The organism is Maribacter sp. PR1 (assembly GCF_028464145.1).
GTDB lineage: Bacteria > Bacteroidota > Bacteroidia > Flavobacteriales > Flavobacteriaceae > Maribacter.
On record NZ_JAQPCG010000003.1, the window covers coordinates 57,672 to 288,357 of the forward strand.

211 protein-coding genes (2 of these 211 only partly in view) are annotated in these 230,686 nt (G+C 38.4%); 79 read left to right on the forward strand and 132 right to left on the reverse strand.

Annotated features, from left to right (window positions below; all coding sequences use genetic code 11):
• The 3 genes in view from PP182_RS06700 to panB are tightly spaced (at most 5 nt apart) and all read right to left on the reverse strand, a layout consistent with a single transcriptional unit that may run on beyond the window.
• A protein-coding gene (locus tag PP182_RS06700; RefSeq protein ID WP_272650575.1) for an RluA family pseudouridine synthase crosses the window boundary here: on the reverse strand, positions 1-80 show its 5' portion. 625 nt of this gene lie to the left of the window's left edge; only the first 80 of its 705 coding nucleotides appear in the window; its start codon is at positions 78-80; the stop codon falls past the left edge of the window.
• A gap of 5 nt (positions 81-85) precedes the next feature.
• On the reverse strand, positions 86-589 hold the full coding sequence (gene lspA / locus PP182_RS06705) for a signal peptidase II (RefSeq protein WP_272650576.1): 504 nt from the start codon (positions 587-589) through the stop codon (positions 86-88).
• 5 nt (positions 590-594) lie between these two features.
• Positions 595-1,413 carry a 3-methyl-2-oxobutanoate hydroxymethyltransferase gene (gene panB, locus PP182_RS06710; RefSeq protein ID WP_272650577.1) on the reverse strand — a complete coding sequence of 273 codons (819 nt, stop codon included), beginning with the start codon at positions 1,411-1,413 and terminating at the stop codon, positions 595-597.
• A 128-nt stretch (positions 1,414-1,541) separates the two neighbouring features.
• On the opposite strand from panB, the gene PP182_RS06715 reads away from it, so the two are divergent.
• Positions 1,542-2,006: a nuclear transport factor 2 family protein gene (locus tag PP182_RS06715; RefSeq protein WP_330097979.1), complete on the forward strand. Its 465-nt coding sequence runs from the start codon at positions 1,542-1,544 to the stop codon at positions 2,004-2,006.
• Between the two features lie 27 nt (positions 2,007-2,033).
• Here the strand turns inward: PP182_RS06715 and PP182_RS06720 are convergent, their stop codons facing one another.
• The 3 genes from PP182_RS06720 to PP182_RS06730 form a co-directional block, all read right to left on the reverse strand.
• Positions 2,034-3,086: a ThuA domain-containing protein gene (locus tag PP182_RS06720; RefSeq protein ID WP_272650578.1), complete on the reverse strand. Its 1,053-nt coding sequence runs from the start codon at positions 3,084-3,086 to the stop codon at positions 2,034-2,036.
• Between the two features lie 232 nt (positions 3,087-3,318).
• A complete protein-coding gene (locus PP182_RS06725; RefSeq protein ID WP_330097980.1) occupies positions 3,319-4,098 on the reverse strand; it encodes a TIGR03915 family putative DNA repair protein in 780 nt (259 codons plus the stop codon).
• A 153-nt stretch (positions 4,099-4,251) separates the two neighbouring features.
• Positions 4,252-5,514 (reverse strand): putative DNA modification/repair radical SAM protein, encoded by a 1,263-nt coding sequence (locus tag PP182_RS06730; protein ID WP_272650579.1) that lies wholly within the window; start codon positions 5,512-5,514, stop codon positions 4,252-4,254.
• A 191-nt stretch (positions 5,515-5,705) separates the two neighbouring features.
• Here PP182_RS06730 and PP182_RS06735 point away from each other — a divergent pair, with 191 nt between their 5' ends.
• Positions 5,706-6,470 carry an XRE family transcriptional regulator gene (locus PP182_RS06735; RefSeq protein WP_272650580.1) on the forward strand — a complete coding sequence of 255 codons (765 nt, stop codon included), beginning with the start codon at positions 5,706-5,708 and terminating at the stop codon, positions 6,468-6,470.
• Positions 6,471-6,473: 3 nt separating this feature from the next.
• On the opposite strand, the gene PP182_RS06740 is transcribed toward PP182_RS06735, so the two are convergent.
• From PP182_RS06740 to PP182_RS06755, 4 genes are read right to left on the reverse strand one after another with little or no spacing between them, the layout of a single operon-like run.
• The gene (locus PP182_RS06740; protein WP_272650581.1) at positions 6,474-6,902 is read right to left on the reverse strand and encodes a GNAT family N-acetyltransferase; all 429 of its coding nucleotides are present in this window, start codon (positions 6,900-6,902) and stop codon (positions 6,474-6,476) included.
• Positions 6,903-6,923: 21 nt separating this feature from the next.
• The gene (locus PP182_RS06745; RefSeq protein WP_272650582.1) at positions 6,924-7,631 is read right to left on the reverse strand and encodes a hypothetical protein; all 708 of its coding nucleotides are present in this window, start codon (positions 7,629-7,631) and stop codon (positions 6,924-6,926) included.
• Positions 7,632-7,672: 41 nt separating this feature from the next.
• Entirely contained in the window at positions 7,673-9,358 is a 1,686-nt protein-coding gene (gene ggt / locus PP182_RS06750) for a gamma-glutamyltransferase (RefSeq protein ID WP_272650583.1), read from the reverse strand.
• Positions 9,359-9,369: 11 nt separating this feature from the next.
• Complete coding sequence (locus tag PP182_RS06755; protein WP_272650584.1) at positions 9,370-9,975, reverse strand: acyl carrier protein phosphodiesterase; 606 nt, start codon at positions 9,973-9,975, stop codon at positions 9,370-9,372.
• 95 nt (positions 9,976-10,070) lie between these two features.
• Between PP182_RS06755 and glmM the strand changes: the two genes are divergently transcribed.
• Positions 10,071-11,459 (forward strand): phosphoglucosamine mutase, encoded by a 1,389-nt coding sequence (gene glmM / locus PP182_RS06760; RefSeq protein ID WP_272650585.1) that lies wholly within the window; start codon positions 10,071-10,073, stop codon positions 11,457-11,459.
• Here the strand turns inward: glmM and PP182_RS06765 are convergent.
• Both PP182_RS06765 and PP182_RS06770 read right to left on the reverse strand, forming a co-directional pair.
• On the reverse strand, positions 11,456-12,445 hold the full coding sequence (locus PP182_RS06765) for a sterol desaturase family protein (RefSeq protein WP_272650586.1): 990 nt from the start codon (positions 12,443-12,445) through the stop codon (positions 11,456-11,458). The genes glmM and PP182_RS06765 overlap by 4 nt on opposite strands.
• A 76-nt stretch (positions 12,446-12,521) precedes the next feature.
• Positions 12,522-13,430: a lysophospholipid acyltransferase family protein gene (locus tag PP182_RS06770; RefSeq protein ID WP_272650587.1), complete on the reverse strand. Its 909-nt coding sequence runs from the start codon at positions 13,428-13,430 to the stop codon at positions 12,522-12,524.
• A 57-nt stretch (positions 13,431-13,487) separates the two neighbouring features.
• On the opposite strand from PP182_RS06770, the gene PP182_RS06775 reads away from it, so the two are divergent.
• The gene (locus tag PP182_RS06775) at positions 13,488-14,141 is read left to right on the forward strand and encodes a rhomboid family intramembrane serine protease (RefSeq protein WP_272650588.1); all 654 of its coding nucleotides are present in this window, start codon (positions 13,488-13,490) and stop codon (positions 14,139-14,141) included.
• A gap of 136 nt (positions 14,142-14,277) precedes the next feature.
• A complete protein-coding gene (locus tag PP182_RS06780) occupies positions 14,278-15,933 on the forward strand; it encodes a hypothetical protein (protein WP_272650589.1) in 1,656 nt (551 codons plus the stop codon).
• Between the two features lie 79 nt (positions 15,934-16,012).
• Here the strand turns inward: PP182_RS06780 and PP182_RS06785 are convergent, their stop codons facing one another.
• Together PP182_RS06785 and PP182_RS06790 are read right to left on the reverse strand one after the other, a co-directional pair.
• Positions 16,013-17,146, reverse strand: coding sequence for a TlpA disulfide reductase family protein (locus PP182_RS06785; protein ID WP_272650590.1), 1,134 nt, complete (start codon positions 17,144-17,146; stop codon positions 16,013-16,015).
• 111 nt (positions 17,147-17,257) lie between these two features.
• Entirely contained in the window at positions 17,258-17,755 is a 498-nt protein-coding gene (locus PP182_RS06790) for a hypothetical protein (protein ID WP_272650591.1), read from the reverse strand.
• A gap of 93 nt (positions 17,756-17,848) precedes the next feature.
• Between PP182_RS06790 and PP182_RS06795 the strand changes: the two genes are divergently transcribed.
• On the forward strand, positions 17,849-20,755 hold the full coding sequence (locus PP182_RS06795; RefSeq protein WP_272650592.1) for an FAD-binding and (Fe-S)-binding domain-containing protein: 2,907 nt from the start codon (positions 17,849-17,851) through the stop codon (positions 20,753-20,755).
• A gap of 7 nt (positions 20,756-20,762) precedes the next feature.
• On the opposite strand, the gene PP182_RS06800 is transcribed toward PP182_RS06795, so the two are convergent.
• Positions 20,763-21,611: a UDP-2,3-diacylglucosamine diphosphatase gene (locus PP182_RS06800; RefSeq protein ID WP_272650593.1), complete on the reverse strand. Its 849-nt coding sequence runs from the start codon at positions 21,609-21,611 to the stop codon at positions 20,763-20,765.
• Between the two features lie 192 nt (positions 21,612-21,803).
• On the opposite strand from PP182_RS06800, the gene aroC reads away from it, so the two are divergent.
• Together aroC and PP182_RS06810 are read left to right on the forward strand one after the other, a co-directional pair.
• On the forward strand, positions 21,804-22,868 hold the full coding sequence (gene aroC / locus PP182_RS06805) for a chorismate synthase (RefSeq protein WP_272650594.1): 1,065 nt from the start codon (positions 21,804-21,806) through the stop codon (positions 22,866-22,868).
• 59 nt (positions 22,869-22,927) lie between these two features.
• A complete protein-coding gene (locus tag PP182_RS06810) occupies positions 22,928-24,253 on the forward strand; it encodes a dicarboxylate/amino acid:cation symporter (protein WP_272650595.1) in 1,326 nt (441 codons plus the stop codon).
• Positions 24,254-24,318: 65 nt separating this feature from the next.
• Here the strand turns inward: PP182_RS06810 and PP182_RS06815 are convergent, their stop codons facing one another.
• From PP182_RS06815 to PP182_RS06830, 4 genes are all read right to left on the reverse strand, one after another.
• Positions 24,319-25,101, reverse strand: coding sequence for a DUF1206 domain-containing protein (locus tag PP182_RS06815; protein ID WP_272650596.1), 783 nt, complete (start codon positions 25,099-25,101; stop codon positions 24,319-24,321).
• A gap of 70 nt (positions 25,102-25,171) precedes the next feature.
• A complete protein-coding gene (locus tag PP182_RS06820; RefSeq protein WP_272650597.1) occupies positions 25,172-25,576 on the reverse strand; it encodes a thiol-disulfide oxidoreductase DCC family protein in 405 nt (134 codons plus the stop codon).
• A 30-nt stretch (positions 25,577-25,606) separates the two neighbouring features.
• Complete coding sequence (locus PP182_RS06825; protein WP_272650598.1) at positions 25,607-27,478, reverse strand: tetratricopeptide repeat protein; 1,872 nt, start codon at positions 27,476-27,478, stop codon at positions 25,607-25,609.
• Entirely contained in the window at positions 27,475-29,253 is a 1,779-nt protein-coding gene (locus tag PP182_RS06830) for a tetratricopeptide repeat protein (RefSeq protein WP_272650599.1), read from the reverse strand. The genes PP182_RS06825 and PP182_RS06830 overlap by 4 nt, the downstream gene beginning before the upstream one ends.
• A gap of 398 nt (positions 29,254-29,651) precedes the next feature.
• Between PP182_RS06830 and PP182_RS06835 the strand changes: the two genes are divergently transcribed.
• Entirely contained in the window at positions 29,652-31,205 is a 1,554-nt protein-coding gene (locus tag PP182_RS06835; protein WP_272650600.1) for a thiol-activated cytolysin family protein, read from the forward strand.
• A 135-nt stretch (positions 31,206-31,340) separates the two neighbouring features.
• Here the strand turns inward: PP182_RS06835 and PP182_RS06840 are convergent, their stop codons facing one another.
• The gene (locus PP182_RS06840; RefSeq protein WP_272650601.1) at positions 31,341-33,518 is read right to left on the reverse strand and encodes an endonuclease MutS2; all 2,178 of its coding nucleotides are present in this window, start codon (positions 33,516-33,518) and stop codon (positions 31,341-31,343) included.
• A 64-nt stretch (positions 33,519-33,582) separates the two neighbouring features.
• Entirely contained in the window at positions 33,583-34,113 is a 531-nt protein-coding gene (locus PP182_RS06845) for a DUF421 domain-containing protein (protein WP_272650602.1), read from the reverse strand.
• 130 nt (positions 34,114-34,243) lie between these two features.
• Here PP182_RS06845 and PP182_RS06850 point away from each other — a divergent pair, with 130 nt between their 5' ends.
• Both PP182_RS06850 and PP182_RS06855 read left to right on the forward strand, forming a co-directional pair.
• The gene (locus tag PP182_RS06850; RefSeq protein WP_272650603.1) at positions 34,244-34,909 is read left to right on the forward strand and encodes a uracil-DNA glycosylase; all 666 of its coding nucleotides are present in this window, start codon (positions 34,244-34,246) and stop codon (positions 34,907-34,909) included.
• A 75-nt stretch (positions 34,910-34,984) separates the two neighbouring features.
• Positions 34,985-35,416, forward strand: coding sequence for a response regulator (locus PP182_RS06855; protein WP_272650604.1), 432 nt, complete (start codon positions 34,985-34,987; stop codon positions 35,414-35,416).
• An 8-nt stretch (positions 35,417-35,424) separates the two neighbouring features.
• Here the strand turns inward: PP182_RS06855 and PP182_RS06860 are convergent, their stop codons facing one another.
• The 6 genes from PP182_RS06860 to PP182_RS06885 all read right to left on the reverse strand — a co-directional run bounded on the left by PP182_RS06860 (position 35,425) and on the right by PP182_RS06885 (position 40,756).
• The gene (locus PP182_RS06860; RefSeq protein ID WP_272650605.1) at positions 35,425-36,270 is read right to left on the reverse strand and encodes a substrate-binding domain-containing protein; all 846 of its coding nucleotides are present in this window, start codon (positions 36,268-36,270) and stop codon (positions 35,425-35,427) included.
• A complete protein-coding gene (locus tag PP182_RS06865; RefSeq protein ID WP_272650606.1) occupies positions 36,267-37,139 on the reverse strand; it encodes a nucleoside phosphorylase in 873 nt (290 codons plus the stop codon). Before PP182_RS06865 ends, PP182_RS06860 begins: the two co-directional genes overlap by 4 nt.
• 1 nt (position 37,140) lies before the next feature.
• Entirely contained in the window at positions 37,141-38,073 is a 933-nt protein-coding gene (locus PP182_RS06870) for a DUF1835 domain-containing protein (RefSeq protein WP_272650607.1), read from the reverse strand.
• A gap of 114 nt (positions 38,074-38,187) precedes the next feature.
• Positions 38,188-38,514, reverse strand: coding sequence for a translation initiation factor (locus tag PP182_RS06875; protein WP_272650608.1), 327 nt, complete (start codon positions 38,512-38,514; stop codon positions 38,188-38,190).
• A 12-nt stretch (positions 38,515-38,526) separates the two neighbouring features.
• Positions 38,527-39,735, reverse strand: a complete 1,209-nt coding sequence (locus PP182_RS06880; protein WP_272650609.1) for a tRNA modification GTPase — start codon at positions 39,733-39,735, stop codon at positions 38,527-38,529.
• A gap of 70 nt (positions 39,736-39,805) precedes the next feature.
• Entirely contained in the window at positions 39,806-40,756 is a 951-nt protein-coding gene (locus PP182_RS06885) for an isopenicillin N synthase family dioxygenase (protein ID WP_272650610.1), read from the reverse strand.
• Between the two features lie 127 nt (positions 40,757-40,883).
• Between PP182_RS06885 and PP182_RS06890 the strand changes: the two genes are divergently transcribed.
• The 11 genes from PP182_RS06890 (at position 40,884) to PP182_RS06940 (ending at position 50,398) form a co-directional block, all read left to right on the forward strand.
• Entirely contained in the window at positions 40,884-42,860 is a 1,977-nt protein-coding gene (locus PP182_RS06890) for an alpha-ketoacid dehydrogenase subunit alpha/beta (protein ID WP_272650611.1), read from the forward strand.
• Positions 42,861-43,006: 146 nt separating this feature from the next.
• The gene (locus tag PP182_RS06895) at positions 43,007-43,489 is read left to right on the forward strand and encodes a lipocalin family protein (RefSeq protein ID WP_272650612.1); all 483 of its coding nucleotides are present in this window, start codon (positions 43,007-43,009) and stop codon (positions 43,487-43,489) included.
• A gap of 28 nt (positions 43,490-43,517) precedes the next feature.
• A complete protein-coding gene (locus tag PP182_RS06900; RefSeq protein ID WP_272650613.1) occupies positions 43,518-44,213 on the forward strand; it encodes an OmpA family protein in 696 nt (231 codons plus the stop codon).
• A gap of 70 nt (positions 44,214-44,283) precedes the next feature.
• Positions 44,284-45,408 (forward strand): NAD(P)/FAD-dependent oxidoreductase, encoded by a 1,125-nt coding sequence (locus tag PP182_RS06905; RefSeq protein WP_272650614.1) that lies wholly within the window; start codon positions 44,284-44,286, stop codon positions 45,406-45,408.
• Positions 45,405-46,109 carry a methyltransferase domain-containing protein gene (locus PP182_RS06910; RefSeq protein ID WP_272650615.1) on the forward strand — a complete coding sequence of 235 codons (705 nt, stop codon included), beginning with the start codon at positions 45,405-45,407 and terminating at the stop codon, positions 46,107-46,109. The genes PP182_RS06905 and PP182_RS06910 overlap by 4 nt, the downstream gene beginning before the upstream one ends.
• Positions 46,110-46,117: 8 nt before the next feature.
• Positions 46,118-47,173, forward strand: coding sequence for a type III polyketide synthase (locus tag PP182_RS06915; protein WP_272650616.1), 1,056 nt, complete (start codon positions 46,118-46,120; stop codon positions 47,171-47,173).
• The gene (locus tag PP182_RS06920) at positions 47,173-47,973 is read left to right on the forward strand and encodes an enoyl-ACP reductase FabI (RefSeq protein WP_272650617.1); all 801 of its coding nucleotides are present in this window, start codon (positions 47,173-47,175) and stop codon (positions 47,971-47,973) included. The genes PP182_RS06915 and PP182_RS06920 overlap by 1 nt, the downstream gene beginning before the upstream one ends.
• 5 nt (positions 47,974-47,978) lie before the next feature.
• Positions 47,979-48,428 (forward strand): 3-hydroxyacyl-ACP dehydratase FabZ family protein, encoded by a 450-nt coding sequence (locus PP182_RS06925; protein ID WP_272650618.1) that lies wholly within the window; start codon positions 47,979-47,981, stop codon positions 48,426-48,428.
• A complete protein-coding gene (locus PP182_RS06930; RefSeq protein WP_272650619.1) occupies positions 48,421-49,695 on the forward strand; it encodes a beta-ketoacyl-[acyl-carrier-protein] synthase family protein in 1,275 nt (424 codons plus the stop codon). The genes PP182_RS06925 and PP182_RS06930 overlap by 8 nt, the downstream gene beginning before the upstream one ends.
• Positions 49,696-49,710: 15 nt before the next feature.
• The gene (locus tag PP182_RS06935; RefSeq protein ID WP_272650620.1) at positions 49,711-49,962 is read left to right on the forward strand and encodes an acyl carrier protein; all 252 of its coding nucleotides are present in this window, start codon (positions 49,711-49,713) and stop codon (positions 49,960-49,962) included.
• 10 nt (positions 49,963-49,972) lie between these two features.
• Positions 49,973-50,398 (forward strand): hypothetical protein, encoded by a 426-nt coding sequence (locus tag PP182_RS06940; RefSeq protein ID WP_272650621.1) that lies wholly within the window; start codon positions 49,973-49,975, stop codon positions 50,396-50,398.
• An 11-nt stretch (positions 50,399-50,409) separates the two neighbouring features.
• Here the strand turns inward: PP182_RS06940 and PP182_RS06945 are convergent, their stop codons facing one another.
• Complete coding sequence (locus tag PP182_RS06945; RefSeq protein ID WP_272650622.1) at positions 50,410-51,351, reverse strand: TerC family protein; 942 nt, start codon at positions 51,349-51,351, stop codon at positions 50,410-50,412.
• A gap of 177 nt (positions 51,352-51,528) precedes the next feature.
• Here PP182_RS06945 and PP182_RS06950 point away from each other — a divergent pair, with 177 nt between their 5' ends.
• A complete protein-coding gene (locus tag PP182_RS06950; RefSeq protein ID WP_272650623.1) occupies positions 51,529-52,131 on the forward strand; it encodes a nitroreductase family protein in 603 nt (200 codons plus the stop codon).
• 102 nt (positions 52,132-52,233) lie between these two features.
• Entirely contained in the window at positions 52,234-52,590 is a 357-nt protein-coding gene (locus PP182_RS06955; protein WP_272650624.1) for a hypothetical protein, read from the forward strand.
• Between the two features lie 7 nt (positions 52,591-52,597).
• Here PP182_RS06955 and hpf read toward each other — a convergent pair whose 3' ends face one another.
• Positions 52,598-52,903, reverse strand: a complete 306-nt coding sequence (gene hpf / locus PP182_RS06960; protein ID WP_272650625.1) for a ribosome hibernation-promoting factor, HPF/YfiA family — start codon at positions 52,901-52,903, stop codon at positions 52,598-52,600.
• A gap of 185 nt (positions 52,904-53,088) precedes the next feature.
• On the opposite strand from hpf, the gene PP182_RS06965 reads away from it, so the two are divergent.
• A complete protein-coding gene (locus PP182_RS06965) occupies positions 53,089-53,427 on the forward strand; it encodes a hypothetical protein (protein ID WP_272650626.1) in 339 nt (112 codons plus the stop codon).
• A gap of 79 nt (positions 53,428-53,506) precedes the next feature.
• Here the strand turns inward: PP182_RS06965 and PP182_RS06970 are convergent, their stop codons facing one another.
• Complete coding sequence (locus PP182_RS06970) at positions 53,507-53,956, reverse strand: hypothetical protein (RefSeq protein ID WP_272650627.1); 450 nt, start codon at positions 53,954-53,956, stop codon at positions 53,507-53,509.
• 195 nt (positions 53,957-54,151) lie between these two features.
• Between PP182_RS06970 and PP182_RS06975 the strand changes: the two genes are divergently transcribed.
• From PP182_RS06975 to PP182_RS06995, 5 genes are all read left to right on the forward strand, one after another.
• Complete coding sequence (locus PP182_RS06975; protein ID WP_272650628.1) at positions 54,152-54,733, forward strand: DUF4251 domain-containing protein; 582 nt, start codon at positions 54,152-54,154, stop codon at positions 54,731-54,733.
• A gap of 245 nt (positions 54,734-54,978) precedes the next feature.
• A complete protein-coding gene (locus PP182_RS06980; RefSeq protein WP_272650629.1) occupies positions 54,979-55,410 on the forward strand; it encodes an FKBP-type peptidyl-prolyl cis-trans isomerase in 432 nt (143 codons plus the stop codon).
• 121 nt (positions 55,411-55,531) lie between these two features.
• Positions 55,532-56,041, forward strand: a complete 510-nt coding sequence (locus PP182_RS06985; protein WP_272650630.1) for a TlpA family protein disulfide reductase — start codon at positions 55,532-55,534, stop codon at positions 56,039-56,041.
• Positions 56,041-57,279 (forward strand): hypothetical protein, encoded by a 1,239-nt coding sequence (locus PP182_RS06990; protein WP_272650631.1) that lies wholly within the window; start codon positions 56,041-56,043, stop codon positions 57,277-57,279. Before PP182_RS06985 ends, PP182_RS06990 begins: the two co-directional genes overlap by 1 nt.
• Before the next feature lie 11 nt (positions 57,280-57,290).
• Complete coding sequence (locus PP182_RS06995; RefSeq protein WP_272650632.1) at positions 57,291-57,764, forward strand: nucleoside deaminase; 474 nt, start codon at positions 57,291-57,293, stop codon at positions 57,762-57,764.
• A 370-nt stretch (positions 57,765-58,134) separates the two neighbouring features.
• On the opposite strand, the gene PP182_RS07000 is transcribed toward PP182_RS06995, so the two are convergent.
• From PP182_RS07000 to PP182_RS07015, 4 genes are all read right to left on the reverse strand, one after another.
• A complete protein-coding gene (locus tag PP182_RS07000; protein WP_272650633.1) occupies positions 58,135-59,520 on the reverse strand; it encodes an FAD-binding oxidoreductase in 1,386 nt (461 codons plus the stop codon).
• Positions 59,521-59,557: 37 nt separating this feature from the next.
• Positions 59,558-60,064: a nuclear transport factor 2 family protein gene (locus PP182_RS07005; RefSeq protein WP_272650634.1), complete on the reverse strand. Its 507-nt coding sequence runs from the start codon at positions 60,062-60,064 to the stop codon at positions 59,558-59,560.
• Between the two features lie 186 nt (positions 60,065-60,250).
• Complete coding sequence (locus PP182_RS07010; protein ID WP_272650635.1) at positions 60,251-60,751, reverse strand: nuclear transport factor 2 family protein; 501 nt, start codon at positions 60,749-60,751, stop codon at positions 60,251-60,253.
• A gap of 228 nt (positions 60,752-60,979) precedes the next feature.
• On the reverse strand, positions 60,980-62,068 hold the full coding sequence (locus PP182_RS07015) for a nickel-binding protein (RefSeq protein WP_272650636.1): 1,089 nt from the start codon (positions 62,066-62,068) through the stop codon (positions 60,980-60,982).
• 195 nt (positions 62,069-62,263) lie between these two features.
• On the opposite strand from PP182_RS07015, the gene PP182_RS07020 reads away from it, so the two are divergent.
• On the forward strand, positions 62,264-64,480 hold the full coding sequence (locus tag PP182_RS07020) for a S9 family peptidase (protein WP_272650637.1): 2,217 nt from the start codon (positions 62,264-62,266) through the stop codon (positions 64,478-64,480).
• Between the two features lie 77 nt (positions 64,481-64,557).
• On the opposite strand, the gene PP182_RS07025 is transcribed toward PP182_RS07020, so the two are convergent.
• Positions 64,558-65,415 (reverse strand): sulfite exporter TauE/SafE family protein, encoded by an 858-nt coding sequence (locus PP182_RS07025; protein WP_272650638.1) that lies wholly within the window; start codon positions 65,413-65,415, stop codon positions 64,558-64,560.
• 67 nt (positions 65,416-65,482) lie between these two features.
• The gene (locus PP182_RS07030; RefSeq protein WP_272650639.1) at positions 65,483-67,072 is read right to left on the reverse strand and encodes an L-serine ammonia-lyase, iron-sulfur-dependent, subunit alpha; all 1,590 of its coding nucleotides are present in this window, start codon (positions 67,070-67,072) and stop codon (positions 65,483-65,485) included.
• Between the two features lie 514 nt (positions 67,073-67,586).
• Between PP182_RS07030 and PP182_RS07035 the strand changes: the two genes are divergently transcribed.
• Positions 67,587-69,767 carry an amino acid permease gene (locus PP182_RS07035; RefSeq protein ID WP_272650640.1) on the forward strand — a complete coding sequence of 727 codons (2,181 nt, stop codon included), beginning with the start codon at positions 67,587-67,589 and terminating at the stop codon, positions 69,765-69,767.
• A gap of 521 nt (positions 69,768-70,288) precedes the next feature.
• On the opposite strand, the gene PP182_RS07040 is transcribed toward PP182_RS07035, so the two are convergent.
• Together PP182_RS07040 and PP182_RS07045 are read right to left on the reverse strand one after the other, a co-directional pair.
• Positions 70,289-71,176 carry a hypothetical protein gene (locus PP182_RS07040; protein WP_272650641.1) on the reverse strand — a complete coding sequence of 296 codons (888 nt, stop codon included), beginning with the start codon at positions 71,174-71,176 and terminating at the stop codon, positions 70,289-70,291.
• A gap of 69 nt (positions 71,177-71,245) precedes the next feature.
• The gene (locus tag PP182_RS07045; protein ID WP_272650642.1) at positions 71,246-73,042 is read right to left on the reverse strand and encodes a serine hydrolase domain-containing protein; all 1,797 of its coding nucleotides are present in this window, start codon (positions 73,040-73,042) and stop codon (positions 71,246-71,248) included.
• A 223-nt stretch (positions 73,043-73,265) separates the two neighbouring features.
• Between PP182_RS07045 and PP182_RS07050 the strand changes: the two genes are divergently transcribed.
• Both PP182_RS07050 and PP182_RS07055 read left to right on the forward strand, forming a co-directional pair.
• Complete coding sequence (locus PP182_RS07050; RefSeq protein ID WP_272650643.1) at positions 73,266-74,309, forward strand: sensor histidine kinase; 1,044 nt, start codon at positions 73,266-73,268, stop codon at positions 74,307-74,309.
• On the forward strand, positions 74,306-75,052 hold the full coding sequence (locus tag PP182_RS07055) for a LytR/AlgR family response regulator transcription factor (protein ID WP_272650644.1): 747 nt from the start codon (positions 74,306-74,308) through the stop codon (positions 75,050-75,052). Before PP182_RS07050 ends, PP182_RS07055 begins: the two co-directional genes overlap by 4 nt.
• 262 nt (positions 75,053-75,314) lie before the next feature.
• Here the strand turns inward: PP182_RS07055 and PP182_RS07060 are convergent, their stop codons facing one another.
• The 17 genes from PP182_RS07060 to PP182_RS07140 all read right to left on the reverse strand — a co-directional run bounded on the left by PP182_RS07060 (position 75,315) and on the right by PP182_RS07140 (position 96,604).
• The gene (locus PP182_RS07060) at positions 75,315-76,166 is read right to left on the reverse strand and encodes an alpha/beta fold hydrolase (RefSeq protein ID WP_272650645.1); all 852 of its coding nucleotides are present in this window, start codon (positions 76,164-76,166) and stop codon (positions 75,315-75,317) included.
• A gap of 66 nt (positions 76,167-76,232) precedes the next feature.
• Positions 76,233-77,666 (reverse strand): amidohydrolase family protein, encoded by a 1,434-nt coding sequence (locus PP182_RS07065; RefSeq protein WP_272650646.1) that lies wholly within the window; start codon positions 77,664-77,666, stop codon positions 76,233-76,235.
• 126 nt (positions 77,667-77,792) lie between these two features.
• The gene (locus PP182_RS07070) at positions 77,793-78,278 is read right to left on the reverse strand and encodes an SRPBCC domain-containing protein (protein ID WP_272650647.1); all 486 of its coding nucleotides are present in this window, start codon (positions 78,276-78,278) and stop codon (positions 77,793-77,795) included.
• A 94-nt stretch (positions 78,279-78,372) separates the two neighbouring features.
• A complete protein-coding gene (locus tag PP182_RS07075; RefSeq protein WP_272650648.1) occupies positions 78,373-78,948 on the reverse strand; it encodes a YdeI/OmpD-associated family protein in 576 nt (191 codons plus the stop codon).
• Positions 78,949-79,064: 116 nt separating this feature from the next.
• Positions 79,065-79,997 carry an NAD(P)-dependent alcohol dehydrogenase gene (locus PP182_RS07080; RefSeq protein WP_272650649.1) on the reverse strand — a complete coding sequence of 311 codons (933 nt, stop codon included), beginning with the start codon at positions 79,995-79,997 and terminating at the stop codon, positions 79,065-79,067.
• Between the two features lie 85 nt (positions 79,998-80,082).
• On the reverse strand, positions 80,083-80,991 hold the full coding sequence (locus PP182_RS07085; RefSeq protein WP_272650650.1) for a hypothetical protein: 909 nt from the start codon (positions 80,989-80,991) through the stop codon (positions 80,083-80,085).
• A gap of 13 nt (positions 80,992-81,004) precedes the next feature.
• Positions 81,005-81,904, reverse strand: coding sequence for an MBL fold metallo-hydrolase (locus tag PP182_RS07090; RefSeq protein WP_272650651.1), 900 nt, complete (start codon positions 81,902-81,904; stop codon positions 81,005-81,007).
• Between the two features lie 176 nt (positions 81,905-82,080).
• Positions 82,081-82,767, reverse strand: a complete 687-nt coding sequence (locus PP182_RS07095; RefSeq protein WP_272650652.1) for a DUF4386 domain-containing protein — start codon at positions 82,765-82,767, stop codon at positions 82,081-82,083.
• A gap of 111 nt (positions 82,768-82,878) precedes the next feature.
• Positions 82,879-83,496, reverse strand: coding sequence for a hypothetical protein (locus PP182_RS07100; protein ID WP_272650653.1), 618 nt, complete (start codon positions 83,494-83,496; stop codon positions 82,879-82,881).
• Positions 83,497-83,753: 257 nt separating this feature from the next.
• Complete coding sequence (locus PP182_RS07105) at positions 83,754-85,289, reverse strand: helix-turn-helix domain-containing protein (protein ID WP_272650654.1); 1,536 nt, start codon at positions 85,287-85,289, stop codon at positions 83,754-83,756.
• Positions 85,290-85,987: 698 nt separating this feature from the next.
• Positions 85,988-88,219, reverse strand: a complete 2,232-nt coding sequence (locus PP182_RS07110; RefSeq protein WP_272650655.1) for a CocE/NonD family hydrolase — start codon at positions 88,217-88,219, stop codon at positions 85,988-85,990.
• A 46-nt stretch (positions 88,220-88,265) separates the two neighbouring features.
• Positions 88,266-88,874 (reverse strand): hypothetical protein, encoded by a 609-nt coding sequence (locus tag PP182_RS07115; RefSeq protein WP_272650656.1) that lies wholly within the window; start codon positions 88,872-88,874, stop codon positions 88,266-88,268.
• 129 nt (positions 88,875-89,003) lie between these two features.
• Entirely contained in the window at positions 89,004-89,726 is a 723-nt protein-coding gene (locus PP182_RS07120; protein WP_272650657.1) for a LytR/AlgR family response regulator transcription factor, read from the reverse strand.
• Positions 89,713-90,804 (reverse strand): sensor histidine kinase, encoded by a 1,092-nt coding sequence (locus tag PP182_RS07125; protein ID WP_272650658.1) that lies wholly within the window; start codon positions 90,802-90,804, stop codon positions 89,713-89,715. Before PP182_RS07125 ends, PP182_RS07120 begins: the two co-directional genes overlap by 14 nt.
• A 483-nt stretch (positions 90,805-91,287) precedes the next feature.
• Positions 91,288-92,181 carry a hypothetical protein gene (locus PP182_RS07130; RefSeq protein ID WP_272650659.1) on the reverse strand — a complete coding sequence of 298 codons (894 nt, stop codon included), beginning with the start codon at positions 92,179-92,181 and terminating at the stop codon, positions 91,288-91,290.
• A gap of 242 nt (positions 92,182-92,423) precedes the next feature.
• Positions 92,424-95,714: an ABC transporter permease/M1 family aminopeptidase gene (locus PP182_RS07135; protein ID WP_272650660.1), complete on the reverse strand. Its 3,291-nt coding sequence runs from the start codon at positions 95,712-95,714 to the stop codon at positions 92,424-92,426.
• 2 nt (positions 95,715-95,716) lie between these two features.
• A complete protein-coding gene (locus PP182_RS07140) occupies positions 95,717-96,604 on the reverse strand; it encodes an ABC transporter ATP-binding protein (protein ID WP_272650661.1) in 888 nt (295 codons plus the stop codon).
• Positions 96,605-96,812: 208 nt separating this feature from the next.
• Between PP182_RS07140 and PP182_RS07145 the strand changes: the two genes are divergently transcribed.
• Positions 96,813-97,604 carry a sensor histidine kinase gene (locus PP182_RS07145; protein ID WP_272650662.1) on the forward strand — a complete coding sequence of 264 codons (792 nt, stop codon included), beginning with the start codon at positions 96,813-96,815 and terminating at the stop codon, positions 97,602-97,604.
• Positions 97,604-98,299, forward strand: a complete 696-nt coding sequence (locus tag PP182_RS07150; protein ID WP_330097981.1) for a LytR/AlgR family response regulator transcription factor — start codon at positions 97,604-97,606, stop codon at positions 98,297-98,299. The genes PP182_RS07145 and PP182_RS07150 overlap by 1 nt, the downstream gene beginning before the upstream one ends.
• A 247-nt stretch (positions 98,300-98,546) precedes the next feature.
• Here the strand turns inward: PP182_RS07150 and PP182_RS07155 are convergent, their stop codons facing one another.
• From PP182_RS07155 to PP182_RS07220, 14 genes are all read right to left on the reverse strand, one after another.
• Positions 98,547-99,110: a DinB family protein gene (locus PP182_RS07155; protein WP_272650663.1), complete on the reverse strand. Its 564-nt coding sequence runs from the start codon at positions 99,108-99,110 to the stop codon at positions 98,547-98,549.
• Between the two features lie 277 nt (positions 99,111-99,387).
• A complete protein-coding gene (ypfJ, locus tag PP182_RS07160; RefSeq protein WP_272650664.1) occupies positions 99,388-100,278 on the reverse strand; it encodes a KPN_02809 family neutral zinc metallopeptidase in 891 nt (296 codons plus the stop codon).
• Between the two features lie 116 nt (positions 100,279-100,394).
• Positions 100,395-101,534 (reverse strand): serine hydrolase domain-containing protein, encoded by a 1,140-nt coding sequence (locus tag PP182_RS07165; RefSeq protein WP_272650665.1) that lies wholly within the window; start codon positions 101,532-101,534, stop codon positions 100,395-100,397.
• A 47-nt stretch (positions 101,535-101,581) separates the two neighbouring features.
• Positions 101,582-102,199, reverse strand: a complete 618-nt coding sequence (locus tag PP182_RS07170) for a hypothetical protein (RefSeq protein ID WP_272650666.1) — start codon at positions 102,197-102,199, stop codon at positions 101,582-101,584.
• Between the two features lie 193 nt (positions 102,200-102,392).
• Positions 102,393-103,037, reverse strand: a complete 645-nt coding sequence (locus tag PP182_RS07175; RefSeq protein WP_272650667.1) for a hypothetical protein — start codon at positions 103,035-103,037, stop codon at positions 102,393-102,395.
• A 218-nt stretch (positions 103,038-103,255) separates the two neighbouring features.
• Positions 103,256-103,873 (reverse strand): CatB-related O-acetyltransferase, encoded by a 618-nt coding sequence (locus PP182_RS07180; RefSeq protein WP_272650668.1) that lies wholly within the window; start codon positions 103,871-103,873, stop codon positions 103,256-103,258.
• Entirely contained in the window at positions 103,870-104,256 is a 387-nt protein-coding gene (locus tag PP182_RS07185; RefSeq protein ID WP_272650669.1) for a hypothetical protein, read from the reverse strand. Before PP182_RS07185 ends, PP182_RS07180 begins: the two co-directional genes overlap by 4 nt.
• Positions 104,253-105,125 carry an SDR family oxidoreductase gene (locus PP182_RS07190; protein ID WP_272650670.1) on the reverse strand — a complete coding sequence of 291 codons (873 nt, stop codon included), beginning with the start codon at positions 105,123-105,125 and terminating at the stop codon, positions 104,253-104,255. Before PP182_RS07190 ends, PP182_RS07185 begins: the two co-directional genes overlap by 4 nt.
• A gap of 24 nt (positions 105,126-105,149) precedes the next feature.
• Positions 105,150-105,608, reverse strand: coding sequence for a hypothetical protein (locus PP182_RS07195; RefSeq protein WP_272650671.1), 459 nt, complete (start codon positions 105,606-105,608; stop codon positions 105,150-105,152).
• A gap of 20 nt (positions 105,609-105,628) precedes the next feature.
• Entirely contained in the window at positions 105,629-106,708 is a 1,080-nt protein-coding gene (locus PP182_RS07200) for a serine hydrolase domain-containing protein (protein WP_272650672.1), read from the reverse strand.
• A 100-nt stretch (positions 106,709-106,808) separates the two neighbouring features.
• Positions 106,809-108,578: a helix-turn-helix domain-containing protein gene (locus PP182_RS07205; RefSeq protein WP_272650673.1), complete on the reverse strand. Its 1,770-nt coding sequence runs from the start codon at positions 108,576-108,578 to the stop codon at positions 106,809-106,811.
• Positions 108,579-108,650: 72 nt separating this feature from the next.
• Entirely contained in the window at positions 108,651-109,250 is a 600-nt protein-coding gene (locus PP182_RS07210; RefSeq protein WP_272650674.1) for a DUF6642 family protein, read from the reverse strand.
• Positions 109,251-109,405: 155 nt separating this feature from the next.
• The gene (locus tag PP182_RS07215) at positions 109,406-112,432 is read right to left on the reverse strand and encodes a WD40/YVTN/BNR-like repeat-containing protein (protein WP_272650675.1); all 3,027 of its coding nucleotides are present in this window, start codon (positions 112,430-112,432) and stop codon (positions 109,406-109,408) included.
• A gap of 125 nt (positions 112,433-112,557) precedes the next feature.
• Entirely contained in the window at positions 112,558-114,438 is a 1,881-nt protein-coding gene (locus PP182_RS07220; protein ID WP_272650676.1) for a CocE/NonD family hydrolase, read from the reverse strand.
• 175 nt (positions 114,439-114,613) lie between these two features.
• Here PP182_RS07220 and PP182_RS07225 point away from each other — a divergent pair, with 175 nt between their 5' ends.
• From PP182_RS07225 to PP182_RS07255, 7 genes are all read left to right on the forward strand, one after another.
• Positions 114,614-115,225 carry a DEAD/DEAH box helicase gene (locus PP182_RS07225; RefSeq protein ID WP_272650677.1) on the forward strand — a complete coding sequence of 204 codons (612 nt, stop codon included), beginning with the start codon at positions 114,614-114,616 and terminating at the stop codon, positions 115,223-115,225.
• Between the two features lie 528 nt (positions 115,226-115,753).
• Positions 115,754-116,659: a DUF6268 family outer membrane beta-barrel protein gene (locus PP182_RS07230; RefSeq protein WP_272650678.1), complete on the forward strand. Its 906-nt coding sequence runs from the start codon at positions 115,754-115,756 to the stop codon at positions 116,657-116,659.
• A 236-nt stretch (positions 116,660-116,895) separates the two neighbouring features.
• Positions 116,896-117,636: an SDR family oxidoreductase gene (locus tag PP182_RS07235; RefSeq protein ID WP_272650679.1), complete on the forward strand. Its 741-nt coding sequence runs from the start codon at positions 116,896-116,898 to the stop codon at positions 117,634-117,636.
• A gap of 232 nt (positions 117,637-117,868) precedes the next feature.
• Positions 117,869-119,266: an NAD-dependent succinate-semialdehyde dehydrogenase gene (locus tag PP182_RS07240; protein WP_272650680.1), complete on the forward strand. Its 1,398-nt coding sequence runs from the start codon at positions 117,869-117,871 to the stop codon at positions 119,264-119,266.
• Positions 119,267-119,563: 297 nt separating this feature from the next.
• Complete coding sequence (locus PP182_RS07245; RefSeq protein ID WP_272650681.1) at positions 119,564-120,562, forward strand: NADP-dependent oxidoreductase; 999 nt, start codon at positions 119,564-119,566, stop codon at positions 120,560-120,562.
• A 493-nt stretch (positions 120,563-121,055) separates the two neighbouring features.
• Complete coding sequence (locus PP182_RS07250; RefSeq protein ID WP_272650682.1) at positions 121,056-124,331, forward strand: sensor histidine kinase; 3,276 nt, start codon at positions 121,056-121,058, stop codon at positions 124,329-124,331.
• A gap of 456 nt (positions 124,332-124,787) precedes the next feature.
• A complete protein-coding gene (locus tag PP182_RS07255) occupies positions 124,788-125,558 on the forward strand; it encodes a DUF481 domain-containing protein (protein ID WP_272650683.1) in 771 nt (256 codons plus the stop codon).
• 121 nt (positions 125,559-125,679) lie between these two features.
• Here PP182_RS07255 and PP182_RS07260 read toward each other — a convergent pair whose 3' ends face one another.
• The 4 genes from PP182_RS07260 to ggt (PP182_RS07275) all read right to left on the reverse strand — a co-directional run bounded on the left by PP182_RS07260 (position 125,680) and on the right by ggt (PP182_RS07275) (position 129,902).
• Positions 125,680-126,459, reverse strand: a complete 780-nt coding sequence (locus PP182_RS07260) for a hypothetical protein (protein WP_272650684.1) — start codon at positions 126,457-126,459, stop codon at positions 125,680-125,682.
• A gap of 103 nt (positions 126,460-126,562) precedes the next feature.
• Positions 126,563-127,447 carry a hypothetical protein gene (locus PP182_RS07265; RefSeq protein WP_272650685.1) on the reverse strand — a complete coding sequence of 295 codons (885 nt, stop codon included), beginning with the start codon at positions 127,445-127,447 and terminating at the stop codon, positions 126,563-126,565.
• 22 nt (positions 127,448-127,469) lie between these two features.
• A complete protein-coding gene (locus tag PP182_RS07270) occupies positions 127,470-128,180 on the reverse strand; it encodes a class I SAM-dependent methyltransferase (protein WP_272650686.1) in 711 nt (236 codons plus the stop codon).
• 24 nt (positions 128,181-128,204) lie between these two features.
• Positions 128,205-129,902, reverse strand: coding sequence for a gamma-glutamyltransferase (gene ggt, locus PP182_RS07275; RefSeq protein WP_272650687.1), 1,698 nt, complete (start codon positions 129,900-129,902; stop codon positions 128,205-128,207).
• Between the two features lie 312 nt (positions 129,903-130,214).
• On the opposite strand from ggt (PP182_RS07275), the gene PP182_RS07280 reads away from it, so the two are divergent.
• Positions 130,215-131,564 (forward strand): hypothetical protein, encoded by a 1,350-nt coding sequence (locus PP182_RS07280; RefSeq protein WP_272650688.1) that lies wholly within the window; start codon positions 130,215-130,217, stop codon positions 131,562-131,564.
• Positions 131,565-132,004: 440 nt separating this feature from the next.
• Here the strand turns inward: PP182_RS07280 and PP182_RS07285 are convergent, their stop codons facing one another.
• From PP182_RS07285 to fabD, 4 genes are all read right to left on the reverse strand, one after another.
• Positions 132,005-132,778, reverse strand: a complete 774-nt coding sequence (locus PP182_RS07285; protein WP_272650689.1) for a 3-keto-disaccharide hydrolase — start codon at positions 132,776-132,778, stop codon at positions 132,005-132,007.
• A 164-nt stretch (positions 132,779-132,942) separates the two neighbouring features.
• Positions 132,943-133,923, reverse strand: a complete 981-nt coding sequence (locus PP182_RS07290; protein WP_272650690.1) for a hypothetical protein — start codon at positions 133,921-133,923, stop codon at positions 132,943-132,945.
• 142 nt (positions 133,924-134,065) lie between these two features.
• Positions 134,066-135,193 carry a hypothetical protein gene (locus PP182_RS07295; protein ID WP_272650691.1) on the reverse strand — a complete coding sequence of 376 codons (1,128 nt, stop codon included), beginning with the start codon at positions 135,191-135,193 and terminating at the stop codon, positions 134,066-134,068.
• A 338-nt stretch (positions 135,194-135,531) separates the two neighbouring features.
• Positions 135,532-136,407, reverse strand: coding sequence for an ACP S-malonyltransferase (gene fabD, locus PP182_RS07300; protein WP_272650692.1), 876 nt, complete (start codon positions 136,405-136,407; stop codon positions 135,532-135,534).
• Positions 136,408-136,960: 553 nt separating this feature from the next.
• Between fabD and PP182_RS07305 the strand changes: the two genes are divergently transcribed.
• Both PP182_RS07305 and PP182_RS07310 read left to right on the forward strand, forming a co-directional pair.
• Complete coding sequence (locus PP182_RS07305; RefSeq protein WP_272650693.1) at positions 136,961-138,805, forward strand: hypothetical protein; 1,845 nt, start codon at positions 136,961-136,963, stop codon at positions 138,803-138,805.
• A 128-nt stretch (positions 138,806-138,933) separates the two neighbouring features.
• Positions 138,934-139,800, forward strand: coding sequence for a DUF808 domain-containing protein (locus tag PP182_RS07310; protein WP_272650694.1), 867 nt, complete (start codon positions 138,934-138,936; stop codon positions 139,798-139,800).
• A 12-nt stretch (positions 139,801-139,812) separates the two neighbouring features.
• Here PP182_RS07310 and PP182_RS07315 read toward each other — a convergent pair whose 3' ends face one another.
• The 11 genes from PP182_RS07315 to PP182_RS07365 form a co-directional block, all read right to left on the reverse strand.
• The gene (locus tag PP182_RS07315) at positions 139,813-140,658 is read right to left on the reverse strand and encodes an MORN repeat-containing protein (protein WP_272650695.1); all 846 of its coding nucleotides are present in this window, start codon (positions 140,656-140,658) and stop codon (positions 139,813-139,815) included.
• Positions 140,659-140,691: 33 nt separating this feature from the next.
• Complete coding sequence (locus tag PP182_RS07320) at positions 140,692-141,522, reverse strand: DUF2490 domain-containing protein (RefSeq protein WP_272650696.1); 831 nt, start codon at positions 141,520-141,522, stop codon at positions 140,692-140,694.
• A 2-nt stretch (positions 141,523-141,524) separates the two neighbouring features.
• The gene (locus PP182_RS07325) at positions 141,525-143,456 is read right to left on the reverse strand and encodes a hypothetical protein (protein ID WP_272650697.1); all 1,932 of its coding nucleotides are present in this window, start codon (positions 143,454-143,456) and stop codon (positions 141,525-141,527) included.
• A 105-nt stretch (positions 143,457-143,561) separates the two neighbouring features.
• Complete coding sequence (locus PP182_RS07330) at positions 143,562-144,800, reverse strand: aminotransferase class V-fold PLP-dependent enzyme (protein WP_272650698.1); 1,239 nt, start codon at positions 144,798-144,800, stop codon at positions 143,562-143,564.
• Positions 144,801-144,867: 67 nt separating this feature from the next.
• Entirely contained in the window at positions 144,868-147,861 is a 2,994-nt protein-coding gene (locus PP182_RS07335; protein WP_272650699.1) for a WD40/YVTN/BNR-like repeat-containing protein, read from the reverse strand.
• 149 nt (positions 147,862-148,010) lie between these two features.
• On the reverse strand, positions 148,011-149,294 hold the full coding sequence (locus PP182_RS07340) for a prolyl oligopeptidase family serine peptidase (protein WP_272650700.1): 1,284 nt from the start codon (positions 149,292-149,294) through the stop codon (positions 148,011-148,013).
• Between the two features lie 86 nt (positions 149,295-149,380).
• On the reverse strand, positions 149,381-150,229 hold the full coding sequence (locus PP182_RS07345) for an aminotransferase class IV (RefSeq protein WP_272650701.1): 849 nt from the start codon (positions 150,227-150,229) through the stop codon (positions 149,381-149,383).
• Positions 150,230-150,233: 4 nt separating this feature from the next.
• Positions 150,234-151,421, reverse strand: a complete 1,188-nt coding sequence (locus PP182_RS07350; RefSeq protein ID WP_272650702.1) for a PQQ-dependent sugar dehydrogenase — start codon at positions 151,419-151,421, stop codon at positions 150,234-150,236.
• Positions 151,422-151,589: 168 nt separating this feature from the next.
• On the reverse strand, positions 151,590-152,090 hold the full coding sequence (locus tag PP182_RS07355; protein WP_272650703.1) for a pyridoxamine 5'-phosphate oxidase family protein: 501 nt from the start codon (positions 152,088-152,090) through the stop codon (positions 151,590-151,592).
• A gap of 52 nt (positions 152,091-152,142) precedes the next feature.
• The gene (locus tag PP182_RS07360) at positions 152,143-152,814 is read right to left on the reverse strand and encodes an FAD-binding oxidoreductase (RefSeq protein ID WP_272650704.1); all 672 of its coding nucleotides are present in this window, start codon (positions 152,812-152,814) and stop codon (positions 152,143-152,145) included.
• 53 nt (positions 152,815-152,867) lie between these two features.
• Positions 152,868-153,497 (reverse strand): SDR family oxidoreductase, encoded by a 630-nt coding sequence (locus tag PP182_RS07365; RefSeq protein WP_272650705.1) that lies wholly within the window; start codon positions 153,495-153,497, stop codon positions 152,868-152,870.
• A 191-nt stretch (positions 153,498-153,688) separates the two neighbouring features.
• On the opposite strand from PP182_RS07365, the gene PP182_RS07370 reads away from it, so the two are divergent.
• The gene (locus tag PP182_RS07370) at positions 153,689-153,973 is read left to right on the forward strand and encodes a hypothetical protein (protein WP_272650706.1); all 285 of its coding nucleotides are present in this window, start codon (positions 153,689-153,691) and stop codon (positions 153,971-153,973) included.
• A gap of 69 nt (positions 153,974-154,042) precedes the next feature.
• Here PP182_RS07370 and PP182_RS07375 read toward each other — a convergent pair whose 3' ends face one another.
• Together PP182_RS07375 and PP182_RS07380 are read right to left on the reverse strand one after the other, a co-directional pair.
• A complete protein-coding gene (locus tag PP182_RS07375) occupies positions 154,043-154,459 on the reverse strand; it encodes an OsmC family protein (protein WP_272650707.1) in 417 nt (138 codons plus the stop codon).
• 37 nt (positions 154,460-154,496) lie between these two features.
• Positions 154,497-155,612: an alkene reductase gene (locus PP182_RS07380; protein WP_272650708.1), complete on the reverse strand. Its 1,116-nt coding sequence runs from the start codon at positions 155,610-155,612 to the stop codon at positions 154,497-154,499.
• Between the two features lie 276 nt (positions 155,613-155,888).
• Here PP182_RS07380 and PP182_RS07385 point away from each other — a divergent pair, with 276 nt between their 5' ends.
• The gene (locus tag PP182_RS07385) at positions 155,889-158,066 is read left to right on the forward strand and encodes a DUF5916 domain-containing protein (RefSeq protein WP_272650709.1); all 2,178 of its coding nucleotides are present in this window, start codon (positions 155,889-155,891) and stop codon (positions 158,064-158,066) included.
• Between the two features lie 3 nt (positions 158,067-158,069).
• Here the strand turns inward: PP182_RS07385 and PP182_RS07390 are convergent, their stop codons facing one another.
• Complete coding sequence (locus PP182_RS07390; protein WP_272650710.1) at positions 158,070-159,317, reverse strand: NAD(P)/FAD-dependent oxidoreductase; 1,248 nt, start codon at positions 159,315-159,317, stop codon at positions 158,070-158,072.
• Positions 159,318-159,380: 63 nt separating this feature from the next.
• Complete coding sequence (locus PP182_RS07395; RefSeq protein WP_272650711.1) at positions 159,381-160,934, reverse strand: DEAD/DEAH box helicase; 1,554 nt, start codon at positions 160,932-160,934, stop codon at positions 159,381-159,383.
• Positions 160,935-161,048: 114 nt separating this feature from the next.
• On the opposite strand from PP182_RS07395, the gene PP182_RS07400 reads away from it, so the two are divergent.
• Entirely contained in the window at positions 161,049-161,642 is a 594-nt protein-coding gene (locus PP182_RS07400; RefSeq protein ID WP_419197725.1) for a pseudouridine synthase, read from the forward strand.
• Between the two features lie 8 nt (positions 161,643-161,650).
• On the opposite strand, the gene PP182_RS07405 is transcribed toward PP182_RS07400, so the two are convergent.
• The 4 genes from PP182_RS07405 to PP182_RS07420 form a co-directional block, all read right to left on the reverse strand.
• Positions 161,651-162,349: a hypothetical protein gene (locus tag PP182_RS07405; RefSeq protein WP_272650712.1), complete on the reverse strand. Its 699-nt coding sequence runs from the start codon at positions 162,347-162,349 to the stop codon at positions 161,651-161,653.
• Positions 162,350-162,461: 112 nt separating this feature from the next.
• Positions 162,462-163,388, reverse strand: coding sequence for an EamA family transporter (locus PP182_RS07410; RefSeq protein WP_272650713.1), 927 nt, complete (start codon positions 163,386-163,388; stop codon positions 162,462-162,464).
• A 20-nt stretch (positions 163,389-163,408) separates the two neighbouring features.
• Positions 163,409-163,867 carry a cold-shock protein gene (locus tag PP182_RS07415; protein ID WP_272650714.1) on the reverse strand — a complete coding sequence of 153 codons (459 nt, stop codon included), beginning with the start codon at positions 163,865-163,867 and terminating at the stop codon, positions 163,409-163,411.
• 962 nt (positions 163,868-164,829) lie between these two features.
• Positions 164,830-165,621, reverse strand: a complete 792-nt coding sequence (locus tag PP182_RS07420) for a hypothetical protein (protein WP_272650715.1) — start codon at positions 165,619-165,621, stop codon at positions 164,830-164,832.
• Positions 165,622-165,782: 161 nt separating this feature from the next.
• Here PP182_RS07420 and PP182_RS07425 point away from each other — a divergent pair, with 161 nt between their 5' ends.
• On the forward strand, positions 165,783-166,412 hold the full coding sequence (locus tag PP182_RS07425) for a GntR family transcriptional regulator (RefSeq protein ID WP_272650716.1): 630 nt from the start codon (positions 165,783-165,785) through the stop codon (positions 166,410-166,412).
• A 1-nt stretch (position 166,413) separates the two neighbouring features.
• Here PP182_RS07425 and PP182_RS07430 read toward each other — a convergent pair whose 3' ends face one another.
• Both PP182_RS07430 and PP182_RS07435 read right to left on the reverse strand, forming a co-directional pair.
• Entirely contained in the window at positions 166,414-167,016 is a 603-nt protein-coding gene (locus PP182_RS07430) for a hypothetical protein (RefSeq protein ID WP_272650717.1), read from the reverse strand.
• Positions 167,017-167,020: 4 nt separating this feature from the next.
• Complete coding sequence (locus PP182_RS07435; protein WP_272650718.1) at positions 167,021-167,509, reverse strand: RNA polymerase sigma factor; 489 nt, start codon at positions 167,507-167,509, stop codon at positions 167,021-167,023.
• Positions 167,510-167,650: 141 nt separating this feature from the next.
• On the opposite strand from PP182_RS07435, the gene PP182_RS07440 reads away from it, so the two are divergent.
• On the forward strand, positions 167,651-167,788 hold the full coding sequence (locus PP182_RS07440) for a hypothetical protein (RefSeq protein WP_272650719.1): 138 nt from the start codon (positions 167,651-167,653) through the stop codon (positions 167,786-167,788).
• A gap of 3 nt (positions 167,789-167,791) precedes the next feature.
• Here PP182_RS07440 and PP182_RS07445 read toward each other — a convergent pair whose 3' ends face one another.
• From PP182_RS07445 to PP182_RS07455, 3 genes are read right to left on the reverse strand one after another with little or no spacing between them, the layout of a single operon-like run.
• A complete protein-coding gene (locus PP182_RS07445; RefSeq protein WP_272650720.1) occupies positions 167,792-168,883 on the reverse strand; it encodes an amidohydrolase family protein in 1,092 nt (363 codons plus the stop codon).
• A gap of 10 nt (positions 168,884-168,893) precedes the next feature.
• Positions 168,894-169,511, reverse strand: a complete 618-nt coding sequence (locus PP182_RS07450; protein ID WP_272650721.1) for a nucleotidyltransferase family protein — start codon at positions 169,509-169,511, stop codon at positions 168,894-168,896.
• On the reverse strand, positions 169,508-170,518 hold the full coding sequence (locus PP182_RS07455; RefSeq protein ID WP_272650722.1) for an XdhC family protein: 1,011 nt from the start codon (positions 170,516-170,518) through the stop codon (positions 169,508-169,510). The genes PP182_RS07450 and PP182_RS07455 overlap by 4 nt, the downstream gene beginning before the upstream one ends.
• A gap of 173 nt (positions 170,519-170,691) precedes the next feature.
• Between PP182_RS07455 and PP182_RS07460 the strand changes: the two genes are divergently transcribed.
• The 3 genes from PP182_RS07460 (at position 170,692) to PP182_RS07470 (ending at position 173,148) form a co-directional block, all read left to right on the forward strand.
• Entirely contained in the window at positions 170,692-171,783 is a 1,092-nt protein-coding gene (locus PP182_RS07460) for a vWA domain-containing protein (RefSeq protein WP_272650723.1), read from the forward strand.
• Between the two features lie 202 nt (positions 171,784-171,985).
• Entirely contained in the window at positions 171,986-172,813 is an 828-nt protein-coding gene (locus PP182_RS07465) for an OmpA/MotB family protein (RefSeq protein WP_272650724.1), read from the forward strand.
• 167 nt (positions 172,814-172,980) lie between these two features.
• Positions 172,981-173,148, forward strand: coding sequence for a hypothetical protein (locus PP182_RS07470; RefSeq protein WP_272650725.1), 168 nt, complete (start codon positions 172,981-172,983; stop codon positions 173,146-173,148).
• Between the two features lie 8 nt (positions 173,149-173,156).
• Here the strand turns inward: PP182_RS07470 and PP182_RS07475 are convergent, their stop codons facing one another.
• From PP182_RS07475 to PP182_RS07485, 3 genes are read right to left on the reverse strand one after another with little or no spacing between them, the layout of a single operon-like run.
• Entirely contained in the window at positions 173,157-174,623 is a 1,467-nt protein-coding gene (locus tag PP182_RS07475; protein WP_272650726.1) for a M14 family metallopeptidase, read from the reverse strand.
• Positions 174,620-175,273, reverse strand: coding sequence for a peptidoglycan recognition protein family protein (locus PP182_RS07480; RefSeq protein ID WP_272650727.1), 654 nt, complete (start codon positions 175,271-175,273; stop codon positions 174,620-174,622). Before PP182_RS07480 ends, PP182_RS07475 begins: the two co-directional genes overlap by 4 nt.
• Positions 175,270-175,698 carry a 3D domain-containing protein gene (locus PP182_RS07485; protein WP_272650728.1) on the reverse strand — a complete coding sequence of 143 codons (429 nt, stop codon included), beginning with the start codon at positions 175,696-175,698 and terminating at the stop codon, positions 175,270-175,272. The genes PP182_RS07480 and PP182_RS07485 overlap by 4 nt, the downstream gene beginning before the upstream one ends.
• Before the next feature lie 122 nt (positions 175,699-175,820).
• Here PP182_RS07485 and PP182_RS07490 point away from each other — a divergent pair, with 122 nt between their 5' ends.
• Complete coding sequence (locus tag PP182_RS07490) at positions 175,821-177,155, forward strand: serine hydrolase domain-containing protein (protein ID WP_272650729.1); 1,335 nt, start codon at positions 175,821-175,823, stop codon at positions 177,153-177,155.
• 290 nt (positions 177,156-177,445) lie between these two features.
• Here the strand turns inward: PP182_RS07490 and PP182_RS07495 are convergent, their stop codons facing one another.
• On the reverse strand, positions 177,446-178,288 hold the full coding sequence (locus tag PP182_RS07495; protein WP_272650730.1) for a 1,4-dihydroxy-2-naphthoyl-CoA synthase: 843 nt from the start codon (positions 178,286-178,288) through the stop codon (positions 177,446-177,448).
• Positions 178,289-178,435: 147 nt separating this feature from the next.
• Here PP182_RS07495 and PP182_RS07500 point away from each other — a divergent pair, with 147 nt between their 5' ends.
• Together PP182_RS07500 and PP182_RS07505 are read left to right on the forward strand one after the other, a co-directional pair.
• Positions 178,436-179,167: a phosphatase PAP2 family protein gene (locus tag PP182_RS07500; protein ID WP_272650731.1), complete on the forward strand. Its 732-nt coding sequence runs from the start codon at positions 178,436-178,438 to the stop codon at positions 179,165-179,167.
• Positions 179,168-179,209: 42 nt separating this feature from the next.
• On the forward strand, positions 179,210-180,343 hold the full coding sequence (locus PP182_RS07505) for an amidohydrolase (protein WP_272650732.1): 1,134 nt from the start codon (positions 179,210-179,212) through the stop codon (positions 180,341-180,343).
• 6 nt (positions 180,344-180,349) lie between these two features.
• On the opposite strand, the gene PP182_RS07510 is transcribed toward PP182_RS07505, so the two are convergent.
• From PP182_RS07510 to PP182_RS07530, 5 genes are all read right to left on the reverse strand, one after another.
• Complete coding sequence (locus tag PP182_RS07510; RefSeq protein WP_272650733.1) at positions 180,350-181,591, reverse strand: glycosyltransferase; 1,242 nt, start codon at positions 181,589-181,591, stop codon at positions 180,350-180,352.
• Between the two features lie 32 nt (positions 181,592-181,623).
• On the reverse strand, positions 181,624-183,825 hold the full coding sequence (locus PP182_RS07515) for an alpha/beta hydrolase family protein (protein WP_272650734.1): 2,202 nt from the start codon (positions 183,823-183,825) through the stop codon (positions 181,624-181,626).
• Positions 183,826-184,017: 192 nt separating this feature from the next.
• Positions 184,018-185,529, reverse strand: coding sequence for a DEAD/DEAH box helicase (locus PP182_RS07520; RefSeq protein ID WP_272650735.1), 1,512 nt, complete (start codon positions 185,527-185,529; stop codon positions 184,018-184,020).
• A 125-nt stretch (positions 185,530-185,654) separates the two neighbouring features.
• Positions 185,655-186,584, reverse strand: a complete 930-nt coding sequence (locus PP182_RS07525; RefSeq protein WP_272650736.1) for a 2-hydroxyacid dehydrogenase — start codon at positions 186,582-186,584, stop codon at positions 185,655-185,657.
• Between the two features lie 12 nt (positions 186,585-186,596).
• Positions 186,597-187,106, reverse strand: coding sequence for a DUF6155 family protein (locus PP182_RS07530; RefSeq protein WP_272650737.1), 510 nt, complete (start codon positions 187,104-187,106; stop codon positions 186,597-186,599).
• Between the two features lie 167 nt (positions 187,107-187,273).
• Here PP182_RS07530 and PP182_RS07535 point away from each other — a divergent pair, with 167 nt between their 5' ends.
• Entirely contained in the window at positions 187,274-188,137 is an 864-nt protein-coding gene (locus PP182_RS07535; protein WP_272650738.1) for a sigma-70 family RNA polymerase sigma factor, read from the forward strand.
• A gap of 521 nt (positions 188,138-188,658) precedes the next feature.
• Here PP182_RS07535 and PP182_RS07540 read toward each other — a convergent pair.
• The 6 genes from PP182_RS07540 to PP182_RS07565 are packed head-to-tail and all read right to left on the reverse strand — an operon-like array spanning position 188,659 to position 198,269.
• Positions 188,659-189,873, reverse strand: a complete 1,215-nt coding sequence (locus PP182_RS07540; RefSeq protein ID WP_272650739.1) for a YaiO family outer membrane beta-barrel protein — start codon at positions 189,871-189,873, stop codon at positions 188,659-188,661.
• On the reverse strand, positions 189,873-192,245 hold the full coding sequence (locus tag PP182_RS07545; protein WP_272650740.1) for a sulfatase-like hydrolase/transferase: 2,373 nt from the start codon (positions 192,243-192,245) through the stop codon (positions 189,873-189,875). The genes PP182_RS07540 and PP182_RS07545 overlap by 1 nt, the downstream gene beginning before the upstream one ends.
• Positions 192,246-192,247: 2 nt before the next feature.
• Positions 192,248-193,678: a glycosyltransferase family 2 protein gene (locus PP182_RS07550; RefSeq protein ID WP_272650741.1), complete on the reverse strand. Its 1,431-nt coding sequence runs from the start codon at positions 193,676-193,678 to the stop codon at positions 192,248-192,250.
• On the reverse strand, positions 193,671-196,115 hold the full coding sequence (locus PP182_RS07555) for a HEAT repeat domain-containing protein (RefSeq protein ID WP_272650742.1): 2,445 nt from the start codon (positions 196,113-196,115) through the stop codon (positions 193,671-193,673). The genes PP182_RS07550 and PP182_RS07555 overlap by 8 nt, the downstream gene beginning before the upstream one ends.
• Before the next feature lie 41 nt (positions 196,116-196,156).
• Positions 196,157-196,519: a response regulator gene (locus PP182_RS07560; RefSeq protein ID WP_272650743.1), complete on the reverse strand. Its 363-nt coding sequence runs from the start codon at positions 196,517-196,519 to the stop codon at positions 196,157-196,159.
• 1 nt (position 196,520) lies between these two features.
• Positions 196,521-198,269, reverse strand: coding sequence for an ATP-binding protein (locus tag PP182_RS07565; RefSeq protein ID WP_272650744.1), 1,749 nt, complete (start codon positions 198,267-198,269; stop codon positions 196,521-196,523).
• 153 nt (positions 198,270-198,422) lie between these two features.
• On the opposite strand from PP182_RS07565, the gene PP182_RS07570 reads away from it, so the two are divergent.
• Positions 198,423-199,706 (forward strand): dipeptidase, encoded by a 1,284-nt coding sequence (locus tag PP182_RS07570; RefSeq protein WP_272650745.1) that lies wholly within the window; start codon positions 198,423-198,425, stop codon positions 199,704-199,706.
• A gap of 5 nt (positions 199,707-199,711) precedes the next feature.
• Here PP182_RS07570 and PP182_RS07575 read toward each other — a convergent pair whose 3' ends face one another.
• Together PP182_RS07575 and PP182_RS07580 are read right to left on the reverse strand one after the other, a co-directional pair.
• The gene (locus PP182_RS07575; protein ID WP_272650746.1) at positions 199,712-200,113 is read right to left on the reverse strand and encodes an acyl-CoA thioesterase; all 402 of its coding nucleotides are present in this window, start codon (positions 200,111-200,113) and stop codon (positions 199,712-199,714) included.
• 214 nt (positions 200,114-200,327) lie between these two features.
• Complete coding sequence (locus PP182_RS07580; RefSeq protein WP_272650747.1) at positions 200,328-201,221, reverse strand: DUF72 domain-containing protein; 894 nt, start codon at positions 201,219-201,221, stop codon at positions 200,328-200,330.
• 141 nt (positions 201,222-201,362) lie between these two features.
• Here PP182_RS07580 and PP182_RS07585 point away from each other — a divergent pair, with 141 nt between their 5' ends.
• Positions 201,363-201,770 (forward strand): glyoxalase, encoded by a 408-nt coding sequence (locus PP182_RS07585; RefSeq protein WP_272650748.1) that lies wholly within the window; start codon positions 201,363-201,365, stop codon positions 201,768-201,770.
• Here the strand turns inward: PP182_RS07585 and PP182_RS07590 are convergent.
• Positions 201,762-202,442, reverse strand: a complete 681-nt coding sequence (locus PP182_RS07590; protein WP_272650749.1) for a DUF2461 domain-containing protein — start codon at positions 202,440-202,442, stop codon at positions 201,762-201,764. The two genes, PP182_RS07585 and PP182_RS07590, sit on opposite strands and share 9 nt — an antisense overlap.
• Positions 202,443-202,537: 95 nt before the next feature.
• Between PP182_RS07590 and epsC the strand changes: the two genes are divergently transcribed.
• Entirely contained in the window at positions 202,538-203,329 is a 792-nt protein-coding gene (gene epsC / locus PP182_RS07595) for a serine O-acetyltransferase EpsC (RefSeq protein WP_272650750.1), read from the forward strand.
• Positions 203,322-204,206, forward strand: a complete 885-nt coding sequence (gene cysM, locus PP182_RS07600; RefSeq protein WP_272650751.1) for a cysteine synthase CysM — start codon at positions 203,322-203,324, stop codon at positions 204,204-204,206. The genes epsC and cysM overlap by 8 nt, the downstream gene beginning before the upstream one ends.
• A gap of 79 nt (positions 204,207-204,285) precedes the next feature.
• Here the strand turns inward: cysM and PP182_RS07605 are convergent, their stop codons facing one another.
• The 3 genes from PP182_RS07605 to PP182_RS07615 form a co-directional block, all read right to left on the reverse strand.
• Positions 204,286-204,819 (reverse strand): hypothetical protein, encoded by a 534-nt coding sequence (locus PP182_RS07605; RefSeq protein WP_272650752.1) that lies wholly within the window; start codon positions 204,817-204,819, stop codon positions 204,286-204,288.
• 189 nt (positions 204,820-205,008) lie between these two features.
• On the reverse strand, positions 205,009-206,106 hold the full coding sequence (corA, locus tag PP182_RS07610; protein ID WP_272650753.1) for a magnesium/cobalt transporter CorA: 1,098 nt from the start codon (positions 206,104-206,106) through the stop codon (positions 205,009-205,011).
• Positions 206,107-206,148: 42 nt separating this feature from the next.
• Positions 206,149-206,934: a tRNA pseudouridine synthase A gene (locus PP182_RS07615; protein WP_272650754.1), complete on the reverse strand. Its 786-nt coding sequence runs from the start codon at positions 206,932-206,934 to the stop codon at positions 206,149-206,151.
• Between the two features lie 88 nt (positions 206,935-207,022).
• On the opposite strand from PP182_RS07615, the gene PP182_RS07620 reads away from it, so the two are divergent.
• Complete coding sequence (locus tag PP182_RS07620) at positions 207,023-207,460, forward strand: hypothetical protein (protein WP_272650755.1); 438 nt, start codon at positions 207,023-207,025, stop codon at positions 207,458-207,460.
• Between the two features lie 137 nt (positions 207,461-207,597).
• Positions 207,598-208,086: a hypothetical protein gene (locus PP182_RS07625; RefSeq protein ID WP_272650756.1), complete on the forward strand. Its 489-nt coding sequence runs from the start codon at positions 207,598-207,600 to the stop codon at positions 208,084-208,086.
• Positions 208,087-208,256: 170 nt separating this feature from the next.
• Here PP182_RS07625 and PP182_RS07630 read toward each other — a convergent pair whose 3' ends face one another.
• From PP182_RS07630 to PP182_RS07650, 5 genes are all read right to left on the reverse strand, one after another.
• Entirely contained in the window at positions 208,257-208,406 is a 150-nt protein-coding gene (locus PP182_RS07630) for a hypothetical protein (RefSeq protein WP_272650757.1), read from the reverse strand.
• A gap of 216 nt (positions 208,407-208,622) precedes the next feature.
• Complete coding sequence (locus PP182_RS07635) at positions 208,623-209,063, reverse strand: hypothetical protein (RefSeq protein WP_272650758.1); 441 nt, start codon at positions 209,061-209,063, stop codon at positions 208,623-208,625.
• Between the two features lie 190 nt (positions 209,064-209,253).
• Positions 209,254-210,723 (reverse strand): magnesium chelatase, encoded by a 1,470-nt coding sequence (locus PP182_RS07640; protein ID WP_272650759.1) that lies wholly within the window; start codon positions 210,721-210,723, stop codon positions 209,254-209,256.
• An 8-nt stretch (positions 210,724-210,731) separates the two neighbouring features.
• A complete protein-coding gene (locus PP182_RS07645) occupies positions 210,732-211,145 on the reverse strand; it encodes a hypothetical protein (RefSeq protein WP_272650760.1) in 414 nt (137 codons plus the stop codon).
• 31 nt (positions 211,146-211,176) lie between these two features.
• Entirely contained in the window at positions 211,177-212,337 is a 1,161-nt protein-coding gene (locus PP182_RS07650; RefSeq protein ID WP_272650761.1) for a vWA domain-containing protein, read from the reverse strand.
• A gap of 262 nt (positions 212,338-212,599) precedes the next feature.
• On the opposite strand from PP182_RS07650, the gene PP182_RS07655 reads away from it, so the two are divergent.
• The 11 genes from PP182_RS07655 to PP182_RS07705 all read left to right on the forward strand — a co-directional run bounded on the left by PP182_RS07655 (position 212,600) and on the right by PP182_RS07705 (position 224,367).
• On the forward strand, positions 212,600-213,415 hold the full coding sequence (locus PP182_RS07655) for a DUF1853 family protein (RefSeq protein WP_272650762.1): 816 nt from the start codon (positions 212,600-212,602) through the stop codon (positions 213,413-213,415).
• Positions 213,416-213,672: 257 nt separating this feature from the next.
• Positions 213,673-214,203, forward strand: a complete 531-nt coding sequence (locus PP182_RS07660) for a helix-turn-helix domain-containing protein (protein WP_272650763.1) — start codon at positions 213,673-213,675, stop codon at positions 214,201-214,203.
• A gap of 118 nt (positions 214,204-214,321) precedes the next feature.
• Positions 214,322-215,782, forward strand: coding sequence for a serine hydrolase (locus tag PP182_RS07665; protein WP_272650764.1), 1,461 nt, complete (start codon positions 214,322-214,324; stop codon positions 215,780-215,782).
• A 239-nt stretch (positions 215,783-216,021) separates the two neighbouring features.
• On the forward strand, positions 216,022-216,924 hold the full coding sequence (locus PP182_RS07670; RefSeq protein ID WP_272650765.1) for an NAD-dependent epimerase/dehydratase family protein: 903 nt from the start codon (positions 216,022-216,024) through the stop codon (positions 216,922-216,924).
• A 182-nt stretch (positions 216,925-217,106) separates the two neighbouring features.
• The gene (locus PP182_RS07675; RefSeq protein WP_272650766.1) at positions 217,107-217,688 is read left to right on the forward strand and encodes a hypothetical protein; all 582 of its coding nucleotides are present in this window, start codon (positions 217,107-217,109) and stop codon (positions 217,686-217,688) included.
• Positions 217,685-218,584, forward strand: a complete 900-nt coding sequence (locus PP182_RS07680; protein WP_272650767.1) for a DUF5694 domain-containing protein — start codon at positions 217,685-217,687, stop codon at positions 218,582-218,584. Before PP182_RS07675 ends, PP182_RS07680 begins: the two co-directional genes overlap by 4 nt.
• A 175-nt stretch (positions 218,585-218,759) precedes the next feature.
• Positions 218,760-220,073 (forward strand): hypothetical protein, encoded by a 1,314-nt coding sequence (locus PP182_RS07685; RefSeq protein WP_272650768.1) that lies wholly within the window; start codon positions 218,760-218,762, stop codon positions 220,071-220,073.
• 185 nt (positions 220,074-220,258) lie between these two features.
• A complete protein-coding gene (locus PP182_RS07690; RefSeq protein WP_272650769.1) occupies positions 220,259-220,630 on the forward strand; it encodes a glyoxalase in 372 nt (123 codons plus the stop codon).
• Positions 220,627-221,877 carry a glycosyltransferase gene (locus PP182_RS07695; protein WP_272650770.1) on the forward strand — a complete coding sequence of 417 codons (1,251 nt, stop codon included), beginning with the start codon at positions 220,627-220,629 and terminating at the stop codon, positions 221,875-221,877. Before PP182_RS07690 ends, PP182_RS07695 begins: the two co-directional genes overlap by 4 nt.
• Positions 221,878-222,206: 329 nt before the next feature.
• Positions 222,207-222,617: a YybH family protein gene (locus PP182_RS07700; RefSeq protein ID WP_272650771.1), complete on the forward strand. Its 411-nt coding sequence runs from the start codon at positions 222,207-222,209 to the stop codon at positions 222,615-222,617.
• Positions 222,618-222,828: 211 nt separating this feature from the next.
• Positions 222,829-224,367, forward strand: a complete 1,539-nt coding sequence (locus PP182_RS07705) for a family 43 glycosylhydrolase (protein ID WP_272650772.1) — start codon at positions 222,829-222,831, stop codon at positions 224,365-224,367.
• A gap of 48 nt (positions 224,368-224,415) precedes the next feature.
• Here PP182_RS07705 and PP182_RS07710 read toward each other — a convergent pair whose 3' ends face one another.
• The gene (locus PP182_RS07710) at positions 224,416-225,012 is read right to left on the reverse strand and encodes an MCP four helix bundle domain-containing protein (RefSeq protein WP_272650773.1); all 597 of its coding nucleotides are present in this window, start codon (positions 225,010-225,012) and stop codon (positions 224,416-224,418) included.
• 280 nt (positions 225,013-225,292) lie between these two features.
• On the opposite strand from PP182_RS07710, the gene PP182_RS07715 reads away from it, so the two are divergent.
• From PP182_RS07715 to PP182_RS07730, 4 genes are read left to right on the forward strand one after another with little or no spacing between them, the layout of a single operon-like run.
• Entirely contained in the window at positions 225,293-225,838 is a 546-nt protein-coding gene (locus PP182_RS07715; RefSeq protein WP_272650774.1) for a pyridoxamine 5'-phosphate oxidase family protein, read from the forward strand.
• Between the two features lie 45 nt (positions 225,839-225,883).
• A complete protein-coding gene (locus PP182_RS07720) occupies positions 225,884-226,612 on the forward strand; it encodes a 3-keto-disaccharide hydrolase (RefSeq protein ID WP_272650775.1) in 729 nt (242 codons plus the stop codon).
• Positions 226,609-227,565, forward strand: coding sequence for an NAD(P)-dependent alcohol dehydrogenase (locus PP182_RS07725; protein WP_272650776.1), 957 nt, complete (start codon positions 226,609-226,611; stop codon positions 227,563-227,565). Before PP182_RS07720 ends, PP182_RS07725 begins: the two co-directional genes overlap by 4 nt.
• The gene (locus PP182_RS07730; protein WP_272650777.1) at positions 227,566-228,360 is read left to right on the forward strand and encodes a cation transporter; all 795 of its coding nucleotides are present in this window, start codon (positions 227,566-227,568) and stop codon (positions 228,358-228,360) included. It abuts the gene before it with no gap.
• An 18-nt stretch (positions 228,361-228,378) separates the two neighbouring features.
• Here the strand turns inward: PP182_RS07730 and hisIE are convergent, their stop codons facing one another.
• The 4 genes in view from hisIE to PP182_RS07750 are tightly spaced (at most 20 nt apart) and all read right to left on the reverse strand, a layout consistent with a single transcriptional unit that may run on beyond the window.
• Entirely contained in the window at positions 228,379-228,978 is a 600-nt protein-coding gene (hisIE, locus tag PP182_RS07735; protein WP_272650778.1) for a bifunctional phosphoribosyl-AMP cyclohydrolase/phosphoribosyl-ATP diphosphatase HisIE, read from the reverse strand.
• 10 nt (positions 228,979-228,988) lie between these two features.
• Positions 228,989-229,684, reverse strand: a complete 696-nt coding sequence (locus tag PP182_RS07740) for an aspartate/glutamate racemase family protein (protein WP_272650779.1) — start codon at positions 229,682-229,684, stop codon at positions 228,989-228,991.
• Positions 229,685-229,704: 20 nt separating this feature from the next.
• Positions 229,705-230,460: an imidazole glycerol phosphate synthase subunit HisF gene (hisF, locus tag PP182_RS07745; protein WP_272650780.1), complete on the reverse strand. Its 756-nt coding sequence runs from the start codon at positions 230,458-230,460 to the stop codon at positions 229,705-229,707.
• Positions 230,454-230,686 carry the 3' portion of a four helix bundle protein gene (locus PP182_RS07750; RefSeq protein ID WP_272650781.1) on the reverse strand. It continues 181 nt past the right edge of the window, so only the last 233 of its 414 coding nucleotides appear in the window; the start codon falls outside the window, past its right edge; the stop codon is at positions 230,454-230,456. The genes hisF and PP182_RS07750 overlap by 7 nt, the downstream gene beginning before the upstream one ends.

A 230,686-nucleotide genomic window follows, 5' to 3' on the forward strand; every position in this document is an offset into this window, starting at 1 on the left:
TTAACAACAATAATATGATTGTCCTCGTAAAGTACTTGAAGATTCTTCGGTGTAGAAAGTACCTTGGCAGAATTTCCCATAATGCTTAAACGGTGATTTTCTTTCCGGAAAGTGCAAAAAATAGAATAAGAAGAACTCCTGTAGTAACAGCGACGTCTGCCATGTTAAATATACCGGTCCTAAAGAAGCCTAATCTAATTTGAAAAAAATCAGTTACGGATCCAACGGTTATCCTATCTATCAAATTTCCTATTCCTCCACCTATTACAAAGGCAAATGCCAAAAGCATCCAATTATTGGTTTGGGTTTTGGTCAGTATCCTATAAAGTAAAACCAATAGAACTATTAGCGGAAGCCCTTGGAATAAAATAATTTTAGCGGTAGGAGGGAAGTTTGCCCCAAATCCTAACATTGCGCCTTTGTTCTCAACATTGGTGAGGATAAAATGGTTTTTTATTAAGGGGATGAACTCTTGATGGGATACATTTTCACGGACCACTTTCTTGGATACTTGGTCGCAACCAATGTTCAAAAGCACTAAAACAATAACGGCAAGTCTACTTAATAAAACTTTCCTTTTAGTATTCATATAGATTAGTATTGTTCCTCGTCATTGGGAAAATCCATACTTTTTACATCCTTTACATAATTGGAAATAGCACTTCCCATTTCTTCGTACAGGTTCATGTACCTTCTTAAGAATCTTGGATTAAACTCATGTGTCATTCCTAAAAGATCATGCACAACTAATACTTGGCCATCTGCATGCTTACCTCCACCGATACCAATCGTAGGTATTGTTAATTTTTCTGATACTTTTTTAGTGAGCTCAGCGGGTATTTTCTCGAGAACAATTCCAAAGCATCCTAGTTTTTCTAGCATTGCCGCATCTTCCAGTAATTTTTGAGCTTCCTCTTCTTCTTTTGCCCTTACTGTATAAGTTCCGAATTTATAAATGGATTGCGGAGTTAGGCCTAAGTGCCCCATAACCGGAATACCGGCAGCGAGTATTCGTTTAACGGAATCCTTGATTTCTAGGCCGCCTTCAACTTTAACCGCATGTGCGCCGCTTTCCTTCATTATTCTAATGGCGGACCTAAGGGCTTCCTTAGGGTCACTTTGATAGCTGCCAAATGGTAAATCAACTACAACTAAGGCTCTTTCTACCGCTCTAATTACTGAGGAAGCATGATAAATCATTTGGTCTAGTGTAATGGGCAAGGTAGTCTCATGACCGGCCATTACATTACTTGCGGAATCCCCAACTAAAATTACATCCACTTGTGCAGCATCTACGATTTTTGCCATAGAATAGTCATAGGCCGTAAGCATGGATATTTTCTCACCGTTGCTTTTCATTTCAACTAGAGACTTTACAGTTACTCTTTTATATTCTTTTTTAGCAGTGGACATACATTCGTTTTTAATCTGAGCAAAAGTAATGAGTTTTGATGAAATATCGCTTTTGGCAAGATTTGATCTATTTCAACAAACTATCGGGCATAATCATTATTTTTAAACAATCTTAAATATTTATCGTATTGAAACAATTGTTAATACTCGGCTGTCTCTTTATTTCACTTGGTTTGATAGGGCAATCGGAGGAAGAAACGGAAATTAAGAATACCATCAACTCTTTTTTTTCATCTTTTCACGCCCAAGATTCAGTTGGGATGACAAGTGTGGTGAGTAAAAATGTGGTGCTACAGACTATTGGTGCTAACAAACAGAGGCAGCAAGTATTACGACAAGAGAATTTTAATGACTTGATTCATGCCATAACAAGCATTCCGGATTCCATAAAATTCGAAGAAAAATTGTTGGATTACTCCATACAGGTTGATGGGCCAATGGCCAATGCATGGACTCCATATGAGTTTTGGTTGAATAATACATTCAGTCACTGTGGCGTAAATTCCTTTCAATTATTTAAACAGGAAGGTCAGTGGAAGATTATTTATTTAATCGATACCCGGAGGAGGGAAGGCTGTGCAAACCAACCCTAAAAGTTGAGTTTTTTTTCAAAAATCATTTTAATCGTTCCATTTACGGGACGATGTTACTTTCTCTTTCGGAAAGTCCGTAGGAACCGATTGTGTTACATTACCCGTAGCTGCCCATTCGGCACCTCTTTGAAACGTGGTGATAAACCCTACACCTTCCATGGAATAATCAAAATGTCCCAACGTGGTATGAAAAACACGTCCATCGCCATACTCAATGGCCATCAACTGTGGAACATGTTGTCCAAGACCTTTTACTTCTGGATTCCAGGGAGGCGCATTCTTTTCCACATCCGCATAGGCGGTCGCAAGAATTGTGGCATTCTCAAAAGGACCTCGCATACGTTCATACAGTTCATCCTGGGTGTGTAGCCATTTGCTTGGTAACCCTTTCATTATGGGGTGCTCGGGCGCCCTCGTGGTGAGCTCAAACTCATATTCAGGTCCATGAGATCCACAAACACCCTCCGAATCGTCTATAATCAATTCACCGGCATCGTTGTAATACACATACGGTCCGGTACTTTCGTCCCGACCTCCCCAGGCGCCTAAGGCAATCATTTTATTATATTCTTCCCATTCACCCCAAGGATTGTTTGCGGCGTGCACTACTACAAAGCCTCCACCGTTTGCCATATAATTCTCAAAATCCTTTTTGGTCGACTCGGGCCACATCGCAGAAGATGCTCCTAGATTTGATATAATAACGTCGTATTGGTCAAAATTTATATCAAATCTGGATGTTTCAATGGGCTCGGTAGAAATACCGTACTTTGTTGAGTCCAAAGGGTATTTTTCAATGAATGAGGTGTAAGGTTCAGGTCGTGATTCGTTGTATTTTATTCCGAGCCAAACGGAATCCATTCTATGGATATCTACTTCGAAAAGCTCGGTTTCCTCCAAATAATCTTTCATCATCATCGTAGTCTTGGGCCAGACATAATGGTTGTTTTGCCCATCCAGAATCAGGGCTTTTAGTTGAGTAGGCGGGCTATCGGTAATGGCAGTTTCTTTTTCTTTGGTGTTCTCTTTACAAGCAGCCGCCAATATGACAAGGACCACTAACCACTTTAATTTGTTCATTCTGTTAGATTGTAACTGTTTTCTAAAAGTACTGGAACTTCTTGATATTTACAAAAAGGGTCCAGATTCAATTCAGCAATACTTACTTTCATGGTAAAATCAAAATACGAATAATGAGTTGTATTGAGCTTTCAACCCAGGGTATTATGAACGAGAACCCCGAATTTTATAAAATATTTTCTTGTTTTAAATCAACTCAAATTCATGCACAACTGAATAAAAAAATGTAAAATTACACCGCCTCCTTCTTTTCACTAAGGTATTTCCAGTACCGTTTGGGGACATGCTGGGTATGCAGCTTTTTATTGATACGGGATTTAATGTTGGTGCTCTGGAAATAATTGTTCCATAAACCCTGATATTCATATTCTTCATTGGTGAAAGCATCGTTCTTATTTATGCTGTTCACATGAATGTCTTGCAGGTCCAAGGAAATAAGTTCTACACCCTGCAGGTCATAATATAACCCATACTTGCGTTTTACATCATAGATAATCCATTGTTGGTCCGCATAGCGGGAACGAAAGTGTTTTGAAATTAAGGGAAGCACATCAAAGTCGGGCTCAATAGTGGCAAAATAGATGTCGTCCTTTGTCAATTGAAAACGTATAAAAGCTTCCATTCTGTGTTTTTCCCTACCTACTTTATGTGCCAATTGGTTTATTTTTAGCACGGCATCATCTGAAAAGTCGGACGCCTTATTTTCCCGGCTTCCCATTAGCTTTTGGATATAGTGATAGAGTAGGGGTTCAATACCCTTTTTCTCGCTCAGAAAGGCAAAATAGATATTCTTCACCGCCGTGTTACTTCGGTTCCGGATTCCGTTCCAGACGCGTTTGGCTTTTTCAACATTGGTAAAAATAGTTTCCGTTTCGGCGAACAGTCCATTTTGCGTCTGACCGCTGCGTTGAATATCGGCCTGACTTATTTTCTGTTCAAACCCAATGAAAACAGCAGTTAGAAAACCGTTGAAACTACCGTCGTAAATTAATGTTTTTGAAGTGTTCATCATTCCTATTTATTAAGTTTTGTCAACCTTTTTTTCAACTTACTTTTAAAGGCTATATACTTATATCCCAAGTGAAGTAAGGTTTCCCGACTTTGTCCAAAAAACCCCGATTTTTCCTGCGGATGAAAATTTTCTAAGTTGTTCATATCCTTTTATTTAATTGAAAAGTGCTAGCTGAGTACTATACTGATTTCTAAATTTTCCTACGGAGGTCTGTAAAATCATTCCTTTTATGCGTTCCGCATCTAAATCCCTACGCTCCCAATTGGACGAATCGCAAAGGATAAAAAACTTGGCTCGGTTAAGTGCAACTCCCATCTTCTTGAGATGCTCCCAGTTCAATTTCCTGAATTTTCTCCCATTGATAATCTTGTGAACCGATTTCATTCCAATTCCCGGAATTCGGGCTAACATGCTTTTGTCGGCTTTATTGATATCCACGGGAAAATGATTCAGGTTGCGCAGGGCCCAGCTTAGTTTGGGGTCAACCTCTATATCTAGGTTAGGGTATGCATCGTTCAATAATTCATTTACTGAAAACCCATAAAACCTTAATAACCAATCGGTTTGATATAATCTGTTTTCCCTAAGCATAGGCACTTGAGAACCAATGTCCGGCAATCTTTTGTCATCCGCAACAGGAATATAACCTGAGTAATAGACCCGTTTCATGTTATAGTTCTTGTAAAAGTGCGTTGCGGAATACATAATGTCCTTATCCGATTCACCTGTAGCACCCACAATCATTTGAGTGCTTTGTCCTGCTGGGGCATATTTTGGAGTGCTGCGGATTATTTTCTTCTCGGACTTGTAACGCACGATTTCATTCTTCACCTTAAGCATGGGTTTTAAAAAATCTTCGTGCTTTTTATCAGGAGCCAATAGTTTAAGGCCGGAAATAGTGGGGATTTCTATGTTTACCGATAATCGGTCCGCATATAATCCGGCCTCATACATTAATTCGTCACTTGCTCCGGGAATAGACTTCAAATGAATATAACCATTGAAGTTTTCATCTTCTCTTAACTTTTTGGCGACAGTGATAAGTCGTTCCATGGTATAATCCGGACTTTTAAAAATACCGGAACTCAGAAATAGCCCTTCGATATAATTTCGTCTATAAAAATTGATGGTCAAATCCACCACCTCCTGAATCTTGAAAGCCGCCCGTTTTACATCGTTACTCTTTCTGGTCACACAATACGCACAATCAAATATGCAGTGGTTCGTCAATAGTATTTTTAACAGTGATACACACCTGCCATCCTCGGTATAACTATGGCAGATACCGATGCCCGTACTGTCACCTATACCTTTATTCTTATTTGTGCGGTTACTGCCACTACTGGAACACGAAACATCATACTTGGCCGCATCCGCTAGTATATTCAGTTTTTCTTTAATTCGCTCGAAGTTCATCGGTTATTGTAATAATTCCAAAAATATGGATATATTCCTAATTTTGGAAATAATCCATATTTTATTTTGGAAATAATCCATATTTAGTATATTTGAAGGGAATCAAAGAATTTTGTCTCCTCGAGCGCAGTCGAGAGGTTAAATAGGATGAATTAGGTCTCGACTGCGCTCGACCAGACAGATAAAAGGATATGGAAAACGAGCTTACAATAAAAAGATTTACAGATGTTCGCAGGGAATTAGGGTACACCCAGGCCGAATTTGCGGATCTTCTCGGTGTAAAAAATACCACGGCGGATATAGAACGCGGCCGCACCAAATTATCGGGTAAGGTGGTTTCCGAACTTTTAAAACAATTCAAGATAAATCCGTTATGGTTGTTTGGGGAAAGCGATAATCAATATTTGGAAACCTCACAAACAAGTGTAATCCCTAAAGTAGTGACCGTAGATAGTGCGGACCGAGATAACATGGTTTTGGTCAATGCCAAGGCAGCTGCGGGCTATCCCCAGAATATTTCCGATACAAGTTGGTACAAACAATTACCTGCTTTTGACCTCCCCATTCCGGAATTTAGAAATGCAACCTATAGGGGGTTTCAGGTAGAAGGGGATAGTATGCTGCCCAATTTACAACCGGGCGAATGGGTGTTGGCTCGGGCCATTGAGCACGTAGACCACGTAAGTGCGAACAAAATGTACGTTGTGGTCCTGCAGGATTCTGTAATGGTGAAAAAGATTGAAAAAAGACCGAATTCCAATAATATAACTTTGGTTTCATTAAACGAAACCTATCCACCTTATGAAGTCAAACCCTTTTTAATACAGGAAATTTGGGAAGTAAGTAGTAAAATAACTTTCAATGTGGATGCTACAACGGATAATGGTTTGTTACGGCAACTTCAAGAGTCCATGGAGGAACTTAAAAATCAACTACAACACGTTAAAAAAGTGTAATGCTCAGTTTTGTTTTTTTATATATAGCCCACTGCTTTTTAAGCTAAACCCCAAGCTTTTATAGAGATTGATGGCGGCAGTCCTATGGTGTCCGCTAAACAGTAAAATATCATTCAGTTTTCTTTTTTCGGCTTGTTGCAACAATACTTCCATGAGTTTTCTACCGATTCCCCGTCCTCGATAATTTTCGGAAACTATCACATCCTCAATCATGCCCTTATAACCCGAAACCACTTTGTAATTGGCCATCATGGCAATCCCTATTAATTGATTATCCTCATAACAGACTGCGATATCAACATAATCTTTTTCTTCAAGAATTTTTTTCAGAGGGAGTTGTTTTAGTTCGGCATTGAGCTGTAGATAAAGTTGTGAAAGTTGATTTTGTAAGTCTTCGGTAATTTCATTTTTTGTTAAAAGTGTTACTTCCATAATTCTTAAGGTTATAATATGCTAATGATTGTAGCCTTTAACATCTCCCATGGAGAACTCTAATGGTCCCATTTCATGGGATTTTGGAAGAAATGCACCACTATCGGTTACTAGCCATTCATCCCAAGTGGCCTCTACACCGCCAATAGGTATTATTTTTGCCCAAATTTTAAAACTTTTTGGAAAGCCGCTGGGCTGAAGTATCCATAAATATGAATCGCCCGGGGTGGACCCTCCACTGGAAAAGGTGACCAACAAACCATCTGAGCCATCTTCTAGAGTCACTATCTCACGCTTTGTACCGGAATCGAACACTTTGTACGGAGCGACCAACCAAAAGGAATCATTGTTGTAAAAGTCAATGGCATCTTCTACAACATCTTTATTTTCGTTCGCATTTAGCCGCTTACCATTCTTATAACCAATGCTGGAAAAAGGTGCGATAAGATCAAGGTTTACCCTATACTCATCCCATTGAACCTCCACTTTAGCATTTGCCCTGTCCCACTGGTAAAAATGGGACGCGTTTCTAAAAGACCATTCTATAAAACGGGTATTCTTATATTTTTCATAATTCAATGAGTTCAGCATTTTTTGTGCCAAGGCATCTGCTTCAGGTCCTGATCTTCCTTCGGGCAATGGTTCATTGTAGATGGCAAAGATAAGGCCAAAGCCAACGACCAAAATAAGAAGTAAAATTCCTATAATTTTAAGAAGTTTTTTTAGCATAATTTTTTTTAAGAAAAATAAAATACAACAAATTCATCGCATTAAAAACCAACGGCTGCATCATCCCCACGTTTATCGGCTCCCCCTTCCAGTTTACCATTTGGTAGAACCTTAATGGCGTCCACTTTACCAATAATTGGTGTTCTTTCCTCATTTATAATATAACCCTTCGATTTCATTTCATCTTTCAAGGTTTCTGGAAATCCTTCAGGTTCAAAAATAACCATATCGGGCAGCCATTGATGGTGAAAACGAGGAGCGTTGACCGCTTCCTGCATACTCATATCGAATTCATAGGTGTTTAAAATAGTTTGTGCTACCGCCGTGATAATAGTAGACCCTCCGGGTGTACCGACTACCAACCACAACTTTCCATTTTTCTCTACTATGGTCGGCGTCATGCTGCTCAACATTCTTTTTTCAGCAGCTATGCTGTTTGCTTCGGCTCCAATTAAACCAAACATATTGGGAACCCCAGCTTTGGCACTAAAATCGTCCATCTCGTTATTTAGGAAAAAACCGAGTTCGTCGGAATATAACTTTGATCCATAGGCGCCATTCAAGGTTGTGGTCACGGAAACCGCATTACCTTCCGCATCCACAATAGAATAGTGTGTAGTCTCCATACTTTCCACAATTTGAACATTTCCACGTTCCACTTCGGAGGACTTAGTGGCTTTGTCAAAGGAGAAATTTTCCATTCTATTTTCTAAGTATGTATTACTTAGAAGTACATCCAAGGGAATATTTACAAAATCCGGATCTCCCAAATAATAGTTTCTGTCTGCATAGGCCCTCCGTGCTGCCTCGGTAAATAATTGTATGGTCTTGGGCGAGTTATGGCCAAAATCCGCCACATTATAAGGCTCTATCATCTTAAATATTTGATTTATAGTAACCCCACCGCTACTTGGTGGACTCATAGATATAATCCTCAAATCTTTATATTTAAAAATAATGGGTTGCCTCCATACAGCTTGATACTTTTCCAGATCTTCTTCCGTAATGTATCCCCCATTTTTCTGAATAAATGCTGCTAACTTTTGAGCAGTTTCCCCTTTATAAAACCCATCCCTTCCATGTTCTGCAATCTTACGCATGGTGTTCGCTAAAGCTGGGTATTTTATAATATCTCCTTCCTTAAAAGCTGTGGCAAACTTGGTACTATCACCGTTAACCTCGATAAATTTTTCACGCTGACTTGCCAATCTTCTTTCCTGATTGGCGGTAACCGGTACACCTTGCTCGGCCAACGCTATTACGGGTTTAAAGATTTCCTCTAATGGAAGAGAGCCAAATTTTTTGTGAACCTCAATGATTCCGGCTACTGTACCCGGAACTCCTACAGCCGTGGCTCCAATTGTGCTTTTACCTGGGATAACGTTACCCAACGAATCCAGATACATGTCTTTATGACCTGCCAAAGGGGCCTTTTCCCGATAATCCAAAGATCCCACATCGCCATCTGCTTTTCTATATACCATAAATCCACCTCCACCGAGATTTCCTGCAAAAGGATAAACTACGACCAAGGCCATTTCAGTGGCAACCATAGCATCAAAGGCATTTCCACCTTTTTTCATGATTTCAACGCCAATTTTGGAGGCCTCTTCCCTGGCGGATACCACCATGGCTTTTTCAGTGACTAACCCTGTAGGTGGTACTGGTGCTTTTTTGCAATTAATAAATAGTATGAGGGATAAAAAAAGGAAGGTAAATTTTTTCATTTATAATTCAATTAGGGTTGGTTCTCAATAGGTTTTAGTGTGTTATATTTTTGTTTGGAAAAGATAATTAATTCCTTGAAAAACTGGGTGAACTCCTTTTCAAAATCATCATAGTGCTGTTCTAAATCCACGATGGCAAAGTTCATCTTGGACTTGTTCTGTGTTCTTCTGTTCATGCCGTTCAAAACTTTGGCTATGCCCTCCATATTGGCATAGTTTAGCAACCAATTGTCAGAAATCATATAGGGCATCATACGTTTTGTGCCATCAGGAAGAAATTTATAATGATCTTCTAAGTTGTCGTAAAAATTATTCGCATAATTGTCAAGAGGTACGTCTGAATAATCCGACCAGTTTTTGGCTAAAAAATGGTCATAGAAAATATCCACAATAACACGACTGTAGTGACTATAGTTTTTATGTAAACGTTTACTACTTTTCTTTGGAATTTTGTGGGAATCCGTATAGGTATCTATAAATCGATGCAGAAAAATACCTTGCTGAATTCGATGGGGCAGGTGTTGGAACTTATTTCCACGAATACTATCGGCTATAAAATTGCCAATAGTGATTTCCTTATCGTCAAATGAAAGATAAATATGGGCTAAAAAGTTCATTGACCTTCTTTTGTGTTGTAAAAGTCGAATTTACGAATTGAAGAACTTACAAGTAACCCTATAGCTTTATATTTGCAAAAAACCTAATTCACTTTATGACACTAATAAAATCAATTTCAGGAATACGTGGAACAATTGGAGGTAAACCGGGAGATAACCTTACACCTATAGATGCGGTCAAATTTGCAGCGTCCTATGGTATATGGTTAAAGGAGTATTCCAAAAAGGAGAAACTGAAGGTGGTGATTGGACGTGATGCCAGACTTTCTGGTGAAATGATTCAAAACTTAGTGGTTTCTACCTTGGTAGGTTTAGGAATTGATATTATTGATTTGGATTTATCTACAACACCAACCGTTGAGATTGCTGTTCCGTTGGAAAAAGTAGACGGCGGCATTATTCTTACAGCAAGTCATAACCCCAAACAATGGAATGCCCTAAAGTTGTTGAACGAGCGCGGGGAGTTCTTGGATGCGGCTCAGGGAGCTAAAATCTTGGAAATAGCGGAAAAAGAAGATTTCAATTTCTCCGAGGTGGACCATTTAGGGGAAATAAATAAAAACGACAGCTATATCGATATACATATTGATGAAGTCCTAAACCTTTCGTTGGTGAATGCAGATACCATTAAAAAAGCAAAGTTCAAGGTTGTGGTAGACGGTGTTAATTCAACAGGAGGTATCGCCATCCCCAAACTGTTAAATGAGTTGGGTGTGGAAGTTGTAAAGTTATATTGCGACCCAACCGGACACTTCCCGCATAACCCGGAACCCTTAAAAGAGCATCTTTCGGATATCTGTAAATTGGTGGTTGAGGAAGAGGCCGATTTTGGTATTGTTGTAGACCCCGATGTAGATCGTCTTGCCTTTATAAGTAATGATGGTGAAATGTTTGGTGAGGAATACACGCTTGTAGCCTGTGCTGATTATGTCTTGGGTAAAACAAAGGGAAACACGGTTTCTAACCTTTCATCATCCAGGGCATTAAGGGATATTACCAAAAAACACAGTGGCACCTATGAAGCTGCTGCGGTTGGTGAGGTGAATGTGGTCACTAAAATGAAGGAAAACAAAGCGATTATAGGTGGAGAAGGTAATGGAGGTATTATTTACCCCGAAAGCCATTACGGTAGGGATGCACTCGTTGGAACTGCACTCTTTCTTATGTTAATGGCGGAAAAGGGTGGGACCGTTGCTCAGTTACGAGCAAGTTACCCAAGCTATTTTATGAGCAAAAAGAAAATCCAGTTGACCCCGGAATTGGACGTAGATGCCATTTTAAAATCGATGGCGGAAAAATATAAGGATGAAGAGATTTCAATCATTGATGGTGTAAAAATAGATTTTCCAGATAATTGGGTGCATTTAAGAAAATCGAATACGGAGCCGATTATCAGAATCTATACAGAAGCCAAGAGTCAAACAGAAGCGGATGCATTGGCCGACCGAATTATTGGTGAAATAATGAAAATAGCAGGGATTTAAGTTGATCTGCTGGTTAAGTATTGGGACCTTACAATTTTAGAAGTTTTATGCTCCCCTGTATGACTCCATCCAGGGGGCATAAATATATAGGAAAGCTTGTTTTTAATTCCGGGTGCACTGATTACATCTTTACCCAAGGCAATAATTTCACCAAAGTATACATCGATAAAGTTACCACTGTTTATTTTACGGGTGATACCGTATTCAGGCTTTATTTTTGGTTGTTCTTCTTGGTAGGTGCCAAAAACCCGGTCCCAAATATTCAATAGATTACAGAAGTTAGTGTCTATGTAAAGCGGATTTCTGGCATGATGAACCCTATGATGTGAGGGAGTTAGCATTATTTTATTTAAGAATCCGAATCGTGCGTCTTTGACCATATTTTCCCCAACGTGTATAAAGGCACCATAGGTTCCGTCTATGAACATGATTAAAAATAACATAGCTGGTTCTACGCCCAGTAGTAAACAAACCGTGGTTCTTATGGTGTCAGCATATGGGGCTTCCAGAAAAAAATGCGCATAGGTAACGGAGAGATTCATATCCTCAGGAGTATGATGTGTGGCATGTAAACACCAAAAAAGCCTGACCTTATGACCCAGGTAATGGTAAATGAAATGGCCAAATTCCCAGATGATATAAGCATATATAAACCAATACCAAGTGGGGCCTGTTTGGAATATGGCTAGCGGTTGAAACCAGCCAATACATAAAGTGACCATGGCAATGGCAATGAACCTTCCCACAAACCTGTTGAAGATATAAATTAAAAAATTTACTTTATAAACTTTAGTCTGGGGTTTTTTATAGATGAATCCCAGTATTAATTCCAGTAATAATAGTAACGGGATGATGGGGTAGATGAGACTTTTAACACCATCAAAGGTTCTAAAAGAACTAAAGTCACCAGTTTTGATTATTTCCCATGCTTGTGAAATACCTAGAAATCCAACAATTTCATTATATAAAGTTTCTAAAAATTCCATTACTCTTGATTATATCAACTAAAATATTGATAAAACTTGATAAAGTAATAATTTTTATGATGGGGAAGAGTTATGACTATTTTCTGTAAGAAGAAGTCTTTGCAAAGTGGGCCGGAGTTTTGTCCCTATGTTTCCACCTTTTATGTGTCCATAGATAATGTTCTGGTTTTTCTTTGATCTGTTGTTCGGTCAGCCTAAGAAAAGCTTCGGTAATTTCATTTTCTTCCGTATCCTTTCCATTTTCGGTAATGGTTATAAATTTCGCTTGATAATACCCGCGTTTCACCTTACTAACTTTCAAGAAAACAACGGCCAAGCCCAACTTTCTTGCCATGGTTTCTGCTCCATTGAAAATAGGCACCTTAACACCCATAAACTCTGACCAATATTGCGCTTTTTGTACCATAGGAGATTGGTCGCTAACCATACCAAATATGCCAATAACACCATCTCGTTTATCCCTAACTACCGTTTTTACTGTTTGTTGCTGTGTAATTAAGGTGGTGTTCCATCGCTCTCTGACACTTTTTATAAAGCGATCAAAATATGTATTTCCAATCTTTTGGTACACGGCATACCCTTTGGAGTTGACATAATTGTTCATACTTACGTTCCATTCCCAATTGGCATAGTGGGAGCAAACTACAAGAATACTCCGCTTTTTTTCAATTTCTTTTATGACCTCGATATTAAGGACATTATACTTCTGTTTAATTTGATCCTTGTTCAAATTCATGGTTTTTACCATTTCAAGGAACATATCGCACATATGCCTGTAAAAATCCTTTTCAATTCTTTGGATTTCAATGGCGGTCTTTTCAGGAAAAACAAGATTCAAATTTTCCTGTACTACTTTTCTTCTGTATCCTATTACCTTATAGACCAAAAAGAATACAAAATCGGAAAATCCATAAAAAATTCGATGTGGTAAAATGGAAATAATCCATAAAAATGGATACACTAAAATAAAAACCAGTAGTTGCATGCCTTGGGTTTTAATGGGCAAATATAGCTATATTTGAAACCTTAATAATGTAACTACATGTACAACTTGGACATCGCCACAATTGCCATTCTGGCCGCAAATATTATTGTTTCTCTTAAGGGCTTTAATGATAGTTACTTTTTTGACAGATATAAATTTAGTATCGGTGCAATTAAAAGTGGACAAAAGGAAAGAATGCTGACCTCAGGTTTTTTGCATGTTGATATTGCCCATTTATTCTTTAATATGTTCACTTTGTATTTCTTCGCCAATGTGGTCATCAACTGGTTTGGACAAGGGAAGTTCATTATTATTTATTTCATAAGTCTGTTAGCAGGTAGTCTTTTGGCCTTATTTTTTCACAAGGACGAACCCTACTACAGTGCTGTAGGGGCCAGTGGGGCCGTTACTGGTATCTTGTATGCGGCTATTCTACTACAACCTAATGATAGTTTGTATTTAATGTTTATTCCCGTTCCTATACCGGCGTATATTTTAGGTATTGGCTACCTCTTATATTCTATATATGGTATGAAAAGTCGTTTGGGAAATATTGGTCATACAGCACATTTTGGTGGAGCGGTAGGAGGTTATCTCACTACATTATTATTTATGCCTAGTCTTCTTGCGACCGATACGTTAATGGTAATCCTTTTGGCATTACCGATTATCCTTCTTTTTGTGTTGGCTAAACTGGGAAAATTGAATTAAGTAATACTATTCTTACAAAATATAATTATTGGTATTGTTTTTTGTGCATTTCATCGAATAACAGCTTACTATTATAAGACGAGGGGGTTTGGTTCGTTCTTGATGGACTAAATAAAAACCAAATCTTATTTCAATTATGAGAAGATTCCCCTTGTTGGCAGCCGCTACGTTTACTTTGTTTTTTTCCTGTAGCGATGAAACAACCGTTTACGAAGATCCCAATAACAACAATAACCTTAGATTGGAGTCTAACGAAAATATTTTGGAGAGTAGCATAGTTTACGATGAAGCCGGTGTTCTGGATATTTTGGATGAAGCTACTATCACAGGTAAATTTGCTTCTAGTTCCAAAGTTCAACCTGCAGGTGATTACCCCTTAACTTTGGTCGCTCAAGTAGATGTTCCTTCGTTTCAAGGAGGACAGAATTTGACTGCCTCGCATGTTGTGGTTGATGGTGACTATGCCTATGTGTCCTATAACACTGTAGATGCCAACTTTGTTGGCGCTGTAGATATTGTTAATGTTAAGAATCCAACAAACCCGAGAGTAACTTCGCGATTATATTATACCAATGCCGATATCAATGCAATTGCATATGATAATGGTTATGTGTATTTAGCAGGTGGTGTAGATTCTGAACTTTCGGTGACCGCGACTGCAAACTCCTTTGTGGCCAAGATAATGGTTTACAATGGAAGGTTTGACCTGGACTCAGGAATAACCTACGGCTTTCAGGAAGGGTACAATGCAACGGATGTAGAAGTAGTTGCCAATAAAGTAATTGTTACGAGTGGACAAGAAGGATTTGTTAGGGTTTACAATAAATCGGATTTATCAACTATTGTTGAGGCTCCCTATTTAGATTTAAGAGCGGTTGCGGCGAATGAATCTAATATTGCCGTACTGGATGCCAGTGCCGGAGTTTCAATTCTAGATCAAAGTTTAAATACAATTAAGGATATCGCTATTGATTCCGATTTTGGAGTCAATACGAAGCGTACATTGGATTTTTACGGAGAAAATATTATAGTTTCTGAAGGGTCTAAAGGGGCTGGAGTTTACAATGGTAGCAATGGAAGCTTTGTTGAATATATACCCATTTTATTAGATCCTGAGACCGTTGACGATAGCGATGTTGTAACCAATGCGGTTGCAACCAATGAAGATGTATTGTTGATGGCCAATGGTGGAGCAGGTCTGTGCCTATCCGAAAATAAGGATACCTCTGCTGATACCAGCTTGGTAGGAATAATTCAACTAGAAGGATCTATTAACTTTGTAGCTTCCAAAGACGATTATATTTTTGCGGCCTCTGGTTTAGAGGGTTTACAGATTATAAAACTGAATAGGCCTGATGAGAGTTTAGTAGCTCGTTGCTCCGATTTGATAGCCTATTCTGGAAGTGCTAACCTCAATGTGAATGGGGGTGAAAACCTATCTTTTCGTGGTTCTAAAAGGTTTAATAGTCTGAATATAGGTGGTTCACTATTACTTTGCGGATCATGGACAGTAAAAGAAAATGTCAATATTAACCAAGATGCGCTTTTTGAGATGAACGGAACATTTGTCGTAGGACGTAATAACAGGAAGAGAAACGTAAATGTAAATAATGGAGCCAAGTTACGAGTAGAAGGTAATCTTACAATCTATGGAGATTTAGTCTTAAACGATGGCGCTACAATTGAATTTATTGGAGAGAATTCCGTAGCTAATATCTTTGGAAGAGTAATAAGGAATGGTGATACAAATGTCAGTGGAACTTTTAGGGATGTTAGGAATAAATTTCAATAATTTTTTAAAAAGCCTACTCAAATAAAAAAAGCACGAACGGTTTATCCGTTCGTGCTTTTTTATTCTAGCAAATGCGGTCTTAGTTTAATAGCTCCGCCACTTTCTCTTCCAAAGCAGGACCTCTTAAGTTCTTGGCCACTATGACCCCGTTTTCATCCAATAAGAAGGCTGCAGGTATTGCGTCAACATTGTAAAGCCTTGCTATTTCATCCTCAAAATAAGCTATGTTAGAAATATGGTTCCAATCCAGGTTGTCATCGGCAATGGCCTTTTTCCAAGCTTCTGCGGTTTTATCCAAAGATACGCCCACTACATTTAAACCTTTATCGTGGTACTTTTCATAAACGGAGACAATATTGGGGTTCTCGGCACGGCAGGGTCTGCACCATGCGGCCCAAAAGTCTATTAAAGTGGCTTTTCCCATTAAATTTTTTAGCTCTAAGGTCTCACCTTCTGGATTTGGTCCCGAAAAATTTGGAGCGGCAGATCCTATTGAAGTATTCTTTTCTGCTTCTTCAGCTTTCTTTAAACGCTCCAGCGTTTCAATAACCTGCTGTCCTGGTTTGGATTCTTTTATCTCAGGGGAGAAAGCATCGTACAATCTTTGGATTTCTTCAGATTCCAAAGTTTTAGTGTTGGCCGCTCTTTCCAAAAGCAAGGCCGATATAAGTGCATTGGGGTTCTCCTCAACAAATTTTACTTCGAAACCTTGATACTCTTCGGTAAGTTCCCTCATTTCGTCTTGCAAAGCTGCAATATTCTCTGGAGAACCACCAGAGGTCGTCGCACGTTGTAAATCCTCTTGAATCGACTTCGCTTGAAGCGAAATCTTTCTGGACTCTTCCATATAGTTGGAGAAGTAGTCATTTTGAGGCGTTCCTCCGATTTCGGCAAATCCGAGACTATCAATGGAGGCATTGAAATCTATACCCCCATTTTCAAGAATAATAGCAGTATACCCTTGTGCCTTGTCTACAAATATATAATGAAGCTCAGGCTTTTCTGAAGCTCCGGTAAACTCAAAATTACCTTCGGTAACGGTAGTCGTGTCCACTTCTATAGGTTGATTGTTGTCTCCTATTTTTTTAAGAAAAACTTGAGTGCCGTCTTCTAAATCTCCTCTAAGGGAACCATTAATGGTGTACCCATCCGATGATGGATTACAGCTAAAGATTAGTATTAACCCAAGTAAAAGCAATAGTGAATTTCTCATGTTTTCTTTTTAATGAAGTGCAAAGGTAATTATATTATATAACAGGATAAAAAAAGCCCTTCAACAAAATGCTGAAGGGCTTTGGTTTTCTTTGGGTTGCTTTTCAATTACTTAGAACTGATACCTAACCCCTAATCCTATATCAAAGTCAAAATTATCATTAAATCCATCATATCCTAGTACTCCAATTTCAGGTCTAAAATCCAAGGACAGCAATAGGGGAATGTCAAAATTGTATTCTACACCAATATCTCCGGCTGCAAAAACAAATAGGCCGCCATCGCCCTCATAATCTGGTATTCCTGGACTAAAATCTACACTGCCAACTCCTCCACCTACACCGTAATACCAGTTAAAACCGCCATCTATAGGTCTTACCCATTGATAAAGTCCAGCTAGTTTAAAGGCATCATAATTTCTACTATCCCTCCAACCCAGGTCAAATTCTGCCCTATTGGTTCTTCCAATGGATTTTTGGTAAGAAATTTCAGCTCCAAATCCATCACTGTCACCCAAACGCAAACCTAAGGCATGGTCGGATATCTCCTGTCCGCTCATGGAAATTGTACCCATAAAAATAATCAGAGATAAAAATTTTAAAATCTTCATATATTCTAGTTTTAAATTATTAACAAAAAGCAACAATCATGGTTATGTTGCTCACACAATAAAACTTAATTTAGCGATCAAAATTGTGCTACCTTGAATTTATTATTATCTCATTTAGAAAAGAATTTACAGGGGGAACTGCGAATAGATAAGCTTTACAAATCCTTGTATGCCACGGATGCCTCCGTGTATCGAAAAATTCCCTTGGCGGTAGCTTTTCCGGAGACCAAGGAGGACATTAAAACCCTTATTTCCTTTGCCAATACGCATAAAATTGGTCTCATTCCAAGAACTGCAGGAACTTCACTTGCCGGGCAATGTGTGGGTGAGGGCATTGTGGTGGACGTCTCTAGGCATTTTACGGAAATTCTTCATTTGGATAAAGAAAAGAAACAGGTTACGGTACAACCAGGGGTAATTCGGGATGAACTCAATCTTTATTTAAAACCATTTGGTCTTTTCTTTGGGCCAAACACATCCACCTCCAATAGGTGTATGCTTGGTGGAATGGTCGGTAACAATTCCTCAGGAACCACTTCCATTCAATATGGGGTAACACGGGACAAGGTGGTTTCCATGAAAACCATTTTGTCGGATGGAAGCGAAGCTGAATTCAGTGGACTTTCTTCCTCAGAAATAGCGCAAAAGAAGTCGTTGGAATCATTTGAATCTTTAGTTTATAAAAATGTTTTTAAAGAATTAAATAACAGCAAGATACGTGAAGAAATTATAAGAGAGTTTCCTAAATCCTCCATTCATAGGAGAAATACGGGGTATGCGGTAGACGAACTTTTAAAATCCGAAGTTTTTGGAGGTGATGAACATACTTTAAATCTAGGGAAACTGCTCTGCGGTAGTGAGGGTACCTTGGCTTTTACGACGGAGTTAACATTGCAATTGGATGACTTGCCTCCAAGGCTTTCCGCAATGGTGGTTACACATTACCATACTTTGGAGGATTGCCTTATGGATGTTGTTCCCGTTATGGAGCATTCGCTTTATCTCTGTGAGATGATGGATAAGGTTATTTTGGATTGTACCAAGAACAACAGGGCGCAATTGGCTAACCGATTCTTTGTGGAAGGAGACCCAGCAGCTTTATTAATGCTTCAGGTGAGCGCTGATGATGAGCAGGCATTGGATGTTGAGGTAAAAAAACTTTTGGCAACCATTGAAAAGTCCGGACTTAGCTATGCTAATCCAGTTTTAATAGGTGATAATATCAACAAGGCGATTGAATTACGTAAGGCCGGGTTAGGTCTTTTAGGGAATATCGTTGGGGATATGAAGGCTGTGGCCTGCATTGAGGACACCGCTGTAGCGGTGGAGGATTTAAGGGATTTTATTGGAGAATTTACCCAAATTATGAAGGGGTACGGTCAAAGTGCTGTCTACTATGCCCATGCGGGAGCGGGGGAACTTCACTTAAGGCCCATACTTAATCTTAAAAAGTCTACCGATGTAGGTTTGTTCAGAAACATAACTACGGACGTTGCAAAACTTACCAAGAAGTTCAAGGGCTCCTTTAGTGGTGAGCATGGGGATGGTATTGTAAGGGCTGAGTTTTTGCCTCTAATGATTGGCGACAAGAATTACGAATTGTTAAAACGCATTAAAACCTATTTTGACCCCAATAACATTTTCAACCCAGGTAAGATTGTGGATGCTTATCCCATGGATGAATCCTTTCGATATGAAATAGACCGAAATGAGCCAGATGTACCCACTTTAATGGATTTTTCTGATAGTGAAGGTATATTAAAGGCTGCAGAAAAATGTAATGGAAGCGGGGATTGCCGGAAGACCCACCATATGAAAGGCGGTATGTGTCCTAGTTATCACGTCACTAAAAATGAAAAGGATACCACGAGGGGTAGGGCCAATGCCTTACGAGAGTTTTTGACAAATTCAGAGAAGTCCAACGCCTTTGATAGCAAGGAACTTAAGGAGGTTTTTGACCTATGTTTAAGTTGCAAAGCTTGTGCCAGTGAATGTCCTAGTAATGTAGATGTCGCTACCTTAAAGGCCGAATTTCTGTATCAGTATCAAGAAACGAATGGCTATCCACTGCGAGGAAAATTGTTCGCATATAACACGAACCTTAATAAATTGGGAAGTAAATTATCCGGACTAACGAATGCCGTGTACGATTCCAAATTACTAGGAGGGCTTTTAAAAAAATCGGCGGGTGTAGCGCCCGAAAGGAACTTACCAAAAGTTTATAGTGTTGATTTCAATAAATACCTCCAAGATATTAAAAAACAACACGCTATATCTAAAGAAAAGGTGGTATTGTATATTGATGAATTTACCAGGTATTTAGATGTTGAGGTGGGTAAGGATGCCATTAAACTCTTGGTTAGTTTGGGATATGAAGTGGAGCTTTTCTATGCCGAAAGTGGCAGAACATTTTTATCCAAGGGTTTTTTGAAGCAGGCTAAGGCTTTGGTGGAAAAGAATACCCTTGCTTTATTGGATTATGCGGAGAAAGGATGGCCTGTGCTTGGTCTGGAACCATCTGCTGTATTGTCTTTTAGGGATGAATACAAGCGTCTTTCTAACAATAGTGAAGTCGCGAACCGTATTGCTGAAAATGCGTATTTAATAGAGGAATTCTTGGCAAAGGAAATACAGGAGGGAAATTTAGAATCCAATTTATTTACCGATGAAAGGCTAGACATAAAAATTCATAATCACTGTCACCAAAAAGCCTTAAGCAACCAAAAAGTAACCTTTGATGTGTTGAATCTTCCAACAAATTATAAGGTCACTATAATTCCATCAGGTTGTTGTGGTATGGCAGGTTCCTTTGGTTACGAAAAAGAACACTACGTAATAAGTATGAAGGTAGGTGCCCTAAAACTTTTTCCGGCGATTTCCAATGCCAATCCGGAAACTGTAATAGCGGCTAATGGTACGAGTTGCCGACATCAAATCTTCGATGGAACCAAAAGGATTGCGCAACACCCCGTAAGTATCTTGAAAAAAGCGTTGAAATAAGGTCGATTTAAAAGGGGATATCCTTCTTTTTAGAATTCTTCTCGGCAATGGAGGCAATGAGCTGATTTATATTCATCTCCTTCAAGGCCTCGTCCATATAAAATGGGGATAATTTATCATTTTTATACTGATACAGTTTCCAACGTTTTAAAGAATACTCTAGTGCCGTTAGGTTTTCAACCCAATCACCGGAATTGAGATAGGTAACCATAGCATCGGATTTTTCAATATTTTCTTTTTTAGGCCGGTGAATGTGTCCACAGACTACATAATCGTATCTATTATGTATAGCCGTATCTACTACCGTTTCTTCAAAACTGGAAATATACTTATCCGACTTTTTAGCGTTCTCCTTTATTTTGGAAGCTAAGGAAAACTTTTCCTTTTTCAGTCTTTTAAGAAACCAATTGTTTAACTTGTTAAGGTTTATCAGCAAACTAAAACCAAGGTTTCCAAATTTTGCCATCCATTTGCAGTTAATCCACGGAATATCGAAGACATCACCGTGAAAAAACCAGGCCTTTTTACCATTTAGGTCGAGCACCAGCTTTCTAGAAAACTTAATGTTGCCCAAGGAGATATTCGCCAATGTCTTCGGTGCCTGATCATGATTTCCCATAATGTAATGCACTTCCGTACCCTTTGAAGCCATGGAAACTATTTTCTTGATTACGTTTAGATGTGAATTAGGGAAATAACTCTTTTTAAATTGCCATATATCTACGATATCGCCATTCAAAATCAGTATTTTAGGCTGTATGCTGGATAAATAGGCCAATAGTTCATCTGCATAACTATCATAAGTCCCTAAATGAACATCGGAAATTACGGCGATTTCCAACTTTCTCTTTTTCATTCCAGAAATTTCAACAAAATTAAACCTAATGGTATAAAGCAGCCTTAATTATCACATCATCAATTATTAAGCATAACGTTAAAAAAACATTATGATGATTTCACAAGGTTAATTTAAGTTTAAGTAGAGGGTATATTTTTCTTTAATGCTTTTAAAATTTACCTTTGTAGTTATCAATTTTCAATAACGGTCATGGCAGGAAATTCCTTTGGAAACTTATTTAGGGTAACAACGTTTGGTGAATCCCATGGACGGGCTATTGGAGGTGTTTTAGATGGTTGTCCCGCGGGTATACCTTTGGATACGGATTTAATACAAAAAGACTTGGACAGAAGAAAACCTGGACAGTCCACCATTGTTACACAACGAAAGGAACCTGATGCTGTGGAAATATATTCTGGTGTTTTCGAGGGTAAAACTACGGGGACTCCTATTGGTTTTGCTATTCACAATACCAATCAAAAGTCAAAGGATTATGGCCATATAAAGGATTCCTATAGACCTTCCCATGCCGATTATGTCTATGATCAAAAGTATGGTTTCCGGGATTATAGAGGGGGAGGAAGAAGCTCGGCACGTGAAACAGCTAGTAGGGTAGTGGCCGGTGCTATTGCCAAGCAATTTTTAGAAGGTATTGAAATAAACGCATTTGTTTCCCAGGTTGGAGATTTAAAGTTGGAAAAGAGTTATTTACAATTGGACCTAAAAACTGCCGAGGATAATATAGTTCGATGTCCGGATCAGGAAATGGCCTCCAAAATGGAGAAGTTCATAAAAGGAGTTAAAAAAGATGGAGATACCATTGGTGGTGTAATCACGTGTGTAGCTAAAAATGTTCCAGTGGGATTAGGGGAACCTGTTTTTGATAAACTTCATGCCGAACTGGGTAAAGCAATGCTCTCCATAAACGCTGTAAAAGGATTTGAATATGGTAGTGGTTTTGAAGGTGTAGCCATGAAGGGAAGTGAACATAACGACCCGTTTAACTCTGACGGTTCCACAAAGAGCAATCATAGTGGAGGTGTACAGGGAGGTATTAGTAATGGCATGGATATCTATTTCAATGTGGCGTTTAAACCGGTAGCCACGGTAATACAAGGCTATGAAACTATAGATAAAGAAGGTAACAAGGTCGTAACCCAGGGAAAAGGTAGACATGACCCCTGTGTTGTTCCTAGGGCCGTACCCATTGTTGAAGCCATGACAGCCTTGGTATTGGCCGACTATATGTTACTTTCAAGGACAAATAAAATTTAATCTTTACGGTGTAGCGTGTCTGCATTCTATTTGGTATCTTGACCCAAAAGAATAGCAATATGCGTAAACTTGAATTGCATTGGCAAATACTGATAGGAATGCTTTTAGGCATTCTTTTTGGTTTTTTGATGACCCAAGTAGATTGGGGTAAAGATTTTGTTGGGGATTGGATTCAGCCCTTCGGAACCATCTTTGTAAAACTTTTAAAATTAATTGCTATACCCCTTATTTTAGCTTCTTTGATAAAGGGTATTTCCGATTTAAAGGACATTTCCAAATTCCGAAATATAGGGCTTCGTACTATTGTTATTTATATATGCACGACGGTTGTGGCTATAACCATAGGTTTGGTTTTGGTCAATATCATGCAACCAGGAGAAGGTATTTCTGAGGAAACAATTACCAAGTTGACGGATACATACGCCGGTGATAGTGGTGTAACATCCAAAATGGAAGAGGCTTCTAGACAAAAAGGAGCTGGTCCACTTCAATTTTTGGAAGATATGGTTCCAGATAATGCATTATCTGCCATGACCAACAACAGTTTAATGCTACAGGTAATCTTCTTCGCCATATTTTTAGGGATTTCGATGTTATTGGTGGGTGAGAAATCAGCGAAACCCATGAAAAAGTTCTTTGATTCATTAAACGATATCGTATTGAAAATGGTGGATTTAATAATGCTCTCCGCCCCATACGCCGTATTTGCACTCTTGGCAGGTGTAGTAGTTTCCTCGAGCGATCCTGAATTATTATTGGCACTGTTAAAATATGCTGGCGTTGTTGTCCTAGGTTTGGCCTTGATGATCGTCTTTTATTCCATTGTCGTATCAACCTTTACCAGGTATAACCCCTTGACCTTTCTAAGTAAAATGAGTCCGGCGCAATTACTTGCATTCTCAACAAGTTCCAGTGCGGCTACTTTACCTGTAACGATGGAAAGGGTAGAGGAGCATATTGGTGTGGATAAGGAAGTTTCAAGTTTTGTCTTACCCGTTGGCGCCACAATTAATATGGACGGTACAAGTCTGTATCAAGGGGTGGCTGCCGTATTTATAGCTCAGGCACTTGCTTTCGACCTTACTATTGCCAACCAATTGACTATCGTGCTCACTGCTCTTCTGGCATCCATCGGCTCGGCTGCCGTACCGGGAGCAGGAATGGTCATGTTAGTGATTGTTTTGGAGTCCATTGGCTTTCCTCAGGATAAACTGGCCATTGGACTGGCTTTGATTTTTGCCGTCGATAGACCGTTGGATATGTGTAGAACCGTAGTCAACGTTACAGGTGATGCCACAGTAGCCATGATGGTAGCAAAATCTGTCGGAAAGCTAGGAAAGCCCAAAGTAAAGAATTGGGACGACCATTATAATGAGGTAAAATAGAAGCTGATTTATATATTAGAATCGTATATGATTATATTTAATTTATTGAAAATTAAATATTTGGCTTAATTAAACGAGCGATACTTGCTCATGGTGAACATATAGACGCCATAGCATGCCAATCCTGCGGCAACCAGACCCATTAGCCAAGGTCCTGAGGAGTTCTGTTGTAAAAAGGAGAATGCCCCGGAAGTTCCTTGCATACCGCTTGATGCACTGCCGCCAATTGATAATCCGGCGGTGACAAAGAAATAGGCTACTATGCCCACTAAGATTCCTCTTGCGGTTAAACCTGCATATCCCATATTCTTAATGAATTTCCGCTTTTTACTATCGGACATGGCCTTAAGGTTAAACTTGGATATAAACTTACCTTTATAGGCTTTAATGAATTGATAGATGCTCTTGCCCGCAAGACATATCCCAACAGCTAGAAATATGTATTGCTGATATTCTGAAGGTATCATCGAAGATTTACTTCCTCCGCCACTTCCCGATTGTGAAAATGCATTAAGAATGGCGAAAAAACCAAGTCCCATATAAATTAGTCCGCTGATGAAAAAGCTAATTCGCTTTACGGCCCCCTTGCTGTCATCCCCAATATTTTCCGGGTCCTGTATGCTTTGAATAAATCTCCACAGCGCATAACAGCAAAGGCCAAGTCCCAGTGCTACCAAAATAAACTTACCAAAAGGTTGATTTTCCAAAAAATCGATTACCTCTAACTTTCCGGCTTTCTGTCCGCCCAGGTTAAAGGCAGCCATGAAGGCTAAAACCCCTGTTATTAAATAAACGACACCTTTTGCCGCGAATCCGGTCTTTGCTGCTTTCTTTATTTTATCATCCATAGTCACAATATTGATATTTATACTCAAAAACAGTGACTTGGAAGATATACTTGTTAATCCATTTGCGAAACTATAGGAATTTGGACTTTATTTCTGGGGTAGGAATCATACATTCATCCTTTTTGCCATACCAAGAGTATCGATTTCGAGCAATTATATCGTATACGATATTTCGTAACGAACTGGGAATCAATCCAAGTATTTTTGAAAGGGTGCGATACCCTTTTAATTCTTTACCGATTTCCAACGCTGCATCTGATTTGAGATAGTAGGCCACCCCTGGTTCTATAAGTACGACTGAATCTATTTTCTGGGTATCAATTGTTCTTTCGGAAAGTAATTTTTGGGCAATCTCACTTTGCAGGGAAGCAAAGCGAAATAGGTCTTCTTTGTCTCTTTTTATTATAAATTGAACGAAGCCATTACAAACATTGCAAACGCCGTCGAACAATATTATTTTTTTTGGTTCTTTCACTTTATAAAGATAGCTAATGCTTTCTGCTTACTACAAGCTATTTAGGAAAGTTCCCAAATCGGTATCCTTATCCAATCCCAACTTCTTTTTAAGGCGGTATTTGGATTTCAGGATACTATCGGGTAAAACGTTCAAGGTTGCGGCAATTTCCTTGGTGGTCAGGTTCATACGCAAGAAGGCGGCCAGGCGGATTTCCTTCTCGGAGATATCCGGATAAATGGTCTTAAGTTTTTGGTCGAAATCGTTGTGCACGTCGGCAAAATAACTTTTAAACACCTCCCAATCCTTGTCCGAAGCATTCTCCTTTTTCAAGAGCATCACAATACGTCTAAACTCCATTTTAAACTTCTCCGGGGAATTCTTTATGTTTTCCAAGTTCTCCATGAGTTCCTGAATAAAGGTGTTCTTTTGCACCAAGTGAAGGGTTTGACTGGCCAGTTCTTTTTGCTTGTGTTCAATTTCTTGTTGATAGATAGCTTCCTGTTTTTCCCTGGCAATACGGTTTTTCTTTATGCGTTGCCTAAAGCCGAAGAACAGGAGGCCGGAAACGGCTAGGGCGGACGCCATTCCCCCGGCATAGATTCCTTTTTGGAGCTTGTCGGCCTTGGATTGGGCGTTTAAGGTCTTGATCTCTTCTTCTTGAAGTGCTATCTCAGCTTCCTTTTTTTCGGTTTCGTAAATAGTCTTCAACTCTTCAATTTGATTCGTCTTTTTTAAATTGTAAATACTATCCCTATAGAATTCATATAATTTCCTGTCCTTTAACGCTAAAGTTTCGTTTTTGAAGGCCTCTTCATATAATTTAGATCTAAATAGGCGCAGATTGGACTGATATTCCAAGGAATTCACTGAATCGGCTATTTGTAAAGCTGTATTGATATTAAACAGGCTATTTTCCAAATCCTGTTTCTTCAAATACAATTCCGCCTTATTTTGTAAAACTTGTATTCTATTGTTTATAAAACCTTTGCTTTCGTGAAATTTCCAACTCTTGTTTAAATATTCTTCTGCCAAAGAATGCTCACCTGTCTTTACATAGGCCCCTCCTAGATTGGTATATCCTATGGCGGCAGTTCCTTCTAAATCGAATTTTTCACTAATATCAATACTTTTAATAAAATTGCTTATAGCTAATTCTTTATTATTCATCTCCAAATAGGATGTGCCTATATCTATATAGGCTTCGGCAGCAAAAACATTATCATCCGTTTCTAAATATACTTTAAGTGCCTTTTTGTAATATTCAATAGAAGCTTCATAATTTTTTAGATTGTACTGGATATGACCAATTTTCCTAAGTATATCCGCCTCCATATACGGTTCGGTTTCCAGCGTGTCCAAAATTTTAAGTGCTTCTGAAAACTTCAATTGGGCAATACTGTAATTGCCTTTGTTCATGTGGATTGTTCCTAAATGGCCGGTTGTAACTCCATATTTGATAGGGTCCCCAACCTTTTTGAACAACTCGATAGCTTCTTCATACGTTTGAAATGAATTGTCATACTCCCCAAGTAGCCCATAATGATTCCCGATATCGGATAAAGCCATTGCCAAGGTTTTGTCATCATGAAGTTCGATGGCAAGCTCCTTGGTTTTTGTATGATAAAATAAAGAAGAATCCATATTTCCGAGATAATTATGGTTGGATCCAAGTAAATGATAAGAATCCATTATATACTTCTTCAAATTAGCCGAATCTGCCATTTTAAGCCTTTTTCTGGCATAAACCAATGCTTCTTTTGGGTTACTATAAATAGCCTTATTATAGAGTGCTGCCAATGTATCCAGTTTATTTTCGATGGATGTACCCTTACTTAGAATGTCGCTAGTGTTATCTGAGGTTGCTTTTTGTGCGATACAAAATATCGGCATTAAAAGAAGTACTGAGAGTAAATTTTTCATAAAGCATTTAAAAATTGGTTTAAATCCTGATCTTTACCCAATCCCAACTTCTTTTTAAGGCGGTATTTGGATTTTAAGATACTGTCCGGGAGTACGTTTAGTGTGGCGGCAATCTCTTTCGTGGTCAGGTTCATGCGTAAAAAGGCGGCCAGGCGGATCTCCTTCTCGGAGATATCCGGATAAATGGTCTTAAGTTTTTGGTCGAAATCGTTATGCACGTCGGCAAAATAGCTTTTAAACACCTCCCAATCCTTGTCCGAAGCGTTCTCCTTCTTTAATAACATAACAATACGTCTAAACTCCATTTTAAACTTCTCCGGGGAGTTCTTTATGTTTTCCAAGTTCTCCATGAGTTCCTGAATAAAGGTGTTCTTTTGTACCAAGTGGAGGGTTTGGCTGGCCAATTCCTTTTGCTTGTGTTCAATTTCTTGTTGATAGATAGCCTCCTGTTTTTCCCTGGCAATACGGTTTTTCTTTATGCGTTGCCTAAACCCGAAGAACAGGAGGCCGGAAACGGCTAGTGCCGAGGCCATTCCCCCGGCATAGATTCCTTTTTGGAGCTTGTCGGCCTTGGATTGGGCGTTTAAGGTCTTGATCTCTTCTTCTTGAAGTGCTATCTCCGCTTCTTTCTTTTCGGTTTCGTAAAGGGTTTGCAATTGCTCAATTTGTCTTGATTTTTTGGCATTAAAGATACTGTCCTTAATCACATTCATTTTAAGCAAGTCCATCAAGGCACTTTTTTCCATACCCCATAAAGCATAGGCTTTCGACCTGTAGTCCAAAGCATTTTTGAGTTCATTGGATTGCCCAACGGAATCTGCCCATTCCACTGAACGATTTAAGTGATCAAGGGCATTTTCCTGTTGCCCCATTAAGGCGTAGGTATATCCCAAATGATATTCATGGACAATTTTGTTTGCCATGCTTTCTTCATGTTCTAAGTCTTTTACAGATTCATTAAAGGCTAGAATTGCTTGGGTATATTGTCCCTGTTCTCTCAATGCAATTGCCAAATTCGCAAGAGCAAGAGATTTAGATTCCTTAAAGTCATGTTCTTCGGAAATCCTAATACTTGTATTGTAGCTTTTTATGGCCTCCCCATAATCCTTTATTGCCAAGTATACGTTTCCCTTATCGGACCATACGTAGGATTGGAATAAAAAGTCGTTGACTTCTGTATAAATGGCATTGGATTCATTAAAATAGCGAAGCGCATCTTTAAAGTCTTCCTCCTGATAATTGAGCTTTGCAATATTTCTGTAAATGTCACCTCGTCTAAATATGTCCCTGGGAATAGTATCTAGAACACTAAGTGCAGCTTTATAACCCTTCATTGCATTTACAAAATCTCCCTGCTCATAAAAATGATAGGCTCTATTATTTAACGTTACGCCATAATTGAGATAATCGTTTTCCTCCAAGTTCATTCTGGCGACCGTGTCCATAAGCATTATAGCCTTGGCATAATTACCATTCTGTCCCTCTATAACAGAGATATTTGCCATCGCACTGGCTAAATTTCTTTGAATTCCAAATTCTTTTGAAGTTGAAATAGATTTTTGATAGTACAATAAGGCACTATCCATTTTTTGCAGTGCTCCGTAACCGTTGGCCTTTAAAAAATATCCGTCTGAGAGACCATCTCCGTAACCATGATCACTGCTTATGTTCGTTATTTTCTCCGCTAAGGATATAGACTTGTAGGAATCATTATACATGTGTAGCTCTGCCAAACGGCATAAAATGTCCACACTGTCTTTAAAATTTTTGCTCACACTAAGAGTTTGATTTAAACTATCTAATTTGTTTGTCGACTCCTGAGAAGACAAAATGAGACTAAATAAAATGAAGATAATTGACAATGTTCTTTTAATCATAATGACTAAAGTGGTTGATTAACTAATACATATACAAGTTAATCTTAAATGGTTTAAAATCAAGGTTGTCCATGGTTTGTCCATACTAATAGGGTAACGGTCAAAACTAAAAATTAATATAAAATATTGAATATCAGAATATTAAATGAATTATCTTTTCTTCAAAATTTGAATTGTCCATAGTGTTTTAGTGTATCATTTGGGGATTCTGTCCATACTTTGTCCATGGACAATATTAGGTAAGGTCTTGATTAGAAGATAGTTTTGAGGTGTTGAATCCAAAAAACCTTAGAATTATGAAAACAATCAATTTTAAAAACCTGAAAGGGGCATCCATTATGTTAGTCGGTTTAACCCTCGGGGTCAGCTCCTGTAGTAAGGACACCATTGAACCTATTGACCAAAACCAAGGCGTTGATGGAGTAGAGGCGGATAGTATCAATGCCTACCTGGCTAAACTTAGTTATGACCCAGATGTATTACTAAATGTTCAGAGTTCTCCAGGGTCTGAATCCAAGGTAATAAGTGACAACTCAAGCAATAGCCTTGGATCCGTTAATGAGTGTAGAACCAACGAGTATGATATTCGATCCAATTTTGAGGATGTGGCCATCTTTGATCCCACGTTGGGGGTTATTTATCCTGGTGCCCTAATTATTGGGAACAATCAAATGTTGGATGGTTCACCCCAACCGCTTCAAATACAAAGGGCTCCTATGAGATTACGTCTAGACCTTCCTGGAATAGGGGAAAGGGGGACCTTGGAAGTTGGTAGTCCAGATTATGGAACGGTGCAAACGGCCCTAGATGATGGTCTTGAGTACTGGAACAATGACATCGCCCCACAGGGATATGAAATAGCTTCTAATGCGTATTATGAATCTACCACGGCATATACTTCCCAACAAATGAGCCTAGATTTGGGAGTAGGTGTAGAGTGGGCTAGTGGATCTTCTTTCGAATCCCAATTTAGTTATAGCAGTACTTCGGAAAAAAGAGTGGCTGCCATACTTTACAGGCAAGTGTTTTATGAAGTGACTATGGTAACCCCGGATTCACCGGCAGATGTTTTTGGCAGCTCAATTGACCTTAACCGAGTACAATCGTTAATGAATTCAGATGCGCCCCCGGCCTATGTCAGTTCCGTTCAATATGGAAGGATTATCATGGTACGGATGGAAACTACTAGTACGGAAACCAGTGTAGAACTGGATGCTGCCTTGGAATATGCCAGTATCGGAAAAGACGTAAATGCAGATGTTGAGGCCAAATATAAGTCCATATTAGAGCAATCCACCATCAATGTGGTAACCATAGGAGGAAATGCGGAAGTAGCTTCAAAAGTTATTACAGGGAGCGATGTGGCATCCTCTGGAGGCCTTAATTATGTAATTACGGAAGGGGCTTTGTACAGTAGGGATAATCCTGGTGCACCAATTGCCTATACAGTAAAGTATTTGAAAGACAATAGAATTGCAAAAATGGGCTACAATACAGATTACAGAATCGAGGAATGCCAGACCTATGCATATGACCATGAAAGCTTAGATGTAGATAATAATTCCATATTTGATGTTAGGTTCCGATTTATCTATAAAAGCCGTGACGGAAATAATACTACAGTAGGAGGTTATACTACGGTTAATAATGGTCAAAGAAAGGTGGTAAGTCCACCGAATGGCTCCCATGATGTGAAAGTTGAATTTCAATTTCAGGATGCATTTATTTGGACCAAGTTTGGAGATACTAAAAGTTATGGCTATATAAGTTCTCAGAAATGTTTCGAGATTACCAATGAGGGTATTCTCCAAGGATTTCGCATCCATTTGACGCCTGTTTCCTGTAATTAAATAGATTTCCGGATAAGCGAATGACAGTCGGCCGCTCAAGTTGGGTTCAACAACTTGATGTCGGCTGTTTTTTTACAAAAACCCTATTAAAAAATAGTCTATTATCGTATACGATTATATATAATTGTTTGATTATCAACTATTTTTTTGTTTTTCTACTAAATCCAATTGATCTACACTAACGTTGGTCGTGAACATACCATAATTAACGATGGCCTTGCCTTTTTCCAAAGAATCTATAGTTCCAACAGCTTTTCCATCCAGCATGCGTACACGGTCGCCCACTGTAAAAACAGGTCGTGGTTTGTGCTTTTCCTTTAGGATGGATTTTTTCTTTTCTACTTTCTTTTTCTCGCGGATTACCTTGACCTCTTTCTGTACTTCTTGGGCTACTTGGGCTTTTTTGGAGCGTTCTTTTTTAGCTTCTTGTGCCGTTTTCTTTTTCCGCTTGCTATTTTCCGTCTCTACAATCCGCAAAAGTTCCGATATCAAAGGACGTTTTTTATTGTTCTGAAAATACTTATCCGCCGCTACATTTACTTTATTTCCCAATTGTATCATCCGTTGGTCGTGGTCATACAATTCTTGATAGTTTTCCAGTTTTGACTTTATTTTGGCATTCAATTTTTCCAACCTTGCGGCTTCCTCTCGGGCTTTTCCTTCTTCCTCCTTCAATTTTGACCCTGTTTCGGCCATCTTACTGCGTTCTTTTTGTAGTTTGGCGATTGTAGCATCAAAACGAACCTTCCCACGCTCAATTTTCTTTTTGGCCTTATTGATAAGCGAGTAAGGGATTCCGTTCTTTTGAGCGACTTCAAAAGTGAAAGAGCTACCGGCCTGCCCTAAAATCAATTGAAACGTGGGTTCCAGCGTTTTACTGTCAAAAAGCATATTGGCGTTGGTGGCATGGGGGAGTTCATTGGCCAATGCCTTTAAATTGGCATAATGGGTAGTGATTACCCCGTAGGAGCCACGCGCATAGAAAACCTCCAAGAACGTTTCAGCGAGTGCACCCCCCAATTCTGGATCACTTCCTGTTCCAAACTCATCGATTAGGAACAAGGTCTTTTCATTGCACCTTTTTAAAAATTGGTTCATGTTTTTAAGCCGATAACTGTACGTACTTAAATGATTTTCAATGGATTGGTTGTCTCCAATATCCGTTAAAATCTTATGAAAAAAACAAACTTCACTGCGTTCGTGGACGGGAATCAGCAGCCCGCTTTGCAACATTACCTGAAGTAGACCAATGGTCTTTAAGGTAATACTTTTTCCCCCGGCATTAGGCCCGGATATGACTATAATTCGATTTTCCGAGTGTAGTTCTATAGTTTGGGGAAACGTTTTTTCTCCTTTTCTTTTGTTGCTTAAAAATAGTAGGGGGTGAAAGGCATCTCGTAAAAACAAACGTCGCTCTTTGCTTACTTTGGGCTTTAGGGCGTCAATATCTTGCGCGTATTTTGCTTTTGCGGCCGTAACGTCTACTTGACTAAGATAATTCTGATAGTCGCTTAAAAGGGCTTTAAATGGTCTAATTTGATTGGTAAGCTGATTCAAGATACGCTGAATCTCCTCCTTTTCCTCAAACTCCAGATTGTTCAGCTCCCTACTAAAGCGCAATGTAGCTTCAGGTTCAATATAGACGATACTTCCCGTCTTGGAGGTGCCCATCACCGCACCTTTTATTTTTTTGCGGTACATGGCCTTTACGGCCAATACTCTGCGGTTCTCTACGACCGACTCCCTAATTTCATCCAAATAATCGGAAGATTGATAGGTAGCCAGTGCGCTACCAAAACTCTGACTGATTTTTCCCCGAACCTGGTTCATCTGTCTTCTAATGCTCAATAGAGCGTCAGAGGCATTGTCCTTTACCTCCCCAAATCGGTCGATTACTTGGTTTACCAGCGATGGAATTTCAGTATTGGGCTCCAATTCCAGAGCAAAATCATGAAGCAGGGGATAGTATTCCTTAAACTTTTTAAAAAACTTTTGGTGGGTCAAAACGGTATCACAAATGCTAGCTATTCGCTTGAAACCCTGGAGTTCCAGCGTGGTGTTCTCAATTTTAAGCAACCTTAGTTCTCCTTGGATGCTATCAAAACCGTGATTTGGTATTTTGTTGTCGCTGATCAGTGAAGAAAGATATTCCGATGTTTTTCCTAACGCCAGTTCCATTTCGCTCTCATTTTCCAATGGAGCTATTACCAGCGCAGTTTCTTTGCCTAGTTCCGTATTGCATCGAGCCGAAACTTGTTGCAATATTTTAGGGAATTCTAAATCTTGGAGTGTTTTGGGATGTATATTGGCCACGGATTATTCAAAAAATCAGTTGCAAAGGTAGCTATTGGCATTTGAATTAGAAATTGATAATCACCTACGGACTATTTCTAACCCCTTCCAATACATCTGGGCTTAAAGTTTCAGTTGAATCGAGAGTCGTTTTATGTAAAACAGAAATATCCCCTGTAGACTCTAGAACCACGGCTTCAATCTCACTAAAATTGAGGACGTTGGCCTCTCTCAATTTAGCAATAAGTTGTGTTTTCTGTATTCTGGCGTGTTTCAGATTTTTATATAAAATTTGATCACCGTCCATGAGCAGCAAGGGCTTGTTGGAAATTAACCGGTCCAAAGGCCTAAATCTCTTTTGCAGTGCGGAAAAAGCATATGTAAGGGCCAACAGCCCGGTAATGGCTATAGCCCCATGAACAATCGAAGTACTTGAGGTCAAGGTTGAAGAGATAATACTACCAATGGCCACGGTAAAAGCAAAATCGTAAGCGGTAAACTTGGCAAAGGATCTTAATCCTACCATCCTGGTCAATAGGATTATGACTATAAAAATTAAAAAACTTCCTACCAAAGTCTCCCATAAGGGGTCGTTTACGTTATAGATCCAATCCATTTGTATGATTTAAAATTCAGTCTTTGTGGCTTTGCCGTAGGCGTAAGCCATTTGTAAATCTTCTAAAGCTATGAGGTTATTATGGTAATTTGTGGCTTTTAAAATGTATAAATTTGCTCAAAAAGCTGAAATGTCCATAAATATCCACCCAAGTTGGAAACAAGAGTTGAAAGAAGAGTTTGAAAAGCCATATTTCAAACAATTGACCGAATTTGTGCGTCAAGAATATGCTCAACACACCTGTTATCCAAAAGGGAGTGATATTTTTTCAGCATTTGACCACTGTCCTTTCGACGGCACCAAGGTGGTAATCATTGGTCAGGACCCATACCATGGCCCTGGACAGGCAAATGGGCTATGCTTTTCCGTGAAAGAGGGTATTCCGCACCCGCCGTCATTGATAAATATATTCAAGGAAATTCAAACAGACCTTTCCGTTCCTTACCCAAAAAGTGGTAATCTGGAGCGGTGGGCGGACCAAGGTGTATTATTATTAAATGCCACATTAACGGTCCGTGCGCATCAGGCGGGAAGTCATCAAGGCAAAGGTTGGGAAACCTTTACGGATGCGGTAATTCGTACATTGTCAGCAAGGGAATCGCCAATCGTTTTTTTGTTATGGGGTGGTTATGCCAAGAAAAAGATAAAGTTAATAGACGCTGATAGGCATCATATACTTACCTCTGGACACCCATCTCCCCTAAGTGCCAATAGAGGGTATTGGTTTGGCAACCGTCATTTTTCCCAGTGCAATAAAATTTTGACTGATCTGAACAATAAAGTCATAGGGTGGTGAGTTGTGTAGTGTAGGTATTTTTTGTAATTTATAAATAGAAAATTCTGAACTAAATTAAAAGTAAAATCCCCGATAATGAGCAAGTTTGAAAACTTAAATTCTATTTTGTTGATAGACGATGATGAATCCAGCAACTTTCTACACTCCATCTTCATAAATAAATTAGATCTGGATATTGAAATAAATTCCGCCTTAAATGGACAGGAAGGATTAGATTTTATATTGGATAAGGGTTTGGAGAAACTTGCTTTGCCTTGTATGGTCATGCTTGACCTTAGAATGCCCGTAAAAGACGGCTGGGAATTTATGAAGATGTACGAAGAGCAAGTGCCAAAGGAACTAAAAGAGCAGTTGGTTGTTGTTTTGGTTACGGTGAGCGACAACCAAGAAGACAGGGACAAGGCCGAGGCAAATCCGTATATCATGGACTACGCACAAAAGCCACTTTCAGACGACACTTTCAAAAAGTTAATTGGTAAACATTTCAATTTGACTTCTACCGTATAAGGTCGAAATCATCTTAAAAAGGTTTCCTGTTTTAGTTTTTGGTCGACCAAATCTAGCTCTAATAGCGTATCCTGAACGGTTTCCAGGGTTTTAATCGGTAATTGATTTTGACTCCACTCCGTAAGGGCCATCCATTCTTGAATATCTTCCAATTTCTGCCCATATCTATTTGCCAATGTCCGATCTATACTTGGAATTTCCTTAAATTCTGTAGTGTAGCTGTTAATTACCTCTAAAATATGGTTCACCAGGCTACTGTATTGATCGAGAAACTTCTCTCTTCCTACCACCATAAAGCAGGGCCAGGGGGTTGGGCAGTCTCCCAGTCTTTTAAAAATGCGTTTATCTACAAGAGGTTTCGTGGTAAAATGTTCCCACATAAAATAATCTGCATTTCCATTTGCAAGCCCTTCTATGGCTCCCTCTAAACTATTTATAACCTCGAACTGGAGCTTTTTTGGGTCCCATCCTTCATTTTGAGCCTGTACATAGGCCATTAAATGGCTTCCGCTACCAAATCTACTAATCGCTGCCTTAGTGTTCTTTAAATCGCTTATTTTAGAAAAATCGCTATTTGCATCCACATGAATACCCCAAAGTAGGGGAGTGGCAATATATTCCTGTATAATTTTAACGGGGTTGCCCTCGGTGATACTTTTTATAATACCTTCTGTAAGTATTATAGCAAGATCGGTTTCCCCTTCAGCTAGCATTTGACACATTTTTCCGGTTCCTTCGGGAACATCGGTCCATTGTAAATCTATTCCACGCTCCGAAAAGGCACCCTCATCTATGGCTAAATGCCAGGGTAGGTTAAAATGCTCGGGTACTCCAATGATTTTTACCGTTTTCACTTTGTTACTATTTTTTGAAGGGTAAATTTAATGAGTTCCTGAACAGATTCCTTTGGATTTTCAGAGAATTCCCCGGTGGCCCTGTTGGCCAGTATACAATTCAGGGATATGGCCCGATGGCCTAACAGTTTTGAAAGGGCATAAATACCCGATGTTTCCATTTCAAGGTTGGTTATACGCTTATCTCGATACCGGAAATCGGAAATTATTTTAATGAATGTACACTCACTCGGTAAAATCCTTAAAGTCCTACCTTGCGGTCCGTAAAAACCTGTATTTGTGGTTGTTATTCCTAATCGTATACGATTTGAATTAAATTTTTTGGCCAAATCCTTGTCAAAACCGACAATATAAGGTCTGGATTTTTTCATGGACCACTGCGTTTGGGCCATAAATTCATTTTCCATCTCCTTATATTCGTTTAATTCATTTTCATAGAAATGAAGGAGGCCATCAAAACCAATGGCTAGCTCACTTAATATCCACGAATTTACCGGAATATCAGGTTGAATGGCTCCAGAGGTTCCAATTCTGACAATTGTTAATCGTATACGATTTTTTTTGATTCCCCTAGTCTTAAAATCGATATTGACCAAGGCATCTAGCTCGTTCAAAACGATGTCAATGTTATCTGTACCGATTCCCGTGGAAATGACACTGATTCTTTTGCCTTTTAGGTGACCTGTGTGTGTAAGAAACTCTCGTTTACCCTTCTTTACCTCTATACTATCGAAATAGCTCGAAACCTCGGATACCCGATCAGGGTCGCCAACGGTAATTATAGTATTCGCTAGGTCCTTTGGAAGTAAATTGAGGTGGTAAATGCTGCCATCGGCATTTAGGATAAGCTCGGAAGGGCCTAATTGCATTCTATAATTTTAGTATCCTACTAGAATCCGTATTGTAAAGAAAGTCATATTTAAGAGCGCCGCCCAGATACACATCATTATCCTGAATACACGAATAATAACTGGTTTGCCCATCGAGAATCGCCTTTCCCTTCTTGGACAAACGCACAGGATTCAATGAGGTAAAAAGGGGCTTTAGTCTTTGAATGGCCCTGTCGTATTGGGTGTCTCCAAAGCCTAAATTTCCTTGATTACTCAAAATAGTCCCTAAAAATTCGCTCTTGGACTTTGGCTTTTTATCTATGGCTAATTGTAAAATGTTGTTTTCCATTTCGTTAAGACCATTGGCAATGCTTGGAAAACGTTTTAAATGAGTATTAACGGCATCACCCAGATAAGCAAAGTTGTAATCGTTAAAGTCCGTAAGGTTTTCCAGACGTATGGGGTTATTGCTGCAGTACAATTGCCAAACATAATCGGCGAATTCTACATCATCCTGATTTAATACCACCTTATTCTGATAAAGCTTCGTAAGCTTTTCATCTGAAAGTTCGTTTAGGCCATACAATTTTCCACTTTCGTCTTCCTTGCCGGAGCACACCAGTGAAATCTCGGCATATCTCCTATTGGTCAGCAGCCAACTAATAACGGCTAGCATATTCACCTGACAAAATAGGTCATATTCGAACCAAAGGACGATTTGATCTTGCTGTTTATGGTTGCAAAGGGAACGATATTCCTTTAAGGTCTTCTCGATGAACCACGATTTAGAAACTTTGTAATTTTTATGAAGAAACTCAAACCTCGTTTTCCAAAAAGACTCACTACCGACATGAGTTAATGTTTTACCCTCACACAGCATTTCACGCCATGTAATGATATCTCCTTTTATATCCAGCTTCTTAAGACGTTCAGTGAAAGCGTCTCCGTTCGTAATGTGTAGAAGGGAACTCATTTTCGATATAAGGTTTACGTTTAGCGATTAAAAGTAACGTTTAATGTAAAAAAACAAAAGAATTTAACAGAAAAAGACGCAACCCTTTTCCTTAACTTGTACTAAAGCTGAGAATTAGCCCCCAACTCTTTTAACATTAAAGCCTTTTTCTTTTAAGATGTCCATAATTTTATCCCGGTAATCGCCTTGGATGATAATCTTGTCATTTTTAAAACTCCCACCTACGCTTAAGGTAGTTTTTAACTCTTTGGCAAGCTTCCTAAAATCACTGTCCGCCCCTGTGTAACCTTCTATGATGGTAATGGGTTTCCCCTTTCTTTTTTCATACTTGCAAATTAGGGGATTATCTTGAAGCCATAGGTCACTTTTTTGCTCTTTTTCGGGGACATCCTCCGGTTCGTGGTCGGGAAATAGATTTTTTAGCTGGTCTTTTAGGTCCATAAAAACGTTTATTTAGAAAGTATACCCTAAAATTACAGAATAAACCTTATAATCGGATTGCCATGTTTTGTACTTGTCCAATAAATCCCGTGGACTGAAATATCGTAATTGAAGACGTAATTTATCTTTGAACTTATATCCAACTCCCGCTCTCCAATTACCCCAAGCATCGATATTCAGCTCGGTATTGTTTTCAAAGGTAATTTTAGAATCTAAATCATAATCAAATACGATGGCGGCATCTAGAAAGAGGCTATTATTGTTATTTAGATAGCTATAATGTCGAAAACCAAACGGAAATTCGATAGAAGCGTAATCTACATTTGCCTGGATTGAAGAATTATATAAGATTGAAGGGTTAGTGTAACCTTCTTTTTTAAAGAATTGGTAAGTTGGCTCTACAAATAAGCTCCATTTATTTTTGTTAAAAGGTAGAAAGGACTCTAACTCAACACCTGCTCTAAACCCTATACCAGAACCAAAGTCAGTACTTCTTAGGGCGAATGGGCCATTAGAAATGAATAAAGAAGCCATATTAATACCTACATTAGCAGCTATCAGAAATTTAAATTTGGATTTTTCAAGTTGTTCCGGCGTATATGAAGGGTCGAGACATTGATTAAAATCGTTGAATATATTTATTAAGGCTTCTCTTTTATATCTTAAACGCTGTATTTTGGTTGGAGTAATTTGAGAGCATTTCATGGAATTCAATAACTGCTGTTTGTATTGATTGTTTTCCCCGATTTGCATATTTTCTTTCCGGTATTTTTTGTAAACCAAGGGCTCCATTTCTCCTTCCTTGACTGAATAGAAAAATCGTATCAAGTTTTGGTCTTCGTAAGAATATAATTTGGCAGGCCCGGCTACTAATTCCTTTAGAAACAATTGTTCGTTTTTAAAGCTAACCGATCTATTTTGCTCCAATTCAGATGTTTGGAAGGAAGATCTGTTAATGGCAATGGATTTTCTAATATATCTGGGACCATTTTTAATATTAAACTCCTGAATATTGGAAATCAAGGCTTCTTGGGGACTATCTTCCTCTTTATTTTTATATTGAAAGGATGAAGGGTTATTCTTCCAATCCTCGTTTTTAATAAGACAGTGGTTTTTTTCTCCATTATTAGTAACGAAATAACCTTCTTCAAAATTAATTTGGGAGGAAAGGCTCTGCAGGGAAAGGAAAAAAAGGGCAGCTACCCATATTTTTTTTAACATAAAACTGATATTTAGGCTGATGGTTTTGTCAACCCAAACGTAGGAAAAGGACGATTAATTGTGATTGGATTTATTTTTTCATCAAGCCTAACTCAATTAATCTTTCATTTAAAAACTCACCTGCGGAGATATCCTCATAAAGCTTTGGATGTTCCTCATCGATACAATTTTCAAGACAATTTAATGGCATCTCACTAATCGGATGCATAAAAAAGGGCACGGAATACCTGGATGTTCCCCATAGTTCCTTAGGTGGATTCACTACTTGGTGTATTGTGGACAATAATTTGTTATTGGATAGCCTCGAGAGCATATCCCCTACATTGATCATCAACTGATCGGGTCTTGCTATCGCGTCTACCCATTCGCCTTTATGGTTTTTTACCTGCAATCCTTTTCCGTGGGCGCCCATTAACAGGGTAATAAGGTTAATATCCCCGTGAGCGGCCGCTCTAACGGCATTTTTAGGTTCCGAGGTAATAGGAGGGTAGTGTATGGGTCTTAAGATGGAGTTTCCGTTTTTAATGTATTCATCAAAATAGGCTTCCTCTAAGTTCAAATGAATGGCTAAGGCCCTAAGCACATATTTTGCGGTTTTTTCCAGCATTTTATAGGTTTCCTTCCCGACCTTATTGAATTTAGGGAGTTCGGATACCGTTACATTATCCGGGTACTCTTTTTCTAATTTTGGATTGTCCTCGACGTATTGACCAAAATGCCAAAATTCCTTTAAATCACCTTCTTTCCGACCTTTGGCATGTTCTTTACCGAATGAAGTATATCCTCTTTGTCCCCCAATGCCTTCAATTTCATATTTATCCTTTGTCGCTTGGGGAAGGTCAAAGAATTTTTTGATTTCAGCATATAAATCATCAACGAGCTTATCAGATAGAAAATGACCGCTTAAAGCCACAAATCCAATATTTTCAAACGCGGCACCAATCTCTTCAACGAATTTTTGCTTTCTTTCTGGGTCTCCCGAGATAAAATCTTTTAAATCAACGCTAGGGACTAAACTCATATCTTATTTTTTAGCTTTATATCGTAAAATTACAAATTCTTAATGAGTTCCTCGATGTTAGGTATATAACAATATACTGTGTTTTTTGTTACATTTAGGCCTTAACTAATAGTGTGTATTGGACCATATGGATTTTGAAAAATTTCAAGTAGAGGATGCAATGAAGCTACGGCTGTACAAGGCCATGCTGAAACCAAGAATGATAGAGGAGAAAATGTTGATTTTACTACGCCAGGGTAAAATTTCCAAATGGTTTAGTGGAATAGGGCAAGAGGCGATTTCGGTCGGGGTGACCCTGGCTATGGAAAAGGATGAATATGTACTCCCCATGCACCGTAATTTAGGCGTTTTCACCTCTAGAGACATACCCTTGCATAGGCTTTTTTCACAATGGCAGGGGAAACCAGGAGGCTTTACCAATGGCAGAGATCGTAGTTTTCATTTTGGAACCCAAGAATATAAACTTGTAGGGATGATATCTCATTTAGGCCCTCAATTAGGGGTGGCGGATGGTATCGCCCTGGCCCATAAACTCCGGAAAGAGAAAAAGGTAACAGCCGTTTTTACAGGGGAAGGAGGAACTAGTGAAGGGGATTTCCACGAAGCGCTTAACGTGGCTTCTGTATGGAGCCTTCCTGTTCTTTTTTGTGTGGAGAACAATGGATACGGACTATCTACCCCAACAAATGAGCAGTTCAATTGTGAGCATATCGCCGATAAGGGAATTGGGTATGGTATGGAGTCACATATTATCGATGGAAATAATGTCCTTGAGGTTTATTCCAAAGTGGCGGAAATAAGTAGGGACGTTCGCAAAAACCCAAGGCCTGTTTTGTTGGAGTTTAAAACCTTTAGGATGCGTGGTCACGAAGAAGCTAGTGGAACCAAGTACGTGCCCGATGATTTAATGGAGGAATGGGCCTCCAAAGATCCATTGGAAAACTATACTTCCTATCTAGGTAAGATGGGATTGTTAACTAATGATCAGGATAATATACTGAGGAAGGAAATTACAAAGGAAATTGATGAAAATCTTCAAAAAGCAAATAATGAAAAGGCTATTGATATAAATTTAAGTAAAGAATTAAATGATGTATATCAAAAATTTGATTATAAAGAAGTTGAATGCTCAATTCATAAAAAAAATATACGATTTGTAGATGCAGTTTCCGAAGGACTAAAATCCGCGATGGAAAAGTATGACAATTTGGTTATTACGGGGCAGGATGTAGCGGAATATGGGGGTGTCTTTAAGATTACAGACGGCTTTGTAGACAACTTTGGAAAAGAGCGCGTACGAAATACACCTATTTGTGAATCCGCCATCATATCCGCAGCAATGGGCTTGTCTATTAATGGGATGAAGTGCGTTGTTGAAATGCAATTTGCCGATTTTGCGAGTACTGGATTTAATCCCATCGTAAATTATTTGGCTAAAAGTCATTATCGTTGGGCTGAAAATGCCGATGTCGTCATACGAATGCCTTGTGGGGGCGGGGTGGGTGCCGGACCCTTTCATTCTCAGACCAATGAGGCCTGGTTTACAAAAACTCCAGGGTTAAAAGTTGTTTATCCTGCCTTTCCCTCTGATGCGAAAGGGTTGCTCGCAACTGCTATTGAGGACCCCAACCCTGTTTTATTTTTTGAGCACAAGGGGCTTTATCGCAGTATATATGAGGATGTACCTGTTAATTATTATACACTCCCTTTTGGTAAGGCCAATATTTTAAAAACAGGAAGTGACATTACTATTGTTACCTATGGGGCTGGAGTGCACTGGGCCTTGGAAACCCTTAAAAAACATAAAAACATAAATGCGGAATTGTTAGATCTTAGGACTTTACAACCCTTGGATACCGAGTCTATTTATACTTCCGTAAGAAAAACGGGTAAATTAATTATCCTTCAGGAGGATAGTCTGTTTGGTGGAGTCGCCAGTGATCTCTCGGCTTTAGTCATGGAAAATTGCTTTCAATATCTGGATGGGCCTATTAAACGAGTGGCCAGTCTGGATACGCCAATACCATTCAATACAGCGCTGGAACAGCAGTATCTTCCCAAGGAACGCTTTGAAAGGGAGTTATTGGAACTATTGGCCTTTTAGTATTTAAGTTAACAACTTAATCTATTGAGTGAATCTATCCTTTTACTTTTCTAGAGCTTTATACATAGATAATCGGTATTATACCTATATCACGTCCGAGTGGATGTTTTTACCGTATATAGGATAATTATAAAACAAAGATATTTATGAAAAAAGTAATAGTTCTTTTGGGAGTAGTAGCATTTTTGCTAACCTCTTGTTCCATTTCCAAAGATGCCAGGACAAAGCGTAATTTGCTCAGCGGAACCTGGGCGCTAAACGATGTTTCCTTTGAAAACAACACAGGTAATTTTAAAGCGGTCTTGTTTAATGATGTAGAGGACATATGCCTTGAAGGAAGCGAGTGGTTCTTTAGAGATAACAATAGCACTGGGAGATACACCATAGCACCGTCCACACTTTGTAATGGTGGAGATCGATATATCAGATGGTCTGTTGTAGAACGCGACGAAAACTATACCAGTCAATTACAGTTCAAATTTATTGACGAAAAAAATAAGGATATTTCCGGTGGCTTAGGGTATAGACTCAATATTGAGACTTTGACCGAGAATGCCATGACCCTAAAATCGAACGTACAGGTGAACGGAGATCCGGTCACTGTGGTATATAGCTTCACAAAAAAATAAATCCCCAAATTAATAAAAAATGATAACGATGAAATCTAGAATATTTAAGAATACAAGTTATGTACTTGCTCTTGCTTTGGTCATGAGCTGTAGTACGGTAAAAAATGCCAATAAAACCCAAAAAGGTGCCGTAATCGGTGCTACGGGAGGTGCCGTAATTGGAGGTGTTATTGGAAACAATGTTGGTAACGGTAACAATACCGCTCTAGGTGCCATTCTGGGTGCTGCAATAGGTGGTGCTGCCGGTGGGTACATTGGTAACCGAATGGATAGGCAGGCGGAACGCATTGAAGAGGAAATCCCTGGAGCAGAAGTGAAAAGAGTAGGTGAAGGTATCAATGTAACCTTTAATGAGGATGCGGGTGTCTATTTTGATACCAATAAGTCTGATGTTAAGGGAACTTCTGCAACAACTTTAGATAAATTAGCTGGAATATTCCAGGAATATCCTAAATCGAACATTTTGGTTGAAGGGCATACCGATAGTGCCGGTCCGGATGAATATAATATGAACTTATCCCGACAAAGAGCAACTTCGGTTACGGATTACTTGACTAAGAAAGGGATTGACCCTTCAAGGTTTACGACCAAATGGTATGGTGAAAACCAACCTGTTGGCGATAACAGTACTGTGGAGGGTAAAGCACAAAATAGAAGAGTGGAGTTGGCCATAGTCGCCAGTGAGGAACTTAAGGAAGAGGCCGTACAAGAGACAAAAGGTTAAACGCATAAGTATATAAAAACTTAAATCCCTGCAATTAGCAGGGATTTTTTGTTTTACGTATTTTCAGGATATGAATAGGCATGAGGTCATTATAGTAGGTGGTGGACTGGCAGGATTGACTGCTGCCATAGCTTTATCCCGTCATGACTATAACGTAGCGGTTTTTGAAAGTTCCGGTTATCCCCATCATAAGGTCTGTGGGGAATATGTTTCCAATGAAATTGTTCCCTATTTAAAGTTTTTAGGTATCGATTTAGTAGCCGAAGGCGGTGTTGCTATTACTGATTTCGAAATTAGCAATACGAAGGGCAAAAAGGTTAATAGCTCACTTCCCATTGGGGGAGTGGGTATGAGTAGATATGCTTTGGACAACATACTATATAAACGGGCAAAACGGCAGAACGTTCATTTTTATTTTGAAAAGGTTTTGGACATAAATAATACACAAGAAGTATTTAGTATCAATACCAAGCAAAGGTCTGCACAATCCAAAATAGTTATTGGGGCCTATGGGAAACGTTCTAATTTGGACAAGAGGTTAAATCGCGGTTTTATTCAATCTAAAAATGGATGGTTAGCCGTTAAATCCCACTATCAAAATCTAGATTTTCCGGATAACCTGGTAGCATTACATAATTTTGAAAGTGGTTATGGCGGATTGTCCAGAACGGAAACTGGCGCTGTCAATTTTTGTTATTTAGCACGATACGATCAATTTCAAAAACATAGGAATATCCAAGAGTTCAACATACAAGTAGTGTCTCGAAATCCACATTTAAGAGATTTTTTAAAGGATTCGGAAGCGCTTTTTGACGCACCTTTAAGCATAGGTCAAATTTCATTTGATTCCAAGAAACCAGTGGTCGACCATATTTTAATGTGTGGGGATACCGCAGGTCTAATCCACCCATTATGTGGCAATGGCATGGCTATGGCCATACATAGTGGAAAACTGGTTTCGGAAACTGTGCATCGCTATATGCGTCAAAAGGAGTACCTAAGGGAGAATATGGAGAATGATTATAGAAAACAATGGGCCCAACATTTTAAAGATAGATTGAGGTATGGTCATTATTTTCAAAAAATATTGATGCAGGAACATTTATTAAATTGGGGAATTAATACCTTGGGTAGATCCGAGGGTATACTTCGGGCTATGATAAAAAAAACACATGGCAAAATGGTAACACCATGATTGATTTAACGTTTAGGAGCACCCGAAAAGAGCTGTTGGATGACTTTCAAGGAACATCAAAACAACTTAAAACGGTATTGGAGGATATTAATAGGGTGAATCGCCTGTTAGGGGGTAATGTAATTACGGTGGACGCCGTTTTTAGGCTGATTAAGGAAAATGAACAAAAATCGTATACGATTCTAGATGTGGGTTGTGGCGATGGAAACATGCTCAGACAGATTGCTATAAAGGCCAGGAAGAGGAGCATTTCCTTAAAACTGATAGGGCTGGAATTGAGTGATGGTTCCTTAAACATTGCGCGACAAAAATCAACCCATTTTCCAGAAATCCAGTATCTAAATCAGGATGTTTTCACATTGGATAAATTGGATGTGGATATTGTTCTGACTACATTGACATTACACCATTTTAGACAGGAAGATATACCCCAATTTGTTGGAAGATTCGCTAAAATGGCAAATCTCGGAGTAATTATTAATGATTTGCACAGAAGTGGATTGGCGTATTATTTGTTTCGGGCCTTTAGTATTTTTTTTATTAAGACCCATACGGCTAGGTCAGATGGTTTAACTTCTATCACAAGAGGTTTTAAAAGAAAGGAATTGCAACAATTTGCTACAAACCTACCGGGTACTGTACATGAAATTTCATGGAAATGGGCCTTTCGTTACCAATGGATTATTAAAAAAGAGGAATAAAAAGGTATATGCATACAACCAAAATAGTAACTGTGGCCCAAGAATTGCCCGAATATTGTAGTGAAACCAAGGATATATTACCTTATGTTAATAAATGGTTGCATAATCAGGACGAAAGGTTTCGGCGTAAGGTCGTTAAAATATTCGAAGGTGCTGCTGTTGATAAGCGCTATGGAATTATGCCCGTTGAGGAGGTTTTTACAACGACTTCTTTTGAGGAGAAAAATCAAATTTACGTACGGGAATCCAAAAAGTTGGGCAGCAGAGTGCTCAAAAAGGCCCTTAACGATGCGAGTTGGCACCCAGAATCTCTGGATTACATCATAACTGTCAGCTGTACCGGAATTATGATACCTTCTTTGGACGCCTATTTAATCAATGCCCTAGGTCTTCGCCATGATGTAGTGAGGCTGCCTGTTACTGAAATGGGTTGTGCTGCAGGTGTTTCGGGGCTTATTTATGCGCATAATTTTCTAAAATCCAATCTGAACAAAAGAATAGCCCTGGTCGCCGTAGAAAGTCCTACGGCAACGTTTCAATTAGATGATTTTTCCATGGCCAATATGGTAAGTGCGGCTATTTTTGGTGATGGTGCGGCTTGCGTGCTTTTATCCTCCGAGGAGGAAGTTGATGGACCTCGAATTGTAGGGGAGGAAATGTACCATTTTAGGGATGCCACCCACCTTATGGGTTTTGATTTGGTCAATTCCGGACTCAAAATGATTCTGGACCCTGAGGTACCTGAAACTATTGCCAAATTCTTTCCGGATATTGTTCATCCCTTTCTGGAAAAGTATGGAAGCAGCATGGAAAAGGTTGATCATTTAATTTTTCATCCCGGCGGAAGAAAGATAGTCCAAACCGTAGAAGAACTGTTCGGTTCCTTGGGAAAGAATATCGATGATACCCGGGAGGTTTTACGGTTGTATGGTAATATGAGCAGTGTTACCGTGCTCTATGTGCTACAACGCTTTATGGAACGTGGATTGTCCAAGGGTGAACAAGGTATGGTTTTAAGTTTCGGTCCGGGTTTCTCGGCACAGCGGGTGTTATTGGAATGGTAATGGACAAAGAATATAAAGATATGGGCAAAAATTGGGCAATACTATTAGGAGGTAGCAATGGACTAGGTTTGGCAACGGCCAAAAAATTGTCCAGACATGGATATCATATCATTGTGGTCCACAGGGATAGAAGAACGCAAATGGATTCCATCGAAAAGGAGTTCGATGACATTAGGACACAGGGCGTATTATTTAAATCCTTTAATGCAGATGCTTTAAATTCCGAAAAGCGTGCGGGGTTGTTGAGTGAAATTAAGGAGTTACTGCCTACAGGACACAATATAAAGGTCTTGGTGCATAGTATCGCCAAAGGAAATCTTAAACCAATGTATTCAGGCGGGCAAACAGTACTTACAAATCAGGATGTACGTATCACATTTGAGGCGATGGCCCTTAGTTTATACGACTGGGTCAAGGAATTGGTCGACATCAAATTATTTTCTGAGGATGCTCGAGTGATTTCCTTTACCAGTGAAGGGAACACCAAGGTTATGCCAGGGTATGGAGCGGTTTCGGTGGCCAAAGTGGCCCTTGAGGCCTTGACCAGAAATATTGCCTTAGAATTTGCACCGATTGGTATAAAAGCAAATTGTATTCAGGCCGGAGTTACGGAGACAAAGTCATTGGCGATGATTCCTGGATATGAAAATATCGTAAAAAATGCGCTGGCAAGAAACCCACAGGGAAGGTTGACGACACCTGAAGATGTAGCCAATGCCGTTTACATGCTCACTACAGCAGAAGCAAAGTGGATTACCGGAACGGTAATTAAGGTCGATGGTGGGGAAAGTTTAAGATAAGAGGTATGGATGAAAAAGATATTTTGTCCCTTTTACCTTATGAGCATCCCTTTTTGTTCGTGGATGAATTACTGGAGGTTCATGAAGAAGGCACTAAAGGGGCGTTCACTTTTGAGGAGAACCTAGATTTTTATAAGGGGCATTTTAAGGATAACCCCATTACGCCGGGTGTCATTTTAACGGAATGTTGTGCGCAAATCGGATTGGTCTGTCTGGGTATTTATTTGCTTCAGGAAGAATCATTGTCGCCGGGAAATATCCAAATTGGTATGAGTAGCTCCGAAATGGAGTTTTTAAAACCTGTTTTTCCGGGGGAAAGGGTAACGGTTGTCTCTAATAAGATGTATTATCGCTTTCATAAGTTAAAATGTAAGGTGAAAATGTTCGATGCGCAGAACAATTTGATCTGTAAAGGTACATTGGCCGGTATGTTAAAAGTAAAAACAGATGAGTAGGAGGGTAGTAGTGACCGGAATGGGGGTTTGTGCCCCAAATGGTGTTGGAATCAAGGATTTTACGGAGGCACTTTATAAAGGTAAAAGCGGTATTCGGCATCATTCAAGATTGGAACAGTTGAATTTTGGTTGCCAAGTAGCTGCTGAGCCCTTAGTCAAGGATAATGTTTTGGAACGCTATTTCACCCCACTCCAGTTACGGGGCTTAAATGCTTCGGGCTTGGTTTATGGGGTTATTGCGGGCAAGGATGCTTGGGCGGACGCTGGTTTATCACCCAATACATCCAAAACACCGCTGTGGGACTGTGGAATCATTTTTGGAACTGGGATTTTGGGGGTGGATAAGTTTCGGGATGCCATTTATCAAGTAGACAATAAAGAAGTAAGGCGACTAGGTAGCACAACGGTCATACAGACCATGGCTAGTGGTATAAGCGCATATTTAGGAGGGATATTAGGCTGTGGGAATCAGGTTACCACCAACTCATCAGCATGCACTACAGGTACCGAAGGTATCTTAATGGCCTATGAACGCATTTCCTCGGGAAAGGCCGAGGTAATTTTAACCGGAAGTTGTGGGGAAAGTGGACCTTATATATGGGGTGGTTTTGACGCCATGCGAATTCTACCACGTGATTTTAATGATAATCCAAGTGCAGCAAGTAGGCCCATGAGTGCTTCTGCCCAAGGTTTCGTACCCGGAAGTGGAGCTGGTGCCTTGGTTTTGGAGTCTTTGGAAAGTGCCCAAAAGAGAGGGGCGAAGATTTATGCAGAGGTGTTGGGGGGAGAACTTAATAGTGGCGGACAGGTAGGCGAAGGTTCCATGACGGCACCCAATAGCGAAGCCGTACAACGCTGTATTCAGAAAGCAATACGTAATTCAGGGATAAAAGCACCTCAAGTAGACGCCATTAATGGACATTTAACGGCCACTTCAAAGGATGCCTTGGAAATTACCAACTGGAGCGTAGCCATGGGTTTAAGTGGTGTAAAGTTCCCCTATATAAATTCGTTTAAGGGGATGATAGGGCATTGTCTTTCAGCTGCAGGCAGTATAGAATGTGTGGGCAGTATACTTCAATTCGAGGAAGGCGTTGTATTTGGTAATGTGAATTGTGAGGATATTCATCCTGAAATCTTAAAAGTTATAGACGGGAGCAGAATTCCCCAAAAAACGATTCCATATCGCCCAAAAATTATCGCAAAGGCTAGTTTTGGTTTTGGTGATGTCAATGCGTGTGTTATTTTTAGTGCCTATAAGAACTAATCGACCAGCAATGCTATGCAAGAAGAAGAGAAATATCAAAAATTAAAGGATATTGTTAAGGTTTATCTCCCAGAAGATGTTTCTGTATCCGAGATACAACCGACCAGTAATTTCATTACCGAATTAAATATCAATTCCGCCAACTTGGTGGATATCATCTTGGATGTTGAAGACGCCTTCGACATCCATCTAGAAAATGATGATATGAATCAAATGCAAACGGTACAGGATGCCATTGATATTATAGATTCAAAGTTGGCCGTTTAATACGTTTAGCATGAACGATTTTTTGCAATATGCTAAGACAAAGTTGAAATCGGATTGGCGATTGATTCTAATATACTGTTTGGTATATCCATTATGGGGCCTAGGTATGAATTGGTTTGGAACGAGTCTCGAGATTGCAAGATTTACGTATTGGTGGCAAATAATCACCTGTTACATCCTATATATGGTACCCATTTCCCTACTGCTAAGAAATTTACCCTTTCACATGCAATATGCCTATGGACTTGTTGCTATGGGATTCTTGGAATTTGGTGGATATGCCCTTGAAACTTCACATGCCTATCCCAATAACCTCATGGACCAATTCTTTGGGGAACGCACCTTTGCTTTGGCCATGGCCTTATTTTTTGCCTTGTATTTTCCGGCAGGCAATTGGTTGGTGGGAAAAATTTACCATACGCTTTTAAAAAAGTAAATTATACCGGACTAATCTTCTTTTTCGGGAATATAGAGTGATGCAAGAATACCGGATACGAGAGATACCGAAATAACGGTCAATGAAACCCATTCCGGAAGGTGCAGATAATGGGAGAAAAGCATTTTCAATCCCACAAAAGCCAGAATAACGACCAAACTGTAATTGATATACCTGAATTTCTCCAACATTCTCGATATCAGGAAATACATGGAACGCAAGCCTAAAATGGCCAGAATGTTCGAGCTAAATACCAAAAAAGGATCCGCCGTAATGGCCAAAATGGCCGGAATACTGTCTAAGGCAAATAGTATGTCTGTTAACTCGATGACCAAAAGCGCCACAAATAAAGGAGTGGCAGCTCTTACACCCATTTTTTTTATAAAAAAATCATGACCTTTTATCTGAGAAGTTATCGGGTATAGCTTTTTCAGATTCTTAAACACAAAGGATTTCTCCGGATGAAAGTTCTCGTCATCACCCTTAAGCATTTTATAAGCCGTATAGAGTAGAAAAACACCGAAGACGTAAATAATCCACTCAAATTTGGTGATAAGGGCTACTCCAAAGAAAATCATTATGGCCCTGAAAACTATAGCACCCAAAATACCCCAAAATAAAACGCGATGCTGAAATACAGGGGGTATTTTGAAGGACGTAAATATGACCGCAATGACGAAGACATTGTCAACGCTGAGCGAAAGTTCAATAAGGTAACCGGTTATGTATTTGAGAACCGCTTCGTTGGGAGTAAGTCCCGTGGGGTTATCCATCATTCCGGCAGAGAAAAGCCAATAGATTACTCCGCTAAAACTTAAGGCTATCGTCACCCAAATAGCTGTCCAAATACCAGCTTCCTTGGATTTTATAACGTGGTCATGTTTGTGAAAGACACCTAGGTCCAGTGCCAGGAACACCAAAATACAGGCAAGAAAAATAATCCAAACTAACATACCACCAAATTTAAAGCCGTCGAAGGTACTAAATTATGCTGTTTTCTCCATTGATTTTAGTCATAAGAGATAATAAAAATAGGGTATGGATTCAAGTCAACAATTTAATCTATCGAACTAATGAAATGCATAAAGGCTTTTTAGTTTTATATGTATTAAAAAACTTAAAATTAAAATATGACCACAGTAGAACAGTTACAATTAGATAACATAGCAAAAAACGATCATCAAATTTATCCCCTCTTAAAACAACGGTATAGCCCAAGGATATTTAGTAAGCAAGAATTGACCAAAAATGATATAAACCGACTCTTTGAGGCAATACGATGGTCGGCCAGTTGTTATAATTGGCAACCCTGGCGTTTTATCTACGCACACAAAGGTTCCGAGGGTTACGATAAGATTATGGGTTGCCTGAGCGAATTCAACCAAAAATGGGCAGGTAATGCACCTTTTCTTATGTTGGCCGCCTACAAAGAAAAAAACCCGGAGGGTGAAGAGAATTTTCACGCGTTGCACGATTTAGGGCTTTCCCTAGGTAATCTTACCGTTCAAGCGGAATACATGGGACTAGGTTTACACCATATGGCCGGTGTGGATTGGAAAAAGGCACAGAAAGTCTTTAATGTACCCGAAGGGTTTCATATATCTACGGCCATTGCCGTTGGTTATTACGGAGGAGATTTGAATGATTTGCCAAATGAGCTTCAAGATCAAGAGAAAGCCGAAAGGACTCGAAAACCACAAGAAGAATTTGCCTTTGAGGGAAGTTGGAAATAACCTGGAAGACTAGGCATATGTCGACTAAAATTGTCCTTGGTCGGATAATCGGTATATAGAAGGTTGAAAATGTGTAGGTTTAGATTAGAACACTATTTGAAAATGAAAACGTACACCTTAAGGGCATGTTTCCTTGCTTTTTTGTTGTGGGGCATTTATGATATCTCTGCACAAGAAAAAGAGAAGAAAACCATTACGGTACAAAAGTATACGATAATGGACCAATTTGAGCCGGATTTGGTAAAACCCGTATCCGAGCGGTTGGAGTTAAAGGAACAGCGCATTGCCCATCAAAGAAATACCAAAAAAATTCTGGATACCTTGGATATTTCCGACCGGAAAAGAAGAAGATTGTTACGGGAACTAAAACGTAATCCGTTTTCTGAACATTTGGATAAAATTATAATGGCCGAATCCTATTTTGAGGATTCGGCCATTAATGCTGAAAGCAATCAGTAAGATTAGGTTAATGATGCGTTTGCATTTTATCTTTTCGCTTCTGTAATTGCCTTTGCAATTCTTCAACGGATTTAGAAATAGAGGCTTCAAAACTCCCATTACTGGCCTCGGCAAATAACCTAGGTCCTGGGGCACTTAGTCGAATATTACATATTTTGCCCTTTTCTGGGGAGGAGGTATTTTCCTTCTTAAAAAATACATCGGCCCTCACTATAAAATCAAATTTATCCAGTAATTTTTCCAGTTTTTGGGCAGCCATTATCTCCAATCGGTTGCTAGCCTTTACATCGTCATATTCAAAATTGATATTCATAAGCTTATTAATTATAATGTTTAGTTCAAGTTACATAATTCTAACTTGTATTGTGTGCTATTTTTAAATAATTCTGTCCTCAAATTTAAATTTAAGTTAAACCGTAAAAACTGATGAATATCCTACCGATACTATGTAATATTTTCGTATATTATAGGTAATAAATTCCTCAAAACAAGAACGGTATGACCATGGAAACTTCTAAAACCTATAGTAGAATTTTGGATAGCGATTCCTGTTTGGTATGGCTAGATCGAAGCTATAAGGATTTGTTACAGTTAAAGCGCAACTTGGGATCTTATCTCTTTGAGCCCACCACTTCTAAACAATTCGAAATTAAACAGCAACTATCCGATAGCATGGAAGCTTTGGTTCATCGGCATTTGGAATTGGTAAGATTGGCCCGTAGTGGAAGGCAGTTGCTTGCTAAACAAATAGAGATGATTAAGAATTATGTGACGGAAGCAAAAAAGTTGGAGGATAGGATTTATGAATATATGGGGATGACGCAAACTAACTTATAGTTGTTAATAATAGACCAAAATATGCCCCTAAGGAATAGCATAGGGGCATTTAGAGTATTAGGTGAATATTTTACTAAAACTAGTTTGCGTTTTTTCCAATATTAGCAACGGCTACAACCGTATCATCAGATTTGTTGGCCAAAATAGCAACATGTCCATCAAATTTTAATAAACCATCATAATTTATACTTGTTCCACCATCTAATTTTGTTACATCAGTTTCACTTATTGCACAAGTACAATCTTTTAAAGTAATGGCATTGGACCCTCCCTCAGACACAGAATTGTATCTAATATATGCTGGATGCTCAGAAGTATTCGAACCTTCTAATTCTATAAGTATATATGTTGTTCCATCACTATTTTCGGTGAAAGTGGCAGTTCCTGTTATCCCTGAACTATTTAAGGGCATAAGGTTATAGACCGTTTCTTGAAGTATCACAGTGTCTACATCATCTTTTTTACAACTACCTAGGAGTACAATTAAACAAGTTAAGACTAAGGGAAGGGAACTGAATAACTTTTTCATAATTAGTATAGTATTTCATATTTATATAAAGCCAAAAATAAAATGAATATTAGTGTGCAATTAATAATTTTCGATGAAATACTTAAATTTAACTATGATACGATTTAAAAGTTAACTGTTTCTTAATTTTTTAAAAGGGTTGTGAATTTTGTTTTTTCAACTACTCATAAATTATTTTAACATTAATTATTGAAAATGAATGTATTAAGATTTAAATTAATCGTTTTAACATTATTATTAGTTTATTTGGATTTGAGCTGCAGTAGTTCTTCCAACGTTTCCTATAGTCCTGAGGAGATAGCAACATTTAAGGATTTTATAAACAATAAGTCCTACGAATTTATAGCGAATACGGCCAATCCAATGCCGAGCAGGGGAATGAGTGCTATTGCGAATACGGGATTGTTGCCTCCGGGTAGTACCATATCCAATATTCAACTTCAGGGTAATTCCAATTATTTAAAGGTGGAAGGCGATACCGTAACGGCATTTTTACCCTATTATGGGGAACGACAGTCCGGTGGGGGGTATAACAGTGATGCAGGAATTATTTTTAATGATGTACCTTCTAGCTACAATCAGGAATACCTTGCTGAAAAGAATGAAATGCAAATCATCTTTACCATTTCAGAAAAGGCCGAAGGGTATCGGGTAACAATGAACCTATTTCCCAATAAGAAAGCCACTGTTGTAGTTACCAGTTCCCAACGTTTTTCCATTCGTTATTTGGGGGAAATAAAACCCTTGGAAGATGTAGCTTTAAATGATTCCTACTGAACAGAAAAATTTCCACTTCGGTTATTTAGAATATTATAAAAAGAGGTCTATTTTAATGTAGTACTAGGAGATAATTCATTGAAAATCAAGTTGAAATTGTCTATACATGTTCCTTTTTTGAATTATTTTAAGCCATTTTCGTTAAAATAACGTGAAAATGAGCTTGTTTTCCCTCAATTTTCGTCATTCGGTTTTTAGAACGATACCTTTGCGGCTCATATAAATAATAATATAGAAAAATTAGTATGAGCAAAGTAAAAGAAGGTGATTTGGTACGTGTACATTATACCGGAAAATTAACGGACGGACAAGTATTTGATAGTTCCTTGAATAGGGGAGAACCCCTAGAGGTTAAATTGGGACAAGGAAGCTTGATTCCCGGTTTTGAAAAGGGATTGATGGATATGGAGCCCAAGGAAAAGAAAACAATCGTAATACCAAAGGAAGAAGCTTACGGAGAAAAGCGCAAGGAACTTTTTCAAAGTGTACCCAAATCCAATTTGCCAGAAGGTTTGGAACCGGAAGTGGATATGGCCCTTATGGCAACGAATAACGACGGTACCGAAAAGCAATTACGTGTCGCCGAAGTAAATGAAAACGACATTATAGTGGATGCCAATCACCCTTTAGCCGGTGAAGACTTAACGTTTGAGTTGGAGTTATTAGAGATAAAGTAATCCATTTATTTTATAAGAATATAGAAGCCGCCCTAATAGGGCGGTTTTTTTTAGTTTTAATTTTTGAATTATAGTATGTTCGTGGACTATTACAATTAAAAACCTATTAACGTATCCACCTATGCAATTTAGAGTTCTCATCTTTCTAGTGAGTATTTTTATTTTCTTCGGATGCAAAAATGCTAAGGAAGAAAACAAAGCAAATGTGGAGTCGAACACCCAGGTAGTGCCCCAGGATTCTACACCTTTATATGAGGATTTGGAGGGTAATGCAATAGTTTTGAGCAATTATAAAGGTAAAAGGGTATTCTTAAATTATTGGGCCACATGGTGTGCACCCTGTATAGAGGAAATGCCGGATTTGTTAGAGCTTAAAGGTAATTTGGAAAAAGAAAATTATGTTTTTCTTTTGGCCTCGGATCAATCCATAAAAAAAATACGGGATTTTAAATCGGACCGAGGATTTGACTTCCATTTTATAAAGTACAATGGGACTTATGCGGAACAGGAAATACATGCCTTACCGGTAACTTTAGTCTTTAATGAAGTAGGGGAGCAGGTTGCCCGTTTTGACGGTGCCACATCTTGGAACACCCCGGAAATGATCGAACAACTTAAAAACATTCAGTAATGCGTAATGCCGCCGCTATATTAATACTCGTACTTTCGGTTACTATGCTCAATTGCAAGCAAGAAACCAAAGTACAACAAGCGCTACCGATAGAAAAACCATCTATGGTTCAAGAATTGACTTCACCGGCATTGCCTTCCAGTTCATTGCCGCATCTAGTCTCCAATAAGGGTGTTACCTTACTTTCTTGGGTAGAAACAGAGGGCGATTCCATGGCAACTTTAAAATATGCCGAACTAAAAGACGACAAATGGCAAGAATCCGTGACCATAACCAAAGGGGATGATTGGTTCTTGAATTGGGCCGATTATCCGATGATTGCCGAAAACAAGGGTGATCTATGGTCCCATATTTTAAAAAAATCAACGTCGGGCACGTATTCCTATGATGTAAAAATGAACAGCAGACCAAAGGGTGCAGCGGAGTGGGCCACAAATATAGCTTTACATACCGATGGTACACCTACGGAGCATGGTTTTGTAAGCGTTTTGCCTTACCGGGATTCCTTTTTCGTGAATTGGCTCGATGGCCGGAATACGCTTGAAAATGAAGCAGGGGAGCGGGGAGCAATGACCTTGCGGGCAGGAATTGTTTCCGCATCAGGGGTATTGACCGATGAATCTCAATTGGATGCTCGAACGTGCGATTGTTGCCAAACGACTTCGGCAATGACCAATAATGGACCCGTAGTGCTATACCGGGACCGTACAGCAGACGAAATTAGGGATATTAGCATAGTTAGACAGGTAGAAGGTAAATGGTCAAATCCTAAAGTAATCCATGATGACAATTGGAAAATAAACGGATGCCCCGTAAATGGACCCAAAGTGGCCGCTATGGGAAATAATTTGGTCGTTGCCTGGTTTACGGCCGCACAACAAAACCCTCGGGTTCAGCTTGTATTTTCCCAAGACGGGGGCGAGAATTTTCAGGAACCTATCGTAATTGCGGATGAGGACGTAATGGGCAGAGTAGATGTACTTTGGATAAACGAAGAAACAGCGGCAGTAAGTTGGATGGAGTCCACCATAGATAAAAGGGCAACTTTTAATGTCGTAAAAGCTACCTTAAACGGAGAAGTATCTAAAAAACAAGTCATTACGGAAATGGATGGTTCGCGTAAATCTGGATTCCCACAGATGGAAATTGATGGAAAAACCCTGTATTTCGCATGGACAGATTATTCAGCGTCAAAACCCCGTGTAAAAACGGCAATGATGTCGTTAGAAAATCTATAAGTTGCTTTAGTATGACAGAAAGAGACGAATTTTTCATGAAGAGGGCCATAGCCTTGGCTAAGGAAGGTATGCATAAGAATGCAGGCGGTCCGTTTGGTGCCGTGGTCGTTAAGAACGATGAAATTGTAGCGGAAGGGTATAATAAGGTAAAATTGAACCATGATCCAACGGCACATGCTGAAATAGTTGCCATACGGGAAGCATGTAATAAATTGAACGATTCAGAGTTAAAGGATTGTACGCTTTATACATCTTGCGAACCCTGTCCCATGTGTTTGGGGGCTATTTATTGGACCAGACTTAAAATGGTATATTTTGGTAGTAGTCATAAAGATGCTGCAGCAGCAAATTTTGATGACCAGTTCATTTATGATGAAATAGAAAAAAATATTGAGGATCGTAAAGTTTCGTTTGTTCAACTGGGACGTGAGGAAGCTATAGGCGTTTTTAAGGAGTGGCAAGCCAAAGAAAATAAAACGGAGTAATCCTTTACATTTATTTTATTTAGCATACGGTATTCTTTCTAATTATCCTGTAGAGGATTATAAAGAGGGGCGAATCTGGGTGTAGGGCATTGCGTAGTCTTTAATACATTAAAATATTCTATTTGACATAATATAAATTATGATTCATTTATCAATATCATAATCCGACATTACGTCAAATAGCGATAAGTTATAAGTAATTCTAGTGAAATCCTAGTTAAGAATCTATTCTAAATGCCAAAAAATTCAAGAGAATGAGACGCTCTAGAATTTTTGAACAATATGTGCAATTGTTTTTTCCTGGAACAAAGTACCCCAAGTTTTTTTGAAAATTTTCTCATGACCTTATTGTAGGCCAAAACAACTCATACTAAGATTTAATATTCTGATTCACTCGAAACAAATTATCCGAATCGTACCTGTTTTTGATTTGAACTAGCCGCTCATAGTTATGTTTATAACTGGCTTTAATACGATCTTGACCTTCATCCATCATAAAATTAGAATATGCACCACCTGCCGAATAGGGATGTAATGCTTCTTGATACGCCTTGCACCAATCTGTAACTTTAGCAGCATTTTTAGGGTCTGGATCAACGCCAACATAAACACCTGCATATTTTGCATCCCGATATGCCCAAGGCGTATCTTGCGCTCCTACTCGACCTGCTGCACCACTAATATGATATAAGTGCATCTGGGATAATGGTGTTGGAATTTTAGATCCGAATTTTAAATGTTGTGCAGTAATTTCTGGTGTCAAAGCATCAAAAAAATCTGCTCTCCAATACCATTGCATTCCTGTGGGAAAGAAACCATCGAACATGCTTTGTAAAGCAGGATAAGGCATTTCGCCAACATGCGAAAACACAGGGTCAAGGTCTAAAACGGCCTTAAATAGTTCATTAAATGAATCCGCATCTCCAGTATAACACCAAACAATGGCACAAAATTGTTTGTTGTGCAATTCCGCGGGAAATGGTGATTCTGGAACAATCATCGTTGCTATAAACCCACTTAGGTCATCTGATGCATTTTGAATAAACCCATCATACCAAGCCATAATCTCCTCAACACGTTCTATGGGCCAAAAGGTTGGTCCACCGATTACCATTTTAACAGGATGTGCTTGAAAAGTAAAAGACGTTACCACCCCAAAATTACCGCCACCTCCTCGAATAGCCCAAAACAAGTCTGTATTTTTAGTGGCATTTACGGTAACCAAAGTACCATCTGCCAAAACCATTTCCGCTTCCAATAGATTATCTATGGTGAGGCCATATTTACGCGCTAAATAACCTACACCTCCCCCAAGTGTTAATCCCCCTACGCCTGTGGTTGAAATCATTCCGGAAGGTATGGCCAAACCATGTTCGTGTGTTGCCGTATCAACTTCGTTCCAAATATTTCCACCACCTACTTTTACCGTATTTTTTGTGGTATCAACGTTAACAAATTTTATACCCGATAAATCAATCACCAAACCATCGTTACACAAACCTAGCCCGGCACCATTATGTCCTCCACCCCGAATGGCAACCAAAACATTATTTTCCCTTCCAAAATTTACAGCGGCAATTACATCTTCCACAGTTTCGCAGATGGCGAACAACCCCGGCCGCTTATCGATCATTGCGTTGTACACTTTGCGAGTTTCGTTATAATTTGCATCTGCGGGTAAAACTACCTTGCCGGTTAATTGGGAAGCAAAGGTTTTTATGGTGTCGGCGGCGAGCTGTTTTATTGTATTTTTCATGTTTCAAGGTATTGATTTAATTGTTGTTATAGGCGGATTAATTCATTTTTAAAGGGGAATGATGTTCGTGTACCATTTTCCATCCGTCATCGGTATTGACGAATAACAGCGTAATTTGGTCATTGACCACCACGAGGTCTTCACCGAACTTCAAATGAAAGTCGGAATGAAATGTCAAGTTGGCCACCTCACCATAAACTGCAATCTGTAAATCCTTTGCATCGAATTTCACTACTTCGGTAACCGAGCCAAAGACGTTACGTTCATGTGCTTCGTTGGCAACTCCACCGTTACGCGGTTCTCCATTTTTGAATTCGGTAAACTTTGGACCGTAGGCATGGAAGGAAATCAATTTATCCAAATCGCCATCTTTGATGCTTTGGGCAATGGCACCAAAGGTTTCCAAAACTTCTTGTTTGGCCTTTGGGAATTCATCATTTATCAAATCGGTTTTCAAATCATGGACTTCAGCTGTAGTTGTGAACGCTGTTAATGCGACCCCGGAAATGATAAGTGCTACTAAAATTTTCAATTTTGTTTTCATAATTCTATATTTAAAAGGTTTATATTGATTCACTAGAATGTGCTTCTTAAGCGCGCAGGACTCATAGATCTGCATCTTGAATAAACATCTAATTCAATCTATATTCAGTTTGCTAATACTACGCTTGCCTAGTTATTAGGGGGAAATTTGTAAAGTGATGGTTTTCTTCCAAAAGGCTAAACGCTATTATGAATTTAAAGGGGAATGATGTTCGTGTACCATTTTCCATCCGCTATCGGTATTGACGAATAGCAGGGTAATTTGGTCATTGACCACCACGAGATCTTCACCGAACTTCAAATGAAAGTCGGAATGAAATGTCAAGTTGGCCACCTCACCGTAAACGGCGATCTGTAAATCCTTTGCATCGAATTTCACTACTTGGGTAACCGAGCCAAAGACGGTACGTTCATGTGCTTCGTTGGCAACTCCACCGATACGCGGTTCTCCATTTTTGAATTCGGTAAACTTTGGGCCATAGGCATGGAAAGAAATCAATTTATCCAAATCGCCATCTTTGATGCTTTGGGCAATAGCACCGAAAGTTTCCAAAACTTCTTGTTTGGCCTCTGGGAATTCAGCAAGTATCAAATCGGTTTTGACTGCTGGCTGTTCCACTTTTTCTTCGCATCCGGTAAGTAATAGTATAAAAAATAGGATGCCTATTGTAGCTAATTTTGTCTTCATAATTGTAGATGTTTACGTTGTTCTTGACAAAAGTAGCATGGAATTATTCCCTAAAATTCTACGTTTGGACCAAAAAAATATACTTTTAGACCAGTAGAAAAATGAGGATAACTAATTGAAAAACAGCTTTCTATTATTTGAAGTACGATACATGGGAACTATCCCGCAAGACCATAGGAGTAAAAACAGTTTGATTTCGAGAGAAACTGTTTAAATATTAAATCGCGATTATCGCGTAAAATTTGAGGGAAGAATACCGTATTTTTTTTGAAAGCATTTTGAAAAGTAAGCGGGACTGCTAAAACCAGTTTGATAAGCAATTTCAGAAATATTTTCGTTTCGTTTTTCCAATAATTCCAATGCTTTATTCAAACGATAATCCCTTAAAAACATATTTGGTGATTTGCCCACCAAATTCATCATGGTCCTATATAATTTTGATTTGCTATACCCCAAATTCGCTTCAAAATCATTAACCCCTATTGAAGTTTGAGACCATATGCTCTCCGTATATGTCATTAATTGAGTCATAAATTCTTCATCCTTGGTATTTATAACGTTAATAGCATTCACTTTTGCTATCGGCTTATTTTGGTTTTCGCCTTCATAAAGGTCTTTCACGACCGTAGAAATGGAGAAATCTCCTTTGGCGATATCACTTAAATAATCGGATGTTTTTATGGTATCTTCAAAGATGCCGTCTTTTTCCGTTACCGGCGTACCGGCACTAATGCCGATTTTGAACTCTAGGTCCGGCGTAATAACGTTGTGATGTGCATTTTGAATTTTTATTCCGCAATGAACAGCATCCGTTACAGAATCAAAAGCTATTAAAAAGGAATTGGCTTCCTGTTTTACTATGCGGCCATTGTATTCGGTCGTTACCGCTTTAATGGTAGTTATATAACCTCTTAGTGCTGCTTTTAAGGTGCTTAGTTCATCAGTCCGTAGTAGTTTACGTTTTATTTTAAGGACCATTAAGGTTCTGAAAGCTGGGTCGTTGATTATATTAAGCTGAATGTTTTTGGCTTTCTCAGGATCTTCAATACGTCCAAGAAAGGATTCTACGATCATATCGTTCACCTCGATGATACGCGTAGGAACTGCTCCATGGGCATTTTCGTGTAGCTCTATTAGTGCTTCTTTACTTGGCGCCTCTATTAAACAAAAGGCAGTTTTTCTCTTTTCATCGCACCAATAGGTAAGTCCGCGACAATTATATTCATGTTCAATATCCAAATCGGCTTTATGCATTTCTGCAACATGTGCTGCCGTAACCCCGTCAGGAAGGTTATGTAAATCTAAAAATAATGGCATAAGTGCTTATTTTAAACGTAGTGAATATTACTTCTTGCGTGTCAACTCTTCAAATTACGTAATATTAAGGGATTATGTTTTATGAAGAATCGGAAATATGTTGATGTTTATTGATTTACTGCCGTTTCACACCCCTTTATGGGATTTGGTTTCATCTATTTTTATTTACTTTAGGTAACTAAAGAAAACACCTATATGAAGCGTTTACTTGTTATTCCGGTATTCTTATTGATTGTATGTTCTTCGCAATCTCAGGAGCAACTGAAGTTGGAAGATATTTACAGTAATGGTACCTATAGCTCAAAACGATACGGCCCGGTTAGATGGATGAAAGACAACAAGGGGTATTCCACACTAGAGCGAAACCTTGATGTCGGAGGAAGTGACATCGTCCGATATGAAGCTAAATCTGGAGCAAGATCGGTACTGGTATCTGCTGAGAAATTAGTACCAAGTGGAGCGACAGAGCCACTCTCCATTAGAAATTACGAATGGTCTCTAGACAATTCAAAATTATTGGTGTTTACCAATACGCGTAAAGTTAGGCGATACCACACTAGAGGAGACTATTGGGTGTTGGATATGGCATCCGGGGCTTTGACACAATTGGGTAGATCCGTTGAGCGCACCACCATGATGTTCGCTAAATTCTCACCGGACGCTACGAAAGTGGGCTATGTTAGTAAGAATAATATTTTTGTTGAAGACTTAGAATCAAGTGTAATCACCCAAATCACATTCGATGGTAATGACACAATAATCAATGGTACTTTTGATTGGGTATATGAAGAAGAATTGTCTTGTAGAGATGGTTTTAGATGGAGCCCCAACGGTGAGCAAATTGCCTACTGGCAATCAAACACCGAAAATATAGGTACGTTTTATATGATTAATAATGTGGATTCCATTTACTCCAAGCCAATCCCGCTTCCCTACCCTAAAGTGGGCACTAAAAATTCTGAAGTAAAGGTTGGTGTTGTAAATAGCACGGGTGGTGAGACAAGTTGGTTTGATATTCCTGGTGACCCTACCAATAATTATTTGGCCAGAATGGATTTTATTCCAAACTCCCATGAGGTGATGATCCAGCAGTTGAACAGAAGACAAAATTCCAATACGGTTTGGATAGGAAATACCAAGACCATGGAACTCAATACTATTTTTGTGGACAGGGATGATGCTTGGCTCGATGTACATGACAACATTATGTGGCTGGAGAATGAGAACTATTTCACCTGGACGAGTGAAAAAGATGGTGCCTTACACCTCTATAAAGTATCACGGGATGGTAAAAAATTCAGCACCATCACAAAAGGAGATATTGATGTGGTGAAAATTAATTGCATAGACCCAAAAGGGGGCTATGTGTATTACATTGCATCTCCTGAGAACTATACCCAACGCTATTTATACCGCAGTAAAATCGATGGTAGCACTATGCCTGAAAGGGTTAGTCCGAAAAATCAACCGGGGCAGCACGGTTATCAAATTTCTGCCGATGCCAAATATGCTATTCATACCTATCAAAACACTAAAACACCCCCTGTTATATCGCTAATAAATCTTCAAAAGCACAGTCCGCTCCGAGTACTGGAAGACAACAAAGAACTAGCAAGTAAGATGAATTCTTTGGGATTGACCCCAAAGCAGTTTATTAAAATTGATATTGGCGAGGTAGTATTAGATGCATGGATGATAAAGCCCCCTAAATTTAATTCGGAAAAAAAATATCCCATCGTATTCTATGTATATGGAGAACCTGCAGGTTCAACTGTTCAAGATGCATGGCAGGGTGGGGATTTATGGCATCAATATTTGGCTGCGCAAGGCTATATTGTGGTAAGTATTGACAATAGGGGAACACGCACCCCCAGAGGTAGGGATTGGAGGAAGTCCATTTACAAACAAATTGGAATTCTTGCAGCGCATGACCAAGTTGCCGCGGCCAAGAAACTATTCGAAACGTATTCCTTTATAGACACGGGTAAAGTTGGGATTTGGGGTTGGAGCGGTGGTGGTCAAATGACCATGAACTGTTTGTTTAGATATCCTGAAGTTTATGGTTCCGGGTTGGCTGTGGCATTTGTGGCCGACCAAAGACTATATGACAACATTTATCAAGAAAGGTATATGGGTTTGTTGGAGGATAACGAAGCAAATTACATAGCTGGTTCACCCATTACACATGCAAAAAAACTAAAAGGAAACCTCATGATTATACATGGAACGGCAGATGACAATGTGCACTATCAGAGTTTTGAGCGCTTGACAAATGAACTCATAAAGTACAATAAAATGTTCGATATGATGTCTTATCCGATGCGGTCGCACAGTATAAACGAGCGAGAAAATACTTCGCTCCACCTAAGGCGGACCATGGCCAGATATTGGAATCGTGTTTTTGACCGATAAAACAATTCCAAGCTAAGAGTATTACCTATGGGTGGAACTTCCTTTCATAATCTAATTTGCTTGCACAATGGGGATTCTTATTTCTTGGTAAAACCTGCGTATAGCATCACCCCTGAAGTATAGAGGATAACAACCATGACAACCCAGCGTAGCACATCCAATGGAAGTGATTTAACTACAAAAGCGGCAATGGCTACTGCCACGATTCCAGGAATGGCCATGGCAACGGCGGCCTTTCTGTTATAGGCCTTTTCCCGAATAAAACGGACCGAGGCCGGAGGCATTAAAAAAGCGCAGGAACCCATCATAATCGGAAAAGCTACCTGAGGTGACATCCCAAGGGCGAAAACCAAGGCCATACATGGAGCATATAATCCGATACCCGCTGTCATCACGGCCCCCAACCCAAAATTTGCAACTACGGCTACCGCCAGTTTCCAGCCTGTTAATCCAATGGCCTCTCCCCCGCCCTGTATCCATTCCATACCTGTGGCCAGCATAAAAAATGCGGTAATCATTAAGGCAAAGCCTATGACTAAGCGAATCTTTTTTTCTGACATTTTAGCGACAATTCCCGCACCTAAGACGGCCCCGAGGGCTGCTGATATAAACATTAAGATCAAGGTTACGGGTTCCACTTCAATAATGGTGATAAAAATTAAAGCCTGGAATACCACCGGAAGGGTATTGGCAACGTTCATCGTTCCAGGAATATACTTATCCTTGGTTTGTTTCATAAATTTTAGAAGCGCGGTTTGAGGCGCAAAGGCTCCAATACCCAGGACATCAAAGAAATTGACTACAAATCCAATAATCGAGGTTTTGAGCCAGCTACTTTCTTCTAATGAATTTTTATGGGCGAGGAAGTCTTTTGTTAAAACAACCCCGAACCAGAGTGCAAGGCCGGCCAACGAAATCCAAATTAGTGTTATCATAGTTGGTTATGGTGGGTATTAAACAGTGAAGTACATCGTCTACGTACTCGTTTAACTATTAGTTGGGTTAGCAGACCTTAAAAAAGGTCTTGTTGGTATTAATTTCCCCATTGGCCAATTTAGCCTCTATTTCCTTTGCGGTTTTTGTTATCGCTAGGCCTCCCAAGCCTGTACAGCACAATGTGTTTGGCAGCGCATCACCTACACGTTTCATGGTTTCCACTACTTCATCCAATGGAATTAAGTGATTGTAATCCGATAGGGCCATATTTGCGCAGGAAATGGCATTGGTAGCGGCCATAACATTTCTATTTAAACAGGGAGCTTCTACCCTATCGGCAATCATATCGCAGATCATGCCCAAGCTAGATTGTAAGGCCATGGAAGCTGCCGATAGCGATTGATTCAATGTTCCACTTTTTAATAGGACGATGCCTGCGGCCGCCATACCCGATCCTGATCCGCATTCGGCCATGCATCCGCCCACTTCAGCTGCAAAAGTGGAATGTGCCGCAATGAAAACCCCGATCATCCCAGCGGCTAACAAGGCCTTTACCATTTCGTCTTCCGAGAGCTTCAATGTTTTACCTATACCGATTAGTGCACCTGGCAAGGCACCACAGGAACCTGCAGTTGGTGCCGCTACAATTACACCCATAGAACTTTTGACTTCCATCATTGCAGAGGTGTATAGAATGACCTGGTTGAGGACATCACCTTCGACCAACTCTTTTCCATCCATGCGTTCCTGGAAAGTCAAGGATTGGGGTCCTAGAATGCGATTGGTATATTTTGTTCCTTTTAGACCAAGGTCAATGGCATTTTTCATAATCTTATAAATAGCCCGCATCTTTTCAAATACGGCCTCCTTTGAAATAGCACCTCGTTCGCTTTCATAAGCAACGGCCAGCTCCCATAATTCAAGATTTTTGTCAGCATTGTACTCCAACATTTCAGTACAGGTAATAAAAGGAACCGTAAGATTTTTACGTGCCATTATCGGAAGTACGGGGTTTATTTTTTTAATAAAAAGCACTTCGTCCATTGCAAGAAGTGTTTCCTCTAGGCTAGCTGGAATAAACTGATTCGATTTTATTTCAATAAAAGATGAAGTTCCCTCACAGAAGGTCATCTCGTCAAAATCAAAAGACCTTTCTATATGGGCAACGAGATTCCTTGGTGTTTTGCAGTAGACCAAGGTTTGATAAAAATCTCCGGCCATAGATACCGTCGCGCCATCAATTTCAATGACCTCTATCATGCCCCCGCCCATGGAAAGGGCAGTAACTGTTCTGGTCTCACGCTCATTTTTAAGCGTAATCTTATACGTATTGGGATGTGTGGCCCCAATTGGATGAATATCAATTTTAATCTGAATCCCGGCTTCTTCAATTGCCTGAGCATAATTTGGGAGACGCTCTTCATCGGCCTCCCATCCCAAAAAACCTCCAAACAAACCCATATCAGATCCTTGCCCCTTATGGGTGGTGGCCAAGGAACCGTTCGGGTCGAATTCTATATATACTTTTTGAATGTTACCATTCATTAAATCCCGACACATTCTGCCAATGCGCAAAGCAGCTGCACAGTGCGAACTTGAAGGCCCACGCATTACCGGACCAATGACATCATTGAATATGCTTGGATAACTTTTCATTTAGCGATTTATATTTTAACGTTTAAAGCGTATGTCTAAGACTTTAAAGTAATGAAAATTTAATTATCATTTTCTAAACAATTGTTCTTAACCCATTTTACGCACACTTATTAATGGCCGCTTATTTTATAGTATTGGAATTCCTGAAGCTTCTTTGTCGATTTCACTCCCCTCCTTTTCTGCTTTTAGGTTGCATATCATGAGCTTGTTCGTTACCGGTAATTTGTTGAAATAAGTATTTATGAATCTTAAAATAAAGATTCTCGCTTTTCTTTTTTATCGGTAACCAAATCGCAACTTGGTCCTTCGACCTTTCTTGGAATAAGTCATATATGGGACATTTTAATACATCTTCTGAGGCTGGTTAAAATGTAGTTCATAATGCAAAATGCAGCCTTTGTAACGGGTGTTAGGTAACTTAATTTTGTAGTTATAACGATTTAAATTCTTCCTTTAGGTTCACCATGCAAGAGATTTACTAAAGAATAGTTATATTCAGCATCCAATTTTTTCAATGAAGAAAATTCAAAAATTCGGATCTTTTGCAGGTGTTTTTACACCTTCCTTGCTTACTATTTTGGGGGTTATCATGTACATGCGTTTGGGCTGGGTAGTTGGTAATGCAGGATTAATTGGAGCGATTGTTATTATTGGTATCGCCCATGTTATTTCAATAACTACAGGATTGAGCATCTCCTCTGTAGCCACGGATAAAAAAATTGGGGCTGGTGGTGTGTACTATGTACTTTCACGTAGTATGGGAATCCCTATTGGCGGCTCAATTGGTATTTCCCTTTATGTGGGTACCGCACTCTCCATAGCTTTGTACTTGATTGGATTTGCCGAAAGTTTCAATGATTTTTTTGATTTTGGCAAAACTATCAATGATTTAAGGATTACGGGGTCAATTGCATTGGTTGCCATTACCATATTGGCTTTAATTAGTACTTCTATAGCCTTAAAAACACAATACATTATTTTATCCGCCATTGTAGTATCCATTGTATCCATTGTTTTTGGAACAAGGGATTTTGTGCCGGAAACAGTTAGTATGGTCGCTACCGAAGGCGCAGTACCTATGGAAATTGTATTTGCTGTATTTTTCCCTGCAGTTACCGGATTTACAGCGGGCATTGCCATGAGCGGTGATTTAAAAGATCCCAAGAAATCCATTCCAAAAGGTACGTTATGGGCTATTGGTGTTGGACTTGTAGTTTATATATCCTTGGCAATTTTTATTGCCGTAAGTATCGATTCCGAAACACTAAAATCCGATTATAATATTTTAATGAAAATGGCTTTGTTCTCACCTGCCGTAGTAGCCGGTATTTGGGGGGCTACACTATCATCTGCCCTAGGGGGCGTTCTCGGTGGACCAAGAATCTTACAGGCGATGTCGATGGATAAAGTAACACCAAAAGTGTTTTCTAAAGGAAAAGGACGAAACAACGAACCAGTTAACGCGCTTATACTCGTATTCATTATTGCCGAAGCAGGGATTTTAATTGGAGAATTGGATGTTATTGCCCGTATTGTTTCTATGTTTTACCTGACGGCCTATGGTTTTATAAATATTGCATTTTTTCTTGAAAATTGGGCCAATCCTGATTTTCTGCCCACTTTTAAAATTAAACGTTGGGTTGGTTTACTTGGTTTTTTTGCCTGTTTTGCCGTAATGTTCAAGTTAGACATGATTGCCATGTTAGTTGCATTGGCAATTATTGCAAGTCTATACTTTTGGTTGCAACGGAAGGAGGTAAAAATTCAATCCAACGATGTATGGGGAAGCGTTTGGGAAAATATCGTGAATAAAGGCTTAAAAAAAATAAATGCGAATGCCGAAGGTCAATCTAGTTGGAATCCTAACATCATTTTGTTTAGTGGCCGAAGTGAACACCAATCGTATTTATTGGAATTGAGTAAAACGGTATCTGGCCGCACAGGTATCGTTACCAATTTTAAACTCATTGTAGATAAAAACAACAGTAAACCCCTGAAGAAATCAGAGCAAATTGTAACGGACGAGGCCTTTTCCGACCTAGGTATTTTTGCCAGGCAAATTAAAGTGGACAATATCTATACGGGTATAAAAAATATAGCTACAACGTTTGGCTTTTCAGGTGTTGAACCCAATACGATTATGATGGGTTGGCCAAAAGGGTTAGAAGACTCTAAGGAATATGCTGAAATGACAGAAGCCCTGCTCCATTTGGATTATAATTTATTATATCTAGATTTTGATAAAAGGACAAAATTCGGAAATTACAAAGCCGTTGATTTATGGTGGCGCGAAACCGATAGTAAAAATGCTGAAATGATGCTTAACATTGCCCGTTTTATTATAGCTTCACCGCGTTGGCAAGAAACTAATATCAGAGTCTTGTTTGTTAATAATAACAATGTAGATAATGCTATAGTTTACGATAAAATATACAAACTTGTTGAGGATCTGCGTGTAGATGTAGAAATTGAAATAATTAATAATGCCGTACAGCAAAAGGCGTTTTATGATTTGATTGAGAAATATTCCGCTACTACGGATTTAACTTTGGTCGGTATTCCAAATTATAAAATTGAACAGCAAGCTGAATTTATAGTTAAAACCAATCATCTATTTGAAACTATTGGCTCTTCGCTTTTGGTAAAAGCTGCCAATAACTTTAATGTTTTGGACTTGGATTTTATAAAGGAATAATCAAGAAAGACCGGATAGTAGCCTGTTGTATACTAATAGTTTCTCTTTTCAATTAAATAAAACTTCAATTATTTTTCGATAGATTCCCAAACAGACACCATCTTAGCCACTGTGACTGCTATACCATCCCATTCCACATAAATGCTACTCCCCTCCCCCAATAGCTATCGGGGTGGCTCACATAATAAGTGTTCTATTACCCTTGTAGAAGAAACTTTTAGAAGACGACATAATTTTTAAAGATTAATAATCTTAAAAAATTTGTGCGAGATGAAGCGTTGGAAAAGAAAGTGCAGTACCAAATACGCCAGCGCGCCAACTCGCACAAAAAATATAAGGTCTCCCAGACCTTATATTTTTATGCCGTACCCAAGCGAAGTTACATAACGCGGTACATTATGGTACAATTGTAGCGAATTCACAGATAGCGCATTACTACGCTACTTCATATAATATCCGACATACTACGCCCAAGCGTTTTATAGATGAATTGTTACCATTGTTAGCGGTAGTTATTTTTATTATTTCGGTCTAAGAGTTTCAATAACCTTAGCATCTACCCAATAAATATTAGCGTTGCTTTCTTCAAAGCTATCTCCTAAAAACACGCTGTTAAAGAAGAAGTATTTTCCATTTGACGTGATGCTGCCATAAGTATCGTCTACCTCGGTGTTTATCGCTTTACCCATATTGATCGCAGGCCCCCACGAACCATCGTCTAGTCGGAAACTGATATATAAGTCTGAGCCCCCGTACCCACCTTCTCGTTCGCTATCCCAAATCAAATAGCTTTCATCTGGTGCAATGAAAGGATGCGCTGTATATATGCCTGAGTTAATTTGCTTGCCCAGAGCTTTCGGAGTTTCTCGTTTGCCATTAACTAGTTTAGCGTATCTAATTGTCCCGATTGAATCTCGTTCATCAAAGAAGAAAGTGTTGGACGATGATGCGGTAAGACGCATGATTGGAAATTTATCAAACATTTCCCCTACACTTTTCTCGGCCGTCCATCCATCTTCTGTTCGTTGTTTATATGTATTCCCGAGATACATTCTGTTGCTATCGGTTGAAATAAACACCTCACCAGATGAATGACGTCCATCTTCTGAGTCTTCCCACTTTCCATTTTTATATTGAGTCAAATGAGATTTAGGACGTTCCCCTTTTTTTTGTCTGATAAAATAGAACTCTTTCATGTTTGGTGAGACGGCCGCTTCGATTTCTAAATGATTGGTCGAAACCATACCTGGGGCAAACAATTCAGGAATCAATCCTGGTGGTTTTTGACCAAGAAACAACTCTTCTTGTGACTCTGACTTACCTTGTTTAAAGTTCTCTTTCTTGGAATTACACCCATTTGTAACCATTCCTATCACAAACATTGACACTATAAAAATCGGTGTTTTCATTAGTTAAATTTAAAATATGTCATTTACAGTTTATCCATCCATTTTTAGCGGTTGGCATTTATTATTCCGCTAAGGGTTTATATTCTCCGCTGGGAAATTTATGGAACCATCTGTTAAGATTAGTCCTTTATTGGACAACGTTATTTTTAAGTCTTGCATACCACCATTTCTGTGTCCATCAATAAAGAATTTATTTTCGCCCACGGGAACAAGTGCAACTGTTGTGATATGACTTGTTTTAACAGCATCATCCATAAACATTCCTTGTATTTTATTTGCAGCGTTTACACTTAGTACCATTCCAATATCCACTGTTTCGAATTGAAACCGGACGTGAATATTTTTAACTTCTTCGCCCTCAATTTTATAAATATTGTACGCTTTAAATTCACCGGCATGGTTTATGAAATTTGCCCACATTCCTTTTAATTGATCCTTTCCTTGTTGGGTACTCAAGAATCCTTTCATTTGTTCGTTACCATAATCTGAAAGTCCATCAAACTGTTGAGTGCTCCAGGCTTTGGCAAAAAATAGTGTAGTTTCGCAGGCTTCGGTTTTATCATTCGCATCTTTAGAAAATGCATAGGTAAAAACAGACCAAGGCTCATTACCGGTCGTTTCTAATGTATAAGTGCTATCCCTCTTTTTTAAAACAAGTGCGTGTTCATTATCCAATTGATATGTGTTGGTAAAATCTGCAATACTTTTATTCTTAATTGGTAACGGCAGGTTTTCTGCACGTTTACCTTGAAACAGTGAAATGATTTTATCGGTAATTTCTGGTACAAAAGTAACTTCACCTTGAAACTCCTCCAATACAGGGTTTACAGAAGTGGCATTGGATAGAACGATTATTTTAATATCTCTTTCTGGCAATGAACCCATCACTGAAGCATAGCCGGGAAGCAATCCGTTGTTATATATCCATTTCTCTCCTTCTATCTCATCAATTACCCAACCTAGGCCAGATAACTTATCATTAACACCCATAGCTTGCGTAGCGTTATACAGCTTATTCTTTGAGGCTACCTTTAATAAAGTACCTTTCTCCAACGCTTTCATAAATTTGTATAAATCATATGTGGTTGAATTTATATCGGCCGCTCCTTGAAGCCATGAAGGATGAAAGGGGGAATTAAAGTTTTGAAATTCATTCATTCCCAAACCCAAATATGGCTGTGCTTTTTGGTGGTTTGGATTAAATGCTGCGACTGCTGTATTTTTCATATTTGCAGGTTTAAAAACAGCTTGTTCCATATAGCCGGCATAGGGCTGACCGCTCACTTTTTCAATAATATGTGCTAAGAGCAAGTAGCCAAAATTATTGTATTCATAACCTGTTCCAGGCTCAAATTTTAATTTTGAATCCTTAAATTTCTTCAAAAGTTCATTGAAGGTAATTGAAAATACATCGGGCATAAGGCCGTTTCCACTTTCATCGCTCCTCCCAATATTGGCCTCCATACCAGAGCTGTTATTGAGCAAATGTTGAATGGTAATGTCTTTTGAGTAATTCGGCATAAAATCTGGAAAGAAGATTGAAATAGGGGTTTCCAATGTCAATTTGCCATCTTCCACCAATCTCATAATACCAACCGCAGTCAATGATTTGGTGAGCGAGGCAATATTAAATATCGAGTTATGGGTATTCTTTTTTTTACCGGCTATGTCGGCATAACCAAAACTTTGTTGATAGATGATGGTATTTTCAGCACTTATTAAAACACTTCCTACAAATCGATTGTAGTGCGCATAACTTTCAAATAGTGCATCGATATCCTTTTTTAATTCTTTATTGGAACTTTTTTGTCCAAAAGAGTTGATCCCTAAGACCAAGGCGATTAAAATTGCTGTAACCCGTTTCATTTCCTTTTGATTTTTAAGTATTGTTAAGCAATATTAGAAGGCTTGAACGATATCATAAAAAGAATGTGATTGGCACCTATTTTCCTGTGGTGGAAACTCCTAAATATGTGAAAAAGGATAAATTTCACAGGAAAGGGCAATTTCGTCCCTACAATAATACCTTTTGCCCCTTTTATACATCTGATTTACATTAAACGCTATTTTTGATACCAAGCTGTTGATAATGAAAAAATATATAGAGCCCATAATTCACGTTTTGGTTTGGGGAATAGGGTACGTTCTAATTCTAAACTACACATCGACTATCGGTGACTTTAGGAAAGACAAGGGCCCCTATTGGGTAGCCCTACTTTTCGGGATGCTTATGAACACTACTGTTTTTTACACTACTGCATTTTTCTTGGTCCCAAAATTTTTGCGTCTTAAAAAAATAAGGTCCCTGGTAGTTTCTTTGTTAAGTGGTTTCATAGCCATCAACTTATTTGAGAGTATAGTGGATTATAAGTATTTAGCTGTTTTCTTTTCTTCCGCCAACGAATCTTTCCTAGTGTATTTCCTCTATAATTCTGTGGTCAGTTTTTTTATACTGTTAGTCGCATTATCCTACGCACTGATCAAATATTGGATACAAAATGAAAAGCTTAAACGCGTATTGCTAGAAGAAAAGCTTTCTACGGAAATGGTTTTTTTAAAATCCAAGATCAACCCTCATTTTTTGTTCAATGTTTTAAATAGTTTTTATGCCAAATCACTAAAGCATGATGTGCCGGAGTTAGCAGATGGAATTGCAAAACTCGCAGAACTAATGCGTTATATGGTTTATGAAACGAATGAAGAAAAAGTACCCCTAGAAAAAGAAATTCATCACCTTAAAAATTTTATTCAGGTATATCAACTACGTATCGCCGACGAAGACGAGGTATATATTAATTTTAAGATCAAAGGCGATGTTAAGGATGTAGACATAAGCCCGATGCTGCTCATCCCTTTTGTTGAAAATGCAATCAAACATGGTATTGATCCCAAAACAAAATCCCTGATCAATATTTCGCTCGAGGTAGAAGAAAATAAATTATGTTTTAAGGTAACCAATACAATACATCAAGGAATCTCTGGTTTAAAGGATGCCCCTTCCGGTTTCGGTCTTGATAATTTAAAAAAGAGACTCTCCATTTTGTATCCAAATACCCATACCTTGGAAGCAAATGAGGATAAGGGGTATTTTATATCTTTACTTAAGCTGGAACTCGATGAAAGACCCTTATGAACTGTATAATTATTGATGACGAACCAGCTGCTATTGATGTACTTAAATTCCATTTAAGCAGCATTCCTTTTATCGATTTGGAGAAAACGTTCAGAGATCCGTTAGATGCGCTTGAACACCTTCAAAAGCACACGGTTGACGTTATTTTCTTGGATATAAATATGCCAAAATTATCGGGAATCAGCTTCCCTAAGTTTTTGCAAAATCCACCACTTATTATATTTACCACCGCCTATTCTGAATATGCTTTGGAGAGTTATGAATTAAAAGCAGTGGACTATCTTTTAAAACCCATTGAATTCAATAGACTGCTGCAAGCGGTGATAAAGGCACAACAGCTATTAGAAAAAAAAGGCAGTATAAAAACTTCAAGTACTGAAATTTCAAATGATGTTGGGCAACAAACAATTTTTATAAAAAGCGGTTCTGAATTTCATCAATTGTATGTTCAGGATATAAAATACGTGGAAAGCGATGGTAATTATGTCACTTTCCATACCAGTAAAGGACCTGTTTTGGCACGTTATAAAATATCCGAAGTGTTGGAAATACTTCCGAAAGAGATTTTTATTAGAATACATCGATCTTATATTGTAGCATTAAAACATATAGAAACGGTCAAAAAACACTGCGTGGTCATTGCTGCTAAAGAAATACCTATTAGCAGCAATTATAGAGAGGGATTTCTTGCCATAATCCGTGAAATTAGTAAAAAAAGGGGCGCAAAATCAAAGGGTGAATAATTGTTGTTTCCTGAGATAATTACAGGTTGAAAATTTGGATTTTCTAGCATTATAATTATAAGCTAAAACTTGTAGTTTTAGAATCAGAGCTTCTATTGTAGGTAAGTTTTGGGACAAAGATTAAACATTATGTTTAGTTCTTGCCATTCTTTCAATCTACATGTTCAGCGTGTTGGAAATAAACCAAATGGCATTAGATTGTTAGTCCTAAATAGGGTTTGTAGTTACTTTAATATATGCCATTATCTATTCTAAAGCCCCCTTAGCTTAATAATATCGAGTCCTCAATTACTTTAAAATTTTTAGTATTAGGAACATGTTTTGAATTTTCCAATAAGACGATTTTAGTTAGTGAAGAGAAAATTCGTTGAGCTCTTTTTATCATTCTTTTACCTGGAAACATAATATCTTTTTCAGCAGCAAAAATGGTAATTGGAGTTTTTATATTCTTTGCTGTCTGCTTAAGAATTATTGGTAAAGGCGAAAAATCCATGTTACAGTGTTGAAATGTAGTTGACATGAAGTTTATTGCAAAATCATCATATTCAGTAAAAAGGACACCCATTACTTTTTTAATGTGCTTTTGGTTATTTGTTTTGATAAACTTTTTTAAGGGTATGAACATTTTGAATAAACCTACAAGAGGATTACCATTAACGATATAGACTGGTGCAATTAAGAATACCTGTTTTATAGTCGTTTCATTAAACTCTAGTGCTTTTAAACTGATTAAACCACCAAAAGAAAAGCCTACTAAGGTTACGTCTTTCAGTCTTAGTTTTATGATTACTTCAATAAGCCATTTTCCATAATCTAGCGACTTCATATCCAATCGATTCTCTGCACTTTTATTGGGCTGCGCTAAGACATCAATGGCAAAGACACAATATTTTGAAGCTAGATTGGGGAAAGAATCTAAAATTTGTGGTGCACAACCCCCCGTCCCGTGAATCAGTACTAATGGAGGGTTTTTAGTATCACCGGTAATAACAACATTAGTGACACCAAACTTTGTTTCTACTGATTTTTCTGAATATTCAATATTCAGCTCCTTTAACTTTTGATTGTAAAGGGTTATGATTTTTTCTTTTCCTTCTTTTGATTTGAAAAACATAGACTGTTCGTTTTTTGATTGATGATTTATGGATTAATGTATCGTAGAATTTTATTAGGCAATAGATTATTTTTCAATGATTAAATTTTCCAAATACCTGAGAGCTGTAGCCATTATATTCTTTCGATTTTTTGCCTTTTCATTAAAAGAATCCAAAGTCTCTCTAGTTAATTTTCGCCCCTTCACAAAAACATAGGTGGGATTTTTAAGCGAAGTCAAATTGACAAGTGGGTTTTCATCCACCAACAACAAATTAGCAATCTTACCTTCTTCAATAGTTCCAAGTTGATTCATCGTTGCATGTGTTTGAGAAGCATTAACAGTAGCTGTTTTCAAAACTTCGAAATTGGAAAGTCCAGCTTCTTTGTAAAAATTCAGTTCTGTATGAATTGAAAAACCTGGAAGCGTAACTCCAATACCACCATCAGTGCCGCAAATTATAGTAACACCAGCTTCATGCAGTTTTCTAACGATGTTCATGTGAAAATCGTGCTGTTTTTTTATCCTATCAACTGTCGAAGGATCTTCTTGCTTTGCAGTATACCAACGCTCAAATTGTCTTTTACTATCATCCATTTTAATGAGCGGATTCATATACTCCAATGATTCTGAATCTAAAATGGAATCATCCATCATCATTTGATAAATATTGTTGAATACAGTAAGTGTAGGACCATAGCTCGTGTGTTTGGATTGTGAAATTGAATCAATTATGGGTTGCAACTTAATTGTATCTAAATCAAACTGTAACGGTTGCTGTACAATTTCTTCGACATGTTCAATGGATTTGATTTGAGTGTTTAAATGATATGAAAATGGTACCTTTTGAGAAGGGTGAGCAACAATGTCAATTTCAGAAATTTTGGCTTGTTGAATCACAGCATCAAAAATCGCTTTATCCAAACCATAATACGTTTTGATGAAATCGTAACCTCTGTCTTTATATGAAATAACCTTGTCTTTAGCTTCACTCGGATTACTTAGATTTAAATTATCATCACCAATGAATTCCAAGCCTGTTAGTTTAGGCCCTGTTGTAAAAAACGATGGTGAAAAAATATTTTCTTCCATTACATCTTCTTTAATTCTTAAATGCATGGGCATGCCCCAAAGATTTCTAATTGCTGTTACACCATTGGATAGGTAGAGTCCGAGTTCATATCTATCCCACACATGCACATGCATATCGATAAGACCTGGTGTTAGATACTTATACTCTCCGTCAAAAATTTGAATTCCATCGACTTCAATAGAATCATCAATTTTTTCAATAATTCCGTCTTTTATATATACCATTTTATTCACCAAAACAGTGTCTTGGTTCATTGGGATTATATTGACGTTCTTAATGAGATAAGAATTATTGGACGCTGATTCATTCTGGTTAATCTCAAGATAATTTGTGCTTGATGCATCAACCCAAAGTGTAATGATTCCTATAAGTACAAGCAAGCCGATAAGTACGAAGACAATTTTTAAAATTCGTTTTACTATTTTCATTTGGTTACATTTAAACAACAGATTATATTGATTGGTATATGAACCTTAGCCAGCCGATGGGTAGCTATGATTAATACACCTTTTTGTATGCCGTTTTATTCCTTCTTATGTTAAGTGATGACAATGTTAGCTGGTTAAGAGATCATCGATGCGACAGTAACCCATTTCCATTGCAGCGGCCATTCCAGTTGCCAAGGCCTCATCACATTGCTTTTTGGAACCATATTCAATCAATGTTCTAACATTGGTACCCTCGCTTACTGCTTCAAAAGTTAAGGTAACAACAGTTTTATTAATTATTCCTTTTTCTGAACTTCCAATCTTATGCTGCTCATCTTGGACAATCTTCTTATATGTTACTATTTCACGATAGGTACCTGCAATCTTGATTTCTGTGCCTTCTACCTCATTTCTAAAAACGTTCTCATAAATACCGTTGATTCGAAAATCTATTTCGCAAACCGGCATTGACCACCCAGGAGGGCCAAGCATGCATTGACGAACCAGGCTTGCATCGGTGAAAGGTTTCCAAACAGATTCTACTTGAGAATTGAATCTCCTTACTACTTCAACCTTTGTTTCAGAAAGGTTTTTTATAGTCGCTGGTTTCATATTTTTCTCTTTTTTTGAATTGTTAAAATTTTATCTAATGTTTGGACCAAGTGAAATATCCCTAAGGACATTGCGTATGGTTGTTTTAAGCCGTTTATCTAAACTGTTTTGGTTTCATCTGTAAACTAGCGTTTTCAACGATTTCTGAAATTCGTTTATTTCTTGTGTCATCTCTCTTAGCTGAAGCAACCCAGTATAGAAGTCCCTTTTTAGAAGACTTATTTAGACTTTCAAAGTATTTCATTGCTCCTTTCTGTCTTCTAAGTTCTTGTTCTAGGTCTTCGGGTATTTCTAGTCTTTCAACAGTATCTAGAATTGTGCAAGAACCATTTTCTTTTGCGATTTCAATGCTTTTATAGCCAGCCTCTTTCATAAGACTCTGGTCAATTAACATTTTTACTTTATCCTTATTTACTTTTGACCAATTACTTTTCGGCTTTCTTTTACTGAAATACTGCTTGAATCGTTCGTTATCAATTGTCTTTATTGTACTATCAATCCAACCAAAACAAAGTGATTCGTCAACAGATTCACTCCAACTGAGGTTGAAATTAGGAGTTCCTTTTTTATAAAAAACCAACCAAATGGCATCCTTTTCTTTATGATTCAATTCAAGCCAGTCTCTCCACTCTTCTCTACTTCTTGGACAAATTTCTTTAGCCTCTTTCATTCTGTTTTCTCTAATGGTGTACAAAAGTCTTATATAAGTAGTAGTTGTGATTTAAAAAACATGTGCTGTTCGTTTTTTGATTGATGATTTATGGATTGATATAATATTAAGTCCAGCTAAATGCTTATGACTACATTTCCTCTTTTATGACCCATCTCCACATATGTATGAGCTTCGGCCATTTTTTCTAAAGGATATACGCTATCAATAACAGGTCTAAGTTTCTCTTGTTCCGCTAACCTTTTTAAATTAAAAAAAGCTTCTTTTGGCGTTGATGGAGTACCATGATCGATGGATATATATTTGCCATTCGAAGTCAATGCTTTTTTGCTCTTTTCTTTTAGTTTCGATGATTTCGAATTGCCTACGGCATCAATCACATATTTATACCTTTCCAATTTTGTTTCAGCATTTTCTATCGTGTAGTCAATCACCTTATCACTACCTAAAGATTTTACTAAATCGAAGTTTCTACCACTGCATACACTAGTAACATGAGCACCCATATGCTTCGCCAATTGTATCGCCATGGTACCTATACTTCCTGACGCTCCATAAATTAAAACCCGGTCACCCTTATTTATACTCGTCTTTTTTAATAAATGAGAAGCCAGCAATCCACCATAAGGGATTGCTGCTGCTTCTTCAAAACTAAGATTCAAAGGTTTTAGTGCCAGATTCCAATCTTCGGGTAAACAAATATATTCTGCATAAGAACCAAAACGACGTTTGGTAGGCGAGATAGAACCATAAGCAAAAACCTCATCCCCTATTTCAAACATTAACACATCTTTACCTTTACGCTCTACAATTCCAGCTGTTACCATCCCCAATATAGGATTTCTCGGACGTCCAAAACCAAATATGAGTTGAAGTATAAATCTGGGGATCAAAGGTTCATTTAATCTCCGAATAAGAACATCGCTTGTGGTAACTGAAGTAGCACGTATCTTTATAAGTACTTCATTATCTTTTGGTGTTGGTTTTTTAACAGTACTTAGCACCAGATTTTCTACCTCCCCATATTTTAGACATGCTATTGCTTTCATAATTGTTCTTGCTCACAGCAAAGTTGATTAAAATGTGGGGTATAAAAGTTCGCATTTTGAAATTGGAACAAACCTTTCCTTTTCATTATTCCTTTTTAAGAGCATAGATAACTTTTGCATCTACCCAAAAAATATCTACATTTTCAAAATCGTCTGATCCAACATTTCTACTAAAGAAAAGGTATTTACCGTCTGGCGTTATACTTGCAGAAGCTTCCCAAGCGTTGGTGTTTATTTTATCTCCCAAATTAATGCCTTCACCCCAAGTACCGTCATTTTGTTTAAAACTGATATAAATATCAGAGTCTCCAAAACCATCTTCCCTTTTAGCATCAAATAATAAATACGATTCATCTGGGGCTATAAAAGGATGGCTCAAAAAGGTTCCTGTGTTTATTGCTTTTGGTAATGCCTTGGGTTCTTCATGTTTACCGTTAATTAAGCGCGAATAACGTATTGGAAACGTTGAATCGTTTTCTTTATAGGTGTCAAAATAATATGTGCCATTTGAAGACGATGAGAGGCGCATAATATACATAGAATCATTACTTACAGTAGGAGGTTCTAGTTTTTGTAATTCTGACCATCCAGCTTCTGTTCTTTTTAGATACCTATCACCTAAATGCATGGTTTGTCCATCTGGGGATATTACCGGTCTTCCTATCCATGGAGATGCTATTTCAGATTTCTTCCATTCCCCATTAATTTCGTTGTATTTGTATTCGTAAAAAGCTGATTTTTTATTTTCTTCTCCTCTTCTAATAAAATAAAACGCTTTCATATCTGGTGTGAATGCACTATTAACTTCATACAAATCTGTAGACACAAGACCTGGAGCAAAAGGTATGGGCGTTAATCCTGGTGGTTTTTGTCCCAGATATGAGTTTTCTATGGATAAAGAATCATTTTCTTTTACATTCGAATTCTCAGTTTTACAGGCACTTAAAAATAGTACAGATAGCAATACTGAGATTTTAATTGTGAGGTTTTTCATTTCTTAATATGTTTTAATCGACTGGATATATTATGAAGCTATCATGAATTTTTTTTGTTGGTGTATCTCCCAATTTTGTTAGAGCATTTGAAAGTTCTTTTAATGTGAGCACACTTAACGGAAGTTGGTGTTCTTTAGGCTGGTAGTTACTTCCCATGGGGTAATCAACACCAGCTGTCTGAGTCATTTCAATGTGATTTCCAAGTATGGTTGAAACCTCATTAATGTCGGTGAATTTTACAAGTCTTTCAATACTCATTTTAAAAGCAATCCAATCATTTATGTATAGTCTACCAGGATAAAAGGTGTCTCCAGTCAAGAGAATTTTCGTCGAAGTATCATAAACCGCAATTGAAGAAGCTTGGTGTCCAGGAATTGGTATTATCTTCATCATGCGATTTCCTAAATCATAATCCACAACTTCTTCGGGCCAGTTGGCTATCTTAAAAAAATCTTGTACATCCTTAACCTCAAGACCGACTACAGAAGTGTTCGGTTTTCCTTTGAATTGTCCATCGCCTGCAAAGTGGTCTCCATGCTTATGAGTATGAGCAACTATTAATTCAACTTCTCCATTCTTTTCAGACCATTCGTTAATAATTTTATTTACAGTTTCATAAAGCGGAAAAATATCAGCTTCTTTAGTAGCTCCAGTATCCATTAATAGCGCTTTGTTCTCACCAAAAAACAGAAACATAAAAGGTGCTTCGTAATTTGTACACTTGTTTTGACGTAAAATATAAGTATTGCTATTGTACTTAACGACCTGAATTGGTGGGTCAATATTATCATCACAGTTTTCAGAGCCATGAATCCAATTTTGCACACTTAAATCAACAGTTTCTTCGATTGATGGTTGGCATGACGAAATCAGAATTAGTAATGATATTACAATTGTGATTTTTGTTTTCATATGATGGTCTCTATTGGCTTTAACGAGCTCGGCTATGAGTAGTTTCGTGGATAAGCACTTAACGTTGCAAGTATACACCGAACTGAAAATCCGCGTCCCGATAGCTATCGGGATTCAGAAGTAGGAGAGAAAAGCAATTACTTATAGCCACTATTGTGTTCCGTTTTAATTTAACTTTACTTATTGCTAGGTCTTATGCCAAAAATTAGTAAATAACCTATCATCCAAAATTCTCCAATGGTTGCAGGTAGCGTAAGAAATCTATTGAAGCTAAAATCAATTCCTGCGTAGTGTATAACTGTAGAAATTAGATAGCCTATACCACCTAAAATAATTATTCTTCCTAACCAGACAGGCAACCTTTTAGATTTGATAACTATGTATCCCATTGGAAATAGCCATAACCCGAAAAATAGGCCACCAATACCCCAAGCATTCGAAATAATATTTTGAAAAACCTGAATTAGTAAAACTTTGTCTTCCATAGCACTTACTTCAGAATTTGCAATACCTATTGCTGAGGCGATTGAAATTGCACTTATCATAATGGCTAAAGCATTTACCATTCCCCATATACCTAGAGTCCAAGCTTCCCATTCATAATTATCTTTAAATAATTTGAAAAACCAAACTGCGGTAAGAGCCTGAGAAATTACTATACCAAATTCTAATAGCAACCTAATTCTTGCTGTAGAATCTAATTCTACTAAATTTGTTAGCGTTTGTTCAGGATTACCAGACACAAATATTTGAGAATGAAAGACCATAAACCCTAGAATTCCTGTAATAGCCATCATTAAATACCATAAGCCAGTTATTCTAGCGGTCTTAATTAAATTTTTCTGTTCTGTATTTGCAATCATAGATTATTTATTTTTATTATTTTATATTAATTCTGACGCTGTAAAAGAGTAATTGTTACAGTTTTGCCCTAATGGCACACAATAATAGAATATATGGCAATAGATAAATTTTTATAACCAACTAAAGCCTAATCCTATATTAAAGAGTACTGCATCTCTTTTTACATCACCATCTAAAGACGCACGACCAAGCACTAATTTAGACTGCACATTAAGTGCGAAGTTTTTCTTTTTGTAAATCTCATAACCTGTACTTGCCATTACTGCGCAACCAAAGTTCCAATCGTCATTTACATCATCTTTAATATCATATAGTGCCGGCGAATCTATTGCTAGACCAATACCACCGTGAATCCACCATCTATCTTTTACCCAATATTGTAGCGAAGGAATGAATCCTCCAAAATGTCTGTCATTGTCTTGAAATTCGTATATGTTTCCTGGCATGGCAGCAGTAATGGCAAGATTTTCATTTAACATATAGCCCAATTTTAAATCTGGAAACACGAAGGTTCCTTGAGCTTTATCGAAGGTTTGATTACCAGCACTATCTTCTATACTGATAATGCCACCACCTACAACAGCTTCGAAGATGAAACCATCCCTTTGTGTTGTTGTTTCAGAATTTGTGTTTTGTGCATATGTGGTAGTTGATACCAATGCAAAGGTTACACAAGCCATTTTTAATAAAAATTGTTTTTTGATTGTTTTCATTTTAATTGTTTTCATGATTGTTCGTTTTAAGAATTATTGTTTCGATTTGATGGTACAAAGATGCCATAAACCTTGAAGCAACAGTAAACAGTTATGAAGCAAGAGTTATTAAGTTTAGCACAAGACTGTAAATTATGAAGCAAGACTATAGATTATGACGCATTTTAAAATATTTCCAAAGAATAAATCAAGTAATCTCTTACTGTTAATAATTTGATGAAGTAAAACTAATTGTAGCTTATAAAAGGAAGGTTCTATTTTCTAAATCAGAACTAACTATTACACTTAAGGAAAGTATTTGGTGTAATCCCTTCTAATTTTTTAAAGAAAGTATTGAATACTGTTTTAGAATTAAAACCACTATCATAAGCAATAGCCATAATAGTTATGCCTTTGTTTTCTTCTAGAAGAACGCGCTCTTTAAATTCGTTAACCCTATAGGTATTTGTATATTCAGAGAAGTTTTTTTGAAAGCCTAAATTTAATAATTGCGAGACATAATTAGCAGGAAGTTCCAAGTATGAGGCTAAATCTTTTAAGGATAGATCTGGGTTTAAATACAGTTTGTAGTCTATCATTATTTGCTCTAGTTCCTTGCTGTACTTTTTGATTTCGTTGGAATCTAGTAAAGCCTGTTTGTACTGCTTTTTCTGTTTGTAGTTTACATTATCGGGAATAGCTTTTAGCATGATGTCTTTAAACCTTTTGTTATTTTTTAAAGGCTTAAGAATTGGCGATGGATTCAATAATAAAATTAATGGCAACCGGTTATGGTATGCTTGAGTTATTAAATCAATTACCTTTTCGTTATTATCTAACAAGGCATTTACCAATATCAAAAACGTAAATGCCTTATCTACAAGATCAGTATTTAAATACGTCTCTAATTCTTTTAATCCTTCATTACACTTTTCCCTTTCATTGAGCTTTGCATAGCACATGGTTTCACCTCCTAATTTGGTGAGGTCTTTCACAGAAACTCCTTCAAGTGAACCGAAATATGTTAAAGCTTCATTTGGTTTGCCTGACATTAATAAACAAATCCCTATATAAATTGGTGGAAAGGGTAACTTAGGGTCTAAATCTAATGCCTTTTTTAGATAAGGTATTGCAGTTTTATATTCTTCTTTCAAGTAGTGTAAAAAACCCTTGTAATGATGATTTATAGCGGCATAAGGATCTAACTGTAACGCTTTGTCAAGATAATTACTTGCCGCATCTAATTTTCCTTCTACGGTCAAAAGGTTAGAAATGGTTAAGTAAATATCGTCTGCTTGTTGTATTTCCAAAGCCTTGTTGGCATGTTCGAAAGCTTTCTCAAAATTCCAGTTTTGCCAGCATTCTATCCAAGCCAAATTCAATTGTGACCTTGATGAGTTTGGGTCTAGCTCCAATGCCTTTAGCAAATAAGGCTGGGCCTTCTCGTATGCCTCAAATGCGGGTAAAAGCCCCATAGTTCCCATATTAACATAGGCTAGATTTATATCTAGATAGGGATTTGAAAAATTGGGTGATTTATGTATTACTTCTTTTAAGATATTGATACCCTTTATAGAGTTTTTATAATCTAGTTTCATGATGTAGTACCTTCCTTTCAAATATTCTCTATAAATAGCTACAGGTACATCAATTACTTCTACTAGCTTATCTTCGATTTCAAGATGCCCTATGTGTTCGCGTAATTTTTCAGCGATAAACAGACTAATTTCATCTTGAATTTCAAAAATATTTTCAGGGTTTCTATCAAAAGTCTCTGACCAGAAATGAAAGTCATCCAAAGTATCGATCATTTGCACTGTAATGCGCATTTTATTTTTGGATGTTCTTACACTGCCTTCTATAAAAGTAGAAACGTTCAGTTTTTCTTTTATCTCTTTAGCTGTTACTGTTTTGTTTTTAAAATAAAATGAAGATGTTCGGGAAGTAACCGAAAGTTGTTTGATTTTTGCTAATGCGTTAATTATTTCTTCTGTTAATCCATCACAGAAATATTCGTTTTCAATATTGTTACTTATATTGACGAATGGAAGTACTGCTATGGATTTTTTATTAATTGAATTTATAATTAGAAATTATTACTAGAACTTAAATTTACAAAACCTGTTGTTTCTTTACCCGTATGTTATAGTACCACACTTTACCATAAAAATTTGAAATGTTTGGGAAGTAAGTAATTAATTTCGATTCCATATTGACTTCTATATATATTAACGACACCCCTTTTCAAAATACCTTGTTCAAGGGCGTTAAACCTAGATACTTAAAAACAGGAAGTAAAGGTAATGGACTTTACTCGAATCCATAACTAAATGTGAGATGATATAAAATCGATCAAATTTATCTATGGGGCTCCTTTTCTCAAATATCTTTACAATGGAACTCACCGCATCGTTACTTTTGCTTCGATCAATAGGTGCAACCCTGCAGCCCCTGTCCACGGAAAAAAACAGCCAAAAGGAGAATCGAATAGGCCTTTTTTGCCAATGATATACTAATAAGAATTTGGTTATTCCTTTAGGGAATACCAAACAGGTAAAGAAATACTACTATTACCTGAAAATATAATTTTTAAAGGGACTTCTGCATCTTTAATATTTTCTTCATTCACATCCTTACCTGTTCCATAATTAAGTTGTGCATTATTATTTTTATTCACATTGACCACAGCTACCATCCTACTTCCTTTTTGTAGCTTTTTACTGATTAGTTTAGAATTGTTGAAGGACACTTGTATCTTTTTATTGGGAGTTAGCAGATGTCTGTGCTCCCTATCTTGAGCATAACTCGCTCTTCCAATATAATAGCTTAAATGAAAATAGTTCCCTTCTGGCGTTAATTGATATAGGATAACGGAATAATCAACATCTTTTTTATTGATAGTAAATTCTAGATTCCCGAGAAAGGATCCATTTATAATCACATCCTCCTCTAAGGGTTCCGATTTAAATAACAATCCATCACTTATATTGATTTTTTCCTTTTCTAAAGGCCAAGGATAATAGTCTGTGTTGGTCATGTTTTTTCGATCTTTAAAATCAACAGACATTTGAATCTCTGAGTTATTTGGTTTCGATTTTAAAGCATAAAAATCATCCGTTTTAGCATCACTTAAATGAAAAGTCAAGGTATCATTGGACATGGCACTTAAACTCGGTTTGTGCATCCATGTATTGGTTCCCATTACCTGAAAATTCACTTTATCCTTTAGAATACTTGGTTTTTCTTTACCTTTTAAGGTGTAATCGAACCATTGATAAACCAAGTCATATCTAATGTCAATTAAGGCGGTTTTATCTAATTTGTAATTCCTTAAGAACTCCTGAGGTTGGGTTTGCGCCGTCCAATGATCGTAAGGTCCTACCAATACATAGTGATTTGGATTTTTTACATACTTAGTATGCTGGTCATAATAATATAGGGCTCCTCTTTGAGAATCGTCATAATAGCCTGTTATGGTCAATATTGGAATGTCAATTTTTGAAAATTCCTGTTTATAAGGAATCATTTTCTTCCAGTAATCATCATAACTAGGATGCTGCATATAGGTATTCCATAATCTATTGACTTGACCATCCAAGCTATCCAATCTATTAAAGGCAACTCCAGAGGTATACCACGTATTTTTTAAGGTATCCCATCGGTTAAAATCTTGGGAGGCTTTAAAATCCAAAAACTTAGTATTGGTCACATAAAAATTCCAAGAGTAGGAATAATTATGCAGTACATTATTTTCCATGGGATAATCAATTCCGGGTGCAATGGCTACCATGGGAACAATGGTTTTTAAAGCTGGATGCACTTTATGTTTCATGGATGCCCATTGGGTAAATCCGTTATAACTACCACCATACATTCCTACTTTTTGATTGGACCAAGTCTGCTTGCTAATCCAATCAATCACTTCATAGACATCCGTATTTTCATGTTCTAGAGGCTTTACCGGTCCTTTGCTTAATCGTTTTCCCCTTGTATTGGCGATTACTCCAACATAGCCTTTTGAGGCGGATAACATTGCCCCAGTCTCATTGGTGCCTGCGTAAATAGAAGCAATTAAGATGGCCGGTTTCTTCGCTTTAACACTTTCTTTTCTTTCAACCACTACTACGGAAACCTCTGCCCCATCTTTCATGGGCACTATTATACTGTCATTTATACGATATCTGCGTTTATGGTCTTGTTTTATGGCTTCAAAAAACAGATCTCTGGTGGATTCATAAACCGTTTTTAAGAAATATTTGTGGATTAAATTTTGTGCGGTTTCCTTTGAAATCGTTTCAGTAGTTATATTTTCATACGTACGTTCAAAATCAGAAATAAAATAGTCCGTACCATCTCTGGCAATTAATGTGTCATCTAAATTAAGTACCTGAAAATCATCGGCCTTTGTCACATAGGATTTATATAATTCTTTAAAGGCCACTTGAAAGTTAGGTGTGAGTTTTGCTTTAGCATACTGGTGATATAAATCTAAATAAATCTGTTCCGTTTTTGGCTTGTCCTTAATTTCTTTCTCGATCTCGATAGTTGCTATGGCATCGTCATATTTTTCACTTAGAATCTGAACCTTAATCAAGTCTAATCCTGATAACTCTTTTAAAGGATAGGATGCGGCCAAGGCTTGCATATGATTGGCAAGCACCTTAGTATTGGACAATGGTACTTTTTGAAAGTCAAATCCTTGTCCAAAAGAAGTAAGATGAATTAGAGTCAGAAATAATATCAGCAATGTTCTTTTCATGGTTCCCTTTTTAAAAGTGCAATTGGAAAATGCTCAATTTTCATCTTTAGTTTGAATACTGTTTTAACTCCTCTTCGTATAAAAAGTCATCTTGAGTTTGGGTAAGTTTTATAAAATTTTTTACAGCTGGAGCATACAACCAAACTTCATCTGTTTTGGCATTATAGCCTCTGGAATTTGTAATTACACCTTTGTATTGTATCGTATAGGCCATGAACGTTCCTGCTGCTACCGTTTCTTCCTTAAACGACAATACCTCGACATCTTGACTTTGCTTTCCTGTGGTACCATCTTGACTGGTCCAATTTTTTTCATATTTCCACTTTTTACCCACTTCCAAAGGCCAATCATATTTTGGCGTTTCGCTTTCTTCCGGTTTTACGATATCTGTTACCGGAATCGTATCATTGCCCATTGTCATCCCTAAAACACCATCCGCAATAACTACTTCTCGTGTATCTTCCCCCTCTGAGCGTACCTCGCCTTCGTTGGTTACACCTTTATACTTCCAGATCCATTTTTCTCCAACGGCGTAATCGGATAAAGTTGGTTGTGGAGCGATTTTTAAGGTGTCATTGGTGCAGGAATAGAGCCCCATAAAGATCAATACAATTAGCATTACAGGTAGGTGATAATTATTTTTAAAGTTACACATCGTTCTATTTTTTTAATTAAAATTTTATTTCTGAAGCAAAGAAATGATGAATATATAAATGTGTAAAGGGAAAGTACAGGAACGTGAATAAAAGAAAATAAGCGTAAAATTAATTTACAAACCAATCAATTATAAGCTGTTCCAGTTTTTAAACTTAACAGACTGTCGGCTTGAAACTTCAATCTTTTCACCAGAAATCAAGATGATGTGTAGCTTATTATTAAAATGCGGATGAATTTCTTTAATAAAATGTGTGTTGATAATTTGACTCCTATTGGCTCTAAAAAACACGGTGGTATCTAACTTTTTTTCCAGTAGATTCAACGAACGTTTAATCATAGCTTTTTTATCCCCAAAATATAGCCGTGCATAATTCTCCATCGATTCAATATAGTAGATATCGGAAATTGGAATGAAGTAACACGATTCGCCGTCTTTAATAAATATCTTTTTGTGCATGGGCAAAACATCTTGTGACACCTTTGCCTTCTCCGCCAACTCCTGCTTTACTTTTTCTATGGTTTTTGCAAAACGTTCTTCCCGTAAAGGTTTAACCAAATAGTCTAATGCGTTTAATTCGAAAGCTTTTACAGCGTATTGGTCATAGGCAGTTGTAAAAACAACTTCTGGAACTGTGGTTAATTCTTCTAATAAATCAAATCCTGACTTTTCGGGCATGTGTATGTCCAAAAACAATAGGTCTGGATCTTTATTCGCTATTAATTTTATGGCCGCATCCACATTGTTTGCCTCTCCAACCACGATAAATTCCGGATATTTTTTTAAAGCACGTTTTACCTCCTCGCGCGCTAAACGTTCATCATCGATAATAACCGCTTTATATGTTTTCATCTGTTTTATAGGGTACTAGTATAGTCGCTTGCACTATATTATTAGCTATTTCTTCTAAAGTAAAAGAAGCCTCTTTGTTATATTGAAGCTCCAAGCGCTTCTTTAAGTTCATTAAACCTAAACCTCTTGCAGGTTTAGTATCAGTTAATTTTCCTGGATTTTGAACTTGAATATAGACTTGATCTCCGTTCTTACCAACTTTCAAAGTTATTAGCCCACCTTCAATAATTTTGTCAATTCCATGTTTAATGGCATTTTCTACCAACAATTGGATGCTCAAAGTGGGAATTTTAAAATGGGCTAACGTTTTATCAATGGTTATATCAATGGTCAATCGTTCTTCAAAACGAAGTTTTTCCAGCTCTATATAATCTTTAACTAAAGCCAATTCGTTTTTTATTGAAATTAGGTCTTTATCTTTTTCATATAAAGAGGAACGTAATAAGTCGGACAATAGGTCTATCCCACGTCTGGCTACATTAGGGTTCTCAACAATTAAGGACTTTATGGAATTCAAGGAATTAAATAAAAAATGTGGGTTTAGTTGAGCCGATAAATTGTCTAATTGTGCTTGTTTCGCTACTAAGGAAAGTTGAGCATATTCTCTTGCCGTTACAACTTCTTTTTGATAATAGTGATACAGGTGATACGCTAAAATCCAGATAGACATTAACCGTAAACCGGTAAGTAATATGGGGTCCCAATAAAGAAGCGATACCCATATATCCTTATCTTGTTCTGCGATCATGGTCCAGTAACCATACCACTTCAAATTGTTTAAAAGCACATATAAAACAGCCAATAATAGTATACTGGGAATTACACGAACAAGCAGCCTTTTAATGGGTAATTGACTCCAATTTGCCTTTAAAGCATATGTTCTGTACATATGGGTCAGGAAAATTCCGATGCCTACATCCAAAACATAATTACAGAAAGTGTAAAACACCCCATAGTTATCCCTGGTATATACCGTGTATGCCCAATAAACAGAAACCGTACACCATCCTAATAATTGGCACTTCCAATAAAGGGCGTTTGTAGTATTACTTTTGAGTGTTTTTGTACTGATATTCATTCATATACAAAGAAACACATTGATTTTAAATACGGAAAGGAAAAATACATAGACGTAGAATTGAAGGTTTAAACGTAATTCAAATTAAAATTTAAATTCCATACCTATGAGCCTCCCCTCCCCCGATAGCAATCGGGATTGGGCCGTATAATTAGTGTTTATTCACAAGATTTTTTTTTGTTTTTTTAAAGGTATTCATGAATCTTGAATGAAGATTTTGCTGTCATCGAATCTCATTCTTTGATTTCATTACCTTTTGAGAAGATACTTTTTAGAAGAAAAATTAAAAGGAAGCTTGTAGGCAGAATGGCAGCCGCATCATCTCGCCCATTATTTTAAATGTCCACTGGACCTTTAAAATAAATGTCGTCAAAGCAAGAGATTATGTTTCAGTAATGAAACATAATCCGACGTTAATTAAAATAGCGGTAAGTTATACCCAACGGTTGAGAATTACTTCGTGTTATTACTGTAAAATCAGCATTATTCAATTTTTTTGACTTCATCGACTATTTTTCCATTTTCCCTTACAATCATTTTCGTAATCACTCCTTTAAACGAAACAAACTCAAAAGTAAGTGGTGCTTCATTTGCGAAAAATACATTTTCGGACTCTGGGAGAATAATAAGTTGCATATCACCGGAGCTCATTAGAAGTGAACCCTCTTTTCGTGTTATGTTGGCTTTTACATTTTGTCCTGAATAGCTTCCTATATAGTTATCTAAAGTTTCATTAGAGAGAGCTATTCCCTTCTTTTTATTGTTTAATACACTTGGTGTTTTATGATCAAAACTTAAAACCCTTTTCAATTTCCAAGTAGCATTTTCTTTTATCCATAGATGCGAAAATTTAGCAGTACTGGTTAAATAGGGTTCTTTGTTCGCTTCTTTGATATAAAACTCGTGAATTCCATTTTGTATTGCCCCATATACTATTCCGTTGTTATAAAGAGGAAATACTTCTAGACTATTTCCCATTAATTTACGAATAGGTTTCTGTTGCTGGTTGGAACAAACATTTTGTTCAATAGTCAATAGAAAATCTTTTTTCGACCTAGTAATACCACTTTGATCATGGTAAAATTCAAGATCATCACTGATAAGAGGTTCCATGTCTGAAATTATGCATTCATTGAAACCGTTTTCAAAAAGAATTCTATCCATATCCTTAATAGTCTTATAAAGTATGGATGTAGTTTCTACTTGAGCGGTAGTTTTTTGAAATGGTAAAAGAAAGATTACAAATAGAAAAATAGCTTTAGAAAAGTAGTTTGTCATCATGACTGTGTTTAAGATTGATTTTTGTAAAGAGGTTGTATTTTTCCTTTTGTTACTGTTTGTTAATAAGATACGTTCCATCGCTAAATACCATTCCATACACATTCTACTACGCTCCTATCGTCACTTCGTAAAAAGAGGGTTCCATTAACATTGTATAGAAACATTTGTCAAGAAAAAATAGAGAGAAAGATATATTAACGTTTCGCTTATACCAAAGCTCAGGTTACTCTTCGACTGCGCTCAGGGTTAACTACACGAGGTACATTATGATATATTCAATTGTAGCGAATTCCCAGATAGGGCATTTCCGCGCTATTTCATATAATAAAGGCAAGACATTACAATTCTACCGGTTTAACACTTTCAAATAGATCAAGGATTATATGCTGAAGCGAATCTGGTGTAACCGCTCTAAAATAGCCTAACAGGTCTTGACTGGTAGCATAGCGATTCGAATTCATTTTTAGTTTACCGTTTGTGGTATTCCAATCCTCCAAAAAGCGTCTTAAGGCTTTATTTACCTGCTCCTCTCCTATGGCCTTTTGAAATTGATACATGTTGATGGCACCTTTGGCGTAGTACACATACTTTTGGTTTTCTACTAAAGCCAATGAAGGTTCCTTTAGAGCTTCCTTTCCCTTTCCTTCTTTATACCTCTCTTTTTGAATCTCTATAAATTGAAGTAGCTTCTCCTCTGAATATTCTTGTTTTAAAACCATCATAGCTGCATACTGTGACAAGGTTTCTAAAATAAAATTTCTACCTTTTACATTGGCCGCTTCTACCTGCATACCAAACCATTGGTGGGCAATTTCATGGGCAGTGACATAAAATACCATATCTACATCTTCCTCGTCGTCTATATCCAGGACAAAACCTATAGATTCTGAGAATGGAACAGTGCCCGGAAATGATTGTGCAAATTGCGCATAACGCGGAAACTCCATGATACGTAACTGTTCATATTGATACGGACTGAAATATGTGCTATAGTAATCCAATGAGGCTTTCATAGCCATCATCATTCGATCTATGTTATAAGCATGCCCCTTATGATAATAAATTTCAAGGTCAACAGAGCTTCCTAAAGTATCCTGACGGTGCATCCACGTATCTTTCTTTATTTCATATGCTGCTGAAACCATAGAGTAAAAATTAATAATTGGAATCTCCATTTTATAATGAAAGTAGTTACGATTATTTTCGGTCCATTGCTTCAATAAATTCCCAGGTACAACTGCTGTTTGATCTTCTGAGGTACCCACGGTCATTTCAAAATTTATTCCATCAGAATCACTACCAGACCTTGCATTTACGAGTTCCCTATTATCGTCTTGTTCTGCCTTATTGGAACGTATAGGTAAATTATAATCCTCACGTTCATCAGGATCGTTAAGTTCATATTTTCTAGAATATCCTATCGTTGGTAAATCTGAATTATTAAAAAATGTACCGTTGTTATTAATATTTACATTCGAGTTTCCTGATTCAAACCCTTTTGTAGTAAAGCTTTGCTTAAAATTCATGTGTATAGACTCGCCAGGTTTTAAAGCTTCATTGAGAATGTAAATGGCGTAATCAAACTTTTCGTATTGATTGTCTAATGTAAACCCACCTTCAAAGGATACACTGTCCAATGTGACGTTCCCTTCAATACGTTTCTGAATATGAATCGATTTGATGCTTTCCCTAGTGGTATTTTTCAAAATATAAACCCCTTCTGCGGTGTAATCCCGTGTTTCGGGATACAATTCTAATTGTAAGTTAACATCCACTATTTTAGGCTGTGGTATATGTTCAAAGGACTTCAGTTCGTTTTCATAAGCCACTCTAAACGCAGTAGCTTCAGAATTCGTCCAATAGTCGTTTAAAATATTCGTGTTGTAAAATATACCACCTCCAAGGGTAATAAAGGCTAAAAGTACCCCGCCCGAAAACCTAAAAAGTGGCTTGCTTAATCTGTATTTACCTGCTCTTATTCTTTTTATCAAGTTGGTTTCAATCCCTCTAACGGATACTAAAGATGCCATTATCAATAACAGTATACCGAAGAGAAACCAGTACGATTTAATCAACAAGTAGGGTCCTAAAAAGTGCCCATAGCCATTCATATCGGAATAGGACCCTAAAGAACTTCCTCCAAAAAAATATAAATCGTGATCAAACCCAAATAACCCCAATGCTATGTTCGCCATGAAGAACACAATGACCAACATCACACCCACAAACTTATGGTTAACAAGCGATTGGATAAAAAATGCGATGAAGGTGTATAAGGCCAAAAATGGTAAAATCTCTAGAAAGAAGCCATAGAAATACACTTGAATCTCATAGTTATAATAACCACTTAACGTTTGAAATATAATTCCCGACCCAATTAAAGCGAGCATGAGTACAACATAAATTAAGTTCAACCCAATGTACTTACCGGCTAATTTTAAAAAGCTAGACATGGGTGTTGCATCATAAATTAGATTGAGTTTTGCACTCCGCTCCTTCCAGACCAATTCTCCGGAATAAAAGACCAAAACGATGATAAAGAAATAAATGGATGTTTCTTGAAGTTCTTCAACAATAAAGTAGGTTGCCGGATAGCTATCAACGCCATATACCGTACCTAGATTTACCGAATTAATAAGAATGATAATCATACCGCAAATGACAATCCCCCAAAATGAGGCCTGTTTGCAAATGCTGACGAAATAAAACCAGGAAAACGCTTTTAATTGTGCCCATTTTGAGCGAATACCATATAGTTTTTTGGCATTGGGTATAACTACATTAATAACCTCAGAAGCGTCTCCAATTTCTAATACGTGTTTCTTTTTTCCTTTAGACCGCTTTTCCATAACCACGTTAAAATTGAACTTATTATAACCATAGATGAGTGCAAGTATCCCCAAAGAAATCCAAAACAGTTTGTTATATAGTAATACTCCCATAAAAGGAAGCACTTCTATACTCTTTTCCGAAGCTGTCCAATCCTTTGTGGCAAAGGTGGTGGTCGTCAGTGAAAACGGATCTAAAATGGCTTGCCAAAACGCATTGGTAATGGCTTTCGTCAGCATAAAAACCACAAATAAAATAATCCCTTGGGTATATACGACTACTAAGTTTCTGCTTAGGGCACCTGTGACAAAAAACAAGGCCGCTCCAAAAAACAGCGTTGGTAAGGTTACCATTAGAAACGTCTTCAAATAAATAAGGGCATTAAATTTTAGTAGATCATCTGGATTGGTCCAGGGCATAAATTCACCTAGCATCATACCGAATAGAATACCTGTAAATGCAAATAGTAAAACAGCAAACGATCCTAAAAATCGACCCAGTAAATATTCTTTTTTATGGATTGGCGTAGAAAAAACCAATGATTCTATGTTGTATTCAAAATCCCTCAATACCGAAACGCCCATGATCATGGAGGCCAAAATCATAAATATCCCCGTAATGGCGCCCATAGTTTTCGCGATTACGATAGGGGAGTTTTTTTTCAGGAGTCCTAATTCAGCACCTTGAAAAATAAAATCTACCCCGACAAGAGAAAATAGAAATAGAAACAGGAAGAACACATACGTGTCCGGTCTCTTAATACGATATTGTATTTCGAACTTCAAAATTTGGTACCACATATCTAGTTGGATTTCGTGTTAGTATCACTGAAAATTTCCGAGAAATACACATCTTCTAATTCGGCGTTAATTAAGGCGAAACCATCTCCCGGATCCGTATCACTTAAGATGTGAATGGTTGGTTTTCCTAGAAACAACTTTTCGCTAATCACCTGATAATTTTCCTTGTAAAGATTTAATTCTGCCTTTTCGATTGTTTTTTGATAGACTTTGTCTTTTAGTCCCTCTAGTATTTGCAACGGTTGCCCTTGTAAGCAAACTTGGCCTTGATTAATAATCGCCATGTTTGTACAGAGCTCCTTAACATCATCAACGATGTGCGTAGACAGAATAACTACGGTATGTTCTCCGAGCTCACTTAACACATTGTAGAACCGATTTCGCTCTACGGGATCCAATCCAGCTGTAGGCTCATCTACTATTAGCAACTTCGGATTGTTCAATAATGCCTGTGCAATCCCAAAACGCTGCTTCATCCCACCAGAATAGCCTTTAAGGTTTTGTTTTCTGACCTCATATAAATTGGTTTTATACAAAAGTGCCTTCACCAATTCTTGACGTTCATTTTTGTTTACAATTCCTTTTAATACGGCAAAATGGTTGAGTAATACCTCAGCGGATATTTTGGGGTACAAGCCAAATTGCTGCGGTAAATAACCCAATACTTGCCGCAACTCAGTTTTTTGCTTCAACACATTGATGTCTCCAAGAACAATAGATCCGGCATCTGCTTCCTGTAACGTTGCAATGGTTCGCATTAGAGTTGACTTGCCTGCACCGTTAGGACCTAGCAAACCAAACATTCCTTTTGGTATGTCCAGTGTTATGTTTTGTAAGGCTTTAATTCCGTTAGAATACGTCTTTGATAGCTTGTCAATTCTAAGTTCCATACTGTTCGTTTTTTGATTGATTGAGGCAAACTTATGGTGGGCCTTATTAGTAAAAAACAAAAAGTGATGTACTTCAAAGTAGGTGTGACACAAGACCTTAAGAAGTGTGCAAACGTACCTTATCCCCATGAAGCAGGTGTTTATCCCTCAGTATCTATTGTTTGTCAACTAATTTGTAGGAGGAATTTTATTTAATTAATCTTGACCTATGAAGTTGAAAATATCAGATGGGAAAAAGAAAATCATAAACAGGTTTTATAAAATATCCCTTGTAATTATAGGATTGGTCATTGTATTATTTAATGACACTTTTGGCAAGTTGGAAGGATTTGTAGAGTTTATTGTCCTGTACTTTACTCTTTTATTTATCACCATTGCGTACTGGATTTTTAAACAAATCAAAGCAATCATTCGATTAAAGAATGAAAAAGAAAAAACAGAATTACTGCATTTAAAAAGTCAGGTAAATCCACACTTTTTCTTCAATACACTTAACAATTTATATGGCTTAATGGACAAAGATTCCAAGGAGCGGGAAATGGTACTCAAACTGTCCGACATGATGCGATATAGTATTTATGAAGGGCAAAAAGATAGGGTTACCCTTCAACAAGAAATAGATTACCTAAAAAACTATATTGCGCTTCAAGAAATACGCTATCATAAAAAGTCCGACGTTCAGTTTAATACTGAAATTGAGAACCTTGATGCTAAAATAATGCCTTTATTATTTATTATTCTAGTCGAGAATGCCTTTAAGCATGGCTTGGAAAACTTGGAAAAAGGTGCCTATATTCATATTGACTTAACCGAAGGGAATAATGAAGTGAATTTTGTAATTGAAAATAATTTTGAAGTACAGCAAGAATCCAATACATCAGGAATTGGTTTAAAAAACTTAAAAAGAAGATTAGCGTTAGTCAACCCAAATAGGCATGCGCTTTCGTTTGATGTAAACCCTAATAGTTATAATGTTAAACTATCTCTAAAGTTGAAATAATGAGGTATCTAATCATAGATGATGAACATATAGCACACAAGATTATCATGGAGTATTGTGAAATGCTACCTCATATGAAGTTGCAAAAAAACTGTTATAGCGCCTTGGAGGCGCTGGAGTATTTGAATTCACATCAGGTCGACCTAATCTTTTTGGATATAAATATGCCAAAGCTCAAGGGGTTTGAGTTTTTAAAAACATTATCAGCGCCTCCAAAAGTTATAGTCACCACGGCCTATAGTGAGTTTGCTATAGAAGGTTATGAGCTAAATGTTTCCGATTACTTATTAAAACCATTTAGTTTTGAGCGCTTTTTAAAGGCCGTAAATAAAGTTATGGGCTCAAATACCAAGTCAAAAAATAACAGTTCGGAAGAAAAGGATACGGCAACAAAACGTATATTTTTGCGTCAGAATAAATCGTATATCCAAGTAGAAGTAGCTACTATTTTATTTATTGAAGCTGCCGGAAATTACACAAAAGTCGTTGCTGAAGATGAAACAATTACGATAAGGGAAAAAATATCCGATATATTGGAATCTCTACCATCGGACAATTTTATACAAGTACACAAATCATTTGCTGTGGCCATCAAATATATAAATAGAATTGATGGAAATAGAATATACATTCAAGATCATACCATTCCCATTGGCAAATTATATAAAGCCAACCTTATTAATATTTTGAACTAGAAACTCGGGGTAGTTGTTAGATACCATTACACACCTTTATTCTTAAATACCTGCTAAGTAGAATCTTCTGAAAATTGTACAAGAAAGGCATTGGTAAAATCAAAGTGTTACCAAATAAAGGCAGTGCGCCAAACCGCTCAATAAGAAATAGTCTAACAGACCTTTCTCTTTTATTCTGTTGATCAAAGAAAAGTTACCCTTCAACAAGCCCAGGTCAGTCATAACATGGTACATTACTGCAAATACGCTATTCGGGTAAGCGATTCTTAATGGTGCCTATTTGCCCCATATGGTTTGCCGAATGTTCCATGACATGGTACCAGATATAACGGTAGTTCAATCCCTCCTCTATATTCGAGGAGAACCAGGCATCATCTTTGGTTTTGAGTCCCGCTAAGGTTTTTTCACGGACGTCATCCCATAAATCCAAATAATACCCAATAGGCTCACCTTTGAGCATGCTATTAACTTTTGCGTTCAATTCCCCTGCGACACCAACGCTTGCAAGCTCGGCTGATGTCCATTCCCTGCCCTCCAAGGTTGCTACCTGGTAATACGATTCTGTGGACACCAAATGCATGATCAACGACCCTATACTATTCGCATTGGCATCATATAAGAAATCGGTTTGTGATTGGTCCAAATCTTTAACTTGTTCGGTAATACGGTCTTTTAAGTCTTCCAACATATAGACCATGCTTCCAATGTTTGGCGAGTAACCCTCAACCGATTTTAATTCCCCTTGTGCGTTCAATAATATCACGGGTAATACAATAAGTAAAAGGCTGATTTTTGTTTTCAAGGATTTCATAGGAAATTGTTCAAATTAATAAATGGATATGAATCACTTTTTAAGCGTACCATTTTTGTCACTTAAAAATAGTGCAGAAGGTAATCGATTACCTACCAATATCCATAATTATAAATCCTTTTGACATGGTTTTAACACAGTAGTGGGACTTCTACACCATCCCATTCTACTCCCCTCCTATCCTTCTGCTTACCTCAATTCCACTAGGTACAGGTCGCTCAGGGGGAGCTTGTATGCTTTAAGATGAAGCGGTATTAAATTTTAATAAAATAATGGGTTAGAGCGATTCCGCACTAAAGGTGTCTCCTTGGGAGACATCCCCGGTTTCATACCCTTTTTTAAACCAGCGCATACGTTGTGCAGAGGTGCCATGGGTAAAGGAATCGGGTACTACCCTACCCGAAGACTGCTTTTGTAGACGGTCATCCCCAATCGCATTCGCCGCGTTCAAGGCTTCTTGGAGATCACCGCTCTCCATCATTTGTTTGGAACGATTGGCCCACACACCGGCTAGAAAATCGGCCTGTAACTCCAAGCGTACGGAATATTTATTGAACTCGGTCTTGCTCAATTGACCTCTGAGTCTATCGATTTTATCGGTTATCCCCATTAAATTTTGAATATGATGCCCTACTTCGTGGGCAATGACATAGGCCTGTGCAAAATCTCCAGGTGCGTTCATTTGGCGTTCCATTTCCTCAAAAAAACTAAGGTCCAGGTATAGTTTTTCATCCCCGGGACAATAAAACGGACCGGTAGCACTGGATGCGGAGCCACACGCGGAGGAAACATATCCTGAAAACAAGACCAAGGTTGGTTCCCGGTAATTTTCCAAGGTGTTGTTCCAAACATCCTCGGTACTCCCCAGGATCACGGCACTAAAGTCCGCCAGTTCATTTTCTTCGGCAGTACCTTCATAATTTCCAGAAGGAGCGGTTTGCGACACCCCGCCGCTCAATAAATTACTGATCAAGGTCAACGGATTGTTACCCGTTATAAATGAAAATAAAAGGAACAGCCCCACAATGATCAATCCCACTTTGGAGAAGAGCAGTTTTATAATCGGGCCGAGCAAATTGGGACTGAATCCACCAAAACCTCTTCCGGAACTGGACCGACCCCTTCGGTCATCGACATTGGAACTTTGACGCCTACCTTTCCATTTCATGCTCTTGATTTTTAAATAATTAAATCAAATATAAGGCATATGATCATTATTCAATGAGGGAAATTCGACTAGCAAAGGAATTTTTTGACCTAAAAATTAATCGAAGATAAAAGCCTCTATTGCTGGTTTTCTAATATCTTAAGTATAGCGTAAACCAAGTTCAGGGTACTTTTGGAAGCTTCCAGTTGGTTTAATGTCCCAGCTATATAGGTATCCAATTGGGGGCAATACCATAAAAAGGATGCAGTACTACCGGTATGCCCGATTACTTCCAAGTTTGTGTCATCCTCATAAAGGGTTTTGAAAGATACTTTTCGTATCCCAAATCCGTATTCCATACCTACCGTTTCATCGACCCATTGTTGCATGGCCTGGCGCGTGTTCTTTTTTACCAGTTTATTGGTGTTGTAGGCTTCAAGAAAGGTAATCAGGTCTTCGGTTGTGGACACCAAACCTCCCCCGCCCCAATCGGCACTTAAACTTTTAAAGGATGATAATTCCGTATCGCCGACATAAAAATTAGCCATGGGCAGTTCACTCTTTAACGGCGATGATTTTAAATTGATATAGGAAGTCTCCATCCCTAAAGGCCGAAAAATATGCTGCTGAAAAAACGCATGCAAGGAAATGCCACTTACCTCTTCGATCAGCAGGGCCAACAGCACATATTCCGTATCCGTATACTGATAGCCTTCACCAGGAACATGATGAGGTTTCATCTTTTCTTTGGTAAACTGAATCATTTCCTGAGGTGACCACAACTTATCCGTATGCATCAACAGTTGATTGATGATATTGGGACTGCCATCCATAGTTTCGTCCGTAAAATAATCTGGCAGACCCGATGTATGTTGTAAAAGATGGGCGATGGTGATGTCTATTGAGTACTCCTTCCCATCCAATACGTGCAGTTTTTCTATTAATGATTTTGGCAGATATTGGGAGATGTTATCCTCAAAATTCAGCTTCTTTTGATCCTTTAAGATTCCTACAGCGGTAGCCGTGAGCATTTTGGTGATACTGGCCGTGTAAAAAGGATTTTTATTCGTTATAGCATGTTCCGCATTCATGGTATTTTCCGCCAACCTAACATCAATTCCTTTGGATTTGGAATAGACTTGCAAAAAAACACTTTGTATGGATTCCCTTTCCAATTCGGCCGTATACAATTCGGCAATCTTTTGAGGTGCGGTCTGCTGACCAAAAGTCCATATGGAAAAAAAGAGTACTATGGTTCGTATTACCTTATTTTTCATTGTATTGCTTTCTTTATGTAAGATACTTCATTTTAAATAGTCCTTTATTAGAACAAACTGAACCCCAAACCGATGTTAAAGAGTACTGCGTCTCTATGTGCATCTCCGTCTAAAGATGCACGACCAAGAACTAATTTAGACTGCACATTAAGTGCGAAGTTTTTCTTTTTATATATTTCGTAACCTGTACTTGCCATTACTGCGCAACCAAAGTTCCAATCATCATTTACATCATCTTTAATATCATATAGTGCCGGCGAATCTATTGCTAGACCAATACCACCATGAATCCACCATCTATCTTTTACCCAATATTGTAGCGAAGGAATGAATCCTCCAAAATGTCTGTCATTGTCTTGAAATTCGTATATGTTTCCTGGCATGGCAGCAGTAATGGCAAGATTTTCATTTAACATATAGCCCAATTTTAAATCTGGAAACACGAAGGTTCCTTGAGCTTTATCGAAGGTTTGATTACCAGCACTATCTTCTATACTGATAATGCCACCACCTACAACAGCTTCGAAGATGAAACCATCCCTTTGTGTTGTTGTTTCAGAATTTGTGTTTTGTGCATATGTGGTAGTTGATACCAATGCAAAGGCTACACAAGCCATTTTTAATAAAAATTGTTTTTTGATTGTTTTCATTTTAATTGTTTTCATGATTGTTCGTTTTTTGATTATTTTAAATTGATGTTACAAAGTTGGGGTACCTATCCGAGCAAATCGTATTGAATTATAATTCGGAACCTATTCCTTTAAATTGATTCCTTGTTGAAAAAATGTTCGTTATATATTTATTCTCCAAGGTCTTACTTGATGTCCCATTGAGTACCATATCGCTTTGGAATTGTCTTTAAAATTTGATTCCAACGTACAGGTTGGGTTCAAAAAGGAAATACGATTTCCATCGATTGTCCAATTGTTTAAAGGCGTCGGGGGTATTGGTATCTATCATCCAATTTTGAAAATGCACCTGGGGCTCAATAAAAATCCGCTTCTTTTTACCAAAAGCTATATGATAACCCAGATGGTAAGACGTGTAGAGCTTAAATCCGTTGGCTATTTTTTCATTGTTCAGGTCTAGATAGGTTTTGTACTGCGGTAGCACTTCCACCGTAGCGAACAATCCTTTCCAAAGCATGTGTTGGTATGAAATTCCAATACCCGTTTCACGTAGATAGCCTGGATAGAATTCACTCTCGGAATCTATTTTATCCAAAAGGCCATCCCACCACTGTATACCCATGGGCTGAAACAATCTCCAAGTTGCGAATTTTACACCGATGATGTTTTTGGAATCCAATTCACGCTTCACATGAAGCTCAATATGTTGGGTATTGGTTCTTTCGCCTCCGTCACCAATATTAGCTAGGATAATGGCAGGAAAGCTGACCCTATACCTATAATCGGAATCATTACTCAATATAGATTCCTTGTTACCTTGAGCTAAAACACCTAAAGAGCATAGGGTTAGGCTGATGATGAATAGTTTTTTCATTGGAATGTGTTTTTTAATTTTCGGTTTTGATTAGTAATGAATTGATGACGCAAAGAAATCGTACAATGGAAGGTGTATCGTCCTGAATTATGATTCCAAACCTTTTTGATTTCCCTACTATTTTTAGGTTTTTGTAAAGGGGAAAGACTGTATAGGCCACACAAAAAAAGGCTTAACATTTTCTGTGTTAAGCCCTCTGGAACATACTATGTAAGTTTTTAAAACAACGCTTCCGGATTACTGGTGAGTTTCCCTAGATTTTGGGTGATTTTTTCAATATCCCAATCCCACCATTGTAGTTCTAATAACCTGGAAATGGTAGCCTCGGAGAAGCGTTTTTTAATTGGTTTTGCCGGATTACCACCCACAATGGTGTAAGGCGCTACATTTTTTGTAACCACCGCCTTTGTGGCAATAATGGCACCATTTCCTATGTGTACTCCCGGCATAATCGTTGCCCCGTGGCCTATCCATACATCATTACCGATAATGGTATCCCCTTTTGTAGGATAGCTTTTACCCTCCATGGCGTTTTGCCAGGCACCTCCAAATATGGCAAAGGGATAGGCCGTTGCGGCTTCGGTGAGATGATTGCCACCGTTCATAATAAAGGTAGCACCGGAGGCAATCATACAGAACTTCCCAATGATGAGCTTGTCCCCAATAAAATCAAAATGGTATTTGACGTTTTTTTCAAAGTTGGCAACATCTTCAAAATCATCGTAATAGGTATAATCCCCAACAATGATATTCGGATTTGTAACGATGTTTTTCAGAAAACAAAGCGTATCGTAATTTGATAAGGGGAAGCGGGTATTTGGGTCCGGAGCTTTCATGGATTACGTTTGGACATTTTAAATAAACTTAGCGCTAAAATAAGGGTAAGCAAGGCTTGCGCTTTTTCAAAAATACTTTCCGCCAGTAGATTACCAAGGGTATTGAGCACAAAATATACGGAAAACACCAATAACCATCTATTTAGGGTTTTCTCTTGCCATTTGTTGGGAATCACTTTGGCTTTCATTAAAATCAAACTGCCTAAAAACAGCATAACCAAAAGTGCTACCCATTCTAAAATTAGGATCGTTTTGGGTTCCACTATTTTTCCTCCCCAAACCACATGGGATGGGATGAATTGCAATAAAATCAGTATATGAAATAGAACGTAGGCCGTTACAATACCCAGCGCAATTCTTCCAAAAGCGTTTATTTTTTTCATTTTGGTGCTATATTGTTTTGAACTACTTCCTTATAAAAATCCTCCAAATGATGGGTCCCAAAACAGGGGGCAATACAATCCTCTGCCATTAAGGTGAGAAAAAATTCGATGGGTCCATAGGTTTTGACACTGGTAAAAGTTCGCAAAAACCAAATGGTCAGTTTTCTGGACCAATCCGGCAAATGCACAATTTTAATGGGCTTGTTCAAGGTTTTTAGCGCGAGTTCACTTATTTCATTCAAGCTTAAAACATCCGGACCTCCAATGGTCAGTTCTTTGTTACCATCATCCAAAGTGGCTACAATGGCCCTTGCCAGGTCATCGCCATGGATAGGATTGAATTTTTGATGGCCAGAACCGAACAAATAAACACGTCCCGATTTCGCCATTTCTAAAAAATCCTTCATATCCGAGAAAAAACCATTCGGCCGTACGATGGTATATTGCAACCCAGAAGCTTTTAAAGCATCCACAAACTTTTCCTTGGCCTCAAGGATTTTTAGATTACGGTGTTTGTCTCCGTTAATGGCGGACACATACACAAAGTGCTTGACATCCGCCTTTTTAGCTTCTTCCAACAAATTCATGTTGGCCTGATAATCCACATTCATGTAGGTAAGACCGTCTTTTTGCCTGGTGATGCCCACGGTAGAAATTACGGTGTCAATGCCCTTACAGATATCCCGTAAGGTTTCAGGTCGTGTTACTTGGGCCTGTTTTATTTCCAAATAATTCTCATGGTCATTTTGCAAGCTATCGGGATTGCGCACAATGGCTACGACCTGATTTTTCTTTTCGATGAGTACTTTCAATAAGAAACCACCCAAATAGCCCGTAGCGCCTGCCAATAATACGTTGGTATGTTTCATCACTAGTAAAAATTTAATGGTTTTTCAGTCCAATATTCTTTTAAAAATATATCGGGTTATAAAAATCCCATTATCGTCATTTCTCCCTGCGTCACTTTCCACGGCACTGGTAACGAACACTAAATCCCAACCTTCCGTAAGCATGTCCGTCAGTTTTGATGAAATCAAGGCATCGTTCGCTACAATATTTTGAAAGCGTATTCCGCCCAAATTGTAAAAGTTCAACAGTTTCGTTTCTTCAAAGTTTTTGACCCTAATGTCCTTTCTCTTGGAGGTATTCCGGGAATTGTCGTCTTCTGTTTGCTCAGAAGTGAATTCTTTGTAGTCCCTTTCATCGTTGGATGAGAGTATACGTGATCGCCCCAAACCGCTTGAAACAATAGATTCTACACTGGTTATAACCTTAACTTCATAGTCTTGCTGACTAAAAACAGGATTTGTACAAAATACATACAAGGCAAATACTATTACTAATTTTTTCATGTCTTTATAATTGAAATATATTAATTAAACGCTGTGGTCAATAGCTGTTCGATAATGGTGTTGCGTTGCGTTCCCATATCGTCTTGCTGATTACTTAACAGTACCATCGTAGCATCATATTCCGGTATAAAACCGATCATACTCCAATAGCCATTCATATCGCCACCGTGCCAGTACATGGTGGTATTGCCCTCTTGTGTGGTAAACCATCCCAAGCCAAAATCCACATAGCCACTTGGAACATCTTTGGCAAATATTTCCGACTTTTCAGCTTCGGTAAACCAATCCGTTTTTACGGCATTGGTCCAGGTTTCCATATCGCTTGGCGTAGTACTGAAATCGCCTGCCCCAAAAGGGATGTCCATAGGATACGAACTATTGGGATTTCCGTTCAAATAGCCCTGTGCGTGTGTATCGCTGTCAATCTCATCCGTCCCTTTGTAGGATCCTGACATTCCCAACGGATTGAAAATTTTCTGCTGCACATATTCGTGATAAGGCATTCCCGATACCTGCTCTACCAACAAGGCTGCAATGAGGTAATTTGAGTTGCAATACTCTTTGTTGGACCCTGGTGTAAAATCGAGTCCATTTTCAAAGATCAATTCCTTGATAAGCTCATAAATAGTCCCTTCATCCAAGGTTTCCCCTTGTTCGTAAGCGCCTTCAGCCAACAATTGATATTCCGGTATACCGGATTGATGGGATAGTAACTGTGCAATGGTAATTTGATCACCATTCGGGAATTCGGTATCAAATTCATCCAAGGTTTGATCAAAGCTTTGGATCAACCCGTCACGTTTTAATTGTACTACCGCCGCTGCCGTAAGTGTTTTGGTAACCGAACCTATTCGGTACCCTAGGTTTTCCCCTTGGGGCAGTTCCATGTTTTTATTGGCCCATCCAAAACCCTGGCGTACCAAATCCTTCCCGTTTTTGGTGACAATGGCATAGCCTTGAAACCCGATATCGGTGAGGACATTTTCAATGGTGGTGTCGTTGGGATTGGGTGAAATTGTATCGTCTTCTTTAGAACACGATGCAAATAGTAGTACAGTGGCTACTATAAAAGGTAGTAAGAATTTGTGTAAAGTTGTCATAATTGTTCGTTTTTTGATTTATAATTTTGATGCAAAGATTGACCGTAAGTACAAATCAATCGTTCTGAATTATAATCTGAAACGAACTAAGGAAGATGAATTATGAATTGGACTTCATCCAAGCCCTAGGGGTTATCCCCTCTATTTTTTTAAAATAGGTATTGAAAACGCTTTTGGAATTGAACCCGCTGTCATAGGCCAATCCAAGAATGGTCAAATGCGAGTTTTTGGGGTCCAGAGCAATGGATTTAAAACGTTTTAGGCGGTATGAATTCACAAAGTCATTAAAATTTAGATCAAAGGCGGTATTGATCAGGTAAGATATTTTATTGGTGTTGAACCCTAGGACATCGGATACGAATTTTAAACTCAATTGCGGATTCAGAAAAGGTTCCTCTTCCTCAAAATAGGTAAGCAGTTCCTCTTTTAAGGCCTCTATTTGGGAAGCATCTAATATAGTAGGTGTCGATTTTTCTTCCTCTTCCACGGGGGATGCAATATCCGAAAGGCACAGGTTGGAATGGTGCAAATCCGAAAAACCATCCATCCCGTGTAAGGGTTTTAAAAAAGGTTCTTGCCTGTAATTGATGATTTGTCCACGCCTGCGGTCGATCATTTCCTGCAAACGGGAAAAACCTAGCGCTTTATGGTTGGAATTACTTAAAATATAAAGGTCGTAGGGAACAAGCATGGTTTCGTTGCCTCCACCGGCCGTCCATCGTGAAACGATTTCCTCCGGGACTTCAAAAGGCTTTTCATTGATAAGCCGGAACAACCATTTTTTCTCTTCGACTAGTGGCGTGTCCTTTATAAATTCTTCAAACTGCTGTTTTTGGTTGAGCCATATCAAACAAAAACACTTTAAATGATGCGCTAGGGCCAATTCCGGATTAAGGGTTAGGGCATAATCTACACTTTCCAAGGCTTTATCAAATTGACCTTGATAATAGCAGATATGGGCAAAAGTGTAATGATTGTTTGCCGAAAGCGGATCTACATCCAAAAGTTTGTTGGCATATACTAAGGCCTCGTCAAAAAAGCCGAGGGCAATGAACAGTTCCGCCATGGCTTCCAACCCATCGATGTGATTCGGATTAATGGCCAAGACTTTATTGATATGGAGGTACGAATTTTTGAAATCCCATTCCCCCCAAAAAAACTTACCAACAAAAGACAACGGATATTCGGGTAAGGAGGTGTCTATTTCTTTGGCGATCAAAAGATTGCCAATGGCCAGATCCATAGCTTCTTGGTAGGGCATATACCCCCACATGGCCAATAAGCCGTAGCATTGCAAATTGGCATAATAGGCTTTCGCATAATTTTTATCCAAGGCAATGGCCTGATCATAATAAGATATGGCCTCGTTAAGGCTTTCTGGTGTCCATTTTAATTGCAACGAACGCCCTTTTAAGAACAATTGATAGGCATCCACATTGGTGGTGGGTTGCTTTATTAAATGGTCTTGCACCTCAAAATGCCCAAAATTGTTTCGGACTTCATCCGCAATGGCCAGGCTAATCTCATCTTCCAGATCAAAAATATCCGTTAATTCCCTGTCGAACCTTTTGGACCAATAATGCGTTCCGTCCGCAACATCTATTAACTGTGCCGTTATCCTGACCCGTTCCCGGGATTTTTTAATACTTCCCTCAAGTACCGTGTTAACACCCAATTGCCCACCAATTTCCCGAATATCAATATCCTTCCCTTTAAAGGCAAAGGAGGAGGTACGGGCAATTACCTTAAGCTCGTTGATTTTTGTGAGTGCATTGATGATTTCCTCGGTAATCCCATCACAGAAATAGTCATTGTCAATATCATTGCTCATATTGACAAAAGGAAGTACAGCTATCGATTTTTGCGTCATCAAAGGAAAAATTGACGGACGTAAAAATAAAAAATATAAATTTTAAAAGTTCACAAAGTAGCAAACCGTTTATCAATAATACAAACGAAAATCCAACAGCTTACAGATATTGTAATGCCGTTGGTGCAATTCCTCTACCACATCGAACATATTGTCATCCTCTTTAAATAGATTAAAGAAGGCCTTGTCCAAGTCCGAGCTGCTGATGCCTTCATAGGCATGGCCGTAGCCGGAAATCGCTTTGGCATTGGTGATATCCAAAAAATATTGGGATTCTTCCTCGTCCAGGTCGAGCACTTTGGCATTGGAAAAATGCAGGATCTTTCCTTTTAACCGGCCTTCAAAGAGTTCCGCGATTTCCTGTAAACTGTAGTAGTAATCATTTAAGCAAATACTATTGGCCTCCCCGGTCATCACCAAGTAGATGATTTCGTAGTCCTTAAAATGATGGTCGTCCAAAACCAAGGCGTTTAAACTGGCTTCCAGCCCTTCAATGGTGTCACAGGTTTGATAGATGCTGGCCACCCCATACTGCATGGCCAAGTGTTCCAGGTTCTTTTGAACTTCGGTAACCGATTCCGTTTCAATATCATCGACCGCTTCCAAGCAGTAAATGAATTTTTCCGTATCGGTAGGGTGCTCTTGGGGTAACTGTCGTCTTTTTGCTAACACATTCAAGGGTTTATACCAATGTACTAAATCAGCATAACAATTGGACCATTGCTAAGATTTCTTTAACCTTGAAATACCCTTCGACTGCGCTCAGGGAGACAAGTATTTGAAATTGAGTCCTAGACTTGAAAGTTATTTTTGAATGCTTCCCCAATCTATTTATACTTCGATTCCCAAAGCGTTTCCATCTCACCCACGCGTGTATGTAATTGCCCCGCGGCTTCTTGGGTTTTCGCCGTCGGTTGGGCATCGGTTTTTTGCAGCACATTGAGCAGAAAAAGCAATTTGGATTGTAATCCGACAAGCGTTTCGTCCTCCAGTTCCGACGCATAGATACTGCCATAGATCAAATCGCCATCCTCCGGGGCGCCATCCCCTCGAAAGGCCCACAACTTTTCCTTCTTTCTACCTTTTGCCGAGCCGGCATCAATGGCTTCCCGAATCTCCTGCAATCTCCCGTAATCGTTGTAGGTCTGCAGGGACAGGTCGGTTTGTAGGGCTAGGGCTTCCTCGCTCATTTCTGAACGGGGATCCAGTTTTACCGTGATGTCCTTTTCCAAAGTTTTCCCATCTACCTTCAATTGCACTTTATAGGTTCCTGGAGCTACAAAAGGTCCTTCGGGTCCGCTGGGTGTATCGTATTGCACGGCTGCAATGGCAAAGGCACGATTGGCGCCCTGCGGCTCCTTATACCGTAAATTCCATACAAATCGATGGTGGCCGGGTTCGCCCGACAATCCTTTAAACGGACGTATCCAATACGTGGGATGCTGCATTTTAGTCGTATCCAAAACTTCCGCCCTATCGTCACTGGAAAAGCTATTGACCAATGCTCCTTCCGAATCCAATATATTGAGCTCCACCTTTTGGGCATTGGCACCCAAATAATAATCGATAAGGGCCCCGTCCGGCGGATTCTGTCCCGTAGGTTCCTCCGGGGGTAACGGCGTGTCGCTAAACATATTGAACCGTACCCTGTAGGCATTGCTGGGCGAAAATAAATAAGCATTTTTGCCGGACAGGCTGGCCAATTCCCGCAACGGACTTACATCGTCCAAAATCCAAATGGAGCGACCGTGCGTCCCGATGACCAGATCGTTTTCATGCACCACCAAATCCCGAATGGAAGATGCGGGCATGTTCATGCGAAGGGACTGCCAAGAAACCCCATCATCGGCCGAAAAATAGACCTCACGCTCCGTTCCGGCATACAGCAAGCCTTGTTGTTTTGGGTCTTCACGCACCACGTTGACCGGTCCGGAGGGATTCATCCCGCTAACAACTTCTTCCCAAGTTTCCCCAAAGTCATGGGTCTTGTAGATATGGGGCAGCATATCGTCCTTCCGTATGGCATTCACCGCCACATAGGCCGTTCCGGCATCAAAATGCCCGGCATCGATCTGTGAAATTTTGTCCCAGGAAGTAATCGAGGTCGGTGTTACGTTGGTCCAGGTTTTGCCCCCATCCCGGGTCACCTGAATCAGGCCATCGTCCGTACCCGCCCAAATAATGTCTTTGTCCAGGGGCGAAGGTCCAATAGCATACACAATCGCACGTTGCGGCATGTTTTCCATGGCATCGGTTTTGTAATCGCCCACACTGGCCGGCACTTCGGGTCGGGCTCTGGTGAGGTCGCCACTGATCTGTTCCCAATGCTGACCCCCATCATGGGTTTTACAAATCACATTCGTACCGAACAACAACATGCTGTCATCGGCCGGATGAAACAACAAGGGCATCGTACGCAGGTATCGGAATTCTCGGGAACGCAACACTTCGGGACCCACATATTGCGATTGCCCCGTTTTTTTATTGAATCGAATGACGCGTCCACCATAAACGATGTTGTTGTCCAAAGGGTCCGGAGCGACATAGGCATATTCATCGGCGCCCACACCTATAAACTCCCGAAACGAGATCTGTCCCCCATTGCTCCTACTGGCAATGCCAATGGCCCCACTTTCCTGTTGGCCGCCGTACACCCAATACGGAAATTGGTTGTCCGTGCTTACATGGTACAATTGTGACGTGGGCTGGTTGTACCAAGAACTCCACGTGTCACCACCGTTTACCGTGATGACGGCACCTTGATCGGCGGCGAAAAGCATGATTTCCGGATGCTGGGGATTGATCCATATCCTGTGGTAATCGTCCCCGCCCGGGGCGCCTTTGATGGAAGTCCATGTTTTCCCGCCGTCCTCCGATTTATACGAGGCTACATTCCCCACAAACACCACATTTTCGTCCTTGGGATGTACCTTGATTTCGGCAAAGTCACTGCCCCGGCCCCACAATCGGTTTTCCGTGGTGACCAGGCTCCAACTTTCACCGGCATCGGCACTGGTATAGACCCCGCCCTTTTCTCGGGCATCGACTGTGGCATACATGCGTTTGGAATTGCTGGCCGATAGCGCCACCCCTACTCTACCCAGGCCCTCTTCCGCCCCGGGGAGTCCGTTGGTAAGGGGTCGCCAGGTTTCCCCGCCATCCGTGGATTTGTAGAGTCCGCTGTTAGGACCGGAGAATTTGGCGTTCTCCCAGGGTCCTTCCTGATGTTCCCACATGGCGGCGAACAGGATGTTAGGATTATTGGGATCTAGCTCCACTTGGATCGCCCCGGTATTGGGGTTGCTATACAAGGTCTTTTTCCATGTTTTTCCGCCATCTACCGATTTAAAAATGCCCCGCATTTCATTGGCCCCATACGGATGGCCCAAACCGGCCACATACACCACGTCCGGATTGGTGGGGTGTACGATGACCCGACTCACTTGCTGGATATCTTCCAGCCCGATATGTTCCCAGCTTTTACCGCCATTGGTGGATTTGAATATACCATCCCCTACGGCAAGGTCCGGCCGGTGCAGTCCTTCGCCGGTGCCGACATAAATGATATTGGGGTCCGAGGGCGAAACCGCCAAATCCCCCACGGAACCTGTGGGCACGTCATCAAAAATGGGGTTCCAGGTACGGCCATAATCATCCGTTTTCCATACTCCTCCATTGTTTACCCCGATAAAGAATACATTGGGTTGGGAAGGTACGCCCACCGCACCTACGGTTCTACCGCCACGGAAGGGCCCGATCATTCTATATTCCAAATCTTGATAATAGGATGGGTCTAGTTGGGAAAAGCATAGGCCTGTAAGAAGGAAACTCAAACAAAAAAGGGATGTTCTCATTATAGTGGTCATTTAGTGGTCTCTGTTATATTCAATATTTTTTTATTTGGGTACTGCAAATTTCATTGCCAAAACGTCATACAATTCCCCATCTTCCAAGATCCTCGAATCCATGTTTTTAGGGACTACTTACGTATGGGCAAGCGAATCTTTGACGGATAGGCTTTGGAGTGGTGGATTTTGTTGGTCGCCACCACACCTTCGGATTCATCGTAATTATTGCCCCCCGTATTCAAATTACGGGCAAAACGCGGGAAATTACTGCTCGATACCTCAATACGAATGCGATGTCCTTTGTCAAAATAGTTGCTTGTGGCCATTGGGGTCAGGTCGATTTTGTACACTTCCCCTTCCTCCATAAAAACCTCTTTGTCGTAGCCCTCACGAAAACGAGCACGCTGAATGGTCTCGTCCAAGTTATAGGCCCTGCCATCCGGATAGACATCGATCAGTTTGATCGTAAAATCCGTATCCTTGACATCGGAAGATACATAAAGGGTAGATTCGATAAAACCAGTCACCTCTACGCCTTCTTGCAGCACATCGGTGGTGTAGACCAGTATATCATCACGCTCCTCCATCACTTGTTGGTCAAATGCCCCGCCCTTTATGGCATTGCCCGTACAACAAACGTTGCCGCCATAGGAGGTTACAGGATTCATGGGGTCGTACACAAAGGTATCCGGTTGGTCTTTGGACGGTTTTTTTCTGGAAAGCGTTCCATTACCGTTCCCGGTATTGGCCCCGCCATCACTATTTAAATAGTAGGTTTTCATTTTACTGTCTTTTGGGGGCCATTGGGTTGCCGTTTGCCAGGTATTGGTCCCCATGGTATAATACTGAACCCTCGGTGTTTTTTCCTTGAAATCATTGGTTTCCCCTTTTAACCAAAGATCCCACCAGGCATAGATTTGCTCGTCATAGTTCAGACGGGCATCGCCAACACTGCGTTCCCCGACCATTGTATTCTTAGTGGCCCTGGTGTACGAGCAATGTAAGGTTGGGGCAATGACCAAATATTGATTATCCCTTATTTGGGAATCCTTTGCATTATTGCGAACATGGTTAAAAAGACTAAGATTGGGGGTAATACTAACGTCGTACCAAGAAGCGAACCAGAAGCTTGGGGTACCAATTTCCATGGTATCATGATAAAGTCCGCCCGTATACCAATCGGGATCGTTGGGTTTACGGCGCACCATTTTATCAAAAATTTCCTTCTTTCCGTGGATATTCTTTAAGATATCCTGTATCGGTAAGTGCTGCAGGGCCTCTGCCATATCGACGGGTGGATTCTCTGGTGCCAAGTCATAGAACCTTGAAATACGGATCAAATCCTCTTGTGTGGCTCCTTCAGGGATTCTTGGTTTGAATTTATCCTGCTCAACCCCATACAGCCAAGAGAAGAACAGTAATTGCTCCGCTCCCCCTCGATACCAATTACCCTGTTCCATAATACCATCAACGGTTCCTACCCCTGCACCGAAACCTTGGGGCACCATGGCCGCATGTGCCGGGTGATCCAAGGCCGCAACGGCCATTTGCCATTCTGCCGTGCTAGAACACCCGTAGGTACCTATTTTCCCGTTGGACCACGGTTGGTCTTTCATCCAGCTAAAGGCATCATAACCATCGGTAAGGGGAACTCCTAAAATATCCCACTCGCCTTCGGAGAAATAACGACCTCTTTCATTCTGCACTACGTAGGCATACCCCCGTTTTACGGCCTCATAGGCTCGTTCTGCGGTTCTGGTGTTTTGTTCTCCGTCTCGCCAAGAATTAAAATTATAAGGAGTCCTAGAAAAAATGATAGGTACTTTTTCGTCGGTCTTGGGGCGATAGATATCCGTGGCCAAGCGAATACCATCGCGCATGGGCATCATGACCTTTTGGTCGATAATCGCAATTCCTTCTAATTGTTCAAGAATAGTATCGCTGTCTTGTGCCTTTGAAAACGGACTGAAAATCAGGAAGAATAGTAATAGATACGAATAGGTATTTTTCATAAGGTGCTTCTGGTTTAGTTGTGTTCTAAAATTAACTAAAAATCCTATTAAAGGGTGTTTGAAAACAACCAAAAGGCTGAAATTTAAAATCAGGTATTGTCATCCGGTTGTGCTTAGTATCTTTGTTTAGCATCCGTGTTGACCATGATGGCACTATTTTATATCGAAAATACCTATGGCATTTAAAAAATTGCACCCCCACTTACTTGAAGTTTTAGAACGTTTCTCCAATGAAAAACCATTACCTGTTCAAAAAGTGGGTATTCCCGTTATAAAAAGTGGGGCCCACGTGTTTTGCATTGCGCCTAAGGATAGTGGTAAAACGACGACCCTGATCCTAACGACCCTTAATAAAATCAAATGCGAGGCCCATGGCAACAGCCCAAGGGCAGTTGTACTGGTGGCGAATAAGGAGAAAGCACTGGAAATGTACGATGCCTTTCTGGAATATACCAAGCAGACTTCGGTCAGGGTCTATGTAGGGTATAAAGACTTACATATCGATATTCAAAAGTCTGAAATATTTGAAGGTATAGATATCCTTGTCACCACGCCTACGAACCTGCACAAACTATTTTTAACGAATGGCGTCAGTACTTCGCAGTTAAAGATATGTAGTATTGACGATGGAAACTTTGTAGTTCAACAATCGGAGTATATGGCCATGTTGGCGGTAACCCAAAGCATTCTAAAATGTCAATACGTTCTGTATACCGAAAAGTTACATCCTAAACTTCAGCGTTTCGAAGACTATTTTATGGAACGGGCACGATACGTAAACGTATAAAAGGCCACTTTTTAAATTTTCGCTTTGGGTTCTTTGTAAATTAGGGAAGCCACGCCCATCGCACCTTCGGTTCTACCACCACAGAAGGGCCCGATCATTCTGCATTCCAATTCCTGATAATAGGATAGATTTACTTGTGCTAGGGACGAAAGGGTTGCCAAAAGGCAAAGGGTACAAAGAGAAGTTTTTAGGGTGGTGGCTTTTAAAAAGGTTTTACTAAGGTGTACAAGGTATTCACACTACACCTTCAAAAGATACTACTTTTCTGTGATGGATTTATTGGCAAAGGTTAAAAGCCTTATTAATATAGCATAGATTCTAAACTTAAAGAATCTTTATATGTGATTCCGTACCCAAGCAAAGTCTTATAATGCAGTATCTTATGATACAAATGTAAATGTGAATAAAACTATATTGATACTCTTGAATATTATATAATTGCTGATTTTGGCCATTTGGCATTTATTAATAGTAATTAGGTATATGAAATTTATTGAGTAAATTACTATGACGTAACTAAGATAAAATATGAAGTACTGGTTAAGTGTTTTATTAAGTTGCGTTTTTCTTCAAGGATTTTCACAAGACTACTTCGATATTGCAAATTTTACCTATACGAATACACCTCCAAACGATTTTGAAATTTCTAATGCACAAACAACGGTTGAAGAATTAGCCTTTGAATTCAATTTTCCCATTCTAATAAATGATAAAACTGTTCTTCTCACTGGAATGTTTACTAATAAAACAAGATTGCGTGTAGCTTCTACTATTCCAAAACTAAATCTAAATGTGTTTGGATTAAATCTGGGTATTAATAAAACTTTCAATGATAAATGGTCTGGAACCTTTTTAGTTTTTCCAAAGTTAGCTTCTGAGAAAATTACGTTTACCAATGACAACTTTCAAATTGCTTTATTAAGCTTATTTACCAATAAAAAACGCAACGATTTAAAATACAAATATGGTTTGTATGCTAATACTGAAAGGTTTGGACTAATAATCGTTCCTATAGTTGGCTTGTATTATTTGAGCCCTAACAAGAAGTTTGAAGCTAATTTAAACTTACCCATCAATGCTGATCTAAACTATGAATTAAACAATAAATTATGGCTGGGTATGAAGTTTGATGGTTTAGGAACTACCTATAATTTAAATAAACAAAACTATAGTTCAAGTGTTGGGTCTTATGTTTCTAAAACATCAAACGAAACACTTGGCTATTTGAGAATTAAGTTGAATAAATCTTTATATATAAACGCTGAATTTGGATATGCCATCAGTAGAAATTATAGAGTATATCGTTCTGATGATAAAATAGATTTAGCTTTAGTTTCCTTTTATCTTGGAGATGACAGAGAGCAATTAAATGAGCGGTTTCAAGATGGTGTTATTTTTAAAGTTGAGTTATTATATCGACTTCATTTTGATTAAAAAATTTTCTTTTAAATTTTAAATCATTTCAAAGTCCCCCTCCATTTCTACTCTCTTATTCTGTGCCAAGGCCAGATAATAATTAATCAAATTCCCAAAATTCCCGTCACCCACCACCTTAACCCTAAAAACTATAATCCGCGCTCCATAGCGTTACCGTCAATTCGCTATCCTTTAGAATCAAGGAAATCCGTCCATAGCCCCTATATTGAAGGGAATCAAAAAAAAAGAATGCTATGAATTTAGAAAACAAAGTAATACTTGTCACCGGAGCCTCCAGCGGCATAGGCAAAGCGGCCGCCCACAAATTGGCCCAACACGGCGCCAAAGTGGTGGTTTTGGCCCGGAGCGAAGATGAACTCAACGAATTAAAATCCAACATAGAAGCCAAGGGCGGTACCGCATTGGTCGTGGCCGGGGACGTCACCAAAATGGAAGATTTTGAAAAAGCGGTTTCCCAAGCCAAGTCGGAATATGGTACCGTAAATGCATTGATCAACAATGCCGGACTCATGCCCCTCTCCTTTGTAGAAAAATTAAAGACCGATGAATGGGAAAAAATGGTGGACGTGAACATTAAGGGCGTATTGAACGGCGTGGCCGCGGTACTACCGGAACTAAAAGCCAATAAGGACGGGCATATCATCAATATATCGTCTATGGCCGCACACAGATACTTTCCGGGCGGAGCGGTGTATTGCGCCACAAAGGCCGCAGTAAAAATGTTTTCCGAAGGCTTGCGCCAGGAACTGGCCCCTAAATACGGCATCAACGTCACTTCCATAGAACCGGGTGCGGTAGCGACCAATCTTACGGATACCATTACCGATGAAGATATCATGGAGAAAATGAAAGAGATGCAGCAAATGGACACCTTGGAAGCCGAGGATATTGCAGATGCCATTTACTACGCCCTCTCCCAACCGGAGCGTGTAAACATCAACGATGTGTACCTGGTACCCAGCGAACAACAATAATTCACTAAATGAATGTCCGGAATCCTTCATAATTACAACTTGAATGTCAGGTCGAGCCGTCACATCGAGCCTTTCGGCTCCGCTCAAGATAAACTAAAGTCGAGATGCGAGACCTCGATCCTTGATAATTACAACTTAAATGTCAGGTCGAGCGCAGTCGAGACCTCATTTTATACGCTTTAGGTTTAATGACGGTTTACGGACATACAATTCACTATAAAAACAGAAAATAATGACAACGACAACAACAAGTAATAATATTGAGACCACAGATCCAGCAACTGGAGACACCTTGTCCCTCTATCCCTTATTTACAGATGATCAGGTGGAAGAAACCATACAAAAATCCCACGAAGCCTTTAAAAAATGGAAATTCAAATCCGTTGAGGAACGGGGCAAAGTGATTTCGGCCATCGGGGAGGAATTTCAAAATTATAAGACGGAATTGGCCGAGCTGATGACGGCCGAAATGGGAAAACTTCTGAAGCAAAGCAAACAGGAAGTGGACCTATGCAGTGCCATTTGTAGCTTTTCCGCCCAAAATGCACCGGACGCACTAAAAAGCGAGGAACGCGAAATTTCCGATGGTGGCCGGGGCATCATCACCTATTCCCCTTTGGGCGTTATTTATGGCATCCAACCCTGGAACTATCCGGCCTACCAGGTCATTCGCTATACCATTGCCAATTTAATGGCGGGGAACAGTGTGTTGCTAAAACATGCACAAAATGTGACGGGAACAGCCAAACTATTGAAAATGATTTTCGATACGGCGGGCGTGCCCGAGGGACTGTTCAGTGTACTGGTGATTACCCACGATCAATCGGACTCCATTATACAACATGATTTGGTCCGGGGCGTAACCTTAACGGGAAGCCCTGACGCCGGAAAGAAAATTGGGGAAAAAGCCGGTGGCGAATTGAAGAAAATGGTGTTGGAACTCGGTAGTAACGATGCCTATATGATTTTCGATGATGCCGATATTGATTTGGCCGTGGAAAAATGTATCCAGGGACGTATCTATAACAATGGGGAAACCTGTATTGCCGCCAAACGCTTTATTGCGACGGAGGCGGTCTATGACGAGTTTCGGGAGAAGTTTGTAAAAGGTATGAAGGCCCTAAAATCGGGCGATCCAACCGATTCGGAAACGGATTTAGGGCCTATGGCACGTAAAGATCTTCGGGAAAAATTGCACGAACAGGTACAAAAAAGTGTACAGAATGGTGCCGAAATCCTATGTGGTGGCGAAATGCCCGAAGGTGACGGCTATTATTATCCGGCCACCGTTTTAGCGCAGGTAAGCGATGGCCAACCGGCGTATGACGATGAATTGTTCGGGCCTGTAGCTTCGTTGATGAAGGCCAAGGACAATGAGGATGCCATGCGCATTGCCAACGATAGCCGATTCGGACTCGGAGGTGGAATCTTTTCCAAAGATGTGGACAAGGCGGTGGAAATGGCGAGCAAATATTTTGATACCGGTATGGTATTTATTAACTCCTTTGGCCTGGCCGAACCCAATATGCCTTTCGGAGGTGTCAAGAATTCGGGTTACGGACGTGAACACGGTGGATTCGGGATGAAGGAATTCGTAAATGCGAAGTCCATTATGATCGGTGAAGATTAGCGTACCGTATATTTTGTCCCTCGAAGTTATTCAGATCCTTAAAAAGAGGCTGTCTAAAAAGTCATTTCTGCTGTCCATTCGAGCCTTTCGGCTCCGCTCAAGATAAACTTAAATCGAGAATTATAACTTGTTGGTTTTTAACGCATCTCGACTGCGCTCGATGTGACATATGAATAGAATTTTGTCTTTTTAGACAGCCCTTAATTTACAAAGTACGGATAACCGACATCGCATCCATTGGGAAGAAAGAAAACAATGGCAAGGATTCCTAAATTTATAAACATAAAGACAATACGAATGATACAAACGATAAATCTAAAAAAACGTCCGGTAGGAGCCCCTACCCTGGACAACTTTGAACTCACGGAATCCGAGAATAATTTAACGATAAAGGACGGCGAAGTACTATTGGAAACCAAATACCTTTCCGTGGACCCCTATTTACGGGGACGGATGAGCGATGCCAAATCCTATGTCCCGCCGTTTGAAGTGGGGAAACCACTCAATTCCGGCATCATCGCAGAGGTTATCGATTCCAAAAATGAAAACTTTACCAAAGGCGATTTTGTAAGGGACCGATTGGATTGGAAAACGCTTCAAGTTTCCAAGGGAGAAAACCTTCAAAAAGTCGACCCGGATAAAGCGCCCTTGAGTGCCTATTTGGGTATTGTGGGCATGACGGGATTAACGGCCTATTTGGGGCTGCATGAAATCGGTAAACCGAAAAAAGGGGAAACCTTGATCGTATCCGGTGCTGCAGGTGCCGTAGGTAGTGTTGTGGGCCAGATCGGGAAAATCTTGGGCCTTACGGTCATTGGGATTGCCGGTTCCGATGAAAAGGTGGAATTATTGACCTCCGAATTCGGTTTTGACCGAGGTATCAATTATAAAACCACGGAGGATATGAAAGCGGCCATAAAGGAAGCGGCACCCGATGGTGTAGATATCTATTTTGACAATGTGGGCGGGGAAATCTCCGATGCCGTCCTTTTTAGCATCAACAAATTCGCCAGAACGATCAATTGCGGGGCGATATCGGTCTATAACAACACCGAAACACCGACCGGGGTTAGCGTACAACCCTTTTTGATCAAGAACAGTGCCTTGATGCAAGGGTTTATTGTTTCCAATTACTCCGATAAATTCCCCGAAGCCATGGAGCAGTTATCCAAATGGTTGGGCGAGGAAAAATTGACCTACCGGGAAACCATCGTGGAAGGATTTGAAAATACACCCCAGGCCTTTTTGGACATGATGGACGGAAAGAAAAAGGGAAAAATGATCGTAAAGGTCTAATCCCTGTCACCTTGAGCGCAGTCGAAAGGTCACCCAGAGCGACCCGTACTGAGCGGAGTCGAAGTAAGTCGAACCGTCTTCCCTAGAGACCTGTGTTGAGTGGAGTCGAGATACTTCGAAGGGGGATTAGGAATAAACGGGTCACCTTGAGCGCAGTCGAAAGGTCTCCCCGAGCGCAGTCGAGGGGTTTCTCCTCTATTTTAAATAACTTTACCAGCGAGGCTCAAACCAACCGAAATGAGACCACCAAAATAACTTGTATATCAACTTTACTTGCTTTGAATAGGGACAGAACACCATCTAGGTAAACAGTGGTACTTCCGCTTCATGTTTAAAGCTAAAGCCTTCATTTTCTGAGGTATACCCAAATGGTATTCTGTTAATTACAATCGTTTCACAACAGATAATCGTCGGTTGGCAACATAATTTTTAAACTGAAGGAATAATATATTTACTTTGAAAGAAAAACACTACAAATATTTTTGTTTTAATAATGAAAAGAACGGTCCTCTCTTTGGCAACAGTATACCTACTCTTATTATTAGGGCCTGAATTTTCATTTTCCCAATCCCAGTTAGATTCTTTAAACTTCATTCCGGTTAAGGCATCTCTATCCCAAAGTACAGTTTCTGAGATATTTGAGGATAAACACGGCTTTTTGTGGGTTGGGACCACCAAAGGAATCAATAGGTACGATGGAACCGATTTTAAGGTTTTCGAGGAATCCCAGGATGGCACTACGGGTTTGACCCATAGCCATATTGAATATATTTACGAGGACGCAAAAGGGGTGCTGTTAATTGGTACCAGTAGAGGGCTTAACCTATACGATGAGAAGCTTGCAGTAATACGGCCTTATACATTCAAATCGGAGAGTGAGAAAATTCAAAGTGAGCATATTTCGGTAATAAAAAACATCAATGAGTTTTTATGGTTGGGCACCTCCGAGCATGGCCTTTACCGTTATAATACCGAAACAGGAAAGACAACGCATTTGGAGTTTCCAATATCGGAGCAGGACCAGCCAAATAATAATCGAATTGTTGAATTCTTTCAATTATCCAACCATAATTATTTCATCGCAACAGAAGGCAAAAGTTATATCATCGATGATCAATTGTCCATAAAAGACGAAATAAATAACGCACAATACACGAGTAGCGCTGTACAGGTAGATGACTCTCAATTTTTTATTGGTACTAGGGATGGAGATCTATTTATTTATCATCTAGAAGATGATACGTTGACTGAAGAGAAGTCGGTCATGATCAGTCAGGGCCATGCCTTGCTGGCTATGGAGCAGGATGATTCCGGAAATATATGGTTGGGAACAGAAAATGGCGGATTGTCCCTTTATGAACTGGCAAACGGTAATGTATCCAATACCAAATTGGATTACAAAAGGCCAGGTTCTATCCCCAATAATTCCATCTGGTCCTTGCATAAAACGAGGAATGGGGTGATGTATGTTGGGACTTATAAGAAAGGGCTGAGTTTTTATGACCCGAACTACTACAAATTTCAAAAAATAGCAACAAACCCATTTGATGAAAATTCACTGAGCAATAATATCGTAACTTCTTTCACAGAGGACAAAAATGGGGATTTATGGATTGGAACAGATGGTGGCGGCCTAAATTATTGGAACAAGAAGGTGAATCGCTTTGAACACTTTTCCTTGGATAAGGGGAATTTAAATACCAACGTGGTGCTTACCCTTGCGTTTAATCATGATAAATTGTGGATTGGTTCATGGGGCTCGGGGCTTACCCTATTTGATACGGTGACAAAAGAGTACGAAGTTTGGGATACGACCAACTCCTTTTTAGCCTCGAATAATGTCATGGACATCCTAAAGGATATCAAGGGCAGGATTTGGATTGCCGCTTTCCGGGGAGGTCTTCAAATTTACTATCCAGATACTGGGAAATCTGAAAATATTGAATTAGAATCTGAAATCTACAGTGAAAAAATTTCTTCGGTCGCACATGTATTGGAGGACAATGAAGGAACTATTTGGGTGGGCACGGAAACCATGGGAATTTTCCGATTAATTGAAAAAAATGGCGCATGGTCGTATGATCAATATCACAATTTAAGCGATACCAATTTCTTGAGCAATAATTTTGTGAATATGATCACACAGGATGATTATCATAATATCTGGGTGGGTACACAGGCCGGTCTTAACAAATTTAATCCGGAGGACAACACCTTTACACCCATTACTAAAGACGACGGATTAATAAGTGATACGGTACGGGGATTGGTACAAGATGAATATGGTTTTCTATGGATCAGCACGGATAAAGGGATTACCAGATATGATGAGGAAACTGGTGAGTTTTTAGATTATGATATGTACGATGGTCTGCAAGGTAAGGAGTACAATTCTTCTGCCTTTTACAGGACTTCCAATTTTGATATTGTTTTCGGAGGCTCAAATGGGTTTAATATTTTTAATTCCAAACAGGCTACAAAACAGAAGGACACTCCAGAAGTATTGCTGTCCAATCTTAAAATCTTCAATACCTCCGTTCGCCCAAATGATTCTTTTGGTGTTTTAAAGGAAGACATCAACCAAGTTGATTCTATAACCCTTAGTCATAAACACTCTGTTTTCAATATTGAATTTAAAGCATTGACCTTAAAAGCAGCAGAGAAAGTGCATTATGCCTATTATTTAGAAGGATTTGAAGACCAGTGGAATTATGTAGGTAATAAAACATCAGCTACCTATACCAACTTAAATTCCGGTGATTATGTACTTCACGTTAAATCCACAAATTCAGATGGGGTTTGGAATACCAATGAAAAGCTGCTTCACATACGTATTACCCCTCCCTTTTGGGAAACATGGTGGTTTGGATTGATTTTAATCTGTTCTGTGTTAGGACTAGCATATTTAATTCACTACATCCGTATCCGAAGCCTAAAGACGAATCAAGTTAATTTGGAAAGAAAGATTCATGAACGGACAAAGGAACTTCAAATCCAACAAAAAAAATTGATCAAAGCGGCCGACGAGTTGTCCATCCAAAATGAGGAAATTCAACGTTTTACCTACTCCGTAACACACGATTTAAAAAGTCCCTTAAGTGGTATAAAGGGAATTGCGAACCTTATTCCCTTGGATATAAATATGGAGGAAAACCCAGGGATGGAAAAATATCTGGAGATGATAGACACCTCCTGTGATACGATGAGCAATTTAATAGGAGATCTGGGAAAAATGGCAAGAATTGGAAAAATAGAGAACCAAAATGAATTTTTGGATACCAACGAAATTATCGATTTAGCCAAGAATTTGGTAGGCGGAAAATTGGAGGTTAATCACGTAAACTTGGAAATTGCCAAAAATCTGCCTGAAATTTATGGGGATAAGAATAGAATGATTCAGGTTTTCGGCAATCTATTGGATAATGCCATCAAGTACATGGGGGATCAAAAGAACCCCTTAATCATTGTCAAAGCGGAAAAAACCAAAGAAAAGGTCCAATTTCAGATCATAGATAACGGATCGGGAATGGATGAAAAATCCTTAAAAAAGCTATTTTCTCCGTTTGAGCGGTTCCACCCAGATGTTCAAGGGAGCGGTCTGGGCTTGTATATGATAAAACAAATTGTAACATCCCACGGCGGAGACATTAGGGCAGAATCCGGTGGGAAAGAAAAGGGAACCTCTTTTATTATAACGCTACCAAGCGCAAGAATACGAGGTAAAAATCACTACAAAACAAAAAGTTCGAATGAATTGGCTTCCATTTAATTCTACGAACGAAGCAACCCTTATATTTTATGATTTTTGAATAGAATCAACCGTTGATTCTGTTTCTTATCCCGTTTTATTGATTTATCACTTTCCCGAAAACCAGTACTGATTTACTCCCCGTAACAAGCAGGTCTTACAACGCGTCTCCCTGAGTGACCTGTACCGAGCGGAGTCGAGGTAAGCCGAAGGAGATAATGATTGTAAAGGTTTAATCACAAGGCTTTCCGTTGTGTCTCCCCGAGCCTTTCATTTTGCTGCGCAAGGTGCGTTCAAAGAAAACATATTTTCTTTTCACCCAATGCTCAAGATAATCTAAAGTCGAGGGGTCTTTCATTTGTAACCCAATGGTACAACCTGTCACCTTGAGCGCAGTCGAAAGGTCTCCCCGAGCGCAGTCGAGGGGTTTCTCCTCTATTTTAAATAACTTTACCAGCGACGCTCAAACCAAGCGAAATGAAACCCTTGAAAAATCTAGTATCCCTTCTTTTTTTATGCTGCATAACGAATTCGGTTACCAGCCAACTGGTCAACATCGAATCCAAGCGCATGCAGACGGATTCCACCCGATTTGCCCTAAAAAGTGATGTCCTGTTCGATTATACCGACAACAATGGGGATTATATCTTTCAAGTGGCTTCCAACTTTACCACGCAGGTAAAATCCAAGGATCTAAAGAAAATAGTCTTTTTCATCGGTAATTATAAACTCATCCGAAGTAAAGCCCAGGATTTTCAGAACTCTTGGTTTTTCCATTTGCGGTACAATCAGAAACTATCCGATGTATTCCGAATCGAGGCTTTTATCCAGAACCAGAACAATACCTTATTGACCATTACAAGTAGGAATCTAGTCGGCGCGGGTATTCGGTTAAAGTTTTTATCTACCGAAAGAACAACCGCCTATTTTGGGAATGCCTATATGTATGAAATTGAGGAAGTGGCGGAAACCGACCAGCGCTTCTTTAATCACAGAAACAGCAGTTATTTATCCGTCAACCAAGCATTTAAAAATACCAAGTTGGATATAACTGGAACGGTATATTTTCAGCCCCTGTACGAGGCGATCAGTAATCACCGAATTTTATGTCAGTTGAAGGCGGAGTTGCCTATCACTAAGGTCATTAGCCTTTCCGCACTCTACAACTACTTCTACAGCAGCTTTTCTCCCATTAGGGAAAGTGACCGGTCTTCCAACCTAAGTTTCGGGCTGACGTTTACGATGTAAATCTATTGGATTTTAGGCTTTTTCTGGCCAACTATTGGAAAAATACAATTGGCTTTATCCGTTTTGAATACCAGTAGGGAAAAGTGCGCAATGGATGTATTTTGAATCTTTGGTACTATGATTACAAAACTGTACCATTTTCCAACCAACGTTGCAAAAGGGTTTCATTATGGGAAATGGCCACAAGATGAAATTTTTTGAATTTTGTAAACACCCGTGATTCATTTAGTTTTTCCATACAGACAGAAACAGGCGAAAAATAGTTGGAATGAATTAAAAGTAATTCACCGTCCCTTTTTAAAAGATAGCCCACATGGCCTTCATCAAAACCTATAAAATAGAGACCTTCTTGAGTCAAACGATCGATTTCGGCCAAGGCATTTTCCGGAGTTTCTTGTACAACACTTTTAATTTCAGACCCACAACTGATCATTTTTGCTTCATCTATGGGAGATTTTTGGGCCAAGGTATATCGATTTAGCTTTACACCAATATCACGCAAGGTGGTAGATATAAAATATCCACATGCTATTTTTCCTTGATTGGGAACTTCTGTATGACCCCCAAAACTCCAAGGCGTGCCATACCAGTGCGGAAGGATTTCATTAACCAACTGATCGGTGAAGGCCTTTTTAACTTGATCAAGGGAAATAGTGCCGTTCCTAAGGTCTTCCTGTAATCGTAACCGTAGGGATTTGGCGGCCGCTTTGGTATTTGTGTAGGAAATGGCGATACTATCGGGGTCCATCTCTAAAAGTACTGTTTTCTTTTCGTTCTCCTCCTTTAATTCTACAGGAGGTCGTATCATTTCCAATGTATAGGATACCTTACCATTTTTATTGGCGTTCACGGTCGAGGGAGGTGTAAAAATCAGGGAAAATAATAACGAAAGATAAAACATGATTTTTCCAGGTGCTAATGTTCCTTATAGTAGAGTAACGTATTCATTACGAATAAAGTACGTATAAAAAGTTAAATTCCTGCACTTCCACTTCCCTTATTACCTAAATGTTGAGGTTTACCCCCCACCAAACTTCGTAATCCCTAGGTACCAAAGGTCGGTAACTTTGGAATCCTTGATCGGCAATCTTAAGGCCTTCAATTTCATTTTTTTCATTTCGCACGTAAGCGATGAAAATGAAGGAATGTCCGTAGGGGTCCAGTTTCTTCACATCAGCTCCCTTTACCACTTTTTCGTAGTCTTCCTTAAATCGCCATACCTGCATCAACGCACCGGGTTGCAACTCCCCTGCCCAAACCCCCTTTGTATCGACCAAGGTTCCCATACCGGCATACGCCACGGCCCCTGCGTTTCCCTTGCCTCTATAGGCTTCCGGAAGGCTTCGCCAACCCCTTTTCGTATCGGAAGCGGACACATAGAGTAAATTATAGACCTGTTTTGGGGTATACCTTTTTGTACCCATATAATCCGGTAAGTCCTGATAAACGGAGTGGCCATGGATTTCCTTGTAAGCTTTTTCAAAACGGGTTTTGCTTACGGTAAGACAGTGACCATTGGGCTCCTTATTTTCGCTTTTGATATAGTTCTCCACGATTCTTTGCGCTACCAGGCTTTTTGGAGTTGCATCAGCAGGTGGTGCGTCATCCGCTTGTACTAGCGTGTCCAATGTACCGATAGCTTTCAAGGACTTCTCAACTTCAGGCAGGTTAATGTAATTATGGTCATCAAACACATAGCTCCAGGCACTCAACTTTGTTTGGTTGCTGCTAGGCCGTTCCTGCTCAAGGTTCTCCTCAGGTACGGCAAGGGTTATTTTTTGTTGGACCTTTTGTGTGGAAACACAACCATTCAAAACCAATCCAATAGCAATACCCCTGAAATACTTGCAGAACTTCCCAAGCCCTATGGATACCAAAATACGTGTCATGTTCTGAGCCAAATAGTTCAAATTACTCCTTTACAAAAACCATACAGTGCTGCCAGGGAAGGTTGCTTATGTTTCGTTTTAAGAAAAGACCTGCGTCTTTCATCTCCTTAACGGCTTGGGCTTCGGTCATTTTATGGAGTTCCTTGATGGGGACGGAGGCGTCCTCACCACGGTATTCGATAAGATACAATTCTGCATTCGAACGCATTGCTTTTTTAATCGATTGTATCATTTCCCGCGGATAATTGAACTCGTGGTATACATCCACAAGCAAAACCTTGTCCACTGAATTTTCAGGAAGGTTTACGGATTTTTCACTTCCCTGGACCAGTATCACATTTTTTGAATTTCCCTCCTCTTTTTTGGCCTCCATGGCAGCCAACATTTCGGGCTGAATATCTACGGCATATACCAATCCATCCACAACAATGGGTGCTATTTTAAACACATGATAGCCGGAGCCTGCTCCAATATCCGCAAGGGTATCCCCGGGCTTAATATTCATGTTTTGAAGTAGTTTGAAAGTGTTTTCCTCTTCCTCCCGTTCCGAACGTTCCAACCAAGACATGCCTTGAAAACCCATGACATGGGCTATTTCACGCCCTTTGTACCATTTTCCGATACCGTTTGGGTTGCCCTTTTTATACACATAATCCGCGGTAGCATCCTGTGTCTGCCCCTTACACGAGCAAACCATAAGTAATCCGATGCTTAGGAGGATTCTGGTTGCCATACTTCTTGTTTTCATCATTCCGATTTAATATCCTGCTGCCTGACCATCCTTACGCGATTCCGATGCGCCGGTGTACACCTTATTTTCCAAATCGACACCAATTGCTTGATATCCACCGTACATCCCCACACCAAAACCGATACGATGCCCTTTTTTTCGTAGTTCCCGTAGGGTTTCGGGTGCAAAACCAGTCTCCAGATTCAAGGTGCCCCCATTGGTCATTTTGGATCCTGTAGGTTGCGAACTGCCACGATGTCGCATTCTGGGTGCATCCCCGGCTTCCTGTAAATTCATGCCAAAATCAACAACGTTCACTACAATCTGCGCATGCCCTTGAGGCTGTACCGCTCCGCCCATAAGTCCGAAGCTTACCCAAGGTTTTCCACCTTTAGTGATAAATGCAGGAATAATGGTATGAAAAGGTCGTTTACCCGGTTCGAGTGCATTGGCATGGGTTTTATCTTGAACATTGAACATTTGTCCCCGGTTTTGTAGTACAAAACCCAATCCGTCCGGTACCATCCCCGAGGCAAACTCTGAATAGATACTTTGAATCAGGGAGACCATATTACCATCTTTATCGGCTACCGTCAAATACGTTGTATTCCCTGTCTCAATTTCCATATCCCCAGCAGGATAGGTATCGGCAGCTTTGTCCGGATTTATGAGCTTTCTGCGTTGCGAAGCATAGTCATCGGACAATAGGGTTTCCAAAGGAATTTTGTTGAATTCAGGGTCCGCATAGAATTTGGCCCGGTCTTCGTACGCCAGTTTTTTGGCTTCCGTGAGCACATGTAGGTATTCGGTGCTACCAAATCCCATTTCGCCGATATCAAACCCTTCAAGAATGTTCAACATCTGCAGTGCGGCTGTACCTTGTCCGTTGGGCGGAAGTTCCCAAACATCATACCCCCGATAATTAATGGACACCGGGGCTACCCAGTTGGAAGTATGGCTAGCCAAATCTTCATAGCTTAAAAATCCGTCATGCTTTTTCATATAACTATCAATGGTCTTGGCAATGGAACCTTTGTAAAAGGCATCCCGACCCTCTTTGGCAATGAGCTGATAGGTATTGGCCAAATCGGTATTTACAAACACCTCGCCCTTTATAGGCGGACGGCCATTTGGCATATAGGTGTCGGCAAAACCCGGTTGGTCTTGTACCGACTCATAACTTGATGCCATTTCATAGGCAATCACTTCCGATACCGGAAAACCATTATTGCCATAATCAATGGCAGGTTGTAAAATTTTATCCATAGACAGCTTCCCGAATTTTTCATGCAATTTGAACCAGCCATCCACACAACCCGGCACGGATACCGGCAGCGGGCCATAAAAAGGGACATATTTCATTCCATTTTCAACAAAATAATCAATGGATAGCGATTTGGGCGCCCTCCCACTACCATTGAAACCATACAATTTTTGTTCTTCAGCGGACCACACGATGGCGAAGATATCCCCCCCAATACCACAACTTGCGGGTTCTACGAGACCTAATACCGCATTGGCGGCTATGGCCGCATCCATGGCACTACCACCTTTTTTAAGAATCTCTAGGGCAGCTTGAGTAGCCAAAGGCTGACTGGTCGCCGCCATACCGTTCTGCGCCAGAATTTCCGAGCGCGTGGTAAAGGTTTCACCGGTTAAACGATCCTGGGCGTTTAAAAGGCTACCCAAGGTTAAGAAGGCAATAATAGTGGGTAAAAATTTCATTTTCATATTTTAAAAGGTGTTCTCTATTCAAACCAAACCGATTTTAATAGTTGGATTGGATTAAAAAATTTGATTTTTCCTTTAAATATAAGGATAGTGTATCTAACATTTCCCTTTATTAAATATGATGTTAAAATTTGTTTACGGGTTGTAAACTCTTTTCAAAATATTTTTTCTAGAGGAAACCATTAGTTTTTTGGTTAATGTGGTTTATCTTCTTAAAAAACTTTGCAACTGAATTTTAATCCTTATCTATGCCCTGTAAAATTAAAATTCCCAAATCAGTTATAAATAGTATTTAACCTCACTCTTATGTATTTCAAAAATTTTTTAATCAAGACTTTATTTCTAGCTGTTGTTGTATTTGTTTCAAGTTGTGCTAAGGATAATGAAGACGGCAACGAAAATCAGGTAAATTTAAATGACTTGATTACTATAAACATTCCTGAAGATTATTTACACGGTTTTACCATAAATTCGGTTGTTTTCGCCTCGAAAATGGATGGTTCCTTGCTTGCGTCATCACGTTTTACCTTTTCTGACAGGGTCGTTGTTTTGCATACCGAAGAGAATTTTCCGTCCGATGAAGAATATATGTTGACATTTGCCCTTACGGATAGTGGTTATGCGACCCATTTGTTAACATACGCTAACTTAACTAAAACCAAAATATCAGAGATTAATTTAAAACAGCCGCTTAGATATCCAAATGGAACTACAAACACATATACAGCAAGTGGTTTTCAAACTTCGGATGGGATACATTCTTTTGCAGGATTAGGTAATTCTGGTACTTTACATGCATTTTATTTTGAACCTAACAGGACTAACTTTAATCTCATACAAAGTCAAGATAAAAATGCTCCCCCTTACAATAAAATATATTTCTTTGGACAACCTAATACAGGTTTCCCTGAATATTCCTATTTAATGCTTGACCTGCCTTTGAATAATGATTTTTCACTTAACAAAAATGAATTTTTAAATGAAGGAATTGACTCTAGGTCATTTACCATCTATAATCCATACACGTCAAAAATAGATAGGCCTCCGTATCTTTTAATTTATGGCTATTTGACCGAGAATGATGAGCAATTTCATCTATTTCATAGTGTTTCATTTACCGGCGCTTACACTGGAACAGATAATTATTTTTATACAAGCAACCTATTCCATAGTTTTTGGTATAAAATCTACAATGGGGACTATTATGCAGAAAAAAGAGGGCTTCCAGGCATGAATTTTGAAGTTCCCAACCTATCCATAGACTATACTTTAAAGGATTTAACGATCAATTTGGATGTTAAGGGAACAGACCATGAAGTGGGTAAAATTCAATTACTGGATTATGAAAGTAATAATTCAGTAAATTATATATGGAATTTTAGCTTTGATAGCCAGAAGATTTCATCCATTATTATTCCGGAATTTCCGCCTGAAATGGATCCTAGCCAATTGCAAGGATATTATGAAAGTAAAACCTTCAAAGTTGGCTCGGCAGAAATATACAATTATTTTGGTTTTGACACTTATGATGACTACATCACAAAAATAGTGAAGGACCAAAACCATTTTTTTCAAGTTAGTCAGGGTTTTGAAATGAGTCCCACCTCTGACTATCCAATGTTTAATTTCCCCATTGACGATAATATTTCAGAATAGCTATCATACAAACTTGCATGTCCCAGGGAGAGATTTTATCTCTTCATCTGAATTTTTATGTATATTAATTGCTCTATTACCATTGCTTATCCTTTTGTTTATGGCTTTTTGACTATACCTCTAATAATTGTCCCTGGTGCTAAAAATGACTGTTTATAGTGTACACCTTCGTTATTTTAAACCCGATGATTGTGGAGTTTAGGCATTTTATTAATTTTTTAAAGCCATAAAGGCAATATTTTTAATTGCAAGTTTATTTTTTGAGTTAATCTTGGATTGAAATAGGCTGGTCACCGTATAACATTTACTATGCCAATAATGTATCCAACAAGTTTAGCTATTAAAAAAGAAATGCTCATATAAGGGTTGATACCAGAAGTGAACATCGATGGAAGTCATACATTTTATTGGTTCATCGCAAAAAGGACCGCTTTGGTATGTCAATCCAACTCCCGAATCTTCATATCACGGAACCACGATTCAAAATACCAGTTTTGAAGGGCTATTTTTCCCTTGGTTGACTTCCCAAAAGCAGGTCGGTCCTTAAAATTTGATGTTGCGACCGTTTTTGTCCATTCTGGAGAAGTTAAAACAGCTTCTGCCGTAAGAATGCCATTGAGATAAAATTGAATTTGGCCATCCTGTTGCACGATTTTGGCGGTATTCCATTGCCCGGTAGGTTTGGCCTCTACCGTATTCAATTGGGGAGAAAGGCCCCAAAGACAACCGGGTCTTTTCAAGGGTGTACCTGTATCCATATGTTTTGGTTCCAGAAGTTGGTATTCCGGTCCGGTCTCATAGGTGGCCCTAAATTCAGGGGATTCCTGAACATTTATAAAGACACCACCATTCCCGCGAAGTCCCATTTGCCACTCAAAGGTCAGTTCGTAATTCTCAAATTCTGTATCGGTTACCAAATCCCCGAATATTTTGCTTTCATCGGTGGCATTGCAGTAAACGGTTCCGTCCTTCACTTCCCATGCGGAATAGCGGGTAGAATCCGGATTGTTGAATAAATGCCAACCGTTCAAGGTCTCACCATCAAATAGTAACCTCCACCCCTGTTCTTTTTCAATATCCATCAATTGATTGTGCACCTTATTTTTGATAGCGAGCTCCTTGGAGCGTTCAATCTGAAATTTCTTTTTGTCTTGCTGCTTACAGGAAAATGCCAGTAACAGACAGCAGATAAAACTTAAGGAAATGCGATTCATTGAAGTGGTCATTTGGAATTACTTTCTTTCATGGACTTTATTGGTGTACCTAAACTATAAAGACTTCTAAAGTAATCAAAATTGACCTAACCCGCTGTTCAAAACTTTAGGAATAGGCCAGAGCTTGGATAATGAACAAACTGATAAAAAAATGAAAGTAAAAATTATTCAATTACAAAAGGCTTCATGAATATATCATTGTATTCAACTTGTTTTGGCTGGGTCAGAAGATTTTCATCAAACAATCGATTCAAATTGTTGCCAGCCCAATCTTCAAGCTTGGCATCCACCAAAAGATTGTAGTTTCCAGCATCCCAGAATTTTGTAGGTATAAACCGTACGGATGTTGCCAAACTGGAAACCTCCCATTGGCCGGATAAGGCTTCTCCATTGTCATTTTGAATTGTTAAACTTTCTTTTGCCAATACAAAGTCTACGGGTTCTTCAAATTGTATGGTTAAGGGCGACCTACTATCGGGATTGGGAGGAATTATATTCCAATTTTCAACATCAGGTTTAGTTTCATCCCGTTCGGTCACATGCCACGTTTTTCGATATCCTTGTTTTAAAGTTTGCCCATCGGTTGTTTTCCATGTATCGCTAATAACTAAGATGTAGTCATTGCCTGTTGATAAGGGAGGACCCTCTTCCCGATTCGGAATTAGGTCTGTCTTTATTCTACCCGGATCCAACCAAAGGGTCAATCGGTCATGTTCCCGGTTCCACAATTCGGTTTCTAAAGACAAAAAAAGCTGTTCTTCCTTTTTTTCAGTTTCATTATACACGGTGATATAATCCAAGGCATTACCCACATTTTGCATGGGCCTTGAAAACTGAATATATATTTTAAGCAAGTTTTGGGGAACGGTATCTTGAACAGGATAAATTTCTATGATTTCGGCAGTTTTTTCTGAGATTGAGGGAGGTATAACAAATTTGGACAATACTTCGTCACCTTTGCGAATTTCATAAGCTTCACCAGATGTAAAAGGTACTACAGGCGTAAATCTTTGCTGCTCGCCCACTCCATCAAAGCTCCCCAATAGAGCGGTCTCCTTCTCTCCTTGAAGATAGACGGCAATATCTTTTGAATTTTCAGGATACGCGAAACGAATACTAACTACCTTTTCACCCTTCTTTTCCATTTGAATATCTAGGGTATTTGTCGCTTCGTTACAGCCTGACAAGGAGCATAATGAAACATAAAAAAAGATCAGGTATCTCCTGATCTTTAGTAAGTTTTGGTTCGCATCAACCAAGATGTTTACATTCTTCTGCATTTATGTCCTACATTCTCTGGGTACTCCTACTTCTTAACACAAGATCACCTTCTGAGGTACGCTGCAGATATACGACGTTGTCATCTCCTAAATTGTCCATCTGAAGGATGTTCACCATGGGTAAAGAAATGTAGTCTACACCTTTGGCAACGGCCCACTCGTCTACAGGTTGCGTCATGGATTCCTTGGAATTTGCAATGTCCATATGGTCAATTTTCATAACGGGACGATTGCTGTTGGACATCAAGAAATAGGTTTTCCCTTCCTTTTCGTAAGAAATCATATCTAAAGGTGAATTTCCCGATCCCAATTCTGCTACGGTTCTTCCTTTGGTATGTTCCCCATTCTTTAGCTCGTCCATTGGAAATAACACCAAGGGTGTACAGGTATAGCTCGCCATCAGGTAGTCCTTTCCATCCATATTGATGACATCGAAAGTCTTAATGGGGGATTGTGTTTCATATTGCCCATGGGCGGCATGATAAATCTCTAAAGACGCGTAATCTTGTTTTTCCGAAAAAGGAAAAGGAATACTTCTAAAGGTGGAACCAAATTCCTTGTTGGAAAGTCCGCTCACCAACACTTGTCCGTCATGATATTTAATATCGGAAATGGCCCAAACACGAAGTGGTCGTTCCCTGCGGTCCTTGGCGTCCTTGTCTATGGCATCCTTCAGGGCTATTTTGGAATGACTTATCTCGTTCAATGATACGTTCTCTAGGGATTCCCCTTGTAGTTTCATAAGTACGGGGGTGCCATCCATGGTTGAAATGGCGAAATAGGCCGTTTTGGAAACTGGGTTTACCGCCATATCGTTGATTTCTATCTTGTCTGGTGTGGTCCCCAAGGAGGAGGCAATTTTTTTATCGAATCCATCGATACTGATGTCTTCCGAAGTGGATTTCGATTTGGAATCATTTACATCCAAGGCATAAATCGTTGCATTTTTGGAATCCCCCAAGAACAAAATGCCTTCAGGCCCAAATGTCAATTGGTTTATTGATGCTATTTCCGGATTACCATATACAAAATTGGCCGTTAAGCTTGGTTTACTTTCATTTTCAGGCAGTAAACCGGCAGCGGTGGTCAGCAAAACGAGGACAATCACTAAAAATAGGGGTATTATCTTTTTCATAGGTTCTTAGAGTTTAAGTTACTCGTTAAGTTATTGAATTCCTTGGTCTTATAATATTTTTCAAGAGTCAATTAACTCAAGTTTAACAGGTTAGGTTGGCGCTTATATTTAGAATAAAATATGATTTAGAATTTTACTTGTATTAATGAGTAAGGGAATTATTATAAAGGTTAAATATTTTGGAAACATGTAAGTGACCAGTCAATTTTCAAAGACTCTAGATTTTAATCTTGTTTGAAGCGTTTAAAAGACAAATAAAGGTTTAGAAGAAAAAATAAGAATATCGTCATGATGAAAATCATCATATTTCTTTCATCGAGATTAGGAGAAAAAATAATCTAAAAGATACCATCAGCTATTGCTTTTGTATGAATTTGTTTTACCAAGCCCCTTAAGAAATTTCCAGGGCCAATCTCGGTAAACTGGGTAGCTCCATCCTCAGCCATTCGCAACATGGTATGACGCCACAACACTGGGTGAGTCAATTGAGCAATCAAGTTCTTTTTAATCGTTTCAATATTAAGTGTTGGTCTAGCGGTAACATTTTGATAAATAGGACAAATAGGAGTATTAAATGTAGTTTCTTCGATTGCAATTTTAAATTCATCAACTGCAGGTTGCATAAAAGGAGAATGAAATGCACCACTTACAGGCAATTGTAATATTCTTGATGCGGCGGGTTTTAGTCTTTCACAGGCTTTTTTTAAAGCTTTTTTATCTCCAGAGATAACTACTTGATTTGGTGCATTGTAATTGGCAGGAACCACTATCCCATCTATTTGTTGACAAATGTTTTTAACAATGACATCGTAAAGACCAATTATGACAGCCATACCGGTATTTTCATCGGCACATACTTTTTGCATCGCTAGAGCTCGTCTTGAAATTAACTGTAATGCAGAGACAAAATCCAAAGAACCTGCATTGGTCAGCGCAGTAATTTCACCTAGGGAATGACCCGCAACCATATCAGGTTTAAACCTAGTCCCTAAATTTTGAGTAAGAATGTAGGAGTGTAAAAAGATAGCAGGTTGGGCATATATGGTTTGCTTCAAATCTTTTACCGATCCATTAAACATGATATCGGTGAGCGGAAATCCTAAAACTTTATTGGCTTTATTGAAATAGACTTTGGCTATAGGAGATTCATCATATAACTTTTTTCCCATTCCCGGAAATTGTGAACCCTGGCCAGGGAATAAGTATGCGTGCATATTTTTATACTTTTAGGAAATTGTCCAGATAATAATCTTAATTATTAATTCTTAAAAAGTTTAAGGACAAAATGTCGAAAAAAAGGTTCAGATGTGTAATCACACACTAATTATTAAATAACTTGAATAATTAGTTCCTACAATAAGAAATACAGATATATTTTTTAAACGCATTATTAATAAGTGTTCTTATTTTATTTGAAAGCGATCAATAATTAATCGACTTAAATTATTTTACCCAAAATATAAACTATGGCTTCGGGATTTCTTAAAGTTCTTGAAGATGTTGCAACGCTTTTAGACGATGTACCATGAGCAAAGTAGCAACAATGAAAATCTCCGGTAATTTTGTCGATGACGTGTAGGTTAATGGAGAAAAGGACTCAGCATTTGTTTCTAAGCGGAAACTTCCTGATTTAAAAGTCATAACGAAAGGGATATCAGGTAATTCAAATTTATGCTAAAATCATTTATACCGTTTCAATATCTATATTGCCAATACAATCTTTAAATCAATCTGGCGTTTTCACAAAGTATTACTATTTTATTTGGTTTGAAAAAAAAAGATCTTAAAATATTTTTTCTACTAGCACTTTATCTATTATTTATTGGAGAAATAATTGGTCAAACAACTTTTGCAGACAACTTCTCCAGCCCGAATTATAATAGGCAAGATGGTACTGCGAATTGGTCTACCGATTGGATTGAATCTGGAGATAGTAACAATGGGCCTACTTCACAATATATACGCATACAAAGCCAACAACTTTATATGTATTATCTATGGACCGAAGATATTCGGAGAACGGCGAATCTTACAGGAGCTACTGCGGCAACACTGAGCTTTGATTACACAACAAATAATTTGGGAGGAACCAGACAACTCGGTGTTTATATTTCCAGTACGGGCGGTGCCCCCTATACTCAAATTGGAACACTTTCGGGCAATGGTGCGTTTACACAAGATATATCGGCCTTCATTTCCGCAAATACGGTCATACGCTTTGCAAAATCGAATGCTAATTGGGGGTCCAGTGACAATGCAAATATTGACAATGTTCTGATTAGTGCTGTAATACCCGTGGATACGGACGGTGATGGCATCGAAGATGTGGCAGATCTAGATAATGACAACGATGGTATTTTGGATTGGGAAGAATGTACCTTTATAGCAACCACCACACAGAACTTTAGCTCTTCCGGGGGGACTTCGGTTACAAATACCGCATCCTCTGGACGCGGTATTATGTATATTGATTTTATCTCTATAGACAATTCCTTTAACCTAACGGTAAACGGAACGAACATTGCCACCGAGTTTCAATTTCAGCCTGGGGCTCCTGGGAACTTTGCTAGGTTCGATACGGGCTTTACTTATGGGCAAGGAGGCGTTCCGCAACTTTGGTCCATGACGGGAACTCTGGCCAACCCTATGCTACGGGTTATTGTGGATGCCGATGGAAATTTAAAACTCTTTGGGGCACAATCCTCTGGTGGTGCTTTAGTGCCATTGACCCTCGATACCCCTCCGGTAACCGTTCCTTGGAATCCTTCTGGAACCAATACGATTACTATTGGTCAGTTCGTGACCGGGCCCACCAATATGAATGGTCAGATCAGGTTTAGTGGAGAATGCGATACGGATGGCGATGGTATTTTCAATCGATTTGATCTGGATAGCGATAATGATGGTATCTACGACGCCGTGGAAGCAGGGCATGGACAGGTACACACAAACGGAGTGGTCAATGGCACCGTTGGTACGGACGGGGTTCCCGATTTGGTTCAGACCGACCCCAATGGTGGAAGCCTTAATTATACCAATACCGATAGTGATGGTGATGGCATATTGGACAGCATAGAATTGGATTCCGATAATGATGGGTGTAACGATGTTTTGGAAGCCGGCTTTACGGATTACAATGCGGACGGACTTTTAGGTCCCATTCCCGTTACTACGGATGGTAATGGAGTGGTAAATTCTGGAACGGACGGTTACACGATTCCAGCGGATGGTGACTCGGATGCCGTTTTTGATTATAGACAGTCCGGAGCACCGCCTAGTATAACTGCTCAACCTGTAAATGCACCTATATGCCCTGGTTGTAATGGTAGTTTATCGGTTTCGGCCACAAATGCCGACCTCTATCAATGGCAAAGGTTTACAGGAGGTTCTTGGACAGATATTACCGATAACGCCATGTTCAGCGGTGCCAATACTGCAACACTCACTATCTCCAATCCCACACCTTCGCAAAATGGAGAACAGTACCGCGTGATCTTGAATAATCTGTCTTATGTATGTACTTCTTCCACTAGTACCATAGCCAGCCTGCAAATTCAGGTAAACACCATAGTTAGCAATAGGCGTATTACCTATAGGGTACAAAAGAATTAATCAATTCAACAGGTATACCTACCAATTATCCAGTAGCTTTCTTCTAAAAATGGACTAACGTACATTTTTTAGTCTATTGCGTTCCTTTTATTGACCTTCATCGTTTATTTTTATCCAAAAATTAATATATGGCTTCAGGATTTTTTGCAGTATTGGATGATGTAGCTACTTTATTGGATGACGTAGCATCTATGAGTAAAATAGCGACCAAGAAGACTGCTGGGATTTTGGGGGACGATTTGGCCGTAAATGCGGAAAAGGCTTCCGGTTTTGTATCAAAGCGCGAAATACCGGTGCTTTGGGCTATTACCAAAGGGTCTCTTTTGAATAAGCTTATCATTTTACCTATCGCCTTTTTGCTTAGCGCCTTCCTGCCGGTGGCAGTAACCATTATCTTGATTCTTGGGGGGCTTTATTTAGCTTACGAGGGTGCAGAAAAAATATATGAATTCTTTTTTCCACATAAACATGATGCACCCACACTAAAAGAGGTAGCCCCTAGTAAAAAAGATATACTGGAATTGGAAAAGGAAAAAATAAAATCCGCCATACTAACGGATTTTATATTGTCCGTAGAGATAGTCATCATCGCCTTGGGTACGGTCATCAATGAACCACTTACCACGCAAATCGGGGTGGTTACAGTGGTGGCACTTTTGGCCACCGTCGGAGTTTACGGAATTGTAGCCCTTATTGTTCGTATGGATGAATTCGGAGTGCGCCTTATTAATATAAATGAAGAGGATAATAGTATCTCTGATAAAATAGGTCATTTTTTTGTGAATGCCCTTCCCGTAGTGATCAAGTCCTTGGCGGTAATCGGGACCATAGCATTACTATTGGTGTCCGGGGGAATCTTTGTACACAATGTCCCATTTCTACATCACATCTTCCCCAATATCCCAACAATTTTGGTGGAGTTTGCAATAGGGCTTATTGTCGGTTTTCTGGTATTGCTATTGATCAAGGGAATAAAGAAAATCTTCAAAAAGTAGGTTCTCTATCACTTACCTATCGTTGATTTCCACCAATTTATCCTCATTCCATTCACCACTGGCTACGACATCTCCCTCAGCATCAAAAAATTTACCGGAACCACTTCTTTTGTCCTCTTTCCATTGTCCCGCGTATTTTTCGCCATTTGGCCAATAATACGTACCAAATCCGTTGCGTAGATCATTTTCATAATTGCCAGAATAATATTCTCCATCGGGCCAATAAAATGTACCGTTGCCATGTCTTTGGTTATCTTTCCAAGATCCTTCATACCTACTCCCGCTATCCAAAAGCGCTATCCCATTCCCATTGGCTTTTCCGTTTTTAACCTCTCCGATGTAGTGCATCTGGTTCCCTTTTTTACTTTTAAAAGTAAGGTACTCACCAAAGGATTTCTGCTGTAACTGCTTTTTAACCCGTTCTAGTTGAACTCTGGTCTTTTCAAGCGTAAAATTGAGAGAGTCCAGTTTTCTAATGGAGCCCTCTCCATTTAACAGCGCCATTTTTAAACTATCCGAATTAATTGCAGAACTATCCGGTCTGTTCGTATTATTGGTGTTTTGTCGCAATAATTTTTCTGCCAATGCTATGCGTAGTGGAATTGACATTTTATGTTCGGTAGTTCCATTCATGGAATTATTATATGAACTTATGGCTGTTTCATATTCGCCCTGTAATAGCAAGGAATCAATTTTCACTAATTTTTCAAATTCCTCAAGTTGACTTAAAATGATTTCTTTTTCCTGTTCAATTTTAGATACTTTGCCCTCTAATTTTACAGATTTATATATAAAAAGCATTAGGCCAAAAAGAGGAAGTGCTACGGCCAAGAAGAGCAGTGCTTTTTTACGTTGCATATAGTTATTGTTTGGTACATAAGTACATACGCATTAATCGGTCAAATGGATTTCTGGTAGTTTGTTTTTAATCCTTCTAAAGTCCGGTGAGAAATACATATGAAATCGAAGGGTCCAAGATTGCTTATAATTACCACCGTTATAAAGGTCCTGTCCTTGGGAATACATTAAACCTGCAGCAAAAGTCAATCTTGGGGTGGCAATATAGCCAATGGTCGTCGTAAGACGCAAATCCTCCATGGGACTGGCCACGACCTCTTTCCCACTTTGCATTATGAGTTCCGCTTCTGGAGATATGTAGTATGTTTTGGGTTTCAATTTATGATCGTTTAATGGAATTTTTGCGCGAAACATATAACGCCATCGGTTTCTAAAAATGTAATTGCTGTTTTCCGCAAATCCTTGTGTCCATCGGTGTTCTATCCGAATACGATGATAAATCATGGCATTATAAAGGGGCATGGCAAATTGGTATTGATGCCAAATACGCCATTCGGGCACTACATTGCGGTCCGTTGATTCCTCGTCCGTATTAAAATTTATCCGTACTACCCCACCGAGACTAAAATTTGTTTTTTTATCGTAAATATACCCTATCGCATGACGGTTATAAATTTGTCCAATCTGACCTATAAATGGTGTATTAACCGATTCCTGAAAACGAAAGTGGGTCTGGGCGTCCCAAAAGAAACGCTTTCCTATTCTAATGTTCCCGTAGGTATTGAACCAAACTTTTGATACGGGTTCTTTATACTTGGAATACGGCGGAAGCTCTATCGGTTCAGATTCTTGAGAATGTAGGTTGAATACAAAAACACAAACGAACAAAAAACATCCAAATAGGCTAATTTTATGCTTACCCATACCTATTTGTTTTTGGATGTTACTTGCTGATGTAGCAATTTTAAAACCGCTGCCGGTCGTCGTTCCCTGCGGAGCTTTCGTTCTAGTTTCCGGGTATCCATTTCCCTTAAATCTACCATGCGATTATTCGTGTAGATAATTTGATTGTTTAGGGGTTCAATTTGGTCACAGTTTAGGGTATCGGTTATACTTTCGATAAAATAGGGTATCAGAATTTCCGTGTAGGACTCTACGATGCGTTTTTTGACTTCCTCTTCCATGACCGTCGCCATAAAAGGGTTCCAAATATCATCGGTGTATAAATTTTCTATTTCCATTTTTTTCTCTGGAAGTGAAGCGATGGATGTGGACAGGGAACTGATTTCGTTAAGACATGTTTTTAGGCTTTCTCCATAAGTCAGTTTTTCACTCGGATTAGAAATTGTTGCGTAGGCACTTAAATTTTTATCGGCCAGGCCAATCAGTTTCTTTAAGCTTGTTTTATATGGGTTAGAAAGACTTCCGGACAAGGAATCCACTTGTTGCCCTAAGAGATTGTTCAAAGAAATTAAATCGTTCTCCAATTCTTGCAGGGACTGCATTTGGAGATCATCGGACATTTTTGGATCAAGCCTTTCCAAGATTTGGGTTAAACTAGTCTTGGCGTAGTCGGTAATATATTCCACCGTTTTTAAGTTTACTCCACTAAAATCAAAATCGTCCTTATTCGAAAGCTCAAACGTTCGTTCCGTTTCATTCAATTTTATAAGAATATCCTTTTGAGGTTTTCCATTAGGCCAAAGTCTTTGGGTTATTTTTTCGTTATCGAGGTAGGGAACAATACTATCCTTGTATAGCTCTATATACGTTTCTAGCGGATTTAAGTATTCTTCTTTTAATCTTTTGGCAACATCATATAAAAAGGCTGCTTCTTTATCTGTTCTTTTCACTATATTCAAGTGACTATTGCTTAATATGGTCAAAGCCATATTGGAAGAAGACTCATAGTTGGATACAATATTTTTTAAGGATTTATTTTGCAAGCTGTCCAAAGCAAAATAAGGAACCCTTACTTTCATGATTGGAGAAAAGGGGGTTGAGCCCAATTGTGTAATAAGAAAATTTATTTTTTCGTATTGATAGAGATTGTCCGAGATTAATTGACCTATTCGCCTTTGAGTTGAGGGGTAAGATTCCAATTGTATTTCTAAAAGCCTGAGAAATCTATGATCCAAGGGTATGGTGCGGTAATTGAAATGGTCTGATTTAAAAACTGGAATTTCTTTCTTCATCCCATCGGTCTCCATTTTTATTCGTGTTAAGAGTCCCTCTTCAAAAAACCAGTTTTCAATATCTACCAAAATATCGGTTCCATAGCTTGTCCACTCATCATGGGCCATACCGTCTCTAAGTAATCTTCCCACGAGAGCACTACTATCATTCTCGATTTGAAAATTTTTCTGGGGTACGCCATCTTCAAAAGTGATATTGCTCTTAAATGTTGTCTTAGTAACTTCCGAGTTTTCTATTTCCTGAATGGTGGAAATCCATTCACCATCAGGAGCACCGTTATCAAAATTACCCGAGCTTTTTTCCTGTGTACCGCTTACCAATATGCGATATTCAAAATCAACGACTTCGCTTTTACTTTCCGAGGTAAATTCACCAAATTGAAACTGCCACGGTCCGTTGGCCCTGGAATCTTTGAAATTACCTTTGATTAGAAAAGAAGAATCCTGATCCTTTAATAAGGTTTCCAAATTGGAGCGTTGAAACAGGAAAGGGCCGTCGTAAATAGAATCTCCATTGGCCACAACATATTGATATTTCGCATTACCGGAATAAGGCCCAATTTTTAGAAGTCCATTATATTGTTCTTTTTCCTGTCCAATGATTATCAAGGAAAATAAGCAAAGTGTTAGCGTGGATACGTACCTAAGTAAAAACTGATTCATTTACCAAAAATAAGATTTACTATAGACTCTTTTAATCCGTTGACTTAATGGAGTATAAAAAGAATTAAAAGAACCAAAAAAAGTAGCAAAAAGCGATTTATAATTTTAAGCTAAACTTTCCACTATTTGAAGTGCTCTATCAATTTCTTCTTTGGAATTGTAAATATGAACGGAGTGTCGTATCATTTTTTCTCCGACGGAACGGGGTTGTAACCTTTCCCGCTCCCACATGGTTTTTTGCAAGTCCGGACCTGATATTCCCGCAACTCCATAGGTCGTGATTCCTGCAGCCATTTCTTCGTTGGTAGAGGAATAAATCGTCACATGGGGCATTTGTTTCAATCCATCACGCAAGTACATGCCCAATTCCTTGATGCGTTCCAACCAATTTTCCGCACCTATGGTATTGAAGAAATCGACCGCTGCATCATAGCCGGCTAGAAGTCCGGCGTTTCCGGTACCGTTTTGCATCAATCTAAAGCCATGATCGTCCTGATTGTCCCAATTGTAGCTTGCAATGGTGGACCAAATATCACCTGCCACCTCCTTGTTTATGTATAAAAGCCCACTCCCTGCAGGGGCAAGAAGCCATTTGTGCAAACTGGAATAATAGGCATCACATCCAATCTCCTTGACATCCACGGGAATATGACCAACACATTGGGCACCATCCAAAACCGTGAAAATTCCTCTTTTTTTAGCTTCCTGGCATATTTCCTTTACAGGCATTACCGTACCGAATCCAGATACCATATGCGGTATGGCAATCACCTTGGTTTTTTTGGTCACCTGCTTGTATATTGCGTCCACAATTTCTTGTGGATCGTTTGCAGGTTCCGGTAGTGTTGCTTGTTTGTAGATACACCCCTTACGTTTTGCCAGCAATTGCCAGGCACCAAAGCCACCACCGTGCTCCTGATTGGTATTTAAGAGTTCATCCCCTTCTTTAAGGTTTAAGCCCATGCCCACGTAGTTCATTCCAAAGGTTGCATTTTGCGTCAAAGAGATTTCCTTGAAATCACAATGGATAATCTTGGATAGTTTTGTTCGTAATTCCTCATAGGGAAAATAGCCGCTCAATAACTTTGGACCAGAATTGTTCTTATAATCAATCGTAGCGGCCTCCACATTGTAATGAAGCATGTGATGCATCATTTTATCCAAAACGTAACCTGGCGTAGGTCCCATGGTTCCATTATTGAAATAGGTCTGACCTTCCTTTAACGGAAATTGTTTTCGAATCGATTTCCAATACCCATCATCATAGGTATCCGTTTTTAAAACATCAAGTGACCATTCCTTTTTAGGGTCGAAGGACATTAGTGGAGCTGATAGAAAAGCCATGGCCCCCTGCTTGAGAAATTTTCTTCGATGCGACATAGTACTTCGGTTGGTTAGTTTTGGTATTCCATTATAGATCGACTTGCTTTTTGGTCTGATTGAATTGCTCTTGCAATTCCTTAAATCGCTCTATTTCCTCGTTTCCTGGTTTCTTATCGGCCCTACCGATGATATTGGAGAGATAGGAGATTTGGGCAACCATCATTTGCTGGGGATAGGCTCCTTCATCATTTTTGATTGTCTTAAGCAAATTTTCCAATTCTTCCTTTTCCTCCTTATTCTTGGTCTCCTTTATTTTCTTCTCCAAGTCCGACTGAAATTTTCTGGCCTCGGATAAAAGCTGATTGACCTTGTTTTGAAGTGCCAATTGTTCCTTGATAGTTTCCAAGGAAACACCTTCCTGCTCTAATCTTGGGTCCATCAGAATTTGAAAAGACTGTTCTAAGGTTTTCCCATCAACGGTCAATTTAGCCGTATATGATCCTGGGGGAACCATCGGACCATTTTTGTAGCTACGGCTCTTATTACTGCTCCATGCTCCTTTTTCCCGCAAGTCCCACTCGAATCGATTGATGCCCTTTTTGGTTTCCAATTTGGTATCCACGTATTCAAATACCATACTTAGCCCCATATCTTCTACCTGTTCCTTGGTCGATTTCAATTGGGTGGAATCGCTAACGATTTTGGCAACTGATTTCCCTTCGGCATTGAATATCTCCAAGGAAACCCCACTTTTTAATTCTTTGGGCAAATAATAATCGATGCTTACACTTGTTGAAGAATAATTAGGAAAATCCCCAGAACCCCAAGGCGTTCTGTATCTATAGGTGTCTTCTGGTTTAAAAAGTACAGGGTTTGCGTTTAATTCTGCTATGCTATTGTCCCTAAGTGCACTAATATTATCCAAAATCCAGAATCCACGTCCCATGGTACTCAAGACCAAGTCTCCTCGATTTATAATAATATCCGTTATCGGGGTCACAGGTAAGTTCTGTTGAAACGCCTTCCAAGTTTCGCCATCGTTGAAGGAAATAAACATTCCAAATTCAGTACCTGCATATAGTAATCCTGCCATCTTTGGATCCTCCCTAAGGACCCTTGCGGTATAATCCGATGGTATTCCGTTACTTTCCGTACTTATCAAGGTCCAACTTTTACCGTAATCATCCGTTTTATATATGTAAGGCGTAGTATCACCCAATAGATGTCGGTCTACTGTAATATATGCTTTGGCAGGGTCTAATTGCGAAGGTTCTACAGACTCCACCCTACCCCCTTTGGGCATTTTTTTTGGGGTGACATTCGCCCATGTCTGCCCTCCATCTTGGGTAACGGAAATAACACCGTCATTGGACCCGGTCCAAATAAGGCCAGGGTTGATTTTTGATTCCCTTATAGAATATAATGTACTATAATATTCTTCCCCTGTGATATCACGGGTAATAGGACTACCTGAAATCACCTGTTTATCGGTTTCATTTGCCGTTAAGTCTGGGGAAATAGTTTGCCAAATTTGACCATTGTTCCTTGTTTTATGAAGGTATTGAGAACCCATATAGACTACGTTCGGGTCGTGGGGAGAAACGTGAATGGGCGCTACCCGTTGAAACCTGTATTTTAAGTCTTTCGGATTATGTCCATAAATATTTGAGGCCCCAATGGAATATTCCCTATCCGTTCCCGTAAGCTTGTTAAATACGCTAAACCGACCTTTACAGTTGTTATACACCACATTAGGGTCGCCAGGTTTTGGGATGGCAGGACCGGTTTCACATCCGCCAACATCCATCATGATTTGTGTGCCCTGCGCACCGCTAGCGGTCGGCGCCGAACTTGGAATAGCTATGGTCGTGTTATCTTGCTGCGCCCCATAGACCCAGTAGGGATATTGGTCGTCTACCGCCACTTGATAGATTTCTGCTGTAGGCTGATTGAACTGTGTTGACCATGTTTTACCCCCATTGTGGGAAACATTAGCCCCTCCGTCATTACATTGGATCAATAAGTCTGGATTGTTCGGATTTAACCAGATATCATGATTATCCCCATGGGGAACGCTCATACGTTTCCACGTTTTACCACCATCCGTCGATTTTAATAAGGGATTGGCGTTGGAATAAACAATATCGGGGTTGGTGGGGTCCAATTCTATATTGGTATAATAAAAAGGCCTATTGACCAAGCCTTCATTGCTGGAGGTTTGGGTGAATGTTTTTCCCTGGTCTACGGATTTATAAACTCCCCCCTCCTTTCCAGGAGCTTCGATTACGGCATAGAGAATACTGGAGTCCGTAGGGGAAACGGCCAAGTCTATTTTTCCGATAAGGCCTTTGGGCAGCCCATCTTCCAATTTCACCCAATCCTTGCCTCCATTGACGGATTTATAAATTCCTCCTTCTTTATTTTCACCTCCGGAGATAATTGTCCAAGGTGTTCTTTTGGCTTTCCAAGCGGCCGCATAGACCACGTTGGGGTTACCGGGTAAAAGTTCCAAATCCGCAAAACCTGTTTCGTTGGAAAGGAATAAAACTTTTTCCCATGTATTTCCGCCATCAGTTGTTTTAAAGATACCACGTTCTTCGTTGGGCTTAAAGGCATTACCGATAGCCGCTACCCATACAATATTGCTGTTGGTAGGGTCTATTTCAACGGCTCCAATTTGCCCTACCTTTTCCAACCCGATATGGGTCCAGGTTTTTCCTGCGTCAACAGATTTGTAGACACCTTTTCCACTGATGATATTGCTTCGTAATCCATCGGAACCTGTTCCGACATACACAATATTCGAATCATTCGAGGCCATCTCTATGGCGCCAATCGAGGGTGTTTTAAAATATCCATCAGAGACATTATTCCAAGTAGTGCCGTAATCCTCGGTTTTCCAGACCCCGGCCCCAGAAGCACCCAGATAAAAAGTACCGGGTAACATTGGTGTTCCGGTTACCGTTGTGACTCTTCCTCCCCTATTGGGTCCAATGGTACGGTACTGAAATGCGTCGAAATTTTGACCAAATATTGAAAATCCTAGAAATAAAAAAATTGTTGATAGTGAAAGCCCTTTCATGAACATGCGTGTATTATTGTTGGTTTATTTAAAGTTAAGGAATACGGAAGGTTTACCAATTCTAAGGATTATATTTTTCCTAAAATTGTAAATCTTCAGTTAATGTAATAAAGAGAAATGGAAATTAGAACCCATTTTTCATCATTTCCCTATTTATGCTGCTGTGCCAACCATTCCATAATGGTTACCGGTCTATCATTAATTAGCACCGGGCTTCCGTCAAAATCAAAATCGGCATCATTATCATGGGAATAAATCCAGGACCAATGGCCCGGAAAATGATAATCCTCTCCTCCATACATCCCATTCAAGTCAATGACATGGTCGTAAAGAGAAAGATGTACGTTGGGTGCTCCTACTGCAACTAGTCTTTCATATAACGGAATTACCGTTTCTTCAGGAATCGTGGTCGTGTCATCCTTAGAATGTACAAACCAAATGGGAATATTTTTGATGCTGTTCAACTGTTCATTGGATATATATTCATTGTGATAAGCCAGAGCACTAATATATCCGGCAGCAAAATAATCGGGATTGTTAAATAGAAGTTTTAGACTCATGTATCCTCCATTCGAACACCCTCCAATATAGATTCTATCAGAATCTATATTCGGATTGTTTTTTACAAAATCCCTGATCAATGCCATCAAGGCTTCGTTATAGATGTCATTGGTGTTCCCCCGGGTATACTCCCCGGATTCACTTTGCATCCAAAAGGTTGGGGTCTGTGGGGCCAATACATACGCTCCCTTGAAAATCTCCTGAATTTCTTCGGAGGCATAATTGGTCGCTTTATTGGCAATCAACGGAATACTGGCATCTGTACCTCCTTCGCCGCCTCCATGTAGCCAAATGATCAAGGGAAAGCTTCCATCTCCTTCCGGCGTAAAGCTTCCATAGGTTAAATCTATGTTTTTATGGCTGAAGCTTCCGTTTAAATCAAAAATATCCAAATCGGGGATGATCCTTCTCCCTTCCTTGTTCCAAGTAGTTCCTGAAGGTATATGGGTAACGGTTAATTCATAGTCTATCCATTGGTTGCTGGCCCTTCCATTACTACTACGATAATATTTAATAGGTGAACTTAATGCATCATTAGGCGCCACCAATAACACTAGGGTAGTAAATGATCCATTTTCATCGCGGTCCCCATCTGCATTCGATGGATAGGCATAGAGCACCTTTCTTATTCCTTCAGCCTCACCAGGCCGCATTTCTACATTTTCCTTACTTCGTACGACCTTTACCTTAAAATCGTTATGGCTCAGCCTATCTTCAGTGTTCGGTTTTGGTACAATAACCTTATTAACGCCGGGACCCCAATCATAGGCGTCTATAAGTACAGTATTGGTGCCATCCATAGTGCTTTGTGCAGAAATTGATAAAAAGGGAACAAATAATAGTGCGATTAGAAGAATTTGCAGTCGTTTCATAATTAAGCTGGTTTTAGTCCCTTAAAGTAATCGATTACCTCCAATTTACAAAACCATTATACAAGACGCTTCATGAAGGGTTTTATTCAATTCCCTTTTAAATGATGAAAAGCTTCCTGTAATTTTTTGGTAACGGGACCAACAGTAGAATCGGTGTAGTAAGAATGATCGTTTATCTGCTGTATGGAGGCTATTTGGGTGCTTGTACCCGTAAGAAAGGCCTCGTCCTTATTGTAGATTTCATCCTCGGATATAGCCTCTTCCTTTAGTTCCAAGCCTAGTTCCCCACAAAGTTGGATCACCACCAATCTCGTAATACCATTTAGTATGAACTCGTTTGCAGGATGGGTGTAGACCACATTATCCTTCACAAAAAAAACATTACAATGCGACGCTTCCGTAACCACGCCGTTCCGACATAGCACCGTTTCATAACACTCATGCTGCATGGCTTCTTCATTGAGCATAACGTTGCCCAAAAGGGAGGTCATTTTAATATCGCATCGAGACCACCTGAAATCCTCACGGGTAATTACCTTGGCATGTATTGTATTAATATCCGGTAGCACCTTGGGCAAGGCGTACATAAAAACCGTAGGTTGAATATCTTTTGGGAAGGCATGTTGTCTAGGAGCTACCCCGCGCGTAATTTGTAAGTATAGGAAACAATCCTTTCCTATTAAGTCGGAAGACTCTAATAGGTAATTGATTTCCTTCGGAATCTGACTAACGTCATATTGGATTCGGATTTTGGCAAGTCCCTCCGCAAGCCGACTCAAATGCGCCTCTTCATAGAAAAAGACTCCATTTATTTGGGCCATGGCCTCATAGATACCATCCCCAAAAATAAACCCTCTGTCAAAGACCGAAACTTGGGCTTTTTCAGAGGGTAGAATTTCTCCGTTCAGATAGACTTTATCAGGATAATTCGACATTTTTTTAGTTTGAGGCTACTTGTGTATCGGAATAGGTAACCCTGTAAATGGCATCGCCATAGTCATCCGAAATCAATAAAGACCCATCTTCCATCCAAAGCAAGTCTACCGGTCTTCCAGTAACCTTTTGAGTTTCGTCATTCAACCAGCCATCAATAAAGGGCTCCGTACTCTTTACTTCACCATTTTCTATATCGGCCAGCATAATTCTATAACCTATTTTTTTACTTCGATTCCATGAACCGTGCTCAGCGATAAATGCTTTTCCATTATAGGTAGAGGGAAACATATTTCCCGATTTAAATTTAACAGCCAACGGTGCTACATGTGCTCCCAAAGCTTTTGCAGGTGGCACAAAATCCGAACAAGGACGTTGATCTCCGAATTCCGGGTCCTGTACGGTGCCCCCATGACAGAAAGGATAACCAAAATGTTGACCGGCCTCCGTAATATGGTTCAATTCACAAGGAGGAATATCATCGCCCAACATATCCCTACCATTGTCCGTAAACCACATTTCGCCTTTATCATCCCAGGTAAAGCCTACGGAATTACGTACTCCTTTAGCATAGATTTCGCGATTAGTGCCATCAGGATCCATTCTGGTAATCGTTGCAAAGCGTTCATCTTGCGTAGGATTGCAAATGTTGCAGGGTGCACCTACGGGTACATATAATTTATCATCAGGTCCAAAAGCAATATATTTCCAACCGTGATGAAATTCCGTTGGGTAATCGTCGTACACCAATTCCTTGTTTAGTGAATCCCCTAATTGACCTTCTATATTCGGATATTTCCATAGACTTCCTACTTGGGCAACATACAGGTCACCGTTCCGCATGGCGATTCCGTTTGGAACTTCCATCGTATCGAGTACCATGACCGTTTCTGCATTATAGTCCCCATCCTTATCTTGTATAGCGTACACGGTGTTCTCGTTTCTTGTGCCCACGAAAAGTGTCCCGTTATCGCCCATGGCCATGGAACGTGCACCATCCACTCCCCTAGCATATACCTTAATGTCAAAACCATCGGGTAAATTGAGATCCAATAATGCCATGTCCGTACTATCCATGGGTACTTCCTCTTTAGCAACAGTATTTTCCTCCTTTTTCGTTTCCTTGCAGGAAAATATGCCAAGGGCTAATGCTGCAGCAAAGATTGATTTAAAAAAAGATATCCTATAATTCATAGTTTTTAAGTTTTCTACGAAGATACTCAAGCATCCTTACAAATTGAAAAATTTTGAATCTTTACCACATGGCAGGGTAAGGTAAATAGTTTTGGGTTGATGATTTAATAATCAAAAGCTAAAAACCTGTTTGGCTTTTAGCTTTTAGTATTTGTTTTTGTGAAAAGACTAGACCTTCAAATTGCCTTGTTCGCTTAAATCCTTTTTTTCACCGGTTATGGTTCCCACACCCATTTTTATTAGACTGATAAACATATTGTCCTTAGTATCCCAATAATGGGCATCTTCGGGAGTAACTTTTATTGCTGAAATGTTTGGGTCGGTTTTACCGTCGAACCAATTATCATCACTACTTTGATATAAATCGTCTATGATAATCTGGTCATTTACGATTTCTGCTTTTCCATAGACCGTTAAGAACTCCATAGCCATTGCTTTGGAATAAAAGAGTTGAACTTTTGAATCCTTGTTAATGTTCTTATTGTGGGTACTGTCCTTTCCGCTTAAGAACCAGATATTACCTTTACTATCCACTTTTTTGGTGCTCATGGGTATAGCATGTAAAGGAAATTTATCCAATTGTGTAGCCATTAAAGCAAAATCTATAGAAGTTGCAAGCTCCTTTAATTTGGATACTGCATCCGTATTCGAAAGATTTTTAGTTGCCATGTTTATTATTTTTTATGAGTGAATTAATTTTCTACTGATGGTTTATCGGGAATTAATCTAAATCTTCGGTAATAATGTCCTTTTTTGGAACATCCAACTCCAACAAGACATTATATACACTATCCATCATCGGTGGCGGTCCACAGAGATAAAACTTTTTATCAAAATTCTGAGTATGGCTTTTTATAAATTCCTTGTCTATTGTACCATGGGGAAACTTACTGCTATGTTCATCAGAAAGGATATTGATAAAATTTTTTCCAAGCCACCTTTCAAAATCTGATTGAAGAATAATATCCCGTTCACGTTGATTAGCAAAAATCAATGTATTACCCTCCAAATTTCCTTTTCGGGCCAAATCCTTAATAATCGCAATAAACGGCGTAACCCCTGCCCCACCGGCCAAGAATATTCCTGGTCCTTCATAGGAAATTGCTCCCCAAGAATCACTTATCAATAGGGTGTCCCCTTGCTCTAAAGTTTGTAATTGATCGGTTACCCCATCGTGATCTGGATACACTTTAATAGTGAACTGTAAGAAACCATCATCCGGTAAGCTAGTAAAGGTGAACGGTCTTTTTTGTTCCTTCCATGTGGGTTGGTCAATGGACATTTCACAGGCTTGACCAGGTGTAAAATCATAGTCCGGAGGCCTTTCCGTTTGTATTTGGAGTACGTTATGTCTTATAAATCCTATATCTTGAATTTTTATTTTATGTGCCATTTAATTTTGTCTTTTTCTGTTTGCTTTATTTTTTTAGTTCTGAAAATGAAAATCTAGGAAACCGAATCCAAAGCTTTTCCAATCAAGGTTTCACCGTCCAAAATTTCAAACGTTTCGTTGGTACCTGCATTTTCATGTAAGGCATGAACCAAGGTTTGCGCAACGTCATCACGGCTTATGGAACCTTGTTTTTCAAAATGTTTTTTTAAGCTTATCGTACCAGTACCATTTTCGTTGGTTAAAGGCCCGGGCCTGACAATCATATAATTTAAATCGCTTTGTTTGAGGTATTCATCCGCATTGTGTTTTGCTTGTAAATACTCTTTTAGGTCTTCCGCAGCTTCGGGATTATCAGCTCCCATAGAACTTAACATCACAAATCTCTTCACGTTCGCTTTTTTGGAGACGTCCATTAAGCTTTTAGCGCCCTCCTGATCTACAGCTACCACTTTTTTTCCTCCCGATCCAGCAGCAAAAACCACCTTATCGATGTTCTTGACGGTATGTGTAAGATCTTCCTCTAAATCGCCTAAAACGGTATCTATTCCATCATTTTCAAATTGCGCTAATTGTTCTTTCTTACGAACCATGGCAACAGGATTAAAATATTGGGATGCCTTTAATAAATGAACTACTTTTTTTCCTGTGGTACCATTCGCACCTGCTACTAATATATTTTCCATAGTGTATTCTTTTTTTACACAAAGTAAGATAGGTAGATCCAAGGACGGACCTTACTCTGTATGGTGTAATTATTAGCTCGATACCCATTTTTTTTGGATGGTTCAGTTATTCTGAATACAGCACTTTTATTTAGGGTTTAGATTAATAGTGGGATGGAAAAACTTGTATATTCTCGATATAAAATTTAATTATGAGTGATAAGAAAGGGAAACCCTATAATTCAGATATTACAAAGGAAGATTTGAACGCCTTGGGCGAAAAAACAAAAAATTCGAGAACCGATCAAGGTGATGACCAACAATTACAGGAAAGGGAAAAAGATGTGGATTTTGCAGGTTCGGATTTGGATGTTCCGGGACGGAATCTACCAAAAGACAAAACCAAGAAAACGGTTAAGGACGAAGAAAATCAATTGTATAGTCAGGGGGGTTCAGGAAATGAGGATTTAGAACGGAACAGGGACCATATCGAATAGACTTTTGTATTTACGATATAAAAAAGCAGCCATCTAGGCTGCTTTTTCTTTACAATGTGTTTTTTGCTTCTATGCTAAACTGGCATTTAGTACAATTTCAGTATCCAATAATTTGGAAATGGGACACACATCCTTTGCCTTTGTAGCAATCTTCTTAAATTCCGAAGCTTCAATTTCCGGTACATCACCTTTTAGGTCCAAGGTCACTTTTACAATCTCGCCATCCTTAAAGGATACCTTGGCACTAACGTCGAGCGTATTTGGTGTATAATCCGCTTCCCCGAGCAAAAAACTCAATTGCATGGCAAAGCATCCTGCGTGTGCCGCTCCAATGAGTTCTTCGGGATTGGTACCTTTTCCATCCTCAAATCTCGTATTGAAGGAATATTGGGTATTTTCCAGTACGGTACTATCCGTCGTTAATGTACCATGGCCTTCTTTTCCACTTCCTTTCCATTGTGCTTTCGCATTTCGTGTAAAATTCATTTTGTCTTTTTTTAATTATTATTTATTAATTCAATTTTTACTGAACCGATTCTTCTTGCTTGTGGGTTTCATAGTCTATATAACCCTCCTTACCTGGAGTGTAAAAAGTGTCTTCGTCCCAGTCGGCCATATCCCAATCATTTTTAAACCGTTCGACTAAATCGGGGTTGGATACATACAATTTCCCAAAAGAGACTAAGTCGGCATTTCCGCTTTCGATGACTTTATTTCCAGATTCTTGGTTAAAACCGCTGTTTATCATTAAAGTTCCACTATACATGGGTCTAAAATGTTCCGCTATGTTTTCAACCGCAAATGGGATTTCTGAAACATCATTAAAAGGTTCCGAAAGATGTATATAAGCAAGGTCATATTCATCATCCAATTTTTTAATGATATACTCAAAAGTTGCAATGGTTTCCTCATCCATGTTCATTCCAAACATTCCATTTAAAGACGGATTGAAGCGTGCGCCAATTTTTGATTCAGGAATAACCTTTTTGACTTCATCCAATACTTCAAAAAAGAATCGTGCTCTATTTTCGATACTGCCGCCATATTCGTCCGTTCTTGTGTTGGAGGTTGCATTAAAAAATTGATGAAAAAGGTACCCGTTTGACGAGTGGATTTCAATACCATCAAATCCCGCCTTTACGGCGTTTTGGGCGGCATTTTTGAAATCCTCGATTGTTTTGGCTATATCTTCTTTGGTCATTGCTTTTGGTGTTACCGTATCCTTAAAACCTTCAGGGGTATAGGATTGTGCCTCCGGATTAATTGCCGAAGGGGCCAAGGGCAAATCTCCACCATGAAAATCAGGATGGGACATTCTACCCACATGCCATAACTGAATGAATATGGTACCATTTTTTTCATGAACGGCCCGAGTGACATTTTTCCAGCCTTCTACCTGTTCTGTTGTGTGAATTCCCGGGGTGTTGACGTATCCAACAGCTTCTTCGGATACTTGTGATCCTTCGGTAATTATGAGTCCGGCCGAAGCTCTTTGTTCATAATAAATATCGTGTAACCCTTTTTCTGGTTTTTTATGCTCATTGGTTGCTCGGCTACGGGTCATTGGTGCCATTACTACCCTGTTTCTCAAGGATAGATTTCTTTCTTTAAAGGGCTCTAATAGCGCTTGTTCTTTCATACATTTTTTTTGTTCTAACAAAGTTCTATGGAATAACGGAATATCCTTAGCTCTTATGGCCAAAATAGTATCTGTAACAAAATCGGTTTTAGTGAATTTTTCGGAAAGACATTTTCAATGCATTGTAGCTATCACCTACCCAAATCTTCTATTCTTGTTTCAAAGCTACTTGAAATCATTTGGGAGATGGTTTACATGAATTTTAGCTTCTTTTTTGTCCATTGGAAAAGTATCCTTCAAAAATTTGAGTAAGTTGCGGTGCCAACTTAATACTCAATGAAATTCAACATATACGCACTTTTATGCCTTATTTTGTGTGTCAATACGCTAACGTCACAAAAGAAGAATGCCGATTATCGGCTACACATTAAAAAAACCAATTATCCCGTTATCATAGATGGAATAGGTAATGACAAGGCTTGGGAGGATGCGGATGAAGCAAACGATTTTTTTAGGGTACTGCCTATGGACGATGGTTTGGCCAGCGAACAATCTGCCATAAAAATGACCTATGACGATAAAAATCTTTATTTATTGGCCACCTTTTATAATGCCACGGAAGCCAATTATTTTGTAGAATCTCTTAGAAGAGATTTTTCCTTTGGAAAGAACGATAACTTTTTACTCTTTTTAGACCCTTTCAATAATCAGACCACTGGTTTTTCATTCGGTTCCAATGCTTTCGGGGCACAATGGGATGGTACGATGTACGATGGTTCCAGAATCGATTTGAATTGGGATAGTAAATGGATATCCGAAGTAACGCGTGATGATGATAAATGGGTTTTTGAGATGGCGGTCCCTTTTAAATCCATTCGATATGAGGAAGGGGTTACCGAGTGGGGTATAAATTTTAGTCGGTTAGATTTAAAGTCGAGTGAAAAGTCGAGTTGGACCCCCATTCCTAGACAATTTCCAACAGCTGCCTTGGCCTATACGGGTACTTTGGTTTGGGATGCCCCACCCCCAGCACCAGGAACCAACTTTTCCATTATACCCTATGTTTTAGGGGAAGTCAATAGAAATTTAGAAGCCAATGAAGACACCAAGACCAATGGCAAAATTGGTGGTGACATAAAATTTAGTCTAACGTCTTCCTTGAATTTGGACCTTACCGTGAATCCGGATTTTTCACAAGTTGAGGTAGACCGACAGGTGACCAACTTGGACCGATTTGAACTTTTCTTTCCGGAGCGACGTCAGTTTTTTTTAGAGAACGGAGACCTGTTTGCCAATTTTGGATATGAGACGATACGACCTTTTTTTTCCAGACGTATTGGTTTAGGTGTCCCGATACAGGCAGGTGCCCGCGTCAGTGGTAACTTGAATGAGAAATGGCGTATGGGTCTTATGGATATGCAGACTGCATCTGTGGATGAAACAGGTTTGCCCAGTCAGAATTTTGGTGTGCTTTCATTGCAAAGAAAGGTTTTCGGGCGTAGTAATATTGGACTGATGGTCGTAAATAAGCAATCCATCAACTATCCTTCTGAAAACGATTCCATCAACAGTCAATATGCAAAATACAATCGGAATTTGGGCTTGGAGTACAACTTGGCGTCCTCCAATAATCTATGGAACGGGAAAGCCTTTCTCTTAAAATCACTGGCCCCCGATGAAAACGGTAAGGGTATAGCCCAAGGGGCGCACCTACAATATAGTAGTAGAAAATGGAGCTGGCGATTACAGGAAGAATGGGTAAGCAACGACTACACTGCAGAAGTAGGTTACGTGCCCAGAAGAAATTACGTAAAGTTAAGCGGAAAATTAGGACACCTATTTTTTCCAAAGGGTGGTCCCTTGGTGAGTCATGGGCCAGAGCTCAATATCAATTATTTCTTTAATGAAGCACTTAGAGAAACAGACCATTTGGCCTATCTGGTATATAATTTTGATTTTAGGAAGCGAAGCAGTTTGATGTTTTTTGTTTCCGATGATTATGTGGAACTCCTTTCTCCCTTCGACCCTACCCGATTGGGAATTGCGGATTTAGCCACTGGGACCAAGCACCAATGGAACGCCTTTGGTTGGGAATACCAGTCCAAGCCCCAAAGCTTGTTTACCTATTCTTTCGCCGGACGTTTGGGAGGGTATTATCAGGATGGGAACCGTACCAGTTTAACCACAGAATTGGGGTATCGCTTTCAACCTTATGTGAGTTTAAGCGCGAATCTAAACTACAACCATATCGACCTACCTGCTCCATGGAACACCAACGAATTCTGGTTGATTGGTGCTGAGGCGGATATCACTTTTACCAATAAGCTCTTCTTTGCCAATTTGGTCCAGTACAATGAACAAACCGGCAATATGAACCTAAATTCCAGGTTTCAATGGCGCTACAGTCCGGCTTCGGATTTATTTTTGGTATATACGAATAACTATTTTGTAACCCCTTTTGAAACAAGAAACTGGGGATTGACGTTAAAATTTACGTACTGGTTGAACAACTAATGATTAAGTCTTTTCAATAGCTTCTAAAACGCCCTTTGCCGCCATTTCTCCGGAAATCATGGCAGCATTCAATGAACCATTAAGTAAATAGTCACCCGCTAAAAAAATAGATTCTGTGAGTCGGGTTTCAGTAGGCATTAAACTATATCTAATATCGGATAACTTGGGTAAAGCCTTATTTATACGATAATGTTTTAAGTAACGCACAGTTGTAATTCCACAGAACTTTTCTAAGTCATCCTTCACTTTTTGTATCAGTTGATATTCCGTTAAATCATGTTCCCCTACAACGGTAACGGACAGAAGTTCCTCTGTTCCATTTTGGTTTGTTTCCAGTGCAGTATGGTAAAAAATATTATTGATCAAGGCGTCTTTATCTGAAATTAAACCAATCAATGGTTTATCAATTTTTCGAACTATTGTTGTGAAGTATAAAGTGTCCGAAGTATGCCAATTCAATTGTTGTTTTCGCAAATTAGGTACCAGTGGCGAAGCGTTGGTAGCGATGATTTTATAATCAAAAAATGCTGTTTTACCGTTTGAAAAGGTGATTTTTTGATTCATACAGCTTTCCACCGGTGAATTAAAAACGAATTTCGTGTCCTTTAATTTATCTTGTAGTTGATTCGGGATGGCTGCAATACCCGCTTTGGGCAATACAGCTAATCCTGCCCCGAACATTTTATAGACAAATTGAAACATTCTGGAAGATGTGTCTAAATGGGGTTCCAAAAAAATACCGGAAAAGAAAGGCTTGAAAAATTTGGTGATAATTTCTTCCGAAAGACCAAAGGATTTCAAAAAATCCAGCGTAGATGTTTCGGGCTCCTCAAAAATGGCCTCCAACGATTTTTTCTTCAGCACTGTATTTAATTTCAACACATTTAGCTTATCCCCAAAAGTTCCAATATTCGAGGTCACGGTAGGAATTAAAAGGCTAAGGTTGCGCAGCGGGTCACCGATGACGGAGCTCTTTCCCTTATGAAACACCTGTGCTCCCGGAAGGAATTTTTGTAATTCCAGCTGTTCGTACTGCAAATATTTTTGGGCCAAGGGATAAGCATCCAATAAAACTTGAAAGCCGTGGTCTAGTTGATATCCTTCCACAATATCTGTTTTTACACGACCACCTATGCGGTCTGTCGCTTCATAAATAGTGGGCGCATATCCTGCTTTTTCCAGTGTAATGGCGGCAATCAATCCACTGATTCCTGCTCCGATTATGGCGATTTCAGTTTTTTTCTTTTTCATAAGATAAAAATAGGAAAAGAAAAGGCCGTAATAAAAAAGCTTGTTATATATGAAGACAGATAATTATTCCTCAGGCGGATGACCATGGATTTCTTCAAAAACCTCATCAAAATTCTCCCGGAGATAGGAGTTGAGCTTCTTTTTATAATCTTCTTTCAACCAGTGAAGAAAATTATAGGTACTCTTACTAATGCACTTACCGTATACCTGTATACGGTTATCAATGTCCTCTTTAAGCAATTTTGCCAAAGCCAAGGCATCATATACATCTTCACTGTTTTCAACACAGATACTTGCGTGTTGGGCGATAGAGCGTTCCAGAACTACTTTTGAAGATTCACCGGCAAAGGTAGCTTGCTTATAGGTCTCCCGAATATCGAAGTAGGTTTCCTCGGAATTGCTAAATTCCTCCTTTATTTCTTCCGATAAATCGTGTTTAAAGCTTGCCTCAATATCCTCATCATCACGGATACGATCCATGTAATAATTAGGCGATTTAAAAATAGCTCCCCAATCCAAGTCGGCACCCCAAGGTCCAAATCGATAAAGGTTGTTCCCCAAATCGATAACCGTAAACTTGGATTTATTGTTTAAAACACGAGAACCTCTACCAATCATCTGATAATACAAGGTCAAGGATTTGGTGGCCCTGTTTAATATGATCGTATCAATAGTCGGTTCATCAAATCCTGTGGTAAGAATACTTACAGAAGTTAGAATAGCATCCGGTGTTTCCCTAAACCACTTTAAAATCTGTTTACGCTGTTTTTTAGTAGCGGTATTGTCCAGATGCATTATGGGCAAACCGGCATTCTTAAACGTATAATATACTTGTACCGAGGTTTCTATACCGTTATTGAAAATTAAGGTCTTCTTACCTTGGGAATGTTTGGTGTAAGCTTCAAGAAGCTTATTTAACATGGCCGGACTCGTATAAAGGTCTGAAGATGATTTTACGGTATAATCCCCATTGGAACCCACTTCTAAGGAGGTAAGCCCCATATCATAATGAAATACTTCTGCGCGCGCCAGAAATTCGTTTTCAATTAAGTTTTCTATGGATTCCCCAGGAATTAATTCATCATAATTCCCGTTCATAGGAGTTTCCTTGTTGGAACTCAACGGAGTTGCCGTTACCCCAAGAATAAAAGAGTTCTCGAAGAACTTGAACAGCTTGGTAAAAGAATTGTAATGTGCCTCATCTATAATCACCAGACCAACATCCGATATATCCAGTTTGTCATCATTTAGCCTATTGTTCAACGTTTCGACCATAGCCACATAACAGCTGTACTTTTCTTGGTCATCCAAATTGGCTTTGCTGTTTACAACTTTATTGACTACCCCAAAACTGGTGAGCATTTTCGAAGTTTGGTTACATAACTCCACCCTATGGGTCATGACCAATACTTTTTTGGAATGATTCTTTAGGTATTGGCGGACTATCTCCGAAAAAATTACGGTTTTACCCCCGCCCGTTGGTAATTGGTATAGTAAATGGTAATCGTCACGTTCATTATCAAACTTTTCAAAAATTTGTTGGATGGCTCCCTGTTGATAGCTATAAAGTTCCTTATCCGTTTTTTTTTCTTGTAGTTCAAATACTGTCTCTTGCATGTTATCCTTTTTCTTTGCAGGTTGCAAAGTTAAGACCTTCAAACGCCTAATACTAATCCATGGGATAAAAAGGGTATCTTTCCGACCAATGAAACCATATTGTCAAAGAGAGCATTGCAAAGAATAATCCATCATCATTATAAGATTTATAAGCCCTTTGGAATGCTGAGTCAGTTAACCTCGGGAGAGGAACGACAGCTGAGGAAAAAAAGATTTCTCGGGGAACTTTATGACTTTCCAACTGGAACTATGCCAGTAGGTAGGTTGGATGAGAAATCGGAGGGATTACTATTGATGACGACCGATGGAAAACTAGCGAATCACGTCAATAATACTGGTATCGAAAAGGAATATTGGGTGCAGTTGGATGGGGAAATTAGTCATGAAGCTATCGAAAAACTCAAAGATGGGGTATCTATAGGTATTTTTGGGAAACCATATACCACGAAACCTTGTTGTGTAGATCATCTTCATGAAGCTCCTAAATTGCCTCCACCCCACCCTAAACTTCGTATTGGGGTGCATAGACCAACATCTTGGATAAGTATCATACTCACTGAAGGTAAATTTAGGCAAATACGTAAGATGACTGCTGCCGTGGGTTTTCCGACCTTGCGCCTTATTCGTGTCCGGATTGGTGATGTTCATCTAAATCATTTAGCTTTGGGTAGCGTTACACCAGTAAAACTGAAATCCTTTGTGTATTAACTCCGGTTTTATAGATGAACGCCAATAGTAAAACTGGAAGTTCCATGTCTAAAACTAATATGCTTCTCGGGCAGATTGTCTGGATTGCTATTTGTATCATATGGACCTAATTTGTTGGGTAAGGCATAGATATAATCCAGGTTTAACTTTCCATAAGTCCTTTTGCTACTCCATAGTCGTAAACCAAGTCCGCCAAAAACTCCTAGAGTTACCTTGGTATCTTTAGTATTCATTTGGTTAAGGGTATAAGATTCGGGATTAATTGTATTTAAAAGTATACTCGGCCCAATCTTCAGTATCCAGGGATTTTTTTGATATGAATAAAAAATTGCGCCGTAAAGTGATTTGAATTCAAAGGCAATAGAGGCCCCGCTATTGCTTAAACCGGAAACCCTACCGAGATTTGATGAACCCACTTGGATATTTACCCGCTTCCCCATACGGACCCTCCATGAATAGTTTAGGGATAGGCTACCTCCCACCGGTGTTTTTACGGGGTAATCTGTGGGACCAAAGAACCAACTGTCTACATTTTGTGCATCAAATCCCTGTTCGCTCAAATAATTGGCCATAGGACCCACTGGACCCGCAAAGGTAAGGCCTACATCAAGAGAAATCCTATAGTTAAGATTACTGTCTTGCCCTTGAAGATTGTAGGATATAATTAAAAGCATCGTACCTAAGTACAATTTTATTTTCGTTTTCATTTTTACGGTTTTATGGTTATATAATGAATCGAAAATAGGATACGGATACGAATGGGGTGTCCGATATTATCGAGTTTGCAGAAATCGGGATAAATTCTGAGTTACTTACACGCTACTGCTTTGAAGCAAAACGTGAGAATAATGTTAATTTTTTCTTGGTGTTGATAAAATATACACCGGTTAAAAGTATAACGGCTGCTATTAAAGATTGTGCGGTTATAGTTTCATTTAAAAAGTACCAGCCCAATATCATGGCAATGATAGGGTTAACATAAGAGGAAGTCGCTACTTTTTCTGGTGAAACTACTTTTAATAGATAGTTGAATGCAGTAAAGGCGACTATACTGCCTAATAAAACGAGCAGAATCATAGACCATCTTACTGGTGTGCTCCAATGCAAAGGAGAAATCCATTCTTCACCAATGGCACTACTAATTATGAACAGAAGTATACCACCGGTAACCATTTGATACCCTGTATTTACAAAATAGTTTGGTGGAAGATCAGCTTTACCAACAAAAAGGCTTCCGTAGGCCCAACTGAGCATGCAGGCAAAGATTAAAATCATACCTAATAATGCACCTTCCTGGGATATAATCTGTTTTTGACTAACCAAAAGATAAATCCCTATCATACCTAAACCCACCCCAACTAGGGACATGGGCTGGATACGCTTGCCCTGAAGTATTCTCATTAGTATTAAAACAACCAGGGGTTGCGCGGATATCTCTAAAGCGGCAAATCCACTGTCGACATATTTAAGGGCCCAAACTACTACCCCATTACCAAATGTAAGAAAGAGAAAACCTGCGATAATGCTATTTCCTAATTGTTTTTTGGTTACCGCTAACGAAATTTTTAAAAACTTCGCTATAACAAAGATGAGGCAACCCGCTGTAATAAAACGTATTCCTGCCAGCATAAAAGCAGGTAGCTCCGTAACAGCGATTTTGTTTAGTAGATATGTTGACCCCCATATAACGTAGATGGCGAAAAAGGCCAAAATTATAAGACCGGTGTTACGTTTGGCTATGGTCATTAATTAGTAATAAATAACCACTAGATTTTCTTCACCCTAACGGCATTCATTCCTTTCATGCCCTTTTCCAATTCAAAGGAAACCTTGTCATTTTCAAAAATCTCATCTATAAGGCCACTAACATGCACAAAGTACTTTTCATTATTTTCGGAGTCGATTATAAATCCAAATCCTTTGGAAGAATCAAAAAAGGAAACCTTTCCTTTTCTTACCGGATCGAACTCTTCTTCGTCCCCTTCCTCTTTTTTAGGAATACCCAATACAATATCTTCAGCCTCTATTTCTACTTTCATAGATGGATCTGGCGGAGTGTCCACTAAGTTTCCGTTAAAGTCGACGTAAGCGAGCGGTATACCAGAAGATCCACTCTCCTTTGCAGCTTGTTTACGCGCCTCTTTCTTCTTCTGTTTTTCCTCCCTTTTCTTTAATCTTTTTTTTACTTTTTCAGTTTTGTTAAATGTTTGTTGTGATTTTGCCATTCGTAATTTTAATGTGGTGTTTCAATTTATATTAAGGAAGAATAGAAGTTCTAGTTTGACGATTACTAAATGATATTTGCAGTGAGTACCGCCAAATGATGCATTTTTTAGGTCGGAGCAAGATTCCCCAGTTTTCCTTTAAACTTCCCCAAAGATAGTTCATGTTTTACAATTATCGTATAACATATTGGAAGTATAACATTTTTCTACAACAATTCCATTAAAACGCTAGTTATTTTATTTAAGTTATTTTTAACATATTATTTTAATATACTGTATTACAATTGTTTATGGCAAATTCCAAAGAATAATAATTTATATATAGTACCTTTTATAACATAGTACTGTAACAAAAGTATTCATCTCTCGTCTTCTATATATAAACACAATATTATTATTCATCAATCTAAAAAATAAAGACATGAGAACTTTTATTAAACAATCACCAACGGAAGCACGAAGACACTCTTTCTTCAGCAATTTTAGAAACAGTAAAAGAGTGCAATGGGCAGAGGCTAGAAACCATACCCATTAAATTAAAATTCATCAATCAATCAGTTAATTAATCATCAATTAAAAAACGAACGTCATGAGAACTTTTATCAAACAAACACCAACAGAAATTAGAAGGCATTCTTTCTTTTCAACTTTTAAGAACAGTAAAAGAGTGCAATGGGCAGAGGTTAGACACCATACCCATTAGAATATCAATTCATCAATTAAAAACAATCACCCGATAGGTATCGGGACAAAATCAGGGGTTATGAAACATCACAGAAGACTATCCCCAACCACTTCTAGAAAATTTGCTTTTTTTACTGGTTTGCCAGTAAACCAGAAAGTTCGTTGGGTAGCTGCTAAAGAGACCATCTCTTTAGTATCGGAAAATTAATAAAGCAAAAAAGGATAAGATTTAATCAATCTTATCCTTTTCTATTTATGCTTAAGCGCCTAACTAAATCCTAATCTCTTAGGGTAATTTCTTCTTCAACGCCATTAGGGTAAGTGACCATAGCTACATTGTCACACGTGCTGTCACCAAAATCTACATTTACGGTAAGCCCGTTTTTGGAAACGGTCATATCGCCTTCAGCTATATAGCCACAAGTTACACTACTTGTCAATGGAGCGCTTACAGTAACATTGTAGGTGTTACCCTCGTAAACTACGGTCCATGTACCCGCTATACTGTAGGTTGTGGTTTCAGCAGAATCGCCAAAAGTGAGCGTAAAAGATCTATTTCCATCATCTGATATAATTGAGCCATCTGCCATTTCCACGGTCAACTCACTGGTAATTTCAAAAGAAACTGAATTCCCTTCTGTATCGGTACTTAATACATATGATCTAGTTCCATTAATTTTAATATCTCCAACATAAAAATCATCATAACTAGCAGAGAATGAACCTTGCTCGTTATTGGCATTATAGGTTACTGTTAATGTACCATTAATATTTTCCGTACCGTTTAGAACACAATTATTAAAGGTAGCGACATAACCCGTATCGGTATACTGGGCACTATAGCATTCATTACTCTGTGTCTTGTTCGTTGTACCTGCCGCATTGTACAGCTCAAATAATGCCACATCAATACCTCCGGTAATATCATCGGTTTCTAAAACAGCCTTAACATCGGTTTGGGTCAATACTACGTCATTATTAGTTTCGGCATCATCACTACAGCTATAGGCCAAAAATAGGCCAGTGGCCAGAAAAGCTATTTTTTTCAATGTGTTTGTTACAATTTTCATATTTAATGGATTGTGGGTTTAAACAGTTAAAACGAAAAATTGATGTTTTTAGTGTAGCTCTCAAAAGTATGTTGTTGCCGTTCAACGAAAAATTATTCCTTTAATACAACAATTAATATGAAAGTAAGTTTAAATCGTATACGATATATTATATTTACAACGTGATTACAAAAATAAATCTAAGAGATCAGGTTAGGGATTACCTACTTTCCGAAATGAAAACCGGAAAGTTAAAAATTGGAAAAACCATAAATTTAGCGGCTCTATCAAGAGAATTAGGAGTTAGTGTAACACCGATTAGGGAGGCTCTTACCCAATTACAACAATCACATATTATAAAAGCAGTTCCCAATCGAGGATTTATCTTAGCCGAACTCGATGGTAAGGAATCCGAGGACTTATATACTTTAGTGGCCAATCTTGAGGTAATGGCCATAGAAAACTCCGACTTTGATGAAGATCAAATAGAAGCTTTAAAGCAACAACAAGAGGTATTTGAAAATGCACACGATGCAATTTCCCGTATACAGGCAGATTTGGAGTTTCATCATTTATTGACCAAGGGATATCCAAATGATTTGGCACTAAAAATTCTAAAAGACCTCAAGACTCGGATATTCTTTTATGAACGTGCTTTTACTGCGGACGACTCCTTTTACAATAAGTCCGACAACCAGCATGAAGCCATCATATCGGCCATAGAGGACGATAACGTTCCTACGGCCTCCCTCCTATTAAAAATGAATTGGATGTTGATCTTAAACTATATTCAAAAGAAATTAACGGAGTAAACTAAGAATCTAAATCTCTTAATATATCCTCGGCTGAATTTGTAATCTTCTTGTAACTTTTATAACCCCATCTTGTAAAGAAAAACATAAAAATCAGCGCAACTACAAGTGCAATAACTTGTAAGGGTTTAAAGCTTGTAAGGAAAATATTCTTATTTGATATTATTTTAGTGGACACTGGAACCAAAATGAACAAAAGCAAATAACTTAGATATATACCCATTTGCTGTAGTTTTAATAACCTATTTTTTTCTTTAATGTAAATCACCAAGTTTTTCTTGTATGATCCATTAAGAATATCGAGGTTCTGTATTTTTTTCAAGGACTTTAAAACTAAAGTGGGAAGAATAATTAAAAATCCTATGGTTAGAACTCCACATATTTGGAGATACCAAGTATCTAATTTTCCAAAGTTGAAGAGGAAAAACACTACCCATAAATAGCAAATCATAGCTCCTACAGTTTCCAAATTTCTAAGCTTACTAAACTTCTTCCTATATCTATCCTGTGTCATCTTTAATATAATTTCGTTCGTTAATTTTTTTTGTTTTTCCAATTCTTGGCTCATTTCAGACCAAGTTGCTCGTAGTTCTTCTAGTTCCATGATATTATGAATTTGTCATGTTCTGCTTTAATTTTTGTTTAATACGGGAAATTCTAGTGCCCACATTAGAAGGATTGAGCCCCGTAATACTTGCAATTTCCTTATAGCTCTTGCCTTCTAGCAATAATAACATCAGACCCTTTTCCAAAGTATTTAGTTGTTTTATATGCAGGTAAAGTGATTTTAGGCGCTCCTCAAAAACTTCATCTTTAGTGTCAGAGGCACTCAATAAATACTCGGGCAAGGGAACTGAACTTGGGCTTCTTTTGGATTTTTTTAAATGGGTTATTGCCGTGTTCATCGCAACCCTATACATCCAAGTGCTTATTTTGGCTTCGTTCCTAAACGTGTCAAAATATTTCCAAAGCTGATAGACTATCTCTTGAAACAGATCTTCACGATCCTGTTCATTATTCGTATATATGGAGGTGACTTTGTATATTAATCCCTGATGCTTCCGTATTACATCCGCAAAATCCTTTGCATTACCCATTAGAGCTCTTATTCTTTTTTAAATAGGTATGTAATGTGCCAAAAAAATCACATTATTGGAGAATTATTTTTTTGAAGCCCACTATATTGAAAGCAATACAACAAAAAAATATTGAAAACGTTATGACTAAAAAGAAATGATATGCAATTCTTAAATAAGGAAATTGAGCTACTTACCAAACGAAAGATGACATCATCATTGGTTAAAAAGGAAATATCCTGTGGTATATTTCAAGACGTGGAAAAGCTTCCACAAAAAGAACAAAAAACCAATCCATAAGAATTATTGTTCAAACAAAGACCGGTCTAAGCCCGGTATTAAGTTCAGTGCATTTTTATAATATACCTTTTTTAGGACTTCATCAGGAAGATTAAGTCCGTACATGGCCCAAAATGCATGATATTTTTTATAGTATGGAAAATATTCATCGTTACTTTCCAGAACCCTAAAGTAGGTTGGGAACTCTTCCGGTTTCCAGCTATCCTTTCCAAAAAGAATTCTATCTTGATATTTAAGAAAGAATGCTCGGGCATTCTGAGGTTGTCGACCTAACTCTGCGATAACCGCCGATATACCTACATTCATATTAGGAATTTCATCCAACAATTCTCCTAACTTACCCAAATTATTGGCATACCACCCCATATGGGCATTGATAAATTTAGTGTTGGGATGTTTTTTAAATACATTATGTTGTTCTTGAATGATTTGTTCCCAAGGCGCAGGGTCTGTGGCCGACCTTTTTCTTCTTGGGTGTGTTTTCAACTCTAACCACCGCTCATTGTCACTATCCATATCATCCCAAAATGATTTTGGGTCAGCCGCATGAATCAGAACGGGTACGCCCATTTCTCCACATTTGGCCCAGATAGGGTCCAATCTGGGGTCGTCAATGGCAAGTCTTTTACCCGAGGCATCCTTGTAGCGAAGTCCTAGACTCTTATATATTTTTAGACCCTTGGCACCATTATTAATATCCTTTTCTAATTGATTGGCTGCACTTTTACCCCAATCTGGTCCATCTACACCTTCAAAATCTACATTTGCAAAAACGACAAAACGATTAGGGAAACTTTTGTTGATGTTATCCAATTTCTCTTGGAGTTGGTCTCCAGAGCCACCGCTTAAATTTACCATAATGCCTTCATTCAAGGCTTCCATATCTTGTAACAAGCTGGTCAATTTATCAACTGACATATCTCTTTGATGACTGTGAACATCTATAAAAGGAAACTTGGCTTGCTTTATTTCCTTCCCTGGTACAACCAAGGTAGAAGTAGGGTTATACTCTTCAAAACCCATTTCCTGTCCTCTCATATTTGTTAAAAAAAGAAGGATAATAGCAGTTAGCATTAATTTTAGAGAAATTTTCATGGAATTTTCTTTATTGATGATGGTGTTCGTTGTACAATTTTTCATATTCTTCCGGGGTATCTATATCCTTTAATATAGAATTTGTATCTAATGCAACTAGGGATGACTGATATTTGGTGAGTATGTGTTTCGCACCAAAATCCGAATCTAAACTTAAAAGCTCATTTAATACCGTTCCGCTGAAAATAGCAGGCACCCCTACTCTATTCTTGTAATTGCTAGCAACAATAGGATATATGCTCGTTTCAAAATGAGATTGAAGACGTTTAAAGTAAGTATCCGTGACTAAAGGCTGATCGGCCAGACAGACTAGTACACCGGCAACTTCCACATTATCTTTTAAAATATGTTCAATACCAACAGAAATACTATTACCTAATCCCTTGTCCCAAGTCGGATTATGAATTACCTCTACCAATTGTGATTCAAAATCCAATTGATGTCGTATTTTTTCAGAATTCGCTCCTAAAACCACAAACACTTTTTCGAGACCTAACTTTATAAGTGTATTTAGTGCGTGCTGCAGTAAAAAAGTCCCCTTCCAGGGTAATAATTGCTTAATACCTCTCATTCTACTCGATTGACCGGCCGCTAAAAGAAGAGCTGATATGTTTTTATTTTGAATCAATTATGAATTCCTTTTTTCTTGTTTTTCAACATCATGGGTTCTTGGCGACGAACAACTGCAAGAATTTCGGATAGGATAGCTATTGCAATTTCTTCTGGCGCCTCGGCTCCAATATTTAGTCCGGCAGGTCCATGTATTTTATCAAAAAAATCAAAATTATCATCAGGATAAAGCTCAATATATTCATTGAACAGTTTTTCCCTTCTCTTAGAAGGTCCTAAAAGACCAAAATACATGGGGTTACAATCCTTAACGGCGTTTAAATATTTTAAATCTTTTACATAACTATGCGTCATTAAAATCAAAGCCGTTTGACCGTCAATTTTTTCAATAGGTAAATCTATGGGTTCCACATTCCACAACTCGTCAATTCCCGGGAAATCAGCTACCGTTTTTCCTTCGGCAGGAACAACACTGACCGAAACCTCCCAACCCATTTCCAAGGCTATTTTGGATAATTTTACTGCATCGTGTTCCCCACCAACAATGGCTATTTTATAGCAAGGTTTGAGTTCTTGCTCATAAATTACATTATTATTTTCCTTGGATAATTTAGGATTTAAAGCTATTTGTTCCTTATCAAAAACAAAAAAAGAACCGATGTTCCCATGTTCCCCATATTCTTTTTGGAAATAGGAACAAATTTTAAAGGAATTCCGTTCTTTTAAAGCTCTTTCAAAACATTCCAATAGTTCTTGCTTCGGATGAAAGGGTTCTATTAGAATGTAAAGAATACCTTCGCATCCCAATCTAAATCTACCATCATAGGTCATTATTTTGGACTTGCCCGTTTTAAAAACGCTCGCTGCTTGAAACAATACCTCTTTCTCCACGCATCCACCACTGACAGCGCCTACCATTTGTCCATTTTCGCAAATTAACATACGCACCCCTGGTCGTCTATAAGAGGAACCATCCAAAGCAACAACGGTTGCCAAAACGGTATTTAAACCCTTTTCATGTAGTTTACTATATTCTCTAAAAATATTTTTTAGTTCGTGCGTCATTATAATCGTAAGGATGATGTAATTTTGGCCTCTGAAATACGGAAATTACCTATTCCAACCTGTTTTTTAAAGGGATAAGAGTTTCTTTAACATTCTTTAACATAATTTTTTTATTTACCTATAATTTCTAAGCAGAAAGACCGTTTTGCTTGTTGAACTCAAAATGTATGACTATGAAATCGTTCTTTAGAACTTTTAGTTTTTTATTTGCAATCTCCCTTTTTGTTTCTTGCGGTAATGCTGATGATGATGTAAATCTGGACCTCAATTTTGGAGATGGACTTGGCAAAGGCACCCCCGTAGATGATTGTTTGGGTCTAGAAGAAGGAGAGCTTGTGCTATCCATTCAAGATCAGTATACCACTTTACCAGGAAAAGTATCCATATTTTTCAAAGTTTCGGATACCAATGGCAACCCGGTACCAGGCTTGGAGGCCAACCAATTTACAATTTATGAGCAAGGTAGAAACGATGATTGTTTTAACACGATTTCCACTTCGGAATCTTTTGCCCGAATTTCCCCTAATTCTCAAATATTTACGAACAACACACTTTTGGTGTTGGATTTGAGTAATAGTGTCTTGGAAAGTAGTTTACAGGAGTTGAAAATGGCAAGTGCAAGTTTTGTAGAAAATGTAATGCCAGCCACATCCCAAGAATCCTTTCAAATGGCTATTTATTGGTTTGATGGGGAAGACGAACTACATTTATTAAATGAGCTTACTCCTTCTAAAGAAGAGCTTATAGCGTCCATTAATGGAATTACCGATAGTATAAGTTCCGACCCATCCACAGATTTATACGGGGCTGTGATAAAATCTACTGATATTGCGACCGATTTAGTTAACCAGACGACTTCAGGTGATAAAATTGGAGCGGCTTCTGTTGTTATTTTTACCGATGGTACGGACCAAGCTTCAAGATATAGCGAAGAAGCTGCGCTTAAAAAAGTTAATGATGCAAATGCCAACATTTCTTTTTTTAGTATAGGTTTAGGTAGTGAAATTGACACACAGGTGCTTATGGATATCGGTAAGACATCAAGTGTTTTTGCAAGTAATAAAGAGGATTTGGAGGATACTTTCAATGAAATCTCCGAAAAAGTGTCGGAACGTGCTAATAGCTTTTATTTATTTGAATATTGTAGCCCAAAACGTGACGGAAGCGGTGAAAACAATTTGGCTATCGAAGTTAATACGGGAACTAGGCAAGGTGCGGTTCAAACTAAATTCAACGCCGCAGGTTTCACAGGTGGTTGTGAGTAACTAGAAAAAAGAAATAATAAAAAAGAGGCTTTTAGGCCTCTTTTTTTATGCAATTTATTTAAGATATAAAATACTGAATATCAATTTCTAATAGTTGTTCATCCCGTGCAAATATGGGGGAGTCAATCCGATTAAACATCCATTTTTGAATTTTCTTCGTAAATGATGTTGAACGATAATATGAATTAAAAGAACTTTTAAAATGAAAAAATTATCAATTATCGGTGTGATGTCTATTGCACTTTTATCTTCTTGTGTTTCGAAAAAGAAATATGTCGCGTTAGAAGACAACCTAGCTCAAACACAAAGCAGATTGACCAAGACTCAAGTTGAGAAAGAGGAGTTAGAAACTAAGATGGCTAAAATTGAGGCGCGTGTAGAGGAGTATAACTCAAAAATAAACTCGCTTAAGGAAATAAATGACAGTCAATATACTTATGTGGATGATGTTACCGTGATGAGCAACAACACGAAGGAGAACATGAGAAAGACCTTGGAAAAGGTTGATCAAGCTAAATTGGCAGAGGCCAAGACGCTGCAGGACTCTATGAACCTTGCGGTTTCGTACAAGCTTAAACAATCGATTTCCGATGAAAATGAGGATGTGGATGTAAGCATTGACAAAACGGTGGTTATGATTAATATCTCCGATGAGTTATTATTTAATACGGCTGGATATAGAGTAAGCAATAAGGCAGAAAATATTCTTAAAAAACTTGCAGACGTTATAAATTCTGAGCCAAGTATGGAAGTAATGGTTGAAGGGCATACCGATTCCAGAACCATTAACACCACATTGTTTGAGGATAACTGGGATTTGAGTGTAAAGCGTGCCACTTCCATAGTTCGTGAGCTGCAAAACAAATATGACGTTGATCCTACACAATTGATTGCTGCCGGTAGAAGTAGTTACCTTCCACTTGTAGAAAACGACTCCAAAGAAAATATGGCCAAAAACAGAAGGACCAAAATTGTAATTCTTCCGAATTTGGATAAATTCTTTGCCTTGTTGGATACGGCAAGTTTATAAAATACAATCGATATCAGATGTAAAGGGAGGCAATAGCTTCCCTTTTTTATTTTAAGAAAGTAGGGTTTTGTGGTCCGATAATTGTTTATATATTATAGTAACCCCAAAGATTACTAAACTTAACATCCTAAAGACTATGGATATGTTGAATTTAAAAAGAAGAAGTCATGGATGTACTCAACGAGATTTATCAAAAAAGTGCCTTGGGCATTTTACCGGAACCTATTAAGAGTTTGGTTCTTTTCATATTTTCGGCCATTGTAACAATATTAATTACCATGTTGTATCTGTTGTTAAAACATGGTCACTATTTAAACGTTCAGTTCGGTTATTAATTTAATAATTACCTAAATATCATGGCGTTTGGAATTTCTATGTTTTCTGATTCTAAATCAATCAGAAAACCATTGATAACCCCGTAGTGAAACTTTCCATCTTTTTTCATAAAAAATGTCGGGTTTATTCCTGGTTGAAGTCTAAAATCGGGCTTTTTATACTTTTCACTGACAATATGAAAGGGGGCTGGCGAATTCAAGGACTTGGACGGAATTTGAGCTAGTTTGATGTATCCAAAACCCTGAGACAATAACGCTTTGGTGTCTAATTTTTTTAGGCCTTCTAAATCGGATACGACCTCTGGATAAATTTTTGCTTCCACAAGTTCGTAACCTTCCGCATCCAAGGTCTCATAGCCATAATAAGTAGACAAATCCCCTTGGTCCCAGACTCTACTACTGTACCAAAAATCATCGTGACCTTCGTAATCCACTTCCACTTGGTTAATTCCCAAATCAATAATATAAGGGTTGCCCATAAGATTGTAGGTAGCACCAACAATTTTCAAATCGAAAAGCATTCTATCGTTTTCTGGGATTTTCTCATATTCGGAAATATTTATATCCGTATAGTTTTGATTGGCAATGGTATAAATTGCGGATAGGATGGAAACATAATTCAATTTTCTTATTTCCTGTTTTTCTGTGTCTTCAGGATATCCTCCAGATTCAATTAAAATGGTACTGGTTCCCCACTTCTGAATATTGTCCCCAAATGCACGAGGCTCAAAATCATCGTTGTATCGCCCTACCTGACCCGGAGCATACTTTTGAAGGATATTATTCATAAATACGATTATCTTCATCGCATTTCCACGAACTTGGTTAATCTCCTTTTCATAATTATAGGCCGGTGCCAAATACGAAATTGTAGCCGGTTTCTCAGTTCTTTCCGCATTATAATAGGTACTCTGATCGTGAAGGTTAAAACCAAAATCGGCTTCTAGACTATCACGTACCCGCTTAAGCGTTTGGCTTTCTGGTGCTTGCAATCGTAAGGCATCTCTATTGATATCGATTCCCAAAAGATTTCGCCGTTGAAATAGTTCCGCCCCATCGGGATTTAGCATGGGTAGAAAGTGAACTTTTAAATTGGACAGGATTTCTTCTTTTTCTTTGGCAAAATCCGAACTGTTCAGAAAATTAAGGATATCGAAGATGGCCTGTGTGGCCGTAGGTTCGTCTCCGTGCATCTGTGACCAAAGAAAAACATCGGTATCACCTGATCCTATACTCACAAGCGATAAGTCCTTTCCCCCTATCGAAGTCCCAATCTTAGTTACCGTAAATCTGGGATTATTTTTAAATTTTTCCAGTAAGGGCTGAATATCGGTATGTTTAATGCGCCTTTTACCAATAGAAGGCTCTTTGTACGATTCATAGGTCTCATACAACTGTGTAGTTATATCTTGAGCATGTACGGGAAAAATCATAAATACAAAAAAGAAATAGGCAATACTTTTATATAATTTCATTCGGGTAAAGCTTTAAAATTAAGATCTTTAACGGCGTTTCTAACTTTATTCATAAAATCGGTTCCTGGGTCTGTTTTCTGGGTTCTATACCCATTATCCTGTTCCAACCATAAGGGGTGGTCTTCAAACTTGGTATACTCGTAATGACCGATCAAATAATCGATATCATATTTATTGGCCAAATAACGAACTAGCCAAATATTCGACTTTACCTGGGCTTTGGTCAAAGGTTGTCCCTCATCTCCGCCAACATTTTCAACTCCGATGGCACAATGGTTTAGCCCAATTACATGGCGGGCCATTGTTGTTTCAGGGAGTAACCTATAAATAGTTCCATCGCGGTCTACCATAAACTGAGAAGAAACATTAAGGGCACCGGCGGTATTTATATCTGGACGTGAATTAGGTAAAGTAGAACGATTAAAAGCCTTGAATGATTCCTCGAAGGTGGGAATCACCGTCCAATGTAAAACAACCATTTTAGGTTCAATTTCAGGAGAATCCTTTTGTAATCCATACCTGTCGGAAAGATACTCCAATGTCAATATTTTACGTTCTTCATCAAAAGTGATAGGTCGGTCAACTATGGTATTAGTTGACTTGCATGAAATTACAATAAAACAAATCGTAAAAAAGTATATATATTTCATTCTTTGGTTTCCGCTGTGGAGTCCTTTAAAACGGCATATTTAATTTCAATCTTTCTTCTCCCCCATTTTTTAGCCTTATTTCTATCCTCTCCCATGTAAATATCAATTCGATTTTTCCATCTGGGATGCATTTTATCCTTTACAATGTAAATTCCCTCAAAAGTATCAATTTTAACCAAAGTATTATGCCTTAAACCTCTACCAATTAGGTCTCGGGAAACGGCAATCCATTTCACCCCAGGTTTTATGGAATCTCCCCATGCCGTTATCTCCGGGTGCTCATAGGATGTTTGCCCTGGAAAAGAATTGTAGGCCGTTGCAGTCACTTTTAACGGTATCCAATCATAGCTTGGTTCTTCAATTTTGGGCTCACCACAAGCTTGAACTATGAATAGGATTGACAGTAAAAAAATAAATCGATACATGGTTATTAAAAGAATCTCAATATAACAATTATCTCAACTGTTTGTATATATTGAAATTTTGGGTGCGCAGGTGTCCAAGTATTCTTATGTTTTTCAATACTTTTAAGGGCAGTTATCAGCTTATGAAAAAAATAAAATGGACACTTGCAATTCTCTTGATCGGATTGCTTGTTATAGGTTACTTCAATTATCCAAAACTCAATTTAATTTCTGGTTACGCTTCCAAAAATTTGGCTTCGAATGTTTTTTTAGCTGGAAGGGATGCCTATTTGGTGAATAAAATCGATCACAACATGCCATTGATCGGTTTGGCCAAAGCAGAAATCAATCCACAAGAAAACGCTGCTACAGCTTCCGTTTATGGACTCTTGCCGAGAAAGTCGGTATATAAAGAGGGTTTAGGTGCGGTTTTGACTAACGAAACCTATGCTTCCCACAATTTTAATATTATTCCGAAACGGACAAAAAGGTCTGATAGCCTTCCATTTCCATTTGGGAATAAGGGAATTGAGGATACTATTTTACAAAATGTGGATTATGATAAGTTAGAATATGTTCTTTCATCAGCAATAAGCGATTCCGTCCAAAAAACAAGAAGCCTTTTAGTTGTTTATAAAAATCAGATTATTGGAGAAAAATATACTAACGGATTCACGAAAGATACCAAAATCTTAGGCTGGTCCATGACCAAAAGTATTTTGGGTACGCTTTATGGTATCCTGGACTATGAAAATAAAATTACCATGGACTATAAACCCTTTCCGATGGTTTTAGGTACAAATGGACCCAAAGAGGATATCACCTTAAACCATTTACTGCGAATGCAAAGTGGATTAGCTTGGGAAGAGGATTATTTTAAAATATCCGATGTCACTAGAATGCTTTTTTTGGATTCGGATATGACGAAGGCTCAAGCAGATAATAAGATGATTGCAAAACCCACGGAAATTTGGAACTATTCCTCTGGCACCAGTAATCTACTATCTGGGATTTTGAGAAAACAATTCAAAACCCATCAGGAATATTTGGATTTCCCGTATTCAAAACTTATTGATAGAATTGGTATGTACTCTATGTTGCTAGAAACCGATTTAGAAGGGAACTTCGTTGGTTCTTCCTACGGATGGGCAACTACAAGGGATTGGGCAAAATTTGGACTGTTATATCTTCATAATGGCGATTGGAACGGTGACCGACTTTTTTCCGAAGAATGGATAGCGTATGTAACCAAGCCAACAAAGCATTCCAATGGTACTTATGGAGCTCACTTTTGGTTAAACGCAGAAGGGAAATACCCAGATTTACCAAGGGATTTGTATTCCGCGAATGGTTTTCAAGGACAAAGGGTGTTTATCATTCCCTCAAAAGATGTCGTCATTGTACGTACAGGGTTAGAAGAACAATCGGACGAGCAGTTTAACACCCTTATTGGAAATATCTTACGAACCATTAAATAGGGAATACTTTTCTAAAAGAAATGTAAGTGTTTTCAATTAGACTACAATTTTCTCTTGGTTGACCACAAATCTGCCTTGGCAGACAACAATAGTTTCCTGATACCTTATAACCTCGCTACTTTTACAGTGTTACAAAAACGAATTAATTTTTTTCATTTTCATATAGTGTTCTCGTAAAAGAGTCTGGTCTTCGCTGATTGGGCTCTTTTTAGTTTATGTCCGTTAAAGATATCTTTTCGACCTCCCTTACCGACGCTGTAATTAGAACCTAGTAGTACATATGGAAATATTTAAGGAATCCAATTGTCTTTACCAAAATCGGGCTTTCGCTTTTCCAAAAAGGCGTTCCTGCCTTCTTTTGCCTCGTCAGTCATATAGGCCAATCGTGTAGCCTCACCGGCAAATACCTGTTGCCCCACCATACCATCATCGGTCAAGTTCATAGCGAACTTTAGCATTTTTATGGAAGTCGGGGATTTTTGTAAAACTTCTTGCGCCCATTCAAAAGCTGTATCCTCCAGTTCAGAATGGGTAACCACGGCATTTACCATCCCCATCTCAAAAGCTTCCTGAGCGGAATAGTTTCTTCCTAAAAAGAATATTTCACGAGCCTTTTTCTGGCCTACCATTTTGGCGAGATATGCTGACCCATAGCCACCGTCAAAACTAGTGACATCTGCATCGGTCTGTTTAAAGATGGCATGCTCCTTACTCGCCAAAGTCATGTCGCATACCACATGTAAGCTATGACCACCACCAACGGCCCAACCCGGGACTACCGCAATAACTACCTTAGGCATAAAACGTATCATACGTTGAACCTCCAGAATATTTAATCGATGTTGTCCATCTTGACCTACATATCCCTTATGTCCCCTAGCTTTTTGATCTCCTCCGCTGCAAAATGACCAGATGCCATCTTTGGTCGATGGTCCTTCAGCGGAAAGTAATACTACACCGATAGAGGTATCCTCTTGCGCATCATAAAATGCCTTAATCAATTCACTCGTAGTTTTCGGCCTAAAGGCATTCCTCACATTAGGGCGGTTAAAAGCAATTCTTGCTACACCATCACTTTTTTTATAGGTAATATCTTCAAATTCCAGGGCAGTCTGCCATTTGGGTGATTTCATCCGGTTATCTTTAAATTTTGAGCTATAAAGATAAATGTTCCTTTTCAAGTCTACCAAGAACTAAGCAAATGAGTTAGCATCTATAGGATTTCCGATGCTACATATTCAATTTTTGTTTTAAGTTTATACCTCTTGTATTTCATTAGTATGAAGAAAACACTTTACACAGTAATAAAATCAATTCGAACTTTTTTATCGGAAAAGTTTCACCAGGAAGATTCCAGGCTACCGTATTTTATTACGGTTTTGGTTTCTTTGGTTATTGTTGTCGGAGGCATAAATCTATTTATTGAACTGACTGATACTTTGAAAACTGATACCCTGGCCAGTTACGATACGGCCATTACCGATTACGTGCTTTCTTTTCGAAACCCTATGCTTACCAAATACTTTGTTTTTGTCACTGATATTGGTGATGTCAATGGTTATCTTATTGTCCTGTCACTTTTTGCCTTTATTTCTTGGCTTGTTTTAAAACAATGGAAATATGTTTTGCAAGCTACCATAGTTCTGGCCTTGGCTACCTTTTCCAATATGGCCTTAAAACGATTTATAGACCGAGCTAGACCGGGTATAGAGCACTTGGTTTCCGTAAAAACCTTAAGTTATCCAAGTGGGCATGCCATGAGTGCCATGGCGTTTTTCGGCTTTTTAATGTATCTGATTTCCAAACTCGATATCCACAGGGTATTAAAGTACTTTTTGATATTTATATTTGGCCTATTAATCCTCAGTATAGGTATCAGTAGAATCTATTTGGGTGTACACTTCCCATCCGATATTGCAGGTGGATTTATTGCAGGTTTTATTTGGGTAGTCTTTTGCGTACTTGTTTTTGATTTAATCGAACTATTTAGGAGAGATCCCAATGTGAACTGAGGCTTTCTTAGTCTAAAATTCAACCTTAAAAATGATGAGCTAATGATAGCAAAGGTCAAAGAATTGAGAAAGGAGCTTCATCAATACCCAGAACTTTCTGGAGAGGAAATTGGAACGGCAAAGCGCATAAAATCCTTTATTTCCAAATATCACCCCACCAAGATTTTAGATAATCTTGGTGGAAATGGACTGGCTGCTATTTATGAATATTCCAATCAGGGAGCTACAATTGCGATACGATGTGAATTGGATGCCCTGCCCATTGTAGAAAAGAATCGATTCGATTATCGATCAAAGAATAATGGAGTATCACATAAATGTGGACATGACGGACACATGGCCATCGTTGCCGGACTTATGTTTTGGATTAAAGAACAGTCTTTTGCAGCCGGAAAAATCGTGTTACTGTTTCAACCTGCCGAAGAAACGGGGAAGGGAGCGGCAAGAATACTGGCGGATAGGCGATTCAACGAACTGAATATTGACTACATATTCGCTTTACATAATATTCCAGGCGTACCACTGCATACAGTGATACTCCCGAGACAGGGATTTTCCGCCGAAGTACAAAGTCTGGCCATATATTTTAAAGGTAAAGAATCACATGCCTCAGAACCGGAAAATGGTATAAATCCAGCACAGGCAATTGCGGAAATTACCTCCAAATTGTATGCGCTGAATCTGAATAACCCTAAAGATGATGGTTTTTCTATTCTAACTCCGATCCATATTCACATGGGTCAAAAATCCTACGGTATTTCACCAGCGAACGGGGAATTACATTACACGATTAGAACATGGAGTTCGAAAAGAATGCAGCAATTAAAAATGGAAATCGAAAAGATATGCAAGAAGATATGCCATTCCAATACATTAGATTATGACATAGAATGGTTTGAATATTTTCCCGCTTCTATCAATGATGACTACTGCAGCAAAATTATTCTTAATGCCATTGATACTAATGAATTAAAAAAGGTAGAGCGAACTTATCCCTTTACGTTTGGTGAGGATTTTGGTTGGTATTCTAAAACCTATAAAGCGGCCATGTTTGGTTTGGGTGCTGGAATGGATACTCCGGCCTTACATCATTCTGACTACGATTTCCCTGAGGAGCTTTTGTCCACAGGAATGGATATGTTCAAGACTATTATTTTGGAGGTATTAAATTCTTAGCACTAATCACTCCACTTTATTATTCTTTTCTTCAATCCATTTCCCCATATACTTAGTGCTTTGAAGGGATTGATGCTGTAAAAGACTTCCAATAAAATTGTTGTTCCTGTGTGCCTTGATATTTTTCCGGAGTTCTTCAATCCTTGTCAATAATTGGGTTTCTAACTTTGGCTTACTATAGACTTTATTGATAATTTCCTTACCATTGAACTGTGCTTGTTGCCATGAAGTTTTGTTGGTATAGAGGTCAATCGCATTTTTTGCAAATTCATCTGGATTATCAGCTATATGTCCATTCCAATCCAAGTCGTTATGCATACTTTCTGCACCAATGGAAGTAGTGACGCTCGGTGTACCATGTAACATCGCATCGACTAATTTACCTTTTATACCCGCTCCGTATTGTAAAGGGGCCAAACAAATCCTAGCCAATTTCATTACCTCAGATACTTTTCCAGCTCTACCACGAACGTAAAAGTTATTCTTTGGGTTATGCAACTCGTTAATCGATTGGGGTAAGTAAGCGCCATAAATATAACATTTGGCATCCGAAAGGGACGCCTTGATTATTGGCCAGATTTCTCTTTGTAAATATTTTATGGCATCTACATTGGGTTTATGTTTACCACCACCAATAAATATAAAATCGCTTCGGTCTTCAAATTCAGGCCAATCGTTATTTTGGGAAATTTCATCGAACATGAAAGGTTGATGTAACAATAAACATTCCTCTATTTTCACTGCCTTTATTAACAAATCCATTTCAAAGCTTGAAATGATCAATGATAGATCACACCGGAAAATACTGGCCATTTCCCTTTTGGTTTTATCATCCTGTAACCAAAATTCTGCGGAAAAAGAAAAACCTTTCTTTTGACATGCTTCCCTTACGTGTCGCAATGATTGTAAATCTTCAGAATCTAGTACCCGTAGCGCTTTTGGGCAATGTTCCGCCACACGCCATCCAAATTGTTCTTCCGTTAAAAATCGGTCAAATAGTACTACATCGGGTGCTTCTTGTACTAAGTATTCATCAAAAGAAGCACTGTTTAGTTCAATGTATTGGGTTTTTATATTTAAAGTTCCCAAATCTTCAGAAAAATCAGTTTTAGATGCCGTGGAAACAAAACTGATTTCGTAACCATATTTTATAAACGACCTTAGTAATTGCATCATCCGTACTCCCGCAGCGGTTGCGCTGGGCTCTGGCCACATCAGACCTATAACGAGAAGTTTTTTTGATTCCATCTTAGATACAAGGTTGATTATAAAATTTAGTCTTATTGCAAAGGTGTATAGCCTATATCGTCCAAAACAATAACACCTTTAGGGCTTTGGTCGAATATCAATTTGATTGTCCGTACCGATGCCGGGTCAAATTCAGATTCTTGATGTTCAAAAAGTGTCAAGGGAAAATGAAAGGTCTGTAATTGCACTTCCCATGAATCCCCAACCATTTGATCTTCTAAAAATTCAAACTTAGTAAATTGGGTCTTTAATGGTTTCATAATTTTTTTGACGTCACTGACCTTAAGCTGCGTCGAATTCCCCAAGCTATCTGTTAATTGAATACTAAAATCTGTTGAGAAAGATTCTTCACCTTCTTCTTTCTCTGATTCCTCTTTTTCCTTCTCATCTGATTTCAGCCATTCCAAATTTCCACTGGCAATGGCCATTTGAATGCTTTCAATTTCCTGTCTCCATAGGTTCTTACCGGAAGTTATTTCATAAGATGCCGGTGAATCACTTTTCATTTCATTGTTATTATTCCAACCTAACACCACAGCGTTGTTATCCTGTTTTCCATTATCTCGGGTTGTTAGAACTTGTTCCCTCCAAAGATTCAGACCTTTACCGGCGAGTTGTATGCTATTAGATGCAGTAGTAATATCAATATCTCCTTCAAAATCGACCAAGGACACAAAATCTGAAGTTTCGAAATTTGTTAAGAGGTACTCATCCGGTAGCCATTTTTCGGCCAGTGCCATATTTTTAAAAATTGGCAGGTACTCCTTGTTATTTTTGAGAACGGCCTCCGCAAAGGCACTAATAAAGACTTTGGCTATTTCTTGTTGCTCTTCCTCTTTCAATAAAGGTTGAAGGTTCAACAACCATTTAGACGGTGCTCCAAAATCTGAATTTCCCCAAGTAGAATTAAACTGGCCGTGATTGGCATGATGCACATAAACTCCTGCCTTAATTCGGTCTATACTATCGTTATATTGCAAACGACGGAAGGGACGCATGCCCCAAAAACTCACTTCATCCGAGTCATAGGAACCTTGGAGGCTTAGGTAGTTTACGTCTTCCAGTACAATCTTTCTATCGTATCGATAATCCGTAGGTGCAATGGATACAATTCCTTCTATATTGAAATTAAAATCGAAGACGACGGATGCATCATCCGGAAAGTGAGGTAATCGATTATAACCACCGGCTATTGTCACAGCCTCTCCTCCCCTGGAATGGCCCATTAACATGATATGCTCCATATCTACCTTACCAGAAAGCGCATGCTGTTTATCTACGTTCCACGTTTGCCATTGTTGCAAATGTTTTAATAAAAGCCAAGCTCTTACGGGCATTTCCTTTCCTCTAAAATCACCGGACCAATGGCCATTGATAAAGTTTTCATCAACAGAAACAGTTATAATACCACGACTGGCCAACAGGTCTCCCAGATAGCCATAGCCATCATCCGAATAATCTATCATACTGTGATTTCCATGAACAATTAAGGCCAAGGGAAATGGGCCATTACCTTCGGGCATAAACACGCGGCCGTTTAAGGGAAATTCTTTGACTCCAAAACCCCAAAAATTTTCACGCCATTTTTTCTTCTTTCCCTTCCATTCCGGTAATAATTTAGAGGCATCCAAAGTAGGAGTTTCATATTTTATTCCATCTCGGTATTCTTTTCGCTTTTTGTCGCTTCCGCTGCCATAGGTAAAAGTAGTCACCTCAAATGTTCCTGTTTCAGCAGGATTCTCCTTGCCCAGTTCACTCAAAGAAATTTGTTGTTTTCCCAAAGAGAATCTTGGAAAATCTTTCTTATATGGATCAGATCCTGTGTCGAATAGAAGAAAAACTCCATAACCAAGACCAATTAGGCCAAATACAAGAAACAAGAAAGAAAGAAGCGTTTTGCCGTTTAAAAACCACAATAGGAAAATAATACAAAGGAGGGCGAGGAGGGCCAATGGGTAATAAATGGTTTCTGGCCACCCGAAGCCAAATAATTTTAATGAAACCAAGGTGGCAATGCCGCTAAGGGCGGCTAAGATGTATATAGAACTAAGCCCCTTAAACAGATATTGAACTAATTTGAACAAAAGATAAAAAAGAACTTGAACTACGACACCAACAGCCATAGCAAAAAGCATCATTAAGATTGGAGAAATGCCTGTTAGAAAGTGATATCCGTAAATACCGGTTAGAATTAGCGTAGGAATAAAAGTAAGAGCCAGTTGTCGGTTTTTCATTTGCAATGGTTTCGAGGTTAATTGAAACCCTTAAATTAACCAACTCAGATCAATTAAGGTATAGCTATTCTATTTTTTCACAATCCCTCAAAATATCCCAATTTTAAAGGAGAAAAGATATTTTTAAAGCTTCAAACTGGTAAAAAATTGAACCTTAACCTATATAATATATGTAGGGAAGCTATACTAATTCTACATTTTGGAGGCAAACATTTTCGAAATCTTAGAGCGAAGTTTACGTTCATAGTCTTCCTCCAACCACTCCTTATAGTTTTTTGTATTGTTCATAATACAGTAAGAATACTGACGAACACGGTATTGAATTTCCTCTTTTAGTTTTTTGGCCAAGATACGTGCATCGAAAACATCCTCGGCATTCTCTATACAGATTTGGGCATGCTGTTCTATACTTTTTTCCAGTACAAGTTTGGATTTTTCACCATTGGCAAAACTTTTTTTGTATTCTGCCTTTATGTCAAATTCTATATTATCTGATTTTGAAAATTCATCCCTTAACTCTTGGGGCATTTCATAGACAAACTCCCTTTCTATATCTTCATCGTTCTTTATATTTTCCAAAAAGAAATCCGGAAAATGGAAAATTTCCTGCCAATCCACCTTGGCATCCCACATACCGAAACGGGCAACATTATTCCCCATATCAATAACATTGAATTCCTCTTTATGAGGAAGATATCTAGACCCGCGACCGATCATTTGAAAATAAAGCGTAAGGGAACGTGTAGCCCTATTCAAAATAATTGTTTCTACGGAAGGTTCATCGAATCCCGTCGTTAAAATACTTACTGAAGTCAGTATGGCATCTGGGGTCTCTTTAAACCATTGAAGGATATCTCTCCGCTCGGAAGCATTATTTTTATTGTCCAAGTGCCGAATATTGTATCCAGCCTTTTTGAACATATCGTAAACGTAACGCGATGTATTGATACCATTATTGAAAATAAGCGTTTTTGTACCCTTGCCAATTTCATTGTAGGCATTCAATAATTTTCCCAACATACTATGATTGCTGTAAAGCTCATCAGATGACTTTACGGTGTAATCTCCATTTATCCCAAGCTTTAAACTTTGCAAGCTTACATCGTAATTGTACATGTTGGCACTGGCCAAGAACTTTTTTTCAATCAAAGATCCAATAGATTCCCCAATAATCAACTTTTTGTAATTATCCTTCATGGGAAGCTTAATATTGGAACTCAAAGGGGTTGCAGTCACTCCTAGAATTACAGCCTCTTCAAAAAATTTAAAGAGTTTTCGAAAGGAATTATAGTGGGCCTCATCGATTATGACCAAGCCAATATTGTTAATTTCTACCTTTTCTTCTTGTAGGCGATTATTGAGGGTTTCAACCATGGCCACAAAACATTTGAACTCATCTTGGTCCTTCAGTTCCTTAACCTCACTATTGATGATCTTATTTTTCACACCAAAACCACTCAACATTTTTGATGTTTGCTGGCTTAGCTCAATACGGTGTGTAAGTACAACGACTTTCTTATTTGTCTTTTGAATATATCTCCTTGCTATTTCAGAGAAAACTACAGTTTTTCCACCTCCTGTGGGCAATTGGTACAAAAGATTGGAATTATCGGGATTGTCCTCAAGATATTGAAATATCTTCTTAAGGTCTTCCTCCTGATAACCGTACAAAGTTTTTTCCGTTGTGTCTTTTGAAGATTTCAAAAAGGCAAGAAAATTTTGGTTAGGTGAAAAATTCGAAGCATTAAAATTAGCAGATTTTTATCGGTAAATAAAATATAAAATTTCCCTAACCATATATTGAAGAAAATAATTTTGCGCTTTAGTGATTAATATCCCTTGTTTCTATTGACTTTATTTAAGAGATTTTCCCCATGCCTGAGTCGTTCATAATTCTCTAGAATCTGCGGAACCACAGAATTTGTATCCGAAACACTGGCGTAATGAGGAGTCATAAATATTTTTGGATGATTCCAAAAAGGATGGTCTGAAGGTAAAGGCTCTTGGTGATAAACATCTAAACAGGCACCGGATAAATGACCATTGTCCAACGCTTTCAATAAATCTTCGTTCACCAAATGACCGCCACGTGCAACATTTATTATATAGCAACCTTTGGGAAGCTTAGAAAATAATTCACTGTTTAAAATCCCTTCCGTTTCCGGTGTTAAAGGAAGTAAACAGACCAATATTTGAGTTGATTCTAAAAAGGAATTAAATTCCTCAGAACCGGAGAATGTCCGTACGCCTTTTATTGTTTTTTTACTTCTGGACCAACCTTGGACCGAAAAACCAAATTTCATCAGGTCAGTCGCCGAAAGTGACCCTAGTTCCCCCAAACCCATTATTCCGACCTTAACATCCTTAATTCTTCTATATTCTATTGGACTCCAGTGGGAATCTACTTGCTGCAATTTATAAATGTTGAAATTTTTTAGTTCAGCTAAGATTACAGCCAAAACATGTTCGGACATGTCACTTGCCAAATACGGGTCTACAATACGCGTGATGGGGACATCTTTTGGTACTGTGGTATCCTCAAATATATAATCTACACCCGCTCCTGCAGAGGCAATACATTTCAAATTAGGGTAGTGTGAAAGACTTCCTTGGGGATGCTTCCAAATGACGGCCATGGTAATAGTTTCCTTCGGATGTTCTTCCAAATAACTATATACCGCTACTTCGGGGTTTCTATCTTTTAGGGCTCCCTTCCATAAATCTATCTTTCCGTCTTGTCGTATTATCACTATCGCCATTCTAAATCAGTTTTAATCTAAAATATCCAAAGCTCTCGAGAATTCCTCCTTATAAAGCCAATTTTTTAATTGGGACTGTTCATATATTTTTACGATTCGCGCCTTAAACTCGGGTAAAATTGCATGCTGAGAGACATAAGTAGTCATTTCGCTAAAGGAGTTCAACATACTTTTATAGAATGCATCGGGTACATTGCGTTCTTGCTCAAATGCTTGGGCTATTTCTAAATTAAAGCACATTACATCGGCTACCATTGCGCTGTCCACACCTAATTTAACAAAGTGCTTAATATATTTCTGAGCTACGGACCTCCTTGCTTTAGGGCGCTTCCTTTTTACGGGAAAATATTCATTCGATATTTTCGTCTTTGCCTCTTGAACCATTTTATCTTCCTTGGGATTAAAGGCAAAATCGTAATAGGTCTTTACGGCAGGAAATTTTTCATATAATTCCATTACCTGCGCCTCCAAAGCTTTTTTACTCAATTCAGATAAATATGTTTTAAGTGCTCTTTTACTCATCGATTATTAATTACCTCAAAAATAAGCTATGCCCGGTCAACTGCCTAAATCCTTTAAAGATTAGAAGGGAACTCATAAATTTTGGAAAACATTATAGCTTTCCTTTTGGATAAGACGTAATAAAAATGTATAATGTAAACTTGTACGAACTTAAAACTTAGATATACATGAGGCAACTAAAGATTATCAAGCAGGTAACCAATCGTGAATCCAAATCATTGGATAAATACCTGCAAGATATCAGTAAGATTGATTTAATAACGGCAAACGAGGAAGTAGAACTGGCCCAAAGAATACGTGAAGGAGATCAAATAGCGTTGGAAAAATTGACCACTGCAAACTTAAGATTCGTGGTATCCGTAGCTAAGCAATATCAAAATCAAGGGTTGAAATTACCGGATTTAATTAATGAGGGTAACTTGGGGTTGGTAAAAGCGGCCAAACGTTTTGATGAAACTCGGGGTTTTAAATTTATATCTTACGCCGTTTGGTGGATAAGACAATCTATTTTACAAGCCTTGGCAGAACAATCTAGGGTTGTTCGTTTACCATTGAACAAAATTGGTTCCATTAATAAAATAAAAAAGACTTTTTCTTATTTAGAACAAACTCATGAGCGCCCGCCATCTGCGGAAGAAATCGCCAAGGAACTGGAGATGACCGTTAGTGAAGTAAAACAGTCTTTAAAAAACTCTGGTAGACACGTCTCCATGGATGCCCCTCTGCGTGAAGGTGAGGACTCCAACTTATATGATGTGTTGCGTTCTGGAGAGTCTCCAAAGCCGGACAATCATCTCTTACAACAATCCTTGAATACAGAAATAAACAGAGCTTTAGAGACCTTGTCCCCTAGGGAAGCTGATGTTGTAAAGCTATATTATGGAATTGGCGATCAGCAATCCATGACCTTAGCGGAAATAGGACATACTTTTGATTTAACAAGGGAACGTGTTAGACAAATTCGTGAAAAAGCGATTAGAAAGCTTCGTCACAATTCAAGAAGTAAATTATTAAAAACATATTTGGGTTAAATTCCCTGAAGCCTCAAAAATAAAAAAGCGCCTATTTTCAGAATAGGCGCTTTTTTTGTAGTACACACTAGATACTAAGAATACGTTAGTTTATTAATGTTAATGTCTACAAGAATGTTATTTAAATTCTCGATAAAATTATGATAAGAGGTACTATCGTTATTTTGATTTGCCATATTATTCTATTTTAAGGTTATGTTTTCGACTACATGTAGTCTAGTTCCACTAATTCGTTAAGGCTTAAAATTTCGTTAAGGTCTTGAAGAAAAATTAGGTATTCCTCACCGTAGGTATCATAAAGCATAGGTTAGGGGTTTTTAGGTTTAAAATTTCGATTTGGTTACTTTTAAGTACATTCTAAATGTAGGAAGGGAGTGCATTTACGACAATAAAATGTGGTAAACGAGTTCATTTTTGTTGTAAAAAATACGTTTGTTATAGGTGAAGGAAATTAAATCGTTTGAATTACTGGGTTTTACGGGGGTTACCAAAGAATCCTTTCGTCGTTTATTTATAATGATTCAACGGAATTTTACTTGATATGCAAGACCAGCAGTCACGGATAAGAAGAAATCTCCTGTACTAAACGCCAATTCTTGTCGGTTAACACCTAAATTGGCTTTGTATTGGTTGTTGCCCTTTTTGTTGGTAAACTGATACTCCAATCTCAATCTTTGAGATTCCAAGTACAATAATGTTTCTGCAAGCAACTGTCCATTGACGACAAACTGATTTAATTCTGTATCAAAACCGTAGACTACGTTGAGTCCCAAGAAATTATTACCATCTTTCAGATATTTTCTAACCAAAAAGTTTCCAGATACTCCAACTCCTTTTTTTGCATCGGGTATTACGTATGACCGTAGCACCATATAATAATTACCTCTGTATAACCCAAAGGTTCCCGTTAGAATAGTTGCATTATCCTGCTCAAATATTAAATGCCTAAAACCAAGAGAAGCCTCTAAGGCATTTGGCAGTTCTTTTACCACCTCTCCCCCTATCCTATGCTTGGGAAAAATAGGTGCTCCTGAATATCCGTAATTGAAATACCCATTTAGGGTTTTAGAAAACCTTGGATACGCATCTACTTCGGCTTGTATTCCATGTATGTTAAACCTTCTGTTATAATTCAACCGGGGAATAAGAACGCCCCACTTTGTTTTTTTTTGGTACTCCAATGCCCCGTAATACATAGGGTTCAATTCTTTGTCGAAAACCTCTGCTTGGGTATAAACGGTAAGAGACTGGTTATTTTCATCTTCAATTTTAGTCTTTTTTAGGACATTCTGTAGAAGTTGTTGGTCCTCGATTTGTTGGACAATTTCGGTCTTAATAATTAGCAGCTCATTATTTTCAGGTAAATATTTTAGGGCCTTGTTCGCTAGTCCGAGAGCGATATTATAATTTTTAGCGTATTGCTCGTTCTTAATAGCTCCCAACCAAACTTCACGGTTATTTCGTTCCTTACTGGTTATACGGTTAAACTCCAGTCTTGCTGATTCGAACTCATGATCCCAACTATATGTTTTTGCGAGCAAACTTCTTACATCTGTATATTCAGGGTACTTGGTAAGAATACTTTTCAGGGTATCCCTGGCAGATTGCCTATTGCCCGCAAATGCCAAATCTCGTGCAGCAAAAAATGATTTGTCAGGGTCCCCTTTATAACTGAATTCCTGGGCAAAGAACACCCACGATATCAATAGAAAAAGAGGAAGCAATACTTTCTTCATTATTTTTGTTCTGTATTGACCTCTGCAGTTTTTAATTCCAGCGCCTTAGTAGTTTTTTCTTGTGCCACAATCAAGGAAATAGATCTTTCAAACTTTTCATTTAATATCCTATCCTGGACACTATTACTTTTTGCAGTCCTTTGTATATCATAGGCAAATTCATTTTGCCCAGACCAGAAATAAGCATCCATAAGTGCACAGTAACCATCTTCGTACTTTGGATACTTCTCAATTACTTCATTTAATAGCGCTATCGACTTATCGTAGTTTTCTTTCCAAGAATAAATCCTACCCATAAGGATTTCAGTATCCGCGTGACGTGGTATTTCACTTAAAATATACTCACAGAGCAAAAGGGCCCTACCATAATCCTTATCAAATGCCATATCCTTGGCTTTTGAATAGGCATCATCAAAGTCTTTTCCATTAAAAACACTTTCTATCCAAATAATTTCCTCTTTGGAAAATTTAGGGTTTTTATCGGCTATCAGGGATACTGATTTTGGGATAATCCTATTGTTTTTGGTTACGTAGTTGTTGACGGACTTAAAATTTTCAAACCTTTTCTCAATTGGGTCTATTGCTGATTCATTATCTATTTCTTCCAAATTTAGATTGTGATCCAAATGAAAGGTCTTTCCATCGGTATAGAATAAATCGTTCATTATATAATCCTGAATATTGTAGGCATTTCTCAATAATGGAATTTCATTGTATGTTTTTAGGTCAGATTTATCGACCAAGTCTTGTCCCATCCAAGCCATCTGATTGGGCTTTGTAAAGGAATATCCTTCGTTTAAAAGGGAGATCAAACTTGGGGCAATGTCCGCATGTGAAGTTATTTTAGGTATTACCCCAGTTTTTTTTAATAAAGGACTGTACATAATTAAGGGAACCCTGTACTTGGACAATGTGTTTGCCTGCGGAAGTTCGGCCAACTGATGGCTACCAGTGATAATATAAATCGTGTTTAAATATGTTTTGTGCTTTCTTTCTTGGGTCAAGAAATCGTTTAAGGCCTCATCGGCATAAAGAAAACTAGCAAATAACTCATCATTTCTTCGAATAAATCTGTTTGTAGCACCTTCGAAATTCGATTGTTCTACTATTTGGCTTACTTGTTCCTGATACTTACTACTATTTGGAATATGAAATGGCGCTTTGGTACTCAGCGTTACAAAGACATCAAACTTTGGAACGGTATAGAATTGCACGTTTTTATCATAATTGGAAAACAGTGCCTTATCTGGATATCCCAAGGTAATTCCTGCCGCATCCTCTTCCTGTAGTTTAAATTCATTTCCAAAATTATTTCTGTCAAAAATCAAGGATACCTTCTCCTCTTCCAGGAATTTATCAAAATTATATAGTGCCGTATTTCCGCCATAATTAAATGAGGTAGCATACCCATTATTTTTCAAAATACTATATAACGTATTTCTATAGGTGAAATTAGGGATTTGAGTAAAACCTGCCTCTCCAAAAGGAAGAGAACCAACAACATTTGGAAAGGAAGCATAGCTTTCACCTGTATTACTGAGAAAATTACTCCAATACAATGATTCCTCTTTTAAACCTTGTAATTGCGGCATAAAGGCTTTGAAATCACCTTGTACCAAATCATTACCTAATCCATCAACAATAATTATTTTTATGTGAGGCATGGAATCCTTAAGGTCAAAATATTGGGATAGACCCGCTACATTGTAAAAAGGATTCAATAATGGAAATTCTTCTTTACCATCATAAGTTTGTGATTGGAATAGTTTCTTGGTGATATGCTGTGCCAAATGTTGGATCTTATTTTCATTGACCGGCTTTTTATCAGAATATAACGTAGCCAAGAAAATACTAAAAAAGATAATGGTCAATGGGTACATTCGACTAATAACACTATAGAACGATTTTATATACCTATAACAGAAATAACAAATGGCAAGGGTAAATAATGAAACCACCAACGTTTGCAAGACAGAGAATCGAATTTCACTTTTTTTGAATAAGCCTACAAAATCCGCCCCTAGTGGCTCAAAATTCTGAACATAATAGGTAATTAAGGAAGCCTCGGCAAGAAGCAATAAAAGCAGAAGTACTTGAACAACTTTAAGGCCCAAACCATATTTTCTATTCTCTAAAATATTAAAAACAAAAGCAAGGAATAATGAACAGACGGAAGCAAATCCTAAATGGTGTAATAAATAGATAAAAAAACTAGTGTTGAGGATACTATCAAGGACACCAAATGAATACAATACAGTATTTTGATAAATAGACAGAACGACCAACCCTAGAAAAAAGGTAATCACCAAAGGAATGAAATCCTTTAGTGTCTTTTCTTTTAAATTGATATGTTCGTCCTTGTATTCCAGCATGTTTAACTAGCTTTTGCGAAACCCTTTCTTACTTGGGATCCCCAACCTGATTTTATTTTGAACAATTTTTTATAATTACCGCGCACTGCAGACCATACTACCAATGGATGAAAGGATATAGGTTCAATAATGGCACAGAACATTAAAATGAGAATATCCTTGGTTTTTTTATATTCATTATAGGAATAGACATCCCAGAGTATCGCATAAAAGGAAAACATTACCGAGAATACATATACTGCGGTGGTTATCGCAATAAAGAATTCCCAGTTCAAGATTCCCAACCAGTAAAAAAGTAGGATGGTAAAAAATCCAAAAAATTCCAGAAGCGGAGCCATCCATTCATAAAAAAACCAATAGGGATAACTTAGCATTCCCAAGCGACCGAATTTTGGATTAAAAAACATTTCTTTATGCTTGAAAAGCGTTTCCAAATTTCCTCTTGCCCAACGATCACGTTGATTTATTAAAATCTTAGTATCCTCCGGAACTTCCGTCCAACATAACGGATCAGGAATGTATTCTACCGTGTATGGAAGTTTACGCTCGTGCATAAAACGTCTCATCTTAAAAACAATTTCCATGTCCTCCCCTACCGTATTCGTGTCATAACCACCAACCTCCAAGGCAATTTCACGATCAAAGAATCCAAAAGCCCCAGAAATTATTAGTAAGCTGTCTATTCTTCCCCATGCCATTCTACCAAGAATAAAAGAGCGGGTATATTCCAATAATTGAAACCTTGCCAACCAATTTGTCGGTAATTTTATTTCCTCCAATTGACCACCTTGGATTATGCAGGAATTAGCCACCCTTATTACACCTCCTACAGCAATTACTTGTTTTTCGGAGCGTTGGTAAAAAGATTTAACTACATGCAAAAGAGCGTCTGGAAGCAAAAGGCAATCTACATCTATACATCCCACATACTGATTGGTAGATAGCGCCATTCCAGTATTCAATGCATCGGATTTACCTCCATTTTCCTTGTCGATTACGGTTAATTTTGAGAATGCTTTATGTGGGGATTTATAAATACCTCGTATGGGTTTGGACCTCCAATCCGGATCAATCTCTTGTTCTATTTTAATTAGGTCATAAGCATCGATCATCTTTTGTAAGGTGTCGTCCTTACTCCCATCATTTACCACCATTACCTCATAGTTAACATACCTAAGGGACATAAGGGAACGTATGTTTTCCACAATGGTAAGTCCTTCATTATAAGCAGGAGCTATGATTGTTATACTCGGGGCCAATGGCGAAGCCATTAATTTGGACATCTCCCCAAAGCTGTTTTTATTTCTATAGTGTATGGAGTTTCTGGTGGACAAATAGCCCATCAAGGTAAACATTGTAAATAGGACCACTGTAAACACGAAAAAAACAATGTTTATATATTCCAGTAATATTTCCAGAAATCCGTTAGTCATTCTTCCTGTTGTATAGTTTAGTGGACATATTGCATAGGTGGTCAAATAACGTGCTGCTATGTTTTGGGTCTTTATTTACTGGATTACTATCGTATCCCTCCGTGATTGGTTCAAAATTGAGTTTGAAGAAATCAGGATTGTCCTTTTTAATTAGTTCTTCAATAGAAACAGGCTTGTTACTTGTAATAAGGTTATCCTCATTCTCAGCCTCAAGCTTCAATCTGTTTTTTAGCAATTGCAATACCTTTTTGGCCTTTTTCTTGATTTCCTTGTTTTCATCCAATACCAAAGTTTGAAGTAGTTGTAATTCTTTGGAATCGCCCAATTCTGCAATTTCATTAAGTAGAAAAATTTTGGAATCTAAATCTCCCTTATCGATCAACTCCTCAAAGACACTATATTCCTTTTCTTGAATTGATTCTATACTAAACCCTTGTTCTTGCGTATTAAAATGTTCTAATAGAAAACCAATTCTTTCTAAAACAATGGATGATGTTTCAGTATCCAACATCGCCTTTAACAAAGGTATTTCCCGTGCATCCCCTAACTCTTCTATATTTTCTAAAAGCGCCAAAGTCTCCATAATTTCATTTGAATGAAAATTCGGCTTTAGGATTTGGTTATCCCTAGAAATATCTAGTGCTTCCTCAATTTCTATTTGTATTTCTTCAAGGTCCCCAAGTTGGTTTTCAAAATTGAATGGCCATTCCAGGAACTCATTGGATTCGTCCGAATTAACCTTGTTTTCGTTTTTATTCCCTTGTTTTGGTTCAATAGGTTTAAGCCCAGAAAAGTCAAGGAGTTGACTGTTTTCTATTGTTTCCTTAGAAGACTTAATAGAAGGAAGAACTAGTTCAAAATAAACCTCTAAATCCTTAAGGGGTGGAATTTTAGTGATTTTTTCAAAAGAGACTTCCTCATACACAACCTTAATATTCAAGGGGTTTATATCAATTCCATCCACAACTAACGGCAAAAAATTATCATTGAAAGGAATTATTTCTCTTTCTGGAATAACTTCTTCAAAATTTCCACTTAATTGATTTATAGGTGTTTTTCGATCTTGGTTAGTCGCTTCAATTTCATCCTCATTGGAATCAATTACTATGGGTAGGAATGCAATTTCTTCTTGAGTCAAATCCTTCTCATTCTCTAAAGCGTCATCATTCTCTAGACTTTTTGCCCTGCTTACAGGAATAAGGTTTTTGTTGGATAATGATGAGAGCTTATTTTTTTCTTCCGCCAGATTACTATCCCTATAATTAGAATAATGGGTATCTGCTACTAATTCCTTTTGTAGCGTATTACTATCAACATCTTCATTTTTTTCTTCAATACGCTCACTATCTTCAGTAGGTTTAACAGTATCTGACGTTTTGGCTACCGTTCTTATTTCATATTCTTCAATATCCTTTGTGGGAAGTATAGCTTCTGGTTGAATGGTATTTATGGCTCTAACGGCCTTATTTTTTACCATAAAAGTGTCAGTACCCTCTTGAATACTTTCCAAAAAGGGTATCTCATCTTCACCACCAATTTCTGCAATGGTATCCAGGATATGCATTTTTATATCCGTGTTGTTCTTCCAGAAGACCTGTTTAAGCATGGATAATGCATCACTTACATAAAATTCCTTGATGCAGTGAATAGCTTCTCGCTTGATAGGATTGCTTTTATGGTTAACCAAAGTTATAAGGGAAGCATTGGCATCATTCTGATTAAAATGTTTTATTAATCGAAGTGCAAAAAGAACCACATAGTTATTTTTGGAGGTAAGCCAGAGTCTAAAAGGGGGTGGAATGTAATCATCCTTGTTTCTAACTACATCCAATAATTTCAACTGTTGCCATTCCGATATTCTATATTTTGTGTGGTCCATAAAAAAGGAGATACCCTCATTTTTAAGGGTGACTATCGCAATCTCGGCCTGTTTTCTTACCGTTCCTCTTTTATCGTTAATAAACCCGGTAATAGGCTTATAAGCCTCTTCTACATGCATTTGAGTTAACTCGAATATCCCTTTGGAAATAATTTGCCAACGCCAACTTTTTAATTTTTTAAATGCATCCTCGTGCAGACCCAAATCTTGATAGATATTAAAAAGTTCTGTTCTGGTATGACCGGATACATCTTTCCGTAGGTCCATCAGAATTTCCGTTAGCACTTTACGGTCAAAAGGATTTTTAATGAGTTCCCTAACCTCTATTTTGAGTCCTATATAATTTATTTTTTCAATTTTATCCCCATGCTCATCGTAAAACAGAAACTCACTGATAATTGGGGATAATTCCTTCTTTTTCTCCCTTATTTTTTTACTTTCTTTTGTAATCTTATTTCTGAAATAAAATACCGAAATCAGATATAGCATGGCCAAGACCACAAAAAATGTGGAAAGGCCCCAAAGTAAATCCGTTGGAATTTTGGGGCTAGATATCAATGTCGCTATTTTAAAAGTCTGGGGGATTATAATTATAAGATTTAGTTTTTATAAAGTTCTCGTTTTAAGCGAACCAAAAGTTCCGTAGGGCTAAAGGGCTTTGATATAAACTCGTTCGCTCCCAATTCAAATGCACTTAAAACGTTTTCTTCATTCCCTGCGGATGAAATAATGATTATAGGTGTTCTCAGAGAAAGGTCTTTTCTAACATAATTGATGAGCTCTATACCCGAAAAATAGGGCATCATGATATCACTCACGATGATATCAGGTGTGTTGGTTTTAAGGTACTCCTTTACTTCTTTTCCATTAGAGGATTGATGCACATCATATCCACCTTTTTTAAGTCGAAAACCTAAAAGGGAAGCCAATAAATCATCGTCATCTGCCAATAATACTTCCATTTTATTTTTCTTTAGAAACCTGAGTAAATGCCTTGTCTATTTCCTTTTCATAATCTGGATAAATCCTGAGGAAATCTTGAAACAGGGATTGTATCTTTGTTTCCTCCTCTTTCTCACAACTTCCCTGCATATCTACCATCATCTGCACCAAATCATCCAGTTTTAGCATTTTTAACCCTGCTTTGAGCTTGTGTGCGGCAAACCCGATTTCTTTTAAATTTTTCTGTTTAAGATTTATTTTTACAGAACCTATAAACTCGTAAACATTCTGTTTAAAAAGTCGTATCAGTTCCTCCAAAACCGAAATATCACCACAGCAATCATTGAGCACGCCATCAATATCTACCGTTTTTTTAGGATTCCCAGAAATCATTTCTTTTCCTAGAAGAACTTTACTTTCGCTAGATAGTGATGTCTCCTTTTTTGCCCTAATGACTTTTCGCAATAATTCATCTAGGGTATATGGCTTTAAAAGGAAATCATTGATTCCAGATGCAACACAATTCTCTTCGTCTTGAGCGGTAAAATCGGCACTTATTGCAACAATCGGCACTTGGTTTATCTGTTTATCCTCCCTTATTAGGTTTGAAATTTGGAATCCGTTCATTCCGGGCATCTTCAAATCCATTAATATTAAGTCGATAGTTTGTGTTTTTAATATACCCATCCCTTTATCCGAATTGGAAGTAACATATACCTTGCATCCCCATTTGTCCAATTGTTCCTTAATAAGGTGCTGGTTCATTATGTTGTCCTCGAATACCAATATTTTGGTACCTAATAAAAGTTCCTTACCCTTTTGGGCACTAATCGTGCTCAAGGTGTTATTAGGAATGTTTTTAGATACTCCTTTTTTGTAGGGTATTTTAAAATTAAAAGTGGATCCTGCTCCTATTTTACTCTCTGCCGATATCTGCCCTCCTTGTTTTTCAACTAGCTCCTTAACAATGCAAAGGCCAAGACCAGTTCCACCATACTTGGAAGAAGTATATTGATCACCTTGTTTAAAATATTGGAATACTCTGTCAATTTGGTCCTGTGACATCCCGATACCGGAATCTTTGATAGTAAACTCCAAGTTATAATCCCCGTTGTTCGAATTGATCGCGTTTATTTCTAAATGTATAAATCCCTTCTCCACAAATTTTACGGAGTTTCCCAGAAGATTTAGAAGTATTTGGGATAGTTTGGATGGATCCCCTATTAAAGTATTTGGGATTTTGTCGTCTATCTTGACTTGTAAATCGATTTTCCGGTCAATTAACAGGGTCTGACAGAGAAAAATTACATCGTTGATCAAACTACGAAAATTAAAATCCACTTCCATAAATTCCTCCATTCCGGAAGAAATTTTGGAGTATTCCAAAACCTCGTTTATGATTTCCAATAGGTTATTTGAGGCCATTTCTATGGCATTTACCTTTTTTGATTGACTCTGGCTCAGGTTATCTTCCTTTAAAAGGTTGGTAAAACCAATTATACCATTCAAAGGAGTACGTATCTCATGGCTTATGTGTGCAATGAATTTTGTTTCCTGGTTTGCTGGAGTATCTGATTTATTAAAGGTTTTAGAGGAAGAAGCGGAATTTCCACTCCCTTCTTGGAATATTTTTTGCTCCAAATGACACTTAAATTCTTCAAATGAATCTTTTAAACTAGTTGCCTCGTCGGCACTCAAAGACTCAAAGGAAAATTTGGATATGGTAGATTCCAAATGGTTTAGTTGACTAAGTAAATCTTGTGTTTTCACAATTGACATGGGTTGTTCGGTGTTTTCAGCAAACTTTTTCAGTTTGTGATATTTTAAAATTCCTGCTTTCCTGACCTACCCACAATTAAATGTTCTATAGGCTTCCTTTTTTGTTGTGAATAGCCTTTATTTGTAGGTATAAATTTTCACATAATGAAGCAATACATCTATTTATTGGGTATTCTGACGGTGTTTGGCTGTCAACAAAAAGAGCCAAAGTCAACGGAATCCTTAGAAGAAAAAGCACAAAGAATTCACGAAAAGGTTATCACCTTGGATACGCATGATGATATCAATGTCGCAAATTTCACGGATAGTGTTAACTATACGCAGAGACTGGGTACCCAAGTGAATATTCCCAAAATGGAAGAAGGTGGCTTGGATGTAGCTTGGTTAATCGTTTATACGGGTCAGGATACCTTAACCTCCGAAGGATATGCAAAAGGTCGAGAGAACGCCATGGAGAAGTTCGATGCTATCCATAGACTATGTGAGGAGATTGCTCCGGATGAAATTAATTTGGCGCTTACCTCGGAAGATGTAAGAAGAATACATTCCGAAGGAAAAAAAGTAGCCATGATCGGTGTTGAAAACGCCTATCCAATGGGGGAAGATCTCTCCAAGTTCGAACGCTACCATGCGTTAGGTGCAAGATATGTTTCGTTGGCACATAATGGACACAGTCAATTTAGTGATTCCAATACCGGAGAACGGGATTCTGTATGGTTGCACAATGGCTTAAGTGAATTAGGTAAAAATGCTGTAGCTGAGATGAATAGACTGGGAATCATGATAGATGTTTCGCATCCATCCAAGGAAGCAATGAAGCAAATGATAGCTCTTTCAAAAGCACCGATTATCGCGTCACATTCCTCGGCGAGAGCCTTATGTAATCATAGTAGGAATTTGGATGATGAACAATTACAATTGATGAAGGAAAATGGTGGTGTTGTCCAAACCGTAGCCTTTAGTTCCTATTTGAATACAGAAAAAGACGAATCGCGTTCAGCTTACATGAAAGATATCTATCAAGAAGTAGCCGATTCTTTAGGGATTGAATGGTTTGAACGTTCACAGTTCCAAAGTTTAACGGATGCCCAAAAAGAGTCCTTAATGGAAAACTATCCTAAGGTAACAAAGATTGGGGAGGAATTAGTAAAGGAAAGAACAGATGCCCCACAACCAGTGAATGTTTCGGATTTTGTGGATCACATTGATTATATGGTCGAATTGATAGGGATTGACCATGTAGGTATTAGTTCTGATTTTGATGGTGGTGGCGGCATAGATGGCTGGTCCGATGCCTCCGAAACCTTTAATGTTACCTTGGAATTAGTAAAACGCGGGTATACCGAAGCGGAAATCGCAAAATTATGGAGCGGAAACCTACTTCGAGTTCTAGACGAAGTGCAAAGTGTGGCTAAGTCTATGTCCTAAGCTAACTAAGAAACCTCGGTCGCTGCTAACCTATCCTTTACAAACTCTATTTTTGTTTTGCCATGGGGTGCCGGTTTACCATTTTCACCAAGGTTGACCATGATAATATTGTCCACGGTAACAATGGTTTCGTGATTCATCTTATTCCGGACCTCGCAATTAAGTGTAAGGGATGTTTTACCAAATTTTACGACCTGAATTCCTATTTCCACAACGTCACCCTGTTTAGCTGCGCTCATGAAATTAATTTCAGACATATATTTGGTCACTATTTTACTGTTCTCTAGCTGTATAATACTATATAAGGCGGCTTCTTCATCAATCCATGCCAACACTTTTCCTCCAAATAAGGTGCCGTTTGAGTTTAAATCTTCCGGCTTTACTAATTTTCTTGTATGGAATCTCATATTATGATGTTTTATTTGTCAAAATTAAAACGAAAAAACAAGGTCATGATTGTCTTTATAGGTATTTAACAATCAGAATTATGAACATGGAAAAAGCAGTAAGCCCCAAACGAATAATTCTTAAAATTAGGTGATTATTTTTTCCTTTATCTAGATTTACAACCCCTTAGCTTCATTCATTTTAACATAATATTAGATTAACAGTACAATTGACTCAAAATAATGAAGGAGGGTCGAGAAGTGTGTTCGGAATTTTTAGGTCACACCCCCATTTTTTATTCAATTTTCTAATAAAATACGCGGACAACAACGGAGATTCCAATTCCATATTTTGATGCACAAAGAAGTTTATTTTCTTTAGTCCCAAGGACTTCCATTCATTTAGCCTTGTTATCCAGTCGTCCAATCTCGAATAATCACTTTTATGGTTGGCTCCGACAAAGCGAATAAAAGCTTCATCATTAGTGAGTCGCATATGCATCAAATCCCTTCTTCCGGCCGTATCGACCAAAATATTTGCGATACCATTTTCTTCTAATAACTGATAGAGTTCCTGTGCCACTTTTTCATCATTGAACCAATCCGTGTGTCTAAATTCAATGGCTAACCTAAATTCCTTGGGCCAATTTTCTACAAAGTGTACTACCCTGTTCCAATCTTTTGGACTGAAATTACTGTGCATCTGTAGAAATAACGTTCCAAGTTTTTGCTCCAAGTTAGAAGTAACATCAAGATAATTCTGTAAGACCGGATAGGCATGCTCGTTTAGACGCCTCAAATGACTAACGTTTTGAACTATTTTAGGAAAAAAAGTGAAGTTTTCCGGCGTTTTTTCCTTCCACTTTTGATACGTCTCCGTTGGAAAGATTCTATAAAATGTAGCATTCAACTCTATACAATTAAATTGTCTCGAATAATAGGAAAGTTCATCCTTCGTACCTCTTGGATAAAAATTCTTTAAATCTTGTTTGTTCCATTTAGCGCAGCCCACATGAACCGTGAAAGCATCTGTATCATTTAGATTTTTAATTAGGGTTTCCGTGTTTTTATGGTCCATGGGCATACTAAAATCGATAAGTTCTGGCCGGTCTACTTTTCCAAATTTCATAGTATCAAAATAATCCATAAAAATAAGGAATTCGACTGGGTAAGATTTAGAATTCCTATTGTTTATAACCCCGTTAAAAACTAAAGTCATTTGGCCTAGAGCCGCCTTACTTTATCTTTATCTTTATAAAAACCACGCAAAATGAACGAGAGGTCCCAAAAGTTGCTTCAGATTCGTCCAGAAATTCCTTCAGCCAAAATACTTCCCAACATGAGTAACGACGAGCGGTTTCAGAATGAAACGCTTCGCCCCATCATCAAGCTTCAGAACGATTTATTATTGGCATCTTTTCAAAACTATATTGTAAAGGGAAAGAATTCATTTTATACGTTAAACATTGAAAATCGTTTAAACTATATCACGAATGCGATTCAAAAGGATATAAAGTTCAGGAATTCCCTTAAGGGGATGGTCATTGGCCAATTTACCTTGGAGGAATATGAGACTTATATCAAGAATTCCTCGGCCCTAAACAAAAGAATGATGAATATGGTCATTAAGAGGTTGCAGGACCAAATTCAATGTTTTGAAAAGGAAGTCTTAGTCTAATAACGATTCACCATTAAGATTGGTGGTCAAAATATTGCTCATCAAATCAAAATAAGGACGTATAGCCATAAAGGATTTATCTATTTTATCCAGAAAATCTGGCGAAAGAACTTCCTTGTCCGTAAATCTTCTAATAAAAATGAACTGCTTTTTTCGAATGAGGTCAATATTGGGGTCTTCTTTATCGAATCCCTTTGGGGCTGTTTTCAATTCCTCCCCTTCCATCTCGCCCCAAATCTTTTGAAAATCGTAGTTTTCCATAATTTTTCTCACTTCGGTGGCATCAACCTCCCATTCCTTTCTTATCCGCAGTAAATCCTCTTTCTCCGGATTCCAGAAACCTGTCGCAATAAAGCTTCCCTCGGGTTGTATATGAACATAATATCCACCACGTCTTTCCACACCCAATCTCTTGTAGGATGCCGAAAGATTATACTTATATGGAGTTTTGTCCTTTGAAAACCGGATATCCCTATAGATTCTAAATATCTTAAGTTTTTCAATCTTATCATGTGAATTCAGTTTCTCCATCACCGCCTGAAAAAACGCTTTTGCTTCTTTTTTGTGTGTTGTAAATCTATCTTTATGATTACCAAACCACTCCCTGTTATTGTTATTCTTCAATTCCGTTAAAAATTCCAGGGTATTTTTGGTAATTATAGCATTTGACATACGACTTAGAAATTATGTGATTTTAAGCTAAAGTTAACCATTTGCAGGAAAGGCCTTTTAAATTAATGGTTAATTTTGATGTATAAACCAAGCCAATGAGCCACCAATCGATTGTTGAAAAGATAAATATTCATAAAAAGCAGCCCAACCTGCGATTTCGTCTAAAAAAAGACGTGGAAACCTTTACCGATTTATTATTCTATACCTTATTTGACATTGAAACGCCTGTTGCGGACAATTTAGAAGCACTGGAGGCAAAGTTTGATAGTTTGGTAAATTTGGCCTGTTGGGAGTTTCAAAAGCCATGTAAAAAGGTATGGGCCAATTATGTGCAAAAGTTGCCGAATATCTTGGAAAAACTTAATAGGGATGCGGAGGCCACGGTAAACTGTGACCCTGCTTCCCTCTCTATTGAAGAAGTGTATATGGCCTATCCCGGCTTTTATGCCATTGCCATCTACAGGCTAGCCCATGAGCTATATAGTATTGGATTTCCATTAGTTCCTAGACTAATGACCGAGTATGCCCACCGTCAAACTGGGGTCGATATCAATCCTGGAGCACAAATCGGGGATTCCTTTCATATTGATCATGGCACCGGTGTTGTAATCGGTGAAACGGCCATCATTAAAAATCATGTAAAAATCTATCAAGGGGTTACCTTGGGCGGACTTTATGTGGCCAAGCATTTGCAAAAGACCAAAAGGCACCCTACTATTGAAGATAACGTGACCATCTATGCCAATGCCACTATTTTAGGAGGTGACACGATAATTGGAGCCAATAGTGTTATTGGGGGTAATGCATGGTTAACGGATTCAGTTCCCGCAAATAGTACAGTATACCATTCCCCTGAAATTAAAATTAAAACCCAGACAGATGTCTAAATCGATAATAGACCTAATCGGTAATACCCCCTTGGTAGAATCCAGGGTACTGAATACAAATCCCAACGTAAAACTATATTTCAAGTTAGAAGGACACAACCCGGGTGGTAGTGTCAAGGACAGGGCCGCTTATAATATGATTAAAAGTGGGCTCGATCGTGGAAGTTTGAAGCCTACAGACAAGCTTATTGAGGCAACTAGTGGAAATACGGGCATTGCGTTGGCCATGATTGCAGGCGTATTTGGTTTGGATATCGAATTGGTAATGCCGGAAAACTCCACAAAGGAACGTGTACAAACCATGCGAGCCTATGGAGCAAAAGTGACGCTGACTTCTTCCGATGTTGGAATAGAAGGAGCACGGGATTATGCCGAAAATAAAGTAAAGGAGGAGGGTTTTGTCATGATCAATCAGTTTGCCAATGATGATAATTGGAAAGCCCATTACAAGACTACGGGACCTGAAATTTGGAATGACACCGACGGGAAAATCACACATTTTGTATCCGCTATGGGCACCACGGGGACCATTATGGGAACGTCCACTTTTTTAAAGGAAAAAAATAAAGACGTTCAAATTGTAGGGGTACAACCGTCAGACAATGCAAAAATCCCGGGAATTCGGAAATGGCCAGCAGAATATCTGCCCAAAATATTCGATGCCTCCAAAGTGGATCAGGTTATGGAGGTTAATGAGACGGAGGCAATTGAAATGGCAAAACGCCTGGCAAAGGAAGAAGGTATCTTTTCGGGAATGAGCTCCGGAGGGGCGGCTACCGTGGCTTTACGATTGGCCGACCAGTTGGAAAGTGGCGTAATTGTTTCCATTGTATGTGACCGAGGAGATCGTTATCTTTCCTCTGATTTATTTGATTAATCAAATATTTTTAAAGCAAATAAAAATGGAGCCAAATACATGGCTCCATTATCTTTTATAAGCAATCTAATTAGTCAACTTATTTGGAATTGTCCATATCCCAAGCCTTGTTGTATTCTTCTACGAAAAATTCAACATCCTTACCTTTGTCGTCGGTAAAAATATAAGTCGCTCGGTTTCCACTGGTTTCTTTCGATTTCAGATTCATGTTCTCCACAATTTTTAGACTATTTCCTTCATCTATGGCAACAACCAGTTCATCGGCATTGCTCACTAGGACAAAGTCCTCTGCTGTATCTGACTTATAACTAAAAACTATTTTTTCGTCAAAAGCGTCATCTTCATCATTATCAATTTTCACCGTTTTGGTAATGGTAGCTATGCTATCCGTGATTCTTGTCTGATCAACCTTATCGGCGTCCTTTTCATTATGTTTTATTGTATTTTCTCTCGCTGTAGTGACTTCAACCGACCTTTTTACCATCTTATCTCCCATATCTACATTATAAGTTTTGGTGGTGGTAGTTTGTAAAACCTCGGAATTGCCTTCTTGCGCCAGAGTGACTCCGCTTACAAAAAGTAAACCGGCTATAATCATCTTCATATTCTTCATTATACTAAATTTTAAGATTCATAAAATAACATGCAACGTAACTCAATGCCGTTACATCATTCTTTAGAATAATATAACTGAAAACAACATAAACGACTGACGCAAAAGCGATTAACTTTTGTTGATTCAATGAAAATAAACCGTATAGACCCATTTGGGACTGGTAGTTTACTGATTTTCAACAAGAATTTATAACCAGTTCTTTCTCTTAAAATAAATCAACATCCCAATAAAGAGGAGAATCATGACCGCCCAGACGACATAATATCCATATTCGTAGTGTAGTTCGGGCATGTGTTCAAAATTCATTCCGTAGATACCGGCAATAAAGGTCAGTGGAATAAAAATGGATGCCATAATGGTCAGTACTTTCATGACCTCGTTCATTTTATTACTCATATTACTCATATACATCTCCATGAGGCTCATGCTCATCTCCCTGTATATTTGTAGGCTTTCGTTTATTTCCAAGGAATGGTCCAAGGCATCTCTTAAAAATAATTTGGTATCATGCTTGATTAATGGACTTTCGGAATCGATTAATCTACTTACCAGTTCCTTGACCGGAAATATCCACCGTCGTATTTTTAGGACTTCTTTCTTTAATTGCTGAATATGCTGGGCTACAATCGGTTTTGGATTGGCATAGACTTCTTCCTCCAAAAGTTCGATACGATGATTAATTTGTTCCAATACCAGAAAATAATTATCGATTATCGCATCTAGTAGGGCAAAAAAGAGATAATCCGCTCCCCTAGTCCGTATACGACCAGATTTGGCTGCAATCCTATTTCTGACCCCATCAAAAACATCTTCCTTTACTTCCTGAAATACGAGTACGGTATTCTCCATAAGTACCATGGCCATATGTTCTGGGACAATTTCATCATTTTCGTTCAGGTATAGCATTTTGAATACGCCAAAAATATATCCTTCATATTCATCGATTTTTGGTCGCTGGTCGGTATTTACGGCATCCTCTAAAATCAAATTGTTCAAAACGAATCCTTTTCCCAATTCTTCAATAAATTGCTCGTCGGTAATCCCAATCACATTAATCCAGGAAGTCTTTGCTTCTTTCCTATATTTTAAGATGTCCTCCAGGCTTTCCACTTTCTTTGTATCCACCTCATCCGCATCGTAATTGGTAACATAGACGACACTATCGGATTTCTCCTTGGTACCTAAATAATTTACCGTTCCTGGGGCTGAACCCAATTTGCCCTGAACTCTGGATACTTTTTTCTTTCTTTTCGGTAAACCTATTTTTCGTCTTTTACCCGCCATATTTAAACTTTAACTAAAGATAACCAAAAGCTTGCAGCCAAATCAGTCGATTTTTACTTCATTCAATAAAAGCCCGGAGCCCGGAGCAACGAATGTTAAGGTCACTCTCTTATTTGGATCCAGGGAGTCCGTTATATCCGCTTTCGTCAAATCTCCCTTCCCGACCTGAATCAAAGCTCCCATAATCATTCTAATTTGATAGCGCATAAACCCTTGCCCCCTAATGACCAAGGCATAGCTTTCGCTCGGAAAGAAATTCCCGCTAATAAATGTATTGTTTTGTATTTCACAGAAATCTACAGTTCGTATTACTTGGGTATTCGGTTTTAAACGGGCCGTATACGACATGAAATTAAAAGTACCAACAAACAATTTGGCAACCTCTTTCATTAAGGATATATCTAAAGTATCGATGACATTGTAAAGGAAAGGCGCGCAAAAGGGATGATTTTTTTCACCAAAAGAAAACAAATAGACATACTCTTTGGATTTGCTGTTATGTATGATATTAAAATCCTTGGTCGTAGGAATAATTTCCCCGGCGCGAATATCTGGTGGAAGGTTTCTATTGAATAGCTTCAAAAATTCATCTAAATCGGCCAAAGGTTCATTTTCAAGAAATAACTCAAAAATACCGTCCAAGGCAGAAACTTTGGCATCCGTTCGTCCTGAACTTAGAAGCTTGAATTTTTTACCGGGCAATACATGATTAAAAGTTTTGGTAAGCATACCTTCAATAGTACGCTGCCCCGGTTGTATTTGCCAACCACTGTATCTAAAACCTAGATATTGAATTTTTATAAGGTAGTAATAACGAGTTCTTTGCATTTTAAAATGATAAATTTAAAGGGGTTTGGTTCGTCATTGACGTCAAACTTTTTTGTAATTTAATCACAACTAATCTAAACCAATAATTATGACAACAGAAACCAAAGTTAAACCACCCACGTGGTTTTGGATCGTTAGTATTTTAGCACTACTATGGAATTTGACAGGAGCCATGGCCTATGTGGGTCAGGCGTATATGTCTGTCGAAGATTTGGCCGCCCTAAGCGAGGCGGAGCGGACTTTATTTGAAACACAGCCCGCATGGGTAACAGGGGCCTTTGCCGTTGCTGTTTGGGGTGGTACTCTAGGATGTATATTTCTTTTATTGCGGAAAAAATGGGCCAAACCTATATTTATTATCTCCTTAATTGGCATTATTGCACAAATGAGCTACTCATTCTTTATGAGTAACAGTTTTGAAGTTTATGGTCCTGGCGGCTTGGTGATGCCGATTATGGTTCTTATCATTGGAATCGCCCTTATTTTATTTTCAAACAAGGGGATTAGGAAACAATGGCTAACGTAATAACCTTATAAATAATACCTTAGTCGAGTCGGAATTTATTTTAAAGATTTGAACGTGTCGTTCGTCGAATTTTTAGAATAAATGAAAATTGTGACCGTTTAAGAAGGAATAATTGTTTTTATAATCGAAATTCAAACATGCTCAAGTCTATTAAAGGAATTTTCACATGGAAGCGAACGCTTTTATTATCCTTGATCAGTATTCTTTTATTAAATGTGTTCAGTTTTTATGGGCTTTACACCAATAAATTCTACTTCTTCAAGGTGGACAACTATATTTTCCCCATCCTCTCCCTGGCTCATGTCATATTTTTATATGTCATGTGGTTTAAGATAAAGGAAGCCGAGCTAAGTGATGTTCCCATGCGAAATTTGGAGTATGGACTTTATTTTGTGAGCTTGGTCTATCTCTTTAAAGTATTCGAGACCCTATTTACCCTTTTATCGTATAATCAATATGAAAACCACTTGATTCCAGGAACCTTCCTGCCTATAGGTATTTTAATGCTGGTACTTTATCTTATGCTATTTGGACTTACTTTTCTGACCTTTAGTTATAGAAGGGAAATTGTAGGTACCTATGCCTTTGACGATATGAACCAGCATGTTGATAACTGGAATTCATAGAAAAGAATATTAACCCTCATAACCAACGAGCAATTTTAAAAGCATAGATGTTGTCTGGTCGAGCGCAGTCGAGACCTGTTTTTTCCGGCTAGGAGTTCTCCCGCTCTGCGACGTCTGCAACTTCGCAATTCATCAAAAAATAGGCTGCAAGGGCTTTTTTCGATGCTTGCTTAATCATTTTGCTTACCTAAAAAAGATACAAAGTTGTCCGATACTTTTTCCATTGCCAAAAAAGTATCCAAAAAGGCTAGGCTGATTTTAGGATACTTGAAATCCAAGAAGTCCTTGCGCCGCATCGCCCAGACCGTTTCCGATTGCATCGGAATACTTTTTGGGCGATTTCCTTATTGACAAACCAAAGCCTTCCGGATTTACTACGCATCCCAAAATAGGCCGGTTTTTCACCAAGCAGCATTTCCTATTACTTCCTCACTTTTTGCAAACTAAAAAAAGCTCCCCTCCCTGGTGAGGGCCGGGTGTTTCGCCTTGGCGGAACGGGGAGGGTCGGGTTTAAATCCCTCATTGTAATTTTGCAACTACTTTTTCCCTATAGCTTTCAATAATCTTTCATCAAAATATTCTCTAAAGCTACTTTCATTAATATTACCTTCAATTAAATCTTTAATGGTATTCTCCTTAATTCTTATGTTTTTTACATTTCTATTTCCTCCAATCTCGTTTAAATAAAGAGTATCGTCAATTATACTTATTTCTGACCTTTCTATAAATTTAGAATCAGTATTAATTCTTGTGGAAAAAACTCCATTTTTAATCTTATATTCTAATTCAGTTACTCCTAAGGCTCCTTCAAAGTAATAAACATTTTCATCTGTAAAATACATTTCTAAGTAATCTCCTAAGATATCTTCATCATAAATGGTTCCCCAACTAGTATTTTTAAAATCAATACTTTTATTTTCCTGAGAGGAACAATTAACAAGACACATGCAACTAATAATTAATACTAAATTCTTCATATTTTTTTAATATTTTATCCACCCACTCTGCTAAGTTTCCAACTTCGAAGTTGTCGGTTTATTTTATTTTTTCTGTACCGAAGTCACAGACTTTGCAAAATTGGACTCTCAACTCCTAGCCCGAAAGAAATTTTCATTCTGGTAGGGTCTCGAATTGACGGAAGAAGATAATTTTAAGGCAGCCTCTCTATTAGATATCCTTTAAAAAACTGCTATACAAGTCCTTAAACTGATACCCTTCCGAAAAGCGTTGTTTGTTCAGTTTCCTATGGGAAACCAATCCCCATAGCAACAGTTCTTTTAAAAAGTATACATCCTCTTTTGGGAATTCCGGTTGATAGGTTTTAATCAATTGGTTTAATTCCGGTATTTCGTCTAAGGCTCTTTTATATTCCTCGTCCGTAAAATCGTCTAGCAACTCAAAACCTTCGCCTTGAAAAAACCAATGGAGCAAGTTATCATACGGAGTTTCCTCATCTTTACGTTCCAGCTTGTTGATTTTAGGGAAATATTCCGGAAAGAGGGACTTTACGGCCTCGTCGATTAAAATACCGGCAACGCCGTCCGCACCTTCTTGTTCCCCTTCATACACCAATTCTATTTTTCCGGTAATGGCCGGAATTACACCCAGAAAATCACTAAGTCTAACCATGGTCTTTTCAGCTCCGGTCAAGAGTGCTCTACGCTCCGCGGTACTTAGGAGATTCTCGAATGCCGTGATACTGGTACGGGCACTAACCCCACTTTTTGCATCTACATATTCACTATTCCTAGCCTCGAAACTGATTTGCTCCAACAAATCTTTGGCCAAATCCGGTACATAGACGGCATCGGACTGCCGTACATCCAAGTTGGACTCTTGTGCGGTAATTTTTCGTGCCGTTTCAATGTCATCGGGATAGTGTGTCAGTATTTGCGAACCGATTCTATCCTTCAATGGGGTTACGATACTTCCCCTATTTGTATAATCCTCTGGGTTTGCCGTAAATACAAACTGAATATCCAAAGGAAGTCTTAGTTTAAACCCTCTGATCTGTATATCGCCCTCCTCTAAAATATTGAAAAGGGAAACTTGTATACGTGCCTGTAAATCCGGTAACTCATTGATGACAAATATGCAGCGATTGGCCCTCGGTATCATTCCAAAATGGATAACACGGTCATCTGCATAGGATAATTTTAGGTTTGCGGCTTTAATGGGGTCTACATCCCCTATTAAATCGGCCACGGTTACATCCGGTGTCGCTAATTTTTCGTAAAAACGTTCCGCTTTGGGCAACCAAGTAATCGGTGTATCATCGCCCTTTTCTGCAATCATTTCCTTTGCATAGCGGGACATGGGAGCTAAGGGGTTATCGTTGATTTCCGAACCTTCCACTACGGGAATGTAATCGTCCAATAAATCCACCATCAACCTTGCCAATCGGGTTTTGGCCTGTCCCCGTAATCCAAGAAGATTAATATTATGACGGGAAAGGATGGCCCGTTCCAATTCTGGAATAACAGAATCTTCGTAACCCCAAACCCCGGTAAAGGTTTCCTTTCCATTTTTAATACGATCGCGTAGATTATCGCGTAGCTCGTCCTTTATACTTTTAGATTGGTAACCTGCCTTTTTCAAGGCACCCAAAGTGTTAATCGCTTTATAGTTCAATTGCATATTTTTTATTAATCAAATGGTAATAATTCTGGTTCTAGATACTTGACTTTTGCCACTTCACAATTAAAGATGTCGCTTACATAATGGCATCCTAATAATTCCTTGAATTGATATTTTAATTTTGGGAATTCGGTAATGAACGCATTGAATGTCTTGGATTCCGACTTCCCCATAAAATAATAAACCGCCCGCACTGAGGCGATAGTCAGGGTGGTATTGTATTTGTCCGAAGCGCCCCAATGTGCCACATACTTTTTTAAATCTTTCTGTATAAATTGTATGGCGTTATCCAAACCTAAATGGGCAAGGTATAACCATGCCAAACGCAAATGCGCCTCATGACTAAATTGCTCTGGGAGTAACCTGCATTGTTGAAAAGCAGTTACAAAGGCAAGGTCCGAATAGTTATTGTCGTTTGTCATGCTATTTTTCTGTATGCTTTGTAAGCCTCGACTACTTTAATCGCTTTCTTCGATTTGTTTCATAATCCTCAAAAATCATTTCTCCCAATCCCTTCAATCCGGTAAAAAAAGCCTTCCCTTTATTGGCTTCCGTAAAATGACGGATAAATTGCATCAAATAAGGGTCTTGGGCAATCATAAACGTAGTAATGGGAATGTGCATCTTACGGGCCTGTCGCGCCATATTATAGCATTTCTCTACGATGTATTCGTCCAGTCCTACACTATTCTTATAGTAGGTGCCATCGGGCATGCGTAGACAACTGGGCTTCCCGTCTGTAATCATAAATATCTGTTTGTTCGTGTTCCGCTTGCGGCGGAGCATATCCATAGCCAATTGCAAGCCTGCGACCGTGTTGGTATGATAGGGTCCTACTTTCAAATACGGTAAATCCTTAATGGGAATGGGCCAGGCGTCATTTCCAAAAACCAAAATATCCAAGGTGTCCTTAGGATAACGGGTGGTAATGAGTTCTGATAGTGCCATGGCAACTTTCTTCGCCGGTGTAATACGGTCTTCTCCGTAGAGAATCATACTATGGCTGATGTCTATCATCAAAATGGTACTCATCTGGGCCTTATACTGTGTATCCTCTACGACAAGGTCCTCCTCGCTCAAATTAAAACTACCGATACCATGATTGACTTGGGCATTTTTTAGGCTTTCCGTCATGGAAATATGTTCCAATCCGTCCCCATAGCGATATTCCCTAAAGTCACCGGTATGCTCGTCCCCTTGTCCGGATTTACCCGTTTTATGGTTTCCGGCACCACTGCGTTTTAGTTTCCCAAAAATTTGGTCCAACGCGCGCTGACGAATAATCCGTTCCATCTTCGCCGTGATGGAAATGGTACCACCGCCAGGTCCTTCGCCTTCCTCACCCTCTTCCCCCATTTCTCCGCCACCATCTTCAAACTCTTCCCGAATGTAGCCTTTGGCCTTCAGATCTTCGATAAAGTCATCAATGGTATAGTTCTCATCGGTGAGCTCATACTCCTTATCCAGTTCCCGTAGCCAATCTATGGCCTCGTCAAAATCGCCCGAAGTATGGGTGATGAGTTCCTGAAAAATATCAAATAATTTATCGAAAGGAGATTGTTCCGGTGCTTCGTAGGGCACAAACCGAAATCCTTTTCTTGTATTCATAGCCATACCCTAAAATTAACATATTTGGTCCGAGTTTCCATCTATTTAAGAAAAGTTAACGTTGGCGGCAGTTTGGATTTATGTGCCTTCGACTCAGATCAGGCACCAAAAAAGGGTGCAACATCCAACGATTTGGTTTTTGAGCGAAGTTGAAATGACTTGTTTAGTTCTGATTTATTGTTTCGACTGTGTTCAACCACCATTTTCTGGTAGCCTATAATCAACCACTAACGACCAACTCCCAATTCTTGATTACCTTCGTAACACCATGTCAGATCATTTAGACCAACAAATACAGGGATTTTTGCAAACCCCACCCTTGTGGACTAAAACACAATTTGGGATGCGCCAGTTTAAGTTTCCCGAAGTGGACCTGACTCACTTCCAACCCAAACCCATTCCACAAAAACTACGTTTGGGACACCAAATGGAACAGGTTTGCAAACAGCTGTTGGACCACTCCCCTACTTTTGAGGTGTTGTTGTACAATGAACCTGTTCGACAGGGGAAACAGACCATAGGGGAAATTGATTTTATCCTTAAAAACAATACTACCGGAAAACTTGTCCACGTAGAACTGACCTATAAATTCTACATCATAAACCCAGAGATATCGGAGCCCATTCACCAATTGATGGGCCCCAACCGGCGGGATATGTTCTTTACCAAGTTGGAAAAGATCAAAAACGAGCAGTTTGGACTGCTACATAGTCCGGCGGGACAAAAAACATTAGCGGAAAATGGAATTCCCTTCCAAAACATCCAGCACCAAACCTGCTACAAGGCGCAATTGTTCGAACCCTACCAAAGTAAGGCAATCAATATCCGACCCTTGAATACCCAATGTATCGTAGGCTTTTGGCTGCGTTTGGATGATTTACGGGCTGCCGATTTCAAAGCCTTTGAATTTTATATTCCCTACAAGGCGCAATGGGTTTTGGAACCCCATAATAAGGTACCTTGGATATCCCACTTTGAAACCCTTATGGAAGTTAACCTACGGTTTTTAAAACAGAATGCTCCTATGGTCTGGGTTAAGAAAAGTGAAAGCCAAATTGAAAAATTTTTTGTAGTCTGGTGGTAGCTTTTTTCGTACGATGTTGTTGATAATTCTTGACAACTCCTTAAGCATAAAAGTTTTGCAACATCACAAAAAAACTAACTTGTTCCTCACATAAAAGCTGTTTATAAATAATTGCTTGTTCACTGCCACCTTACAAAAATCCTCGCGGATTTTCTATTCGGTTTGTATTTGTTAAGTTAGTTCCTGAAACACGCAACGAAATCATACACAAACACGTTGGAAATAATTATACTGAATTAAGATTAAGTTAAGTGCAGATGAACATTAAAAGCCTTAGAGAACAAAAACATCTTACTCAAGAGGAGCTTGCTCGTGAATCTGGAATTTCCATAAGAACAATCCAACGGATAGAAGCTGGACAAGAACCTAAAGGACATACCCTAAAAGTATTAGCTAAAGCCCTCGAATTAGACTTAACCTCAATAAACAAAAAAGCAACAGCGAAGAGAAATTATTCTTTAATTAAAATCATAAACCTTTCTTCAGCATTTGTACTTTCTATACCATTATTGAATGTTCTTTTACCACTTACCATCATGTACTTTGGTAAACAATTCAATGACATAACAAAACAAATCTTATCACTTCAAATTTTATGGTCTACTGTTTCTTTATTTATTTTCATTTTAGCCTCATTTCTTAAAAACTCACTTAACCTTTCACATCGTTTTCCACTTTGGGTATTACTGGTGTTTATCATAATCAACATGGTTATAATACTCATAAACGCTGCTAGTTTGGGCAAAAAGAAAAAACTCTTTTTTAAGCTTAATTTCAATGTTATTTAAATATCACTAGTATTTACGGTTTATTGTCATGGTATTGGCAGCTCATTGTCGTGCTAAAATTTAAACTTGCACCATCAACTTTTTAGATTTTTGCAAAAAATAAACAAAATCAAAAAGTATGAACAAAACACATCTATACACTATTTTATTAGTAATTATCGCTAATTATTCTTTAATAGGTCAAAATAAACTTCAGTCAAAAATTTTAAATTCTAGAATTGACAATTATTTAAACGCTGGTGCTAAAAATGGGTTTTCTGGAGCAATCGCCGTTATTAAAAAGGGAAATATTATAATCAATAAGGGATACGGAGAGGCTAATAGAAATATAAAAACACTTAATAACCCAAATACCATTTTTGACATCGGATCAAATACAAAACAATTTACGGCTACAGCAATTTTAAAACTTGCAGAATTAGGAAAGCTAAAATTAACAGATTCCTTAAGTACGTTTTTTAATAGAATTCCGGAAGATAAGCAGTCAATTACAATACATCAATTATTATCCCATTCCGCAGGTTTTGTGGATGCTATTGGAAAAGACTTTGCGGAGATTTCACAAGAAGACTTTTTTCAACAACTTTTTGCAACCAAATTATTATCGAAACCTGGTGAAAAATATTCGTATTCCAATACAGGATACAGTATTCTAGGAAGAATTATAGAGTTAGTTTCAAATCAACCTTATGAGGCCTTTATAAACGAATACCTTTTCGCACCAGCAGGTATGAAGCAAACAGGCTATTTGTTACCAAACTGGGATTCAAAAAATATAGCTTGGAGTTATAACCGCGGGATTTTAGAAAGTGAATCACCTATTTTTAAATATCAAAAATACAATGATATCACTTGGCACTTAAAAGCAAATGGAGGAATTAACAGTTCTCAAAATGATTTGGTGCTTTGGTATAAAGCTTTAAAATCATATAAGATTTTAAATGAAGAATCATTAAAAAAGTTAACTACTTCCCATATTCATTTTACAAGTGCAAAATTTGAGTATGGATATGCCTATGGTTGGACAGTAAGGATGTTAGAAAATAACATAAAAAGATTAACTCATAATGGTTCTAATGGAGCGTATTCACATTCATTAGTTTGGTTTCCTGAATATGACATTTTTATATCATATGCAACAAATGCAAACAGCTCGCAAGTGGAATTTATTGCTTATGAAGTAGCCAAAATTGTACTAGATAAAAATTATAGTCCTGGACCTATTAAGAATAATTTGTACGCCTATGCAATTAATTTTATCAGAGAACATTCAACTGATAAATCTACAGAACTGATCGCGTTACTTCAAAAAAATTATGCTGACGATTTTACAAATTCAAGACCTTTAAATTCTATTGGAAATATATTATTAATGATAAATGAAAATAACGAATGGGCGATAGAACTATTTAAAAAAAACATACAGCTCTATCCCAATGATGGTAACCTTTGGGATTCTTTAGGCGATGGATATAAAGCAAACAATCAAGAAGAAGAAGCCATAAAGAGTTATAAAAAAGCCGTTGAATTAGGTTATAAAGATTCACAGGTCAAGTTAACAGAGTTAATTAAAAATTAGCAAAAACTATTGCCAATAACGGTATTATTAATTGCTTTGGAAAATTCCTTCAGAATTTTCACTTGTTCGTTTCTGTTTACTAAATTTAGTTACTTAACCACGCAACTAATCATAAACCAAACGATGATGATGTAGTATTTTACAGTAGGCACATTCTCACAAAACGAAAAAAATTATGAAATTGACATAGAATATGCAGCGCTAGTAACAAATAAAATCATTACTAAACAGGAAAATAGATGACCACAAAACGAATATTCTTTACCGGTGGATCGGGAAAAGCAGGAAAGCACGTAATACCCTACCTTCTCGACCAAGGACACAAGGTAATGAATGTAGACTTGGTGCCTTTGGAACACCCAAGGGTAGAGAATTTGATAGCTGATATTACGGATTCAGGACAAATGTTTAACGCAATGAGTTCGTATGCAGGGTTAGATGAATTGGAACCAGGAAATGGAATACCAAAATTTGATGCTGTAGTACATTTCGCTGCTGTCCCTAGGATTCTAATCAATCCTGACAATGAAACTTTTAGGGTCAACACCATGGGTACCTATAATGTGATTGAAGCAGCGGTTAAACTTGGTATCAAAAAAATCATTATTGCCTCCTCGGAAACCACCTATGGTATCTGTTTTTCAGATGGCAAAACCGACCCTAAAGTGCTGCCCCTAGAGGAAGATTATGACGTTGACCCCATGGATAGCTATGGATTATCGAAGGTGGTAAATGAAAAAACGGCCCGGAGTTTCCAGCGGCGATCAGGTTTTGATATTTATGCCCTTCGAATAGGAAACGTGATCGAACCTCACGAATATGCTGAACTCTTCCCCCACTATTTTAAAAACCCTGAAGTACGCCGCAGGAATGCCTTCTGTTATATAGATGCTCGTGACCTAGGGCAAATTGTGGATTTATGTTTGAAAAAAGACGGCCTGGGTTATCAGATTTTCAATGCTGGAAACGATCACAACGGTGCCATTATTCCCAGCAAAGAATTAGCTAAAAAGTTCTTCCCTAACGTACCGATTACTCGTGAATTGGGTCAGCATGAAGCATTGTTTTCAAATCGTAAAATCCGGGAAGTTCTTGGATTCAAAGAACAACATAACTGGCGAAAATATGTGAAATGGGAATAAATTTGAATTTTGGCTTGTTCTATTTTAGGGAAGATTACACTGGGAAGATCGTCAAAATTAGTATTCTTAGTTTAGGGATTTTTTTATATTTCTTTAAAATAAGACACTAACGCTCAAACCCTCACATTGCTCTCGCAGCTTTCGTAGATAGCGCGCGAATGCATGCCATTAATTGAATTTAAATGAAGAAGCCTAGAAAAATACTTTATGAAATTTTTGTCTTAATTGTACCTGTAATGCTTGGGGTCTACTTAGGCCTTTTAGCAAATAATTGGAGTAAAGAAAAAGAAGACAAACTACAAACTGAAAAAGTACTTAACAATATCTTACAAGAAATAAAGTATAATGAAGTTACAACACAAGAATCATTAAAGTATTTCAGACAACTGAGGGATAGTATATTTTTATTGGATAATCGAAACTCATTACCTTCTGACTTTACATTTTGGAAAGGACTAAATCCTCCTCTATTAAAAAATGCATCATTCCAATCTGCCTCTTTGTCAGGATTACTCAGTAGGTTTGATCTTGATTTGTTAGAACAACTTTCCAGTGTTTATAAACTGCAAGATGATTTAGAATTGCAATCCAACACATATATTCAAAGTGTTACAAACAAAATAGGGGACGAAAGTTTTAACAATAATAAATACTTGATAATCTTGGAAAATTACGCTCATGACCAGATAAGTACCGAAGAAAACTTATTTCAAGAGTTGAGCAAGGCCAAAAAAATGATTTCTAAAAAACTAAATTATCAATGAAGTATATATTAATTTTTTGCTTGTTCATATTACTGTATTCTTGTAAAGAGACAATCCAGGAAAAGTCAGAATTGTACCCCTCAGATAGTATAGACTGGGCCATTGATAATTTTCCAAGCCTTGATAAGAGCTCAAATCATAAAGTGTTAACATTAGGAGTTTTTCATTTTGATAGAAGTCGTGACGGAAGTGATGTAGTTGCTAAAAATCATGTCGATATTTCTACCGAACTGAACCAACGTGAATTGGATACTATCATTCAGAGATTAAAAGACTTTAATCCAGCAAAAATAGCCGTCGAGTGGCGTCCAGAATATCAAAGCAATCTCGATTCTCTTTATCAAGAATATTTAGCGGGAAATTATAAATTAGGTCTGAACGAAGCCTTTCAAGTTGGTTTTAGACTCGCAAAAATACTAGGGCATAAAAAGGTATACTGCGTGGATAACAACCCACCATTACCTGAAAGTATTAATGAGATAGAGGACTGGGAAGCCTATGCCGATAGTTTGGGACATTTGGGGTTATGGCATTCATACGACCAAGAAAATTCAAGATATAATACATTTATGGATACTATTCAAAAACATCTAAATGTTAAGGATTATCTTCTACTCATAAACTCGAAAAAAAATGTATCAAGGAATAAGCAACTTTGGACTACAGGTCTTGTCAATGTGGGGTATTTAGACAAATATGTTGGCGCAGATTTATTGGGTAGATGGTATCGAAGAAATTCTAGAATCTATGCTAACTCAAAAAATTTAGTAAACCCTGTTTTGAAGGAAAATTTATTAATTATCTATGGAGGAGCACATAAATGGATCTTGGATGAATTGTTCGATTCTTCTCCAGATTTTCAAGTAGTTCAGTTTAATGAGTTAATGGTTAAATAAATTGGCATACAACATTGCGCATGGTTCTTAAGTAAAACTCGCCTAGTAATTAATGAAACCACTATGAAAATGACATAACAGGTAATTGTTATATTTACTTTTGATAATATATAGGTCTAGATTCCCCTATCGATTAAACCAAGATTATACAAGGATTATCTATTAAATAAAACACATGAATAAAAGAATTATAGTAATATCCCTTTGTGCTATCGGACTACTATCCTGTAGGAACTCCGAGAAAAAGAGCGACACAGAAATCGTAAACCAGTATTACCATATGTTGGACACTTCGGATTATTCGCAAATTTCCGTATTGTTGGCCGACAACATTCAAACCCAAGAAGGTGAGTATAGTCCGAGCTATTCCCAAGAGGAATATAAGGAATTGCTAAAATGGGATGCCGTTTTTGACCCTACGTATGAAATTTTGGAAATTGTAAAAGAAGACAATGGAACAATTAAAGCGACCGTTTCTAAATCGGATACCAGAATCCAATTTCTATATGAAAAACCTTTTATTACGGATAATAACATTACCATAAAAAATGGTAAGATTACTAAGGTCAGTACTGAGTATGTGGATTTTGATAGTAAAACCTTTGGAAACAACAGGACCAGACTCCTCACCTATATAGACGAAATGAATCCGGAACTGAACGGTTTTCTAACGGATCAGACCGAGGCCGGAGCCAATAAATACCTAAAGGCAATCGAGTTATACAGAGCTAAACCTCGTTTCAACCTAGGAAAAGACCTGTTATTGATGCATTTTGATTGTAAGACGGATGTGGATGATCTTCATGCCGCAGCCGGATTGCTGACCCTGATGTCACAACCCAAATTTTCGGAGGTCAAGTATCACGCAGTGGCGGGTACGTATGGTATTCAAGAAGGATTGTATGTACCACCCAATTCATTGTTCAAATTGGCATTTGGACATAATTGGACAGATGCCCATGAGCGAATGGAAGCTGCAGCGGAGGAAGTCGCCCAACGGGCTATGGCCACATTGGAAGCAGAAGGAGATATTTGGATTGCCGAGGCCGGTCAGTCCGATTTTTCGGCCCATTTGGTGATGGCAATTCAAAAAATGCTACCCGAGTTGGAAAGTAAGAAACGAATCCATATTGTACAACACAGCGATTGGAATGAAGAAGTGACTAGTCCGGAGCTTCTAGAATTCGCAAAAACGAACACGGAATACAATAAAATTAAAGATGGAAACTCCGTAGGAAATGGAACCCCAGGATTTCGTACGCCAGGATACACAGCATGGAAACAGGAGGTTAAAGACCCTAAATTAAAGTCGGTTTGGGAATTGGCAGTGAATCTATCCCAAAAATACAATGGAAAAGAAGGGCGTTACAACAATGAAGCGGTTGCGGAGAACGGGCTAGATTTTTCGGACCTGTCCGAAGTTTGTTGGATGTTGCATTTGGAGGACATCAAAGACACGGAGGAGTTTTTTAACCGATTTACACCTTGATTTTTAGCTTTAAAAGACCATAGTACGTCAAAGAAAAAGAGCTTGGCCGCTTTGAGGGAAAGCGAGTGTTTCATTGAAAATCACTACCTTAAGACTTCCTATTAATTTCAGGTATAGTAGGTTTTTATGCTATTTTCAAATGAATAGTTGACGTAGCTATAATTTCAACCGTTAAGCAGTTAAAAATGAAAATATCAGGAAAATCCATCAGACCTTTTATAGGTTCCAAGAATTACACCATATCCCGAAACTTTTATCTGGATTTGGGTTTCTCCGAATTTGTAACCTCCAAAACAATGTCCTATTTCAGCATGGGAGAATTCGGATTCTATTTACAGGATGCCTATGTAAAGGATTGGATAGACAACTCCATGGTATTTTTTGAAGTAGATGATTTGGAGGTAATGCTCACCTATGTTCAAGGTTTGGGACTGACCGAAAAATATAAAAACGTACGATTGTCTGGAATTCAGTACAACGATTGGGGTAATGAATTCTTCCTGCATGACCCCTGTGGAATCCTATGGCATTTTGGAATCTTTACTACCAAAAAGTGAATATCCTCCTAATATCCATAGGTACTCGAGGCGATATGGAACCATTTTTGGCCATTGGTCAGAGTATGAAGGAAAAAGGGCATGCCGTGACTTGTCTTTTTCCAGAACAGTTTAGAAATCTAGTAGAAGAATCAGGGTTTGCATTTGAAAGCTTGGGATCAGCGTTTATGAAAATGCTAGAAAGTGACCTGGGTAAATTCGCTTTGGGCGGTGGCGGTTCCCAATTCAAGAAAATAGGAGCATTTATTAAGCTAGCCAAGATTCAGCGTGAAAACAATAAGGCAATGGTACAAAAGCAATTTGACACCATTGCCCGTATAAAACCGGATAGGGTCATTCACAATGGTAAGGCCCTATATCCCGTTATTTGGGAATTGGAACATCCTGGTAAAACAATTTATATTAGCCCAGTCCCCTATTTACATTACGTCAAAGGACATACCCACACAGCATTTCATAGCAATTATGGTGAGTTTCTAAATAAGCTCACGTATAAATTGGCGGATTGGGGTACGACGAAGGCAATTATGGATGTAGTCAAGCAATTGGGTATAGCAGGAGTTTCCAAGAAACAGATTAAAAACGCGATGCAGCGCCATAAAATATTTTATACAGTGTCTCCCCAACTTTTTAAACGCCCTGAGTATTGGTCCAACAACATGAAAGTGCTGGGCTATCACGAGCGGAATAAAACTACAAATTGGCAACCCGACGCTTCATTATTGGCGTTTTTGGAACAGCACACCAAGATTATTTTCATAAGTTTTGGAAGTATGACCAACCCGAAACCTGTTGAAAAAACGGCCATTATTCTGGATATTCTAAAACGTAATAACATCCCGGCTATCCTCAATACATCATCGGGAGGCTTGGTTTCACCAAGCACCTATGATACTGATCTATTTCATTTTGTATCCCATATACCCTACGATTGGATTTTTAAAAGGATGTATGCCGTTATCCACCACGGAGGTTCGGGAACAACCCATATGGGCCTGAAAAATGGTTGTGCCTCCTTAATCATTCCCCATGTAATCGACCAATTTGTTTGGAATGAAATTATTCATGAAAAGGGCTTGGGTCCCAAAGGAATAAAAATTAATAAAATCAGTACCAAAAATTTAGAACCCTTGATCTTGGATGTGTACAACAATAAAAACTATAGAGAAAATGCACTTTTGGTTGCCGAGGAAATGGCAAAGGAGTATATACTCAACGACGAATTATATAACCGTCTGATTGAATAATTTGGATTACTTTTTCTTTTAACACTTTGCTTTGTTTACGGGAGTTATCCTACTATACTGTTAAAAGAGAAGCATCAACAAGAGAAATAATATACAGCTTGTAAAAAGTATCTAACCATTTATACAAAATCACTGTTATTTTTAATTAATAATTCCGAAGATAGTTTTACCGATACTTAGAAACAGAAAAATGATTTTTTATATATCGTTTGACACCCATCTTTAATTACCTAAAAAACTAATTTAAAACGAAAAATTTATTACTAATCCCCTTATTACTTTGTATTCTGTCCTGTAATGAAAAAGTTAAACAAACAGAGCTGGAGCCTGTGAAGGATAAAAACATAGATATTCGGGCGGAACTGGCATCCATCGAGGAGACAAGAGCGGCATTCGAACTCGCGGTTAAAGAGAATAGATTTCAAGATTTGATGAATTATGGTACAAAGGATGCTATGTCATTGACCCCCGATTGTGGTACTTGGGAGGCTTTTGTTGCATTGCAAGGCCAACCATCTGGGGAGTTCCATTACGATAGTTTGGTCATGAAACCCATGGAAACCATAGTAGTAAGCGATAGTGTTGCCTATGATTTTGGAACGAGTACGACCTATTATACCAATGCGGATGGAAAATCTATTGGGTTACCAGCAACATACCTAACCATTCTAAAAAAAGACAAAAATGATGGTGTTTGGAAACTTCATAGAGAAGTAGCCAATACCAGAAATATTCAATAGGGTTTTTATTTGTATATACCTGCTGTATTTATTAGTAACATCGTATTCATTTTGATAATATCAATCCTATTTTTTAGAAAGCCTGAGCCATTAATAGTTCAAGATCTAATCATTCAACTATAAATTCATGAAAACACGCCCGTTTTTTAGGTAATCTACGTAAGTGACAGAACTATCTTTTTATTTTTAGTGAACTTAAAATAAGTGAGGTATGGCTTTAAAAATTAGGGTATTCTATTTTTTGATCATAATACTAATAGGTCTGCCGCTATTGGGCGTTGCCCAATCGGATATGGTTCAGACCCAAGTTATTCCCGGGGAACTTCCAGATCCTTCCATTATTGAAGTGGATGGAGTCTACTATGCGACAGGAACCACGGGAGACTGGGCTCCTTTTTACCCTATCTATAAATCAACAGATCTTTATCAGTGGGAACAAATTGGTGCCGTTTTTAATACCAATCCAAATTGGACCATGGGGAGTTTTTGGGCCCCGGAACTATATTATCAAAACGGTACTTTTTATTGCTATTATACGGCCCGCGGTACGGATGGTATTTCTAAAATAGGGGTAGCAACTACCACGGATATTACTAAAGAGTTTAAAGATGAGGGTGTTCTAATTGATTGGGGCGATGAAGCCATTGATGCCTATGTGTATAAAGAAAAGGGAACGCTATATATTACCTGGAAAGCCTATGGTTTAACTCCGGACAAACCTATTCAAATTTTGGGTTCAAAACTTTCCAGTAACGGACTACAACTCGTCGGCAAATATTTTAATGTGGTTACGGCTGATTCAAGAACCTGGGAACGAGGAGGAATTGAAGGTCAGGCTATTATTAAACATGACGATTATCTCTATATGCTGTATTCAGGAAACGCCTGCTGTGGTAATGATTGTGATTATATGGTTGGCGTTGCAAGGGCCAAAACCATTACGGGGCCTTGGGAAAAGTATAGTCAAAACCCCATTCTTAAAGGGAACTCCAAGTGGAAATGTCCAGGTCATGGTACCGCCGTGCAACATGGCAATGATTGGTTTTATCTCTATCATGCTTACAATACCAAGGGTTTTCCTAGGTTAGGTAGAGCGGCACTTTTAAGTCAATTTTACTGGGAAAAAACTTCTGGTTGGCCCTATTTTAAAGTAGATCCCAATACGGTTCAAGGAAATCGGCTCGAGAAGAATATTATAGACTCTTTTAATGGAAATCAACTTGCGCAGTATTGGAAGTATAATGTAAAAAACCCTGTATTTAAATCGGAGGTACATAACAACACTCTAATACTTAAGGAAACAGCTACAGATTCAACAAACAAAACAGGGGCAGTACTTTGTGTTATCCCGGACGATTCAGAATTTGAGTTTACAACAAAAGTGGTAATTAGAAACGAAGCCTTAAAGGGACTTGTATTGTATACGACCAAAAGCAATAGTCTTGGTATGGGAACAAAAGGAGATGAAATTATTATTTGGAAGGTTGAAAACGGCGAGTATACCCAAATAACCTCAATACCTAGCCTTAAAAGTATGGGCGGTATTTGGCTTAGAGCCAAAGTGAGTGGCTCAAACGCCATTCAAATGAGTTACAGTTATGATAATCAAAAATGGGAGCCCTTAAATTACCTGGATGGTGGGAATCTGGCCTGGTGGTCATCCGGAATGAAGGCCGGACTTCAAATTAAAATGGATGAAGTTTCTAGGGATAATATAGGAATATTCGATTCCTTTAGCATAACCTATTAATTATTAACCTTTAGAAATACTAAATAAGTGTTTTAAAAATCCAAATACTTATTCATTTTTGGGATTGTAGATGATAATGACTTGAATCAGGATTGCTAGAAAAATTAAAATATAGATTTCGAGCTGTGTAAATAATTCGACCGTATCAACCGCCTTTTTACTAATGTTCATTTGACGGTTACCTTCACTTAATTGAATTTGTGAAAGGTCATAAAGATTTTCCTTAACATCATCAATACTTGATTCGAGTAGTGTTTTTTGTGTCTTACCAGATTCAACAAATTTAACTTCTTGAGCTTTTAATTCCACAAGATTTTGTTTGAGCTCTTCAAAAACTTTTGCTTCTTCTTTTGTTAATTTAGTTTCCTGATAGCGTAAAATTAAATTTTGAATCTTGTCATTTATCTTCGAAGCCTTATTATTATAATAAGCGGAATCTTTCCGTACCATGGCAAGCTCCTTTTCATGTATATATCGGTCAATTTCAAAAATAATATTCTTGACTACCAAGCGATCTTCATAAATGGTGGTGACAGAATCCTTGACCCTTAAAAAGTTATTTCGGTCAATGAGATTCGTGGCAATGATCAATATAAAAATCATTGATATTCCCAAAATCCATTTAATCTTGCTCAGTATTGTCATATTTAAGTATTTTAAAATTGCTATTTAAAAATACGAAAAGGATTCTCAATTACATAGGCCTGTTCTTAATTGGATGGCACTTGGTCACTTTAGGTATTAGAAGCTTTAATTTTCTTTAAACAGAAACTTATATTAAATTACAGTGACAGGAACCACTCTTATTTTTGCCATACAGTATTGAAAAATTTGCAATACTCCCTTAAGAAAAGGAATTCATATATAAAATCAGAAAACAATATAATCCTTAAATTTCCATTCGAAAAAAAATTAAAAAATCCATATGGGAAAAAAGTTATCTGAAATTGGTTCCGAACAAAGGTCATTTATAGAAAGTCAACATATATTCTTCGTAGGGACGGCTGCATCTAAAGGCCGGGTAAATGTATCCCCAAAAGGAACCGATAGTTTTAGGGTAATTAGCGAGAACAAAGTGGTTTGGCTTAATCTTACCGGTAGTGGAAATGAGACAGCAGCACATCTTTTAAAAAATAGAAGAATGACCATAATGTTCTGTGCCTTTGAGGGAAAACCAATGATACTAAGACTTTATGGCAAGGCAACCATCTATCATAAAAGGGATAAAGCCTTTAAAACACACGCAACTTTGTTCCCTGTAAATGCCGGCTCCAGACAAATCATTGAAATGGATGTCGATTTGGTACAAACATCCTGTGGATTTGCAGTGCCTTTTATGGATTTTAAAGAGGAACGTACAACCCTAAATACTTGGGCTGAAATGCAAGGGGAAGAAAAGATATATGATTATTGGAAGAATAAAAATACCCAAAGTATTGATGGCTTTGAGACGAAGATTTTAGAAGAATAAATTTCATAATTGCAAACACAAGAACACAAAAACACAAAATTAAAAATGAAAAAGTTATTGAGTATTTCACTGATTTTCATGCTTTTATATTCCTGTGATTCCAATAAAAAGAAATCCAAACAGCAAATTGAATCGCAAACCCAAAATGATTGGATTGTTCTCTTTGATGGAAATTCTATACAAGCCTTAAGAGGCTACGGTATGGAAACATTCCCAGAAGGAATCTGGTATGTGGAAAATGGTGCCTTGGTTGCTAATCCAGATACCACAAACAGGGATTTAATTACGAAAGAACGGTTTAAGGATTTTGAGTTGGAATATGAATGGGCCGTGGACACGGCAGCAAATTCTGGTGTTTTCTTTCACATGCAAGAGGATTTGACCATGGAATCGGGAAATGGTAATAGTCCCAACTGGTTGGACAACTATGAATTACAGATTTTGGATGATGAAAATTTTTATGATACCCTTGCCGTGCGGTCTGCCGGTTCTTTATATGATTTAATTAAACCCATGAATAAGGAACTGAAACCTATTGGTGAATTCAATAAGGCCAGGCTTATACACAACTCGGGACATGTAGAACATTGGTTGAACGGAAAAAAGGTCATCGACTTCACAATGGATAGTCCTGAAATGAAAAAATTATTGAACAATAGTAAATTCAAGGAAAATCCAGAATTCCATTCGGATAAGGAAGGGCATATCATGTTTCAGCATCATGGTCAACGAGTATATTTCAAGAATATAAGGGTAAGACGGCTTGAAAAATGAAAGCTGCAATCCGAAGAATATATGGCGGTCCCGAGCAAATTTCAGTTGAAGAAATCAACCTACCCGATATCCATGATGATGAAGTACTGATTAGGGTACATGCTGCAACGGTAAATAGAACAGATTGCGCCAACCTTACCGCAAAGCCTTTTATTATGCGGTTAATTCTCGGGCTTTCTAAACCCAGAAAAGTAATTATGGGCACCGATTTTGCCGGTGAAATTGTTCAAATAGGGAACACTGTTACAAAGTTCAAAAAAGGTAATAATGTCTTTGGTTTTACCGATATTGGCTCGGAATCCCAGTCCGAGTATATGAAAGCCAACGTTAAGGATGTTTTTTCAATCCCAGATGGTGTTGGCCTTAAAGTAGCAGCCGCCAGTTTGGAAGGAGCACACTATGCATATACCTTTATCCATAAAGTAAACATAGAACCAGGACAGAAGGTATTTATCAATGGAGCCACAGGAGCTATTGGATCTGCATTACTTCAGTTCGTAAGGCAGTACGATGTAAAAATTACAGCCACTTGCAACACAAAGAATATCGGTCTTATAAAATCCTTAGGGGCGGATAAAATTTATGATTACACAAAAGAAGATTTTACAACGGATACTGAATCGTACGACTTTATTTTTGATGCAGTGGGCAAGAGCACTTTTGGAAAGTGTAAACCCCTATTAAAGAAAAAAGGGGTTTATATTTCTTCTGAACTTGGACCTTATTCCCAAAATATATTCTATGCTTTATTTTCATTTTTAAAGTCTAAAAAAGTGATTTTTCCAATTCCATATGATAAACAAAAAACGATACCATACCTAAGTAATCTTTTAAAATCGGGCACATTTAAGCCCGTAATCGACCAAGAATTCACGTTGGATGATATTGCCAAGGCCTATGATTTTGTAATGACCGGAGAAAAAACCGGTAATGTTGTCGTTGAAGTAGTATAAATGAAGAAATCAATATTCGAGATAAGCAAGATGGATTGTCCATCCGAGGAAAATCTGATTCGGATGAAATTGGAAGGTATCAGCTCTATTGTCCATTTGGATTTTGATATATCCAATCGGAAACTGGATGTTTATCATGAAGAAGATTCGGAAAAAATTGAGAAATCCATTCTAGAACTGAACCTTGGTGGCAAAAAACTTTCAACAGTAGAGACGAACCAAAAGGATTTTAATGAAACCAACCATCAAAGAAAACTTTTATGGGTAGTACTCACAATAAATTTTTCTTTTTTCCTTATTGAAATGACTACTGGGTTCCTATCGAAATCCATGGGGCTGATTGCAGATAGTCTGGATATGCTGGCTGATAGTTTTGTATATGGTATTAGTCTTTTTGCTGTTGGAGGCACCTTAATGCGAAAAAAGAAAATCGCCAAGCTTGCCGGCTATTTTCAAATCGTATTGGCTTTGATAGGCTTTGTAGAAGTTCTTAGAAGATTTATTGGAACGGAGAAACTTCCCGATTTCTACACCATGATTATTATTTCCATTTTTGCACTAATCGCTAATGGTATGTGTCTTTATATTTTGCAAAAATCAAAGAGCAAACAAGAAGCACATATGAAGGCCAGTATGATTTTCACTTCAAATGACGTAATTATCAATCTTGGGATAATTACAGCAGGGCTTATGGTACATTGGTTAGGCTCTAATAAGCCCGACCTAATTATTGGTACTATTGTATTTGTTTTGGTTATCCAAGGTGCTTTTCGGATTTTGAAGTTGAGTAAATAGGGTAATATAAAACGATAGTTATTTTTTCCGTTTTACCAGCTCAGCCTCAATATCTTGTAAAGTAAACCCTTTAGCTTGTAATAGAATTAGATAGTGAAAGAGCAAATCGGCACTTTCATATAAAAATAAGTCATCATTACTGTCCATGGCCTCTATGACCGTTTCAACGGCTTCCTCCCCTACTTTTTGGGCAATCTTGTTTATACCTTTATCAAAAAGTGAAGCCACATAGGACTTTTCACCATCAGCTGCATTTTTACGTTCCGTAATCGTGTTTTCCAATTCTGAAAAGAAACCAAAAGTGGAATCGTTTTCTTCACCCCAGCAAGTATCACTTCCTGTATGACAGGTAGGTCCCATAGGATTGACCGAAATAAGTAATGTATCATTGTCACAATCATTTTTAATTTCAACTAGTTTTAGAAAATGACCGCTCTCCTCTCCTTTGGTCCATAACCTTGATTTGGTACGACTAAAAAAGGTAACCTTGCCCGTCTCTTGGGTTTTTTGTAGGGCTTCCTCGTCCATGTATCCTAGCATGAGTACATTTTTAGTGCTAGCATCTTGAATAATGGCAGGAACTAGTCCATCCGGGTTTTTGTTAAAGTCAACTTTCATAGTTATTCTTTTATGCGTCTATTGCAAAGGCTATAGCAGCTTCTGAATGAATTTTAGTGGTATCAAAGGTAGGAATATCGCAGTGTTTCTGTTGAATGAGCAAAGGAATTTCCGTGCATCCTAAAATAACTCCTTCGGCTCCAAGGTTTTCTGATTTTTGTATTACCTCTTGATAGACTTTTCTCGATTTTGATGTTATAATTCCCTTGGCCAGTTCATTGTAGATAATATCATGGACCAACTTCTGATCAGACTCCTTAGGAACCAAGGTATCAATATCAAATTTAGATTCGAGAATATGCTTATAAAAATCTAGTCCCATTGTGTATTTTGTTCCGAGTAATAAAACCTTCTTAAGACTCTTGGCTTTAATAACTTCACCAGTCGCTTCCGCTATATGCAATAAGGGTACGTTCGTTTTAGCTTTAATACTGTCCGCACAAAGATGCATTGTATTGGCACCAATTAGAATAATCTCTGCACCTACCCTTTCCAATCTTTTTCCAATCTCGGCAAAGTCAGAATTCAAGGACTCCCAATCTCCTGCACTTTGCTTCTCTGAAATTTCTTGAAAATCAACAGATTCCAAAATCAGTTTACAGGAGTGTGAACTTCCCAATGCCCGATTAACGGCTTCATTTAAATACTGATAATACAATTGCGTAGATTGCCATGTAATTCCACCTATAAGTCCAATTTTCTTCATCGATTCGCTTTTGTATGTTGCTAAATTCTAACAGGAATTCCCTCTTTCCGTAATTCCTCCTTTAAATCCTTAATTTTAATTTCCTTAAAATGGAAAACACTAGCGGCCAAGGCAGCATCGGCTTTTCCTTCCTTAAAGGTATCCGTAAAATGCTGAATATTTCCGGCACCACCGGAAGCTATAATAGGAATATTCAATTCACCGGACAATTTTGAAAGCGCTACATTGGCAAATCCATTTTTAGTCCCATCGTGATCCATGGAGGTAAAAAGGATTTCTCCGGCACCGCGTTCTTCAACTTCTTTGGCCCATTCGAATAGTTTACGTTCCGTAGGGACTTTCCCCCCTACCAAATGAACAATCCATTCCCCATCAATCTGTTTGGCATCAATGGCCACCACGATACACTGAGAGCCAAATTTGGCTACTAGGTCATTAATCAATTGGGGATTCTTTACTGCTGAGGAATTAATGGATACTTTGTCCGCACCGTTATGAAGTAAAATGTCCACGTCTTCAACGGAGGAGATTCCCCCACCCACCGTAAATGGAATACTCACTTTCTCTGCTACATGATACACCAATTCCGCCAAAGTCTTTCTTTTCTGTTCCGTTGCCGAAATATCCAAGAAAACCAGCTCATCAGCACCCTCTTGACTATATATTTCGGCTAACGCTACGGGGTCTCCGGCATCCCGTAGATCCACAAAATTAACGCCCTTCACGGTTCTTCCGTCTTTTATATCCAAACAGGGTATTATTCTTTTTGCTAACATAACTTAAAGGTACAAGGGTAAAGGTTTGAGGTACAAGTATATCGTATAAATTGTTTATTATTATCTGTTTTTTTCGCAGTTTTTATGGATGCCACTGTAATAGCTAATAACTCTGAAGCTTCTTTCTTTAATGGAATTATTTCAGGTTCAAGTTCTGGCCGCACTTCCAAAAAAAGTTCTAACCAATACACAGACTCATCAGCTTCTTCCTTTACAATTTTAAGTT

Coding starts and splice junctions, on each gene's coding strand:
- PP182_RS07605 (WP_272650752.1), bottom strand. CDS start 204,819: ATGAAGAATATGAAGATGATTATAGCCGGTTTACTTTTTGTAAGCGGA.
- PP182_RS07445 (WP_272650720.1), bottom strand. CDS start 168,883: ATGAAAATTTCTCTAAAATTAATGCTAACTGCTATTATCCTTCTTTTT.
- PP182_RS07455 (WP_272650722.1), bottom strand. CDS start 170,518: ATGACGCACGAACTAAAAAATATTTTTAGAGAATATAGTAAACTACAT.
- PP182_RS07220 (WP_272650676.1), bottom strand. CDS start 114,438: ATGAAAAATACCTATTCGTATCTATTACTATTCTTCCTGATTTTCAGT.
- PP182_RS07645 (WP_272650760.1), bottom strand. CDS start 211,145: ATGACAAACGACAATAACTATTCGGACCTTGCCTTTGTAACTGCTTTT.
- PP182_RS07575 (WP_272650746.1), bottom strand. CDS start 200,113: ATGAGATTCCATACAAGAAAATTAGTAAAGCCGGAAGATTTAAACTCA.
- PP182_RS07675 (WP_272650766.1), top strand. CDS start 217,107: ATGAAGAAGCCTAGAAAAATACTTTATGAAATTTTTGTCTTAATTGTA.
- PP182_RS07055 (WP_272650644.1), top strand. CDS start 74,306: ATGAACTGTATAATTATTGATGACGAACCAGCTGCTATTGATGTACTT.
- corA (WP_272650753.1), bottom strand. CDS start 206,106: ATGGCGGGTAAAAGACGAAAAATAGGTTTACCGAAAAGAAAGAAAAAA.
- PP182_RS07370 (WP_272650706.1), top strand. CDS start 153,689: ATGAGTGATAAGAAAGGGAAACCCTATAATTCAGATATTACAAAGGAA.
- PP182_RS06850 (WP_272650603.1), top strand. CDS start 34,244: ATGTCCATAAATATCCACCCAAGTTGGAAACAAGAGTTGAAAGAAGAG.
- PP182_RS07510 (WP_272650733.1), bottom strand. CDS start 181,591: ATGGAATCAAAAAAACTTCTCGTTATAGGTCTGATGTGGCCAGAGCCC.
- PP182_RS06880 (WP_272650609.1), bottom strand. CDS start 39,735: ATGTTAAAAAAAATATGGGTAGCTGCCCTTTTTTTCCTTTCCCTGCAG.
- PP182_RS07410 (WP_272650713.1), bottom strand. CDS start 163,388: ATGACCATAGCCAAACGTAACACCGGTCTTATAATTTTGGCCTTTTTC.
- PP182_RS07285 (WP_272650689.1), bottom strand. CDS start 132,778: ATGAATCGCATTTCCTTAAGTTTTATCTGCTGTCTGTTACTGGCATTT.
- PP182_RS07615 (WP_272650754.1), bottom strand. CDS start 206,934: ATGCAAAGAACTCGTTATTACTACCTTATAAAAATTCAATATCTAGGT.
- PP182_RS07180 (WP_272650668.1), bottom strand. CDS start 103,873: ATGAAAGCTCCGGACCCAAATACCCGCTTCCCCTTATCAAATTACGAT.
- PP182_RS06955 (WP_272650624.1), top strand. CDS start 52,234: ATGAAAACGTACACCTTAAGGGCATGTTTCCTTGCTTTTTTGTTGTGG.
- PP182_RS07465 (WP_272650724.1), top strand. CDS start 171,986: ATGAAAAAATTATCAATTATCGGTGTGATGTCTATTGCACTTTTATCT.
- PP182_RS06730 (WP_272650579.1), bottom strand. CDS start 5,514: ATGAACTTCGAGCGAATTAAAGAAAAACTGAATATACTAGCGGATGCG.
- PP182_RS07690 (WP_272650769.1), top strand. CDS start 220,259: ATGAAAATATCAGGAAAATCCATCAGACCTTTTATAGGTTCCAAGAAT.
- PP182_RS07235 (WP_272650679.1), top strand. CDS start 116,896: ATGAATTTAGAAAACAAAGTAATACTTGTCACCGGAGCCTCCAGCGGC.
- PP182_RS06995 (WP_272650632.1), top strand. CDS start 57,291: ATGACAGAAAGAGACGAATTTTTCATGAAGAGGGCCATAGCCTTGGCT.
- PP182_RS07590 (WP_272650749.1), bottom strand. CDS start 202,442: ATGTCAAATGCTATAATTACCAAAAATACCCTGGAATTTTTAACGGAA.
- PP182_RS06885 (WP_272650610.1), bottom strand. CDS start 40,756: ATGAGTTTAGTCCCTAGCGTTGATTTAAAAGATTTTATCTCGGGAGAC.
- PP182_RS07115 (WP_272650656.1), bottom strand. CDS start 88,874: ATGTGTAACTTTAAAAATAATTATCACCTACCTGTAATGCTAATTGTA.
- PP182_RS06890 (WP_272650611.1), top strand. CDS start 40,884: ATGGATTTTGAAAAATTTCAAGTAGAGGATGCAATGAAGCTACGGCTG.
- PP182_RS07635 (WP_272650758.1), bottom strand. CDS start 209,063: ATGAAGAATTTAGTATTAATTATTAGTTGCATGTGTCTTGTTAATTGT.
- PP182_RS06895 (WP_272650612.1), top strand. CDS start 43,007: ATGAAAAAAGTAATAGTTCTTTTGGGAGTAGTAGCATTTTTGCTAACC.
- PP182_RS06845 (WP_272650602.1), bottom strand. CDS start 34,113: ATGGATTGGATCTATAACGTAAACGACCCCTTATGGGAGACTTTGGTA.
- PP182_RS07625 (WP_272650756.1), top strand. CDS start 207,598: ATGCTCAAGTCTATTAAAGGAATTTTCACATGGAAGCGAACGCTTTTA.
- PP182_RS06915 (WP_272650616.1), top strand. CDS start 46,118: ATGCATACAACCAAAATAGTAACTGTGGCCCAAGAATTGCCCGAATAT.
- PP182_RS06835 (WP_272650600.1), top strand. CDS start 29,652: ATGAAAACAATCAATTTTAAAAACCTGAAAGGGGCATCCATTATGTTA.
- PP182_RS06980 (WP_272650629.1), top strand. CDS start 54,979: ATGAGCAAAGTAAAAGAAGGTGATTTGGTACGTGTACATTATACCGGA.
- panB (WP_272650577.1), bottom strand. CDS start 1,413: ATGTCCACTGCTAAAAAAGAATATAAAAGAGTAACTGTAAAGTCTCTA.
- PP182_RS07585 (WP_272650748.1), top strand. CDS start 201,363: ATGAACGAGAGGTCCCAAAAGTTGCTTCAGATTCGTCCAGAAATTCCT.
- PP182_RS07080 (WP_272650649.1), bottom strand. CDS start 79,997: ATGAAAGCAATAGCATGTCTAAAATATGGGGAGGTAGAAAATCTGGTG.
- PP182_RS07165 (WP_272650665.1), bottom strand. CDS start 101,534: ATGAAAAATAAGGTAATACGAACCATAGTACTCTTTTTTTCCATATGG.
- lspA (WP_272650576.1), bottom strand. CDS start 589: ATGAATACTAAAAGGAAAGTTTTATTAAGTAGACTTGCCGTTATTGTT.
- PP182_RS07420 (WP_272650715.1), bottom strand. CDS start 165,621: ATGAAAATTGTAACAAACACATTGAAAAAAATAGCTTTTCTGGCCACT.
- PP182_RS07240 (WP_272650680.1), top strand. CDS start 117,869: ATGACAACGACAACAACAAGTAATAATATTGAGACCACAGATCCAGCA.
- PP182_RS07270 (WP_272650686.1), bottom strand. CDS start 128,180: ATGGCAACCAGAATCCTCCTAAGCATCGGATTACTTATGGTTTGCTCG.
- PP182_RS07230 (WP_272650678.1), top strand. CDS start 115,754: ATGAAGTACTGGTTAAGTGTTTTATTAAGTTGCGTTTTTCTTCAAGGA.
- cysM (WP_272650751.1), top strand. CDS start 203,322: ATGTCTAAATCGATAATAGACCTAATCGGTAATACCCCCTTGGTAGAA.
- PP182_RS07265 (WP_272650685.1), bottom strand. CDS start 127,447: ATGACACGTATTTTGGTATCCATAGGGCTTGGGAAGTTCTGCAAGTAT.
- PP182_RS07295 (WP_272650691.1), bottom strand. CDS start 135,193: ATGAAAAAGATAATACCCCTATTTTTAGTGATTGTCCTCGTTTTGCTG.
- PP182_RS07100 (WP_272650653.1), bottom strand. CDS start 83,496: ATGAAAACAATTAAAATGAAAACAATCAAAAAACAATTTTTATTAAAA.
- PP182_RS07010 (WP_272650635.1), bottom strand. CDS start 60,751: ATGAAGACAAAATTAGCTACAATAGGCATCCTATTTTTTATACTATTA.
- PP182_RS07140 (WP_272650661.1), bottom strand. CDS start 96,604: ATGGAACTTAGAATTGACAAGCTATCAAAGACGTATTCTAACGGAATT.
- PP182_RS07350 (WP_272650702.1), bottom strand. CDS start 151,421: ATGAATTATAGGATATCTTTTTTTAAATCAATCTTTGCTGCAGCATTA.
- PP182_RS06910 (WP_272650615.1), top strand. CDS start 45,405: ATGATTGATTTAACGTTTAGGAGCACCCGAAAAGAGCTGTTGGATGAC.
- PP182_RS07725 (WP_272650776.1), top strand. CDS start 226,609: ATGAAAGCTGCAATCCGAAGAATATATGGCGGTCCCGAGCAAATTTCA.
- PP182_RS07720 (WP_272650775.1), top strand. CDS start 225,884: ATGAAAAAGTTATTGAGTATTTCACTGATTTTCATGCTTTTATATTCC.
- PP182_RS07315 (WP_272650695.1), bottom strand. CDS start 140,658: ATGCAACGTAAAAAAGCACTGCTCTTCTTGGCCGTAGCACTTCCTCTT.
- PP182_RS06765 (WP_272650586.1), bottom strand. CDS start 12,445: ATGGAATTTTTAGAAACTTTATATAATGAAATTGTTGGATTTCTAGGT.
- PP182_RS07385 (WP_272650709.1), top strand. CDS start 155,889: ATGAAATTCAACATATACGCACTTTTATGCCTTATTTTGTGTGTCAAT.
- PP182_RS07000 (WP_272650633.1), bottom strand. CDS start 59,520: ATGAAAAATACAATAAAACAGCTCGCCGCCGACACCATAAAAACCTTT.
- PP182_RS07415 (WP_272650714.1), bottom strand. CDS start 163,867: ATGGCAAAATCACAACAAACATTTAACAAAACTGAAAAAGTAAAAAAA.
- PP182_RS07325 (WP_272650697.1), bottom strand. CDS start 143,456: ATGAATCAGTTTTTACTTAGGTACGTATCCACGCTAACACTTTGCTTA.
- PP182_RS06870 (WP_272650607.1), bottom strand. CDS start 38,073: ATGAGTTCCCTTCTACACATTACGAACGGAGACGCTTTCACTGAACGT.
- PP182_RS07015 (WP_272650636.1), bottom strand. CDS start 62,068: ATGCCATTATTTTTAGATTTACATAACCTTCCTGACGGGGTTACGGCA.
- PP182_RS07505 (WP_272650732.1), top strand. CDS start 179,210: ATGATAGCAAAGGTCAAAGAATTGAGAAAGGAGCTTCATCAATACCCA.
- PP182_RS06775 (WP_272650588.1), top strand. CDS start 13,488: ATGTACAACTTGGACATCGCCACAATTGCCATTCTGGCCGCAAATATT.
- PP182_RS06815 (WP_272650596.1), bottom strand. CDS start 25,101: ATGGATGATAAAATAAAGAAAGCAGCAAAGACCGGATTCGCGGCAAAA.
- PP182_RS07200 (WP_272650672.1), bottom strand. CDS start 106,708: ATGACAACTTTACACAAATTCTTACTACCTTTTATAGTAGCCACTGTA.
- PP182_RS07475 (WP_272650726.1), bottom strand. CDS start 174,623: ATGAAATTATATAAAAGTATTGCCTATTTCTTTTTTGTATTTATGATT.
- PP182_RS07530 (WP_272650737.1), bottom strand. CDS start 187,106: ATGAGTAAAAGAGCACTTAAAACATATTTATCTGAATTGAGTAAAAAA.
- PP182_RS07550 (WP_272650741.1), bottom strand. CDS start 193,678: ATGACTAACGGATTTCTGGAAATATTACTGGAATATATAAACATTGTT.
- PP182_RS06855 (WP_272650604.1), top strand. CDS start 34,985: ATGAGCAAGTTTGAAAACTTAAATTCTATTTTGTTGATAGACGATGAT.
- PP182_RS07040 (WP_272650641.1), bottom strand. CDS start 71,176: ATGAAAACACCGATTTTTATAGTGTCAATGTTTGTGATAGGAATGGTT.
- PP182_RS06865 (WP_272650606.1), bottom strand. CDS start 37,139: ATGCAATTAGGCCCTTCCGAGCTTATCCTAAATGCCGATGGCAGCATT.
- PP182_RS07540 (WP_272650739.1), bottom strand. CDS start 189,873: ATGAAGAAAGTATTGCTTCCTCTTTTTCTATTGATATCGTGGGTGTTC.
- PP182_RS07570 (WP_272650745.1), top strand. CDS start 198,423: ATGAAGCAATACATCTATTTATTGGGTATTCTGACGGTGTTTGGCTGT.
- PP182_RS07195 (WP_272650671.1), bottom strand. CDS start 105,608: ATGAAAAAATTAGTAATAGTATTTGCCTTGTATGTATTTTGTACAAAT.
- PP182_RS07075 (WP_272650648.1), bottom strand. CDS start 78,948: ATGAAAGAGGCTAAAGAAATTTGTCCAAGAAGTAGAGAAGAGTGGAGA.
- PP182_RS07320 (WP_272650696.1), bottom strand. CDS start 141,522: ATGGGTAAGCATAAAATTAGCCTATTTGGATGTTTTTTGTTCGTTTGT.
- PP182_RS06965 (WP_272650626.1), top strand. CDS start 53,089: ATGACCATGGAAACTTCTAAAACCTATAGTAGAATTTTGGATAGCGAT.
- PP182_RS07255 (WP_272650683.1), top strand. CDS start 124,788: ATGAAACCCTTGAAAAATCTAGTATCCCTTCTTTTTTTATGCTGCATA.
- PP182_RS07710 (WP_272650773.1), bottom strand. CDS start 225,012: ATGACAATACTGAGCAAGATTAAATGGATTTTGGGAATATCAATGATT.
- PP182_RS07495 (WP_272650730.1), bottom strand. CDS start 178,288: ATGAAATCACCCAAATGGCAGACTGCCCTGGAATTTGAAGATATTACC.
- PP182_RS07070 (WP_272650647.1), bottom strand. CDS start 78,278: ATGAAACCAGCGACTATAAAAAACCTTTCTGAAACAAAGGTTGAAGTA.
- PP182_RS06900 (WP_272650613.1), top strand. CDS start 43,518: ATGAAATCTAGAATATTTAAGAATACAAGTTATGTACTTGCTCTTGCT.
- PP182_RS07185 (WP_272650669.1), bottom strand. CDS start 104,256: ATGAAAAAAATAAACGCTTTTGGAAGAATTGCGCTGGGTATTGTAACG.
- PP182_RS07670 (WP_272650765.1), top strand. CDS start 216,022: ATGACCACAAAACGAATATTCTTTACCGGTGGATCGGGAAAAGCAGGA.
- PP182_RS07280 (WP_272650688.1), top strand. CDS start 130,215: ATGTATTTCAAAAATTTTTTAATCAAGACTTTATTTCTAGCTGTTGTT.
- ggt (WP_272650687.1), bottom strand. CDS start 129,902: ATGAAATTTTTACCCACTATTATTGCCTTCTTAACCTTGGGTAGCCTT.
- PP182_RS07130 (WP_272650659.1), bottom strand. CDS start 92,181: ATGGAATGGTATTTAGCGATGGAACGTATCTTATTAACAAACAGTAAC.
- PP182_RS07145 (WP_272650662.1), top strand. CDS start 96,813: ATGAAGTTGAAAATATCAGATGGGAAAAAGAAAATCATAAACAGGTTT.
- PP182_RS07395 (WP_272650711.1), bottom strand. CDS start 160,934: ATGCAAGAGACAGTATTTGAACTACAAGAAAAAAAAACGGATAAGGAA.
- PP182_RS06930 (WP_272650619.1), top strand. CDS start 48,421: ATGAGTAGGAGGGTAGTAGTGACCGGAATGGGGGTTTGTGCCCCAAAT.
- PP182_RS07190 (WP_272650670.1), bottom strand. CDS start 105,125: ATGAAACATACCAACGTATTATTGGCAGGCGCTACGGGCTATTTGGGT.
- PP182_RS07460 (WP_272650723.1), top strand. CDS start 170,692: ATGAAATCGTTCTTTAGAACTTTTAGTTTTTTATTTGCAATCTCCCTT.
- PP182_RS07170 (WP_272650666.1), bottom strand. CDS start 102,199: ATGAAAACAATTAAAATGAAAACAATCAAAAAACAATTTTTATTAAAA.
- PP182_RS07355 (WP_272650703.1), bottom strand. CDS start 152,090: ATGGCAACTAAAAATCTTTCGAATACGGATGCAGTATCCAAATTAAAG.
- PP182_RS07740 (WP_272650779.1), bottom strand. CDS start 229,684: ATGAAGAAAATTGGACTTATAGGTGGAATTACATGGCAATCTACGCAA.
- PP182_RS06755 (WP_272650584.1), bottom strand. CDS start 9,975: ATGAACTTTTTAGCCCATATTTATCTTTCATTTGACGATAAGGAAATC.
- PP182_RS06945 (WP_272650622.1), bottom strand. CDS start 51,351: ATGTTAGTTTGGATTATTTTTCTTGCCTGTATTTTGGTGTTCCTGGCA.
- PP182_RS07405 (WP_272650712.1), bottom strand. CDS start 162,349: ATGAAAACGAAAATAAAATTGTACTTAGGTACGATGCTTTTAATTATA.
- PP182_RS07335 (WP_272650699.1), bottom strand. CDS start 147,861: ATGAAAGGGCTTTCACTATCAACAATTTTTTTATTTCTAGGATTTTCA.
- PP182_RS07205 (WP_272650673.1), bottom strand. CDS start 108,578: ATGACGCAAAAATCGATAGCTGTACTTCCTTTTGTCAATATGAGCAAT.
- PP182_RS07490 (WP_272650729.1), top strand. CDS start 175,821: ATGAAAAAAATAAAATGGACACTTGCAATTCTCTTGATCGGATTGCTT.
- PP182_RS07105 (WP_272650654.1), bottom strand. CDS start 85,289: ATGCGCATTACAGTGCAAATGATCGATACTTTGGATGACTTTCATTTC.
- PP182_RS07515 (WP_272650734.1), bottom strand. CDS start 183,825: ATGAAAAACCGACAACTGGCTCTTACTTTTATTCCTACGCTAATTCTA.
- PP182_RS07025 (WP_272650638.1), bottom strand. CDS start 65,415: ATGATAACACTAATTTGGATTTCGTTGGCCGGCCTTGCACTCTGGTTC.
- PP182_RS07680 (WP_272650767.1), top strand. CDS start 217,685: ATGAAGTATATATTAATTTTTTGCTTGTTCATATTACTGTATTCTTGT.
- PP182_RS06800 (WP_272650593.1), bottom strand. CDS start 21,611: ATGAAAAAGAGAAAGTTGGAAATCGCCGTAATTTCCGATGTTCATTTA.
- PP182_RS07090 (WP_272650651.1), bottom strand. CDS start 81,904: ATGAAAACAAAAATCACAATTGTAATATCATTACTAATTCTGATTTCG.
- PP182_RS07535 (WP_272650738.1), top strand. CDS start 187,274: ATGAGGCAACTAAAGATTATCAAGCAGGTAACCAATCGTGAATCCAAA.
- PP182_RS07560 (WP_272650743.1), bottom strand. CDS start 196,519: ATGGAAGTATTATTGGCAGATGACGATGATTTATTGGCTTCCCTTTTA.
- hpf (WP_272650625.1), bottom strand. CDS start 52,903: ATGAATATCAATTTTGAATATGACGATGTAAAGGCTAGCAACCGATTG.
- PP182_RS07480 (WP_272650727.1), bottom strand. CDS start 175,273: ATGAAATATATATACTTTTTTACGATTTGTTTTATTGTAATTTCATGC.
- PP182_RS07660 (WP_272650763.1), top strand. CDS start 213,673: ATGAACATTAAAAGCCTTAGAGAACAAAAACATCTTACTCAAGAGGAG.
- PP182_RS07485 (WP_272650728.1), bottom strand. CDS start 175,698: ATGTATCGATTTATTTTTTTACTGTCAATCCTATTCATAGTTCAAGCT.
- PP182_RS06940 (WP_272650621.1), top strand. CDS start 49,973: ATGAACGATTTTTTGCAATATGCTAAGACAAAGTTGAAATCGGATTGG.
- PP182_RS07020 (WP_272650637.1), top strand. CDS start 62,264: ATGAAGCGTTTACTTGTTATTCCGGTATTCTTATTGATTGTATGTTCT.
- PP182_RS07650 (WP_272650761.1), bottom strand. CDS start 212,337: ATGGCTATGAATACAAGAAAAGGATTTCGGTTTGTGCCCTACGAAGCA.
- PP182_RS06785 (WP_272650590.1), bottom strand. CDS start 17,146: ATGAGAAATTCACTATTGCTTTTACTTGGGTTAATACTAATCTTTAGC.
- PP182_RS07095 (WP_272650652.1), bottom strand. CDS start 82,767: ATGATTGCAAATACAGAACAGAAAAATTTAATTAAGACCGCTAGAATA.
- ypfJ (WP_272650664.1), bottom strand. CDS start 100,278: ATGAAATGGAAAGGTAGGCGTCAAAGTTCCAATGTCGATGACCGAAGG.
- PP182_RS07110 (WP_272650655.1), bottom strand. CDS start 88,219: ATGAAAAGAACATTGCTGATATTATTTCTGACTCTAATTCATCTTACT.
- PP182_RS06990 (WP_272650631.1), top strand. CDS start 56,041: ATGCGTAATGCCGCCGCTATATTAATACTCGTACTTTCGGTTACTATG.
- PP182_RS07545 (WP_272650740.1), bottom strand. CDS start 192,245: ATGCTGGAATACAAGGACGAACATATCAATTTAAAAGAAAAGACACTA.
- PP182_RS07375 (WP_272650707.1), bottom strand. CDS start 154,459: ATGAATTTTACACGAAATGCGAAAGCACAATGGAAAGGAAGTGGAAAA.
- PP182_RS06725 (WP_330097980.1), bottom strand. CDS start 4,098: ATGATGAACACTTCAAAAACATTAATTTACGACGGTAGTTTCAACGGT.
- PP182_RS07620 (WP_272650755.1), top strand. CDS start 207,023: ATGACAACAGAAACCAAAGTTAAACCACCCACGTGGTTTTGGATCGTT.
- PP182_RS06780 (WP_272650589.1), top strand. CDS start 14,278: ATGAGAAGATTCCCCTTGTTGGCAGCCGCTACGTTTACTTTGTTTTTT.
- PP182_RS07655 (WP_272650762.1), top strand. CDS start 212,600: ATGTCAGATCATTTAGACCAACAAATACAGGGATTTTTGCAAACCCCA.
- PP182_RS07360 (WP_272650704.1), bottom strand. CDS start 152,814: ATGGCACATAAAATAAAAATTCAAGATATAGGATTTATAAGACATAAC.
- PP182_RS07330 (WP_272650698.1), bottom strand. CDS start 144,800: ATGGCTTTTCTATCAGCTCCACTAATGTCCTTCGACCCTAAAAAGGAA.
- PP182_RS07685 (WP_272650768.1), top strand. CDS start 218,760: ATGAATAAAAGAATTATAGTAATATCCCTTTGTGCTATCGGACTACTA.
- PP182_RS07730 (WP_272650777.1), top strand. CDS start 227,566: ATGAAGAAATCAATATTCGAGATAAGCAAGATGGATTGTCCATCCGAG.
- PP182_RS07125 (WP_272650658.1), bottom strand. CDS start 90,804: ATGAATATCAGTACAAAAACACTCAAAAGTAATACTACAAACGCCCTT.
- PP182_RS06985 (WP_272650630.1), top strand. CDS start 55,532: ATGCAATTTAGAGTTCTCATCTTTCTAGTGAGTATTTTTATTTTCTTC.
- PP182_RS07365 (WP_272650705.1), bottom strand. CDS start 153,497: ATGGAAAATATATTAGTAGCAGGTGCGAATGGTACCACAGGAAAAAAA.
- PP182_RS07260 (WP_272650684.1), bottom strand. CDS start 126,459: ATGTTTTATCTTTCGTTATTATTTTCCCTGATTTTTACACCTCCCTCG.
- fabD (WP_272650692.1), bottom strand. CDS start 136,407: ATGCACGCATACTTATTCCCTGGCCAGGGTTCACAATTTCCGGGAATG.
- PP182_RS07500 (WP_272650731.1), top strand. CDS start 178,436: ATGAAGAAAACACTTTACACAGTAATAAAATCAATTCGAACTTTTTTA.
- PP182_RS07045 (WP_272650642.1), bottom strand. CDS start 73,042: ATGAAACGGGTTACAGCAATTTTAATCGCCTTGGTCTTAGGGATCAAC.
- hisF (WP_272650780.1), bottom strand. CDS start 230,460: ATGTTAGCAAAAAGAATAATACCCTGTTTGGATATAAAAGACGGAAGA.
- PP182_RS07175 (WP_272650667.1), bottom strand. CDS start 103,037: ATGAAAAAACTATTCATCATCAGCCTAACCCTATGCTCTTTAGGTGTT.
- PP182_RS07380 (WP_272650708.1), bottom strand. CDS start 155,612: ATGAAAGAACAAGCGCTATTAGAGCCCTTTAAAGAAAGAAATCTATCC.
- aroC (WP_272650594.1), top strand. CDS start 21,804: ATGGCAGGAAATTCCTTTGGAAACTTATTTAGGGTAACAACGTTTGGT.
- glmM (WP_272650585.1), top strand. CDS start 10,071: ATGACACTAATAAAATCAATTTCAGGAATACGTGGAACAATTGGAGGT.
- PP182_RS07470 (WP_272650725.1), top strand. CDS start 172,981: ATGGATGTACTCAACGAGATTTATCAAAAAAGTGCCTTGGGCATTTTA.
- PP182_RS07640 (WP_272650759.1), bottom strand. CDS start 210,723: ATGCAATTGAACTATAAAGCGATTAACACTTTGGGTGCCTTGAAAAAG.
- PP182_RS06875 (WP_272650608.1), bottom strand. CDS start 38,514: ATGGACCTAAAAGACCAGCTAAAAAATCTATTTCCCGACCACGAACCG.
- PP182_RS07085 (WP_272650650.1), bottom strand. CDS start 80,991: ATGAAAAACCTCACAATTAAAATCTCAGTATTGCTATCTGTACTATTT.
- PP182_RS07345 (WP_272650701.1), bottom strand. CDS start 150,229: ATGTCGAATTATCCTGATAAAGTCTATCTGAACGGAGAAATTCTACCC.
- PP182_RS06935 (WP_272650620.1), top strand. CDS start 49,711: ATGCAAGAAGAAGAGAAATATCAAAAATTAAAGGATATTGTTAAGGTT.
- PP182_RS06720 (WP_272650578.1), bottom strand. CDS start 3,086: ATGAACAAATTAAAGTGGTTAGTGGTCCTTGTCATATTGGCGGCTGCT.
- PP182_RS07065 (WP_272650646.1), bottom strand. CDS start 77,666: ATGAAAATAGTAAAACGAATTTTAAAAATTGTCTTCGTACTTATCGGC.
- PP182_RS07665 (WP_272650764.1), top strand. CDS start 214,322: ATGAACAAAACACATCTATACACTATTTTATTAGTAATTATCGCTAAT.
- PP182_RS06770 (WP_272650587.1), bottom strand. CDS start 13,430: ATGCAACTACTGGTTTTTATTTTAGTGTATCCATTTTTATGGATTATT.
- PP182_RS07050 (WP_272650643.1), top strand. CDS start 73,266: ATGAAAAAATATATAGAGCCCATAATTCACGTTTTGGTTTGGGGAATA.
- PP182_RS07630 (WP_272650757.1), bottom strand. CDS start 208,406: ATGCAATCGGAAACGGTCTGGGCGATGCGGCGCAAGGACTTCTTGGAT.
- epsC (WP_272650750.1), top strand. CDS start 202,538: ATGAGCCACCAATCGATTGTTGAAAAGATAAATATTCATAAAAAGCAG.
- PP182_RS07525 (WP_272650736.1), bottom strand. CDS start 186,584: ATGGCGATAGTGATAATACGACAAGACGGAAAGATAGATTTATGGAAG.
- PP182_RS06925 (WP_272650618.1), top strand. CDS start 47,979: ATGGATGAAAAAGATATTTTGTCCCTTTTACCTTATGAGCATCCCTTT.
- PP182_RS07030 (WP_272650639.1), bottom strand. CDS start 67,072: ATGAAAAGTTATCCAAGCATATTCAATGATGTCATTGGTCCGGTAATG.
- PP182_RS07340 (WP_272650700.1), bottom strand. CDS start 149,294: ATGAAACGACTGCAAATTCTTCTAATCGCACTATTATTTGTTCCCTTT.
- PP182_RS07250 (WP_272650682.1), top strand. CDS start 121,056: ATGAAAAGAACGGTCCTCTCTTTGGCAACAGTATACCTACTCTTATTA.
- PP182_RS07155 (WP_272650663.1), bottom strand. CDS start 99,110: ATGAAATCCTTGAAAACAAAAATCAGCCTTTTACTTATTGTATTACCC.
- PP182_RS07290 (WP_272650690.1), bottom strand. CDS start 133,923: ATGGAAAAGAAGGGTGAAAAGGTAGTTAGTATTCGTTTCGCGTATCCT.
- PP182_RS07005 (WP_272650634.1), bottom strand. CDS start 60,064: ATGAAAACAAAATTGAAAATTTTAGTAGCACTTATCATTTCCGGGGTC.
- PP182_RS07120 (WP_272650657.1), bottom strand. CDS start 89,726: ATGAAAACATATAAAGCGGTTATTATCGATGATGAACGTTTAGCGCGC.
- hisIE (WP_272650778.1), bottom strand. CDS start 228,978: ATGAAAGTTGACTTTAACAAAAACCCGGATGGACTAGTTCCTGCCATT.
- PP182_RS07060 (WP_272650645.1), bottom strand. CDS start 76,166: ATGTTTTTCAAATCAAAAGAAGGAAAAGAAAAAATCATAACCCTTTAC.
- PP182_RS07035 (WP_272650640.1), top strand. CDS start 67,587: ATGAAGAAAATTCAAAAATTCGGATCTTTTGCAGGTGTTTTTACACCT.
- PP182_RS06745 (WP_272650582.1), bottom strand. CDS start 7,631: ATGCTAAAAAAACTTCTTAAAATTATAGGAATTTTACTTCTTATTTTG.
- PP182_RS07135 (WP_272650660.1), bottom strand. CDS start 95,714: ATGTGGTACCAAATTTTGAAGTTCGAAATACAATATCGTATTAAGAGA.
- PP182_RS07430 (WP_272650717.1), bottom strand. CDS start 167,016: ATGGAACTAGAAGAACTACGAGCAACTTGGTCTGAAATGAGCCAAGAA.
- PP182_RS07390 (WP_272650710.1), bottom strand. CDS start 159,317: ATGAAAAAGAAAAAAACTGAAATCGCCATAATCGGAGCAGGAATCAGT.
- PP182_RS06970 (WP_272650627.1), bottom strand. CDS start 53,956: ATGAAAAAGTTATTCAGTTCCCTTCCCTTAGTCTTAACTTGTTTAATT.
- PP182_RS06740 (WP_272650581.1), bottom strand. CDS start 6,902: ATGGAAGTAACACTTTTAACAAAAAATGAAATTACCGAAGACTTACAA.
- PP182_RS06920 (WP_272650617.1), top strand. CDS start 47,173: ATGGACAAAGAATATAAAGATATGGGCAAAAATTGGGCAATACTATTA.
- PP182_RS06950 (WP_272650623.1), top strand. CDS start 51,529: ATGACCACAGTAGAACAGTTACAATTAGATAACATAGCAAAAAACGAT.
- PP182_RS07215 (WP_272650675.1), bottom strand. CDS start 112,432: ATGAGAACATCCCTTTTTTGTTTGAGTTTCCTTCTTACAGGCCTATGC.
- PP182_RS07440 (WP_272650719.1), top strand. CDS start 167,651: ATGCAATTCTTAAATAAGGAAATTGAGCTACTTACCAAACGAAAGATG.
- PP182_RS07310 (WP_272650694.1), top strand. CDS start 138,934: ATGGCTTCAGGATTTTTTGCAGTATTGGATGATGTAGCTACTTTATTG.
- PP182_RS07245 (WP_272650681.1), top strand. CDS start 119,564: ATGATACAAACGATAAATCTAAAAAAACGTCCGGTAGGAGCCCCTACC.
- ggt (WP_272650583.1), bottom strand. CDS start 9,358: ATGAAAAAATTTACCTTCCTTTTTTTATCCCTCATACTATTTATTAAT.
- PP182_RS07715 (WP_272650774.1), top strand. CDS start 225,293: ATGGGAAAAAAGTTATCTGAAATTGGTTCCGAACAAAGGTCATTTATA.
- PP182_RS06810 (WP_272650595.1), top strand. CDS start 22,928: ATGCGTAAACTTGAATTGCATTGGCAAATACTGATAGGAATGCTTTTA.
- PP182_RS07580 (WP_272650747.1), bottom strand. CDS start 201,221: ATGAAATTTGGAAAAGTAGACCGGCCAGAACTTATCGATTTTAGTATG.
- PP182_RS06735 (WP_272650580.1), top strand. CDS start 5,706: ATGGAAAACGAGCTTACAATAAAAAGATTTACAGATGTTCGCAGGGAA.
- PP182_RS07705 (WP_272650772.1), top strand. CDS start 222,829: ATGGCTTTAAAAATTAGGGTATTCTATTTTTTGATCATAATACTAATA.
- PP182_RS06905 (WP_272650614.1), top strand. CDS start 44,284: ATGAATAGGCATGAGGTCATTATAGTAGGTGGTGGACTGGCAGGATTG.
- PP182_RS07150 (WP_330097981.1), top strand. CDS start 97,604: ATGAGGTATCTAATCATAGATGATGAACATATAGCACACAAGATTATC.
- PP182_RS07225 (WP_272650677.1), top strand. CDS start 114,614: ATGGCATTTAAAAAATTGCACCCCCACTTACTTGAAGTTTTAGAACGT.
- PP182_RS06825 (WP_272650598.1), bottom strand. CDS start 27,478: ATGAAAAATTTACTCTCAGTACTTCTTTTAATGCCGATATTTTGTATC.
- PP182_RS07435 (WP_272650718.1), bottom strand. CDS start 167,509: ATGGGTAATGCAAAGGATTTTGCGGATGTAATACGGAAGCATCAGGGA.
- PP182_RS06975 (WP_272650628.1), top strand. CDS start 54,152: ATGAATGTATTAAGATTTAAATTAATCGTTTTAACATTATTATTAGTT.
- PP182_RS06790 (WP_272650591.1), bottom strand. CDS start 17,755: ATGAAGATTTTAAAATTTTTATCTCTGATTATTTTTATGGGTACAATT.